We start from the raw sequence: 217,608 nt of genomic DNA, 5'->3' as shown, positions 1-217,608 counted from the left end.
TTGCGCTAGCACGATCTCCGCTTCACGCAGCTTGCCAATGATGTCTTCCGGCTTGTGCTTTCTTGCCATTCCATTCCTCCTTCGTGGCCATTCCTAAAATAGAAATTGGGCCACTCAGAAGGGGGCAGATCAATCACCATCCCGCGCGACGCAACCGGTGGCCCCAAAGAGGCCGCCGACCGGATGAAAAAGATGCAGGACAAGCTGGCGAAAAAGCTGGTCGAGGCGAAACTGCCGCAACGCATCGCCAAGCAGGTTCGCCTGATCGACACAAGTGAGGGAATTCGGATCGACCTGGTCGACGATGCCGACTTCGCGATGTTCCAGCTCGGCACGACCGTGCTGACCGGCGATGCAGCCCTGCTGCTCAAGGCGATTGGTGCGGTGATTGCGCCCGAGCCGGGGGCTGTCTCAATCCGCGGCCATACCGATGCGCTGCCCTGGCGGGCGCGCACCGGGGTGAACAACTGGTCGCTTTCTGCCGGCCGGGCCGAGGCGACACGCCAGGCTCTGCTCCGCCAGGGCATCGCTGAAGGTCGCTATCGCAAGATCGAGGGCGTGGCAGATCGCGAGCCGCTGATCCGCGACAACCCAGAGGACCCGCGCAACCGCCGCATCTCGATCCTGTTGATGCGCTGACCGGCGCGTGCCAAGGTTCGGGCGATGCGTATCGCCTTCCTGCTGTTCCCCAATGTCACCCAGCTCGACCTGACCGGTCCGGCGCAGTTCCTCTCGCGCCTGCCAGAGGCCAAGGTTGACCTGGTCTGGGACAGCCTGGCCCCGGTTCCGACCGACGCCGGCTTCTCGATCCTGCCCACAGCGACTTTTGCCGATGTCCCGCAGGCGGATCTGCTGTGCGTGCCCGGCGGGATCGGCGTTGCCAAGGTGATCAACCACGCGCCTGCGCTGGATTGGGTGCGGCAGGTTGGCAGCGAGGCACAGTGGGTCACCAGCGTCTGCACCGGCGCGCTGATCCTGGGCGCGGCCGGATTGCTGAGAGGCTATCGGGCAACCACCCACTGGGCCTGGCACGATCTGCTGGCCCTGTTCGGGGCGGAACCGGTTCAGGCCCGCCACGTGATCGACCGCAACCGCGCCACCGGCGGCGGCGTGACCGCTGGGATCGATTTTGCCTTGGCGCTGATGGCCGAGATCGCGGGCGAGGACCACGCCCGCGCTGTGCAGCTGGCGCTGGAATATGATCCCGCCCCGCCGTTTGACGGGGGCTGTCCTGCCAAGGCCGGCGCGGCGCTGGTCGATGTCTACACGGCCCGTGCCAACCGGCTTGCACCGCACCGACGTGAAGAACTGATTGCCGCTGCACACCGTCTGGGCTTTTCCGACGACTGACACCGTGCCACTATCCTTCTCATAAACAGGGAGGGGACGATTCATGGCCGGTGGCCAACATATTTTGTGGGGAACGCCGCATTCGCTCTACACGGGCAAAGCGCGCAGTTATCTTATCAAGAAGCAGATCCCGTTTGACGAACGGATCCCGGGTGACCCCCATTTTCTGGGCGAAGTTGTCCCGGCTATCGGCCATATGGTCGTCCCGGTGCTGGAAACGGCCGACGGTCAGCTGATCCAGGATACCAGCGCGATCATCGATCACCTTGAGGCAATCTACCCCGCGCCCAGCCTTACTCCGCAAGGCGGCGTGCAGCGGGTTATCGCCGCGTTTCTTGATGCCTTCGGTTCGAATTACCTGCTGCCGTTGGCGATGCACTACCGCTGGACCTATCGCGCAGAGCAAGAGCTGTTCCTGCAGACCGAGTTCGCCCGCGCGGTCCCGCCGGGGATGCCTTATGATCAGCGCCTCGCGATGGCCGGCGCCTTTATGGACCGCTTCAGCGGGTTCCTGCCCAACCTTGGCGTGACGCCCGCGGTGATTCCCGCAATGGAAGACAGCTACCACGAACTGTTGGCCGTGCTGGAAGCCCACTTCCGCCTTCACCCGTACCTGCTGGGCGGGCGACCAAGCCTCGCCGATTTTGGGATGATGGCACCGCTTTATGCTCACCTGGCCCGCGATCCGGTGCCGGCCCTGCTGATGCGGACGGTCGCTCCCAACGTGGCGCGATGGACCGAACGGATGAATACCGCTGCGATCCCAGACAGTGACTATGCCGAAACTAGCGGTGCCTTTCCGGCAGACGACGCGATCCCGGAATCGCTGATCGACGTATTGCGCGTGGCCTTCGCCCAGTGGGGGCCAGGACTAGCCGCCGATGCCGCACAGTTTGATCGCTGGCTGGCAGGCCTAGAGGATGCGTCCGCCGGCACGCTTGTGTCGCATGATGGCGAACGGCAGGTCCACCCCCATGTAGGCCGTATCAGCTATGCCTGGCGGGGCGTGACAATGGAGCGCGGCAGCCAGCCGCATTCGCTGTGGCACCTCGCTCAGGCGCAGGCTCTGGCCAAAAAACTGTCACCCGCCGCAGCGGATGCTCTCGCCGCCTTGTTAGAGCGGGTCGGCGGCACTGCCGTTATGGCGATCAGCACCGCGCGCGCGATCACCCGGTCCGAAAACGTGCTGGTCCTGGCCTGACCGGATCCCGCCTTACCAAGTTCAAGGAATATCGATGAATTACGATGAAGTCGTCCTCGGTCGCCGATCAATCCGGGGCTATCTGAACAAGCCCGTATCGCGCGAACTGATTGCCGAAGTGCTGACGCTGGCGATGCGATCGCCCAGTTCGATGAATACCCAGCCGTGGAACTTTCATGTCATCTCTGGCGAGCCGCTTGACCGGATCCGCGCCGGCAATACCGAACGCAACCTGGCCGGCGTGCCTCACAGCCGCGAGTTTCGCACCGGCCAGCCCTTCGAAGGCGTCCACCGCGAACGCCAGGTCGGCGTCGCCAAGCAGCTGTTCGCCGCGCAAGGGATCGCCCGCGATGACAAGGAGGCCCGGCTTGACTGGGTCCTGCGCGGCTTCCGCCAGTTCGATGCGCCGGTCTGCGTGATCATCACCTATGACCGGGAACTGGCCGATAGCGATGATACGGCCTTCGATTGTGGTGCGGTTACCACGGCGCTGGTCAACGCCGCCTGGTCGCGCGGCCTGGGCTGCGTGATCAACAGCCAGGGGATCATGCAAAGCCCCGTGGTGCGCGAGCACGCGGGGATCCCGGACGATCAAGTAATCATGAAGGCCGTGGCCCTAGGCTGGCCCGATGAGAGTTTCCCCGCCAACGCCGTCGTTTCCGAACGCAAGACTGTGGCAGAGGCGACCCGCTGGGTCGGCTTCGACTAAAAAGGAAAGGGCCCGGCGGTTTCGGGGGACCGCCGGGCCATGCCTGGAAGGGGACAGGCAACCGGGTTCAATTGCAAGAACGGTTGCCAAGCGGTGCATTTAAGGGGCGAAGGTCAAAATGGCGACCAGCGCTGCTTTTTCGAAAACTTCATGTACCCAACATTGGCCCCCAAACGCAGTCCGGCTCCCATCCGCACAGGGATCAGCACCACATCACCGCGTCGCAGGTAGCTGACATTGAACCCGCCAATCAGGTAGGCCTGTCCCTCCGCAGCGCCAAAGCGGTGATAGAGGTCATCAGTATTGTAAAGATTGTAGACCAACACAAAGGTGTTGGCGGCATTGGCGCCCAGATCAAGGCCAAGTGACGGACCGGTCCAATAAACCGGTTTCTGCCCCTCAATCTTGTGGTGCAGCGTGCCCGAGCCATAGCGGAACCCGACCATGACCGCACCGCCACCTTCGCGCCCGACAATATAGCCATTCGGCTCACCCTGCTTTTTCAGCAGGTCCTGAATCATCGTTGCCAGCCCCTTCGAGCCTTTGCCGAACACACCTTCGGCAGCCCCGATCAGGTCATCCTCCTTATAGGTGGTGCCGGTCTGGGCTGCTGCGGCAGGATTGACCGCAGCCGGAGAGGCAGTTTCTGCCGGCGCCGCGACAGTGGCCGGCTGCGGCGCCGGGACCGGGTCGACCGCGATCGAGGGCGATGCGGCGGGGGCCTGAGCGGCGCTCGTCGGAGCGTGTAAATCTCCGTCGATCGCCTTGTTAGGATCAATGGCTGTTACTTGTGCCGAGCCGGCCGCGCTGGCGAACATCATCACCAGCCCGATAAGTCCGGCACACAATTTACCCTGCATTGTCGTCATGATCGTGTCCTGCATCCCGTGCCTGTCTGCCCAAAGCGAACGCCGGGCAATGTATCTTTGCACGACAGAATCCACCCAGCCCCGCCCGGCAACGCCCGCGCGATGGGATGAGTCAGTTTTGCGCTCAACCGTGTCCGCCAGGCATCGATCAAAAAGTCCCTCGCCCCCCTTGCCGCCCCACGCACCCCTCGCTATAGGCCGCGCTTCGCCGCTGCGATCCGGAGACGTGGGTGAGTGGCTGAAACCAACGGTTTGCTAAACCGTCGTACTGGTAAATCCGGTACCGAGGGTTCGAATCCCTCCGTCTCCGCCACTGCCCGATATGGTTTTCGATCCAAAGTGACTGACCGCCTCAGTCGGGTAGGGCTCGCGACCTCGCCAAGCCCTCCTGCGCTTCAAGACAGCCGCATGACAAATTTATGACAGAATTGGTCTTTTTGCGCGCTGCATTTGGTCATTCTGCGGGTTTTTTGCGGCAAATCAGTCACACGTGAAACCAAAAAACTGGGTGGCAGCGGAATGTCGGTTTCCCCCCGGAACCGGCTCTTATAACGGCGCGCGCATCTCCAACCCTCCTTGATCAAGGATGTATTGAATGCGCACCAAGCTGCTGCTCAGCCTTTCCGCTATTGCCGTTGCCGCCACCTCTGCTCCGGCTTTCGCCCAGGCAGCGACCGACGAGACCCGCCTGGACGAGATCATCGTTACCGCGCAGCGCCGCGAAGAGAACCTGCAGGACGTGCCCGTTTCCGTTGCCACGCTCGGCGGCGATACGCTGGCCGCTGTGAGCGGTGCCGGCGCAGACATCCGGGCACTTTCTGGCCGCGTGCCCAGCCTCAACATCGAAAGCTCATTCGGCCGCACCTTCCCGCGTTTCTACATCCGCGGCCTCGGCAACACTGACTTCGATCTCAACGCCTCGCAGCCGGTCAGCCTGGTCTATGACGATGTCGTGCTGGAAAACCCGATCCTGAAGGGCTTCCCGGTGTTTGACCTCGATCGCGTCGAAGTGCTGCGCGGCCCGCAGGGTACCCTGTTCGGTCGCAACACCCCCGCTGGGATCGTCAAGTTCGACACGGCCAAGCCGACCTCGAAGAACAATTTCGTCAAGGCCAGCTGGGGCAGCTTCAACACGATCAACGCCGAAGCCGGCGTGGGCGGCGAACTGGCTGAAGGCATCACCGCCCGCGCCTCTGTGCTGTATCAGCGGCGCGACGACTGGGTTGATAACCTTGACCAGCCCGGCACCAAGAACCTTGAAGGCTTTGAAGACCTGGCAGCCCGCCTGCAGATTCAGGCTGATCTGAGCGAAGCCTTCATGGTCCGCCTTGTTGGCCAGGTGCGCGATTTCGACGGCACTGCCCGCCTGTTCCACGCCAACGCCTTCGCCCGCGGCAGCAACAAGCTGATTGGCCTTGGCGGCGCAAACACCGAATTCCGCCGCGATCAGGTTCGCGCCGATGGTCTGAACTTCCAGACCCTGCGCAATTACAACCTGGGCATGACGGCCGAATACAATGCCGGTCCGGTCACCATCACTTCGGTCACCAGCTACTGGAACGGCAACCTTGAAAGCCGCGGCGATATCGACGGCGGCTTTGGCAATGCCTTTGCCCCGACCATGGGCCCGGGCGTTATCCCGTTCTCGGCCCAGTCGCAGGACAATGTGCCCAGCCTGGACCAGTTCACGCAGGAACTGCGCATTGCCAGCAACAACACGGGTGGTCTCGGTTATCAGTTTGGCCTGTTCTACCTGAATGAGAAGCTCGACATCACCAGCTTTGACTTCGGTGCGCCGGCTGACACCACCCCCGCTGCCATCGCCACCCAGCGCCAGGACAGCGATGCCTGGGGTCTGTTCGGCTCGCTCACCTATGAATTCGAAAACGGCGTCAAGCTGCAGGGCGGCGTTCGCTACAACGATGACCAGCGTAAGATGGTTGCCGCTCGTCCGGTCGATACCCGTCCGGGCTTCCTTGGTTTCGGCGGCCCCGTGGCGACCGTTACCACCAATGTTGGCGACAACGTCCTGACCTGGGATCTGGCTGCCAACTATCCGCTGAACGACGATGTGAACCTGTTCGCCCGCGTGGCCAAGGGTTATCGCGCGCCGGCGATCCAGGCCCGCCTGGCGTTTGGCCGCACGCCGTCGGTGGCCCAGAGCGAAACCACGATGAGCTATGAAGCTGGTCTCAAGTCGACTCTGGCGGATGGCAAACTGCGCTTCAACCTGACCGGGTTCTACTTCAGCACCGACAACCTGCAGCTGACCGCCGTGGGCGGCGCTTCGAACTTCACCACGCTGCTTAACGCCAAGCAGGTCGATGGTTATGGCTTTGAAGCCGAAGTCGAAGCCAAGCCGGTTCAGGGCCTGAGCCTGACGGCTGGCCTCTCGTACAACCACAACGAGATCAAGGACCCGAACGCCTTTGTCGCAGGCTGCGGCGCGAACTGCACCGTGACCAACACACAGCGCGTGGGCAGCCCGGGGATCTTCTCGATCAATGGCAACCAGCTGCCGCAGAGCCCGCGCTGGATCGCCAACTGGACGGCCGGCTATGCCGCGCCAGTGGGCAATGGCGAGGCCTATGTGTTCACTGACTGGGCCTATCGCTCGAAGGTGCAGTTCTTCCTCTATAATTCGGTTGAATTCAGCGACGACAAGATGCTGGAAGGCGGGCTGCGCGTTGGTTACCGCACCGACAAGTTCGACCTGGCCGCCTTTGCCCGCAACATCACCAATGATGTTTCGGCGGTTTCCGGGATCGACTTCAACAACCTGACCGCGATGGTCAACGAACCGCGCGTGTTCGGCGTGGAAGCCTCGATCAAGTTCTGATCGGGTTCTGTCCTGCTAACAAGAAGCCCCGCTGGAGCAATCCAGCGGGGCTTTCTTGTGCATGGGGCCGCCTCTGCTAAAATCGCCGCTATGGCCGGCTGCGTACCAGCTCCGCTATATACCGCACCGCCAATCCATAGCCGGCAATACCCAGGCCCGAAATGACGCCGGTAGCCGCCGCAGTCATGATCGTGTCCTTGCGCCAGGCTTCATCGCGGCGGTGAATGTTGGAAATGTGCACTTCCACCACCGGGCCTTCAACCAACTTCAGGGCATCCAGGACCGGATAGGCGGCATAGGAGAAGGCTGCCGGGTTGATTACAATCCCCGCAAGGCCACACCGGCCTTGCTGGATCCATTCGACCATTTCATGTTCGGCATTCGTCTGGCGGAAATCGACCGACAAGCCAAAGCCTTCGGCTTCAGCGCGGCATAGTGCCTCGACATCGGCAAGCGTTGCGTGACCATAAATGTCCGGCTCGCGCGTGCCGAGCAGGTTCAGGTTGGGTCCGTTAAGGACGAGGATCGTACCGGCCATTGCGCAAGCTCCCTGTTGCCGCCCCGCCTTAACCCAATCGCGCGGGCTAGCAAACCCGCCGTCAGGCGGAGGGCTTCTTGCGCTGCAAGCCGGAACGCTTGCACGAGGCGACCAGCTCGCCGCGCTGGTTGAAGGCCTGATGCAGGAAAGTGACGATCCCGGCATCGGGGCGTGACTTTGATTCCCGCAGTTCCAGCACCTCGGTCACGATGTTCAGCGTATCGCCGATGAATACCGGCTTGGGAAAGCGCACCTCGTCCCAGCCAAGGTTGGCGACCGCCGTGCCGAGCGTGGTGTCGCCCACACTGACCCCCACCATCAGGCTGAGCGTGAAGCACGAATTGACCAGCACCTGGCCATATTCGCTGCCCTTCATGTATTCGGCATCAAGGTGCAGCTGCGCCGGATTGTGTGACAGCGTCGTGAACAGGACATTGTCAGTCTCGGTCACCGTCCGGCGGATCGCGTGTTCGAACCGCTGGCCAACCGAAAGTTCGTCAAACCACACACCGGCCATTACTCTCTCCTAGCTGCGGAACACGACCGTACGGCTGCCATTCAGCAGCACGCGGTCCTCAAGGTGCAGGCGCACCGCCTCTGCCAGGACGCGGCGTTCAATATCGCGCCCCTTGCGGACCAGATCATCGGGCGCGTCGGCGTGGCTGATCGGCTCTACATCCTGATGGATGATCGGGCCTTCATCCAGGTCCCCGGTCACATAATGGGCGGTGGCACCAATCATCTTCACCCCGCGGGCGTGAGCCTGATGATAGGGCCGCGCGCCCTTGAAGCCCGGCAGGAACGAGTGATGAATATTGATGCAGCGGCCGGCCAGATCGGCCGAAAGCGCATCCGACAGGACCTGCATATAGCGGGCCAGGACCACCAGTTCTGCCCCGGTCTCGGCGATCAGCGCGCGCAGGGCGGCTTCCTGCTGCGGCTTCGTTTCGGGGGTGATTGGCAGATGATGATAGGGCACATCATCAGGGAGCGTGGCCGACAGCGCAGTGCGCGGGTGGTTCCCGGCAATTGCTACCACCTCCATCGGCAGTTCGCCGATCCGCTGGCGATAGAGCAGGTCCGACAGGCAGTGATCGAACTTGCTGACCAGGATCAGTACCCGGCGCAAATTGCCTGCGGCCCGGATCGTCCAGCGCATGTCCAGTTCTGTCGCCAGGCTGGCCAGCGCCGCGCGGTAGGCGCCGATATCGGAAGCCCCCGGTGCAAAGGCCACGCGCATGAAAAACTCGCCATCCTCGATCTCGTTGAACTGCTGCGCCTCAAGGATATTGCCCCCCAGCTCAAACAACACGCCCGTAACGCGAGCAGTTATTCCGGGGCGATCTCGGCACGACAAGGTAAGGATCAGGTCATTAAGCATCGCCACGCTCTTGGCCGAAGAGCAGTGATTTGCCAACACCGGCCACACCAACAGTGCGGATCCTCCGGGCGGCCAAAGTGCTTAGCTCTTGCCTTCCGGGCGATTCCCGCTTAGTGGCCCGCGCTTCATTGACACGGATTCGATGACCTGCCTGGCTATCTAGGGCTGCCATGGCCGGTTGGACGTGTCTCGAACAAGGAGACGAAAATGCCCAAGCTCAAGACCAAGAGCGGCGTCAAAAAGCGCTTCAAGCTCACCGCAACCGGCAAGATCAAGCACGGCGCGGTTGGCAAGCGTCACCGTTTGATCAGCCACAACGCCAAGTACATCCGCCAGCATCGCCGCACTGACACGATCTCTGACGCAGACGCGAAGACGATCAAGAAGTGGGCGCCCTACGGGCTCAACTGAGGAGTACTGAAAGATGAGCCGTATCAAGCGGGGTGTTACCACCCGTGCCAAGCACAAGCGGATTCTGGATCAGGCGAAGGGCTATCGTGGCCGTCGCAAGAACACGATTCGCGTTGCCCGTCAGGCCGTCGAAAAGGCCGGCCAGTACGCCTATCGCGACCGCAAGGTTAAGAAGCGGACCTTCCGCGCCCTGTGGATCCAGCGCATCAACGCTGCCGTCCGCGCCGAAGGCCTGACCTATTCGCAGTTCATCCACGGCACCAAGCTGGCCGGGATTGAACTGGACCGTAAGGCAATGGCCGATCTGGCGATGAACGAAGGCGGCGTTTTCGCTGCTGTCATCGCTCAGGCCAAGGCTGCTCTGCCGGCCTAAGCCGCAGGCACCAAAGCCAAGCGCAAGGGGCGCGGATGGGAAACCGTCCGCGCCTTTTTCGTTTTCCCGCCGAAAGCATGAACCGCCGGAGCGCAGGCGCAAAACCGCAGATTCGGTTTTGACCCTGCTCGCAAGGCCGCTAAAGGCGCCATTCCAAGCAAAGGACAGGGCTCTACCAGTGGATTACGCAAGCACCCGTGAAGAGGCGCTGGCACGCATCGCCGCCGCGCAGGATCTCGACGCGCTGGAGGCCCTGCGGATCGAGTTTTTGGGCAAGCAGGGGTCGATTTCCGGCCTGCTCAAGACCCTGGGCGCCATGTCCCCGGAAGACCGCCAGACTGTCGGCCCGCAAATCCACGCCCTGCGTGAAGGCGTGACCGACGCCCTGACCGATCGCAAGGCCGGGCTGGAAGCCGCCGTGCTCGAAGCCCGCCTGGCCAATGAAACGGTCGACCTGACCCTGCCCGCGCCCGAAGCGCCGCGTGGCTCGGTCCACCCGGTCAGCCAGGTGATGGACGAACTGGCCGAAATCTTCGCCGACCTTGGCTTTGCCGTCGCCACCGGACCGGAGATCGAGGACGACTGGCACAATTTCACCGCGCTCAACATCCCGGAAAGCCACCCGGCCCGCGCGATGCATGATACCTTCTATTTCCCGGACAAGGACGCTGCGGGCCGCGCGATGCTGCTGCGCACGCACACCAGCCCGGTCCAGATCCGATCGATGCTGGCGCAGGGCGCACCGATCCGCATCATCGCGCCGGGCCGCGTCTATCGCAGCGATAGCGATGCCACGCACACGCCGATGTTCCACCAGGTCGAAGGCCTGGTGATCGACAAGGGCATTCACCTCGGCCACCTCAAGTGGACGCTGGAAACCTTCCTCAAGGCGTTCTTTGAGCGCGACGACATCGTTCTGCGTCTGCGTCCCAGCTATTTCCCCTTCACAGAACCTTCGGTGGAGGTCGACGTCGGCTTCGCACTGGCGAACGGCCAAGATGGTAAAAGCCGGCGCGTGCTGGGTGGATCGGGCGATGCGCCGGGGCACGGCTGGATGGAACTGCTGGGCAGCGGCATGGTCAACCGCAAGGTGATTGCCGCTGGCGGGCTTGATCCCGACGAGTGGCAGGGCTTTGCCTTTGGCGTGGGCGTCGATCGCCTTGCCATGCTGAAGTACGGCATGGATGACCTGCGCGCCTTCTTCGATGGCGATGCCCGCTGGCTGTCGCACTATGGCTTTAACCCCAATGACGTCCCGACCCTGTCGGGCGGCGTCGGCACTGCGGCTTAAGGAGGGCGGCACCATGAAGTTCTCGCTTTCCTGGCTCAAGGACCATCTCGACACCACGGCTTCGGTCGAGGAGATTTCGGCCAAGCTCAACGCCGTCGGGCTTGAGGTGGAGGGGGTCGAGGATCCCGCTGCCAAGCTCGCCGGTTTCAAGGTCGCCAAGGTGCTCACCGCCGAGCGCCACCCCAATGCCGACAAGCTGCAGGTACTGACCGTCGATACCGGTGATGGCGCGCCGCTGCAGGTTGTTTGCGGTGCCCCCAATGCCCGCGCTGGCCTGGTTGGCGTGCTCGGTCTGCCAGGCGCGGTTGTTCCCGCCGGCGGATTCGAGCTAAAGAAGAGCGCGATCCGCGGGGTTGAGAGCAACGGCATGATGTGCTCGACCCGCGAACTGGAGCTGGGTGACGATCATGACGGGATCATCGAGCTGCCCGCCGATGCGCCAATCGGAACCAATTTCGCCGATTACCACGGCACCGATCCGGTGTTTGACGTGGCAATCACGCCCAACCGGCCGGACTGCATGGGCGTTTATGGCATCGCGCGCGATCTTGCCGCGGCTGGCCTTGGCAAGCTGAAGCCAATCGCGGTTCAGGCCGCACCGGGCAGCTTCCCCTGCCCGCTACCGATCCGCACTGACGATCCCGAAGGCTGCCCCGCCTTTTATGGCCGCGCGATCCGCGGCGTTAAGAATGGTGCCTCGCCGCAGTGGATGCAGGATCGCCTGCTGAGCGCCGGCCAACGCCCGATCTCGGCACTGGTCGACATTACCAACTATGTCATGCTGGCCTATGGCCGTCCGGCCCACGCCTATGATCTCGCCAAGCTGACTGGCGCGATCTTTGCCCGCCGCGCGATTGACGGGGAAACCGTGCTGGCGCTCAACGGCAAGGAATACACGCTGAACTCGGCGATGACCGTGATCGCTGACGACAAGGGCGTGCACGACATCGCCGGGATCATGGGCGGCGAACACTCGGGCTGCGCGGACGAGACGACCGACGTGCTGCTGGAAGTGGCCTATTTCGATCCGGTCCGCATTGGCGAGACCGGCCGCGCGCTGAACCTCACCTCGGACGCCCGCACCCGGTTTGAGCGCGGGGTCGATCCGGCCTTCCTCGATGCCGGCCTCGCGATCCTGACCGAGCTGATCGTCGAAATCTGCGGCGGGACCCCAAGCGAAGTCATCCAGGCCGGCACTCCGCCTGCCGGGACCAAGGTGGTGGTCTATGATCCGGCCCTGTCCGAAGGGCTTGGCGGCGTGGCCATTGCCGGTGATCGCCAGCGCGAAATCCTTAGCGCGCTGGGTTTCAGCGCCGACGCACAGTTCAACGTAACCGTCCCGAGCTGGCGCCCCGACGTGGATGGCGCGCCCGATCTGGTCGAAGAAGTTGTCCGTATTCACGGGCTGGACAATGTCGCCAGCGTGGCTCTGCCGCGCGCCGATGGCGTAGCCCGCCCGACTGCGACCCCGGCGCAGAAGCTGGAGCGCAAGCTGCGCCGTGCCGCCGCCGCGCGCGGCCTGAACGAAGCGGTAACCTGGTCATTCCTGCCCGAAGCCCAGGCTGCGGCCTTTGCGAATGGGAATGCCGATCTCTGGACCCTGGCCAATCCGATCAGCGAAGATCTGAAGGTCATGCGCCCCTCGCTGCTGCCCGGCCTCCTTTCGGCCGTGAAGCGCAATGTTGATCGTGGCGCCGATGGCCTTCGGCTGTTTGAACTTGGCCGGCGTTATCTGCGCGGGACAAGCGGCCACAGCGATGAGCGCCTGACGCTGGGCGTGGTGCTGGCTGGTGAAAAAGCGCCACGCGGCTGGGCCACCGGCAAGGCTGCCTCGTTCGATGCCTTCGACGCCAAGGCCGAGGCCCTGGCCCTGTTGGCCGAAGCCGGTGCGCCGGTCGAAAACCTGCAGGTGATGGGCGAAGCGGGATCGAAGTTCCATCCTGGTCAGTCAGCAACGCTTCGGCTTGGGCCCAAGACCATATTGGCCCGCTTTGGCATGCTCCACCCGGCGCTGCTCAAGCAGTTCGACGTGGATGGCCCAGTTGCGGCAGTTGAACTGTTCCTGGATGCCATTCCGGCGAAGCGCGGTGCAGTCGGGTTCGCCCGCGCCGCCTATGCCCCGCCAGCACTCCAAAGCGTGACGCGCGACTTTGCGTTCCTGGTTGACGCAAAGCTGCCGGCCGGGGATCTGGTCCGCGCAATCAAGGGGGCGGACAAGGCGAATATCGTTGCCGCACGGTTGTTCGATGACTTCCGCGGCCAGGGCGTGCCCGAAGGTCAGAAGTCGGTTGCCGTCGAAGTGACCCTGCAGCCGACCGAAAAGAGCTATGCTGAAGCCGATCTAAAGGCGATTGCCGATGCAATCACCGCGGCGGCTGGCAAGCTGGGTGCAGTGCTGCGGGGTTAATCTTCGTCTTCGCAGCCCACCCTATCTCTTGACCCACTCGTGCTAAGCTTGTCGAGGCACCCTTCGACAGGCTCAGGGTGAGCGGAATTGATTGCGAGTTGGGTGCCGCCTCAGCCGCATTGGCCGCGGTGGAGCAGCTTCTGGTCCGCCAGGACCAGGGCCATCATTGCTTCCACAACCGGCACGCCGCGGATGCCAACGCAGGGGTCATGGCGACCCTTGGTGCGGATTTCGGCAGCGGCGCCTTCGCGATCAATCGTTTCAACCGGAGTGAGAATAGAACTGGTCGGCTTGAAGGCCACCCGCACCTTGACCGGCTGGCCGGTTGAGATGCCACCGGCGATCCCGCCCGCGTGGTTGGCCAGAAACTCTGGCGCGCCCGCACCGGGGCGCATCGGATCGGCATTGTCTTCACCGCGCAGACGGGCAGCGGCGAAACCGTCGCCAATTTCAACGCCCTTTACCGCGTTGATCCCCATCATGGCCGAGGCCAGTTCGGAATCGAGCTTGGCATAAAGCGGCGCGCCCCAGCCGGCGGGCACGCCGGTGGCCACGCATTCCACCACCGCGCCCACGGAAGAACCCGCCAGCCGCGCTTCGTCGACGATCTTTTCCCAGCGCGCCGCAGCGGCAGCATCGGGGCAGAAGAACGGGTTGTTGCCAATTTCGGCCGGATCAAAGTTGGCCGGATCGATCGCATCGCCGCCGATCTCGGCAACATAGCCGATGATCGTCACCTCGGGGATGACCAGCCGCGCCACGCCCCCGGCGGCAACCCGCGCGGCGGTTTCACGCGCCGAACTGCGCCCGCCACCGCGATAGTCACGAAAGCCATACTTGGCATCATAGGCATAGTCGGCATGGCCGGGGCGATAGGCCTTGGCCACTTCGGAATAGTCCTTGGACCGCTGATCGACATTCTCGATCATCAGGCTGATCGGGCTCCCGGTGGTCTTGCCTTCGAACACGCCCGACAGGATGCGCACGGCATCGGGTTCCTGCCGCTGGGTGGTGAACTTTGACTGTCCCGGGCGCCGGGCATCGAGGAATGGCTGGATTGCCGCCTCGCTGATCGCGAGCCCCGGCGGGCAGCCATCGACCACGGCGCCCAGCGCCGGCCCATGGCTTTCGCCCCAGGTGGTGAAACGGAACAGGCGGCCGAAGCTATTAAACGACATAATGTTGCGGCTTTGGCGGCAATGCAGCGAAAAGTCCACTAGCGAGCGTTGACGCACCGCCCTAGGAGGCAGGCATGTTCCTGGTTGTCTTCCGCAATCGCAAGCGCACCGAGATGGACGCAGCGGCCTATGCTGCCGATGCTGCGCGCATGGAGGAACTGGCACGGGCACAGCCTGGCTTCATCTCGTTCAAGGGCTATGTCGCTGATGACGGCGAGGTAATCGCCCTGTCCGAATGGGCCAGCGCAGAGGCGGCACAAGCCTGGGGGCGCCATCCCGACCACGCCCTGGTCCAGGGCCGCGGCCGCGATGCCTATTACGAAAGCTATACCCTCTACACCGCGGACAACCCCCGCACGCACCACTTTGAAAGGCACCCGGCGTGAGCCTGATCCTTTACGGCATTCCCAATTGCGATACGGTCAAGAAGGCCCGCACCTGGCTTGACAATCAGGGCCTTGCCTATGCCTTCCATGACTACAAGAAGGCCGGCGCCAATGCTGCGCGGCTGGCTGATTGGTGTGCGGCCGCTGGCTGGGAAAAGGTCCTTAACCGGGCCGGCACGACCTTCAAGAAGCTGCCCGATGCCGACAAGACCGATCTTGACCAGGCGAAGGCCGTGGTGATCATGGCGGCCAACCCCTCATGCATCAAGCGCCCGATCGTGGAGCACCCCGGCGGGCTGCTGGTAGGCTTCAAGGAAGCCGAATGGGCAGCAGCGCTGGGATGATCTTCTCTCCCGAGACATTGAAGGCGCTGGAATGGCTGGCGGCGGGACTGGGGCTGGTCAACATCGCCTTGCTGATCTTCCGTTCGCAGTGGAACTTTGCCTTCGCGATCGCATCGGTCGCGCTGTACGTGCTGATTTTCTTCGAAAACCGCCTCTACGCCGAGAGCGGCCTGCAGGTGTTCTTCATCCTTGCCAACGTCTGGGGCTGGATCGTGTGGCGCCGATCGCTTGGCATGGTCGATGAAGGCCGCATTGCGGTGCGCTGGCTTGATTGGCGCAGCCGGGCCGTCTGGCTGGCCATCACAGCGGCGCTCAGCCTCAACCTTGGCTGGCTGATGCACAGATATACCAATGCAGCGCTGCCCTTTGCGGATAGCGCGATTGCCGGGGCCAGTGTCACTGCGCAAATCCTGCTGGGCTATCGCCGCATTGAAAATTGGTTGCTGTGGATCGCGATCGATGTGGCCGCGGTGCTGCTTTACATCAATCGCGGGCTCTATCCCACGGCCGGGCTCTATGCCGGGATGCTGGTCATGAGCCTGTTTGGCCTGAAGGAATGGATAACGGTTCACCGCCAGCAACGGGCCGCTGCGGCATGACCTTCACCGTATGCTTCCACGGTGCGGAAAGTACCGGCAAGTCGGTACTGGCCCAGCAACTCTCGCGCGAACTGGGCCTGCCGTGGGTGCCCGAATACGGCCGGGCGTACTGCGAAGAACGTGGCACCGAACTGACGATGGATGATTTGCTGGCCATAGCCGAAGGGCAGGCCACGGCGACCCGCGCCGCATTGTCTGAACAATCGCCGCTACTGATCCTTGATACCGACCAGTTGATGACTGCTGCCTGGGCCGAAATGCTGTTCGGGCATGTGCCGAATGCCCTCCTGTCCTATCCGCGCGCAGACCTTTATCTGCGCTTCGCAGCAGATGTGCCTTGGGTCGCCGATGGCACGCGGTTCTTCGGCGAGGATGTTGAGCGCCGCCGATTTGCTGATATTGCCGAAGGGATCCTCAACAAAGCCCTTGTTCGCTGGATCCCGGTGGATGGATCTTGGGATGATCGCGCCGAGACAGTCAGAAAGATTTTGCGAAACGCCCCTGCTCTTCCAACACCTTGGGAACCCGCAGAAGGTTCGTAGGAACACGGATCACGGCCTGGGCGCCGGTGGCATTTTTCCCGCGTTAAGTGCTAAGCCGGTTCGCGTTTGCGATGTTCCGTGCGCCTCGGCCTGGGTAGACCATAGACAATAGGGTCACCGTGATCCTACGTCCGCCACAACCGGCCAAACCGGAACCGAGAGCGGAGTTTTATTTTGCAAATCGTATTGGCCACGGCATTGGCGCTGGCTCCTGCCACCACGGTTGCACCGGCTGCGTCCCCGGATCCCGTTGTGGCGCCGACTTCTCATGCCCCAATGGCTGAGCCGGCTCCCACCAAACCCGCGCAGGATCCCGCAGCCCCACCCGCCACCGGTGATGAAATCGTAGTGACGGGACAGGGGACACCGCCAGGCGACCCGGCAGCGGCCATCAATGAAGTCAGCTTCGAAGCGGTCCAGGCGGTCGACAAGGCGGTCGTCGGACCGATCGCCGAGGGTTATGTCATGGCCACGCCAAAGCCGCTGCGCCAAGGCGTTCACAACGCGCTCAACAACCTGAGCGAGCCGATCAACCTGGCGAATTCGCTGTTGCAATTCAAAATCGGCCGCGCGTTTCGCGCACTGGGCCGATTTGGCATCAACTCCACGATCGGCGTGGCAGGCCTGTTCAACTTTGCGGAGCGGAAGCCATTTGGCCTGGGCTATGAGCGCAACGGCTTTGCCAATACGCTGGGTTACTATGGTATCGGCGCAGGTCCTTACATGTATCTGCCGTTGATTGGAGCGACATCGACGCGCGATCTGGTCGGCCGCCTGCTTGACCTGTCGCTCGTCCCGGCAATGGCCGGGGCACCGTTCAGTTCACCGGTCTATGCCACCGGGACTGGCATTGCCCGCTCGCTGGATGACCGGGTGGAAATCGACGGGTTTCTGCGCCGCCTACGCAGCGACTGTTCAAACCCTTATGCCGCCGAGCGGGAATATTACCTGGCAATCCGCGAAGCGGAAATCGCCGCCTTGCACGGCCGCGAATTTGATCTGGAAAGCCGGCTGCCGGCTTGCCTGGCCGATGGGCCGCTGGTCCGCGTGGGCCAGGCCGTCCCGCCCCCTGCCGCTAAGCCGGAAGCCAAGGAACCACCCGCCGCACCGCAGCCAGAAGTCGATCAGAAGCCGCCTGTCACACAGACGATGTAGTTGAGCGACAGGTCGGTCGAGAGGTGGAGCCCCTTGATCGGGCTCCACGCAATCCCTTGCGGTTCGCCCATCGCCAGGCCGAGCGGGGCAAGCAATTCGCGCAGTTCATCCGGGGTGATAAAGTCTTCCCAATGATGGGTCCCGCGCGGGACCATGCCGAACCGTTCCGCTGCCTCAACCATAAGCAGCTTTGAGCTTGGGGTGCGGTTGGGCGTGGACAGCACCATCAATCCGCCCGGGGCCAGGGCCCCCTTCAGTGCGGCCAGGAACGCCGCCTTATCGGCAACGTGCTCGATCACTTCGAGCGAAGTGACCAGATCGAACCCATTCAGGCCAAGGCCGCCGATCTCTCCGCAGCGATAATCGATCGTCAGGCCCGAACCGCCCGCATGGGTCTGGGCAGCGGCAATGTTTTCTTGGGCGGCGTCAACCCCGGTTACCTTTGCTCCGAGCCGGGCGAGTGGTTCGCACAGCAAGCCTGCCCCGCACCCGACATCAAGCGCGCGCTTGCCGGAAAGCGGCTTCACCCCACGCGAATCGGTGCCCCAGTGGGCATCGATTGCCCCGCGCAGAAAGGCCAGCCGGACCGGGTTGAGCCGGTGCAGCATGGCCGACGAGCCCTTGGGATCCCACCAATCGGCCGCCAACTGGCCGAAATGGGCGGCTTCCTCGGGTCGGATGGTCGCTCTGGAGGTTGCATTGCTCATGCGGCCTCCCTAACAGGGCGCGCGCTGCGGGGCGAGGGGTCTCGCGGGTAAGATTATTGCGGAAAGGTGCGTTCGCCGTGGGCCGCATCGTGATGAAGTTCGGTGGAACCTCGATGGCCGGATCGGAACGGATCCGCCGGGTTGCCAATATCGTCCGCCGGCAGCAGGCTGCCGGGCACGAAGTTGCCGTCGTTGTTTCTGCCATGGCCGGCGAGACTGACCGGTTGGTAGGCTTTTGCCGCGAGGCCAATCCGCTTTACGATCCCGCCGAATATGACGTGGTCGTAGCGAGCGGCGAACAGGTCACCTCGGGTCTGCTCGCGTTGACGCTCCAGGCGCTGGGCTGCAAGGCCCGGTCATGGCTGGGCTGGCAATTGCCAATCCACACCGACGATGCCCACGCCAAGGCCCGGATTGGCGAGATTGACAGTAACGCCTTGCTCGCCTCGATGGCGGCGGGTGAAATCGCGGTTATCCCAGGCTTCCAGGGCGTGACCGACGACAACCGCATTACCACGCTGGGCCGCGGAGGCTCTGACACGTCGGCAGTGGCAGTAGCAGCCGCGATCGGTGCCGACCGCTGCGATATCTACACCGATGTCGACGGGGTCTACACCACCGACCCGCGGATCGTCGCCAAGGCGCGCAAGCTCAAGTACGTGACCTACGAGGAAATGCTCGAACTGGCCTCGGTCGGATCGAAGGTCCTGCAAACCCGCTCAGTCAGCTTGGCCATGAAGGAAGGCGTGCGAGTACAGGTCCTGTCGAGCTTCATCGATGACGATGCAGCGCCTGCCGACGCTATCCCCGGCACCATGATTGTTAGCGACGAAGAACTGGAAGGCATCGATATGGAACGCCAGCTGATCACCGGCATCGCCGCCGACAAGAACGAAGCCAAGGTCATTCTGACCCGCGTACCCGATCGTCCGGGCGCCGTTGCAACCATCTTCGGCCCGCTAGCTGCCGCCAACATCAACGTCGACATGATCATCCAGAACGTTGGCCGCGACAAGGGCGAGACCGACGTGACCTTCACCGTGCCGGGCGCCGACCTGCTGCGCGCGCAGACCCTGCTGGAGGCGCAGAAGGAAGCGATCGGCTTCAACCGCATCATCACCGACGGGAAGGTTGCAAAGATCAGCGTTGTTGGGGTCGGCATGAAGAGCCACGCTGGCGTCGCGGCGACCATGTTCCGGGCGCTCGCCGATCGCGGGATCAACATCCAGGCGATCAGCACCAGCGAAATCAAGGTTTCGGTCCTGATCGACGAGGATGAGACCGAACTGGCCGTCCGCGTGCTGCACACCGCCTATGACATGGATGCTAAGGACGAGGCGGCTTAAGCCCGTATTCGATCCGGATCCGGACCCATTCGCCAATTCTCGCCACCCCGCCAACGCGCGGGGGGCGAACCTTGAACTGCCAGGCAGCGGCCAGCACCGCGCGCTCGATCCGCGAACCTTGGGGGTATTCCCCCAGGCCGACACAGTCCTCCACCCGATAATCCGGGGCGGTGCGGCAGGCGATCAGGGCCCAGCCGGGACCATCAGCGGTGGAAAGGTAGCCCGATAGCTCGCTGTCATAGGGTTCGCGATACCAGGCAGCGGCGTACATCGGCTGGCCATTCGGGGCCGAGCCGACGCGCTTGCTGTCTCCCGGCACGCCCGTGTCGACCGGGCCATAGGCACTTTTGGGCCGCGCAGCGGCTTGACCTGGCTGGCGCGGCAAGCGGGAAATGTCGAGCTCGGCCATCTGGCTGCGTGAAATCTGGATAATCGGCGGTACAGGCTGAACCGGCGCAGCGCTGGGCACCGGGACAGGCGGGGGTTCCTGCGGGGTCTGGAGAGGGGCCTTGGCCTTCGCCAGTTCCGGCTTGGAGTGATCCTGCACCGGCGCGGGCGGCGCGGCGACATTGACGCTAACCAGCGAGGGCGTGCCCGGGGGCTTTGGCGGATCGTACAATCCGATCGACAGCACCGCCACCACCAGCAGCGCCTCAACCAACAGGGCGAGCATCAGCGCCGCGCCCTGATCCCGATTGCGCAGGCGCTTCAGCAATGGCGCAAAGGGGTTGGGCAAGGCAGCTCTTCAGCAGGCGTGGTGTGCAGCGCCTAGGGCAGCACGGCCGCGGCGACAAGCAGCGGTGAGCCGGTGCGGCTGAATGTTGGTTTAATGCAGGAAGCCAACCAAATATGGCAACCCCGCCCCGGCCAGGGCCGGAGGCGGGGCATTAGCGGTGCTGCAACCGCCTAATTCAGATCAAACCGATCGGCGTTCATCACCTTGGTCCAGGCCTTGACGAAGTCGGCCACGAACTTCTCTTCGTTGCCGCGTTCGGCATAGACTTCGGCCACGGCGCGCAGTTCAGAGTTGGAGCCGAACACCAGGTCGGCCCTGGTTGCGCGCCAGCTTTCGCCGCCGCCGCTGCGATCGGTTGCGACGAACTCCTCCTCGTCGCTGCCCTCAACCGACTTCCAGGCGTGGGTCATGTCGAGCAGGTTCACGAAAAAGTCGGCCGTCAGCTGGCCCGGGCGGTGCGTGAAGCTGCCATGGCCGCGCTGGCCATAGTTCGTTCCCAGCACGCGCAGGCCGCCGATCAGCACGGTCATTTCGGGCACCGACAGGCCCAGCAGGGCGGCGCGATCGAGCATCATTTCCTCGGTCTTCACGCGCAGCTTCTTGGGCAGGTAATTGCGAAAGGCATCGGCTTGCGGCTCAAGCACGGCAAAGCTTTCAGCATCGGTCTGCGCTTCGCTGGCATCGCCGCGGCCACCGGTGAACGGCACGGCCACGTTGAAGCCCGCCGCCTTGATCGCCTGCTCAAGGCCCACGACGCCGCCCAGCACGATAGTGTCGGCCATCGAGAAGGTGGTGCCGGCGCGCAGTTCCTCATACTTGGTGAGGACCTTGGCCAGCTCGGCCGGCTCGTTGACGTCCCAATCGCGCTGCGGCGCCAGGCGAATGCGCGCACCATTGGCCCCGCCGCGGTGGTCCGACTTGCGATAGGTGCTGGCCGAGGCCCAGGCGGTCTTGACCAGCTGACTGACAGTCAAGCCGCTCGAAGCGATCTTCGCCTTCATCGCTGCAACGTCGGCGTCCGACGGCATCGTGCCTGCCGGGACCGGATCCTGCCAGATCAGGTCTTCGGCCGGGACTTCCGGGCCAAGGTAACGCGCCTTGGGCCCCATATCGCGGTGGCACAGTTTAAACCAGGCGCGGGCAAATGCATCCTTGAACGCTGCGTGATCATTCCGAAACTTCTCCGAAATCACGCGGAATTCGGGGTCCATCTTCAGCGCCATGTCGGCGGTGGTCATCATGGTTGGAACCTTGATGCTGGGATCCCAGGCTGACGGGGCCATATCTTCTTCGCGCTGGTTTATTGGCTGCCACTGCTGCGCACCGGCCGGCGAGCGGACCAGCTCGTAATCGTAGTCGAGCAACAGGCGGAAGTAGTTGGCTGACCATTCGGTGGGGGTGTTGACCCAGGACCCTTCGATCCCGCTGGTCACGGTGTGCTCACCGATGCCGCCGTGTTCGGCGCTGCTGGTCCAGCCGAAGCCGAGCGAGGCAATGTCGCTTCCCGCCGGAGCCGGGCCCAACAACGCAGGATCGCCATTGCCATGGGCCTTGCCAAAGGTGTGGCCACCCGCGGTGAGTGCAACTGTCTCTTCATGGTTCATTGCCATGCGCTCAAACGTCGCCTTGATGTCACGCGCCGACTGGAGCGGGTCAGGATTGCCGCCAGGGCCTTCCGGGTTGACGTAGATCAGCCCCATCTGGATCGCAGCGAGCGGCCCGTCGAGCTCGGTCAGGCCGCGTTCCTCGTCGATCCGGGTCTGGACGCCTTCGTTGACCCACTTGTCCTCGCTGCCCCAGTAGATGTCCTTCTCGGGCTCGAACACATCGGCGCGGCCGCCGCCAAAGCCGAACACCGGTCCACCCATCGATTCAATCGCGACATTGCCAGCCAGGATGAACAGGTCAGCCCAGGAAATGTGCTTCCCATACTTCTGCTTGACCGGCCACAGCAGGCGGCGGGCCTTATCGAGGTTGCCGTTGTCGGGCCAGGAATTGAGCGGGGCAAAGCGCTGTTGACCACTATTCGCACCGCCGCGCCCATCGCCAGTGCGATAGGTCCCGGCCGCGTGCCAGGCCATGCGGATGAAGAACGGGCCATAATGACCATAGTCCGCCGGCCACCACGGCTGGCTGTCGGTCATCAGCGCAGTCAGGTCTGCCTTGAGCGCGTGGTAGTCGAGCGTGTTGAAGGCCTCGGCATAGTTATAGTCATCACCCATCGGATCGCTCGGCCCGTTAGGAGAGAGGATGTCGACGGCCAAGGCATCCGGCCACCAATCACGGTTGGTGCGACCCAGCAGGGCGCGCACGCCGCCATCCTGTTGGTGGAAGGGGCAGCCACCGCCCGCGATCGATCCGGTCTTGGCATCCATGGTCTATCTCCTGTTCAGTCCGGGACTCGCCGGGCTCTGAGAACACCATGGCTTGCACTTTTAATCGGACGAAGCGATCAAATCCGGATAGAGTGTGGTGTATTTCCGATTACTCGCTGAGGACTGGCGCCGTCCGGCTGCTTTTCCTATAGGCGCGCGACGCTACGACCACGGGGGGAATTTCCGGTGTACGACAAGACCCATGCGCTGATGGAGCGCGGCCGCGCTTTTCTGGGCACTGAACATGCGATCCTGTGCGGCGCGATGTCCTGGGTATCCGAACGCAACCTGGTTTCCGCGATCAGCAATGCCGGTGGCTTTGGCGTGATCGCCTGCGGTGCGATGACGCCCGACCTGCTGGATGCGGAAATCACCGCGACCAAGGCGCTCACAGCCAAGCCCTTCGGCGTGAACCTGATCACCATGCACCCCCAGCTGTTTGACCTGATCGCGGTCTGCGCGAAGCACAAGGTCGGCCACGTTGTCCTGGCCGGAGGCATCCCTCCCAAGGGCTCAGTCGAGGCGATCAAGGACTTTGGCGCCAAGGTACTGGTCTTCGCCCCCACGCTGGCGCTGGCCAAGAAGCTGCTGCGTTCGGGAGCCGACGCGCTGGTGATCGAAGGCAGCGAAGCGGGCGGCCATATCGGCCCGGTCGCCACCTCGGTACTGGCGCAAGAATTCCTGCCCGCACTTGCCGAAGAATTCGTCGTGTTCGTTGCCGGCGGGATCGGCCGCGGTGACATGATCGCCGCCTATCTCGAAATGGGCGCTTCGGGTGTCCAGCTTGGCACCCGTTTCGCCTGTGCAAGCGAGTCCATCGCCCACCCCGATTTCAAGAAGGCCTTCTTCCGCGCCAACGCGCGCGATGCGGTCGCCTCGGTCCAGGTTGACCCACGCCTGCCAGTGATCCCGGTCCGCGCGCTGAAGAACAAGGGCACCGAGGAGTTCACCGCCAAGCAGGTCGAAGTTGCCAAGCTGCTTGACGAGGGCAAGATCGAGATGGGCGAGGCCCAGCTGCAGATCGAGCACTATTGGGCCGGCGCGCTGCGCCGCGCAGTGATTGACGGCGATGTCGAAAACGGTTCGCTGATGGCCGGTCAGTCGGTCGGCATGGTCAGCAAGGAAGAGCCCGTGGCCGATATCATGGCCGAGCTGATGGCGGAGTGCGAAGCCGCGCTGGCGCGTTAAGTTTTCCAATCGCGTTAGCGAGTGACGCGCAACACCGGCCCGCTCCCCCGGCCCAACGACCCAATGATGGTACCCTCGGGGCGGTTGGGCCGGGGGAGTGGGCCGGTGTTGCCATGACAGGCCGGACGACCTGTCCGCACCCTACAAAAAAAGGGGCCGGAGCAGCAATGCTCCGGCCTTTTGAGTTTACGTTCGCAGGAGGAACGTCGGTAGGCGGGATCGGGTGAGGAGAGGAGGAGGCCCCGACCCCGCCAAGCTATAAAGAGCATTACATGTTGTAGGCGCGCTCTCCGTGTTCGGTGAGGTCGAGACCTTCCCGTTCTGCTTCCTCGGAAGGACGCAGGCCGAAGATCTTGTCGACCGCGAAAAAGAGGACTGCCGAGACCGCGCCCGACCAGACCAGGGTGATCGCCACGGCCTTGATCTGGGTCAGGACCTGGGCGGCCATGTCATAGCTGCCGACTGCCGCCGGGAAGACGGTGTAGTCAAAGAAGCCCTGCCCGCCGAGCGCCGGATCAGCGACCACACCGGTGGCAATTGCCCCGACAATCCCGCCGACACAGTGCACGCCGAAGACATCCAGGGTATCGTCGTACTTCAGCTTGTTCTTCACGTAGCTGACGAAGAAGTAGCAGATTGGCGAAACCAGCAGGCCAAGTGCGATCGAGGTGACCGGGGCGGCAAAGCCCGAGGCCGGGGTGATCGCAACCAGGCCGGCGACGGCCCCGGTGGCGGCACCCAGCATCGACGGCTTCTTGTGGTGGATCTGCTCAACCACGGCCCACGACAGGGCGGCGGCGGCAGTGGCGACAAAGGTGTTGATGAAGGCCACCGCGGTCACGCCATTGGCTTCCAGGTTAGAGCCGGCGTTGAAGCCGAACCAGCCCACCCACAGCAGCGATGCGCCGATCATGGTCATGGTCAGCGAGTGCGGCGGGGTCGCTTCGCGGCCAAAGCCGATCCGCTTGCCAATCATGAGGCAGCCCACCAGGCCTGCGATACCGGCGTTGATGTGCACCACGGTGCCGCCGGCAAAGTCCAGCGCGCCCATGCCCCACAGGTACCCAACGTCGGTCTTGGCATCGACCAGGAAGTCTGGGCCAGCCCAGTACCACACCATGTGCGCGACCGGGAAATAGACGATCGTCAGCCACAGCACCATGAACAGCATCAGCGGCCAGAACTTCACGCGTTCGGCAAAGGCGCCAACGATCAGCGCCGGCGTGATGCAGGCGAAGGTCATCTGGAACACCACGAAGACGAATTCGGGCAGGTAGACGTTGTTCGAGAAGGTTGCCGCATAGGTTGATGCGGAAACCCCGGCCAGGAAGGCCTTGCTGAACCCGCCGACAAACGGAGCAAGGGCGGAATCCCCGCCCGAGGTGAAGGCCATCGAATAGCCCCAGCCCACCCAGACCAGCGCGGCGATGCTGACGATCATGAAGACCTGCATCAGCACGCTCAGCATGTTCTTGGTGCGGACCAGGCCGCCATAGAACAGGGCCAGCGCCGGAACGCTCATCATCAGCACCAATACGGCGGAAACGAGCATCCAGGCCGTATCGCCCTTATCGACCATGCCGGCCATCTGGTCGGCCGTGGGGGCCTTGATCGGACCGGCGGCAGTTTCCTGCGCCAGCGCCGTTGAAGTGGTAGCGAGCCAGGCGCCAAGCGCGCCCGCACCGCCAGCAAGCTTGCGGATCATCGGATAAGTCCTCCTGTCGGGTCCGGCGCTCACAGCGCGGTATCCCCGGTTTCGCCGGTGCGGATGCGGGTGGCGGATGCCAGATCGAGCACGAAGATCTTGCCATCGCCGATCGACGATGTGCTGGCGACCTGCTGGATCGTTTCGATCACCTGGTCCGCCAGATCGTCGCCCACGGCGACCTCAACCTTCACCTTGGGCAGCATATTGGTCGAATATTCCGCGCCGCGGTAAATCTCGGTCTGTCCCTTTTGCCGCCCGAAGCCCTTGACCTCGGTCACGGTCATGCCCGCGACGCCGATCGCGCCGAGAGCTTCACGCACCTCGTCAAGCTTGAAGGGCTTGATGATGGCGATGATGAATTTCATGCCCGTCCCCTGTTTGCCTGCCGGAACCATCCCGGCGGAGCGGACTTTGCAAGGGGCGTGCCAGTTTGGAGTTATCGCTGGAATTCAGGGGAATCTTTGGAACAGAATTACGAGCTTGGGCGGGCAGGCGCTCGATTCCTGCGCACCTGCCTATTTTTTAGGCATGAGCAATTCGAGAGACAAAGCTAATCCACGTCAGTTTTGTCCCACGATACCAGCCGTGCTCAATCGGCGAATGCAGTACTGTCCAGTCCGCGATTGCGAGAAACTGCTTTGGGTGAGCAGCACAATAGGATTGGAAATCAAAAAAAACCATGCAATATCATATGCAAACATGAGGCTGAGCATGGGAATCAATGAGATCATTTACCGACGCCCAGCAGTGCGCGGCGATGTATCTGGTACCGCTATCACAACAAGCATAGCGTTAAATGCTATTGCAAGCGCACTTGAGGCAATTGCCAATGGACAGGCCCCCAGCGCAGCACAAATTGCAAAGATCCGAGAGCAAGCCGTCAAGCTGGACAAAATTTTTGACGATCTGACAGGCTACACTCCATGAGTGTCGATGACTCTCGGCTAGGCGCTTGGGTGGAGATGCAGCAGCAACACCGACCGCCCGAACCAGAACTTCCCTTGAAGGGCGGAGGTGGAGGGAGTACATCTGACGGAATGGAAAGCCGCATTTCCCGCCTCGAGGTCCTTGTCGACGTAACACGCGAGGACCTACGCGACATCAAGGGTGACCTTAAGGCGGTGCTGGATCGGTTAAATCAAATGCCGAGCAAGAGTGACTTGGACACTTGGCGCTGGCAATGGGTCGCGACGGCCGTCGCGATCATCGCACTTACAGTTGGCGGCATAACCGGCGGCTTATCCTTGATTGCGAGTTATGCCGGCTAGTGGCGACAACTCGACCTTTGCACTGATCGAATTTTTTAAATCTGGATGATCTCCACCCACACCGGCAAGTGATCCGAGGCCTTGGCCGCCAGGGCCGAGTGGTGCACGCCAGCCTCCTCCAGCTCCCACTGCTCGGACAGAACCAGCCGGTCGAGCCGGCCGAGCGGGCGGCGTGAGGGGAAGCTGGCGCCCGGCGTGATCAGCCGCCACGGCGCGCGGAATTCGCTGAGGGCGCCACGGTGGAGGCTCCATTCGTTGCAATCGCCCATCAGCACGGTCGGGCAATGGCCATCGCAGCGCGCTAGGTGATCGAGGATTGTGCGGACCTGCTGGCGGCGGCGCAGGCCGGAGAGGTCCAGGTGCATGCCGACCACGCGGAAGCGCTGGCCCTCCACCATCAGGTCAGCCCGGATCGCCCCGCGCGGTTCCAGCGTGGGGAGCGGCACCACGCCTGCCTCCACCACCGTAATGTCGCGCCGGACCAGCAGGGCATTGCCGTGCCAGCCGAGCGAATCCGGGCGGTGGTTCAGCGCGACCGGGCGCCAAGGCGTGTAATCCTCGATCGTTTCGCGCGGGAGCACGCTTTCGCGCCGCCCGATCCGGCGGTCCGCCTCTTGCAGGGCGATCACGTCGGCGTCGATCTCGCGCAGCACGGCCAGGATCCGGTCGGGATCGCGCCGCCGATCGGTGCCGACGGCCTTGTGGATGTTGTAGCTGGCAAACTTGAGCCGCACCGGGGTGTTATTCGCCCGCGATGTAGCGGTCGGTCGCGCGGGTCGGCAGGCCGTCGATCGAGCGGGTTCGGGCGGCCACCTTGGCCTCCCACTTCGCTGGATCGGCCTGAGCGTGGTACTTGACCAGAGTCTCACGCTCCTGGTCGAGGCTCATGACCGGGACACCCCAGCCGCACGAGGTCTGGACGCTTTCGACCGCGATATCGAAGATCTGGCGCGTGCCGGGCAGCAGGGTGAAATGGCCCGCCAGATCGGCCCAATCATCATCCTGCGGCAGGACGGGGCGCCCGCGCCCGTAAATCCGCAAGATCAGCGCGGGCTGTTCAAAATTGCACATCATGATGGTGATGCGGCCATCTGCCGCCAGGTGAGCATGGGTCTCGTTCCCCGAACCGCCGAGGTCAAGATAGGCGACCCGATTGGGGCCCAGCACCTTGAAACTGTCGGCCAGGCCCTTGGGGCTGAGGTTGATCCGCCCCTCGTTCGTGGCGGTGGCAACGAAATAGACCGCCTGCCGGGCGATCATGGCTTCGTGGTCGGGCGTGATGTGATCGGTGAAGTCCATGGCCCGAACCTAGGCCTGCCGCGGAACTTCGGTCAACGCTCCTTGGTGGCCGAGAAGACCAGGTCCGGGTTCTTTTCCTGCTGGTAGCCGACATCCCAGGCCGAGCGCGCCATGAACACAGGATCGCCATCGCGGTCCTTGGCCAGGTTGGAAAGGTTGAAATCGGCAAAGGCCTTTAGCGCCGCTTCGCTGCCGCGAACCCAGCGGGCAGTATCGAAGGGCGAGGCTTCGAGCATGGCCTCCACCTTGTACTCTGCCTCCAGTCGACTGATCAGAACTTCCAGCTGCAGCTGGCCGACCACACCGACGATCCATTGCGCGCCGATTTCCGGGTAGAACACCTGGATCACGCCCTCTTCGGACAGGTCATCCAGCGCCTTGCGCAGTTGCTTGGTCTTGGTCGGGTCCTTCAGCGCCACGCGGCGCAGGATTTCAGGCGCAAAGTTGGGCAGGCCGGTGAAGCGGACCTTGTTGGTCTCGCTCAGGGTATCGCCCACCCGCAGCGTGCCGTGGTTGGGAATGCCGATGATGTCGCCCGGCTCTGCGCTGTCGGCAATCTCGCGATCCTGCGCGAAGAACAGGATCGGCGAGTGAATGGCGATCGGCTTGCCCAGGGCAGAGGGTGTCAGCTTCATGCCGCGCTTGAAGGTGCCCGAAACCAGCCGCATGAAGGCGATCCGGTCGCGGTGCATCGGGTCCATATTAGCCTGGACCTTGAAGATGAAGCCGGTCACTTCCTTGCCATCGGGCTGGACGGTGCCCTGCTCGCTCGGTTGGGGGCGCGGCGGCGGGGCATATTTGGCTATCGCATCGATCAGCTCCGCCACGCCAAAGTTCTTGAGCGCGGAACCGAAATAGACCGGGGTCAGGTCACCATTGCGATAGGCTTCAAGGTTGAATTCCGGGTAACCGGCCTGGGCCAGTTCAATCTCTTCGGCGATCCCGGCCGGAATGTCGCTGGCGGCTTCGCGCTTGCCCAGGAATTCGCGGCTATCGCCTTCCGGGCGACTGATCTGGTCGGTCGCGAAATCGAGTACGCCCTTGAACTCGCCCCCCATGCCGATTGGCCAGGACATAGGGCAGACGTCCAGCGCCAGGGCATCGGCCACTTCGTCGAGCGTTTCGAATACCGAGCGCCCTTCGCGGTCAACCTTGTTGACGAAAGTGATGATCGGCACCGAACGCAGGCGGCAAACCTCAAACAGCTTGCGGGTCTGCGGCTCGATCCCCTTGGCCGCGTCGATCACCATGATCGCAGAGTCGACCGCAGTGAGGGTGCGATAGGTGTCTTCGGAAAAGTCCTCGTGGCCCGGCGTGTCGAGCAGGTTGAAGGTAACTCCGTCCCGCTCGAAGGTCATGACCGAGCTGGTCACCGAAATGCCGCGCTGCTGCTCGATCTTCATCCAGTCCGACCGCGCCCGCCGCGCCGCCCCGCGCGCCTTGACCTCACCCGCCAGGTGGATCGCCCCGCCCTGCAACAGCAGCTTCTCGGTTAGCGTGGTCTTACCCGCGTCAGGGTGCGAAATGATGGCAAAGGTGCGGCGATTGGACATGGTCGCGCGCCTTAGCGGGGTGGCGGGGTAAGGTCTATCCCAACCCGTCCTTGATCAGGGCATTGGCCGCAGCTGCGACAGCATCCAGATCCGCGGCCTGATCCATGACCCCAAAACGCAGGCCCAGGAACACGTTCATGCCCATCAGCGCCCAGGCGTGCACCTCGTTCGGCTCGATCCCCAGTTCCCCCCTTGCCCGCGCGGCTTGCAGGCGTTCGAGGATGCGCGTGGCTGTGTTGAGATAGTGCGCCTGCCAATCCTCTGGCGCGACGAATTCGGCTTCGTCGATGATCCGGTAGATTTCCTTGTGATCGCGGGCGAAGTCCAGAAATGCCTTCAGCGCGAGGCCTTCGGCTGCCACCGCGCCACCCTGGTGGCCACGCAGGACCGGCGCGACATGATCGCGCACACGGCCGCTCATGTCCTGCACCAGCGCCTTGAACAGCGCCTCCTTGCTTTCGAAGTAGGTGTAGAAACTGCCCAAGGCGACGCCGGCGCGCTGGGTGATCGAAACGATCGAGCTTTCGTGAAAGCCCCTGTCGCCAAATTCGGCGGCGGCGGCATCAAGGATCGCGCGCTGCGTGCGGCGCCCGCGCTCGGTGCGCGGCTCGCGCGGCTCGCGCGGCAGGCTGACTGCTGCGTCCATCCCTTTGCTTTCCATCCGGACGGCAGTGCGATCCGCCGCTGTGGCACTTGGGCCACGTTTCCCCACCATTCGCGCTTCCTTTCGCTCGGTCCAAGCATAGAGAAGTTGAAAGTTGGTTCAACTTTTATATAGGTTGCAGCCATAGCCTGGGGCCTCTGGCCCTGCGGCAGAGGATTTTTTGGGAGGAACCCACCGATGCGTACCACTGCCCTGCTTTGCCGTGCCTCGCTGATTGCCAGCGCCTTTGCCGGCCTTTCCACCCCGGCATTCGCCCAGGAAGGCGCCAGTGCCGCTGATGATGACGCGATCATCGTCACCGCCCGCCGCCGCGAAGAGAGCCTGACCGACGTTCCAATCGCGATCACCTCGCTCTCGGCCGATCAGCTGGAGCGCACCGGCGCGATCGACATCACCGCCGTCGCCGAACAGGCCCCGAACGTGACGCTGGAAGCCAGCCGCGCAACCAACTCCACCCTCACCGCCTTCATCCGCGGCGTGGGCCAGCAGGACCCGGTTTCCGGCTTTGAACAGGGCGTCGGGATCTATCTTGACGACGTCTACCTGAACCGCCCGCAAGCCGCTGTGGTCGACATTTATGATGTCCAGCGCATCGAAGTTCTGCGCGGGCCGCAGGGCACGCTTTATGGCCGCAATACCGTGGGCGGCGCGGTCAAGTATGTCACCCGCAAAATCGGCACCGATCCGCGCCTGTCGCTGCGCGGCACCTATGGCACCTATGACCAGGCTGATGGCGTGATTACCGCCAGCACCCCGGTTGGTGATGGCACGCTGCGTCTTGGCGGCTCGCTCGCCCGGCTGACCCGGGGCGGGTTCGGCACGAACCTGACCACCGGCCGTGACAACTACAACAAGGATATCTGGGCTGGCCGCGGCACTGCGGAAGTCCACGCCGACGGGTTCTTTGCGCGCGTTTCGGCCGACTACACCCACGACCGTTCGAACGAGCGCGGCGGGCATCGACTGATCCCGAGCCAGTTCACTAACGCCCCGATGCTGGGCAATGTCTTCGACACCCGGGGTGCACTGACTTCGCCCAAGCAGGACGTGAAGGCCTGGGGCACTTCGCTGTTTATGGAAGGCGAACTGAACGACACCCTGACCGTTCGCTCGATCACGTCCTACCGCAAGGACGATTCAGCCTCGCCGATCGACTTTGATGCGCTGGCATCGACTGACGTTGACGTGCCGGGCATCTACAAGAACAATCAGACCAGTCAGGAACTGCAGCTGCTGATCAACTCGGGCCGCTTCAACGGCCTGATCGGTGCCTATTACCTCAACGCGACTGCGCTGACCCAGTTTGACGTGCGGTTGTTCACCACCGTGGCCGGCCTGACCGCCTACACCAGCGCCGATGTCGGCACCGACACCCTGGCCGGTTTTGCCGACTTCACTTATGATCTGACCGATCAGCTCAGCCTCTCGGTCGGCGGTCGCTATACCTGGGATGAGCGCACCGCGACGATCCTGCGCCAGAACTACCTGGGTGGCGGTTCGCCGGTGTTTGGCGGCGCTGGCGTAGCCTTTGGCGCGCCTGGTACCAACTTCAAGGGCAAGAGCACCTTCAAGAAGTTCACCCCGCGCGGCTCGCTCAGCTTCAAGCCGAGCGAAGGGCATAATGTTTACGCCTCGTTCTCGCAGGGCTTCAAGGGCGGCGGGTTTGACCCGCGCGGCGCTGGCGTCAATGCCCCTGACCTTGATGGCAACGGCGTCCGTTCCGATGCTGAAATCGCGGCCTTCCTGAGCTTCAAGCCGGAAAAGGTGAACAGCTACGAAGTCGGCTACAAGGGCTCGCTGGTTGATCGCAAGCTGTTCGTCGCGCTGGCCGCGTTCCGCATGGACTACACCGACGTGCAGATCCCGGGCTCGGTTGCCTGCACCGTTTCGGGCCTGCCCAGCTTCTGCGGTGTGGTTTCCAATGCCGGCAAGGCACGGATGCAGGGTCTTGAATTCGAAACCCGCGCCAATCTGGGCCCGGTGACGCTGTCTGGCTCGCTCGGCTACATCGATGCCAAGTTCCAGAAGTACATCACCAACATTGCCAGCGTCCCGACCGATGTCGCAGTCTTCCGCAAGGTGCAGAACACCCCGGCCTGGACTGGCAATGCACAGGCCAGCTACACGGCTGATCTGGGCGAAAAGGGCACCATGGTTGCGACCACTGGCATCTCGTTCAAGAGCAAGACTTACCAGTTCGAAATCCCGAACCCCTACCTTGATCAGGAAGCTTACCAGCTGGTCGATGCCTCGCTGGTCTATATGGCACCGGAAAAGCGCTGGACCCTTGGCCTCTACGCCAAGAACCTGTTCAACAAGGAATACAAGACCTCGGGCTATACGTTCATGGGTGCCAATGCCACGACCGGCGCACTGCTGACCAACCCGACAACCGGGGCATTGATCCCGGCGCTGGGCCGCGAAGGCACGCTGACCGCGTTCTATGGCAATCCGCGCCAGATCTTTGTGACGGCCACCGTCAACTTCTGATCGTCACCGGATAATCAATCCTCCCTGTTGCCCCTCGCGCTTTCGAGCGCGGGGGGCACCTTTTTATCGGGACCGGCGCAAGATCACATAAAGCGCGCCCGATCCGCCATGGCGTTGGTGTGCGGGACGAACTGCGGCGATGCGACTGGCGTGCGGACCAGCTGCCAGCCAGTCGAGCAGCTTGGCGCGGATTGCGCCGCGACGGTCACCGCGGTCAGCCGCCGCGACCGGGCGCGGCTTTCCGGTGATCACCAGCAGCAAACGCGCGCCCATCGCCACGGCCTGGATCAGCCCGGCATCGAGCCGGGCGTGGGCGGCATCAAGCGAGTGGCCATGCAGGTCCAGCGTCAGGTCGGGCGTGATCTGCGCCTTAGCCAGCTTGCGCTCCCACGACCCATCAAGGCCATGGCGATCGAGCGGGCGTGTCGGAACCGCCTTGGGTGCCGGTGCCGGAGGTGGCGGCGGCACACGCCCTTTGACCCTGCGTGGCGGCGGTGGCGACGAAAGCTGGATCGTCGGCACGATGGAAGCCGGCTTTCCCGGATGCAGGGGATCAACCGTGCTGGCGACACGCGCCCATAACGCGGCCTCGGCCGCGGAGAGACCGCGCGGCGGGCGCATCAGCTTGAACCAAGCCGGGCCAGTGTTCCCTTAGGCAGCAGCAACAATGCCTCGCCCCGGCTGCTCATCCCCCCGGCAATGACGCGAGCATCCTCGCCCGCGCCCCAGAACGTGTCAAAACGGTTCGCCCCCTTGATCGCGCCGCCGGTATCCTGTGCGACCCACAAACCGCTCGCCTCGGGCCGCTCCATCTTCAGCCACAAGGGCGCGCCCAACGGCACGAACGATGGGTCGGCAGCGACGCTGCTTTCGCGCCGCACCGGCACACCGAGTGCACCGAGCGGGCCTTCGCCAGTCAATTCACGGAAGAACACGAAGCTTTTGTTTTCGCGCATGAGCGCGCTGCCGGCCTCGGGGTTATCGCGCACGTATTGCATGATGCCCTGCATCGAGCCCGAATATTGACCGGGCCCGGTGCCAAGCAGGCCGCGCTGGCGCATCACGCCGCCGATCCCGGTATAGGCATGGCCGTTCTGCCCGGCATAGCCGATCCGGATCACCGATCCATCAGGCGCACGCAGGCGGCCCGAACCCTGGATTTGCAGGAAGAACATCTCCACCCGGTCCGCCGCCCAAGCAATCTCCAGCCCCTTGCCGTCAAGCGCCCCATCATAAATCTGGCCGCGCTCGTAATAAGGAACAAACTTGCCGGTTTCGTCATAGCGGCCCAGCGGCATAGTCCCGTTCGGATTGGGCTGAGCATCGCCCGGCTTGGCCCGCACCAGATCCGGCGGCAGGGCATAGACCGGCACGTCGAAGCCCGGCTGGCGGGTTCGCACTCCGGCAATCTCCGGCTCATAATAGCCGGTAGCAAACGCCTTGCCATCGCCAATCTTGACGGCCTCGAAATGCTGCATGAAGAAGCGCCGCGCCTCACTTTCCGGCCACTTGGCGGCCGCCGAACAGGACTGGTGCCAATCGGACGGTCGGGTCAGGCCCGATGCATCTTCACGCTCCACCAACCGCGGACAACTCTCTCGGAAAGCCTGCAAAGCCGCGGCCGCGTCAGCCTGCGCGATCTCCAGGCCATCGATCGGCGGCCCGGCCCAGAAACCCGAAGCAAGCGCCGTCGTCGCTACGACCCCCGCGGGCGGCTGGGTGATAACGCGCGGCGCCGGGATAATGCGGCCGCATCCGGCCAGCATTGCCAGCCCCAGCAGCGCTGCGATTCCCCCCCGCCGCATGCGGCGTCAGGCCTCGTCAGTCTCGTCGAGCAGCCAGTCGGGCGAGGTGGAGGTTATGTTGCGGCTGAATGTCCAAAGATCGCGCGCTTCGACCGCATCGTCGAGCGAACCAGCGACCACTTGGCCCGAAGCATTGCGCGTCACGGCAGCAATGTCGGCGGAAAACCGGATCGCGATGCGGGCCATTGGCGCTTCGAAAGCAGCTGAAACAATTGCGGCTTCTTCTATTCGCACCAGGCGATTGTCCATCGTTTCGCCGGCCGCTTCGCGACTGGCGATAGCACCGACGAACCCTTCATAGACATCGCGATCGCAAAGTTCAGCCAATGCTTCCTTGTCCCCCTTCCAGAAGGCTTCAAGGATCATTCGGTAGGCCCCCTTCGCCCCTTCCAGAAAGGCTGCGATGTTGAAGCGCGGATCTGCCGCAGCAATTTCACGCAGTCCGCGTTCAATCGCCGGGGTCACTCCGGCTACCGGCAAGCGCGCAGGCTGGGCGCCCCGCTCAACCGACTCGCCACCCGAGGTGCGAGGGGTTTCCGCCGGACGAGGGCCCTGGATCACTTCCTCTTCATGTTCCGCCCGGCGGCCAAGCACCGAGTAAAGCCGCAAGCCCAGAAAGGCTGCGATCATGGCGAGGATGACGATCTCGACGGTCTTGTCCACGTGGCTCAGTCCCTGCCGCAGCGGCGCGGCTTTGCAATTCCCTATGACTAAATAGGTAGCCAAGACAAATGAACAACGCATGGACATCGCCCTGACGGCAATTTTTTGCGACAGGTGGCGCAAGGCGGTCACATTGGCGCAAAATCCTTTGCCGCAGAACCCGCGCGATGCTAGTCGCGCGGCCAATTTCCATTCCAAATCCAGCCGAAAGCACGCTGTAACATGTCCGACGAAGGCAACATCATCACCGACCTTGGCCTTGAAGGCCCCGCCATGAATGGCGCTGACACCGCCCCGGCCGCGGGGATCATCTCGCAGTACGTCAAGGACCTGTCGGTCGAAAACCCGAACGCCCCGGACAGCTATTCGTGGACCGACACCCCGCAGATCGATGTCCAGTTCAACATCGGCGCGCGCCAGCTGAGCGACGAAGTAAGCGAGATTGAACTGAAGATCGCGCTCAAGTCGGTTGGCGAGGCAGGCACTGCCTTTATCATCGACCTGTCCTATTGCGGCCTGCTCGGTATGCGCAACCTGGACGATGCGTCAAAGCATGCCTTCACCTATGCCGAAGCGCCGCGCATCCTGTTCCCCTTCGCCCGCCGCGTCATCGCCGATGCTGTGCGCGATGCCGGCTTCCCGCCGCTGCTGCTTGAGCCGATCGATTTCAACGGCATTTACCTCCAGCAGTTGGCAGCCCAGCAGGCTGAAGGCGAAGCGGCGCCGGTCGGCAACGCCTAAAATCATCGCCCGGGGGCCCGCGTGAGCCTGATCCGCAACGTCGGCACGATTGGCGGGCTGACGGCGGTCAGCCGCGTTTTTGGCTTTGCGCGGGATATGATCCTGGCGCGGGTGCTGGGTGCAGGGTTGGCAGCGGACGCCTTCCAGTTGGCCTTTACCCTGCCCAATACCTTTCGCCGGCTGTTTGCCGAGGGGGCGTTCAGTGTGGCCTTCGTGCCGCTCTACAGTCGCGCGCTGCATGGGCACGATGGCCAGCCCGGCAGCGAAGATGCCGCCGAAAAGTTTGCAGACGATGTGCTCGCAGTCTTTGTTTGGGTGCTGATCGCCTTCAGCGCGCTGGCCATGCTGGCCATGCCGGCAATCGTTTGGCTGCTGGCCAGCGAGTTCGAGAAGATTCCGGGCAAGTTCGAGCTGGCGGTAACGCTCAGCCGTGTGACCTTCCCCTATCTTGCCCTGATCAGTTTGGTGGCAATGCTATCCGGTCTGCTGAACGCAAGGTCGCGCTTTGCACCGGGTGCGGCAGCCCCGATCTTGCTGAACGTCAGTCTCATCTGCGCCATGGGAATTGCCTGGCAGGCCAACCGCGGCGATGATCTCTATGCGGCGTGGTCACTGGCCGTTGGGGTTTCGGCGGCAGGCTTATTGCAACTGCTTTACCTGATCTGGGAAACACGGCGTGCCGGCGTCCGGCTCAAATTGAGCCTGCCGAAGCTGACACCCGAGGTGAAACGCCTGGGCGCGCTGATCCTTCCAGCCACCTTTGGCGCGGGAATCTATCAGATCAGTCAACTCGTCGACACCTTCTTTGCCACCAGCCTGCCGCAGGGATCTCTGACACTGCTCAAGCTGGCCGACCGGTTAAACCAGATGCCGCTGGGAATTGTTGGGATCGCGCTGGGCACGGCAATCCTGCCGATGCTTTCGCGCCACATCCACACCGGCAACCGGGCCGAGGCGCAGCGGCTGCAGACCAACGCTTTCGAAATCGCCACCTTGCTAACCCTGCCGGCAGCGGCCGCCCTGGCTGTATGCGCACCGGCTTTTGTCACGGCCTTTTTCGTTGGCGGCAAGTTCAGGCCCGAAGACGGGGTGATCATGGCGCAGATTGTCGTCGCGCTGGTGGCCGGCCTTCCCGCCTATGTGATCGTGAAGATCCTCAACCCCGGGTTCTTCGCGCGCGAGGATACCCGCACCCCGGTCTGGACCGCGCTGGCGTCGCTGATCTTCAACGTCTTCCTCAATTTCTATGTTGTGCGGCAATACGGCATTGTTGGCCTGGCGGCGGCGACAGCCTCGTCGGCCAGCCTCAACTGCCTGCTGCTCTATGTCATTCTGCATCGCCGCGGCTGGTTCCATTTTTCTGCCAAGTTGGCGGGCCGGATAGGGCGACAGATCGTCGCCACGGCAATGATGGGGGCTGCACTTATGTTACTGATGCCCGCGCTGTTGCCCTATTTCGGCGGATCGGTGCTAAACCGGATCTGGTCTTTGACTGCACTCGTCGGGACGGGGATGGCAGTCTTCTTCGTCACAGCCTATCTGGTCGGCGCAATTGATCCCGATTTGCTCGCTACTTTGCGCCGCCGCAGCGCAAAGCGTGACGAGCGCGATGATGATATTCTGGAGGTACAATAATTAGCATGCGCGTCGTTTCCGGTATCCAGCCCACGGGCAACCTGCATCTTGGCAATTACCTGGGCGCGATCCGCAACTGGGTGCGGATGCAGGATGACGTGACCGCGCAAGGCGGGCAGTGCCTCTATTTCCTGGCGGATCTCCACGCGATTTCCCAGCCGCATGTCCCGGCTGACCTGGCATCGAATACGCGCGAGATGGTGGCGGCGCTGGTCGCTTGCGGGATCGATCCCGATCGCTCGATCCTGTTTAACCAGGCCCAGGTCCCGCAGCACGCCGAACTGCAGTGGCTGCTCAACGGCACGGCCCGGATGGGCTGGTTGAACCGCATGACCCAGTGGAAGGATAAGGCCGGCAAGAACCGCGAAGGGGCCTCGGTCGCGCTGTTCACCTATCCGGTGCTCCAGGCCGCCGACGTCCTGCTGTACCAGGCCACCCACGTGCCGGTGGGCGAAGATCAGAAGCAGCACCTGGAACTGGCCCGCGACATCGCGCAGAAGTTCAACAATGATTTCGGCAACGGGGCCGAGGTCTTCACCCAGCCCGATCCGATCATCCCGGCCGAAGCCGCGCGGATCATGTCCTTCCGCGATGGTTCGGCCAAGATGAGCAAGTCCGATCCTTCGGACATGAGCCGGATCAACCTGACCGACGATGCCGACACGATCATGGCCAAGGTCAAGAAGGCCAAGACCGATCCCGAGCCCCTCCCTTCCGAAAAGGCGGGGCTGGATGGCCGGCCCGAAGCGGCCAACCTGGTCGGGATCTACGCCGCCATGGCCGGTGAAAGCCAGGATGCCGTGCTGGCGCGCTTTGGCGGCGAAGGGTTCGGCAAGTTCAAGCCCGCGCTGGGCGAGCTGCTGGTTGAAAGCCTGGCCCCGATCAACGCCCGCTTTGTCGAACTGCGGCAGGATCGCGCCGCGCTGGATGCGATCCTGCGCAAGGGTGCCGAAAACGCCCGCGCGCTGGCCGTGCCAACGCTGGAGAAGGCCTATAATGCACTGGGCCTGGTGCGGGGCTGATCGGCATTCAAGCCCGATTAAGCCGCGCTTCCCTAGCGATACTGCCATGCTAACCTTAGCGCCGGTCCGCGTGCCGATTCGCGCCGGGTCGGCTTACGGAGTTCCGGTTCGATGACGACCATGACCCAATCACCCTTCGCCCGGCTGAAACTGGCGGTGGCGCCTTTGCTGCTGATCGCGCTCAGCGCCTGTGCGTCAAACTTCAACAGCCAGGTCACCCGCTTTGCCAGTCAGCTTCCGGCACCGCAGGGCCAGACTTTCGCCGTCGTGGCTGACGATCCGGAACTGGCCGGAGGGTTGGAGTTCTCGCAATACGCGCGCCTGGTAGAGGAACGGATGGCCGGTCTTGGCTATCGTCCCGCCCTGCCCGAAGCCGCGACCTTGCTGGTCCGCTTCGACTATGGCGTCGACAAGGGACGCGAACGGGTTCGTCGCAGCGCCTTTGCAGATCCATTCTGGTCTGATTGGTACGGCCCGCGGTATGGCTATTGGGGCTATGGCCGCCGGGGCTTTTACCACCCGAATGCGGTGTGGGGTCACGGCTGGTACGATCCGTGGTTTGACAGCGGCGTTGAAAGCTACACCGTCTACACCAGCGGGATCAGCCTGAAGATCGATCGCAAGGCCGATGGCCAGCGCCTGTTCGAAGGCAAGGCCGAAGCGGCATCGGTGTCAAACCGCCTGCAGTACCTGGTGCCGAACCTGGTTGAGGCCATGTTCACCGACTTCCCCGGCAATTCTGGGGAGACTGTGCGGATCTCGGTCGCGCCGGAAAAGAACCGCCGCAACTGAGACACGACAAGTCGGACAAGAGTGAAAGGGGCGGGCCTGGCAACGGACCCGCCTTTTTCGTTGCCCGCCAGCCGACTATCAACCCTTTAGGGCGACTACGCCGCCGGTTGAACCAAACCCGCCAGCGCCGCGTGCGGTTTCGTCCAGCGTGGCAACTTCCACCCAACTGGCGCGCGTTACCGGGGCCAGTACCAGCTGTGCCACCCGATCACCGCGGCGGATCGCGAAGTCCTCGCTGCCGTGGTTGATCAGGATGACTTTCAACTCACCGCGATAGTCGCTGTCGATCGTGCCGGGAGTATTGGGCACGGTAATCCCGTGCTTGAGCGCCAGCCCCGAGCGTGGCCGGACCTGGATCTCGAACCCTTCGGGGATCGCCATGGCGAGGCCGGTGGCAACGGCATGGCGAGCACCGGGCACGATCGTCACGTCCTCGGCCGAAACAACATCCATCCCGGCTGCACCAGCTGTGGCATAGACCGGAAGATCTAGCCCCTCACCATGCGGCAGGCGTACCACCGCCACGGGCACATCGGCCCCAGAATTAGACGTTGAGGGCATCGGCAATCCTTTCGACGAGCGCATCGGCAACCTCGTCCTTGGGCAGTTCGGGCAAGTGGTCAACGCCCTTGCTGGAAACGATGTGGACGAGGTTTACATCCCCGCCCATCACGCCGCCCGAAACGTCATTGGCGACGATCCAGTCCGCGCCCTTGCGCTTGCGCTTTTCCGTGGCGTGTTCCAGCACCTTCTCGGTTTCGGCGGCAAAGCCAACCACCAGCCGGGGGCGCTTGTCGCTAGCTGCTACCGTGGCCAGAATATCCGGGTTTTCAGTCAACCGCAGTGCCGGCGGGGCCGAGCCACGCTTCTTCATCTTTTCGGGCGCACAGTCTTCGGTCCGCCAGTCGGCCACGGCGGCAACCATGACTGCGCAATCGGCGGGCAGCGCGCGGCACACCGCTTCTGCCATTTCGCGTGCAGTTTCCACATCGACGCGATCAACGCCCGGCGGGGTCGGCAGGGCAACCGGGCCAGACACCAGCGTCACCCGCGCGCCTGCACGGGCAGCAGCGGCAGCAATCGCAAAGCCCTGTTTGCCGGACGAACGGTTGGCAATGTAGCGCACCGGATCAATTGGCTCGTGCGTCGGCCCGGCGGTGACCAGCACGTGCTTGCCAAACAGCGGACGGTGCGCGGGATCAGCCTCAAAATCCGGCTGTCCGGCAAGCGGACCGGACGCAAGCATCTTGTCGATCGCCTCCATCACGGCTGCCGGTTCGGGCAGTCGGCCAGGGCCGAACTCTCCGCAGGCCATCGACCCTTCATCGGGTTCCAACACGGTGACCCCACGTGCGCGTAATGTGGCGACATTTGCCTGAGTGGCGGCGTGATCCCACATCCGAACATTCATCGCAGGGACCGCCAAGACTTGCTTGTCCGTTGCCAGCAGCAATGTCGTTGCCAGATCATCGGCAATGCCGTGTGCCATCTTGGCCATTAAGTCTGCCGTTGCTGGGCAGACGACAATCAGGTCAGCTTGTCGCGAAAGCTGGATATGGCCCATCTCGACCTCGTTCTTGAGGTCCCACAGGTTACTGTGAACCGGGTTTTCGCTTAGCGCCGCAAGGGTCATCGGCGTCACAAACTGCGCACCGCCTTTGGTCAGGACACAGGTCACTGCCCCGCCCTGCTTGCGGATAAGCCGCACCAGTTCGCACGATTTATAGGCGGCAATACCGCCCCCGATTACCAATAGAATCCGTGGTCCAGTCATAATGCCCAGCTTGTGCAATGCCCCACCCCCTTGCGCAACAGCCTTTGCTTTATGCAATCGCGTAAGGCACAACGGTCGGGATCGCTAAACCGGGGATTTTTATTACCATGCGCCTGATCCTGACCGCCTTGCTGTTCCTGTTCGGCCTGTTCAACCTGATGTTGGGTATCGGCTTCTTCCTTGATCCTGCCGGGCTGGGCACAACGTTTAACCTTGCGCCGATCGGCGTGGGCGGCATGGCCGTGCTGCGCGCAGATATGACCGCCTTCTTCCTGGTGGCCGGTGCCTGCCAACTGTGGGGCGGCTGGAAGCGCAATGGCGACCTGCTCCTGGTCCCAGCGCTGCTGTTCGGCATCGCCTGCACCGGCCGCGCGCTCAGCGCGGCGATGGATGGCACTTATCCAGGCTTTGCCACGCCGATGGTGGTGGAAGCCGTGCAGGTCATCCTCGCCATCGCCGCCTGGCGCGTGCTGCCACACCACCGCATCAGCGAAATCGCAGGTTAGGCCCGCAGCCAGAATACCGTGCCCATCGCCAGATAGGCTGCGAGGAACGCCAGGCTGTCAATCACAGCCTGGCGACGCGGTGCGCCATCACGCAGCTGTGTTAACCACAGCGCCGGGATTACGAACGCCAGTGCCAGCCCGGCCGATTGCATGAAGAACAGTTGCGGTTTGACCGCGAGCTTTTCCGGACCGATCCGGGCGAGCGCATGCCCCAGCATTGCTGCAGGAATGATGCTCAGCAGCACTCCGGTCACAATCCAGCCAGTTCTGCGCACGCCCGGTGCGTTTCGAAACGCGAGAGCGAGCACGGCAAAGGCGGCCAGCGCGGAGAAGGCAACGCCGGCCCAGTCTATCGGTCCCATTCAGTCACTCCCATTCAAAGCGGGCAACGTGCCCGAGCGGGGCAGCCATCCAATCCTGCGCGAACGCGATGATTTGCGCCCTGATCGCCGCAACCTGCGCGCCATCAAGGTCAGGCAGCGGCACGTGCGAAGAATTACAGGCCACTGCTGCCATGGCGATCAGATCGTCCACCGCGCTGCTGCTGCCGCTCCACTGGTCGGCTTCGAAGCATTCAACGATACGCTCCGCCTGAAGCAGCTCGACAATCGCCGCATCCGGCACCGTATTGCGCGAGGCACTGGCGTGGCCCGCCGCCTTGGCAATTCCGGCGATCTCCTCAGGGTGGTTACCGGAAGCAACCATCCCCCAAAAGGCGTTATTGAGGCCCAGTTCGCGTTCGACAAACAGGTGCACCGCATCATGCGGAATGAAACCCTTTTTCGGGAAAGTGGAGTCCAACTGCCGACCATTGGCCAGGACGATCGCGATCCGGTCTTCGGCCTGCCCCTTGGTGATCGTAATCTGCATCCGCTTTCCCTAGCACTTTTGGGCCATGCAGTGTAAGGGCCCGCCCCCATGGCACTTGAACTTCCCGACCAGAAACGTGTGGGCATGGTCAGCCTTGGCTGCCCGAAGGCTCTGGTTGATTCCGAACGGATCCTGACCCAGCTTCGCGCCGATGGTTACGCGATGAGCCCCGACTATGCCGGGGCGGACGTTGTGCTGGTGAATACCTGCGGCTTCCTTGATTCCGCCAAGGAGGAGAGCCTGGCCGCAATTGGCGAGGCGATTGCGGAGAATGGCCGCGTTATCGTGACCGGCTGCATGGGCGATGAGGCGGAGACGATCCGCGCCCGCTTCCCGCAAGTGCTCGCCGTAACCGGCGCGCACCAGTATGAGGCTGTGGTCGAAGCAGTTCACGAGGCTGCGCCGCCGTCGCAGGGGCCTTTCATCGACCTGATCCCGCAGATGCCAAACGACGCTGGCGTGAAGCTGACGCCGCGGCACTACAGCTATCTCAAGATTTCCGAAGGCTGCAACCATTCCTGCGCCTTCTGCATCATCCCGCAACTGCGCGGCAAGTTGACCAGCCGCCGGGTCGATGCCGTGCTGCGCGAGGCGGAAAAGCTGGTCGCGGCCGGCACCAAGGAACTGCTGGTGATCAGCCAGGATACCTCGGCCTATGGGGTGGATATCCGCCACGAGGAACGCGTCTGGAAAGACCGCCAGGTCCGCGCCCATATGACCGACCTGGCCCGTGAGCTGGGCCAGCTGCGCACCGCCGACGGGCAGGCCCCGTGGGTGCGGCTGCACTATGTCTATCCCTATCCGCATGTCGATGCGGTGATCCCGCTGATGGCCGAGGGCTTGCTGACCCCTTATCTGGACATTCCGTTCCAGCACGCCAGCCCCTCTGTACTGAAGGCGATGAAACGCCCGGCCAACGAAGCCAAGGTGCTTGAACGCTTGAAATCGTGGCGTTCTATCTGCCCCGATATCGCCGTGCGATCCTCCTTCGTGGTAGGCTTCCCGGGAGAGACCGAGGCTGATTTCCAATACCTGCTCGACTGGCTGGACGAAGCCCAACTCGACCGGGTGGGCGCGTTCCGCTTTGAACCCGTTGCTGGCGCTGCCGCCAATGACCTGCCGGGTGCCGTGCCAGAGGAAGTCAAGGAAGAGCGCTACGCCCGGATCATGGAAAAAACCGCGGCCATCAGCGCGGCCAAGCTTCAGGCCAAGATCGGGCGGACCCTGTCGGTGATCATCGACGCGGTGGGCGAGGCAGATGAAGAGGGCGACATCGGCGCGACCGGCCGCTCACAGGCCGACGCGCCCGAGATTGATGGCGCCGTGCACCTGCGCGAAGTGCCGTCCACCCTGCAGCCGGGCGATATCGTAAATGTGACCATCGAGGATGCCGACGAGCACGATCTGTTCGGCGCGATTGCCGGCTAGGTCAGAACATCCGGGTCAGGGTATAAAACAGCGCGCCAACGGCCGCGCTGGCCGGGATCGTGATGAACCAGGCCATCACCACCCGCGTTGCCACGCCCCAGCGCACCGCGCTGGCCTTGCGTGCAGCGCCAGTGCCGATCACCGACCCCGTTATGGCATGCGTGGTTGAAATCGGGATGCCCATTGCCGACGCACCGAACACCACGATTGAACCCGCCGTGCTGGCGGAAAATCCAGTGTGGTGGTTAAGCTTGGTCAGTTTGGTCCCCATCGTCTTGATGATCTTCCAGCCGCCGGACATCGTCCCCAGCGAGATCGCCAGATAGCAGGCAATCACCACCCATTCGGGCACGTGGAACTCACCCTGCAGATAGCCGGTCGAATAGAGCAGGACCGTGATGATCCCCATCGTTTTCTGGGCATCATTGCCACCATGGCTGATCGAATAAGCTGCTGAACTGAACAGATGCAGCGTCTTGAACACGCCTTCAGCGCGGCGCGGCTGGAAGCCCTTGAACAGCCACGAAGTGATGAGCACCATCAACATCGCGATGCCAAATCCGATCAATGGCGAGAGGAAAATCGCCAGGACAGTCTTGGTCGTTCCCGAACTCTCGACGACACCAAGCCCGCCATGGGCAATGCCGGCACCAAGCAGGCCGCCGATGAGCGCATGGCTCGAAGAGGAGGGAATCCCCTTGATCCATGTGACGACGTTCCAGAACATGGCCCCAATCAACGCCCCAAACACCACGGCAGGGGTGACCATATCCTTGTCAATGATCCCCTTGCCGACAGTTTCGGCGACATGCAGCCCCACCAGCCAATAGGCAGCAAAATTGCCCGCGGCCGCAAACACAACCGCCATCACCGGGCTGAGCAGGCGCGTCGAAACGACTGTCGCGATCGAATTGGCTGCGTCGTGCAGGCCGTTGAGGAAATCAAAGGCCAGGGCCAGGACAATCAGTCCGACCAGCAGCGGAAAGGCCAGCTCATGCATGGCGCAGGGTCCTTGTCCGGGCCTTAGCCGTGATCGATGACGAGACTGTCAATCTCGTTCGCGACATCCTCAAAGGCGTCAGCGACCCGTTCGAGATGCTTGTAAATCTCGCGGCTGACCATGAAGGCCAGCGGATCACTCTTGACCTTCTGGGCCTGGAAGGCGGCGCGCATGCCGGAATCGTGCAAGCCATCAACCTGCCCTTCAAGCTGGACGATCCGCGCAGTCAGTTCATGCAGGCGGCGCCCCTGGCGCTCAACATCGCGCAGCAGCGGCAGGGCCTCGCAGATCAGCTTGCAGGCATCGAGCACGACCCGGGCGATGTCCTGCATCTGTTGGTCATAAGTCGTAACCTCCAGCAATTCGATCGCGCTGGCGGTGGCATTCATTTCATCGATGGTATCATCCATCGCCCCGATCAGCGCGGTAATCGCGCCGCGATCAAAGGGCGTCAGGAAGGTATGGCGCACCTCGTGCAGTACTTCGCGGATAACCTCATCCGCTGCATGCTCCTGATCGCGGATCACCCGCAGCTGCTGCACCCGGTCACCTTCGCCGGAGGTCAGGCTGACAAGCGCCTGGGCGGCACCAACCATCGACGCGCCATGGCGCTCGAAAAGAACAAAAAAGTCGCCCGATTTGGGCAACAGACGCTGAAACCAGCCAAACATTTTTGCGAATCCCCCGATCCGATTGTGACCGCCCTATGACAGGCAAGTGACAACGGCGACAGCGGCAATTGGTTTCACCGCGCCCGCTGTCCACAGCCAGCGCGGGATCACAGCCAGTCAATCTGCCGGAATCGCAACCACAGACCGCCGCAAATCAGCGCGATGACTGCCAGTACCGCCGGATAGCCCCACGGCTGACGCAGTTCTGGCATGTAATCAAAGTTCATCCCATAAATCCCGGCAATGGCGGTCGGCACCGCCAAGATTGCGGCCCATGCGGCAAGCTGCCGGGTCATCATGCCCTGGCGATGCTGCTCGAGCAGGCTGGCCGTTTCGACAACCGAAGCGAGCGTTTCATTCAGCCCGGCAATCCGCCGCAAGGTGCGGCGCATGTGATCAAGCACATCGCGGTACCAGACCCGCGCACCGGCATCGATCACCGGCAGCTCAATTGCCGAAAGCCGTTCGCAGACCTCTTCCATTGGCCCGACGATCCGCACAAAGCGGCGCAGCTGGCGGCGCAGGCGGAAAATGCGCCGAATTGTGGAGGGTTCTGGAAAAGCATCAATGGCCCGTTCCTCAATCGTCTGGACCGACTCCTCAAGCTTTTCCATCAAGGGTTGATAGCCATCGACCACGAAATCGAGGATCGCATGGGCAACATAGTCTGGCCCTTCGATCAGGTGCTCGGCCGCGGCCTCCAGCCGGCTGCGCACAATGCCGTGATCGCGATCTGACCCGAACCGGACCGTGACAATGAAATCACGACCCAGGAACAGCGCCGTCTGACCATAGGCGATCTTGTCGCCCTCTTCGATCGCGGCGGTGCGGGCCACAATGAACAGCTGCTGCCCATAGGCATCCACCTTGGGCATCTGCATGGGATTGAGCGCATCCTCAACCGCCAGCGGATGCAACCCGAACTGCGCCTGCAACAAGGCCATCTCGGCCGCATCCGGCGCGTGCAGGCCAATCCAGTCAAAAGCGCCAGGAGGCAATTTGCCCCGCGGCTGTCCATCCAGGGCGAGCGTGCCGTTGGTAACCCGTCCGGCAATATAGCGACGCGATGCAATGATCATTGCCAAGTCCTGCCAAAGACGCATGGTACTGGCAATCGCTGACTGCTTGCGTTAAGCGGTCGGTTAATACTGACAGTCATGTCAATTGCTGGTGGGAGACCAGATCGATGAACGCCGTTACGCCCATTGCGTCACCCGTGGATGAAGTGCTTGATTTTCTGATCATCGGTGCCGGAATTTCCGGTATCGGCATGGCCGTGCACCTGACCAAGGAATGCCCCGGCAAACGCTATGCGATTCTGGACCGGCGCGATCAACTGGGCGGCACCTGGGACCTGTTCCGCTATCCCGGCATCCGTTCCGACAGTGACATGCACACCCTGGGCTTTGCCTTCGCACCGTGGAAGCATGAGCGTTCGATCGCCGATGGCCCCTCGATTCTCGAATATCTTGGCGAAATCAGCGATGAATATGGCCTGCGCCCCAATATGCGCTTTGGCCTGAAGGTGGTCAGCGCCGATTGGGATAGCGAAACTGCGCGCTGGACCGTGGTTACCGAAGGCAAGGATGGCAAGCAGGGCCGCGTCATGGCCAGCTTCCTGTACCTGGGCGCCGGCTATTACGATTATGACGATCCCTATGACGCGAACTTCCCGGGGCGGAAGGACTTCAAGGGCCAGGTAATCCACCCGCAGTTCTGGCCAAAGGACCTGGATTACACCGGCAAGAAGGTCGTGGTGATCGGATCGGGGGCCACTGCTGTCACGATCGTACCGTCGATGGCAAATTCTGGCGCCGCGCATGTCACCATGCTTCAGCGCACGCCGACCTGGATGGTGAGCCGCCCGGCCAAGGACCGCTTTGCCAATACCCTGCGCAAGTTCCTGCCGGAAAAGGTGGCCTATGCCATCACCCGCGCCAAGAACATCTTCTTCCAGGATCTGGTCTTCAAGCGTGCGCGGACCGCACCGGAGAAGGTCAAGGCGTTCCTGGAAAAGCAGCTGCAGGAAAACCTGGGGCCCAATTACAACAAGGCCGATTTCACCCCGCCCTACAATCCGTGGGAACAGCGCCTGTGCCTGGTGCCCGACGCCGATTTCTTTGAAGCGATCAAGGCCGGCAAGGCCAGCGTGGTGACGGACCAGATCGAAAAGTTCGACAAGACGGGCATCACGCTCAAATCGGGCGAACATCTTGATGCCGACATCATCGTCACGGCCACCGGGCTGAAGCTGGCGGTTGCCGGCAAGATCGCGGTTTCGGTCGACGGCAAGGCGGTCGATTTCTCGAAGCACTATTATTACCGCAACTGCATGTTCTCGAACGTGCCAAATCTGGCGGCCGTGTTCGGCTATCTGAACGCCAGCTGGACCCTGCGGGTAGACATCATCGGTGATTACCTGACCCGCCTGCTCAAGCAGATGGATGCGATCCACGCCCAGGCTGCCGTCCCGGTCATGCCCGAAGGTCAGGAGCCGGAAGAGGACGATATCTTCGACTTCTCCTCGGGCTACATCCAGCGCGGGAAGCACATGATGCCGCGCAATGCGGCCAGCCTGCCATGGCGGCTCAATCAGGATTACCGCCAGGACAAGCAGGACATGCGGCAGGCCCCGCTTGATGACGGCGTGCTGCAATTCCGCCGGGTGCGCCAGCCGGTTGAGGCCTGAACCGGGCAGGCCGACCAAAGCCCTGATTGCGCGGCGGGCGGCTTTGGCCTAACCCGCCGCCATGGCTGACACTTCCCGCACCTGGACCGCCGCGCTGCTTGTGATCGGCGATGAAATTCTTTCTGGTCGCACCCAGGACAAGAACGTGGCGCAAGTCGCCGCATGGCTGAACGTGCAGGGCATCCGCCTGAAGGAAGTCCGCGTGGTTGCCGATGACGAGGCGGCCATCGTCGAAGCGGTCAACCTCCTGCGCGTCCGAAACGATTACCTGTTCACGACCGGTGGGATCGGCCCCACGCATGACGATATCACCGTCGATGCAATCGCCGCAGCGCTGGGCGTGGAGGTGGTAATCCATCCCGATGCCCGGGCGATCCTGGAACGCTATTACGAAACCCGCGGGGGACTCAATGATGCCCGCCTGCGCATGGCCCGTGTGCCGGCCGGGGCAGACTTGATCCCCAACCGGATGTCGGGCGCACCGGGCATCAAGATCGCCAACATTTTCATCATGGCCGGAGTTCCATCGATCACCGCTGGCATGCTCGATGCCCTCACCGGCACGCTGGAAGGCGGCCTGCCCGTGCTTTCGACCACGGTCGGTTGCTGGGTGCCCGAGAGCGAGATTGCCGACCTGTTGCGCCAGACCGAAAAAGACCATGAAGGCGTGGCGATCGGATCCTATCCCTTCTTCCGTGAAGGGCGCGTGGGCGCGAACTTTGTGATCCGCAGCACCGATCCCCAATTGCTCGAAGCCTGCTCGGCTGCGCTGGCCGCTGGCCTTACCGCAACTGGCCGTGAGGCGGTCGCTGGTGGAATTTAGGCTGGCCACAATGACCCTGGCCGTTGGCTCGTTGATCCTGCCCAGCGGCACCCACGCCGCTGATGACCCAATTCTCGATGCATTCGAAGCCAACCTGGCGGCCCACGCCAGCGCGACTGAGGCCCTGCGCGTGTGGTGCGAAGGGCGCGGTATCGCCCAGGGCGCAAGGATCTCAGCACGCCTGGTCAAGGGCACAGATGCCGCCCCACCGGCCGGGTTGCGGACGACGCTGGGGATCGGGCCGGATGAACCGATTGGCTATCGGCACGTGCAACTGGTCTGCGGCGAAACGGTGCTTAGCCAGGCCCATAACTGGTTCGTACCCGTCCGGCTCACTGCCGCGATGAACAGGGAACTGGCCGAAACCGACCGTCCCTTTGGCCAGGTCGCAGCCAGTCTGAACTTTGGCCGGAAAACCCTCTCTTCGGTCCGGCAGGGTGATCCCGCCTGCCCTGCTGGCGCAATATCCAGCCACCATGCCCTGCTCAGCCTGCCTGATGGCAGCGGTTTGGCGCTGGTGGTGGAATGTTACACCGCCGCCAACCTGGCCCAGCGGTAATCAGTCGGCGCATCTTAGCGGTCTTCGGCTGCCGGAATTGGAAAGCCCGATCAGGGCGCCGAGACAGCCTGACGCGCCGGCACACCTTTGTCGACGACCAGCGTGATCACCACGTGGGCTGCCTCGCTGGCGTGGTTCGCGCCATTGTGGGCCACGCCGCGCGGCACGGTGAAACTGTCACCAGGATTCAGATAGGTGGTCTTGCCCTTAACCCGCAGTTCAAGCTGCCCGGCTGTGATATAGGCAATCTCTGTTCCCGGGTGGATATGCCAGCCGCTTTCCCCGCCGGCCGGGAATTCCCGGCTCTGAACGATAACCTGCTGCGCCCGGGCGCGCGGCACGTCGATCTGCGCATGGGTCTGAGGCACCGAAGCAGACGGGGCCGAGGCAGTGCCGGCCGCTAGCATTGTCGCCAGAAAAAGTCGCATGATTTCATCTCCTTCGGATGAAACCATGCCACAAAGCAAAAGGGCCGGGAAGGTTTCCCCTCCCGGCCCTTTGCTATTTCAGGCTTGGATCCCAGCTTAGGCGCTGTGGACCTGCGCCACGTCAAGCTTCAGGCCCGGACCCATCGACGAGGACAGACCAGCCTTGCGCAGGTACTTGCCCTTGGCGCCCGACGGCTTGGCCTTGACCACGGCATCGACGAAGGCTTCGAAGTTGGCCTTCAGCGCATCATCGCTGAAGCTCATCTTGCCGATGCCACCGTGGATGATCCCGGCCTTTTCGACGCGGAATTCGATCTGGCCGCCCTTGGCAGCCTTGACCGCTTCGGCAACGTTCGGGGTGACGGTGCCCAGCTTCGGGTTCGGCATCAGGCCCTTCGGACCCAGCACCTTGCCGAGGCGGCCAACCAGACCCATCAGGTCCGGCGTGGCAATCACGCGGCCATAGTCGAGGTTGCCGTTCTGCATGTCTTCCAGCAGGTCTTCGGCGCCAACCTTGTCAGCGCCGGCAGCAAGAGCTGCTTCAGCCTTGTCGCCACGGGCGAAGACGGCAACCTTGACGTCCTTACCAGTGCCCGACGGCAGAGTAACCATGCCGCGGACCATCTGGTCAGCGTGGCGCGGATCGACACCGAGGTTGAGCGAGACTTCCAGCGTTTCGTCAAACTTGGTGGTCTTCAGCTCGCGCAGCAGCTTCAGCGCTTCATCAAAGCCGTGCACGGCCTGATTGTCACCCAGCTTTTCGGCCAGCATCTTCTGCTTCTTGGTCTGTGCCATGTGATTAGCCCTCCACGACCTGCAGGCCCATCGCGCGCGCGGAGCCTTCGATGATCTTCGTTGCCGCTTCGATGTCGTTCGCGTTGAGATCGGCCATCTTGACCTGGGCAATCTCAGCCAGCTGCGAACGCTTAATCGTTCCGGCCGACACCTTGCCCGGCTCCTTCGAGCCCGACTTCAGGTTGATCGCCTTCTTGATCAGGAAGGTGGCAGGCGGGGTCTTGGTGACAAAGGTGAAGCTGCGATCCGCATAGACCGTGATGATGGTCGGGATCGGCATGGCCTTTTCAAGGTCCTGCGTGGCGGCGTTGAACGCCTTGCAGAATTCCATGATGTTCACGCCGCGCTGACCCAGCGCAGGGCCGATCGGCGGCGAGGGCGTGGCAGAGCCCGCAGGCACCTGCAGCTTGATGTAACCTTCAATCTTCTTGGCCACGATGGGCCTCCTTTCTTCCTGTCAGCCCGGCAAGGCGGGCTTCAGAGTAAGCGGTCAGACGAGGGGCCGGGGCCCTTCTCCCGCACGGAATCACTCAGGTTGCCCCAAGCGAAGGCGCGCGCCTAGGCGAAAGTCGGCTGAAATGCAACCGTTCTCGCGCCGAGGCGCAGGCAATTACTTGACCAGTTCGACGTGCTCGAAGTCGAGCTCCACCGGAGTGGCGCGGCCAAAGATCGAGACCGAGACCTTGACCCGGTTCTTGTCGAAATCGAGCTCTTCCACCACGCCGGTGAACGAGCTGAACGGACCATCGAGGACCTTCACCGAATCGCCGATTTCGTAATCGACACTGATGTGCTTCTTCGGTTCGGCTGCGGCGGCATCGCGCGCACCGAAATAGCGGGCGGCTTCGCGGTCCGAAATCGGCTGCGGCTTGTTGTTGTTGCCGAGGAACCCAGTCACCTTCGCGGTGTTCTTGACGAGGTGGTAGACGTCGTCGTTCATCGCCAGCTTGGCAAGGACATAGCCCGGCATGGTCTTGCGTTCGACCTGAACCTTTTTGCCCCGCTTCACTTCGGTGACCGTTTCAGACGGCACTTCGACCGCTTCGACCAGCGCCGACAGGCCCAGGCGCTCAGCCTCGGACAGGATCGATTCGCGCACCTTGTTCTCGAAGCCCGAGTAGGCGTGGATGATGTACCAGCGAGCCATGTTGAAATTCCGTGTCTGGATGAATGCGACAGATCAGGCGAGCGAGAGCAGCCAGCGCACGATGGCGCCAAAAACCGTGTCAACGCTAAGGAAGAACAAGGCCAATACCAGCATCATGATCCCCACGAAAATCGCAGTGGTCGTGGTTTCCTGGCGCGTCGGCCACACGACCTTGCGCGCTTCCGCCTGCACCTGACGCATGAATTCGCCTGGATTGATCTTGGCCATGGCTTTCTAGCCCGTCGCTTGAGTTTCGTTTCCGCCTTCCGCCAAGGGCTCATCGCCGCCCCAGCCGCGGTGGCTGGGAGGGGCAATGTGTACTCCTATGTCGGAAGACACCGCCGCACTTAGCTATCACCCGGAACTTTTGCAAGCCGCGCCACAAGGGTGCCGGGTGCGCGGTAGACGATTACCGCGCCGGGCGGCAGTGCATCGGGCTCGCGCTGGCCAACGTACCACAGCCAGTCCATGCCCTTTGCCGGCTCCCAGTTGGACAAGTCGATTGGTCCCTTGCGCCACAGCATGCGCTGGCTCGGGTCGCGGAAGTTCGGTCCGCCTTCCCTGGTGCTGATCATATGAACGCCTGGAATGGCAAAGTGCGCATTGATCAGGACATCCTTGCGCAGCACAGCATAGCCGCCGATGTGTTCTTGCGCATTATAGCCCCAGACGCCGCTGTTGGTGACCACCAGGTTGGCCACCCGCGCGCCCCGCGGCAGATGATCAAGCGCGGCAAGCAGCTGCTCGGTGCGTGCCGAACCCCGGTGCCAAGTGTCGGTTGTCACCCCCAACCGGACCAGGAACAGTGCCGGCGCAATCCAAAGCAGCCAGCGCGGCGCCTGCCAGCTGAGCGCGAGCGAGGCGACCAGCAGGCCCGAATAGATCATTCGGGCATCCGCCAGATCGCCACCGAAGATATGGCGCGGCATCGCAATCGAGCCCGCCAGCAAGATCGCTGCCGCCCAGCCCAGCCGCCCATCGATTTTGCGGAGGAGGAGCGAACCGAGGAGGAGCGCCGCGAAGAACAGCAGGCTCCAATGATCGAGCCACACCACGCCATCGCGCATGGCCTGCTTCCAGATCGCCCACTTGAAGACCCAGACATTGGGGCCATAGCTCGGCAGGCTGCCGGGGTGATCGCCCGCGATCAGCGAGAGGAAGGGGAGGAACAGCGGCCAGGGCGCGAGAAAGGCCGAAAGCCCTTTTTGGCGGTGCCATTCATAGCCGAAGACCAGGATCCCCAGCATGCCCCAACCCGAAACATGCATGACCCATATCGCGATGCCGACCGGCAGGAAGAGCAACGGTCGCCACGCCTTGCCCTCCAATCGCACCCAGCCGGCAAAGGCGAACAGTGCAGCAGACTGGGCCAGGCCAAAGTTCAGGAACCCGAGGATCAGGCTGGGCGACCAAACAAAGCAGAGCGCCAATAGCGAGGCAACACCGACCCGGCGCCGCAGGCTCCATTCAACCGCCAGGATGCCCAGTGCGGTCAGCAATGGCACCAGCCCGGCGATGATGCGGCCAGCCGCCTCTAGCCCGAATAGCGGCGCCAGTGGCTGAATGAGCAAGTCCGCCGCGAGATTGCCGGTCCACTTCCATTCGAAGTCATAATAGCGCTGCAGCAACTCGTTCCCGTCGCGCTCCAGCATCACGTAATAGCGGGCCAGGTGGGCGGGATAGTCCACCATCTGCGGATAGGTGGCGAACAGCACTGGCAGGCAGGCCAGCACGGCCAGCACCAGCCCAAGCAGCAGGCCTTCGCGTGCAGCGGGCTGCGAAGTCAGCAGCTGGCCAGGGCGGGGACGACGCAGAGCGGATTGCTCGACAGGAGGCTCGGCGGACATCAACTCAGCTTGTTGGTGGAAGAGGCGGTGGCAGGAGTGGCAGGATTCGAACCCGCGGCCCTCGGTTTTGGAGACCGATGCTCTACCAGCTGAGCTACACTCCTGCAGGCGCGCTGGCCCTTAGGTCAGGCGAAGACGGATAGCAAGGAACTTGTCCTCTTGCCCTCGCGATCTGCTATGCTGGGGACATGCAAGCCTCGGTGCCAGAACTGATTATCGAACCGGACCTGCTGATGATGGCCTATCGCAGCGGCATCTTTCCCATGTCCGATGCGCGCGACGATCCTGAGATTTTCTGGGTTGAACCGCGCCGCCGCGCGATCCTGCCGCTGGATGGGTTCCGGTGTTCGCGCTCGCTGGCGCGCACGCTGCGGCGCGGGCGGTTTACGGTTACCTGCAATGCCGATTTCGCCGCGGTCATGCAGGCCTGCGCTGCGCCGCGGCGCGAATCGGATGAAACCTGGATCAGCGACCGGATCGAGGCCAGCTATCGCGAGCTCCACCAGCTTGGCCTGGCCCACTCGATCGAGTGTTGGCAGGATGGTGAACTGGTTGGCGGCCTCTATGGAGTCGGGTTTGACCGCGCATTCTGCGGCGAATCGATGTTCAGCCGGGCGCCCGATGCATCGAAGGTCGCGCTGGCCTGGCTGGTGGCGGCATTACGCCGCGGCGGAGCGTTGTTATTGGATTGCCAGTTCATGACCGATCACCTCGCCTCGCTCGGCGCGGTGGAGATCAGCCAAAAGCGCTACCTCGACTTGTTGCAGCAGGCTCAGAGGTCAACCGACGGTGCCGGGGCCTTGGCTGCGGGCGCCTTGGGCGCCGCCGCCTTTGAAGCCGCAGGCGAAGGCGTTGCCGCGGGCGACGCGGATGGCTCTGGCGAAGGGCTGGCGCTACCCGCGGCCTTTGGCGCGCTGCTGGGCGATGCGGCAGCAGCGGGGCTGTCCTCTTCACCCGGGAACTTCATCGCGCAGTCCTTCACCCAGACATCGTAAACAGGGTGCTCCACCACGTTGACCGACGGCGCGTTCTTGAACAGCCAGCCGGAAAAAACCTTGCGCCAGGCCAGCTGGCTGTCGGCATCGGCGCGTTCCTCGACAAAGACCTGCACAAAGGCCCCTGTCTCGGCCGGGCGCTCCCACGGCAGGGTACGCTCGCAGGTCGCCAGTCGGACGACCACGTTGCCGATCCGGCGCGCCTCGCCTGATTTCAGGACGATGTCTTGGGTGATATTGTTGCGCTTGTTCAGCAGGCCGAGCGTGGCGACCCGATCCTTGACCGGCGTGCCATATTCGCTCTCAACCGCCGGGGCAGTGGCCTGTGCGCCAACCGCCTGCGGAATTTCCGTTCCCGTCGCGTCAGGATCGCCGCTGCCGTTACACGCGGCCAGCAACAGGACCAGCCCGGGCGCAAGCAGGCGCCGCATGATCAGGCGTCCGGGCTCCAGGCCTCGTAATCGCCGGTTGCCGCGGCCCGCTTGCCGCCACGCTCAAGCGCGCCCTGGGGACGATAGGCCTGCGCCGTACCGGTGGCATTGGGCGTGAATTCCGCTTCCCAGATCCGCGCCGGCGGAAGAAAGCTCTCTGGCACGCCATCATAGGAATGGTGCAGCCAGCCATGCCATTCGGCCGGCACGCGGCTGGCATCGTTGGCACCATTGTAGATCACCCAGCGACGCTCAGTGCCGGCGAAGGGGCCGTCCTTGCGGACCTTCTTCGTGCGGTAATACTTGTTGCCTTGCGCGTCGGTGCCGACATGTTCGCCGGTCAGCGCAGAATTGAACAGCGTCCCGATCGTCGCGCCGTCCCACCAGGTGAAGATCTTGCCAAGAATTCCCATGCTCGCCCGTTAGCCTTGGATGACGGGACGGGCAAGCACTACCATGCGACCTTGTCCCCCGGCGCGATGCCCAGTTCAGCCGCGCGGCCGCCGGGGATCTCCAACACGCCTTTCACCTTGCCGACCGATAGCAGCGGGGTCTCGTCATAGGGCACGGCATTGGCGGCGATGTTGCTGATCCGGCCATCGGGCGCGACGAATATCAGGTCGAGCGAGATGACCGTGTTGCGCATCCAGAAGCTGGCCCCGCGCGGCGGGTCCATCGGAAAGATCATCCCTTCGTCAGGCCCCAGCTTGGTCCGGAACATCAGGCCCTTGGCCTGCGCGACCATCGACGCTGCGACTTCCACCTTGAACTCGTGGACGCCGCTGGCACTGGTCACGGTCAACGGGATGACCTCCAACCCGGATTCGGGATGCACGACCTTTGCTGCAGTCGGGGCGGCGCCGCCGGTGCCGGGTGAGCAGGCCGCCAGGGCTGCCGCCAACAGGGTCAACACAAAACGCCGCATCATTCTTCCTCCTCAGACCAGGCCTCAAGCCCGTCCCTGTCTCTAGCTTCGACGACGTGCCGGGCAATGTCCAGACGATGCCCGGCACGCAGCAGCACGGCAATCTGCTTTTCAAGCGCCTTGCGATCGGCCGGCGCCGCGCCAAACGGCCCTAATCGACGCTTGCGGGCCAGCGCCAAGGCGGCCTGACGCTCTTCCAGAATGGTGCCGCGCACGTCATCGCGCAAATCGGGAGCGATCCCGGCTGCGGTCAGCGACTGGTCAACCCGGCGCGCGCCATAGCCGCGACGACGCAGGCTGCCCGCCTTACTCCGCGCAAAGGCGGCATCATCGACGTATCCGGCTGCAACGCAGCGTTCGACCAGCGCAGCCACGGGCGGTTCGCCCTCCCCCTCCCAGCCGCGTTCGCGCAGCTTGCGGCGGAGATAGCCCTCAAGCTTCGCTGCCGAAGTGGCAAATCGGGCCAGATAGGCCAGCGCCATTTCGTTCAGCCGATCCCGATCCAGCGGACGCGGCGGGCGGCGTTCCCGCCTTTCGCGGTCCGGATTCGAGGCATGATGCGGCGGCATTGCCCTAATCGTGCCACACTGTCAGCCGATTAGGGAAGAGTGCGGATGGACTATCAGGGAGCCATCCAGACATTTGGGGACCGCAAGACGCCGAACAGCGGCGCAGCGAACTGAAAAAGACGGGTTAGATTAGATGACTGAAGCCGCCACTCTGGCGAGTGCCGCAGCGGCTGGGCTGGTGCCCACGCCCAATCACGATGCGCACCCGCGCCGCTTTTCGGACTTCGCCACTTTTGGCGACGCGATCGATTACGCTGCGCAAGGCGTGCGGGGCATGAACTTTCACGACCCGCGCGGCACGCTGATCCGGGTCTACCCCTTCAGCGAACTGCGTCAGGACGCGCTGGACATGGCCTATCGCCTGATCGCGCATGGGATCGGCAAGGGTGACCGGGTTGCCCTGATTGCTGAAACCGGCCCCGAGTTCGCCGCACTGTTCTGCGGCACCGTCTATGCCGGTGCCTGGCCGGTGCCGCTGCCGCTGCCGACCAGCTTTGGCGGCAAGGACGGCTATATCGACCAGCTTGCGGTGCAGTTGCAAAGCTCTGACCCCAAGGTCCTGTTCTATCCGGCCGAGATCGCTGAAATGGCCGGCGCCGCCGCCAAGCGTCAGGAAGCGCTGACCGGCAAGTGCGATGGAATCGCCTGGGAAGATTTTTTGCAAGCCCCAGCGATCGCGTGCGACCTGCCACAGGCCAGCCCCGGCGACATCTGCTATCTGCAGTACTCCAGCGGCTCTACCCGTTTCCCGCATGGTGTCGCGGTAACCCACGAAGCCCTGCTCAATAACCTCAGTGGCCATGCCCACGGCATGCAGTTCACCCAGGACGACCGCTGCATTTCGTGGTTGCCGTGGTACCACGACATGGGGCTGGTTGGCTGCTTCCTGTCGATGATCGCTAATCAGGTTTCAGTCGATTACCTCAAGACCGAGGATTTTGCCCGCCGTCCGCTGGCATGGCTGGACATGATTACCCGCAACAAGGGAATCTCGTGCAGCTATTCGCCGACCTTCGGCTATGACATCTGCGCGCGCCGTATTTCGAGCCAAAGCAACGTGGCCGAGCGCTTCGACCTGTCGCGCTGGCGGATCGCCGGCAATGGCGCTGACATGATCCGCCCGGACGTGATGCAGAACTTCGTCAACGCCTTTGCCCCCGCCGGGTTCAAGGCCAGCGCGTTCCTGCCTTCCTATGGCCTGGCTGAAGCCACGCTTGCGGTTACGCTGATGCCCCCGGGCGAAGGAATCCGCGTCGAACTGGTCGAGGAAGAGCGCCTTTCCGGCACCCCGCGCGATCTCAGCCGCCCGGCCCGCTATCGCGCTATCGTCAACTGCGGCAAGGCCGTGAAGGACATGGAACTGGCGATCCGGGGCGAGCGCGGTGAGTCGCTGCCCGATCATCACATCGGCAAGGTGTGGTGCAAGGGCCCGTCGGTCATGCATTCCTACTTCCGCGATCCGGAATCGACTGCGGCCTGCCTGGTCGATGGCTGGCTCGACACTGGTGACATGGGCTACATGGTTGATGGGTACCTGTTCATCGTTGGCCGCGCCAAGGACATGATCATCATCAACGGTAAGAACCACTGGCCCCAGGACATCGAATGGGCCGTGGAACAGCTGCCGGGCTTCAACCACGGTGACATCGCCGCCTTCTCGGTCGAAAGCGAGACCGGCGAGGAAGAGGTGGCGGTGCTGGTCCACTGCCGCGTCTCCGATCCGGTCGAGCGCCAGAAACTGCACGATACGATCCGCGACAAGGTCCGCTCGATCCTGGGCCACCCGGCTATCGTTGAACTGGTGCCGCCGCGCACCCTGCCGCGGACCAGCTCGGGCAAGCTGAGCCGGGCAAAGGCCAAGCGGCAATATCTGGCGGGTGAGATTACGCCGATCAGCCTGGCGGCCTGACCACGTTGCTGACCGTTTAACGCCGCGCTGCCACCGCAAGGGGCAGCGCGGCATTTTTGTCTCCGGTCGCGCACCTGTGTTATAGAAATAATACAGCTTGAACTGGGTGGCGATCCATCCCATGTTGGCCCGAGCATTTGCAAACACGGAATCCCCCCATGGCAACCACGCCGACCTCGACCGAGACCGCCGCCCCCACCATCACCCTGACCCCGCCCGATCCGGTGCCGGTCGTCGCGCCCGAGCAGGCGGTTGGCCTGGTCCCGGTTGCGGACGATGCCAAGGCCAAGCTGGACCAGCGCGTCGATGCCTTCGTCAATGATCTGCTCGCATCGGATGCCAACTCGCCAGAGTTCGGCAAGAAGGTCGATCAGATCACCAACATGGGCCGCAAGGAAATCATGACGGCGGCGGGGATGAGCAACCGGTTCCTCGATCGCCCGGTCCGCGCGATGGACAAGGAATCAGGCGTCGGCGCCAACCTGGCCGAACTGCGCCGCACGGTTGAGCAGCTTGATCCCGGCAAGCAGGGCAAACTGTCCAAGGGTCGCAAGATCCTGGGGTTCATCCCCTTCGGCAATTCGCTGAAGCGCTATTTCAATTCCTATGAAAGCGCACAGGGGCACATCCAGGCCGTGCTGGGGCACCTCTCGTCCGGCAAGGATGAGCTGCTGATGGACAATGCTGCGATCGACGTGGAGCGCCAGAAACTGTGGGAGGCAATGGGCGCGCTGGAGCAGATGATCCACATCAGCCGCGCGCTCGACACCAAGCTGGAAGAAAAGGCCGCGGACCTTGACGCGAGCGATCCGGCCAAGGCCAAGGCAATCCGTGAAACCGCACTGTTCTATGTCCGCCAGCGCACGCAGGACCTGCTGACGCAAATGGCTGTGACGGTGCAGGGTTACCTCGCGCTCGACCTGGTCAAGAAGAACAACGTTGAACTGGTGAAAGGCGTGGACCGCGCCAGCACCACCACCGTGGCCGCGCTGCGCACTGCAGTTACCGTGGCCCAGGCCATGGCCAACCAGCGGCTGGTGCTGCAGCAGGTGACCGCGCTCAACGAGACGACCGCAGGCCTGATCGATTCCACCGGCACCTTGCTGCGCGACCAGACCGGCAAAATCCACGAGATGGCGGCATCAAGCACGATCCCGCTCGAAACGCTGCAACGTGCCTTCCAGAACATCTACGACACGATGGACAACATCGACACCTTCAAGGTGAAGGCGCTGGAAAACATGAAGCAGACGGTCACCACGCTGACCGCCGAGGTCGAAAAGTCGAAGGGCTATATCGCCCGCGCCGAGGGGGCTGCGCAGGCCGCCAAGGCGGCGGACGCCCCCAGCCTGCTGACCCTGGAGGGATGACTTGGCCGACGAGGCGCACAATTCGGACGTGATCCTACGTCGGGCCAAGCAATCGCTGGTCAACAACCGCGATTTTGGCGGGCGGCGCAATTCAATCGGCCGGCGTTCAGCAGCGCTCAAGCGCGAGCATGCGGCACGGCAAGTGAAGCGCGCGCTGGCCACGATTGGCGGGATCGTCTTTACCGCGATCATCGCCGGTCTGATCATCGACGGGATCGGCATCACCGGCGTACTGGTGACCATGTTGGCAATCTTCGCTGCCGTGGCCTTTTTCGCCGCCGTGCCCAAACTGAAAGCCCCCTCCCGCGAAAGCCTGCGCGGCAGCGATGTCAAATCGCTGGTCGGGCGGACCGAGCTGTGGCTGGAACAACAGCGTCCGGCCCTCCCCGCCCCAGCGGTTCAACTGATCGATGCGCTAGGCCTGCAGCTTGATGCGCTGGGTAGCCAGCTCGATGGGCTGACGGACAATGCTCCGGCGGCGCTGGAAGTGCGCAAGCTGGTTGGCGATCACCTGCCGGAACTGATCAGCACCTACACCTCAATCCCGCGCCACTTGCGCGGCGAGGGGCAAGGGGGCAGTAGCCCGGACCAGCACCTGGTCGATAGTCTGGGCAAGATCAGTGCCGAGATCGACAGCGTGACCCGTCAACTGGCGAGCGGCGCAATCGACAACCTGGCGATCAAGACCCGCTACCTCGATTATAAGTACGGCGCCGGCCCCGAAGGAGACAGCGCCCCATGAGGATCGCCCTACCCCATAGCCTTGGCAAGGAAGAAGCTCGCCGCCGGGTGCGCGAACGCTCGGGCGAGATCGCCAATTTTGTCCCCGGCTTTGCCTCGGTCACCACCGCTTGGCAGGGTGATGACCGGATGAACCTTACCGTGGGCGCGATGGGCCAGGCATTGACCGGTGCGATCGAAGTGGGGGAGAGCGAAGTGGCCTTCACCGTCGAACTGCCCGCCGCGCTCAGCTTTGTCGAACCGATGATCCGCAGCCAAATCGAGGCCAAGGGCCGCAAGCTGCTCAGCTAAATCTCCCGCTCCAGCTCCAACAGGCTTTTGGGAATCCGCAACTGGGCCGAAGCAACCCGCGTTTCGCGCAGGAACAGCAACAGCGCCCACATCAGCAGGGCAATTGCCAGCAGGAACAGGCCTGCCGCCACGAGCTGCAGGCGGACGGCGACGAATTCCTCCAGGAACAGCACGGCCACGGTCAACCCGATGGTCAGGCCGCTTAGCACCATCAGGAAGATCGCGCGGGTGATCAGATGGATGCGGGTGGCAATCGCGCGAATTTCGATCACCACGGCATCATGCTCCGCACCGCTCGTCGCCACGTGCTGCTTCTGCAATTCGCGCGAACGGTCGACGATCCGGCCCAACCGGGTCGAGAGCAGGTTCATGATATTGCCGATTGCGACCAGCACGAAGACGGGAGCCAGGGCGAGCTGAATGGTCTGGGCGATCATGCCCCTTGCATAGAGGCGTTCACCCCCCAGATTCAATGGCTGGCACTGCCGCCGGACGGACAATCGCACATGACCATGCATCGCCCCTTCAAGACCGCCGTCCTCGCCCTTGCCACCACCGCGCTGCTCGCCGGCTGTGCCGCGCTAGGTCCGAAGCACCCGATCGGCAACAGCGCCGTGCCGGAACCAGCCAAGCCGGTCGAATTGGCGAAATACCTCGGCCGTTGGTACGAGATTGCCCGTTATGAGCAGTCGTTTCAGAAGGGCTGCGAGGGCGTGAGCGCCGACTATACCCTGCGTAGCGATGGCATGATCAGCGTGCGCAATGCCTGCCGCAAGCCCAGCGGCAAGCTGTCGGTCGCCAACGGCAAGGCTAAAATTGTCGACCCGGCCACCAATGCCAAGCTCAAGGTCAGCTTTTTCGGCCCGTTCTATGGCAATTACTGGGTGCTTGATCACGCCGACGATTACGCATGGGCGATCGTCGGCGAGCCGTCAGGGCGCTATCTCTGGTTGCTGGCGCGCGAAGCGACACCCACCCAGGACCGGATCGAGACGCAAATCGCCCGCGCCAAGGCGCTGGGTTATGACACCTCGATGCTGATCCGCACCAAACAGCCCTGAACGGGCGGCTCAGCGCTCGCTGGTCAGCAGGCTATCGACCACGCCCGGATCGGCCAGCGTCGATGTATCGCCAAGGCTCGAGACATCCCCTTCTGCGGGGACGGGGTGGACGGTGGCGACCGATTACTCTCCCTTTGATCCAACCTTGCCGCCCCCGCAGTAGCGATCAAGGTGCTCAGAAGAAGAATTTCTGCTGCCAGTAGAAAGTGCCGGTCACCGGCTCACCGCTTGCGTCCAGCGCGGGCTTGAACCGCAGTCGCTCCTGCGCCAGTCGGCAGGTTACGGCATCGGTATCGGGCAGTCCGCTTGATTTGTAGATCCGGCAAGCCGTCGCGCGGCCATCCGGACTGACTGTCAGCGCCAGGATTACCGCCTTGCCGATCCGCGCCTCGCGCCCGCCGGGCGGAATCGGGAAGTCTGATGCCTTGTCGATCCGGCCGGCGATGTGGACCGGCTTGCTGGCACCGCCGCCGTCGCCATTTCCGCCGGCGCCACTGCCCGTGCCCGATCCGCTGCCACCCGCCCCGGTGCCGGCACCGCTTTCGCGCGCGCCAGAACTATTGGCGCTGCCCGAGCTGGAGGCCTTCGGCGCGGGGGCCCTGGCGATCTCGATCCGGGGCATGGGCGCGCTAACTTCGCGCGGCACGGCCTTTTTGCCGGCGTCGCCTGCTGCACCCGCTGGCTTCGGTTCCGGTTGAAGTTCTGGCGGTGGCGGGGCGGAAATCGTAACGGTAAGAGTGCGAGAGATCGTCGCCACCGCCCGCGCCGTGAAGTCCGGTGCAAAGGCGCGGATCAGCGCCAGAATCGCCGCCAGGTGCAGCAGCGCCACCAGCACGATCACGCCCAGCTTGACCCGCCGCGGCGGAGTGAGGTCCAGCTCGTCCTCGTCCATCACACCGTTATGGCAGGGCCCGGCGGCAATTCAATGGCTTAGCGGGGCCCGGCCACATCGAAAGCGAAGGTCAGACGCTCTCCTGCGGCGAACGGTTCGGTCGCATGCCAGAGCGTTGACCCAAACAGCGCGAGGCGACCCGGCTTTGGTTCGATCTGCATCAGGGGCGGCAGATCAAGCCCCAGCTCTGGTGGCGGGCTACCCAGCGATAACCAACCGGATGGCGGCGGGCCCAACTCGCCCGGTTCAGGCAGGCTGATATAGCAGGCCGAACTGATCCAGCCGCGCACATGGGTGTGGCTGGCGTGAAACCCTGCCCCGGCCAGCCGCACCGACCAGCTTCCGGCAAAGCGCAGCGGCCCGGTGCCGCGTTCCAGCAGCGGATGGCCTGCTTCTTGCGGCAAGGCTTCGGCAAAAGTCGCGACCGCGGCCAGCACCTTGTCGCGAGCCTTGCGGATCGCCGGATCGGGGTGGAAGAACAGTTGCCGATCAGTCTGTGTCCCGCCACGGACCGACTGTTCGGGATAGGGGGCCTTCATCCGGTGCAGCTGGCGCAAGGCAGCGGCCAGATCTGCCAGTTCCTGCGCCGTGAAATTTAGATCAACCGCGGCTGCGTGGAGCGGATCCCCATCGAGCCAACCCGCCCGGGAATCGCCCAGCAAGCGCCAGCACAGACCCGCATAGGGCCAGAACATCCGCGCTTGCGGCCCGCCAAGGTGGCGCTGCGCAATATCCAGCGCCAATGCTGGCTGGCCGCTGCGTAGCAGGTAGCGGACATGGCAAAGGTCCGTGCCCGGATCGGCAAGGGAAGTGAACGGCGCAAAGTCTGCTTCGCCGTCACCGCTTTCGGCGGCCAGGAACAGCGTTGACAGCGCCAGCCCCTGCGATGGCGGGCAGGCCTGCCCTGCCGCTTCGAGGACCCTGCGCGCCGCGGCCCAATCCTTGCGCGTTGCGTGTTGTTGAAACCAGCCGAGCCACAGCGCCGTGTTAGCCGGTTCTTGCGCGGTCGCTGCGGCATAGGAGCGATCCCAGCCTGCAGCCTCTCCTTTGGTGATCCGCATGGCGGCCAGAGTCCGGTGCCCGTCAAGCCAGCCAGGATGCTGCGCCAATACCGCCTCGATCAGCCCTTCGGCCTGATCACCTTCCCCTTCGGCGGCCAGAGCGAGCGCGCGGTTACGGATCAGGTCGGGTTGACCGGGCAGCAGTGTCGCAGCGCGTTCAAACAGAGCGGCAGCAGGCTGCCAGGCTTCAAAAGCGATCTGGGCGTGACCAAAGGCAGCCTGCGGGCTGGCGGGGTCACGCCGGGTCGCCGCGGTGATCGTCTCCAGCGCAGCATCGATGTCCTGCTCGGCCAGCAGCGCCGCCGCGCGGCTGACGCGCTGCGCGGTATCCGTCATGCCTTGCAGTGCTGATCGATGAAGGCCTGGTGGCTGGGCTGGCGCGCCGCTTCATTGGCCATGGCATTGCGCAGCTTGGCCAGCCACTCGCGCCCGCTCGGGCGATAAGCCCCCAGCGGATCCGTTCCGTCGGGCAGGTTGAACTGGCCGATGTGGACCGCGTGCCAACTCGGCGGTGCAAAGAGGTCCATGTCGCGCGGGATGTGCCGACCATAGCGGCGGAAGTGGTCGATCTTGAAGGCCAGGGTGTCTGGCACCTCCATCGCCGCGGTATGGCGCCACATTGGCTCATCACGGTCCATCAGCTTGTAGTGCAAGACAATGAAATCGCGGATACGCTCCATCTCGGTCGTGGCGATATGGTTGTACTCGGCGATCACGGCGGGATCGAAACTGGTGTCGGGGAACAGCGCCAGCAGCTTGGAAATGCCAGCCTGGATCAAGTGCAAACTGGTCGATTCAAGCGGCTCAAGGAACCCACTGGAGAGCCCCACGGCAACCACGTTCTTGTCCCAGAACTTGCGGCGCATGCCGGTGGTGAAGCGCAGCCGATTGGGATCGGCCAGCGGTTTGCCATCCAGGTTGGAGAGCAGCACATCAAGCGCTGCCTCATCGCTGGTGAACTGGCTGGAATAGACATGGCCATTGCCGGTGCGGTGCTGCAACGGGATGCGCCACTGCCAGCCGGCCTCGCGCGCGGTAGAGCGGGTGTAGGGGGTGAAATCGCCCGCTTTTTCGCATGGAATAGCGACGGCGCGGTCACACGGCAGCCAATGCGTCCAATCCGCATAGCCGGCCTGCAGCGCGCCTTCGATCAGCAGGCCGCGAAAACCCGAGCAATCAATGAACAACTCGGCCTCAAGCTTGCGGCCGTCTTCCAGCGTTACGCCGGTCACAAAGCCCGTTTCGCCGTTCTGCAGGACCGATCCGATCTTGCCTTCGTGACGCACCACGCCGCGGGCCTCGGAATAGGCGCGCAGAAAACGGGCATAGAGCCCGGCATCGAAATGATAGGCATAGTCGAAGGTCGAGAGGACCGAGCGCGGATCGCCGCTGGGCCGGATAAAGCGATTGGCCCGGGCCAGGTGCCAGGCCATCGAATGCTCGTCGAACCCGGCGGTTTCGCCCGCGCCCCGTGCCAGCAGCCAATGCTGGTGCACCGGTACCACGTCAAAGGCGCGGCCGTGCGGACCGAAGGGGTGAAAATAGCGGTGGCCGTCGCGGCCCCAGTTCACGAACTCGATCCCCAGCTTGTAGCTTGCCTGGGTGCGCTTCATGAAGTCGGCTTCGTCGATGCCCAGCATCTGGTTGAAGGTGCGGATCGGCGGGATCGTCGCCTCGCCCACACCGACCGTGCCGATCTCCTCGCTTTCAACTAGGGCGATCTGGCACCCCTGCGCGAGGTTGGCGGAGAGCGCCGCGGCCGTCATCCATCCAGCCGAGCCGCCACCGACGATCAGAATCTTGCGGATGGGTTGCGCCTGTGAAGCCATGTTCGTTCGCTTGCCATGAAAGAGAACGGGCGGGAAGCAGCCAATGCTGTTCCCGCCCGGAAAGTGGAAGGGCCTGCAGGAAGGCGGCAGGCCCTTCGGAGAACAACCTTAGAAGCTGTAGCGCACCGACGCGGTGAAGGTGCGGCCCAGCGCCGGGGCACCGCCCAGCACCGCCGGATTGGCCGTGCTGTCGGAGATGCCGCCGTTGCCGCGGAAGTCGAAGGTGTCGAACAGGTTGTAGACCTGCAGACCCAGTTCGAGGTTCTGGACCGGACGGACCCGCAGCACGCCGTTGAACACGGCCTTGCCCGGGTACTCCAGACCAGCACCATCGATCGCGGCGGTTTGGCCGGTGGTCGAGAGGCCGATCGTGGCCATGTCATTGACGTCATAGTTGGCCGAGACCGTGTACGACAGATCCGGGATACCATCGGCGCGGTTGTAAACGGTCGAAGCCGCAGCAGCGCGCTTGGCCTTGGTGTAGGTGGCCGTACCGACGAGGTTGAACCCGCCGTTCTGGTAGGTCACGAACAGTTCTGCACCCGACGACTTGTACTTGGTGTCGATGATGCAGCCACCGGCCGGGCACTGAGCCGTCACGGTCGGCTCATAGTCGCTGCGGCTGAAGCTGCCCTTAAGCAGGGTCAGTTCGGCGGTGTAGCGACCGCCACCCAGTTCGCCGCGGTTCTTCAGACCCAGTTCGTACTGCTTCACGAAGTCAACCGACGGAACCAGACCGCTCTGGTTGAGCTGGCCCGAGGCAGTGAACTTGCCCGAAACCGTCTGACGGTCCGAGTTGAAGCGGCCGCCGCGCGAGGCACGGATAAACAGCGAGGTGTCCGGATTGACCTTCCACAGCGCACCGGCAGTCCAGGTGGTGTAGTTGCGGCCATAGTCCAGTACTTCGCGGGCACCGTTGGCGGTGATCGTCGGGATCTGGGTGGTGATGCCGTTGAAGGTGACCGGGGTGTTGAACTCGGTCGCGCTACCGGCAACCGTCCAACCCGAGGCACGCATCATTTCGAAGCGAACCGAGCCATCGATCGCGAAGTTGTCGTTATCGAGATCGAGCCCGACGTAAGGCGCGTTGTCGGTGTACGACAGTTCGTAATCACGGGCGCAGCAGTTGCCCCAGTTGTTGTTGAACCCGGCAATGCCTTCGGCGGTCAGGCGGGCACCGGCAGCAGTGTACAGGTCAAGCTGCGCGGGGTTGTTGCCGCTGACTTCGCGGTAGGACTTGTTGGTGTGCCAATCCATGTCGATGTTCTGGTTCATGTAGAACCAGCCGGCGCGGGCCGTGATCATGGCAAAGCCGCCTTCAAACTTACCGGTCAGAGCCAAGTCGTTAGCGAAGCTGCCAACGTCGCGGATCCGCGTCTGAACGTTGGTATTGGTGTCAACATAGGTGCCGGTATAGACCTGACCAGCCTTCGGGCCGCTTGCATAGCGAAGCTGGGCGACAACACCACCGTTAACAGTCGAGCCAATCACCGCCGAGGTACGGCCAACGCCAAGGAACGGTGAGGTGAAGGCACCGCTCATGTCGGTCCAACGCATGTTGTTATCGACGGTCACCGAATCCGAGAATTCGTAATGGAACTGGTTCTGGATCGACTTGGAGTTGGTGGTGATGCCCGACATCGCAACGCGCTCGAGATCGCCTTCACGGTTGTAAATCAGGAACGACGAGTTGAGGGTCGAGTAGTTCGACTGGTCACGACCATCGAAGCCCGGGAAAGGCTTGAGGTTCGATACCTTGCCGCCAGCCACGGTGCCGAGCGCCGGAGCGCCAGTGTAGTTCGGCTCCTGGGTATCGGCATACTTGAACAGGAAGCGGATGTAGCCCTTGCCGTCTGCAAATTCCTTGGTGACGTTGCCCTTGATCTGGACCGAGTCCGAGACATTGAAGCCGGCCTTCAGCGGGCCGCGGCCAACCTTGTAGAAACCGCCAAGGTGGAAATAGAGCGTGTCAGTGATCGGACCGCCATAGCGGAAATCGACCTTGGTTTCGTTGTACCCGAGGCCCTTGTTGAGCTGGATGTAGCCACCCTCTTCCTTGCCGGTGTGGCTGATGTAGTTGATGACAGCACCCGGAGCCTGCGAGGCGAAGGTCGCGGCGGTACCACCACGCACCGCTTCAACCTTCTGGGTGGTCGCATCGAAGCGGGTCCAGTAGTCGTTATTGCCGAACTGCATGTCGCCGAACAGCACGGTCGGCAAGCCATCTTCCTGCAACTGAACGAACGGCGCACCGCCCGTCGCAACCGGCAGGCCGCGAACCGCGATGTTCGAGTTACCGCCCGGGCCAGAAGTACCGGCCACCTGGATCCCCGGCAGCATACGGAACAATTCTGCTTCCGAACTCGGCTTGAAGTCCTGGATCAGGTCAGCGCTTACCGAAGTGACCGAGATTGCGCTATCGATCTGCGCCTTGTCGCGCCCCGAAGCCGTAACAACAATTTCATCAAGCCCGCTCGCCTCTTCCGTCTTGGCATCCTGCGCCATGACGGGGGCGGCGAAGCTGGCACCGGCAACAATCGCCATGGCCGAAACAACGCAACGCAACTGCGACTTTTTCATGGGTATCCTCCCCTCGAACACCCCTTTGCGGGGCCCATATGCCGCGCACAAGGAATCCCCCTGTGCCGACAATCGATTGCAACCCTATCGCAATCGATTGCAATTGCAAGTGCTAATAACAGGTAACCAGAAATCTGCTTAGATTCACGATTGCCTTTGCGGCCGTTTGCAGGAAGATGGGGCCCATGACCGACCGGCCGCGCATCAGGAACATCGCTGACCTCGCCAAGATCGCCGGAGTTTCGCCAGGTACCGTTTCGCGTGCCCTTTCAGGGGCCGGCCTAATCAGCCAGAAAACGCGAGAGCGAATTCAAGCACTCGCCCGCGAGCATGAATTTCGCCCGAACATCATGGCGCGCAATTTGCGGATCCAGCGCACAGGTGCGATCGGCGTACTGATCCCGCTTGGACATGAGACGGGGCAGCACATTTCAGACCCGTTCTTCATCACCATGCTTGGCCTGCTGGCCGACGCATTGACCGAGCGCGGCTATGATCTGGTGCTCAGCCGCGTAATCCCCACTGACGATGACTGGCTAGAAAGCTATGCAGATTCCGGCCGGGTCGACGGGATCATCGTGATCGGCCAATCAGACCAATCGGCTGTGCTGGATCGCGCTGCGGCTCGCTATCGTCCGCTTGTGGTCTGGGGCGGTCACTCTCGCGGGCAGGTGCATTGTTCGGTCGGCTCCGACAATATTGCCGGCGGCGATATCGCCACGAGCCACTTGATCGAGCGGGGCTGCAAGCGAATTGCCTTCTTTGGTGATCCCACTCCGCTGGAAATCGCTCAACGCCTGGAAGGCTGCCGCAACGCTTTGGCCCGGGCGGGGATCGGCGATGCCTTGACCATCTTTCCCGCTCACTTGGCGGCTGGCGCCAATGATAGCGGGATCACCGCCTATCTCGAACAGGCCGAAATTCGGCCAGACGGGATCGTCGCAGCTTCCGATGTCATCGCCATGAGCACCCTGCGCGCCTTGTCAGAGCTTGGCATGGCTGTTCCAGGCGAGGTCAAAGTTATCGGTTACGATGGCCTGGCGCTGGGCGAACATACCGTGCCGCGGCTCTCGACCGTGAAGCAGGACCTGACCACCGGTGCGCGCAATCTCGTCGACTTGCTTCTGCGACGGATCGCTGGCGAGGATACCGGCTCGGTGGTGATGATGCCTGAATTGGTGACCCGGCTTTCTACCTGATTGCAGCTTGGGCCAAGGCCAGCGCGCCGAGCAGGCCGGAGCGCTCGCCAAGTCCAGGCAGAACCACAGTTTCGGAAGCCTTGCCGCGGAAGTAGCCCTTGCCGATGCGCTCCGCCTCGCCGCGAACGCGCTCAATCAGCCCCGGGGTGCCCATGACACCCCCGCCAAGGACGATCCGGCCAGGCTCAAACATGGCCTGCGCTGTCATAACAGCATGCGCGAGATACCAGGCCACGACTTCATGACCAATATGATCCGACGGTAGCTCTGACAGAGAAATGCCATAGCGCGCCTTTACTGCTGGCCCGCTCGCCAGGCCTTCAAGGCAGGTACCATGGAACGGACAGACCCCAGTGAATTCGGCATCGGCCGGGTGGAGCGGCAGATGGAAATGCCCCATTTCCGGGTGCGAAACTCCTGCCAGAGGCCTTCCACCGATCACGACCCCGCCGCCTACCCCAGTACCAATGGTGAAATAGAGCACCGAAGGCTGCCCCTGCCCCGCCCCCCAGCGGTATTCGGCAAGGGCAGCAGCGGTGACGTCGGTGTCCAGACCCACAGGACAGCCGAGCCGCTCAACCAGCGGTCCAACCAGATCGGTATTGGGCCAGCCAGCCTTTGGGGTACCAAGAACATGCCCCCATTGCGGTGAAGACCGATCAACCTCAACCGGGCCAAAAGTTGCCACACCGACTGCGGCCAGTGCCCCGTGGCCAGCCAGCCAGTCGCACATCGCGGGGATCGTTTCGGCCGGGGTGATGGTCGGAATGCGGGTAGTTGCAATGATCTCGTCAGGACCTCGTGCCACGCCCAGCACAAACTTCGTGCCGCCTGCTTCAACCAATCCATAAAGCGGTGCGCTCATCGCGAAACGATCTGCGCCGTTTCGCCGTCTAGCGCAATCCGGAAGCGCGGGGCCGGGACACCACCAAAGGTGCTAACTACCAGTTCCGGCTGATCGGTAACGCTGCGCCCCTTTAACCCCCAATTGTCGATGAACCCGGCAACCTCAAGGTTATCCATCACCCACCAGCTATAGGTCTGCACAGGCTCGTCATTGGGGTTGGGAGCGACGAGGCCCGTTCCGTTTAGCGGGGTCCAGGGCCCAGTCACACGCTCAGCCACCATGCCATAAAGGCCATTCGGACCCGAGGGACCCGAGGGATCGAACGTGCGGCGCTGGGTTGACCAGAACAGATAATAGCGTCCGTCCTGAACCCGCAACACCGGTCGCTCCATCTCGTTGTTGACGCCGTTCGCGCTGACCAGCGGCGGCAATAGCGACCAGCCATCAAAGCCGGCAGCGTTAGCCCGGGCAATGCCAATCACGCCGTTGAAAGCCTCGTCTGAAGCGGCATCCGAAGCTGTGAACAGCAGATAATCCGCACCATCTGCCGGATCACGAAAGTGGAACGGATCGCGGAAGCCCTTGATGAAGCCCGGCGCCCCGACTGTCTGGTTGACGATGACGTAGTGCTTGCCATCCGCGGCCACGCTTTCCACTGGCTCGCTCCAGCCGACAACGCGGATCGCCCCGTCCGACTGCTCAAGCCTCCCGCTGGTATGAAACAGGCGCTGCTCAAAACTGCGGCCCGTGTCGCCGCGCCGGCCGGTGGCAGTATAGAACAGCGTCACCTGTCCGCTGGCCGGATCATAAACCGTCGAGCCGGCCCATTCGCGCGAGCCCGGATTCAGTTCTTCCGGCAGAAGGTACCCGCAATCGCGCCATTCGCCATCGCGCTCCAACATCAGGCGCAGGCGGGCGATATCGTGGCGCAGGTCAGGATGGACATCGCGCGGGGCGCACATGATGACCCACGGCGTCCAGCCATTGAGCGCCACCGTCGCCCCCTGCGGCGTTTCGAACGGCCAACAGTCCCACAGCTGAAAGCCGGGAAGCGCATCCTTGACGTCGGCAGAAGTAATCAGCGGGATCGGCGGCAGCGATTGCCCGGCAATCGCGGCAACCGCTTCCCGGGTCCAGGCAGAGGTAACGTGCGTGATGATGGTTGTGTCTGGCACCAGATACCCCAGAAAATTGTCCCCGGCAGGCAACCCCGCCTCCCACAGCGATCGGAGCTATCCCAAATTGTAATCGATTGCAAAGTCAAAAACAGGCAGTTTTCTGTTAACTGCACTTCCCGCTAGATTAGGTTGGCACCTGCCGCCGGAGCTTCGACCATGATCAGCGGCGCGCGACCTGCCGGGGTGCGATAGCCCGCCAGCACGGCAGCGCGGGCGCGCTCAACTTCTTCGGCCGGAAGCAAGGCCACCACCGCCCCGCCAAAGCCGCCACCCGTCATCCGCGCGCCGCCGTGGCTGCCGATCGTATCCTGCAACAGCGCGACCAAATCGTCGATTGGCGGAAGGGTGATCGCGAAATCGTCGCGCATTGCCGCGTGGCTTTGCGCCATCAGTTCTCCTAGCCGCGCCAGATCGCCTGCCCGCAGGGCTTCCGCCGCTGCTACCGTCCGGGCATTCTCTCCCACAACGTGGCGAGCACGGGCATAGGCGACCGGATCGAGCCCGCCGGGCTCGGGAAGGACAGACAGATCGCGCAGCGCCGCTACACCGAAATGGCGGGCCGCCGCTTCACACTGCTGGCGGCGCAGATTGTATTCACCATCAACCAGTCCGCGCTCAATCCCAGAATGGACAATCATTACTGCCAGCCCATCAGGCAGCGGCACCGCCGTGCATTTCATGCTGCGGCAATCGATCAATAGCGCTGCGCCTGCGACCGCGCGGGCGCTGACCAACTGGTCCATGATCCCGCACTGGCAACCCGCAAAACGGTGCTCGGCGCGCTGGCCGATCAGCGCGAGCCGGGTCCGATCAAAGCCCCATTCCCCGGCCAGTGCCGCCAGCGCCAGGCCGGCCGCATTTTCGAGCGCGGCGGAAGAGGACAGACCCGCGCCCTGCGGCATGTCGCCGATGATCGCCAGGTCAGCACCAGACAGGTCCAGTCCCGCATCGATCAGCCCGTCGGCAACACCGCGCACATAATTGCTCCATGGCGCATCACCGCTCGGCTCGATCGGGTGGGCCAGCGAGAAAGCCGTTGTGGCGCCGCCAAGATCACCCGCGACGATCCGCACCTGCCGGTCATCGCGCCGCCGCGCGGCTACCATAGTCTGACGCGAGATCGCGCAGGGCAGCACGAAGCCATCGTTATAGTCGGTATGCTCACCGATCAAATTGACCCGGCCCGGCGCGCGCGCCGCCAGTTCGGGTGCGGCGCCAAAGCTCTGGCGGAACAGGGCAGTCAACGCATCAATCATCGACCTTGCCGGTAATGGATATTGCCTGCCGCACGCAGCCGTTCGGCTGCCTGTTCCGGCGTCAGGTCACGCTGCGCCTCGGCCAGCAGTTCATAGCCGACCATGAACTTGCGCACCGAGGCCGAGCGCAGCAGCGGCGGATAGAAATGCGCGTGCAGTTGCCAGCGCGGATGTTCGCCCCCCTGCCCCGGCGCGCCGTGCCAGCCCATAGAATAGGGGAAGCTGCACTGGAACAGGTTGTCATAGCGCGTGGTCACGTCCTTGATCGCCGCAGCCAGATCATCGCGCTGTGCAGCGGTCAGTTCAGGCAGACGGCGAACGGCGAACCGCGGCAGAAGCAGCACTTCAAACGGCCAGGCCGCCCAGAACGGTACGATCCCCAGCCAGTGCGCCGTCTGCACCACCACTCGCGGACCATCGGCCTCGCGCTCTGCCAGTTCCAGCAGCATGGGCGCTGCGCCCGCCCATTCGGCCTGCGTCCGTGCCTCGGCCGCCAGTTCCTGAGGGACATAGCTGGTCGCCCAGACTTGGCCGTGCGGATGCGGGTTGGAGCAGCCCATCATCGCACCCTTGTTCTCGAACACCTGGACATGGGCATAGCGCGCCGCCAGCTCGGCCACCTGATCGGCCCAGCAATCGACCACGCCGCGGATCGCCGCCACCGGCAGCTCGGGCAGGGTCAGCGCGTGATCGGGCGAAAAGCAGATGACCCGGCTTTCACCCTGCGCGCCCGCCGCGCGAAACAGGAGATCGTTCCCTTCCGGGGCCGGACTGTCTGGCAACAGCGCAGCAAAGTCATTCTGGAAGACATGTGTGCCGGGATAGGCCGGGTTGCGCTCTCCCGTGATGCGCGCATTCCCCGGGCAGAGGTAGCAATCCGGGTCGTGATGCGGGCGCTCGGCCAGATCCGGCTCATCAACCTGCCCCTGCCATGGCCGACGCGCGCGGTGCGGAGAGACCAGCAACCATTCGCCCAGCAAGGGGTTGAAGCGGCGGTGCGGATGCTCGGCCGGGTCGAAGGTCATAGCGCAGTCACCTCCAGCACCAGCCCGTCTTCACCGCGCAGCGGCGGCAAGGCAAGGCCATGCTGGACCAACCAGGCGCCGGCATATTCGGTTTCACCGATACGGTAACGCCGCGTGGCATCAAGCATCGGCAGGCGCAGCCCCGGGGCATGGCGCTGGGTCTGCGGATCGATCCGCGTGATCATCAGCACCAGGGCCTCCGCCGTTCCGTGCGCTTGCCACAGTAGGCCATCCGCGCCGGCGCCTTGCCAGACCTGGCCGCGGTGCAGCCGGTCGCGCAGCGCTTTGTAGCGGGCAATCCCTTCGCCCAGCCGTTCAAGATCATGTTCGCCGAGCTTGCGCAGGTCGAGCTCGACCCCAAAGTGCCCCGGCAGGGCCACATGGTTGCGAAACCGCATCGTCTGGATCCGGCCGGTGGCATGGGCCGGGGCCGCGCCGACGTGGCTGCCCATCAGTTCGGGCGGGAAGAATTGCAGATAGCCGCGCTGGATTGCCACCCGGCTGACCGCGTCGATATTGTCGCTGGTCCAGAAGCGGTGGGTATAGCGAGCGATCCCGGCATCGATCCGCCCGCCGCCGCCGGCGCAGGCCTCGATCTCGACCGCCGGAAAATCACGCCGCAAGCGGGCCAACAGGCCATAGGCACCCAACACCTGCCGGCGGAACGATGGGCGCTCACCCGCGGCGGTCAGGTCACGGTTGTGATCCCATTTGAGGTAGCCAATCGGCAATTCATTCAGCAGCCCGGCCAGCCGCTCGTAAAGATAGTCGCGCACTTCATCCCGCCCCATGTCGAGCACCAACTGGTTGCGCGCCGTGATCAGCGGACGCCCCGCCACTTGCAACGCCCAGTCCGGGTGCGCGCGGTACAGCTCGCTGTTCGGGTTGATCATCTCCGGTTCAACCCAGAGGCCGAATTCCATGCCAAGGCTGGTGACATAATCCGCCAGCGGACCCAGGCCGCGCGGATACTTCACATCGTCCGGCCACCAGTCCCCAAGGCTGCTGGTGTCATCGTTGCGGCGATGGAACCAGCCGTCATCCAGCACGAACCGCTCGATCCCGGCCCTCGCCGCGGCATCGGCCAGGTCCTTGAGCGCAGCCTCATCGTGATCGAAGTAGAAGCCTTCCCAGGTGTTGAGATGGACCGGGCGGGGGCGCATCGCGGCGCCCGGCCAGTCCATGCGCGCGCGGATTGCGGCGTGGAAGTTCTGCGCCACGCCGTTGGCATCGGCGGCACAGGTGGCGAGCACTTCGGGCGAGGTCAGGCATTCGCCCGGAGCAAGCGAGATTTCGCCCGGCATCAGCGCTTCGCCCAGCTGCCACTGCCAGCGGCCATCGTCGACCCAGTCAATGAACTGGCAATGGTTGCCCGACCAGGCGAGCTGCGCACCGTAAGCACAGCCATCGGCCAGGACGACAGCCCCCGGCACGCAATCGTGCGAGGTCAGTCCGCGGCGATTTTCGCGCCGCCACTGGCTGCGGGTGAGTTGATCCTCGACAGCCACGAATTCGGTGTTGTGGCGGCCGGAGAACGAGCGGACCGTCCGCGCGTGATCGGGCAGCGGCAGGACGGCAGCGGCGAGCCACTGCACATCCAGCGGAGCGTGGCCCTGATTGGTGAGCGTGGTGGAAACGGTCAGGACATCACTGTGCGGATCGAGCGACAGCCTGGCCGTCACCGCAATTTTCGCTGCGACATCGGTAAGGGTCACGGCAACTTGCTGGCCGCTTTGCTCAACCGCACAGTCAGTGGCCTGGAAGGTCCAATCGCGGCCTTGGCGGTGGGCTCGCAGCCCGGGCTCACCAAACCAGCCCTGGCCCAGGCCGGGCACAAGGCTGAAGGGCTGGTCGAAATCGGGCGAGAAGCTGGGCGTTGGCCGGGTACTGCGCAGCACGGCAGCAGGCGTCACGCCATCAGGAAGTCTTGCCCCCCAATAGCACCACAACGGTGCCTCACCCGGCACCACTTCGAGGATCAGGGTGGAGGCATGACCGTGCAGGACTATCCAGGTATCGCTATGCGGCAACTGCGCGCCCTCGCCCTTCCTTGATCCGCCAGACCGCGAAAGCGGCCAGCAACATGCAAACCCCGGAAACACGCAGCACGTTGCGCGCATCGCCGCCCAGCAGCGGTTCATAGGCGAAGGTCATCGTGCCCGCAAAGATCAGCATTGGCACGCAGATGAACATGTTGAAGATGCCCATGTAGACCCCGGTCCGCTCGGGCGGGATCGTATCGGCCAGGATGATATAGGGATTGCCCATGATCGAGCCCCAGCCCAGGCCGATCCCGATCGCGGCAACGAACAGCAGTTCCTTCACACCAATCAGCGGGATTGCCAGCATGGCACAGCCCGAGAGCGTCAGGCACAAGGCATGCAAGCGCCCCGCGCCGAGCCGCCTTGCCAGCGGGGCCATCGACAGGGCCGCAACGAAGGCAATCAGATTGAAGAAGGCACCAACCTGGCCATTGGTCAGCACCGCTTCGCGATAAGCCGCCGTGCTGGCATCCGCCGTGCCATAGACCGAACGGCTGATCGAATTGGTGACATAGCCCCAATAGCCCGACATCGCATACCACTGGAACAGGCTCATCCAGGCCATCCTGCGCATGGCGGCGGGCATTTCCCGGATCGCGCTGAAGATCTCGCCAAGGGTGGCGGACGGGGTCTTGGGCAGTGCGGCGAGACGGGCACGCTCTGCCTCAGGCAGCTTGATTTCGGGGACGCGGGTGATCGACCACAGGATCGTTCCCAGCGAGAGGACAGCGCCGATCCAGAACGAGACCAGCGTAAAAGCAGGGATCCCGCCGCCTGCAGTTGCATCGCGGCTGAGGCCGAACAAGGTAACCAGCAAGGTCGGGCTCAAGTAGGCAAGGCACTGCGCCAGACCGGTGAACGCGCTCTGGCTCAGGAAGCCAAAGCCGCGCTGATCGGCTTCAAGCCGGTCATTCACATAGGCGCGATAAGGCTCCATCGTTACGTTGTTGCCTACGTCGAGCAGGAAAAGCAGCGAAAAGGCCATCAGCACCGAGGCAGAGAGCGGCATGAAAAAGAGGCCAAGCGCACACATCAGCGCACCGGCAAGGAAGTAAGGGGTGCGCCGTCCCCAGCGCGAGGAAGTGCGGTCACTCAGCGTGCCGATGATCGGCTGCACGATCAGCCCGGTCAGCGGGCCGGCGATCCCAAGCCAGGCAAAGTTCTTTTCCTCTGCCCCAAGGTAGCCCCAGATCGGCGACATGTTGGCCTGCTGCAGCCCGAAGCTGAACTGCAGGCCCAGGAATCCCAGGTTCATCTGCAGAATCTGCGCGATGCTTAGCTTCGGACGGGATCCGGCTGGGATCCCGGAAGCGGCGGGCATGGTGGCTGCGGTCATCGATCCAATCCCCTCGAACGGCGTTTTTGCGCCCGTATAAACGCAGCCTAGGCCTTGCGATCAGAGTTCGCAACAATCGATTGCAAGTACGCTTTACAGCCGTCCTTCGGCCCGTGCGCGGCGGCCATAGAGCGCTTCGAACAAAGGCGATGCCATCAGCGTGGTGACAATCGCCATGACCACCAGCATCGAGAACAGCGCCGGGGTGATGATCCCGCGCTGCAGGCCGATGTTGATCACGATCAGCTCCATCAGCCCGCGCGCGTTCATCAGCGCGCCAATGCCTGATGCCGTGGCATGATCTTGCCCCGAAAGCCGCGCGGCAAGGTAGCAGGCCCCACCTTTGGCGGCGATCGACAGTACCAGGATCAGCGCCGCCACGGCCAGCAGCGCCGGATCGGCCAGCAATGTCAGTTCGGTGTGCAAGCCCGAATAGGTAAAGAAGAACGGCAGCAGCAGGACCACGGTAACCGGTTCCAGCTTTTCGCGGATTGCCGCGGCCAGTTTCCCGCGCGGCATGGCTGTGCCGAGCAGGAAGCCCCCGAACACCGCGTGGATACCAACCGCGTCCATCGCCCATGCCGATAGCAGGAACAGCACGAGCACCAGCGCCAGCAGCGATTCATCAAGGCCGCCCTGCTCTGCCCGGGCACTCAGCCCCCGCAGCAGCCGCGGCGCCAGCAGCACCATGAACAGGGCAAAAGCCAGCCCGCCGCCAATCGCCAGCACAGCGACTTGGGGGCCATCACCAAAGCTGGCGAGCACCAGCGCAATCAGCACCCAGGCCCCGGCATCATCGATGGCCCCGGCAGAGAGCGACAGGGTGCCCAGCGGTGTGCCGGACAGGCCGCGCTCATGGATGATCCGCGCCAGCATCGGAAAAGCGGTGATTGCAATCGCCGCGCCCATGAACAGGGTCGCCTCGAACTGGGTGACCTTGGGCGTGAACAGCCCGCCGTGGCCAAGCAGCCAGGGCGCAATCGCCACGGCTACGCCAAACGGCGCGGCCATCCCGGCCAGCGAGACCGAGGCGGCGCCTTTTACGCCCCTGAAGAACTCGTCCCGATCAAATCCCAGCCCGACCAGGAACATGTAAAGCCCGACCCCGAACTGCGCGATCACGAACAGGATCGGCTTCGATTCCTTGGGGAACAGGAACGCCTGAACCTCTGGCGCCAGCGCACCGAACAGGCTGGGACCAAGCAGGACGCCGGCGATCATCTCGCCCACCACGCGCGGCTGGCCGAACCAGCGCTGCGCGGCCGTGCCGACCAGGCGGCAGGTCACCAGGATCACCGCCACTTGCAGGAAGAAGGCGATGGAAAGCTGAGTCGGGGTCATGAAGGCTCCCTAGCCGTGCGCGCCGAACTGGTTGGCAATGGCCGTGGTGATACGAAGGACCAGGGCATGGGCAGCAGCCAGCGGCTCGATATTGTCGCGATGGATTGCGCCATAGCCAACCGCGCCTTCATCCGGATAGTCGCTCGGCTCGGTGACGGCAAAATCATCCACACCCGGCGCGCTGGCCGGGAAGGCGCGGCGCAGCTGGGCCAGCGCATCGTCAATGCGCAGGGTGAAGACCATCTCGAGCACATCGTCGCGGCTGATGTCGTTGGCTCGGCTGAACGCCGGGACCGAGACGGCGCGAATGAACATGTGCTGGAACAAGGCCAGCCGCAGCGCCTGCAGCACGCCCAGCTCGCGCCGCACCTGCTCACGCCCCACCAGCGGTGCCTCATCCGGGATCAGCGCCAGCAGCTTGTGCAGCTTGAGCGCATCGACCCGCAGGCGCGAGGCAAAGCGACGGTAGACCCCGGTGCGATCGTCCTTGGTCAGGTATTCAGCCAGGGCAAGACAGGCATCGGCAATGCCCTCTTCATCCCCGCGATAGGGGCGGCTGGCCCAATAGGCCGAATTGAACAGTTCCCCATAGGCAGCCACGGTCTTGATCGAAGCGAGCGAATTGGCCGCGCGGACCAGCCGCACCAGCTGCCGCCCGCGATGGCTGTCGCGCAGCAGGGCAGCAATGGCTTCATAATTGCCATCGGCCGCCGTGCCGAAGCCAGCGATCACGTTAACCGGATAGCCCAGCTGCTGAAGCACGGCATTGTGCGGGATCGCGCGGATCTGGCGCAGGCTCATCGTCCGATCAGCGGCCAGGTCCGATTGGCGGCGGCTCTTGCGGCTGCCGGTCTCGTTGAGCAAGCCCAGGCCAAAGGCGGTGACTGCGCGGGCATAGGTCGCGCTGGCCAGATAGCCCTGCTGCACACGGCGAATCGCCCGGTAGAAATCGAGCGAAAGGTCAGTGCGGCGATAAAACGGGTCCGGCGCTGCAGCGGGATCGGCCTTGGCCGGGGCGAGTTCGGCAAAGCGGGTCAGCGTGGCATAGGCCAATTCGGGCGTGCCGAAGAACAGATAGCCATCGCCGCCCTGAAAGCTGACTTCCGGCTCAAGCGCGATGCCTGCCCGAACAAACCGCCGCCGCGCCCAGGGCGAAAGCGGCCATTCCAGCCGGTCGGCAAAACTGCCTGGATGGGCACCGCGGCCCATGGATTCGCCGTGGGTGTTGAAGATCAGCGCTGCAACATCGGTCAGGCCGTTGGCCGCCATCGCCTCGGACAGGCGGCCTTGCAGGCGCTCAATTGCCAATGCCGCCGGGATCTGCCCGACAAAGCGCCCGGCATCGGAAAAGCCGGTCTGGATCGAAACACGCCCGCGCCGCCGGGCATAGGCCTGGTAATGGGGTTCGGACAGCACCGCATCAAGGAACCGCCCGCCATGCTCCAGCGCGGATTCGGTTTCGAACAGCGGTGAAACGTCAACCTTGTCCGCCACCCCGAACAGCTCGGCAAAGTAAAGCGCAGACAGGATCGTCGTCGGCTCTTCGCACTCAGCCACCAGCATCCGCACCGGGGTGTCGGCATCAACGTGGTGCAGGATCTGCGCGATCAGAAGGAACTGGCGCACCGCCGTGCTGTTCTCGATCGCCAGCGCCGCCATGTTGGCGCGCAGCGGCTTTACGCTGCCCAGCAGCTCGCGCAGCCGTGCCAGCGCGGCCTGGCTCGCAAGGTCCAGTTTGCCATCGGGATCAATCCGGCGGCGGATCGCATTCTGCAACTGGCTGGCGTTCACCCGGAAGTGAATCCAGCCCATGCCAAGGCCATCGGCCCGCATCGCGGACACGACCCGCAGCAGCGCCTCGGCGGTATCATCATCAGCCTTTGCGGCGCGATCATCCAGTTCGGCGATCACGGACGCCAAGCTGGTAAGCTTGTCCGCGTGATCGGCAGTAAAGGCATTGGCCGCTGCGGAGAGCGCCGCAGGATCGGAAAGATCCGCAGCAAACGAAGCAGCCTGCCCTGCGGCATAGGCCGAGGCGCGCGCCAGATCGGCTGCAAGGTCGGGCGCCGCGGATTCAAGCGCGGCTGCGTAACCCGCCAGACGCTGGGCCTTTTCCGACAGTCGGTAGCGCAGCGAGGTGGCCCAGGTGATGTCGGTACGCCCATCCATGTCATAGCCGACCCAGCTGGCCAGCCGCAGCGGGACCGGGGCAAGCTGGCGCCATTGATCCGGCCAGCGGCGACGGGCAGCAGCAAGCAGCAGACCAGTAATGCGGTCGCGCGCGCCGTGGGCATGGGCCAGCGCGGTCATTGCCAGAGCATGTTCGCCATCAAGCGTGATCGGCGCACGCGCTGGCGAGGCAACGCAGGTCGTGCTCTGGCCAATCGTATCAGCAGATGCGGAAGCAGCAACAGCCTCGCTCTGCGCGGGCGAGAGCAGGAAGGTCGGATGCGCGGTAAAGACGACATGCGCCAGCGGCTTGGCCCAGCGCGCCGCGAAGGCCGCAAAATCTGCCTCATCTTCGATGAGGCGGGCAATGCTGGCATCGTTCACGGCCGGATCGACCGGCCCCACCAGGCGCGCCAGCCGCTCTGCGCGCGATTGCAGGCCATGGCACTCCAGCTCAGCGACCAGGCCCTCAAGCTCACCCAGTGTCAACTGGCCGCTTTCAAGCTGGCGCGACAGTTCCAGCCCCAGCTGGAACACCGGATTGAACAGCGGCGTCTCAGCCGTGCGGACGTGCAGCTCTTGCAGGCGAGCGTCTAATGCTGCGAGGCTTGTCATCGATACTTCCCTCACCCCAACGCCGCTCGCCCTGAGCCTGTCAAAGGGCCGTTCCTCTTACTTTGAGCAGCTGGCGCGCGACCCAAGAACAAGAGCGGTGTTTCGACAAGCTCAGCACGAGCGGGGATAGGGTTCATGGCCTAGCGGGCCAGTGCAGCCGCAGATCGGGCCGCTGCTTCGATCGCGGCAACATCGGGCTCACCCTTGCCAACCAGCCACGAACCGCCACAGCACAACACGGAATCAAGCGAGAGCCAGTCAGCCGCGGTTGCCGCAGTGATCCCGCCCGTAGGACAGAACCGGACCGATCCGAACGGCCCGGAAATCGCTTTCAATGCCGGGATGCCGCCGTTGGCTTCGGCCGGGAAGAACTTGAACCGATCGAGCCCCAAATCGAGCCCGCGCATGATGTCCGACGGCGTGGCAACGCCGGGCAGGAACGGCACCTTGGCCGCTTCAGCCGCACGGGCAAGCGGCTTGGTCAGGCCGGGCGAAACGATAAATTCGCTGCCCGCCGAAAGCGCATCGTCGAGCGCATATTCATTCAGCACCGTGCCGGCGCCAACCAGCGCGCCGGGTACGGTCTTCATCGCGCGGATCACGTCGAGCGCGGCGGCAGTGCGCAGGGTCACTTCCAGCACCGGCAGGCCGCCGCGCACCAGGGCTTCGGCCACTGGCACGGCATGGGCCACGTCCTCGATCACCAGGACCGGGATGACCGGGGCTAGACGCATGACCTCTTCGATAGCTTTCATGACAGATGTTCCGCTGCATAGGCGGCCGCGGCCCCGTAAAGGCCGGGCTGGGGATGGGTGATAAGTTTGACCGGCAAGGCTGCCATCAACTCGCTGAAGCGCCCCTTGGCGCGAAAACGCTCGGCAAAGCCGGAACGGAGAAGGGTATCGCGAATGCGCAGCCCAAGCCCGCCAGCAATGACCACGCCGCCCGCGCCCTGGGCCAGGGCAATATCGCCAGCCACAGCGCCCAGTGACAGGCAGAACCGGTCAACCGCGGCGGCGGCGAGGCTGTCTTCACCCGAGAGGCCCAGCTGCCACAGCGACTTGTCGTCGGTCGGCTGGATCGCACGTCCCTCCATGCCGGCAAGCGCCTCATGGATATCGACCAGGCCCGGACCGGACACCACCCGTTCAACCGACACCCGGCGATAGCGCTGGCGAAGTCGAGCAAGGATGGCATCCTCAATCGAATCGAGCGGGGCGAAATCGATATGCCCACCTTCCGTTGGCTGGACCCGGTAGTCGCCCTCCCCATCGCGCCAGACGTGAGCCACGCCAAGACCAGTGCCAGGGCCGACAATCGAAATCGTACCACTGGCCGGGAGGCTGGTTTCCGGCCCGGTCAGGTGGACGAAATGCTCATCCCCGGCGCGGGCCACGGCATGGCCGACAGCGCCGAAATCGTTGACCACGGTATAGCGCGACACGCCCAGCTTTTCCGGGATCAGCGCCGGGCGGATGATCCAGGGGTTGTTGGTGAAGCGGATCACCTCACCCCCAACTGGGCCAGCCACGGCAATCGCCACGGCATCGGGCAGCGAGCCGCCCTGCAGGCGTGCAAAATCTTCCCATGCAGTCTGGAAGCTTGCATGATCGCGGGTGTGCAGCGTGGCCGGCTCGCCCAGTTCGATTTCGCCGTCATCCCGGACGGTGGCCAAGGCAAAGCGCGCATGGGTCCCGCCGATATCAACCGTGACCAGCTGCATCAAAGCCCGCCTTCTGCCAGCATCGCTGAACCGCCCCGCTCTGCCCCATCGGCAAAGCGGCGGAACATGCCGAACAGCTCGCGCCCCATGCCCGTGGCTTCAGCCGGCGGCGTGGCCGGCTGGCGGCCCGAAAGGTCAGCCAAGATTTCAAGGCTGCCGGTATTGCCGCAGAGCCGGATGATATCGCCATCCTGGACCAGCGCCAGCGGCCCGCCGCCGAGCGCCTCGGGCGTGACATGGATCGCTGCGGGCACCTTGCCCGACGCACCGCTCATCCGGCCATCGGTGACGAGCGCGACACGGAAGCCCTTGTCCTGCAGGACACCCAGCGGCGGGGTCAGCTTGTGGAGTTCGGGCATGCCATTGGCGCGCGGTCCCTGGAAGCGGACGACGACGACAACGTCGCGGTCGAGCTCGCCCGCCTTGAACGCAGCTTGCACGCCTTCCTGGCTGTCAAACACGCGGGCGGGGGCTTCGATGGTATAGCGTTCGGGATCGACGGCCGATGTCTTGAACGTGCCGCGGCCCAGGTTGCCGGTGACCAGCCGCATCCCGCCATCGGCCTGGAAAGGATTGGCAACGGGCGCAAGGACGGCATCGTCGCCGCTCTGTTCCGGTGCGGGCTTCCAGCCCAGCGCATCGCCTTCCAGCGTCGGTTCGGAAGCATAGGCTGCCATGCCGCCCTCGGCGACCGTCAGCACGTCGCCATGGATCAGGCCCGCGCCCAGCAGTTCGCGCACGACAAAGCCGATCCCGCCAGCGGCGTGGAAATGGTTCACGTCGGCACCGCCATTGGGATAGACCCGCGCGATCAGCGGAACCGCGGCGGAGAGTTCATCCAGGTCTTGCCAATCGAGCACGATCCCGGCCGCGCGGGCCATCGCGGGCAGGTGGAGCGCATGGTTGGTCGAACCGCCCGTGGCCAACAGGCCAACCGCGGCGTTGACGATCGCCTTTTCATCCACCACCCGCGCCATCGGGCGATAGTCCTGGCCTTCGCGGCCGATCTCGGCCAAGCGGTGCACGGCCTTGCGGGTCAGCGCCGAACGCAGCGGGGTGTTGGGCGGAACAAAGGCCGATGCGGGTACGTGCAGCCCCATCAGCTCCATCATCATCTGGTTCGAATTGGCCGTACCATAGAACGTGCAGGTGCCGGGCGCGTGATAGCTGGCGCTTTCGCTTTCCAGCAGGTCATCGCGGGTCGCCTTGCCCTCGGCATAGAGCTGGCGGATCTTCTGCTTGTCCTTGTTGGCCAGCCCCGTGGGCATCGGCCCGCCGGGCACGAAGATCGCCGGCAGATAGCCAAAGCGCAGCGCGCCGATCACCTGGCCGGGCACGATCTTGTCGCAGATGCCCAGGATCGCCACGCCATCGAACATCGCGTGGCTCAGCGCGACTGCGGTGGACAGTGCGATCACATCGCGGCTGAACAGCGAGAGTTCCATGCCGTCCTGGCCTTGGGTCACGCCATCGCACATCGCCGGAACGCCACCTGCCACCTGCATGGTCGCGCCGACTTCGCGGGCGTAGAGCTTCATCGCTTCCGGATAGCGGCCATAGGGCTGATGCGCCGAAAGCATATCGTTATAGGCAGTAACGATCGCCAGGTTTGCCCCGCGCCCGCTCTTGATTGCGCCCTTGTCCTCCTGCGCTGCGGCAAAGCCGTGGGCCAGGTTGGAACAGGACAGCGCATTGCGGTTCGGAAAGCGCTCCGCCTCGCGGTCCATCAGTTCAAGATAGCGCCGACGGCTGTCGGCCGATTTTTCGATGATCCGCGCGGTAACGCGCTCGATCGCGGGATGCAGGTTAGTCATGCCAATGAACTCCGTCGCGCTCGGTCAGCGCGATTGCCGCAGACGGTCCCCAGGTCCCGGCAGTGTAAGCCTTGGGGGTAACTCCGTGTTCCCCCCACGAGGCGCGAATGGCGTCGATCCAATCCCACTGGGCCTCCACCTCGTCGCGGCGGACGAACAGGGTCTGATCGCCCTCGATCAAATCAAGCAACAGCCGCTCATAGGCGATCCGCTTGGTCGTGCCGGCAAAGGCATCCTGCATGCGGATATCCAGCGGCACTTCGCGCAGACGCAACCCCTCGCGGTCGAGCCCCGGCACCTTGGCCATTAGCGAAAGAGTGATGTTTTCCTCTGGCTGGATGCCGATGACCAGCCGGTTGGGTTCGCTGCGCGCGCCCTTTCCGGCAAAGATCGAATGCGGCACGCTGCGGAACTGCACGACGATCTCGGTCCGCCGGGTCGGCAGGCGCTTGCCGGTGCGCAGATAGAACGGCACGCCCTTCCAGCGCCAGTTATCAAGGTGGGCCTTGATCGCCACAAAGGTCTCGGTGTCCGAATCCTTGCCCAGCTCTTCATCATAACCCGGCACGGCCCCGCCGCCGATCGCACCGGCGCGGTACTGGCCGGTCACCGTCTCATCCGGTCCGACCAGGCGGAGCGAACGCAGCACCTTGACCTTTTCATCGCGCACGGCGGTGGCATCAAAGCTGCTGGGTGGCTCCATCGCCACCAGCGCGAGCAGCTGAAGCATATGGTTCTGCACCATATCGCGCAGCGCGCCCGAGCCATCGTAATAACCGACCCGCGATTCCAGCCCGACCGTTTCGGCAACGGTGATCTGGACATGGTCGATATGCGCCGCATTCCACAGCGGCTCGAACAGGATATTGGCAAAGCGCAGGGCCAGCAGGTTCTGGACCGTTTCCTTGCCGAGGTAGTGGTCGATCCGGAAGATCTGCTCTTCGCTGAAAGCGCTGGCGACCGCATCGTTGATCAGGCGACTGGTTTGCAAATCGGTGCCCAGCGGCTTTTCAAGACCGATCCGCGCTTTATCGCTGGCCAGTCCCGAGGCCGCCAGCCCGGCAATTGTCGGCTCGAACAGGGCGGGTGCGGTTGAGAGGAAGATCGCGAGGCCTTCATCAACCGGCCCGACCTTCTTGGCCAGGGCCGCGTAGCCACTCTGGTCCGTCGCATCGAGCGGTTGGTAGTGCAGACGATTGAGGAAAGTACCCATCCCGCCTCGGCGCTCTGCCGGCAGGAACTTCTCAAGCGCTTCGCGCGCGAAGTTGCGATAGCTGGCATCGTCCATGTCCTGACGGGCCGTGCCGATGATCCGAAGATCCTCGGCCACCAGCTTGTCGGCATGGAGCGCGCAGAGCGAGGGGAGCAGCATCCGCTGCGCCAGATCCCCGGTCGCGCCGAACAGCAGCAGACTATCCGATCCGCGGTTCATGGTTCTGCGCCTCCCCTCGGGTCACGAAATTGCGTCAAACACGCTGCCGGATACCGGATTCGGTCCCCGACGGCGAGTTTGGCGTAGTCAGCCTGTTGCGCGGCGGCAACCCGGTCAGGGGCGGGAAAACGTATGCAGCATGCGCAATCGGGCAAGGCGTGCCCTGTTGCCCCCGTTGCGGGCCAGGCCGAACCGGAGCCGCTGGCGGCAAGAACTACCAGATAGGGATTCTGCCGTAACGCCATTGCAAACGCGCCTTGGGGTTTGCCGGTTAGGACAGCCCACGGATGTTTCAGAAAATCCGGAGCCGCAAATGACCGCGACGTCACGCCTATTCCGGCCTCGCCCCCAAGAGGCCCACTGCGCAATTGCCCGAAAGACCAAGCCATGACGATCCGTGTCCTCGTCGTTGACGATTCCGCGACCATGCGGGCGATCCTGATGTCGCGGCTAAGCAACGAGCCAGACATTTCTGTGGTCGGCACCGCGGCCAACGCCGCCGAAGGCCGCGAACTGATCAAACGCCTTGATCCCGATGTCGTGACACTCGACATCGAAATGCCCGGAATGAACGGCCTCGATTTCCTTGAAAAACTGATGCAGCTGCGACCGACCCCGGTAATCGTCGTGTCCGGATCAACCGAGGCGGGAAACAACGTCACCGCCCGCGCGCTCGCATTGGGCGCGGTCCATTGCTACGCCAAATGCGATCGCTCGGGCGGACTGCCGCTGAATGACAACGGCCGACTGGCCGACCTGATCCGGGAAGCCGCGCAGGTTCGGTTTGGCGGACGCGCGGCGGTTGCTGCCAGCCCCGCCGTCGGCTCAACCATCGATGCCAGCAAGGCCAAGGTCATCGCGATCGGTGCCTCGACCGGCGGGGTGGAGGCGCTGCAGGTTCTGCTCCGCAATTTCGGCCCGGACTGTCCCCCGACGCTGGTGGTCCAGCATGTCCACGCCCGCTTTGCCCCGGCCATCGCCCAGACGCTTGACCAGGTCAGCAAGGCCCGCGTGCAACTGGCCGAACCCGACCTGCCGCTGCGCACTGGCCATGTTTATCTGGCTCCGGGGGATCGCCACCTCCTGTTGGGTGGTACCAACCAGCTCCATACCAAGCTTCGCACGGGCGAACTGATTTCAGGCCATCGCCCCAGCGTTGACGCCTTGTTCCATTCGGTCGCCAAGGTGGCCGGAGCCAATGCGGTGGGCGTGCTGCTGACCGGAATGGGCGCCGATGGCGCGAACGGCCTGCTGGCAATGGCCCGGGCCGGCGCTCCGACCATTGCCCAGGACGAAGCATCCTGCACCGTCTTCGGCATGCCCCGCGCCGCAATCGAACTGGGCGCGGCCCAGGCCGTCCTGCCCTTGCAGCGGATTGCCAGCCAACTGCTGCGCGGGCGCCAAACCAGCCAAGCGGCATGATCGTCGGGTGCCGCTGGATTAAGACGCACCGTCCCCGAGCGCTTTGCCGCGGCTCCGGATGTTCGGAGCGCCATGCAGGACCCGGTTAGCGCGCTTGGCCTTGCTTGCTGATCAAGCCAATCAGGGAATCAAGGATGGGATCATGCGGTGCTTGGGCAAGGGTGATTGCGCTAACCGAATAACGCGCGCCATCTGCCAATGGTATGGGCAGGACAGCAAGATCCCGGGCAATGGGCTGCGCGCGAACGAAGGGTTCGGGCAAAAGGGTTATCAGGCCACCCTCGGCAGCGAGTGACAGGCAGGCGCTGAGGCTCAGGATCCGATAGTGCGGAAAGCCCGCGCGGCGGTATCGCCCCTCGATCGCGGCGGGAATGGCCGCGCGATAGAGTGGGTCATAGCCAGGTATCGCCCATTGCTGGGCAAGCAATTCGTCCGGCGAACAATCCGTTCGCAGCACGGGATGGTCTGCACGCAGAACCGCGACATACGGTTCGTCGATGATCTGCGTAATCCGGAACGATTGCCGATCAGGCAGAGTGCCGATCAGGTTGGAATGGTAAAGCAGCAATTCCACTTCGCGCCGTCGCAGCCGCGCAAAGGCCAGATCAGGCGGCATGGTTTCGGCGGTTATGCGAACATCGGGATGAATTTTGTAAAACGCTGCCAGCGCCGCCGCCAGCGAGGCCTCTATCACGGCCGGCCCGGCAATGAGCCGGATATGCTGCGCACCTGATGAGACATCGTCACGGACCTGGCCAGCGAAAGCCAGCAATTCCTCAGCGCGCAAGGCCAGTCGATGCCCCGCTTCGGTCGGGCTGACCACACGGGTCGTGCGGTCGAACAACGGGCTGCCCAACTCCTGCTCAAGCTGTTGCAGTGACTTGGTCAATGCCGAATTCGTTACGCCCAGTTCCTCTGCCGCGCGCGAGAAACTCTCATTGCGGTAAACCGACAGGAAGCGGCGCAGTCGCGTCAGATTGAGGTCCATGTTCCTAAAGATACATAATGGCGCACCATTATTCAATTAAGTTACAGGACGGTGCGACCTAGGCTCTGGCAAAGATAGCGGGGGCGCAGATGACCATTGATCAATTCATGGACCAGAACTGGGTGGTAATCACGCTTGCTGCATTTGGTGCGGGCATGGTCCTTGAACTTGTTGCCATCGGCCTGCTGCGCCGCAAGGGGGCCGTTCCGCTGAAGGATTCGGGACTTTCCATCTTCCTGGGCCTGGCCAGCGATCCAGTGAATGCCATCTTTGCCTTCATCACCAACGCGGCATTGTTTGGTGTTGCGCCCTTTGCCATCGCAGACATTCCCAACACCTGGTGGACATTCGCCCTGTGCTTCGTCCTGGATGACTTGCGCTTCTATGTGCACCACCGCATTTGCCACCGCGTCCGTTGGGGCTGGGCGATGCATGTTGTTCATCACAGCTCCACGAATTATAATATGCCGATCGCGCTGCGGCAAAGCTGGATGAAGCATTTCACCGGCACAATGATGCTCAAGATTCCGCTGATCCTCATTGGCTTTGATCCGGTGCTGGTGATCTTTTGCGGCGTCCTGAATGCGACCTATCAGTTCTTCCTGCACACGCAGGCAATCGATCGGTTGCCGCGCTGGTTTGAATACATCTTCAACACGCCCAGCCACCACCGCGTGCACCATGGGCGGAACGCGAAATATCTCGATGCCAATTATGCCGGAACACTCATCATTTGGGATCGGATGTTTGGGACCTTTGTGGAGGAAGATCGCGCAGAACCGGTTGATTTCGGGCTGGTCAAGAATCTCGACACCTACAATCCCGTGACGATCCTGACGCATGAATATGTCGGGATTGCCCAGGATGCGCTCAAACCGGGGCTAAGCCTGCGGCAGCGGTTTTGCTACGTCTTTGCTCCGCCGGGATGGAGCCATGATGGGTCGCGCCATACCTCTGAAGACATCAAGCGCATCGCCGGGGTTTTGCCGCCAGAGTCCCCCTTGCCAAAGCTTGCAGAGCGATGATGCCGGCACACTATGCCCTGTCGGATGCAGCAATCGTGCTGGTCGCCGCCTGGGCCGCACCAGCCCTTTGGCTAAACCGGAAAATACTGCCAGCCGTTGCGATGGCCTGTTTCGGTCTTGCAGCTAGTATTGGCGTGGTACGGTTTGGCGCGGATTTGCAAGCCGAGCTAGCGGCAGTCCACGCAGCCGGCTCTCTGGTGCTGGGTCTGGCCGCGGCTCTAATGCTGGCAGCGGCCTGCTTTTGGCACCACAGCCAGCGCCGCCAAGGGTATCTTGCGTTTGCGGCCCTGGCCGCCGCCGCCGGGACATACTTTGTGGCCCCAACGTTCATCGGTCCATTGTTCGTGCTGGCACTGACCGGGGCGCTGCTGGTCCGCATTGTACAGGTTTTTCGGTCCGGTTCGTCCTGGTTCGGCCCGGCCGGTCTTACAATCCTGCTGCTTGACACCCTCCTGATCCGGCGAGCCCCCTGGCTTGCGGAGGCGAGCGCTTGGCACGCCTATCACCTGCTCATCGCGCTGGGTATGCTGGCGCTCACGCGGGTGGATCTGCACGATCGGGCCCAATCGACCTGATGCGATGGGACTGGATGGTGAGCCCTGCTGGGTTCGAACCAGCGACCTGTCCGTCATCACGAGCACTGAGCTGCGCGCTCAGTTGGGGGGTGACAGGATGACAGGACCCGCGTTGCGCTACGCCCTCGACCGCGCCGGCATCGTCCGTGTGGGTCAGTGGAAGGAGACCATCAATGATGGCTGGGGGCGCCAAAAGGTGACTGCGTATTCCGTTCGCAATCAGGCTGAGTGGAAAACAGCTGGCACAGCGCTTCTGCGCAATGAGATCGATCGGGCGACGAGGGAGGAGAAGGATGCCGCACTCTACGGTGGCGCCCATCAGGCTTGATCGCCCAAGGTGGGCGCGCCGTTTACGGTCGGCGATTAAGCGCCGGGCCCTCTGGGCCATTTGGGCCCCCTCCGTTACCCCATATATAGATCAAATCTCCGATTTGAACTTACTGCAGAGTAGGGATTAGGGGCCAAAGGACCCAAAGGACCTAAATGGGAGAGTGCCGCCGCCGCTGTTGAGCGAAGACGAAGAAATCTGACGGTTACATGTTCAAGTTGCAGTTTGTTGCACGTTGGTGCTCGATCAAGTGCCTGCTGAAGCACTCGCCATCGCGCGCGTGCGCGAGGCGTGCGTTCTGCGCGCTCCTTGGGCGCCGCCAGAGGGCGAGGTCATCCCATTATTGCTATCATGAAGGGTTGTGTCTCGCGCGCGTGCGCGTAGTTCTCGGAAAAGGTTACGATAGTCTCCGCGGGTTGCGCAGGCTGCTGGTGCAACCGACGCAGGATCAGACCGGTGCCAGCTCGTAAGTTGACATCAGCGCGGCCTCAGCGAGGGCATCCTGGATCGCCGTGATGAACTGATCAGTTGCCCGCTCCCAGCTGAACTGCTGGCCAAATACCGCAGCGGCACTGCGATCAAGCGTCAAAGCCTTGAGTACTGCCTGTCCGAGATCTACGTCGCACACCCCGACCGTCGCGGGCATTTCATCGCTTGCTCCGCGACCATTCGGACCAAGGATATCAATCGGACCCTGAACCGGATAAGCTGCGACCGGCACGCCAGACGAAAGCGCCTCGATCACGACCAACCCAAATGTGTCGGTCAGGCTGGGAAACACGAAGCAGTCAGCGGTTCGATAGGCTGCGGCAAGCTCTTCGCCAGCCATCGCTCCCATGAAATATGTCTCCGGATATAGTGCTCTCAGTCGATCAATATCAGGGCCATCGCCAACGATTACCTTCGATCCCGGCAGGTTTGCGTCAAGAAAGGCCTCCAGGTTCTTCTCTGGGGCAACACGGCCAACATTGAGCAGGATTGGTCTGGGCAGGTTCGCTATTCGCGGATGAAGTTCGCCGATCGGGCTGAACAGCCAGTGATCCACCCCGCGCCCCCATGGACGGACCTGGGCGATACCGCGCTGGCGCAACTCTTGCTCAAGGCTCTGCGTGGCAGCAAGAACCGCGCGGCTGGATTTATGGAAGCGGCGCATCACCGGCCAGAACACATCCTCACTCAGACCCGTCCGCACGGCAGCATATTTGGGAAACTGGGTGTGGAAGGCCGAAGTGAACGGGATTTTGTGCGACCTGCACCACCCGCGCGCACTCCACCCAATCGGGCCCTCGGTCGCAATGTGCACGATGTCCGGCTTGAATTTCTTCAGCATCCGGCGGGTTGTGAAACGCGGAGCCATCGCGAGGCGGATGGATGCATACCCCGGCATCGGCATGGTTGCGAAGTTTTGGGGCGTGATCAGTTCCACTTCGTAGCCCCGCCTGTCCAACTCGGCTACCGTCGCGGCCAAGGTTCGAACTACGCCGTTGACCTGCGGAAACCAGGCATCGGTTGCAATGGCGATCCTCACGCGGTTACCCCCTCGGCTGACAGTGCATTTGCGTCAGCCGGTGCTGCTCCTTCGGCACCCCAATGGATAATCCGCATGGCACCATCGGCCTCTTCGACCAGCGCAGTGCAACTCTCGACCCAATCGCCATCATTATAATAGGTTATGTTGCCAATCTGCCGGATCTCGGCACAATGGATGTGTCCGCAGACGATCCCGTCCATGTTCCGTTCGGCCGCCTCGTGGGCCAGCGCTTCTTCAAAGCTGCTGACATAGGCCACTGCATTTTTGACCTTACGCTTTAGATGGGCAGCAAGCGACCAATAAGGCAAATGCAGCCGTTTGCGCACGGCGTTGATCACGACATTGGCACGCAGCAGGATGCGGTAAGCAAGGTCACCAAGAAAGGCGAGCCAGCGGGCGTAAAGAACGACGGTGTCAAAGCTGTCCCCATGGGTCACCAGCAGTCGGCGGCCATCGGCAGTGCGGTGGACCGCCTCAAGTGCAATCTCGATCCCGCCCAGGCTCATCCCGGCGTAATCCCGGAACATCTCGTCATGATTGCCGGCGACCAATACAACGCGGGTTCCCCGGTGCGCCATTTTCAGAACGCGGCGGACGACTTCGTTATGCGCGTCAGGCCAATACCAGCCGCTCCGCAGCCGCCAGCCGTCGACGATATCGCCAACCAGATAGAGCGTCTCGCAGTCAATCGAACGCAGGAAGTCGACCAGCATAGTCGCGTTGCAGCCGCGGGTGCCTAGGTGGACATCCGATACCCAAACAGTGCGATACTTGCGTTTGGGGCGGAAACCCTTGGGATCGGGTCCAAGCAGCCATGCCGGCACCGGGCGGTTGCCACCCCCGTCCTGGCTGCCATCAAGCCCTAGTTCACACTGATCTTGCAGTCGGTCGCGTACAAGCATGGCCCATCTCCATCCCTTTCCTGACGCGCAAATGCCATGCGCAAGTTGCGCCGACATGACGGGACGGAGTCAGTTTGATTACAGCGACTGCCGCTTGATCACCGGCTTCAACGAGAGGTGATCGGCGAGCAGTTTGAGGTCTTTTTCGACAACCTCGGTTGCCAGCGGGGTAATAGCGGGTGCCAGCGAGAGAACCAGTTGGCCCTTTGTTGCCAACAGTTCGGCGCTCGAAAACAGCTGTGGGGCCAGCCCCGTCAACCTGCGGCACAAGCGGATGCTCAGGCCCCAGGCAACCGCCTGATGTATCTCTTCCGGCTTGGCCAGAAGCTCGATGTCGACCGGAATTTCGCGGTTCACATTGGCCAGCAGGCAAGCTGCCAACATGGCACGCCCCGCACCGCAGATGCCGATCCAGCGCTTATGGAGCGCCCAATCGACCACTGTCACGCTACGGAGATTGGGTTCGATCTGCTGGCTGGCAATCGCCAAGATCGTTGCCGAAAGACGCAGGTTCTCCTGATCGTAGTCCGACGATCCAACGACACCCGCCGTCCAACCGGCAATCATCGCGGCGACAGCCGGAGAGGCTCCCATCGGCTCGGCAAAGGTGCGGACACCCGCAGCAAAAGGGTCGGCCCGGCGCTGAGCAGACGGGAGGTCATTGAAAATCAGCCCTTCGCGCAAGCCCCAGCCAGAAAACACCACATGCTCAGGCTTGGTCGTGGCAATCAGCGCCGCGAGCAGAGCCGCAGTATCGGGTAGCGCGGCCAAACGGCTAGGTGAAACACCCGGCACACCCGGCATGACAGTATTGCGTTGCAACTTCCGGCACAATGTCAGCAGCGCTTGGGGTTCCATTGCCAAGCCGTGCGGGTCGTCAATCGGCGATCCGATCATGTGCTGATGATAGCGTGCCAAAGCGCGCAACGAGCCGCCAACGAGGTAAAGCGTCTCCCCGGGCCCGCAGCGGCTTTCAGTTCCCTCGATCAGCTTTTCGACCTTGCGCTTGAACTTGGCCGGCCCATCGCTGCGCATCGCCGGCAGGCGCAATGTGCCAAGCGGCAAGCTGCTGCCATGCTCGTATCGGGTACCGGCAATGTGAACGAGTTCAAGGCTGCCTCCGCCTAAGTCGGCGACTACGCCGCTCGCTGCGGGGAAGGCTCCGGCAACCCCCGCAGCGCTGGTAAGCGCCTCTTCCTCACCAGTGATCAGCTTGGGCGCGAGACCGAGTGCGGCCACGCGTTCGAGAAAGGCTTGGCCGTTCGAAGCATCACGGGTGGCTGCTGTCGCAACGGTATGGACCCGAGTGATGCCGCGCGCCCGAAGCAAGGCTGCGTATCGTCCGAGGGCAGCCAAAGCCGAATTCATGGCCTTGTCAGAAAGCTTTCCATTTTCCGCCACGCCCTTGCCAAGCTTGGCGGCGACCTTTTCATTAAGCAGCTCAACCGGCGCTCTTGGCGGCCCGCCATAAATGACCAGGCGCACTGTGTTAGAGCCGATGTCGATAACGGCCTGCTGGTCGGCAGGGGCGCCGTTTGAATTCCTGTCCCGCAATTTCATCGATGCCCCCTCAGGCAGCGCCGCGCCGCAGCGCCAGCTTCGGCACCTTGTGCCCATTGGTCAATGCAGCCCCACGCCCTGAGAGCGAGGGGTTGGTCATAAAGTAGTTATGAAGGTTGAACGGCTCGTCCACCTTGCCGACGCGCCGGTAGCTGCCAGTCTGATCTAGGATCCAGCTTTGCTCGGTATCGATCAAGTTAGCGACCATCACCTGGTCCAATACCTGCCGATGGACCGTGCGGTTACGGATCGGCACTAGCAGTTCGACCCGGCGATCAAGATTGCGGGTCATTCCATCGGCCGAGGAGATGAAGACTTTCGCCTTGGCGCTGGGGAGCGGCTTGCCGCAAGCGAATGCCCAGATCCGGCTATGCTCCAAGAAACGGCCGATGATCGACTTGACTGTAATATGCTCCGAAAGACCCGGCACGCCCGGTCGCAGACAGCAGATCCCGCGCACCACAAGGCTGATATGCACACCCGCTTCGCTGGCGGCGTAAAGGCGGTCGATAAGGCGCGGATCGGTGAGCGAGTTAAGCTTGGCCCAGATTGCAGCCGGCTTGCCGCGCCGGGCATTTTCAGCCTCGGCGTCAATGCAGTCATAAAGCATCTCGCGCATACCGATCGGGGACAGAGTTAGCAGCTCGGTACGCTGCGGCTCGACGTAGCCTGTAACGAAATTGAACAGCTTACCCGCGTCGCGCCCGGCTCGCGGGTCGGCGGTGAAGAAGCTTAGGTCAGTATAGGTCCGGGCCGTGACAGGGTGATAATTGCCAGTGCCGAAATGACAGTAGGTGCGATGCACCTTTCCCTCGCGGCGGACGACCATGGAAACCTTCGCGTGGGTCTTCCAATCGACGAAGCCATAGATCACCTGGATCCCGGCCCGCTCAAGCTGGCTGGCCCAGTGCAGGTTTTGCTCTTCGTCAAACCGGGCTTTCAATTCGACCACGGCAGTGACGGCCTTGCCAGCTTCGGCAGCTGCGATCAGCGCTGCGATGACGGCAGATTGCTTACCAGCCCTGTAGAGCGTCTGCTTGATCGCCACGACGTCGGGATCAGAAGCAGCCTGACGCAGGAAATCCACCACCACCTCAAAGCTTTCATAGGGGTGATGGATAATGATATCCTTCTCACGGATCGCAGCGAAACAATCGCCGTCGTGTTCGCGGATCCGTTCAGGGTAGCGAGGGCTATAGGGTGCGAACTTCAGGTCGGGGCGGTCCTCGTCAACCAGGGCCGACAGGCCGCCGATGCCAACCAGCCCGCCGGTCTTTTGCACCATTGCATGGTCAAGCCGAAGCTGCTCGCGCAGCAGCTGTTCCACCGCAGGGTCGATATCGTCCTGCAATTGCAGCAGAATAACCCGTCCACGGCGCCTCCGCTGGATCGCAGTCCGGAAATAGCGGACCAGATCCTCGGCATCGTCTTCGACTTCCAGATCGCTGTCACGCAGGATCCGGAACACGCCATGGCCCAGTAGACGGAACCCCGGGAACAATAGTGGGGCATTCCGGCAGAGTAGGTCCTCGATGCTGATATATGTCGCTTGCGGGCCGGGCAAACGGATGAAGCGGGGCAAGGCCTGGGGGATCAGCACCATTTCCATGACGGGTGAGCCGTCGCTCGACCGGACCAGCGGGAAAAGAATACCCATTCCCTGGTTCGCGATGAAGGGGAACGGATGTGCCGGGTCGATCGCCTGCGGCGTGATCACCGGCACGACATGTTCCATGAAGTAATCACGCAGCCAACGCGCCTGGGCAGGTTCAAGGCGCTTGCCATCGGCCAGCACAATCCCCTCATCGGCGAGCAGGCCGCGCAATTCGCGCCAGACGTCCTGCTGCGCGATTTCCAGTTGGGATGCCGCATCGCGCACCGCGGACAACTGCTGCGCCGGCGTCATGCCATCGATCGAAACCTCGTCGATCTGACGTCGTACCTGCCCGGCAAGACCCGCGACGCGGACCATCATGAATTCGTCCAGGTTGCTACCTGAAATCGAGAGAAAGCGTAGCCGCTCAAGCAGCGGGTAGTCGGGATTACAGGCCTCAGCGAGCACGCGTAGGTTGAATGACAACCAGCTCAGTTCGCGGTTGAAATAGCGTTCGGACGCAGCAAGCGCCGCGATTTCAACCAACGAACCTGACGCCCCCGTCATTTAAATGACCTAATCCCGCAAACGCTTGTGAAGCGTGTTGACGAGGTGATGTTACGGCTTGGTTACGGTCGCGGTGTCAGGTTCGAATTAGGTCGAGCACTCCATCATTGCGCACAAGCCGCCAGTCGCTGATGTTGTGCGCAGTGTACCGCTGGCTAAGGATGTTGCTAATCGCGATAAAGCTTGCGCGGCCTTCGTCCCGGGTCAGTATGACGCGGACATAGCCCTGGTGCAGGTTGTCGGTCCAAACGACTTCCGGATTGTGGTCGGCAAAAGCGGCATCCAGCTTTGCGGCAGTCACCGGATCGAATCCGCTTTCGATGAAATCTCCAGGAGACGTAATGCCAGAGGTCCCCAATTCGAGGCCCATCGGCCTGCCTTCGGCGTCAGCAAGGCGGTTGGCCCAGAAGCTATGGCTGTCGCCGGTCAGGAATACTAGGTCACCTACACCCGCGTCGCGCGCCTGGCTGTAGAGCCGCTGGCGCGCCCATTCATAGCCATCCCAGGTGTCAGGATAGAACGGCAGGTTCCACTTGCCCTTCCAGGCCATGTCGACCGCTGCCGACAGCGGCTTGGTCTGGCTGGCAGGATCAGGGATCAGCCCAAGGCCGACCACATCGGGAACCCGAGTGCGGGCGATCGGCATGGGATTGCCGATCAGGCGCCAAGGCTGGTTGGCCAACTTCGACTGGGTCCAGGCGGCGGTCAAGTCCGCTTCCAGTTCACGTGCGAGCATGGTCCTGCCTACCGCCCCGAAGGTGTCGCGCTCCATCTCGCGCGCGGCAGCATGGCTGTTGATGGTCTTGCAGTATGGATCGTAGTCGATCTGACGCGCACGTGCCGTATGGCGGGTCTCCAAGGTCGAGAGTGTTACAAGATCGCCGAACACCCATGTTCGCCAGAACTGCATACGGGTGCGTCCCGGGCCGGGTTCGCGCACCGGCATCCATTCGAAATAGGCCTGGATCGAGGCGGCGCGCCGATCGACCCAGTTACCTTCCTTGTCCGGCTGGTGGTTTTGCGCCCCGCCCGTCCAAGGGTTGTTGGCACTTTCGTGATCATCCCAACAGGCCAGCAACGGCTTCGCTGCGTGCATAGCCTGCGATCCGGCGTCGGTCTTATACTGCGCGTGCCTGGTCCGGTAATCGAACAGTGTTACAATCTCGTTCGCTGGCTCATGGACACGTCCGATCCGTCGCGAGATATCCCCGCCCCAACCGTCCGGGCCGTATTCGTATATGTAGTCGCCGGTGTGCAGGACAAAATCAACGTCGGCATCACGCGCAATTGCGTCATAGGCGTTGAAATATCCGAAGGCGAAATTGGAGCAGGAAGCCAAGGCGATGCCCAAGCGCTCCACACGGCCCACCGGCAAAGTGCGGGTCTGCCCAATTGGCGACATCGCGCCAGCGGCACGGAACCTGTAGAAATAGCGCCCACCGGGCTCAAGCCCTTCCGCCAGCACCTTGATCGTGAAGTCTCGTTCCGGCCCAGCAGTAACCCGGCCTTGGCGCAGGACACGCGCAAAGCTTGGATCGCTCGCCAATTCCCAATCGACTTCCAGCGGCGCGGGTACGGTTACCCGCGTCCACAAGACCACACTAGTCGCATCGGGATCGCCGCTGGCAACACCGTGGCGGAACACTTCGGTTTTGCCTTCGGCCAGTCCGGGAAACGCCGCGACAGCTGCGGTGGCTGAGATCGCAGCCAAGGTCGTACGGCGGGTAACAGTCACGGGCTTGGGCATTGAATGCTCCTGCGGACAACCTGGCTGCTGGCTTGCCGCACTTGCTGCCAGTCGCAAAGTTCAAAAGAGGGGCGGGACAAGGTTTGTCCCGCCCTAGGTCAGGGAACCCAGTCCGGATCAGAACCCGGCTTTCAGCGTGACGAAAAATTGCTGGGGCGCGCCCACCAACAAGGTCTGGCGATCGCCGCTGTTGCCGGTGCCGCCAGAATTGATGGTGCCAAGGTACTGCTTGTCGAACAGGTTGGTGGCATTGAGCTGGACTTCGATCCCGTCGGTCACGCGGTAGCCGATCGACGCATCGACGATAGCCCTGCCCGGCACCGACTGGTCATTTGTGTAAGTGAAGTAACGCTTCGACATGTAGTTCACGCCAATGCGGCCAAAGACTGGTCCCTGGTCATAGGTCAGTTCGCCGCGCAGCAAATGCTTGGGCGCATCCACGACAGTCTTGTCCTTGATCGCTGCCAGCAACGTACCAGAAAGGTTGAGGACATCGTTGCGGTAAGTCGCATCAGTGTAGCTGTATGAAGCGAAAAGGCCGAACCCGCTGCCCAGCTTCAGGTCGCCGACCGCCTCGAAGCCAACTGACCGGACTGCACCAACGTTTTGCAGCACCGAGGGGCTGCCGACGATGCTCGGACCGCTAGCCGCAGAAAGCAGACGGTTCTTGAAGTTCACCAGGTAGACGCCGACCACCCCGTTGAACATCGGGCTGTTGTAACGTGCGCCCAGTTCATAAGTGTCCGAGGTTTCCGGCTTCAGAGTGCCAACGATCGCATTGAAGCCGGTCTGGTTGGTCGAGAACGGACCAGTGGTCGTGGCAGAGGCGAACGAGCGGGTGGCCTGCGTGAAGCCCGCGAAGAGTTCGGTGTTGCCGCCGAGCGACAGGTTCGCACCGACATGCGGCTGGAACCAGTCGGTAACGTCGATCTTGCCCTGCGGGAAGCTCGCCGCCACCACCGCAGTGGCCTGGTTGCTGACCTTGAAGCCCTTCCAGCCGAGGTTGATCTTCAACTGGCCCAAATCGACCCGGTCTTCGACGAAATACTGCAGTGTCTCGGTGTCGAAATCGAACTCCCACTGCGTAAAGAACGGGTTCTTCGGATACTGGCGGAACGACCGACCCGGATTGGTCCGGCTTTCAAGACCATAGAAGCGGCGTGCCTGGTTGAAGCTGTTGGTCTCATACCAACCGCCAACCGACAGCTTATTCATTCCGGCGTCCCAGTCGACCCGGCCAAACAGGCCGCCGCGATCGATCTTGTACTCGGTCGTACGGATAGAGATCGGCGTGCCATTGGGGCTTGGCACATAGGGTGTCGCCCAAAGTCCCATGCCCTTGTTATGGTGATAGTAGGCGCGCAGCGCGACCTTTACATCTTCGCCGACCCGGCTCTTGAAGCCCAGCGCCGCGACGGTGTCCCGTCGCAGGCCAGAGGCATCATAATATGCATCGTCAACCGAGGTGTAGTTACCCGGATAGACCGTGCCTGCAGCGGCATTCGAAATTGGCGCCCCGGTATCGCCACGGTTATTGCCGACGTCCGCCAAGCGGATCGCCAACGCATAGTCGGGATAGGTGTTGTCGGACCCATAGCCCAGCCGCGCCAGCATCCCGAGCGACATGTCCTGATAGTCCTGCTCACGCCGGTCGGAGAAGCTGAACCAGCCATCGAGCGCCGCTTCACCCAGCGGCAACACTACCTTCGCATTGACCATATGCTGGTCCTGCTGGCCATTACCCTTGTACTTGTCGGTTGAGCCGTAACCGTACGAGACAAAGCCGCGCAGGCCGTTTGCGCTGCCAGCATTCAGGCGCACAAAGCCGCGGATCGTGCTATCGCTGCCATAGGTAGCGTTTGCCTGAACCGCGAGGCGATCGAGTGGATCCATCGAGAAGGTTTCGACCGTCCCGCCAAGGTTGTTGGTCGATTGCGTGCCGAGCGATCCGGAACCCTGCGTCACCCGGACGGTGCCAATGTTCTCCGGGCTGACCACGCGGCTGATGTGCAGTCCGTTGTGGTTGCCGTAGCTCATGTCACCAAGCGGAATGCCGTCGAAGTTGAAGCCCAGCTGGTTCTGGTTGAAGCTGCGGATCGTGACGCGTGTCGACCACTCGTAGTTGCCAAAAGCGTCAGCCGATTGAACGTTTACACTAGGCAGCTTTTCGATCGCACGGATCGGACTGGTGCCGGGAAGTAGCACTGCAATATCGCGAGCGCCAACTTCCTGGACCTGCTTGGTTTCACCCTGCCCGAAGACGACGATTTCAGTCTCGCCTGCTGCGTCAGCCATAGTAGCAGTGTTCGCATCCACCTCAACCTCCTCGGCCCAGGCAGCGTGCGAGAGCAAAGCAGTTGAAGCTAGGAGAACAGAAATCAGATTACGCATGATACCCCCATCTAGGTTTGTTCGGGGGCGGATTAGGCGGAGAGTATTACACGCCGATGGTATTAACTTGATGCTAAATCTACAGTCGCCTGACAGAGAAACTGCAAACCGCCCAAAGGCGCAGGGCCATATCAGGGATGTGATGCCTATCTGATGCCCAGAAAAGAAGAATGGTCAGCAGCGCTACACCACACCGACATTCAAGTATCTGAAAAATATGGTGAGCCCTGCTGGGTTCGAACCAGCGACCTACTGATTAAAAGCTAGGCTTTCCTATTTCATTTACAATGTGATACATAGGTGTGTAATACAGATGTGTATTAATAACTTCTAGCGATTTCAGTGAGTTGGACTGATGGTGACGCAGAAATCTCGACACTCACTTGATGGTCCAGTTGTCACAATAAGACGCGGTGTTGCGATCTACAAAAAGCTCTCAAGCTCATACTGGTATGCGAGAGTTTGGGATGCTCGGAACAAGCGAAATGTGGTTCGCTCAACCAAAGAGACAGGCAAGATCGCAGCAAGGCAGTTTGCTGAAGATCTGGCTATTGAGATTCTGGGCGGAAAATCTCAGCCGCCGAAGCAATACACATTCAAGCACTACGCTCAGCGGTTGATCGCTATCAGCAGAACGATGGTCGAGCTGGGACAGCGTAATGCGAACTATGTGAACACGATCATCACATTCCTGGAGAACAAGGAATGGGGTCTTCAAAAGCAGTTTCAGCACAGGGATGTGCGTGAGCTACGCACAAAGGACTTCGCTGACTTTCTCGACAAGCTCGCCAAAGATCGACCCGATCTTTCAGAGTCCACTCGCAATATGCTGACCGCGACCTTTCGCAATGTGCTGAAGGTTGCGGTGCGAGACGGAACAATAGATTCTGTCCCAGCGACACCGCGTGATCGTCAACGAGACAATCCTCGAGCCTACCTACCCTTCTATCCGCTCGTTGACCGTAAACAGTGCGCTTACACAAAGGTTCGCAACACTGTTCGCACTCTAGTCAAAGAGCATCGTGAGTTCATCAAGAACGCTGAAAAGCTGAACAAACCCAAGACGATCTATGACGCGAAAAAGCTACGCATCGTGCCCATCACGAGTGAGCTTGGTGATTTGATCGTGTTCGCTGTGAACACATTTGTGCGCCCAACCACCACCGAACTTTATGCACTCAAGCACGAGAACATCACCATAGCAGACAATCCCCGTCGTTTGCTTGTGACGGTGAAGAAGGGAAAGACTGGCTTTCGCATTGCAAGTTCAATGGAGAACGCTGTCGATGTTTACGAACGCATTCGTCAGCGCAATCCCGATGCTAAACCCAGCGATTATCTCTTCTTCCCATCCTACACGAACCGAAACACAGTTCGAGATATCGTCCAGCGACAGTTTGGGCTCGTTCTGCAGAGAGCTGGTATTCAAAACGATCCAGTCGCAGGACTCAAATATTCAGTTTACTCGCTGCGGCATACAGCGATCTGTATGCGGATCATTCTTGGCGGCGGTAAGGTCGATATCTACACGCTGGCAAAGAACGCTGGCACAAGTGTCGAGCAGATAGAACGCTTCTACGCCAAGCATCTGCCCATCAGCGCAGAGCTTGCCCGCAACCTTCATCACTTTGAGCGTGAGTTGACGAGGGAGCTTAAGAAGGATGCAGTCCAGGTAGATGAAGCTGGCTCTTGAGTTGAAGCTTACGCAGCTAGATCGAACTCGACACTCTCAGCATCGACCAAAGCGCGGCACTTGCTGCTCATCGCTGCCATCTGCTCTGCTAACTGACGATAGCGAGGGCTTTGTCGCAACTGCTCAGCAGCGCACATCAATCTACTCGCACATATTGCGACGGCGCCAAGACTGGGTTCAGTTCGTGCTGAGCGCAGCTTTCGAACATAGCTCTCCGAAGCACCAAGCCAGTGCTCACTAAACTCGCTTTCTGTAGCAGTGATACCTTTGCTCTTTAGAAAGCTAAAGATCTCAAACAAAACATCTTTTTTCATCGTTACTCTCTCACATTGATAAATACAGATCAGGAGCAAGTGACTTGCTCACTCTATTTATCTGGGAAAAGAGAATGGTCGAAAAATCGTTGGTAAGACTAAACTGGGCGAAGTGGGCTTCGTCTTACGACTGGAATGTTTGCGGGACACTGAACTTCGCAGTTGGACGCAAGGTCGGACTTGAAGAAGCTGAAAGACGCTGGTCTCGGTTCTGGGGTAAGTTAGATCGTATCTGCTATGGGCAGTCACGCAATCATCAGCAGAGGATCTCGCGGTTCGTATACACGCACACAGGCAGCAACGGCGACAATGTTCACTCGCACTTTCTTACTCGAACTGACGGCGACACCAGAGAGTTCTGTATACTGCTAAACGCACTTTGGGTTGGCTTAGACGGCGCGGGAGCAGCAGTTGCTGAGCAGAACGAGGTGCTGCCGATCTTCAGTAAGCAAAGAGCTTCCTGGTATCTGCTTCACGAGGATCAAGATGGTGGGATGAATGGCTTCAATGCGAAGCTTACGCATCTGAATGAGCAAGAACCTAAGGCGCGAAAGACTGCGCTGATTGATTTGCGATCAGCAGCAGATCGCTTCCAGCACATCTCAGATGCGGCGACTGCTTATGACCAGCAAGTCGCACGGGCTGAGCAGCGATACATCAGACGCAAAGCAAACTAACCAGACAGCAGTGCTGCGGTGAAATGGTGCGTCCTATGGACAAGACAATGTGCTGAGTGATCTGAGCGCAAGTCTTCATAATACCCAAAAGACAGACACATTAAGAAAGAGTCGAAAGTTTCTCAAAGCGACATAGGTCATTGGAAACAAAGAAAGTGACTTAAGGAGTTTTCTGGTAGGACCAAGCGACTGATTAATTTATATTTCTGTAATAGTAAATATTAATCGGACACAGGTAAAATGGCTAAGGCAAAGGTTCTCAGCAAGGAAGAGATCAAGCGTGTGATGCGTATCGCTGACACAGGCAGAAACGGTCTGCGGGATCGTGTCGCACTGTCACTCAGCATACTCGCTGGAATGCGTATCGGTGAGATCGCAGCACTAAAGATCGATGATGTGCGCGGCATTGATGGCAACGCAGTCAGCGTCATTCATCTCGCCAAGCATCAAACCAAAGGCAATCGATCACGACGAGTGTTCGTCAGTGACGAGCTTCGAAAGCTGCTGACCAGTTATCTTGCGACGATCAGCGGTCTCGACGGGAGCAAGGCTCTCATTCGCAGCACTCGTACTGGAGTACACTTCAGCAATGTGTCGCTGAGCTTGCGACTGAAAGCGATTTATCTCGCTGCTGGCATATCTACGAGCAGTCACAGCGGTCGACGCACATTCGCAACGCAGAAGAATGCGCTAGGGATCGGAATGCGGACAATTCAGCATCTGCTCGGTCACGCTAACATCGCAACAACGGCACTCTACTGCGATGTTAGCGATGAGCAGATGTTAAATGCTGTGAATATGTCCAATATGTAAACACCTACGGACAGAACAGCGTGAAGTTTACAAAGTCAGGCTCAAATTTTCTTGTAAAAAACCGATCCTTAAGGATGGGCGTTTCTGTTCTTGTGCGCACAGAACATCCCTGCTTCGATACCGAGAGCCTATATGCGCTATCAATCGGGACACTTACCAGGCACGGTGTCTTACATCGCAGTCTTCTAAAACTATTAGGCTTGAACTTAACACTATATTCTAAAACAACATCAGCACCAATGGGGTCGCTTTTAACAGTGAAATCTCTTTTTGCGAGTTTTGTGCCCAAAATCGATGTGTCTGGATCGTATTCTCCAAACTTTTCAGAAGTTGGGGTCTCAACAACCTGCTCTTGCGCAATAGCTGCATCAGGAAAAATTCGCAAGCACGACAAAGTCACTACGGCAAGTCCGCAAACTCTACGGAATTTCTTCATTATTGACCCCACATCTTGCAAAATTCTTCCCCCATAAAATCGAAGTTTATTCCACTTTCTGAAAACTCAGACCCATATATCAATCTATGACTTTTGCCTTTTGGCAAATTTTCTAGCAACTGGCTCTCAGCCATCTCTGCGCTTACTGCAGAGACAGCATACATAGACCAACTTGGCTCTTCGAATGAATCTGAATGCGTCGATACCAGAAAAATATGTTTCAAAACTTTTCCACCAATCCTGCCACGAACCCCATAAACTCATCAAACACGATAGCACTCGACCTACAGCGATCAAGCTGCTCATTCGTTATTCCCAAAATGCGCTCTGCTTCTGCTGACAACGGTCTCGAAGGTTTTGCCCACTCGTCAAACTCGTCGTCCTCGTCCCAACGATTAACCGCACGATAGCGTATGATCTCACCCTTCTCTGGAGTGAGTGCGCTCGTTTCAAGATCGATGACCAGTTCACGCTTCAGTCCAAGAGTGCCAAGCGTCATCAGTTCCAAGCCGCCCTCGATATAGAGCTCGAACAGACTGTCGTGTAGCTCACGATTCACGATGCGATTGCCTTCGCCGTCTTGCGAAACGCAACATCATCGTTCTGCGCCCCATAGACCTTCCCCAACAATGCTCGACGCTGATCAGCCATCGATGCGTCAGCTTGATTAATCCCTTGCTGTATCCGTGACAGCCCCTGTGAGCGTCCCTCAGCGTCTTTCCCATAACCAGAGCTATCAGCACTGTTCTGCTTGTCGCTTTGCTGCTTAGGAGCTTTCGCTGGACTCGATTTCGGCGGTTTCGCTTTGCGTGAACGATGCTGCTTTGCCAGTGCCGTGTTTCTATCAGCCAGAACCGTCGTCAACTGACCAGCTGCACCCAGCAACAACGCAATGTCAGCCTTTAGCTGTTCGCTATCGATCTCATCGACCTGCTGAGCCAGCCATATCATCAATCGTGTGAACTCTTTTCGTGCCTCCATACACTCGCTCCTTCGAGTGTATTTATCTCGTGTGAGCGAGACACACTTTGGCGCTGGTTCGCAGAAAAGTGTCTAGTTCAAGGCACTTTCGCAGCATCGAACCGATGCTAACTTAAAAGTTTTAAGTTAGCCAACCAGCAGTGATCATCGATGATTCTCCATCATTTCAAACGCTTATAGAGTTGTGTATTACTGTGTATTACTTTTTTCACAGGTAAAGTGAGAGCGGTGGCGCACTCTCAGATCTTTGTTTTTATGTGAAAAAATGGTGAGCCCTGCTGGGTTCGAACCAGCGACCTACTGATTAAAAGTCAGTTGCTCTACCGACTGAGCTAAGGGCCCCTGCCGTGCTTGCGGACGGGAGGCGCTCACCTAGGCATCGGGCGGCGGCGGGTCAAGCGGGCCGTAAGGTGGCGCAGCGAAAGATTGGTAACCGGATCGCGCCAGCGTGCCGCCACGCCCAGTGCCGGGATCAGCACAAAGTCGCGCTCGCGGAATGCGGCATGTGGTATGGTCAAGCCCGGCGAAGACCAGGGCCCGCCGCTCCACAGCACCAAATCGAGATCAAGCACGCGCGATGACCAGCGCTGACCGCCGCTGCGGCGACCAAAATCTTGTTCGATGGCTTTTAGCAGGCCCAGCAGCTCTTTAGGATCGAGTTCGGCGGCAACCAGCGCTGCGCTGTTTGCATAGCGGCGCAGCGATGGGCCGAGCGGCGCGCTGGCCAGAATTGGTGCGACCGCTTCAACGGTCAGGCCCGCATCGGACATCGCCCGAAGTGCGGCGCGTAGCACTTGCGGCGGCCGGCCATGGCGATGGTGGCGCTTGTTCGATCCCAACGCGATCAGATAGCGCTGGCACAAGGGTCAGATATCCTGCGCAATCCGGCCGTAAAGCTGCGGGCGGCGATCGCGGAAAAAGCCCATGCCGGCGCGGTGCTTTGCAGCGCGCGTCAGGTGGAGCTGGTGGACCAGCACGCCGGCCTCATCCGCGCCGAATTCCTGAACCAGATCACCCCACTCGTCCGTGATGAACGAATGGCCGTAAAACCGCTGGCCATCCTCGGTCCCGATGCGGTTGGCCGCGACCACCGGCATGCAGTTCGACACGGCATGGCCCTGCATCGCGCGGCGCCACATCCGGCTGGTATCCAGATCGGCGTCATAGGGTTCAGTGCCGATTGCGGTGGGATAAAGCAGCACTTCGGCACCCAGCAGCGCCATCACGCGGGCCGTTTCCGGGTACCACTGATCCCAGCAGATGCCGAGGCCAAGCTTGTGCCCGAAGGCGTTCCAGACCTTGAACCCGTCATTGCCGGGGCGGAAGTAGTACTTCTCTTCATAGCCCGGGCCGTCGGGGATGTGGCTCTTGCGGTAAGTGCCCTGGATTGCGCCATCGGGATCGATCCAGGCCATGGTGTTGTAATAGTGGTGCCCATCGCGTTCAAAGAAGCTGGTCGGGATCGCCACCTTCAGCTTCGCGGCCAGCGCCTGCATGGCGATGACCGAGGGATGCTCCGCAGTTGGGCGGGCAAGCGCAAAGAGCGCCTCATCTTCTACCTTGCAGAAATAGGGTCCGGAAAAGAGCTCGGGCGGGAGGATCACCTGCGCCCCCTGCCCAGCCGCCGCCTCAACCAGCGCAGCGACCGCGGCGATGTTTTCGGCCTCGTCGGATGAACCGAGCGGCAATTGCAGGGCGGCGACAGTAAGCATGCTCATGCCACCGCCCCTAGCATCCCCCGCGCTTGCGGAAAAGCAGCGCCGATAACTACACCCGCTTGCGGAAAAGCAGGGTCATCCGGTCACTCTCCCCGATCGCTTGAAGCCGGGCCTTGCTCTCTTCCGTGGCGCCGCGCAGCACCGGCGGCAGGGTCCAGACCCCGCCCTCCCAGTTCGCCGGGTCCCGCTTGTTGGCATTGGCCTCGCTCTTGCCGACAAAGGTGAAGCCATTGACCTCCATGAACTTGATCACGTCAGCCTCACGCAGGTAGCCCTTGCTGCCATCGCTATAGCTGAACGGCGCATCGGGCTTGGCGCGGTGCTGTTCGATCCCGATCATGCCATCGGGCTTGAGCAGGTCACGCATCGCTTTGATCTCGCGGTCGGCGATGTTCCAGCGCAGCAGGTTGTGCATCATCCGCATCACCAGGATCCGGTCAAAGGTGCCTTTTTCGCTATCCGGGATCTTTTCAAGCGTCATGGCGCTGAACCGGTCAGCCGGCAGGCCCGAGGCGGCGGCTACGTCGGCCGGATACTTGGTCGCGCCATCGCGGATGCCTTGCTGGCTCTTTTCGTTGAACGCGCCAGAGGTGGGATCGAAATAGAGCCCAACCAGTTTGCCCTTCGGGCCAAGGTAAAGGCCGAGCAGGCGCGAATACCATTCGCCGCCCGGTGCATATTCGCCCACCTTCATATCGGGTGCGACCTGGAAGAATTCGAGCGTCTCGGCCGGACGGCGATACTTATCGCGGGCGCGGTCCTTGTCGCGCAGCGGGCTGGCAACCGCAGCGGCGATATCGGCCTTGGCCGCCTTGGCCAGCGGCGTGGTCGATTGCGCCACGGAAGCAGCAGCCGGGAGGGCAAGGGTAAGGGCGGAAAGCAGCAAGGCAGCACGGCGCATGGGGGGAACTCCTCTCCTCGGGAATGGTGCGATCAAGTTAGGGGCCTAAGGTCAGATGACAAGGCGGACCATCGTCCCTATCTCCGACGCCAACAGAGAAAGGCACGACTGGCATGGCTGAGGCAATTTTCGCAGGCGGATGTTTCTGGTGCACCGAAGCGGTGTTCCGCTCGATCGCGGGGGTTTCGGCGGTCGAAAGCGGCTATATTGGCGGGACCGTTCCCCATCCGACCTACAAGCACGTCTGCACGGGCGAGACCGGCCATGCCGAGGCAATCAAGCTGACGTTCGATCCCGCCGTTGTGTCTTTTGCAGACCTGTTGGACATCCACATGGGCACCCACGATCCGACGCAGCTCAATCGTCAGGGCAATGACATTGGCACCCAGTATCGCACCGCGCTGTTCCCGCTGGACGACGAACAGCGCGCCGAATGCGAAGCCGGAATTGCGCGATGGAATGCCGGTCATCCGGGGGAAAAGGCCGTAACCACGATCGAAGGCCCGGCGGAATGGTATCCGGCTGAGGACTATCATCAGGAATACTGGCAGGGCGAAGGCCAGCGGAACCCCTACTGCCTGGCCGTAATCCCGCCCAAGCTGGCCAAGCTGCAAAAGGGCTTTGCCGAAAAGCTGAAAGGCTAAGCGCGCCAGCGGGCGATGAAGAACCCGTCGATCCCGCCCGCTTCGGCCAGCATGCCCGGATCGGTGCGCAGCCAGCCTTCACCGGTCGGCATCAGGCCGCCGGGCAATTCGCTGGCGAGGATGGGATCGGGTGTCAGCGCAACACTGACCGCCTGATCCTCTCCCTCTTCGCGCTCCAGCGAGCAGGTGGCATAGACCAGTTGCCCGCCCGGCTTGATCCAGCGCTGCACGCGTTCCAGCAAGCCTGCCTGCAATTCAGCCAGCTCCGCAATCTGGCGCGGGCCGATGCGGTGGAGTACGTCCGGGTGGCGGCGGCAGGTGCCGGTTGCCGTGCAGGGTGCATCCAGCAACACGGCATCGAACTGCGCCTCTGGCTCCCATTGCAAGGCATCGGCCTGAACCAGCGTTGCGGCCAGCCCCGTCCGGTTCAGGTTTTCCTGCATCCGTTGCAACCGCTTGGCACCGGCATCAAGCGCGGTCACGGCCCAGCCCGCCGCCGCCAGCTGCATTGTCTTGCCCCCGGGCGCAGCGCAGAGATCAAGCACCTGGCGCCCATTGCCCGAGCCCAGCAGCCGCGCCGGCAGGCTGGCGGCGAGATCCTGCACCCACCAGGCCCCATCCTTGAATCCTGCAAGGTGTTCTACCGCCGTGCCGCGTGCCAGCCGGACATGGCCCGGCATCAGGCTGGAGCCGCCCAGCCGCTCGGCCCATTCAGCGGTCGCTCCATGATCGCGCAGCGAAAGGTCAAGTGGTGGTGGCACGGCCAGGCCGCTGGCAACGGCCAGTGCCCGTTCGCCCCATCGACCTTGCACCGGCCCGGGCAGCGTGGGCACCGCCGGCAGGCGTACCTCGCGCTTGACCAGCGTTGAGAACACGCCGTGGGCCAGTCGCCGGGGGCCACCCGCCAGCAACGGCAGCCCGGTGGCAATGACCGCGTGCGGCGGGGTTTCCAGCCGCAACCAGCCGGCCAGCATCAGGCGCAGCGCCATGCGCGGCTTGGCATCGTCCGGCAGGACCTGTCGGGTGGCGCTATCGATTAGCGCGTCGAGATCGACCAGCCAGCGCAGCGCCTCTCCGGCGAGGGCCCGGGCCAGTGCCCGATCGGCATCGCCACGGATGCCTTGAAGGGCGGGTTGCGCCGCCTGATCCAGCGTTTCGCCCCGGCGCAACACCGCATCGAGCAACTTGAGCGCAGCCTTGCGCGCGGGGAGGCCGGGAATATCCATCGATGCAGCCCCTAGACGTAGCCGCCCGCAATAGCCAGATAGGGGACATGACCAAGCGAGCCACCCAGCGTCCTCAGCCCTTCGCCAAGCCCGCGCACTGGAGCGACGCGCCTGCGCCCAAGCCCCAGGCTGCCCAACCAGAGGAAGACCCGGCCGGCCTCTCTCCAACGCGCTATGGCGATTGGGAGCGGAACGGGATTGCGATCGACTTCTGACTGGCCGGCCGGCCGCGCAGATTTCAGAAATCGGCAACCTGCCGCAAACTGCCGTCCGCAAGCCGCCGCAAACTTGCGCTTAAGCTTCGCGCGCCTACATAGGTTGGACGAAAGGATGCGATACGCATGAACGACGACCAGCCGAGCGGTAACCCCTGGATCAAGACCATGCTGGTGTGGGGCGGAATTTTCCTTGCCCTGCTGCTGGTGGTCACCATGCTCGGCTCGCGCGGAGACAGCGCCGGGCCGGCCATCGGTTATTCCGATTTTCGGGGGCGGGTGTCTGAAGGCTCGATCGAAAGCGTCCAGATCAGTGAAGCCAAGATTGTTGGCAAGTTTAAGAACGGCGGCACCTTCTCCACCGTCCCCGTACCCAACGACCCGACACTGCAGCCGCTGCTGCAGGAAAATGGTGTGAAGTACGAAGGCAAGGCAGCTGAAGAAGGCAACCTGCTGGTCTACATTCTTGTCCAAACGCTGCCCTTCCTGCTGATCCTCGGCATTGCCTTTTTCGCGCTGCGCCAAGTCCAGAAGGGCGGTGGCGGCGGAGCGATGGGCTTTGGCAAGTCCAAGGCCAAACTGCTGACCGAACGCCAAGGCCGCGTGACATTTGCTGACGTGGCCGGGATCGACGAGGCGCGTGAAGAGTTGGAGGAGATCGTAGAATTTCTGCGCGATCCGCAACGCTTCTCTAAGCTGGGCGGGCAGATTCCCAAAGGCGCGCTGCTGGTCGGTTCGCCCGGTACCGGCAAGACCCTGCTGGCCCGTGCAATCGCCGGCGAGGCGGGCGTGCCCTTCTTCACCATTTCGGGTTCTGACTTTGTCGAAATGTTCGTCGGCGTTGGCGCCAGCCGCGTGCGCGACATGTTTGAGCAGGCCAAGAAAAATGCCCCCTGCATCGTCTTTATTGACGAAATTGACGCGGTTGGCCGTCACCGCGGCCATGGCATGGGCAACTCCAACGACGAACGCGAGCAGACCCTGAACCAACTGCTCGTCGAGATGGACGGGTTTGAGGCCAACGAAGGCATCATCATCATCGCCGCAACCAACCGGCCGGACGTACTTGACCCCGCGCTGCTGCGGCCAGGACGGTTTGACCGCCAGGTTGTGGTGCCGGTGCCCGATGTTGATGGTCGCGAGCAGATTCTGGCCGTTCACATGAAAAAGGTGCCGCTGGCGCCCGACGTTAACCCGCGCACCATTGCGCGCGGAACGCCCGGTTTCTCCGGCGCCGATCTGGCCAACCTGGTTAACGAGGCTGCTCTGCTGGCCGCACGCCGCAACAAGCGACTGGTGGCCATGCAGGAATTTGAAGACGCCAAGGACAAGGTCATGATGGGCGCGGAACGCCGCTCGATGGTGATGACCGAGGATGAAAAACGGATGACCGCCTATCACGAGGCCGGCCATGCCATCGTCTCGGTCAAGGAACCGGCCAGCGATCCGATCCACAAAGCTACGATCATTCCGCGCGGCCGGGCCCTTGGGATGGTGATGCGCCTGCCAGAACGTGACAGCTATTCCTATCACCGCGACAAGATGCACGCGAACCTTTCGGTCGCAATGGGTGGTCGCGTCGCTGAAGAGCTGATCTTCGGGCACGACAAGGTGAGCTCAGGCGCAAGCTCCGACATCCAATATGCTACCGGGTTGGCCCGCAGCATGGTCACCAAGTGGGGCATGTCAGACAAGCTGGGGCCACTGCAATATGAAGAGCAGTACGAAGGCTATCTCGGAGCGGGTGGCGCACAGCGCACTTTTGCCTCGAACGAAACCAACAAGCTGATCGACAGCGAAATCAAGGGCCTCGTCGAAGGCGCACACAAGCGCGCGACCGACATCCTCAAAACCCATGAGGACAAGCTGCACCTGCTGGCGAATGCCCTGCTCGAATACGAAACGCTGACCGGCGATGAGATCAACCAGCTGATGGACACCGGCAAGCTGGACCGGCCCGATCGCCCAAGCGGCCCAACCGCTCCGGCGCCAATCAAGGGTTCGGCCATTCCCAAGGCGGGCAAGCGCTTTTCAAGCGGCGACACGGCTGCCCAGGGCGCCTGACCGATTGCGCGCTGGTGGCGGTGACTAGACCGCCACCAGCAGCGTCATGATCGTGGCGAACAGTCCCAGCACCAGCAGGGCAAACAGCGCAAGAAACCAGGTGCGCCACCAGGCGCCGAAGCGGCTCAGCGCATAGGCATCGCGCACATGCCGGTACATGTGGAGCGGCGCGTAGAAAAACAACGCGCCAACCACCAGGCCAGCCCCACCCCATACCGTCAGCAGGCTGATTGCCGCCAGCAACAACAGCATAAAGCTGAGCGAATAGGTCACAAAAACGGTGTGATCATAAAGGTGAAAGCGGCGGCTGAACGGGAACAACAGCCACAGGAACGGCACCGAGAGCGGGATCATCAGCCATGAATACTTGTAGGCGCTGTTCTGGAGCTTGTAGATCGTCAGCTCCGGGTTCGCGCGCGCGTGCTGCCAGGCGCGGTTGATCGCGGCGACCGCCGTCTTTTCGGCCCCCGAGTCAGCCAAGGCGATCTGCTCAGGCAATTGGCCGCCCTTGGCCGTGCGGATCATGGCCACCGCGTTGCGGGCATTTTCAACCTCGCCTTCCAAGCGGGGCACATCACCGCCCTTGCCGGACCGGGCATCGGCCAGCCGCTGTTCGGCCAGGCGTAGGCCTTTGACGGCTTCGCTCTCGGCCTCGCTCATACCCTGCGCGAAGCCCTTGCTGTCCTCCTGGTTATTGAAGGCAATCGGGCTACCCAGCATGTTGAACACGGCAAAGGTCAGGAAGACGACGAACAGGAACAATGCGATCGGGCTGACATAGCTGGCCCGCCGCCCATCGATATATTCGCGGGTCAGCTGGCCCGGCCGCCAGGCCAGCAACGGCAGCGTCCGCCAGACCTTTCCTTCAAAGTGAAACACGCCGTGCAGCAGGTCATGGAAGAAGGCGCTCAGCGTCTTGTGGACATGCGCCGCCTGCCCGCACTGGTGGCAGTGACGGCCAACTAGCGCCGTGCCGCAGTTCAGGCAGGCACTTTCATCGGTGTGGCCGGGATCGCGCCCTTCGCCATGGCTGGGCTCAGCCGCACGCGCAGCCATTGCGCCTTGGGCAATCTCGCCGATAAAGTCCGTGCCGCTCACCGGTTTCTCCCCACTCGAGGTGCGTTCATGATCTTGTCAGATTGATACGGCCAAGTCATCCAGCGCAAAACCTTTTGGGAGACTTCGATGCGCCGCCTTATCCTGCCGATCCTGTTAATCGCAACTCCAGCCGCCGCAACTTCGGGCGAGATGTCGGTTGCCACCTTCCTGTCAAAGGCCGATGCGCTGAAGGCCAAGGGGTTCATGGCGCTCGGCTCTTCCGACATGAAGCTGCTGCGTGACGAAGGGCAAGCGGCCGGGATGGCCTATAGCGCCCGACTGCAACAGGAACGCGCTGCCGGAAAGCCCAGCTCCTGCCCGCCCAAGAGCGCGCGCCCGTCATCCAGCCAGGTGCTTGAACACCTGCGCACCTACCCGGCCGGCAAACGCGCCAACATCTCAATGAAGGCAGCCATGGCGGATTACTTCATCAAGAATTATCCCTGCCGCTAAGCCCCCAAAAGCAAACGGCCCGCCTTCCCATGGGGAGGCGGGCCGCTTGCATTGCGACATGAGCCGCAAAAATCAGCCGTCGTAATCACCACCGATCGAGGTGTTGCGCACCGGCGCGGCCGCAGTGATCCGCAGCGCTTCGGCCGACTGGCTGAGCGAGCCGATTTCATCAACCTCGTCATCGTCTTCCGGCAGAACCCGCTGCAGCGAATTGATCACGGTTTCCTTGAGCAGTTCCGGACGGACAGTCTGCTCCGCGATTTCACGCAGGGCGACGACGGGGTTCTTGTCCCGGTCACGCGCGATGGTCAGTTCGGCGCCGCCCGAGATTTCACGAGCGCGCTGGGCAGCCATCAGCACCAGGTCGAAACGGTTCGGGATCTTGTCGACGCAATCTTCAACAGTAACGCGCGCCATGGGGCACTCCAGTTCATGAAATCCGGGAAAGACCGGCTGTTACCTGCCCGGCGATTCGCAAGTCAAGAAAAAAACGTATAAATAATTGTATTTAAAAGATTATTCGTAAGTCTCGTAACCGCGCGAATCGGGCGCAAGATTGCCGAACTTGGTGAACTCGCTCTGGAAGTGCAGATAGACGTTGCCGGTCGAACCGTGACGCTGCTTGGCAATGATCACTGTGGCTTTGTTCACCACCTCAAGATGGCGCTGCATCCAGGCATCGTATTTGGCGATGGCATCGGGCGGGCTGGTTTCAGACGGCTCATCCGGCTTGGCCGCGTTGTGGTAGTATTCCTCGCGGAAAATGAACCACACCATGTCCGCGTCCTGCTCGATCGAGCCGGATTCGCGCAAATCGGCCAGCTGCGGACGCTTGTCCTCGCGGCTTTCCACCGCACGGCTCAGCTGTGACAGCGCGATGACCGGGACTTCCAGTTCCTTCGCCAGGGTCTTCAGGCCGCGGCTGATCTCCGAAATTTCGTTGACGCGGTTGTCATTGGCCCGGCCCGATCCTTGCAGCAGCTGCAGGTAGTCGATCACGATCAGGCCAATGTCATGCTTGCGCTTCAGGCGCCGCGCCCGGGTGCGCAGCGCGGCGATCGAAAGCGCCGGGGTATCATCGATATAAAGCGGCAGTTCGGCCAGGCGCTGGCTGGCGAAGGAGATCTTCTGGAAATCCTCGCGGCTGATCTTGCCCATGCGCAGCCGTTCGCTGCTGATTTCGGCCTGCTCGGCCAGGATACGCGTGGCCAGCTGGTCCGCGCTCATTTCCAGGCTGAAGAAGGCGACCGGCGCGCCGACCGACTTCTTGGGATCGATCCCGTCCGCCATATCGCGCAGATAACGCTCGGCGCAATTGAAGGCGATGTTTGTGACCAGCGAGGTCTTCCCCATGGCCGGGCGGCCGGCCAGGATGATCAGATCCGAATCGTGCAAGCCGCCAACCTTGCCGTTGAGATCATCGAGTCCGGTCGTCCGGCCCGAGATATGGCCGCCCGAATTGAGCGCCTTTTCGATCTGGGTAATCGCAGCCAGACTGGACTTGCGGAACGGTTCGGCCTCGTTGCCGACCGAGGCCCCTTCGGCCACCCGGTAAAGCGCCGCCTCGGCTCGCGCGACCTGTTCCAGCGGCTCAACGCTTTCCGAGGTATCGAGCGCATCGCTGACCAGGGTCCGGCCGACCGAAACCAGCTCGCGCAGCAGCGCCAGGTCATAGATCTGCTCGGCCAGCTCGCGCGGGGCGAGCAGCCCCTGCCCGTCCGCCGTCAGGCGCGCCAGATAGGATGCGCCGCCCAGCTCCTTGAGCGTTTCATCTGCTTCGAAATAGGGCTTGAGCGTGACCGGGGTCACCACGGCCTTGCGGTCAAGCAGCTGGAGGATCCGGTCATAGATCCGGGCGTGGGCTGGCTCAAAGAAATGATCGGGCCGCAGCGGCGTGGTCAATTCCTCGATCACGCGATTGTCGATCAGGGCCGCGCCCAGGAATGCGGCTTCGGCCTCCACGTTCGCGGGAAGCGCGCGGGCGGCAATTTCATCGGGGCGGGTCATCAGATCGGTATCAGCCATGGGCGGCGATCAATGCGCTGCACCGGGGCAATGCGCAAGCTGGACAGGGCGGCCTTTTCTTCCACAGCCTGTGGAGACTTGCCCCGCCATTTCGCATCTGCGAAAAGTGACCCATGGGGGACGCACGGATCATCCAGATCGAACTCGACGAAGCCACGATCCTGTGGCGCAACGCCGATATCGAACAGGAACGCCGCATCGCGATCTTCGACCTGATCGAGGAAAACACCTTCAAGCCGCTGCGCGCCTGGGAAGCCGGGCATCAAGGCCCCTACCGGCTGCGCCTGTCCGTTGCCGATGGACGGCTGGCGCTGGAAGTGGCCGATGCCGAAGGCCAGCAGCTCGAATCACTGATCCTGGCCCTGGGCCGATTCCGCCGCCCAATCCGCGATTACTTTGCGATCTGCGATTCCTATTATCAGGCCATCCGCAAGGCGACCGCGGCCGAGATCGAGACCATCGACATGGCCCGCCGCGGCGTCCACAATGAAGCAGCGGAACTGCTGCTGGAACGTCTCGACGGCAAGATCGAAACCGATTTTGCCACAGCGCGGCGGCTGTTCACCCTGATCTGCGTGCTGCATATCAGGGGCTGAGCGGATCAAAGGGGTCATCGGGTCAAAATGGCTAGGAAGAAAAACACGCGGCTGCGCTTGCGGCTGATCGGTGCGGCATTGTTGCTGCTTTTGGCGGGCGGCGCGTGGACGTGGTGGCACCTTTCGCAATGGACCCCTCCCAGAGAGGAATTCCCAGTTCAAGGCGTGGAAATTGGCGGCGAGGATGGCCCGGTCGATTGGGTTGCCTTGAAGACGATCGGCGCCGACTTCGTCTACCTTGATGCGTCGGCCAGCGCCTTTGCGCGCGACCCCAAATTTGTTGAAAATCTCGAAGCAGCGAAGGCGGCGAGCCTGCAATGGGGGGCGGTACACCGCTATGACCCATGCCAGCCGGCCGAGAAGCAGGCCGCCAATTTCGTCACAGTCGTGCCGCGCGATTCCGCCATGCTGCCGGCCGCGGTCTGGCTGGACCAACTGGCCGACGACTGCCCGATCAAGGTCAGCGACGCAGCCGTGGAGAGCGAGCTGACCACGTTCCTCAACCAGATCGAGACCCACACCGGCAAGGCGGCGGTGCTAAAAGTCTCACGCAGCTTTGAGCGCCGCTACCAGATTTCCGCCCGGATCGATCGGAACGTCTGGCTCGAGCAGTTACGGTTTCAGCCAGACTATGCCGGCCGGCCCTGGGCCATGTGGACTGCGAACGATCGGCTTACCCTGCTCGCGCTTGAGGGCGGAATACGTTGGGTGGTGGTTCGGCCGTGACGTGGCTATAACATCAACATGACCCATAACCGTGACGCGCTGATCGCTGCCGCCAAGTCCGCCAAGGCCAAAGCCTATGCGCCCTATTCCAACTTCCACGTCGGTGCGGCGCTGGGCTTTGCTGATGGCGCGGTGGTGACCGGTGCCAACACCGAAAACGCCAGCTACGGCCTGACACTTTGCGCCGAAACCAACGCGATCGCCAAGGCCATGAGCGACGGGCGGCGCGGCGGACTTGAAGCGGTGGCTGTCGTCGGCGGCATGCACGGGGAGCCAGGGCCAACCGTCACCCCCTGCGGACGTTGCCGCCAGGTGCTGAATGAGCTGGCGCAGCTGGGCGATACCGATCCGGTGATCTGGTGCGATGGCGAAGACGGCGTGCTGGAGCTGAAACTTTCAGCCCTGCTGCCTCATGCCTTCGGCCCGGCCAACCTCGGCTAATCGGCCAGCCACTCCAGCAAGGCAGCCATGCAGTCCCGGCCCAGCTGGGCTGAGCGTTCGGGTGACCAGCCCTGCGCCAGATCGGGCAGATCGTCGTTGTCCTTGAACGGCATTTCCAGCGTCATTGAGACTGCGCCGAAGCGCTCGGCCAACTGATTGGTGCTCATCGACAGATTGGCCCGGCCGGGACCGGCAACCGGATAGCCGCGCTTGGTCTGGAAATCGGGTGTGCGGCGATCAAGGATCGCCTTGTAACGATTGAATCCACCCTGCAGCGCTTCGCTCCACGATGGGATGCCTTCGAACCCGGCAAGAAACACCGCCGGGATCGCTTCGTCGCCATGAACGTCCATTGCAAGGTCGACCCCGGTCGCGTCCATCGCGTTGCGGATCGCGAGGACTTCGGGCGATTGCGCGGCGCTCGGATTGTCCCATTCACGGTTAAGGTTCACACCCAGCGAATTGGTCCGCAGGTTGCCAAGGACCGAGCCATCGGGATTGGCATTGGGCACGACATGGAAGGTGCAATTGCGGCGCAGCGCACGGCCGACCGGATCGGCGGGATCGGTCAGGCAATCGAGCGCGCCCTCCATCCACCATTCGGCCATCGATTCCCCGGGGTGCTGGCGGGCATAGAGCCAGACCTGCTTGGGCCCTTCGCCAAGATCGAGGCAATCGATGCTGCGGCCATCGCGGCTATGGCCCAGCACGCGGTGCGTTACACCGGCCGACAGTGCGCAACTTGCCACCAGATCCTGGTGCCGTTCCCACGAATAGGGTGCAAAATAGGCAAACCACGCCAGATGGCCTGCCGGCTGGTAGCGGATCGTCAGGGTGCCGTTATCCTCACCCGGGTCAAAGCTGCTGCTGGCCCGGCCCCAGAACTCCCGATCCTCGCTTACCGCGGCGTTGTAGCCGGACCAGCCGTCCGGATAGGCCGAGGCGTTAAGGCCTGTGATCTTCAATTCCAGCGCGCGTCCCGCAGCATTGCTGACGCGGAAGTGGAACCACTGGAAGAAGTCCGAATTGGTGTCCTTGCGGATCGCCAGCCGAGCCGTGGTGCCGGCGATGGAGAGCACTTCGATATTGCCGCTGTCAAAAGCGGCGTCGATCTGGATTGCGGTTGAGGTCATTTGACCTCGATAGTCTCACCCGATTGTCCGGGGAAGCCCTTGAACAGGGCCTCTGACATCTTGGCCGCACCCAGTGCGGTCGTGGCGAGCGGCGATCCAGCGCGGACGGTGAAGCTTGCCCTTCCCTCCCACAGCGCGAGGCCGCTGGCCCGGTCGCGTATGATCAGGCCAAGGTCCGTGCGCACCTGCTCCGCAGAGCGTGGCATCAGGTTGATGCCGATACCGACGCCAAGACCCGAACCATAAGTGCCGGTCGACCCGCCAATACCAACGCTGACGGGACCGCCCGACCGCTCGGGCCGATAGGTTTCGCGCGAGAGCCGCAACTGGGCCACTTGCCCGCTGGATGCTCCGGCAGGAACCGCAGCATAGCCCAGTAGCACCAACTGCCGTTCGATTGCTGCCTGATAGGCCTTCCACTCCAATGAGGAACCGTCGTGCCCGGGCGCTGGTTCGACTGCGATCGCCCCCTTGCCCAGGGTGGAAGTATCCGGCGCATGAAAGCGGGTCACCTCAACCGGCCCGGTCGGAGCAATGCAGCCCGAAAGCGCGAGCGCGGCAGCAAGCGGAAGGACAAGTTGCAGCTTCGTCATGGACAGTATCCTTTGCCAAGAGATGATGGACCTGCCGCCCCGACCGGGCAAGACTTTCACAATCGTTAACCATTTTTCCTCCGCACCATGCTAGCGGAGCAGCGATGGCGCAGAAACTTCCCGTACTTGTCACTGGCGGCGCCGGTTATATCGGCAGCCATGCAGTCCTGGCCCTCAAAGATGGTGGCTGGCCGGTCGCGGTGATCGACAACCTTACCACGGGCTTTCGGTTCGCCGTGCCCGATGGGGTTCCGCTGTACGAAGGCGATATTGCCGATACGGACCTGCTGGCCCGGATTTTTGCCGAGCAGGGGATCAAGGCGATCATGCACTTTGCGGGTTCGATCATCGTTCCCGAATCGGTCGAAAATCCGCTGAAATATTATCACAACAACACGGCCAAGAGCCGCGCGCTGATCGAGGCGGCGGTCATGGCCGGCGTGCCGCATTTCATCTTCAGCTCAACCGCTGCGACTTATGGCGTACCCGCAGTCTCGCCCGTGCATGAGGACAGCCCCAAGGCACCGATCAATCCCTATGGCATGTCCAAGCTGATGACCGAGATCATGCTGGACGATGTGGCGCGGGCCCATCCGCTCAACTTCTGCGCCCTGCGCTATTTCAACGTCGCGGGGGCCGATCCGCAGGCGCGCTCGGGCCAATCGACGGCGGGGGCAACGCACCTGATCAAGGTCGCGGTCGAAGCTGCCCTTGGCAAACGCGCTGGGGTCGAGGTGTTCGGAACCGACTTTGCCACCCCCGATGGCACAGGCGTGCGCGATTATATTCACGTGTCAGACCTGGCGCATGCCCATGTCCTTGCGCTTGAGGCGTTGATCGAATCGCCGGATCGTTCCCTGACCATGAACTGCGGCTATGGGCGCGGCTATTCGGTGCTCGAGGTGCTGGACGCGGTCGACCGGGTCACCAACCGCACAATCCAGCGCACGCTCTCCCCGCGGCGCGCGGGCGATCCCGATTCGCTGATTTCGGACAACAACCGGATCAAAGCGACCCTGCCGTGGGTGCCAAACCATGCCGATCTCGACACGATCGTACTCCACGCGCTGGCTTGGGAGCGAAAACTTTCCGAAATCCGCGGGGAAGGTTGACTTTGGCCTGACTCGCCCGTAACGGCGCGGCTCCAAGTTTTCAGCGGCCCGGCCGCACCCGAGGACATCATGAAGATTCGCAACAGCCTCAAGTCGCTTAAGGACCGCCACCGGGACAACCGCGTGATCCGCCGTCGTGGTCGGACCTATGTGATCAATAAAACCAACCGCCGCTTCAAGGCGCGCCAGGGCTAATCCCCTTGCGGCAGGGTTTCGCCCTGCTTTGAAGTCTGTTCGGCCCGCCTCCGTCAAGGGGTGCGGGCCGAAACCGTTTTGACCGACAGGATCTGCTTAGTGCGCCAGCGAATCGAAGCCGTCGTGTTCGACATTGGCAATGTCCTGGTCCGCTGGGACCGGCGCTTGCCTTACGTGAATCACTTCGACGATCCGGCCGAGCTTGACTGGTTCATGGACGAAGTGATCCCGCTTAGCTGGCATGCCGAACATGACGCGGGCCGCTCGGCAGCAGAACTGGTGGCGGAACGCTCGGCTCTGTTTCCGGCCTATGCGCAGCATATCCATGACTGGTTCGCACGGTTCAACGAATCGATCCCTGGACCCGTGCCCGGCAGCCCGGAACTGGTCGAGCGGCTCGATGCTGCCGGCATGCCGCTTTATGCGATCACCAATTTCGGGGCCGACACCTGGGCCGGATTCCACCCGACGTTCCCGCTGCTCAAGCGTTTTGGCGATATTGTTGTTTCAGGTGTTGAGAAGCTCGCCAAGCCCGACCCGGCCATTTATGCGCTGGCAGCGCAGCGTTTCGGGCGTGACCCGGGCACCATGCTGTTTATCGATGATAGCCTGCCCAACGTGGAATCGGCCCGCAACTGCGGTTGGCACGCGCACCACTTCACTTCGGCTGAGCTGCTTGCCGATGACCTTCACACCCGCGGCCTGATCTGACCCACAAAAAAGAGGGCCTCCGTCTTGCGACAGAGGCCCAGCTATTGGGGGCTGTAAGGAGTGCCTGCCTGGCAAGCGCCCCGGGTGTGGGGGCACTGCCGGTAATGCGTCAGACGGCCGCGTTACAACGCGCCAGCTTGGCAGCGTCGAATTCACCCTTGGGCGTGGTGAACTTGGTAACCTGGCCAAAGGCCTTCACGACCCGGGTGCAGGTGTTGATCGGCGCAGCGCCATCGACGCGGCCAGTGCATTCGGTGCCAGTGCAGGTCCAGTTCACGCCGTTAACGACCTTGGTTGCTTCAGCGGCCGGAGCGGCAAGGGTTGCCGAATAGGTACGCGCGGTCTGCGCCTGGACCGGGCTGGTGGTGACGGCGAAGCTGGCAATAGTGCCAACGACGGCGAGGCCGGCGGCGATCAGCGAGCGCGAGGTTGCGGTAGTGGTCATGGGTGTTCCCCTTTGCGTTTCTTGGTTCGTAAACTTCTTATCGCACGCAAGGATCGACAGGCCTGGGAGGGGCACCGATTTGCGTTGCTAAAAGCCAATTAGCGATATAGGTTTTGAGTTGCAACTAGAAACTGTGCAGTGCAGCAAAGATTTTCTTGTCGGCAAGCGAGCCAGTTTTGCGTTAGTGTGCTGACCAAGGGACCAAGGGGATGATGACGATGGGCAACCTTCGTGAGCCGCTCGATGAGATCAACAATTGTGGCCTGCCCGCCGCGCTTGAGGTGATGGGCGAACGCTGGTCATTTATGATCCTGCGCGCCGCTTTCAATGGCATGTATCATTTCGAGGAATTTCTCGGCGCATTGGGCATTGCCCGCAACATCCTGTCCAATCGCCTCGCCCGCCTCGTCGAACACGGCATCATGAAGCGCCAGGCCCTGCCCGACGATCGGCGCAAGATCGAATACCGTCTGACCGAAAAGGGGCTCGATCTGCTCCCCGCCATGCTGGCGCTGCGCCAGTGGGGCGAAAAGTATGGTGCCGGCGTACCGTCGAACCCGGTTTTGTGCGATGAGCGTGACGGGATGCCGATCCAGGCCATCGCAATCCGCGCCCACGATGGCCGTGAACTGAGCCCGAAAGAGCTGGAGTGGCGGGATCAGGCTGACGTGAACTGGCCCAAGGACAGTTCGGCTTCGAAACTCCGCGCGCTTTAACTGCGCCCCACCACCCGTCGATAGCTGAGCGCTTCCGCAATATGGATGCGCCCCACCGCTTCACTGCCCGCAAGATCTGCAATCGTTCGTGCCACCCGCAGCATCCGGGTATAGCCGCGCGCCGATAGCCGCATCGCCTCGGCCGCCTGCATCAGCAGCTTTCGCCCGGCATCGTCCGGGGTGGCGTGGCGTTCAAGCAGGTCACCATCCAGTTCGGCGTTGCTAGACTTGCCCGTACCCTCCAGCCGCGAGACCTGAACGGCCCGCGCCGCTGCCACCCGGGCGGCAACCTCGGCGCTGCCTTCAGCCGGTGGCGGCAGCGCAAGGTCAGCCGCGCTGACCGGATCAACTTCGACATGGAGGTCGATCCGGTCAAGCATCGGGCCGGAAACCTTTGCCTGGTAATCGGCCCCGCAGCGCGGTGCCCGGCTGCAACCCAGGGCCGGATCGCCAAGGTAACCGCAGCGGCACGGATTCATGGCAGCTACCAGCTGGACCCGTGCGGGATAGGTGACATGGGCATTGGCCCGCGCCACGTCGACCGAACCGGTCTCCAGCGGCTGGCGCAGCGAATCGAGCACCGCACGCTGGAACTCGGGAAGTTCATCCAGAAACAGGACACCAAGGTGCGCCAGGCTCACCTCTCCCGGTCGCACCCGCAGCCCGCCCCCGGTCAGCGCCGCCATCGAGGCCGAATGATGCGGTGAGCGAAACGGGCGGGTGCGGCTAACGCGTCCCTCTTCCAGCAGGCCGGCAACCGAGGCGACCATTGACACCTCGAGCGCCTCGGCCGGGGTCAACGGCGGCAAGATCCCTGGCAGGCAGGCCGCCATCAGGCTCTTGCCCGCGCCGGGCGGCCCGATCATCAACAGGTTATGGCCGCCAGCCGCGGCAATCTCGAGCGCGCGCTTGGCCACTTCCTGCCCTTTGACCTGCCGCAGGTCCGGCCCGCGGGCGGCAGCCTCCACCTCGCCCGGCTGTGGCTCGGCCAGCCGCGTAGTGCCCTTCAGATGGTTGAGCAGGCTGATCAGATCGGGTGCCGCAAGAATCGGAATGCCGCTGGCCCAGCGCGCCTCCCCGCCCTGCGCCGCCGGGCAAATCAGCCCCTTGTCCGCGCCAGAGGCATGCAGGGCCGCCAGCAGCACGCCAGGCGTCGGCACGATCCGGCCATCCAGCGCGAGCTCCCCCACCGCAACGAAATCGGTGATCTGTTCGGCATCGGTAACCCCCATCGCCGCCAGCAGCGCCAGCGCGATCGGCAGGTCATAGTGCGAGCCTTCCTTGGGCAGGTCCGCGGGTGAGAGGTTGATGGTGATCCGCTTGGGCGGCAGCGCCAGCCCCATGGCAGCGAGTGCGGCATGAACGCGCTCTCGGCTTTCGTTCACCGCCTTGTCGGGCAGGCCGACCAGATTGAAGCGCGGCAGGCCGGGAGCGATCTGGCACTGCACCTCCACGGTGCGCGCCTCCAAGCCAAGATAGGCAACAGTCTGGACCAGCGCGACCAAGAACACCCTCCGTTACAATACCTTAGGTGATGCCCCTGCAAGGCCGCGCTGTCGAGGAAAAGCGTATCCACGTCCTTACCGGAACTTAACCCTGGGCATTCGGTTTCCGGCAAGGTGGGTCGCCGATGGAGTGTGCCATGCCGCGCCGCCTCACCCTTCTGCTCGCGCTCCTGTTCGCGTCGATCCATCCGCTGCATGCGCAAAGCGCGCATCCAGGCCAGCCGGTGACCCAGGTGATCATCACCGAACCGGTCGGCTCGGATCGCTATCTTGGCACCGTGCTGGCGCCTGCGCCCAAGGCGATCGCCGCTTACGGGCCGTTTCGAGTACTGGATGCCACCCGCGCCGCGCTGGTGGATGTTACCGACAGTGCCAGCCCCGCCCAGTTCACCGCCATGCTGCGGGCCTATCCCGCAATCTCGCTGATCGAGATGATCGAATGCCCCGGGACCGAGGACGACCGCGCAAACCTGCGACTGGGCCGGATGATCCGGGCCCGGGGGATCGCGACCCTGGTCCCCGCCGGTGGTTCGGTGCGTTCAGGCGGAGTTGAGCTGTTTTTGGCCGGCGCCCGCCGGATTGCCGATCCGGCTGCGGAATTCGCGGTTCATTCCTGGTCAGACGAATATGGCCGCGAAGCCCGCGACTATCCGGCAGACTCGCCGGAGAATCGCGCCTATATCGATTACTACCGCGAGATGGGGATGAGCTTTGCCCAGGCCCGGGCGTTCTACGCCATGACCAATTCGGTGCCTTATAGCGGTGCCAAATGGCTCAGCGGGGCCGAAATGGCGCATTGGGTCAGCCTGAACTGAGCGCGAATCCCTTGACTCACCCGCCCGCCTCGCTTAACGGCCCGCCCCTGTGATGCGGTCGCCCACGCGGCGGCCCTTTTTATTCGATTTTCGAGGTTATCATGAAGCGCACCTTCCAGCCCAGCAACCTTGTCCGCGCCCGCCGCCACGGCTTCCGCGCCCGCACGGCCACTGTCGGCGGCCGCAAGGTGCTTGCCGCCCGCCGCGCGCGTGGCCGCAAGAAGCTCTCTGCCTGAGCGAATCACTGCCAATGTCCGTCCTTACGCGGCGGGCTGATTTTTTGGCTGCCAACCGGGGCTTGCGCATAGCACGCCCCGGTTTCGTGCTTTTGGCGCGAGCGAATGAAGGCCAAGGCCTGCGCTTTGGCATCACCGTTACCAAGAAGATCGGCAATGCGGTGGTGCGCAATCGGATGAAGCGTCGGTTCCGTGCACTGCTGCGCGAGATCTTGCCCGTTGCTGGCCTGCCAGACCACGATCATGTCCTGATCGGCCGCGAGGGCGGGGTTGAGCGCGATTTCGGCCTGCTGCGTGATGAACTGTCAGCCGCGCTGACGCGCGCTGCCCAGGGCAAGGGCGATCCGCCCAGAAAACGGCGATGAAGCGGCTTCTCATCCTGATCGCACGCGGCTGGCAGCTGGGTCCGTCGCGTATCCTGCCACCATCCTGCCGCTATGCCCCCTCATGCTCGCAATATGCGATTCAGGCGGTGGAGAAGTACGGCGCGATTAGGGGTGGTTGGCTGGCCGCGAAGCGGCTAATGCGCTGCCACCCGTGGGGTGGGCATGGCTATGACCCGGTGCCTTGAATGGTGCTGCATGGCTCTCCACTTTCACCGAAATCAAGATCACTAGGGGCATTTCCTTGGAAAACCAGAACCAGCGCAACCTGATCCTGGCCGTGGTGCTAAGCGCACTGCTGCTGTTCGGCTGGGATGCGGGCGTCCGCTATTTCTACCCCAACGCCGGCAAGACGAAGCCGGTTGCCAGCGCCAGCCCTGCTGCAAGCCCTTCTGGCGCCGCCAAGCCGACCCGCGAGGGCGGGCTGACCAGCGCGACCGACATTGCCGAGGAAGCCCGCGACATCAAGACGATCCTGGCCGATCCGGGCCGGATCGCGATTGCCGCGCCGGGCCTGACCGGCTCGCTCAATCCCGTGGGAGGCGTGGTCGATGATCTTGTCACTGTGCGTCACACCGCCGCTATCGATCCGGCCAGCGGACCGCAGCGGATCTTCTCGCCCGCCGGCACCCCTGCCCAGCATTATGCCCAGTTTGGCTGGGTCGGTGCGGCCGGCACCGTCCCTGGCCCGCAGACCCTCTGGACTGCGCCCGCTGGCGCAAAGCTGACGCCGCAGACGCCGGTGACGCTGAGCTGGACCAACCCGACCGGCGCCACCTTTACCCTGACCTACAAGATCGACGCGGACTATATGGTGACGGTCGAACAGGGTGTGACTAACGCAGGCACCGCTCCATTGACGATCGAACCGGTCGCGCAACTTAACCGTACCAACAAGACCGCCGCACTCGACAGCTTCAACGTCCACGCTGGCCCGTTTGGGGCCTTTGACGAAGTCGTCGATTTTGGCACCGACTATGACGATATCAGCGAAACCGGCAAGGTCACCAAAGACGCACGGACAGACTGGGTTGGCTTTACCGACGTCTACTGGATGTCGACCCTGATTCCCGAGGGCAAGGTTCCGGCGAGCGCCGATTTCCGTACACCCGGTCGCGATATCTACCTCGCCAACCTGTTTTATCCTGAAAGCACTGTGGCCCCCGGCCAGAGCCTGACCCGCAGCACCCGGCTGTTCGCGGGTGCCAAGGAAATCAAGGTGCTCGACCGGTACGAGGCGGATGGCATTCCCAAATTCAGCCTGGCGATCGACTGGGGGTGGTTCCGCTGGTTCGAACGCCCGCTGTTCATGCTGCTCGATGCGCTGTTTAAGGCCGTCGGCAACTTTGGCGTCGCGATCATCCTGATGACGCTGATCGTGCGCGGGATCATGTTCCCGATCGCCCAAAAGCAGTTCGCCAGCATGGCCGCGATGCGCGCGATCCAGCCGAAGATGAAGGCGATTCAGGAACGCTACAAGGACGACAAGCCCAAGCAGCAGGAAGAGATCATGGCGCTCTACAAGAAGGAAGGCGTCAATCCGCTTGCGGGTTGCTTGCCGATCTTCCTGCAGATCCCGGTGTTCTTCGCGCTCTACAAGGTGCTGATTCTGGCGGTCGAAATGCGCCACCAGCCCTTCGCGCTGTGGATCAAGGACCTGTCCGCGCCCGATCCGCTGCACGTGCTGAACCTGTTCGGCCTACTTGATTTCACGCCACCCTCGTTCCTGGGCATCGGTGTGCTGGCAATATTGCTGGGCATCACCATGTGGCTGCAGTTCAAGCTCCAGCCTGCGCAGATGGACCCTGTCCAGCAGCAGGTCTTCGCACTGATGCCGTGGATGATGATGTTCATCATGGCACCCTTCGCGGCGGGTCTGCTGATCTACTGGATCACTTCCAACCTGCTGACCATTGCCCAGCAGAAATATCTCTATTCCAAGCACCCGCAGCTTAAGGAGCAGGCAGCCAAGGATGCTGCCGATGCCAAGCGGGCGCGCGAACAGGCGAAGTAGGATGGATCAGATCGATGACCCCGTCGAACGGGCGCGCCGCCTGTTCGCGGGGCGTGTCGAATTCCTGAAGTCAGCGCCGGGGCTGCAGTTTCTGCCCGATCCGGACGTCCCGGAAATAGCCTTTGCTGGCCGCTCGAATGTCGGCAAGAGCTCGCTGCTCAATGCCCTCACCGGGCGCAAGTCGCTGGCGCGGACCTCGGTCACACCGGGGCGGACGCAGGAACTGAACTTCTTCGATATTGGCGATCCGCTGGTGTTCCGGCTGGTCGACATGCCCGGCTATGGCTTTGCCAAGGCCCCGCTCAAGGTGGTGGAGCAGTGGAAGCGGCTGGTCCGCGATTTTCTGCGCGGGCGGGTCGTGCTCAAGCGCACCCTGCTCCTGATCGACAGCCGCCACGGCCCCAAGCCGGTCGATATCGACATGATGAAGATGCTGGATGAGGCAGCGGCCAGCTACCGGATCGTCCTGACCAAGGCAGACAAGATCAAGGCCAGCGAACTGGCCGCCGTCACTGCCGCGACCGAAGCCGAGGCGCGCAAGCATTCCGCCGCCTTCCCGCTGGTCCATGTGACCAGCAGCGAAAAGGGCATGGGCATTGCCGAGCTGCGCGGCGCAATCTTTGAAGACGCGCTGATCATCTGACGCCTTACTTGGCGAACATCAATCCGAGGTCGGCAAAGGCCTTGATCTCAATCGCATTGCCGCTGGGATCGCGGAAGAACATGGTCGATTGCTCGCCCGTCTGGCCCTTGAATCGGGTATAGGGCTCGATCTCGAACGTCACGCCGGCAGCGCGCATCCTTGTCGCCAGCACATCGAAATCTTCCAATGTCAGCACCACGCCGAAATGCGGCACCGGCACGCCATGGCCATCGACATGATTGCGCGCCGCATCGCGACCGGCGCTGTCCGGGGCAAGGTGAGCGACCAATTGATGGCCGAAGAAATCGAAATCGACCCACTGCTCAGAAGACCGTCCCTCGGGGCAACCCATGACCTCGCCATAAAAGGCGCGGGCGGCAGCCAGATCATGGACTGGAAAGGCAAGGTGGAAGGGGCGCAGGCTCATCAGCTTTCCTCACTCATCACGGCCCCGACATGGGCCGCACCGCGCCTGGCGGCAAGTTTTTCCTGGCGGTGGCGTTCGCGATAGCCGGCGCGCTGCGCTTCACTGCGCTCAGTGAAACAGGCCGGGCAACTCACCCCTTCCTCATATTCCGGAGCGGCCTGCTGCTCAGGGCTGACTGGGCGGCGGCAAGCGTGGCACAGGGCATAGTTGCCGGGCACCAGCCCATGCCCAACGCTAACCCGCTGATCGAAGACGAAGCATTCTCCCTGCCACAGACTGTCAGCCGGGGAGACCTCCTCAAGGTATTTCAGGATCCCACCCTTCAGGTGATAGACTTCATCCACCCCCTCGGCCTTGAGGAACGCGGTCGACTTTTCGCAACGAATCCCGCCTGTGCAGAACATGGCCACCTTCGGCTCCTTGCCCTGCCCCAGCAAGGCATCGCGGCGTTCGCGAAACCAGCGGGGGAAATCGCGGAAGCTGTTCGTCTGTGGATCGATCGCACCTTCGAAGGTGCCAATCGCCACTTCATAATCGTTGCGGGTATCAATCACGATCGTTTCTGGATCGGCAATCAGCGCGTTCCAGTCCGCCGGAGCGACATAGGTGCCGACTGACGCCAGCGGATCAATGTCGGCCACGCCCATGGTCACGATCTCGCGCTTCAGGCGCACCTTCATGCGGTGAAACGGCATGGCCGGCGCGCGCGAGAATTTGACATCAAGGTCGGCGCACCCCGGCAAGGCGCGAATATGGCCCAGCACGGCGGCAATCCCGGCATCGCTGCCGGCAATCGTGCCGTTGATCCCTTCATGCGCCAGCAGCAGCGTGCCCTTCACACCCTGGGCCCGGCAGCAGGCCAGCAGCGGGGGCTGTAAGACCGTGTAGTCCGCGAAGGGGGTAAATTTATAGAGCGCTGCAACGCAAACTGGCAGATCGGGTGTGTCCATCCGATACCCCTTAACCGCAGCTCAGGACCTCGCCAATGGCCCGTTGATTGTCGACAGCGACACACTGAACGGCTAGCCCCGGCGCCATGAAGCTGATCATCGGCAACCGAAACTACTCGTCGTGGTCGCTGCGCGGCTGGCTGGCCTGTAAGCAATCGGGCCTGAGCTTCGCGGAAATCCAGATGCCGCTTTATGGCAAGGATTGGGACCAGCAGAAAAAGCTGCACGACGAGATCGCCCCTTCGGCGGGTAAAGTTCCGGTGCTGTGGGATGGCGATGCCGTGGTCTGGGACAGCCTGGCAATCATCGAATACCTGGCCGACCGCGTCGGGCGCGATAGGTTCTGGCCCAAGTCCGATGATGCCCGCGCCATGGCCCGTTCGATGGTGGCGGAAATGCATTCTGGCTATGCCGCGCTGCGGCGCCAGTGTCCCATGAACATTCGCCGTCAGGTCGAAGGGTGGGAGATTGACGAGGTGGCCCGCAACGAGGTGGTTCGCATCCTCACGCTCTGGGCCGAGGCGCGAGCCCGGTTCGGGCACGGCGGACCGTTCCTGTTCGGCACTTTCAGCGCAGCCGATATCTTTTACGCACCCGTGGTCTGCCGCTTCATGACCTATGGGATAGCTGTGCCGGGCTTCGGCCAGGCCTATATGGAAGCGATCTGGGAACACGAATGGCTGCAGGCCTGGGTCACCGCCGCCGCAGACGAAGAATGGGTAATCGAACAATGGGAAATACCAAGTCCGCCAGGCGGGAAACGATAGTGCGCTGGATTGCTGCAGCGCTGGCCGCGCTGGCAGCATTGATGGCGCGCCCAGCCTTCGCCTGGGGTGAATTCGGGCACCAGAGTACCGCCAGCATCGCTTGGGCCAATGTCTCCCCGCAGACCCGCGCCGCGGTGCGTGATCTGCTACGCGCGGAAAAAGGCCTCGGGACGTCCTATTGCCGCGTGCGCAGCCTGGAAGAGGCCAGCTACTGGCCTGATTGCATCAGGCGCGAGGCCTGGCGCTGGGGCTATTCGTTCTCTTGGCACTATCAGACGATGAACATCTGCAAGCCTTATGATCCGCGCGCCAATTGCGCGGGCGGGAACTGCGTGACCGGGCAGATCGAGCGCAACCGACGCGTGCTGGCCGACAAGACCCTACCCGCCGCGCAGCGGCTGGAGGCACTGGCCTGGTTGGCGCACTTTGTTGGCGATCTGCACATGCCGCTGCATTCGGGTGACAACAACGACCTCGGCGCCAACCAGGTGGCGGCACAATATGGCATCGCCCCCGGCCACAATCTGCATTCCGTCTGGGATGGCCCCATGGCCGAGCGCGGCATCAGCAGCGCTGTCCCGCCGCTGATCCGCCGCTACACGCCTGAAGAGCGCGCCGCGCTCGATACCGGCGAAGTGGCTGACTGGGGGCGCGAATCCTGGGAGCTGGCTAAGGGCCTGGTCTATGCCAAGGCCTTTGACCGTGATCCCTGTAACGGCACTGCAGCGCCCAAGGAAATCGTCTGGTCGAACGAGGATATCGAAGCCAGCCTGCCAGCTCTGCGCCAGCGGATCAGTCAGGCAGGCCTGCGATTGGCACGGCTGTTGGATGGAGCGCTTGCTCGCTAGAATGCGGAACCGTCCTTGCGGCGGAATCCCTGACCATCAAACAGATGCATGTCGATATCGGGATAGTGGCAGTCGCTCGCCGCCTGCTTGCCGATTGCAACATAGACACAAGGCTCGGTTGAGCGGTTCTGGAGGACGTGGCCGTTGCCATCTCCCTTTGGGAAGGCTGCCACATCGCCGGGGCGCATCACCGTATCGCCGCTGTCATCGACCAGCACGGCTTCCCCGGCCAGCATAACCACCAGCTCATCCTCGGCCTCATGCCAATGCCGCTGGGCAGACCAAGCGCCTGGTTGAAGCACGACATGGCTCACGCCAAAGTCGGTCAGGCCAGCCGCGGGGGCGATACGGCGGTACCAACGGCCCTGCACCTTGTCGGCATGCTCGGGCGGATAGCCGGTGGCGTTGGTCTGGGGAATGCTGTCCAGATCGAGCTTGGGCATGGACGTGCTCCTGCTTGCAGGCCAGCACCATACACCATATGCCGCCTCGAACCATGACCAGCACAACCTTGCCCCCCGTCCTGCCGCTTGCCGAGGCGCTGATCGCGTGCCCCAGCGTCACACCAGCGACAGGCATGGTGTTCGACTGCCTGGAAAGCCAGCTTGCGCCGCTCGGGTTCGCGGTCCACCGCTTCCTGGCCGGCGAGGCACCCGACGGCCCCGTCGAGAACCTGTTCGCGATCCGGCAGGGGCCTGTCGGGAGCCGTCATTTCGGCTTTGCCGGACACCTAGATGTGGTGCCGCCGGGTGAAGGCTGGACCACCGGCGCTTTTGCGCCGGAAGTGCGCGGTGAGCTGCTCTATGGGCGGGGTGCGGTCGACATGAAAGGCTCGATCGCAGCAATGGTCGCTGCCGCCGCAAGCGTGCCGCAGGAAGCTGGCACAATCAGCTTTATCATCACGGGTGACGAGGAAGGCCCCGCGCGCTTCGGCACCCTGCCGCTGATAGACCATATGCGCGCCGCAAGCGCCATTCCCGATCTGATCCTGGTGGGTGAGCCGACCAGCGTGAACCGGCTGGGCGACATGATGAAGATCGGCCGACGCGGCTCGGTCAACATCTGGCTGACGGTCGAGGGCGGCGAGGGGCACGTTGCTTATCCGCATCTGGCCAACAACCCGATCGGGCCACTGGTCAACATGCTGGCCGAGCTGAACGCGCTGGTGCTCGACGAAGGGACTGACTGGTTCCAGCCATCGAACCTTGAGATCACCGACGTGACCGTCGGCAACCCGGCCACCAACGTGATCCCGGCCCGCGCCCACGCCCGCCTGTCGATCCGGTTCAACGACCTGCACACCGGGCAGGCGCTGGCTGACATGGTCAGCGCAATTGCCGCAAAACACGGCGGGACGGCCCGCGCCGTCATCTCTGGCGAGGCGTTCCTGACCCCGCCAGGGGATTTCTCGGCCATGGTCGCCCGCGCGGTCGAGGCCGAGACCGGCGTTACGCCCGAGGCCAGTACCACTGGCGGGACCAGCGATGCCCGGTTCCTGAAGGCACTGTGCCCGGTGATCGAATTTGGCCTGTGCAACGCGACCATGCACAAGCGCGATGAAGCGGTGGCAGTCCCCGATCTGGATGCGCTCGCGCGGATCTATGCCCGCATCGCAACCGCCGCACTGGCAGGCTGATTGCGATGGGCGCGACAGCCTGTTAGGCTGGTTGGAAACAATCTTTCAATCCGGGGGACGCACGCCATGGACCGGCGCCTGACACTTTATATCCTGATCGGCATGGTGCTGGGCGTTGTCGCCGGCTGGCTGGTTTTCACCTTCATCCCCAAGGGCGCTGTCACCGTCTGGCCGTTCGGTGTCGAGGCTGATCTGAAGGAAATCTACCTCAAGTCGTTCGGCCTGCTATCCAGCATTTTCCTCAACCTAATCAAGATGCTGGTCGCGCCGCTGATCCTGTCCACCATCGTCGTGGGCATTGCCCACATGGGCGACAGCGCCGCATTGGGCCGGATTGGCTTTCGCGCGATCACCTGGTTCATCCTCGCCAGCCTGATTTCAATCGGGCTGGGGCTGATCATGGTCAACTTCTTCCAGCCTGGCGTGGGAGTGGACGTATCGGTTGCCGCGGCAGCCTCGGTTGGCGAAGTGGCCAAGCTCGATTTCTTCGACTTTGTCCTGCACATCTTCCCGAAGAACGCCTTCGACGCGATGGCGACCAACAACATTCTGCAGATCCTGGTCTTCTCGGTCTTTGCGGGCGTGGCCCTATCGGCGCTGGGTGAGAAAGGCGCACCGCTGGTCCGCGGCGCCGATGCCCTTGCGGAAATGATGCTGCAGATCACCGGCTACGTGATGCGCTTTGCCCCGTTTGCCGTATTCGGCGCGCTGGCCAAGGTTGTCGCCTCGAGCGGCCTGGGCATCCTTGCCACCTATGTCGAGCTGGTGACCGAATTCTACTTCTCGCTCAGCATTCTCTGGCTGATTCTGTTGACGGTCGGCGGGCTGTTCCTGGGCCGGCGCATCTTCACGCTGATCCGCTATATCCGCGAACCGATGATGATCGCCTTCTCGACTGCATCGAGCGAGGCCGCCCTGCCGAAGCTGTTTGAGCAGTTGGATCGGTTTGGCGTGCCGCGCCGCGTTTCAGGCTTCATGCTGCCGCTGGGCTACAGCTTCAACCTGGACGGCTCGATGATGTACATGTCCTTTGCGACGCTGTTCATCGCCCAGGCCTATGGCATCGATCTGTCGATTGGCACCCAGATCGCAATCCTGCTGACCCTGATGATCTCATCCAAGGGCGTTGCCGCCGTGCCGCGGGCCAGCCTGGTGGTGATTACCGGCACGCTCGCCATGTTCGGTCTGCCGGTTGAAGGCGTGGCGATCATCCTGGCGATCGACCAATTCCTCGACATGGGCCGCACCGCCACCAACGTGGTTGGCAATGCTGTTGCCACGTCGGTCATCACCAAGTGGGAAGGCATGCTGGAGGTCGAAGAACTCGAGTTTGTCGAGCATCCGCACGCCCCGGCCCACACCGCCGCCGATGGCCGCCGCGGGCTGGAACTAGACCCGGCGAACTTCGAAGAAAAGCGCTAGACTGTTGCCGCCTTGCCCTTCGGGGCAGGCGTCTTCGGCCTGAAGGCGCAGAGGTCTGCTACCGGGCAGCGCCAGCATTCGGGCGTGCGCGCCTTGCAGATGTAGCGGCCGTGCAGGATCAGCCAGTGATGCGCGCCCACGCGGAAGGGTTGTGGCACCTTTTTCTCCAGCGCCTTTTCCACGGCCAGCACGGTCTTGCCCTTGGCAAGGCCTGTGCGGTTGCCGACGCGGAAGATGTGGGTATCGACAGCAAAGGTTTCTGCCCCGAAAGCGCAGTTCATCACGACATTGGCGGTCTTGCGGCCCACGCCTGGAAGCTCGGTCAAGGCATCGCGGTCGGCCGGAACCTCGCCGCCGTAATCGCGCACCAGGATTCCAGAGAGGGCGATGACGTTCTTGGCCTTGGTATTGAACAGGCCAATCGTCTTGATGTGCTCCTTGAGCCCAGCCTCACCCAGCGCAACCATATCGGCCGGGGTCTTGACCAGTTCAAACAACCGCCGCGTCGCCTTGTTGACGCCGACATCGGTCGCCTGCGCGGATAGCGTCACCGCGACCAACAGCTGATAGGTGTTGCCGAACTCCAGCTCCGTTTCCGGCGAGGGGTTATCCTCGGCCAGGCGGCGGAAGAATTCGAAGATCTGCTCGCGCTTCAAAGGCCAAGCACCTCGCCCATGCGATAGCGTCCAGCCGGCTTGCCTACGAGCCACTGCGCCGCGCGGACCGCACCCTTGGCAAAAATCGTGCGGTTCTCTGCAAGGTGGGTCAGCGACAGTCGTTCGTCAGCGCCGAGGAAGTGGACCGTGTGGTCACCCGCCACCGAGCCGCCACGCAGGCTGGCAAAGCCGATTTCGCCTGACTGGCGCGCACCGGTGATCCCGTCACGCCCGCGCGCACTGTGGTTCGCCAGGTCAATCCCGCGGCCCGCAGCGGCCGCTTCACCCAGCAGCACCGCAGTGCCAGAGGGGGCATCAACCTTCATCCGGTGATGGGTCTCGGCAATCTCGATGTCCCAATCCTCGCCGAGGCGGCTGGCAGCCTCGCGAACCAGATAGGCCAGCAACGTAACGCCCAGCGAGGTATTGCCGGTCTGCAGCACGGCAATCCGTTCTGCCGCATGGTCGCACAGCCAATGGTGGCGTTCTTCCAGCCCGGTCGTTCCAACCACGATCGGCACACCCGCGGTCACGGCGGCATCAAGGTTGCCCTCCAACGCAGCTGGCGCCGAAAAATCGACCAGTACGTCGCTCTGCGCGGCGAGGGCAGCGACATCACCGCCCTTGTCGACCCCACCCGCAAGCTCCGCGCCTGCGGCCTGGATCGCATCGGCCAGTGCCTGTCCCATGCGCCCTGCGCTGCCGATAATCCCGATTCTTGCCATTGCCGTCCCCATTCGTGGCGTGCTTCATGAGCGACATGAGCCAAATCCGCAACATCGTGATCCTGACTGGCGCGGGGATCAGTGCCGAAAGCGGCATCGACACCTTTCGTTCGGCCGGCGGGCTGTGGGAGCAGCACCGGGTCGAGGATGTCGCCACACCCGAGGCCTTTTCCCGCGATCCGGATCTGGTGCTGCGGTTCTATGACATGCGGCGCGCGGCAATTCAGGAGAAGGTGCCCAACGCAGCCCACCGCGCGCTGGCAGAGCTGGATGCGCAGTGGAACGGCAACCTGCTGATCGTGACACAGAACGTCGACGACCTGCATGAGCGCGGCGGCGCGCGGCGGGTGCTGCACATGCATGGCGAGCATTTGAAGGCCTGGTGCACCTCTTGCGATATCCGCTCGCACTGGCGCGGGACGCTGATAGATCGCCCGTGCTGCCCGGTCTGCCAGGCGCGTACCCTGCGCCCGGATGTCGTGTGGTTCGGCGAGATGCCTTATCGCATGGGCGAAATCCATGCCGCGCTGCGCGAGGCGGACCTGTTTGTTTCGATCGGCACTTCGGGCGCGGTCTACCCCGCGGCGGGGCTGGTTCGCACCGCGCGCGAGCTTGGCCTCCAGACGCTGGAGCTCAACCTAGAACGGTCGCAGGGATCAAACTGGTTTCACGAAACCCGCCTGGGCCCGGCAACCGAAGTGGTACCCGATTGGGTTGCCGAAGTTCTAGGCGGCTGAGCAGGCCCGGCATTCCGGATCCTTGACGATCCGCATGGTCCGCAGCTCGGGCGTGAACCCATCAAGCAAGTGCAACTTGCCCCATTGCGGATCGCCGAGTGCTGCCTGACCTTGCACCAGCACCCGCACCGCGTGCATTGCGGCAAAGGTGCCGACCCACCCCGCCATCGCCCCCAGCACGCCATCAGCCGCGCAGGTATCGCAATCTTCGGCATCGAAGGCATCGCCCACGAAGCAGCGATAGCAGCTCTGCCCTTCGAGGTGCCCGGCGAAGTTGGCGACCTGGCCCTGAAAGCGGCCCAGCGCCGCGCTGGTCAACGGAATGCCCAGCTGCACACAGGCATCGGACACGGCCAGCCGCGTCGCAAAGTTGTCACAGCCATCAAGCACCAGATTTGCCCCTGCAAGGAGCTGATCAGCGTTTGCGCTCCCCAACCGCGCTGACATTGCGCGCACGGTGATAGCGCCATCGAAACGGCCAACCCAGTCCGCTGCCGCAGCGGCTTTTGCCCGACCCACGTCACCCTCGGTAAAGATCGTCTGGCGCTGCAGGTTGGTCAGATCGACCTCATCGCTATCGATCAGCGTCAGCTGGCCAACGCCGGCTCCGGCCAGATACTGCAGGGCAGGCGAGCCGATCCCGCCGCAGCCGATCAGTATCACGTGCGCCTGACTGAGCGCGACCTGACCCGCCCCGCCGAGTTCGGGCAACACGATGTGGCGGGCAAAACGGTCAAGGCGTTCCGGGGCAAGGCTCATCTGGCGTGCCTTAAAGTCGTTTCGGCTGCCGGGCAAAGGAAGTCTCTTGCCCCGCCCCCGGCGATGCGGCACTTGATCGATCAATTAAGACAATAACGGGACGAGGCATGCATTACGCACAGTTGCACCAGGTGCGCCAAGAGCTGACCGGACCAGGCGGGCCGTTCGAAATTGTTGAGTCCGTTGTGCTGGGCCAGCAGATGAAGGTTTACAAGAACGCGCCGCCCTCGGCCCGCGAATTCTGGCTGTCTACCGCCGCCTTCGGTCCGCGTGACTACCTTGTGTATCAGGGCGAACGGCTGACCTACGCGCAGGCCCACGATCAGGTTCGCGCCGTGACAGCCTGGCTGTGGGAACAGGGCGTGCGCCCAGGTGACCGGGTCGCCATCGCCATGCGCAATTATCCCGAATGGATGCTGATCTACTGGGCTTGCCTGTGCCTGGGTGTGGCAGCGGTTGGGACCAACGCCTGGTGGACACCCGAAGAGCTGGACTATGCCCTCGCCGATTCAAGCCCCAAGGTGATCTTCGCCGATGCCGAGCGGCTGGCCCGATTGGCCGATTGCACCGCAGCCGCGGCAAAGGTCCCGACTGTGGCGGTCCGGGCCAATGGCAATACCGGCACGATCCCCTGGGCTGATGTCATTGCCCATCCCGGTGCCATGCCCGACGTCACCGTTGATCCGGATAGCGATGCCTGCATCTTCTACACCAGCGGCACGACCGGCCACCCCAAGGGCGCGCAGCTGACGCACCGTGGCTGTGTATCCAACCTGATGAACCTGCTTTATGCCGGCGCTTCCAGCGGCATGGCGACCGAGCGCGGTGGCGGCGCGGCGATTCCGGCGGAGCCGCCAGTTCCGGCGACTCTGGTTACCACCCCGCTGTTCCACGTCACCGCCAACAACTGCGCGGCCTATGCCGCAACCGCCCAGGGCGGCAAGATCGTGCTGATGTATCGCTGGGAAGCGGGCGAGGCACTGAAGTTGATCGAGGCGGAGCGTTGCAACGGGCTGTCCGGCGTGCCGGTGATGGCGCGCGAGCTGATCAATCACCCTGATTTTGACAAGTACGATACCTCCAGCCTGCTCAACATGTCAGGCGGCGGCGCCCAGGTCCCGCCGGACCAGGTCGGCACGATTGACCAAAAGATCCCGTCGGCGCGGCCATCAACCGGCTATGGCATGACCGAGACCTGCGGAATCATCACTTCGGTTGGCGGCGATTTCTTTGTCGACCGGCCGGACAGCGCCGGCCCGTCGATGCCCAACTTCGACGTGAAGTGCGTCGATGACGATGGCAATGCCGTGCCGCAGGGCGAAGTAGGTGAACTGTGGGTCAAGGGCTCGTCGGTGATCAAGGGATACCTTAACCGTCCCGATGCCAATGAAGCCTCGTTCACCGATGGCTGGCTTCACACCGGTGACGTCGCCCGGATCGATGAGGACGGCTTCATCTACATTGTCGACCGCAAGAAGGACATGGTCCTGCGCGGCGGCGAGAACGTGTTCTGCACCGAGGTCGAGGCCGGGATCTACCGCCACCCGGCTGTAGCCGAATGCTGCGTGTTCGGCGTGCCGGATGAGCGGCTGGGCGAGGAAGTGGGCGTGGCCGTGGTGCTCAAGCCCGGTGAGGTGCTGGATGCTGAAGCGCTGCGCGCGCATTGCGGGACGGTGATGGCCAAGCACAAGGTACCGCGTTACGTCTGGTTCAAGGACCAAGCCCTGCCGCGCAACGCCAATGGCAAGTTCCTGCGCCGCGAGTTGCGCGACGAACTCGCCCGCCAGACAGCGGAGGCTTGAGCCATGGCTGATATGGATGGGCGGATTGTCCTGGTCACCGGTGCCATGCGCGGTCTGGGTCAGGCTACGGCGCGCGCGCTTGCGGCAGCCGGGGCGAAAGTCGCCGTTACCGATCTGACCGCTCCGGAAGACCTGGCTGCAGAGATTGGCGGGGTGGCAAGGGCCCAGGACGTGACCAGCGAAGCTGACTGGGCCGCGACTATGGAGTGGGTCCGTGCCGAACTGGGCGGGCTGGACGTGCTGGTCAACAATGCCGGTCTGTGGCTCTTCAAGCCGATCCTGGAAACCACGCTGGATGACTGGCGGCGGCTCCACGCGGTCAATGTCGAAGGCGTATTTCTTGGCACCCGCGCGGCGATCCCGCTGCTGGCCGAACGCGCGCACCTGTGGCGCGGTGGTACCGCGATCGTGAACCTGTCATCTGTGGCGGGGATTGAAGGTGCTGCGGGCGGCACCTGCTATAACAGCACCAAGGGCGCGGTGCGCTTGTTCACCAAGGGCTGCGCCAAGGAACTGGCGGCAGCGCGAATTCGCGTCAACTCGGTCCACCCCGGGGTGATCGATACCGACATGGGGCGCAAGCTGATCGACGATTTCGCGGTGGCGCAGGGCACGGACAACAACGAAACGCTGGCCAACGTTTCAGCCATGCACCCGCTCGGCCATCTGGGCGAGGCGCAGAACGTGGCCGATGCCGTTGTTTTCCTGGCAAGCGACCGCGCTGCCTTTACCACTGGCAGTGAGTTGGTCGTCGACGGGGGCCTAAGCGCCTAAAGCCCGAAGGCCACTAGTGCGGCCCGGGCAATTCCCTCGCCCTTCTCCTGAACGAAATGGCCACCTTCAGGAACTTCGAGCGGAGCAGGGCAGCCCCGGATGATCCCTTGCAGCCGCGCCATAACGTCGGGTCCCAACACCGGGTCGGTCATGCCGATCGCCATGAAGGTCGGTCCGGACCATTCATCCCGCCAGAATTCCAGCGCACGTTTCGCCTCGGCGATGCCCTCCATTCCCGGGTCGGTCATGACGAGTTCGGGGAAGCGGCGCACCCCCGCCTTGAAGCGGCTATCGGGAAAAGGCGCAGCATAGGCGGCGGCCTCGTCAGCCAGCATATCGGGCTGTGACCGCTGCATGAGCGCGGCGATATCGAGATCGGGTTGGCTCCGGTTGAAAGCCCGCCAGCGGTTGAAACCTTCGCTGACCGGCTCGCCACATGGGATTGCAGTATTCATCACCAGCAGCCGCGCGAAGCGTTCGGGCATTGCCGGCGGAATGGTAAGGCCCAGAATTCCGCCCCAGTCCTGACAGACCAGGGTGATCCGCTGAAGGCCCAACCGTTCAATCAGGGCCATCAACATGCTGCGGTGAAAATGGAAGGTGTAGGCCTGATCATCCGCCGGCTTATCAGACCGACCGAAGCCAAGCAGGTCAGGGGCAATGACCCGATGGCCTGCCGCCACAAAGACCGGGATCATCTTGCGGTAGAGATAAGACCACGTGGGCTGCCCATGCAGGCAAAGGAACGTCTCCGTGGCATCGGCGGGGCCTTCGTCGAGGTAATGGACCCGCAGGCCAGCGTAGCCTGGGAGATCTTCCACGTAGTGCGGAGAAAAATCGAAATCGCGAAGACCGGCAAAGCGGCTATCGTCTGTGCGCAGTGCAGCCATCACCGGCACCTCCCTCAAGGCCATTCTGACAGGATCGTCGTCGCATCGAAATAGTCGCGCCAATAGGTGATCAGCCCGCCGTGCACCTCAAACACCCCGGTAACCGGCAGTTCGACCCACTTGTCAGCCAGCCGATGCCGATCGAGTCGTTCAAGGATGACCACGGGGCCGCTCGCTGCCTCGCGCAGGATCCGGAACTCGTTCTCCAATGTCGGTGCAAAGAACGGCTCAAGCACGGCGCGGATGCCCGCAGGGCCAACCACCGTGCCGATCGGTGGCGGGTTGGTATAGCTGCAATCAGGCGCCACAAAGGCCGTTGCCCGATCGTAATCCAGCGGCTCCATGGCTTTGAGGAAAGCGCGGGCGATTTCACTGGGGCTGGCAGTCATGCTGCGCGCCCCTCACCCAGCAGGAGCACCTTGATATCGCCACCCGCACGGCGAGATTGCACCAGCAGATAGAGTGAGAGGAAAAGCATCCCGCCGAAGAAGGCCAGCACGGCAAGGCCCAGCCCGCCCGTGCTGAACTGGTGCCGCCAGGCAACCCACAGTGCCGAGAGCGCCAAGAAGCACATGAAATCCAGATTGAACTGACCGGGCCAGGCCATTTCGGCCATGTCACCAAAGAATACGGGCAACAGGTTCAAACCGTGATGTGCGATGGTAATCGAAGTGTAGGCGAGAATCGCAACCAGGCAGGTGGCGAGGAATAGACGAAACAGGGCCATATTCAGCGACTCCTTGTAGCACTTGCTACATGGTATCTCAATGTAACAGTTGCTACAAGACTGCACATGAACATCAGGGACACCCAACGCCAGGCGGTGATCGAGCAGCTCGCCGGCCACTTGCTGGAGCATGGCCTCGCCCGTACGAGCCTGCGCCAACTCGCGGCCGCGGCGGGTGTCAGTGACCGGATGCTGCTCTACTACTTTGCCGACAAGGCCGAGGTGCTGGCTGCGGTTATGGCGCGGGTCGCCGGTGAGCTTTCCACGCGGCTGGCCGAAGCGATCCCGGATGGTTCCGCACTCCGCCCGGCTGAACTTGTGCGCAGCGCCGCGGCCTTTACGACCGGCCCGGACATGCGTCGGTTCATGCGGCTATGGGTTGAAGTCGTTGCTGCCGCCGCTCGGGGCGAACCCCCGTTCCCGGGGATCGTTGCCCAAATCATGGCGGGCTTCCGAGCGTGGGTCGATGCCCGACTGGAGCTGCCTGCCGGAGCTGACCGCGAGGCCATTTCAGCCGCGGTTATTGCCGTGATCGATGGCCTTGCACTGGTCGATATCTGCAGCGAGGATGCACTTGCTCCGCGCATGGCCGGGGCGTTAAGCATCCTTCTATCCGATTAGCCTTGCGCTTCCCCACAGTTCACCGCCTTGCGCAGTCCTGCGCAAGGGGTGGGAATTAGCGACTAAGCAACGGCAGAAAAGCGCTCAGCTTTCCAACTGACGGAGCAAGCTGCGCACGTCGCCGTCCATATCGGCATCGCGGGCACGCAGGTCCTCGATCAGCCGCACGGCGTGGATCACGGTCGAGTGATCGCGCCCGCCAAACTTGCGGCCGATTTCCGGATACGAACGCGGGGTCAGCACCTTGGCAAGATACATCGCCACCTGGCGCGGACGGACCACGGCACGGGCGCGGCGCTTGCTGGCCATTTCAGTCCGGTCGACCCGGTAGAACTGGCAGACGGTGCGCTGGATCTCGTCAATCGTGATCCGGCGGCGGTTGGCCGAAAGGATATCGGTCAGCTGTTCTTCGGCCAGCTGCAGCGACACGGCCTGACCGGTCAGCTGGGCATAGGCAATCAGCTTGTTGAGCCCGCCGACCAGTTCGCGAACGTTGCGGTTGATTGTGCGCGCCAGGAATTCAACCACGTCACCCGGCACGTGGCTGGGCGAGAAGCGCTGCAGACGGTGCTCAAGGATCGAACGGCGCAGTTCAATGTCAGCCGGCTGGATATCGGCGACCAGGCCCATCGACAGGCGCGAGAGCAGGCGCTGTTCGACCCCATCAAGCGCCTGCGGGGCGCGGTCAGCCGCGAAGACCAGCCGCTTGCCTTCGGCCAGCAGGGCATCGATCGTGTAAAGCAGCTCTTCCTGGGCCGAGGCCTTGCCGATGATGAACTGGATGTCATCGACCAGCAGCAGGTCAAAGCCGCGCAGACGGGCCTTGAATTCGATCGTCTGGTTCTGCCGCAGCGCCTGGACGAATTCGACCATGAACCGCTCGGCCGAGCAGTAGAAGATCCGCGCCCGCTGATGGTTCGCCAGATAGGCGTGGCCAATCGCGTGCAACAGGTGCGTCTTGCCCTGACCGGTTGCAGCCTTGAGATAGAGCGGTGCGAACTGTGGGGTTTCAGTGGCGGCCATGCGCTGCGCCGCGTTGCTGGCAAGGATATTGGCCGAACCAGTTACGAAGCTGGCGAAAGTCAGCGAAGGGTCAAGACCGACCGGCCCTTGGCCCAACGCACCAAGTTCTGCAGCCCCCATGCCCAGTGCATCGCCCGGCTGCGACAACGGCGCCCCATCATTGGCCGCACGGCGGCCTTCGTCACGACCAAGCCGCAGGCCAGGCATCGCGCGGCGGCCCGGCATGACCGAGATCCGGACATTGCGGATATCGGGACGCGCGATCTTCCATGCCAGCGAAAGCCGGTCGGCAAAACGATCGGACACCCAATTGGCAGAGAATTCATTCGGCAAGAAGAGATCCAGCGTACCGGTTTGCTTGCACAGCGAGCCCAACTGGATCGGCTTGATCCACTGGCTGTAAAGCTGATTGCCAAGATCCTTGCGCAGGCCGCGGCTGATATCTGCCCAGTCAGCCGCAAGATCGAGCGCTTCTTGTTCTTCCATCATGCGCTCTGCGTCAGCTCCGCCCGGCGCGGTACTACCGCGTGAATTACCAATGTTTGGTCCCGACACCCCTACGGCCCCCGAATATACGCTTCCCAGCCCCGTTCCCCCACCAGAGGACAGGACCCGCCCAAAACCGGCCCCCAAAAACCAGTTCGGAACTTTCAATCTGTGTGAAGGCCCGTTGCAGAATCTGCGCCGGGCTTGGATCGTGTTATGCCCCGCTGAGCGGGCAGGGCAAGGCACCCTTTTTCAAAAAACTGAAATAAATGGCCTTGACTCTGACATGGTCAGGGAATTCCCGAAGGCAATTTTTAAACATCTGTTAACTCGGAATATTTTCTGAAGGCCCGGTGCGAATCGCAGGAATCCGGTGACTTGCTGCAGCGCCGCATATTTCGGGTCACCAGAAAGCAAAAGGGCCGGCGGTTTAACCGCCGGCCCTTTTGCCGGGTTGTTCCCATTTCGTGCCACCGATCCGCGAATCGGTGAGGCCGAATCAGAGCGAGGCGACTCGCTTGGTCAGGCGCGCAAACTTGCGCGACGCCGTGTTCTTGTGAAGCACGCCGCGAGCCACACCACGCTGCAATTCCGGCTGAGCGGCCTTGAGCGCTTCGGCAGCAGCAGTCTTGTCACCACCAGCCAGGGCGGCCTCGACCTTCTTCACGAAGGTCCGGATACGGCCCAGACGGTTGCCGTTGATTTCTGCGCGCTTCTCGTTGCGACGGATGCGCTTCTTGGCTTGCGGCGTATTGGCCATGTCAGTCCTTCTTGCGGCTGCCAGGCGCAGCCCGATTCTGGTTAGAATTTCTTACAAAATCGCGGGCGCTGATCGAGTCATGCCCGCGGAAAGCGCGGCCCTTAACTGGGCAAAGCCGAATCGTCAACCAGAACGCGCTACTTCTGGCACTTCGCGCAATGCCATGTGCTACGCCCGCCCTGCGCAAATCGCTGAACCGGGGCGCTGCAGCGGCTGCACGCCTCGCCGGTCCGATCATAAACATCGAACTGTTTGGAGAAATAGCCCAGCTGTCCATCCGGCTGCGCATAGTCACGCAAGGTTGATCCTCCGGCCTCGATCGCCTCGGCAATCACTGCCTTGATCGCCGGGACCAGGCGGGCCAGCGCCGGGCCCGAAACCTGGCCGCCCGGCCTGCGGGGATCGATCCCGGCCCGGAACAGCGCTTCACAGACATAGATGTTGCCCAGCCCGGCCACGATCCGTTGATCAAGCAGCATCAGCTTGATCGCCGCGCTCCGGCTGGCCAGTGCCGCCTTCAGGTGCGCCGGCGTCAGGGCATCGCCGAGCGGTTCCGGGCCCATGGCGGCAAAGGCGGGCCAATCCGCCAGCGCAGCCTCATCGACGAGGTCCACCGAACCAAACCGGCGCGGATCGTTAAGCGACAGCACATGGCCAGAATGCGTTTCGAGCACCAGATGATCGTGGGTGCCGATATCTTCGGGATCGATCCGCCAGCGCCCCGACATGCCAAGGTGGAAGACCATCGACCGCCCGCGGTCGGTATGGATCAGGCCATACTTCGCGCGGCGACCAAGGCCCGTTACGGTGGCACCAGTCAGCGTCTGGACCAGGTCGGCGGGAAATGGGCGGCGCAGATCGGCACGGCGCGGCGCGACGCGGATCAGCCGCGCGCCATCAAGATAGCGCGCCAGTCCGCGTACAGTGGTTTCGACTTCGGGTAATTCAGGCATCGATTCGCTGCTAACAAGCTTTCCGCCGCGCCGAAACTACCCTAAGGGCCAGCCCCATGAGCGAACAGGTTTCCTTCGGCTACGAAGAGGTCTCTCCCGAGGAGAAGACCGAGCGCGTTGGCGCGGTGTTTTCAAGCGTCGCCAAAAAGTACGACGTGATGAACGATGCCATGTCGGTTGGCATGCATCGGCTGTGGAAGGACAAGTTCGTCCGCCGGGTCAAACCCCGCCCGGGCGAGCAGATCCTGGATATGGCCGGTGGTACCGGGGACATCGCCTTCCGGATGGCCGCGCAGGGCGCACAAATTACGGTCTCCGATATCAACCAGGACATGCTGGATGTCGGCATCGAACGGGCAATGGAACGCGGGCTCGACAGCCTGGTCTGGTCACGCCAGAACGCCGAGGAACTGAGCTTTCCCAGTCGCTTCTTCGATGCCTATACCATCGCCTTCGGGATCCGGAACGTGACCCGGATCGACAAGGCCCTGGCTGAGGCGCACCGCGTGCTGAAGCATGGCGGTCGGTTCTACTGCCTCGAATTCTCGACCACCGAATGGCCGGGATTCAAGGAAGTCTACGATTTTTACTCGCACAGGCTGGTGCCGAAGATCGGGCAGGCGATAGCCGGTGACGCGGATTCCTATCGCTATCTGATCGAATCGATCCGCCGCTTCCCGACCATGCCGGAGTTTGAAGGCATGATCCGCGATGCCGGCTTCACCCGCACCAAGGTTGAGCCGATCCTGGGCGGCCTGGTCGCCATTCATAGCGGTTGGAAGATTTGACGTGGATTATGCGATGATCGCGACCAGCAAAGCTGTGCGCTCGCGCATCACCGGCCCGCTCCCCCGCCCGGCCACCCAGAACCTAGGTTACCCTATGGGTGGCCGGGCGGGGGAGCGGGCCGGTGATGCTCCCGCCGTGAGGCGGGCAACGACATGACCCGTCCGGCCACGCATATTCTTCGCTTGCTGCGCTGGGGACGGATCCTGGCGAAGCACGGCGCGCTGCGCGGGATCGAGCAAGATCGCAACACGCCGCTACCGGTTAAGCGGCTGTTCCGGCTGGCTCGGCTGGGTACCTTCCAGCCGCGCGTTCCGGACTATGCCGGCGCTTTTCAGGCCATCGGACCCGCGGCGATCAAGTTGGGCCAGACCCTTGCCACCCGGCCTGATTTGGTTGGCGAGGAAGCCGCCTTTAACCTGTTGAGCCTGCAGGACAGCCTGCCGCCGGTTCCGTTTGCTGCGATCCAGGCCGAAATCGAAGCAAGCTTTGGCAAGCCGCTTGAAGCGATGTTCGCCAGCGTTGACCCGGAGCCGATTGGCGCCGCCTCGATTGCCCAGGTCCACAAGGGCGTGACTGCGGACGGCCGCACGGTCGCGATCAAGGTTCTGCGCCCGGGCATCCGCGAAAAATTCGCCGCGGACATCGAAACCTACGAATGGGCCGCCGCCCATCTCGAGGCGCTGGGCGGCGAAGCCTCGCGCTTGCGGCCGCGGCTGGTTATCGCCAACCTCAAGCGCTGGACCATGCGCGAGCTTGACCTCCGGCGCGAGGCCGCTTCGGCCTCGGAATTGGCCGAAGCGATGAAGGCGTTTGACGGCTATCGCATCCCCGCGATCGATTGGGACCGGACCAATGGTCGGGTCATGACGATCGAGTGGATCGACGGCATCAAAATCAGCGATCACGCGGCCCTAAAGGCCAGCGGAGTCGATCTGCCTGAACTGGCCAACCGCCTGGTTATTGCCTTCCTTACCCAGGCAATCAGCTACGGTTACTTCCATGCCGACATGCACCAGGGGAACCTGTTTGTGCAGGCGGACGGCACAATTGCCGCAATTGATTTTGGCATCATGGGCCGGATCGATCGCCGTGCAAGGTTCTGGCTGGCCGAGATCCTCTATGGCCTGACCACCGGCAATTATCGCCGCGTGGCGGAAATTCACTTCGAAGCGCAATATGTACCGAGTTATCATTCGGTGGACGAGTTCGCGACCGCGTTGCGTGCCGTAGGCGAACCGATGCGCGGGAAACCGGTAAGTGAACTGTCGGTCGGGCAAATGCTCGACGGGCTGTTTGCGATCACCCGTGATTTTGACATGCAGACCCAGCCGCACCTGTTGCTGCTGCAAAAAACCATGGTCATGGTCGAAGGGTTGGCGACCGCGCTCCACCCGGGGATCAACATGTGGGATGTATCCGGTCCCTTTGTGAAGAACTGGATCCGCGACGAGTTGGGGCCTGAAGCCGCGCTAGCCGATCGCCTGCGCGACGATACCGAGACCCTCCTGCGTTTGCCCAGCCTCATCCGACGGCTTGAGGAGCGGTTCCCAGCCAAGGGCGCCGCGCCAGAACCGCCGCCGCTGCCTGATGTGGAACTGATATGGGACCGTCGCCGCCAAAGCAGCCCGCGTCGCTGGAGTGGCTATATCCTCGCCCTGCTGGCAGGTGGCATAGCGGTATGGGGCGCTGGCGTCCTGGGCTGGCTTTGAGCCGATGGACCTTGATTCGCTGATCCTGCACTTCTTCGGGACGCAAGACCCGGCGGAGCTGACCGAAACGGACTATGACCGCGCCCTGGAAAAGCTCAAGATCGCCTTTGGCGTAGAGCGGGAAGTTGGGCGCAAATTTGCGCTGTGGACGCTGATGGAAGCACTGGGCATCGCCCCGCTGCCGGCAGACGCCTTTGCCAAGGAACCGCTGCTCAAGGCAGCAGCGGAAGACTATCTGAAGGCCGCATTCCGGCTTGAGCGCTTCGGCGAAGACGAAGGCTGATCGCCAAAGCGCCGCAACAGAAAAGGGCGGCAAGGTTGCCCCTGCCGCCCTCATCTAGATCAGCCTTCTGAAGGCCCGAAGGCCCCCGGGCCTCCTCTCCAACTCAGAACTTCGTCCCGGCGCGCAGACCGATCGTGCGCGGGGTGATCGGCACGACATAGGGGCGTTGGTAGCACTGACCGCACTGCACGAAGCGCGAGGACTGGCCCCGTTCGTCGAGCAGGTTGGCGGCAAAGAGCTCCACATTGAAGCTGCTCCACTCAACCCCCAGCGCCAGGTTCACCGTGGTGAATGCCGGAAGCTCGCCAAGCTGGGCCGCCTGGGTCGCCCGGACATCGCCGCTGGCCGAACCCTGGTACGCCACGTTGATCTGGCCATAGGGCTTCTTGTCACCCATTTCAGCCGTGTAGCGCATGGTACCCGAAGCCTTGAACTTCGGCGTGATCGGCAGGCGCGTACCCGAAGGCGACTGGATCGAATTGCCAGCGCCGGTGCAGGTAAAGGTCGGATCGACCGCTGCGCAGAGGTTCTTGGTCGTCTTCGCGTCGGTGTAAGCCCCGGCAACCTGCAGGAACAGCCCGCCGCCGTTGTAGCTCAAGTCGGCATCAATCCCGCGGATGCGGGCGTCAGGGCCATTCTTGATCTCGGTGAAGCTGTTTGCGCCAAGGTAGGAGTACTGGAAGTCATTCCAGTTCTGCTGATAGACTGCGCCATTGAAGCGCAGGCCCGGTGCGAGGGTCGACTTCCAGCCCATTTCATAGTTGATCAGGAAGTCAGCATCATAGGGGCCGACATCGGCCCGGCGGTTCACGCCACCCGGGCGGAAGCCCTTGGAAGCCGTTGCATAGACCATCAGGTCGCTGGTGGCCTTCCACGACAGGTTGAAGCGCCAGGTCAGGCCATCGTCCTTGACCCGCACCGGATCAACCCCAGACCCGTTCCAGACGCCCAGGTTGTTGCAGGGCGTTCCGTCAATCACACCCGGAGCCAGCTTGACGCCTGCGGTGCCGGCCACGGAGCGCAGGCGCGCTCCAGTGGTGGTGAAGCAACCGGCAACACCCGTGCGCGAGCTGCCTGCGCCATTATAGGGGGTGTCGCTAAAGTTGCCGCCCGGGTTGCGCCCAAAGCCAAAGAACCCGATCAACGTATTGTCGAACTTGTAGGCCCGGACCCCGGCGGTCAGGGTGACGTTCTGCAGCAGATCATAGCTCAGTTCGCCGAAAGCCGCATAGTCGCGATCAATGCGTTCCTGCTTGGTCAGCCAAAGCGTGCCGGGCGAACCATTGACCGACACCTGCGGACCAAGATTGGCAACCTTGTAGTCCTGGAAAATGTCGTTCGACTGGCGCTGGTAGAACAGCCCGCCGACAAACCGCAGCGGCTGGTCTGCCGGCGAGGCAACGCGCAGTTCCTGGCTCAGCTTCTTGAAGTGATCGCTGCCAATCACCTTCTGGCGCGGGTCGATGTTGCGGCCCAGCGAATCGAGGAAGTAGAAGTAACCGGCCAGACCGCCCGACGAAGCATAAAGCGAGTCATAGGCTTCCGAGTAGTCGGTGTAATCGCTTGAGCTGTCGCGCTTGCGGTCAAGGTAGGCGCCAGCATAGGTTACGTCCCAGCTGCCCAGCTTGCCCTCGATCGTCAGCGCGGCCTGAACCCACTTGTCGTTCAGATATTCCGGGGCAAAGCGCTGCAACTGCAGATCGCCGACGCTGGGATCGTAAGCGTAAGAGCCCTTGCTCTTCATCTGCTGGTAGGTGACCGCAGGCGTCACGGTCCAGCTATCGTCCAGATCGACCTTGAGCGCGGCGCGCGCACCATAGGTTTCGGTCTTGTTGTAGTTCTCGGCAACGAAGGCCGAATTGCTGACGCAGAACCCGCCGGGCTGCGGCAGGAAGCAACGGCTACCCGCGACGTTGTCGATGTAACCGGCATCCCGCTGATAGAAGCCGACCACGCGCAGGGCCGCGCTGTCACCCAGCGGGGCATTGATCATGCCATCGAACTTGCCGCCGAAATTGCCGCCTTTGACAGTGTTGATCTCACCATCAACCGAGCCTTCGAACCCGGCCGTGCTGGGCTTGTTGGTGATGATGCGGATCGTGCCAGCCTGCGACGAGGCGCCATAGAGCGTGCCCTGCGGGCCAGAGAGGCTTTCAATCCGGGCGATGTCATAGATATGGACGTCAAGGTTGCCGCCGATTGTGGTGACCGGCTGTTCATCAAGGTAGACGCCAACCGAGGGCAGCGAGCCCGAGTGGTTGCCGTCCCCGCCCGAGGCGACGCCGCGCATGTAGACCACGTTGGTCCCCGGCGTGCCGCCCGACTGGAACGAGACCGAGGGGAGTTGCTGGGCATAGCCCTTGAAGTCAGAGATGTTGAGCTGTTCAAGCTTGGCCGTGCCGAGCGCCTGGATCGAGATCGGCACGTTCTGGAGGTTTTCCGAACGCTTTTGCGCGGTCACCACGATTTCGTTGGCATCAGCCTCAGCGGCTTCCTGGGCCAGGGCCGGCATGGCAGTCAGCGCGGTGGAAGCAAGCAGCAATGCACCCGCTGTGCGACGAATAGTAAATGTCATGGGCACCCCATCCAATGAAATCTTCGGCAACTTGTGAATCCCCTATTCGCTGCGGTCAAGTCTAACGCAAATTGAGGGGGCCAATCGCCAGCCTGAGTGACAGAATTACCACGCCTCGGGATTGTCCGGATATGCCGCCAGAACCGGACCCAGTGCGGCCTTGAGCGGCCCAAGCCAGGGTTCGAACGGCACGTGGGCCTCGGTCCCTTCACGAAAGATCGGACGGCGGACCTGTTCGGAGCTGGGCGTGCGCACGGCGCGTTCGGTGCGGTGGAATTCAAGACAGGCCGGCTCAAACGCGAGACCGCAATAGTCGAGCAGGGCGCGCACTTCGGCCTCGGTATCCTCAACCATGTTTTCGTAGATCACCCGGTGCACCCGCCCCGGCCGGACCCGGTCAAGATGAGCCATCAACCGCACGTAATCGCGGTAATACCGGCCCATGTCTTCCAGGCCGTAGGCAAAGGCCTGGCCACGCGCGAAGTGCTGCTTGAAGTTGGAAAAACAGCAACCCAGCGGATGGCGACGCGCATCGACGATCTTGGCCCCGGGCAGCGCCAGCATGATGAACACCGCATGCATCCAGTTGTTCGGCAGCTTATCGATGAAGTACGGCCGCTCAGTCTTGCGCTGGATGCGCGTGCGCCTGAGAAATTCCTCGCCGCGCCGCGCCAGTTGCTCGGCAGTCAGGCCGGGCAGGCTGAGCGGATAGTTGCCCTCTCGCCGCGCCAGGGCAGGGATATCGGGCAGCTCGGTCGTGCCCTCAACCAGGCTGTGGCTGGAGAGGATCTGTTCGACCAGGGTCGATCCAGCACGGGGCATGCCCAGCACAAAGATCGGATCGGGCGCATCACAACCATGCCCGGCGCGTTCTGCGAAGAATTCGGGTGTGGCAATTTCGATCAGGCGATCGACGAAGCGGGCGGTTTCATCCGCATCGTAATCAAGCTCGGTGCGGCGCAGGGCATTGCCCGCGGCATAGTGGGCAAAGCTCGCCTCAGCCTCGCCGCGGTCCTCCAACGCCTTGCCCAGCGCGAAGTCGAGGTGGAAGCGATCTTCCCTGGCCACCCCGCCCTGTTCGAGCGCAGCCTTCATCGCCGCGATATCGGTATCGGTGAACTTGACCGTCTTCAGGTTGGCAAGGCTCCACCATGCCTCACCCAGCGTCGGCATCAGTTCGATCGCCTGGCGATAGGCCGCGATCCCTTCGTCCAGCCGCCCAACCGTCTTCAGCATGTGCCCAAAGCTCATCCACACGCGCGGCTGGTTTGGCGCCTGCGCCAGCACCCGTTCGTATAGGGTGATCGCCTCGTCGAACTCGCCGATCCGGCCCAAGGCAGCAGCCTGAAGGTTGGCGTGGCCGGGATTGTCCGGCTCTTCCTCCACCACCCGGTTGAGTTCGGCAATGGCATCGGCGGGGCGGTTCTGGCGGTATAGCACCAGGGCAAGATTGGCCCGCGCCGGGGTGAAGGCCGGGGCCAGTTCCAGCGCGCGGCGCAACAAGTTTTCGGCGTCGTTATAACGCCCGATCCGGCCCGCCAGCTCAGCAAACAGCCGGATTGCGAAGACATCCAACGGGTCTTCCTTCAGGTGGGCGCGCAACAACGGTTCGGCGACCGGCAGGTCGTTCTCGTTCATGGCCATGGCGGCCTGGATCAGCCGTGGGTGATAGCGCCCGGACCGCGCAAGCCAGGATTGGGTGGTGACGTTGCTCATGCTGTGCGCAAGAAACATGGTGACGCGGCGCGATCAAGCGATAGTCTGGGCTGGGAAGGGGATAAGCATGAGCCAGGACAATCGTCCGTTCGGAATCTGGACCGCCGCAGCGCTGGTGGTGGGTTCGATGATCGGCGCGGGCATTTTCGTCCTGCCAGGCCAGTTGGCCCCCTTCGGCTGGACCGGCTTCGCCGCCTGGATCGCCGCGGGGCTGGGGGCCATGGCCATTGCTCTGGTGATCGCCGACCTGACCGCCACCATGCCGGAAGAGCCAGGGCTGATCGCCATCTGCGGCCGGGTTATTGGACCACTTGCCGGGGTGCTGCTGGGCTGGTCCTACTGGATCAGCCTCTGGTGCGCGACGGCCGTGGTGGCGACGACTGCAGCGAGTTACCTTGGCGCGCTCTGGCCTGGATTGAGCGAAACGCCGCTGCGAACAGCCTTGGCCGGAAGCTTGATAGTCTTGTCAATCACGGCCTTGAACCTGCGCGGCGCGCGGGCCGCCGGCCAGTTCCAGGTGGCGACCACGGTGCTAAAACTGCTCCCGCTGATCGCGGTCGTGGTCATTCTTGGCGGGCTGGTTTTCGCTGGCGGAGGACAATTCTCGGTTGACCGACATCCGCCGTTTGCCAGTGCGCAGCTGACCCCGGCGTTGACGCTGGCCTTCTTTGCCATCCTCAGCTTCGAAACCGCCAGCATGGTGACCGAGCGGGTCCGCGACCCGGCACGCAATGTGGTCCGCGCAACCCTGATTGGCCTAGCCGCAACGATTGTCCTCTACGTGGTGGTCTGCATGGGGATCATCCTGGCCCTGCCGACTGAAGCGCTAGGGGCCTCATCCGCGCCTGTCGCCTATTTCGTCGAGCGGTTCTGGGGTTTATGGGCAGGTAGCGCGGTGGCCTTGCTGACAGCCGTTTCGGGCATCGGCTATGTCAATTCCGCAGTCTTGCTGCAGGGCGAGCTGCCACTAACCGCCGTGCGCGGTGGCATGTTGCCCGGCTGGATCGCTCCTACTAACCGGCATGACGTGGCCGTTGCCCCGATGACACTGGGCAGTCTGTTCTCGGTGCTGCTGATGATCGGCGGGGCCACCGGGATCGGTGCCAAACTGCTAGACTTCATGCTCCGCCTGACCACTGCCGCCGCGATCTGGATCTACATCGGCGTCGCGGTATCCGCGCTGATGCTGGGGCGCCGCCAGATCATGGCTGCGATCAGCATCGGCTTCTCGCTGTGGGTGCTGTACGGTGCGGGGCTGGAAGCGGGCGGGCTGGGGATCGTCCTGATCCTGCTAGGCTTCCCGCTTTACCTCGCCACGCGCCGCTTCAGCTCCGCAGCAGCTTCCTGATCAGCGGACGGCCGGCCAGGATTGCCTGGGCCGCGTTGTGGCCCGGTGCACCGGTCACCCCGCCGCCGGGATGCGTCCCGGCGCCGCACATGTACAGACCCTTGATCGGCCCGCGATAGTCACCATGCCCCAGCACCGGACGCGCCGCCCACAGCTGGTCGAGCCCCATAGAGCCGTGCATGATGTCGCCGCCGATCAGCCCGAACTTGCGTTCAAGATCCAGCGGCGAGTGAACTTGCGTCGCGATAACGCTTTTCTTGAAGTTGGGCGCGTGGTCATTGACCGTATCGATGATCAGGTCGGCCACCTTGTCGCGATGCTTGTCCCAGTCCACCGCCGGATCGAACTGTTGGCAGAACAGGCTGGCGACATGCTGGCCCGGTGGGGCAAGGCTATCATCAACCGTGCTCGGGATCATTATCTCGACAATCGGCTTCTTCGACCAGCCATGTTGCTGAGCATCGATGAAGGCCTGATCCATGTAATCCATGCCCGGGGCGATGATGATCCCCGCGGTGTGGTGCTCTGCCCGTTCCTTGCCCGGCAGCACTGCGAAGTCTGGCAGCTCTGACAGGGCAACATTCATCCGGAAAGTGCCCGAACAGGTCTTGAAGCCTTTGATGCGGCGCTGGAAGTCCTCATCGAGGTCGCTCTGGTCAACCAGCTGGCGATAGAGCAGCGCCGGACCGGCGTTGGAGGCAACGATCGGTGCCACGATCTCTTCGCCGCTTTCCAGCTTCACGCCCTGGACCTTGCCATTGTTCACCAGCACCTGTGCAACCGGCGCTTCAAGGCTGATCTCAACGCCCTGGTCTTCGCAAGCCTTGGCCATGGCCTGGGTGATCGCCCCCATTCCGCCAACCGAATGGCCCCAAGTGCCCAGCTTGCCGTTCACTTCGCCGAACACATGGTGCAGCAGGACATAGGCCGAGCCCGGGGTCGAAACCCCGGCATAGTTGCCAACCACGGCATCGAAGGCGAAGGCGGTCTGGATATAGTCATGCTCGAACCAGCCATCGAGGAACTGGCGCGCCGACTTCGTAAAGATATCGAGCAGGTCACGCTGGACCGACAGGTCCAGGTTGGCCATCGGCCAACCCTGCTTCGCCGCCGCGATCAGCGATTGCAGCCCGCCCCCAACATTGGGCGGGATCTGCATGCTGAGATCGCGCAGCACGTTGGCCACCTTTTCCAGCGCGGCGTCGTACTTCGGGTAAGCCGCAGCATCCTTCTTGGAGAAGCGCGCGAATTCCGCCTCGGTCCGGCCCGGTCCGCCACCCAGCTTCAGGTAATCGTTTTCAAACGGGAAGAAGTTGCTGATCGTCCGCTCGATCACGCGGTAGCCGTAATCGTGCAGCCGCATGTCAGCGATTACCTGCGGGCGCAGCAGGCTGACCGTGTAACTGGCGGTCGAGTTGCGAAAGCCGGGGTGGAACTCCTCGGTCACCGCTGCGCCGCCAACAACATGGCGCCGCTCCAGAACCCGCACCCGCATACCCGCCTTGGCAAGGTAGAAGGCGCAGGTCAGGCCATTGTGGCCACCACCGATGATCAGGGCGTCATAGGTCTTCGTCATTATTTGCTCCAGCCCGGTGCGGGCGCGAAGGGTTGGCGGGCTTCGGGAATTAGCGTGCGGATCTTACGGGCGAAGCTGCGCAGGCAGACCTCGCTCTTGCCAATTGGACCGGTTCCGTAGGTCTTGCTCTGCATGCCCTGCTGAACGCGGCTGATCAGCCAGGTATCCTCGGCATTGACCACGCGGTTGATCCGCCAGTTGGCATAGCGCGTCAGCTTCATCTCGCGCCGGCTATCAGGCAGGGCATAGGCCACTTCGCGCAGCAGGCATTCGGTGGGCGAAATCGGCAGCCACTGCATGAAATCGATCTGGTCGGCATAGATATCAAAGGCCATGTTCGGCCAGAGCTTGTAATAGAGCCAGCGCCCGTGGGCTTCCTCGGGCAGGTGCTCCACCCGCGGCAGGTGGCTGCGATAGAATCGCTCCCAGAAGTTCTGCTTCTCGTTCTTTACTACATCCCCATAAAGCCGGTCTGCCCAACCATGAGCCTCGATCCGGTAGGTCTTGCCGACCAGCCGGGTCAGGCCATCATGGGCAACCGGTATATGCAGGTTGTCAGAATAGTTATCGCCCACGTTCTTCCAATTGACCTTGCGCGGGCGGAGCCGGACCGGGGCCATCCGCTCCATCTCGGCAAGGCGGTACTGGCTGACCTCAGCCTCGAACGGGGCCATCATTTCGTTCACAGTCGGGAACCCGCCTGGGGCCAGGTTGACGAAGACAAAGCCGTGCCAGGTTTCGGTGACGACCGGAACCAGGCCATTCTCCTCCAGCCTTAGCGCCGGGTATTCGCTTTTCATCGGCACGCCCGAGAGGCGCCCGTCAGTCTCAAAGGTCCAGGCATGATAGGGGCAGACGAGCTTTTTCGCGCAACCCATCGGCCCCTCAACCAGCCGCATCGCCCGGTGCCGGCAGACATTGGTGAAAGCGCGAACCTGGCCGTCATCACCGCGGATCACGATCACACTTTCGCCCAGATAGTCGATCGTCTGGTAATCGCCGGGCTTGGGGATCTCGTTCACGTGGCAAACGATTTGCCACGACGGGCGGATCACCCGCTCCATCTCAAGGTCAAAAAACTCGCGGTCGTGATAGATCCAACCCGGCAAGCTGAAATCGGCATCGGGATCGACTTCGGGCCCGTCGATCTTGGCGACAATCGCTTCCAGCTTACCCACGTGCGACTCCCTCAATGCTTGTTGGACGCTCGTACAACAAGTGCTAGGATGCGGCAAGTGACCACCCCACCCGCCTTTCGCCGGTCTGAACCCGATGCCCGCCGCCTCAGCCTAATCGAGGCCTGCGCCCGCGTGCTGGCGCGTGAAGGAATCGCCGGGGCAAGCGTGCGGACCATTGCGCTGGAAGCAGGGGTCTCGGCCGGGCTAGTCGGGCACTACTTTCCCGGTATCGATGCGCTGATCGCAGCGACCTATTCCCACACCGGTGCCCGTGTTGATGCCGCGCTGGCCGCAGCCATGCAGGCCGCAGGACCGGCCCCCCAGGCCCGCCTGCAAGCTTTCGTCACCGCCAGCTTGGCCCCGCCGATCGCCGACCCGGAATTGCTCGCGACCTGGATCGCCTTCTGGAGTCTGGTGCGCGCCCGCCCTGAAATCGCCGCGCTGCATGACGAGCAATACGGCGGCTTCAGGACCCAGCTTGAGCACCTGCTGGCCGACTGCGGCCTGCCCACCGGCCGGTTGCGTGCGACGGCTATTGCCATCACCGCGCTGGTTGACGGGCTGTGGTTGGAACTGTGCCTCTCGCCACACGAGCTGGCGGCGGAAGAAGCCGCCGCCATTGCCCGCGATGCGCTGGTCCAGCTTACTGCCGAATTTACTTCGACAGGGCCGGCAGCAGGCTGAAGTAATAGATCAGGCCAGGGCGAATATTGCGGAGTTCAACCCGTTCATTCAGTCCGTGCGAGAAATCATCGCTGTCCTTGATGAAGACCGGGCTGATGCCATAGCTCGGCACGCCTTTGGCGCGGTACCACATCGAATCGGTAGCGCCCGAGCTTTGCGCCGGGATCACCGGCACCTTGGGCCAGGACGCGGCCATCGCCTTTTCCACCGCGGCCACATAATCGCCACGCATTGGCGAGGCATCGCTTTCGGTCGCGGTATCGCCGGTCACATCGGTGAACTTCACTTCCGGCACGCCCGCCGCCTTTTGCAGTTCGGCAATGATCTGGGCGCGGGTATGGCCGGGGAAGACGCGGCAGTTGACGTTGGCCGTGGCCCGCTGCGGCAGGGCATTCACGGCATGACCGCCATGAACCATCGTCGGCACGCAGGTCGTGCCAACCTTGCCCACATAGCCGGTGCTGGCGCGCAGAGTTGCGACCGCCGCCTCATCGTTCACGTTCGCGGCAAAAGCGCGCATGGCTGCCGCCAGTTTGGGATCGCTTTCGAACTGGGCGGCCTTTTCGAAATAGGCCTGGGTCAGCGGGTTCTGTTCTGCCTTGAACCGATAAGCGCCGATCTTGGCCAGGGCCTGCGAAAGCTGGGCAATTGCATTTTCAGCGCGAGGGGCAGAACTGTGCCCGCCGGGGTTGGTCACTTCCAGCTGGATGTCGACATAGGTCTTCTCGGCCCCATCCCAGGTCCAGTACAATGGTGTGCCGGTGGCCTCGTCCAGCGCCCCGCCCGAGCCATCGGTGTTGAGCACCATTTCAGCATGGGCAAAGCGATCAGCCAGGATCCGGCCGGTCTTCATCGTCGTTTCCTCGTCGCCCGAGAAGGCGATGACGATCGTGCGCTTTGGCTTGTAGCCGGCCTTGCGCAGTTCCATCAGCCCAACCATTGCCAGCACTTCGGAGAACTTCTGGTCGCTTGCACCGCGGCCATAGAGGTAACCATTCTCCACCACCGGCGTGAAGGGATCGCGGGTCCAGTCTTTGGGGTTGGCTTCAACCACGTCCATGTGACCAGAGATCACCAGCGGCTTGAGCTTGGCATCGCTGCCCTGCCAGGTTGCGACCAGATAAGCCGTATCGTCGATCGGGGTGATCTCGATATCCTTCTCTGCCCAGCCAGCCCCGAGCAGCGCCCGCTTGTAAAGCTGGGCCACCTCGGCAGTCTTGTTGCCCTCACCCTGGACCGAACGAAGCGCGATCGCCTGCTTCGAAAGGTCCAGCACCTTCGCCTCGGCCGCGGCACTCGGTGCCTTGGGCGGAGCAGCCAGCACTGGGACGGAAACGGCGGCGGCAGTGGCAGCAAGCAAGAGGGCGGTGCGACGCATAGGCAAATCTCCTTTGCGCTGTTGCCTAGAGCAACGATCCGGGCTTGGGAACTGCCGACTGGAAGGCTGCGGGAACCAACCGCCTAAGACCTTGGTTATGACCGGCAATGCGGGCAGAGGTGGCGCCCCGAATCGCAAGGGAGGGAAATTCATGCATGCTCCAGCTCCACCGCATTTGGCGGTCGGCCGTCCGCTGCGCGTCATGCTTTTGCTCGCCAACTGGGTAGGAGGCGGGGCTGAACGCGTGGCCGCGCACGTCGTCGCCAGACTCGATCCGGAACGGATCGACGCCCGGCTTGGCTTGCTCCACACCCGCGGACCTTATCTGGATATGGTTGCTGAAGACCGGGTGGTGGTGCCCGCGCAGCCAGACCGCTTTGCGCACTTCGGCCTGCCCAATCGCGAACTGTTTACCGTGGGAACGATCGTCGGCGGCGCAATCCATGCACCCCGTGCATTCCGCAAGATGATCATAGATCACCGCCCGGATGTGGTGATGAGCTTTCTAAAAGGCACCGCAATCCTGACCTACCTGGCGCTGATGGGCTTGGGACCGCGACGTCCGCGCTGGATCGCGCGCGAAGGCAACAACGTGCTTACCCTGGCCGAATACGAATCCCCCAACCCCGCTGCGCGCCGTGCATCTTTGGCGCTAACGCGAAAGGCCTATGCCCGCGCGGACGCGGTTCTGGCCAATTCAAGCGATATGGCCGCCGATCTGATCGGCGATCTGGGGATCGCACCGGATCGCATGCATACGATCAACAACCCGATCGATATCGCACTGATCCAGCAGGCGGCTGGGCAGCAGGTGGCGGGCAAGCCAAACCGGCCCTACATTCTCTCGGCCGGCCGGTTGGAATACCAGAAGGCGCACGAAGTGCTGATCCGGGCGTTCGCCGCCAGCCGGGCCTGGCGCAGCCACGCCCTGGTCATCCTTGGCAAGGGCAGCCTGATCAACGACCTGCACCGGCTGGCCGCACAGCTGGGCATTGGCGAGCATGTCCGCTTCATCGGCTTCGTCGCCAATCCCTATGCCTGGATGGCTCAGGCGGACCTATTTGTTCTGTCGTCGCGCTGGGAAGGCTTCCCGACGGTGGCCGCCGAAGCCCTGGCTTGCGGCACTCCGTTGCTGATGACGGACTGCAAATTCGGTCCGCGCGACGTGATTGAACCGGGGATCAGCGGCGAACTGGTGCCGGTCGATGATGTCGACGCCATGGCCCGCAGCATAGCCGATTTAATCGCCGCGCCCGAACGCCGCGCAGCCTTGCGCGAAGCCGGCCTGGCCCGGGTTCAGCGCTTTGCGATTGAGGCGATGGTAGAGCAATACGCCAAGCTGTTCGAAAAATTCGCGCCGGTTCCGGCACGTTAACCCTTGCCCGCTATCCAGTCCCGCAAAGAAACGCCGCCAGCATTACAGTGGCGCTTGGCGACTTTTTAGCGAGACTGCAGGCTCTCGCAGATTCGGATTTTAGGGCGCATCAGTAATGAAGCTTGGGTTCTTGGCAGCCGCAATCGCCGCGTTCTTGGGGCTGGTCGCCGCCGCCGGTTACTTGCTGATCGAGGCTACGCCATCGCTGGCAACGACAGTGGTGAAACAACCGGATGCATCTTTCGCCGAACCGGCGGGCAATCCCTTGGCCGGCCCGGACTTTGCCCGCGCGGACGCGGCGCCGACGGCTGTCCCCGGCCCGGCCCCCAGCAAAGCACCGGCAATGGCGTCGGAACCGGCAGACATGGTCGATCCAGCGGCCAACCCACCCCAGCCGGTTGCAACTGCGCCCCGCGATGACCAGTTCGTAATCAAGCGGATCCTGCCAATCAACGGCCCTATCCGCTACGGTGAATGGCACTGGGACGAAAGCGGTGCACCCGCCAAAGGGCCGCTGGTGATGACCGTGGACCTTGAGGCGCGGGTCCTCTCCGTCTTTCGCGGCGGGTATGAAATTGGCGCAACGGCAGTCCTGCTGGGCACGCAGGAAAAACCGACCCCGCTGGGGAAATTCCCCGTCATCTGGAAGAAGGTCGATCACTATTCGCGCACCTACGATGGCGCGCCAATGCCATTCACGCACCGGCTTACCAACGATGGCATCTCGATCCACGGAACCAAGGTGGAGAAAGGCTATGCCAGCCACGGCTGCATCGGCGTACCGAATGGTTTCGGCAAGAAGCTGTTCGCCGTCACCAAGCTGGGCGACGTAGTTTATATCACCCGCGGCAAGCGCATCGGCAAAGGAGACTCGCTGGTCGGCAGCTGACCCTCAGGCCAGCCCCGTCCCCAGGCTGCGCGGGGTGGCATCGCCGATCTGGCTGCCACCATCGATGTCCAGGATCGTGCCGGTGATATAGCGCGCCGCATCCGAACAGAGGAATACGGCCCCCTCGGCGATTTCCTCGACCTCGCCCCAGCGCTTCATTGCGATCCGGTCATAATGCTTCTGGCGTGAGCTATCGTCCGGCGCGAGCCGCGCCATGCCTTCGGTATTGGCGATCGGGCCTGGCGAAATGCCGTTAACGCGAACATCCGGCCCCCATTCCAGCGCCAGCACGCGGATCAACTGGTTGATCCCGGCCTTGGCCGCGCAGGCATGGGCCTGCAGCTGGACGGCATTCACTGCTTGGCCCGCCGTGATCGCGATCAGCGATGCGCCGGGCACGTTCAGCAGATCGTGACAACCGCGGAACACGTTGAATGTACCGTTAAGGTCAATATCAACCACGGTCTTGAAGGCATTGGCGCTCATCCCCAGCACCGGGGCCAGGAAATTCCCCGCCGCGCCGGAAATGACGATGTCCATCAGCCCAAATTCGTTGCGAACGTGCTCCATCGCCGCACGGATCGCGCCATAGTCACGCACGTCGGCAGAGAGACCGATCGCGCCATGGCCGATTTCCGCAGCGGCATTGGCGGCCTTTTCCGGGTTGCGGCCGCAGACCGCGACCTTGGCGCCCAGCTCGGCAAAGCGCTTGGCGATACCCAGATTGATGCCCGACGTACCCCCGGCGACAAAGGCAACCTTGCCTTCCAGCAAGCCATCACGGAATGGCGATTGGGTCATGTTGGTCGCTCCTTAACGCGGGGCCATGCGGATCGCGCCGTCAAGGCGGATGCACTGGCCGTTGAAATAGGTGTTGCGCGCCAGTTCCAGCGCCAGGCTGCCGAATTCCTCCGGCTTGCCGAGCCGCTTGGGAAACGGCACCGACGCGGCGAGGCTTTCGAGCACCTGCGGCTTGGCGCCCAACATCAGCGGAGTGGCAAAGATGCCCGGCATGATCGCGTTGACGCGGATGCCCAGATCGGAAAGATCCCGCGCCATCGGCAGGACCAGGCCGTTCACCCCGGCCTTGGCCGAGCCGTAGATCACCTGGCCGATCTGCCCGTCCTGCGCTGCGACCGAAGCGGTCAAGGTGATGCAGCCGCGCTCGCCATCTTCCAGCGGCTCAAGGCCCGCCATGCCTTCGGCCGAGATCGAAGCGATGCGATACGAAGCAACGAGAATACCTTGCACGCCATATTCGTAATCCGCGGTCGAGAGGCGCTTCAGCTTTCCTGCTTCCTTGTCGAAAGCAATCGTCTTGCCGCGGCGGCTGGTCATTGCACAGTGGACCGTGATCCGCTCCTGCCCGTGCGCCGCGCGCGCTTTGGCAAAGCCGACCACGACCGATTCCTCAGACGTAATGTCGACATGGCAGAACAGGCCGCCAATCGCCTGCGCGACTTCCTCACCCTTTTCGCTGTTCACATCGAAAATCGCGACCTTCGCGCCGGCGGCGGCCAGTGCCTCTGCTGTCGCACGGCCCAGGCCCGATGCGCCGCCCGTCACCACTGCCGCAATGCTCGAATCGATCTTCATTTGACTCTCCCTTTAATCGCGCGATTAATGCCGGGAGAGCAAGTGGGCGGCAACCCCCACAGAAAGACCAATTGGCCCACAAAGAGAGCGAATGCAGAAGCCATGACCCACACAGTTGACCTTTTCTGGTCGTTCCGTTCGCCGTATTCCTACATCGTGGTGCCCAAGCTGCTGGAGCTAGAGCGGGATTGGGACGCGAAGGTAAATGTTCGCCCGGTCCTGCCGATCGCGGTGCGTCAGCCGGATTTCTTCGCCCAGGCCGACCCGCTGTGGTTTAGCTATCTTATGCGCGATTGCATCCGTAGCGCCGAATTTGCCGGACTGCCGCTGCGCTGGCCGCGCCCCGATCCGGTGGTGATGGACTATGCGACGCGGACCTATCCCAAGGAGCAGCCCCATATCCACCGGCTGACCCGCCTTGGCGTGCTGGCCGCAGAGCGCGGCATCGGCCTGCCCGTGCTGCGCGCAATCAGCCACCTGATCTGGTCGGGCGAAACCGACAGCTGGCACGAGGGCGATCACCTGGCCAAGGCTTTGGCCGGCATCGGCTGCGATCTTGCCGAGATGGATGCCGTGCAGGCAGCAGAGGCTGCCCGCCTTGACGAGGTAATCAAGCAGAATGAGGCCGATCAACGCCTTGGCGGCCACTATGGCGTGCCGCTGATGGTCTATGCAGGCGAGCCGTTCTTCGGGCAGGACCGCTATGACCAACTGGTCTGGCGGATGCAGCAGCAGGGCTTGTCGGCGCGGGGTTAGCCGCGCCGCGCAGGGGCCTTCGAGAAGCTCCAGCCTTCCGGAAGCGGACGTGCCACAAGATTGCCGATCGAGGCCGGCTGCCGCGCGACCAGGCTATCAAACAGCCGCGCCACGGCGCTGCCGCGCGGGGTATCCCCATCAAGTTCGGTCACGATCCGGGTGAGGATCCGCAGCGCAATCGCCCGCGGTGCCTGCGGGCGATAGACCAGCCCCATCGGCACGCGCGTAACCGCTTCCTGCCATTCCCGCGCAGCCGCCCATTCCAGCGCAGCATCGGCATCTGCGAGGTGCGCAGCGCTGGCAGAGAGGGCGGGCACGTCCAGCCAATCCGCTTCGGCCAGCACCTTGCGAATGCGCGCACGGTCGAACCGATCGTCCGCATTTGAGGGATCGTTGGCAGCAGTGATTCCCAATTCAGCGACCACTTGCCCCAGTTCGCTGCGGCGCCATCCAAGCAGCGGACGAACGAGCGGTAACCGCGTTTGCGGCACCAGGCCGCGCTCGCGCACACCGGCCAGCCCCGCCACGCCGCTGCCCCGGTTAAGCCGAAGCAGCAGCGTCTCTGCCTGATCGTCCGCATGGTGCGCCGTGGCGAGCGCGGAAAGTTCATTGGCTGACATCCACTCAGCCAAGGCCGCATAGCGCGCCGCCCTCGCCTCGGCTTGGACATTGCCTTCGGCCACAGTCACCGACAGCGTAACGTGGGGCACGCCCAGCTGCGCGCAGAGCGCGGCAACCAGTGCGGCTTCGTCAGCAGCGGCTGCACGGAGGCCATGATCGACTGTCGCCGCAGCGATCCGGCCAGGCACCGCTGCATGGGCCAACAAGAGCAGGGCCAGACTGTCCGGCCCGCCCGAAACGGCAAGTCCCAGTGTGCCCTCAGCTGGCAACAGCCGCGTCAGATCCGCTACGAAGCGGCCAGTCAGATCGGCCGGAAGCTCAATCGCAGTTAAGCCCGGCGCGAGTAGCATCATACTGGCTCTTGAGGCGGCCGGCGGCATCGCGCGGGAACTCGTCTACGAACTGGGCCAGAGCGATGCAGGCGCGGCCTGTATCCTTCTGGCGCTTGGTCGCCTCGGCCAGGAACAGCACAGAGTCTGCAGCGCGATCGCGGAACTGCTGGTCCTTGTAGTTTTCGAGGAACCAGCGCTGCGCCTCTTCAGGCTTTCCATCATCCAGCAGCGAACGACCAAGCAGGTTGCGGGCGAACGAACGGCGGGTATGCCGCGGGTACTTTTCAAGGAACAGCTTCAGTTGCTGCTGCGCCTCGGGATAGAACTTCGCTTCCCACAGGCGGAAGCCATAAGAATATTCGTCATCCCCGGCATCGTCGGTCTTGGGCTTTTCGATGGCCTTGATCGCGGCGAGCCGCGCCGCCGAGGGAACGGCTGGCTTGGCAGCTGGCTTGACCGCAGCTGGCTTGGGCGCAGCCGGTTTGGGAGCGGCGATAGCCGTCGGCGTCGAAGTGGCTGCCGCGGGTAGAGGCGCCGAAGCCCCACCGGTCATTGCGGCAAGGTTGCCACTGGTCGTCGCGCCGTTGGTTGCGGTGACAGCACCGGTGGAGGCAGGTGCCGCAGCTTCGGTGGGCACAGCGGCAACCGCGGTCGGCGCAGGCGGGGTCAGAGCAGCAACCTTTGCCTCAAGCTGGGTCAGCTTATTGCCGTTCTCTTCCTGCTGGGCAGTAAGGCGGGCGAGTTGCGCTTCAATCGCATCGACGCGAACCAGCAGGTCAGCTACCGGGGTGCTTGCCGGCGTACCGGCGGCCGCCGCAGTCGGCTGGCCTGGCTGGGCGAGCGGAGCAAAGAACTTGCCATCTCCGCCCGGGAAGACTTGACGCTGCAACGCCCGCACTTCGGCTTCCAGCTTGCGAACCCGGGCTTCCGCATTCGGGTCGGTTGCCGTGCTCTGAGCGATCACTGGCGCTGCCAGAGCCACAGCCAATGCGGCCCAGAGGGGGCGGTGCAGTGCAACAAGGGTCTTCATAAGCCTTTTCCCATTCAAGCGAGCGGCATTTGCGGCAAGCATCCGGCATTTCTACCGGTGTTTTTACCGACATAGCCGCTTCAAATCAGTCCTGTCGAGCGGTTAGCCTTGGCTATCCGCAGTTACAGGCACTGTCTCATTGCCTGGCAACGGGGACGGCGTAGCTGCGGGCAGGGTCACGTTTGGAACAGCACTGTCATCCCCTGGTGGGGCCTTACGCGACCTGTTTGGGCGGCGCGGCGGAGGAGCCGTGGTCGCGGTTGCCTCCGCATTGGCAGCGGCCAAGTCAACCCGGTCAAGTAAGGCCGCGGCCGTAACCGGCACATCCCGCATCAGCTGCTGAGTTGCAGCAAGGGGCGGGACCGGGCGACCGCCAACCGTTATCGCAAGGCCATCGGGCTGGGCTGTGGTCAATACAACCGCGCCAGCCGTATCGGGCACGGTCCAGCTTTCGCCGAACGCCAGCTCCTTTTGCAGCAGCTGCCGGCCACTGCCATCCACAAAACGGACCCAAACCTTGTCCCGCGTCGCGGTGAAGGTGACCGGGCCGTTGACAGGCACCGGGACCGGCACTGGTTGCTTCAGCGTAACGCTGGGGCTGGGGCTGGGGCGGGGGAGGATCGATGGCAAGGTGCCGCCTGACGAATAGAGGCTGGGCCAAGCCAGAAAACTGACAATCAAGACTAGCACCAGGCCAAGCGCCGCAAACCAAGCAACGCGGCGACCAGGCAGCCGGGCGGGATCGCCAGGTTCGAACGCAGGAACGGTACGCCGCGCGTGATCTGGTTCTTGTTGGGCAAGCTCCTCGCGAACAAGCGCGACAATTGCATTGCTGTCGAGGCCGACTGCCTTGGCATAGGTTCTTGCAAAACCGATGGAATAGGCGCGCGATGGCAAGGCGGCATAATTGCCCGCCTCAATCGCTGCGAGCTGGCGTTCGGAGATTCGCGTCACCTGTGCCAAATCGGCCAATGACTTACCGGCCGCGACACGCGCACGCGCCAGTTGCGCCCCTGCACCCTCCAGAGGCAGTTGCACCTCTTGTTCTTCATTATCAATCATTTAGACCCCGGAAGCCATGCCGTTTTTGCGAACTTGCCCCGCAACCCGGAACTTCGCCGATTGCCAACCCAAGTCAACGAAAATTGCATGGCTTGTGCCAATCCTACGACGGCCCGGCAGCTGTACGCGGCGAAGCGGGGATCAATCGCAGTCGATCCCGCGTTCCTGCGCCCAGGTGGTCAGGGCTGCCCGCAGGTCGCGTGGTGGTGCAGCCAGCCACCCGTTCATCGCCGCGCCGATCTCCTCAAGATCAACCTTGCGGACCAACTCCTTGATCGGCCCGACGCTGGCCGGGGTAATTGAGAGGCGGCGAATGCCAATCCCCATCAAGGCCAGCGCTTCCAGCCGTCGCCCACCCATCTCGCCGCAGACAGTCACATCAACGTTATGGCCAGCGACTGACTGCATGACCCGCTTAAGGAAGCGCAGGATCGCTGGGCTCAGCCAGTCATAACGTTCGGCCAGCTTGGGGTTGGCACGATCAGCCGCGAACAGGAACTGGGTCAGGTCATTGGTGCCGATCGACAGGAACGAAAGCTTGGGGGCCAGCACATCGAGCTGCTCGGCCAAAGCCGGCACCTCCAGCATCGCGCCATAGCGGATCGCTTCGGGCAGCAGCTTCTTCTGGCCCTTCAGGTAAGCCCGCTGGCTTTCAAAGACGGCACGGGCAGCATCGAATTCCCACGGTTCGGTGACCATCGGGAACATCACGTTAAGCGTCCGCCCGGCCGCCGCCTCAAGCAGCGAGCGCGCCTGGACCTTCAGCAGGCCTTCGCGTTCCAGCGCGACGCGCAGCGCGCGCCAGCCCATCGCCGGATTCTCTTCGTGTTCGCCGTCGTTGTGGCGCAGGTAGGGCAAGACCTTGTCCCCGCCGATATCGACCGTGCGGAACACGACTGGTTTGTCACCCGCTGAATCCAGCACATCCCGATAGAGCCGCGTTTGACGCTCGCGTGCAGGGAGGGTGGCGGAAACCAGGAATTGGAACTCGGTGCGGAACAGCCCCACCCCGTCAGCCCCGGTCAGCGAAAGACCGGGCATGTCATCGCGCAGCCCGGCATTCATCATCACGGTGATGCGAGTGCCGCAGCGGGTAAACGGCTCGACATCGCGCAGCTTGGCATAGGCGGCCTGGCGTTCGCGGCTTTTGGCAAAGCGCGCCTCGAAAGCATCGACCACCGCCGGCTGCGGCCGCACCGTGACATTGCCGGCATCGGCATCAAGCAGCAGCAGATCGCCATCGCGAATTGCGCCGCGCAGCGAGCGGACCCGGCCCAGCACGGGGATGCCCATGGCCCGCGCCACGATCACCACGTGCGCGGTAAGCGAGCCTTCCTCAAGCACCACGCCTTTCAGCCGGCGCTTGTCATATTCCAGCAGTTCGGCCGGGCCGAGGTTGCGGGCGATCAGGATTGCATCCTGCTTCAAGCCCATGGTCGCCGCCGTGCCCATCTGGCCCGAAACGATCCGGAGCAGGCGGTTGGAGAGGTCCTCCAGGTCGTGCATCCGGTCGGCCAGCAGCGGATCGTCGATCTGCCGCATTCGCATCCGCGTCCGTTGCTGCACACGCTCGATCGCGGCCTCGGCAGTCAGACCGGAATCGATCGCCTCGATAATCCGGCGACTCCAGCCTTCATCGTAAGCGAACATCTTGTAGGTCTCGAGCACTTCCTCATGCTCACCACCCACGCCGAACTCGGCCTGGCTGGCCATCCGATCAATCTGCTCGCGCATCTTGTCAAAGGCGAGATAGACGCGCTGCAGTTCGGCATCGCGATCCTCGGCCATGACGTGTTCGATCGTGATCCGCGGCTGGTGGAACACGGCAGAGCCAATCGCCAGGCCCTTGACCAGCGCCAGGCCGCCGAGCCGCTGCGGCCCGGTCATCGCTGGGCTGAGCAGGGCCTCTTCCTCATCGACCAGGCCAGCGTTGGAAATCAGTTCCGATAGCACCATGGCCACGGTCTGCAGCGCCTCGATCTCCACTTCTTCATAGCGGCGGGGATCGGCGTGCTGGACGCAAAGCACGCCCACGGCGCGCTCACGCCGCACAATCGGGACCCCGGCGAAGGAGTGGAACTTCTCTTCGCCCGTTTCGGGGCGATAGGAAAAGTCCGGATGAGCAGTTGCCTCCGCCAGGTTGAGCATTTCGGTGTTCTGGGCAATCGTGCCGACCAGCCCTTCGCCCACAGCCATGCGGGTGACGTGAACGGCTTCTTGCGCAAGCCCGCGTGTCGCGAAGAGTTCAAGCATCCCCTCGCGCAACAGGTAAATCGAACAGACCTCGCTATCGAGGCCTTCGCCGATCACTTCGACCACATTGTTAAGCTTGGCCTGGGCATGGCTGCGCGACGCCATGACATCGTGCAGGCGGGTCAGGATCGTACGGGCGGCCGAGGCGGCGGAAAGCGGCATAGGCCTTAGCTAGCCCAAACTGCGCCACACGCAAGCACGGCGCAGCGTGGTGCAACCGTATTTGTTGCCAAATCCGTTCCGCAGCAATCGTTTGCGCTGCTTAGGCGGAGGCAAAAGTCCGCACGGCACGCTAAACGGTGGCTGGCCTACCGACCATTGCTGGCCGACCCGCCGCCGACCGCGCGCCTCAAGGAAATCGAGCGCTAAAAATGCTCAAGTTCTTCCTTGATGCGAAGCTTTCTTCGTTTGAGTTGCTGGATCGTCGCGAGGTCAGGGAGCGGGCGGTTCAATTCATCCTGGATGCGGCGCTCAAGTCCGGCGTGCTTAAGCTGCAAGGCACTGACATGCGACTGTTCCATTGGCGATACTCCTCCGTATGCCCCGAGGGGCAGGACCAGAGCCCAGACCGAGTTCGCTGTTCCCGACTCGGCTTGCGGCGGGGTCACTGCGATTGTCATGGAAGCATAATAAGCCTATCTTGCGAAGTACTCATTCCGGACACTTGCGGCGGCCCGAATTGGCGCCGCGCCTGATTGGGCAAAGGGAGGCACTGGTGAGCGAAGAGGAGCTGAAAAAGCGCCTGGAAATGCTGCGGATCGAACACCGTGACCTTGACGCGGCGATCGATGCGCTGACCAGCGCCGGCGGCACCGACCAGCTACAGATCGCCCGCCTGAAAAAACGCAAACTGCGCCTCAAGGATCAGATCGCGATGCTCGAAGACTATTTGATCCCAGACATCATCGCCTGATCGATCTCAATCGGCAAAAGCGTCCCTCGCCGGGACAGTGCAGAAATGGTCAATAAAATGAGCCCAAACTGCGGGTGACAAAGCCGCGGCAGAATGGTTACGCCCGGCTGATGGCAACGCCCGCGAACATAAATCCAAGGATCGTCGAATCTCTTTATTATGAGGCGCTTATCCTGTCGGATGAGGTGCGCCATGCGTTTACGCTGTCTGGTCGGCTGGAAGCCGTGGCGGGGGACGAAGACGAGGCGACGGTTGCCCTCTCATGCGAAGCACTTCGCACAACAACGCGCATGATGCATTCGGTTGCCTGGCTGCTCAATCACCGCGCCTACTTGAATGGCGAACTCTCGGAGTTTCAACTCCACCGGTATGGCAAGCTAGCGGATTTTCCTGAGAGTGACCCTGGCCGCTTGGCCCTGCTCGATCCCGACACCCGGGATCTTATCCAGGCCACCGAACGGCTGCATGCCCGTTTAAAACGGATCGATGCCGTTTGGCGCGAACAAGACCGCGGCGCCCCAAGCGCAATTATCGCGCTTCGTGAAAGGCTGGCGCGCGCTGCGCGGCGCTGACCAGACAGGATCTGCCCACACCAAGACCCGGTTGATATGGATGCGGAGCGATCAAATCAGCCCCAAGGCCTTGTCCCAGCCGATACGCCGCTCTGCCGCTGGCTCTGCACCGGGCATAAACCGTTGCACCGAACCACGCATTGCTCTGGCCGCATCCGCCAGCGAGCTGTGAATACCGACCCCAACCGAAGCAAGCATGGCCGCACCTAGCGCTGTGGTCTCAACAAATTCAGGCCGCTCCACCGGTACTCGCAGTACGTCAGCCAGGTCCTGCGCCATCCAGTCATTGGCGCTCATTCCACCATCTATCCGCAAGGCTGTCCAGCCAGCCCCATCGGCGGCAAAGGCGGCAGCCAGATCGGCGGTTTGCATCGCCATTGCCTCCAGCGCCGCACGGGCGACGTGAGCCCGCGTGGTCGAGAAGCTCATTCCCATGATCACACCTCGCGCCTCGGGCCGCCAGTGAGGTGCGCCAAGGCCGGAAAGTGCGGGGATGATCGTCACCCCGCCGCTATCGGGGACCGAACCTGCGAGCTCTGCGGTTTCGGCCGCCGAAGTGATAATACCCAAGCTATCGCGCAGCCACTTGATGAGGCTACCTGCAACGAAAACAGATCCTTCGAGCGCATAGGTTCGCGCGCTGCCCAGCTGGCAAAGAACCGTACCCAGCAGTCGGTGGCCAGAACGCGGCACTTCACTACCCATATTTGCCAGGACAAAAGCCCCGGTGCCATAAGTCGCCTTGGTCTCGCCTGGGTTGAGGCAACCCTGACCGATTGTGGCGCTTTGCTGGTCACCTACCAATCCAGCGATGGGGATCGCAGCACCAAGGAATTCAGGCAGGGTCATCGCAAACCGGCCGGCATTATCGGTCACTTCCGGTAAGGCAGCGCGCGGCACGCCAAGCAGTTCGCACAGACCGTCGTCCCAGCTTGCCCCCGCCAGCGGAAGCAGCAGCGTGCGGCTGGCATTGCTGGCATCGGTAACATGCGCCCCGCCCGACAGCTTCCAGGTCAGCCAGGATTCGACCGTCCCCAGCGCCAGCCGGCCACTGGTCGCGGCCCCGGCTACGGCCGGGATGTTATCGACTAGCCAGCGCATCTTGGTCCCGGAGAAATAGGGATCAAGCAGCAGCCCGGTTGCTGCCTGGACCACCGGCTCCTGCCCGCTATCGCGCAAGCTTGCACAAAAATCGGCGGTGCGGCGATCCTGCCAAACCAGCGCGTGGTGCAGCGGCTGGCCGGTAACCTTGTCCCAGGCAACAACGGTTTCGCGTTGGTTGGTGATCCCGATCGCGGCAATCCTCTTGGCGCCCCCGGCTTCCCCGGTCACCTGCCGCGCGCAGGCCAGGGTCTTGTCCCAGATTTCGGCCGCATCGTGTTCAACCCAGCCGGGCTGCGGGTAGTGTTGGGTCAGCTCTTCCTGGGCAACGCCCTTCAGCACGCCTTGCGGCGTGAACAGCATTGCGCGGGTCGAAGTGGTGCCGGCGTCAAGCACCAGGATCAGGTCGCCAATAGCAGTCATCCAGCCTCTCCGTTTTGCCGCTTCCTAGCGAGCGCGAAGGGGCTTGGCGAGGGGGGCGCGAAGGGCCATATCCCCCGGGCTATGGATATCCCTGCTAAGCCTTGGCCCACCGGCCTTTCAGAACTGTGTGAGCCACTGGTGCGCCGGGTGCTGGCCCCAAATCCGTCACCCTACACTTTCAGCGGAACCCAGACTTACATCGTCGGAGCTGGCAGCGAGGTTGCGGTAATCGATCCCGGCCCGGCTGATGGCGGCACCGGCAGCGAGCCCAGTCCGTTCAAGGGGGCGGACACCAATGGTGCCGGCCATGTTGAGGCTATTCTTGCCGCTGTTGGCAAGGCAAAGGTCACGGCGATCCTGTGCACCCATACCCACCGCGACCACTCTCCCGCTGCTGCACCATTGAAGGTACTTACCGGCGCGCCAATCATTGGCTGCGCGCCATTGAGCCTGAGTGACGATGGCCCGCGCGCGGATTCAGCCTTTGACCACGGCTACGCCCCAGACCGGGTGCTTGCAGATGGTGAGCGGATCAGTGGGCCGGATTGGACGATCGAGGCCGTTGCCACCCCCGGTCACACCAGCAATCACCTGTGCTACGGCCTGGTCGAGAGCGGCGCCTTGTTCACCGGCGACCATGTAATGGCCTGGTCAACCAGCGTGGTTTCGCCGCCTGACGGCGACATGAGCGCCTATATGGCGAGTTTGCAAAAACTTTATGATCGTGAGGACACCCGATATTACCCAGCCCATGGGCCGGTAGTCGAAAAGCCGCGCCAACTCGTTCGCGGTATGCTGGGCCACCGCCGCAGCCGCGAGGCCCAGATCCTGCGTCTGCTTGGTACTGGGCCACATCAGATCACCGCCATGGTGGCCGCCATGTACAAGGGGCTCGATCCGCGCCTGACCGGGGCAGCGGGCCGCTCAGTACTGGCGCATCTCCTCGATCTGGAACGACAAGGGCGCGTGGATTGCGAGGATGAAATCTGGCGAGTGGCAGGCTGAAGAGCCGAACGGGGCTTGCTTGGCCAAGCCCCAAGCATTGCTATCGGCAGGGGCCTATTGAACAGAGAGCTATAGACCGTCCGACGCATGCCTTGATTAGCAGACGGCGAGAGGCCATCTGGGGAGCACTTCGCGAAGGGACACCTGATGACCGCCCAGCCAACCAATCTTTCCGGAATCGACGTTCGCGCCGAGATCGAGCGCCTTCGCAAAGAGCGCAATGCTGTGATCCTGGCGCACTATTACCAGAAGCCGGAAATCCAGGACCTGGCCGACTTCGTTGGGGACTCGCTGGAGCTGTCGCGCAAGGCGGCCGATACCAATGCCGATGTCATCGCGTTTTGCGGGGTCAAGTTCATGGCCGATACGGCCAAGATCCTCAGCCCCGAAAAGATCGTGATCCTGCCCGATATGGATGCCGGATGCAGCCTTGAGGATTCCTGCCCGCCCGAAAAGTTCAAGGCTTTCCGCGCGGCGCACCCCGATCATATTGCACTGACTTATATCAACTGCTCGACCGAGGTGAAGGCGCTGTCCGACGTGATCGTCACCAGCTCCAGCGCCGAGACGATCCTGGCCCAGATCCCGCCCGAGCAGAAAATCATCTTCGGCCCGGACCGGCACCTGGGCGGCTATCTCAACCGCAAGTTCGGTCGCGATATGCTGCTTTGGCCGGGGGTCTGCATCGTCCACGAGGCGTTCAGCGAGACCGAGCTGCTGAAGCTTAAGGCTCAGCACCCCACTGCACCGATCGCCGCGCACCCTGAATGCCCGCCGCACATCGTCGACCATGCCGACTATGTCGGATCGACCAGCGGCATCCTGCAGTTCGCCAAGACCTTCCCCGGCGACACGCTGATCGTTGCGACCGAGCCGCACATCATTCACCAAATGCAGCTGGCCATCCCCGAAAAGACCTTCATTGGCGCACCTGGGGCGGACGGCAACTGCAACTGCAACATCTGCCCCTACATGGCGCTCAATACGTTGGAGAAACTCTACATCGCGCTGCGTGACCTGCAGCCGCGGATCGAGATTGACGAGCCCCTGCGGCTTGCCGCCAAGAAGAGTCTCGACGCCATGCTGGCCATGGCCAGCGGGACCGTGGGCAAGGGTGACCTGGGCCGGGCCTAGGCGCTAGTTTGCAAGCCCCAGCAGCCGCTTCGCCAGCACGAGGTGCGGGCGGTCGATCATTTTGCCGTCGATTTGCAGCGTCCCGGCATCGGGCTGGGCAGCGAAGGCGGCAATCACCGCGCGGGCGTGCGCCAGTTCGTCCTCGCCGGGCGTAAAGGCAGCATTGATTACCGGCACCTGCGCCGGGTGGATCGCCAACATTCCGCCAAAGCCATCGGCGCGGGCCTCTTCGGCGATGCGCCTGAGCCCTTCGGCATCGGCAAAATCGGCGTGGAGGGTATCGAGCGGCAGCACGCCCTTGGCATGCGCGGTCAACAGCGTCTGCACGCGGACATAGCGAAAGGCATCGGTCCAACGGCCGTGCGCATCGTACTTGCGCGCAGCGCCAATCGCGGCGGAAAGGTCTTCACCGCCCCAGACCAGTCCATGCAGGCGGGGCAGCGATGCCCCGGCATAACTTGGAATTGAGATCGCGGCTTCCGCCGTCTCGCTGACGAGGGCAAGGATCTTGGTAGAGCCGGCCGGGATGCCGCAGGCCTGCTCCAGCTCATCAAGTTCGGCCGCAAGGGTCTGGACCGATTCCGGCCCGGCCGACTTAGGCAACATGATTCCATCGGGCGCGCCGGGCATTACCCCAGCAAGGTCATCGCGCCAGAATGGTGTATCCAATGCATTGATCCGCACCCAGCGACCGAACCGCGCCGTACGGCGCTGCTCGGTCAGCCAGGCGCAAGCCAGCTGGCGAGCTTCACCCTTGCTTGCAGCCGCAACCGAATCCTCAAGGTCGACGATGATCACGTCGGCCCCGGTATTCGCCGCCTTGCCAAGCTTCTTGGCGCTATCGCCCGGGACGAAAAGCCAGGACCGCTGCTGCATTGCCGGTTCCCTTCCGCTCAGGCCGCAGCTTCGGCCATTGCCGGATAATCAATGTAGCCAACCGGGCCGGGCAGATACCACGACTGTGGCACACCGATGTTGGGTGCCCATTCCGCCCCAAGGCGAATGCGCTCAGCCAGATCGGGGTTCGAGATATAGGGACGGCCAAAGCTGATCGCCTCGCAGGCGCCGCTCGCCACTTCAGCGGCGGCGCTTTCGGCGGTGTAATCGCTGTTTAATACCAGCGGTCCCTTGTAGATCGTCCGCAGATGCGCGCCCTGCTTTGGCACGTCGGTCTGACCGAAGGTGCCGTCCGGTCCCGGCTGGCGCAGTTCAAGAAAACCAACGCCCAGTTCCTGCAGCACCTTGGCTGCCGCGCCGAAAGTCTCGGCCGGGGTGGCATCGTCACACCCTTGCGTTTCGCCGTTGGGCGACAGACGGATCGAGACCCGGCCCGCGCCCCAGACGTCGATCAGACGCTCCAGCACTTCGCGCATCAGCCGTACACGGTTCTCGGGCGACCCGCCGTAATCATCGTCACGTAGGTTGGACGAGCTGCGGATGAACTGGTCAATCAGGTAGCCATTGGCGCCATGCAGCTGGACGCCATCGAAACCGGCAGCCTTGGCATTGGCGGCAGCCTTGCCATAGTCGTCAACGATCCGCGCAATATCATCCTTGGTGGCTGCACGCGCCTGTTCATGGGGCTTGCGGCCGGTCGGGGTGTGGGCATGATCGGGAGCCGTGGTGGCCGAAGCCGAAACCGGCGGATTGCCGCCCAGGAAATCGGGGTGGACCAGCCGGCCCATGTGCCACAGCTGCATGATGATCCGCCCGCCGGCCTTGTGTACGGCTTCGGTGGTCAGCTTCCAGCCCTCGGTCTGCGCCTCGTTCCAGATGCCGGGTGCAGCGGGCCAGCCGAGGCCTTCAACCGAAATGCCGGTCGCTTCGGAAATGATCAGGCCCGCGCCGGCGCGTTGGCGATAGTATTCGGCCATCATCGCATTAGGAACCGAACCCGGGTCCGAACGCCCGCGGGTGAGCGGAGCCATCAGGATGCGATTGGGGCATTCGATCGCGCCAAGCGAAATCGGCTGAAACAGTGCGTCGTGCAAGGGAGTCCTCCGTGGTATTTTTGGCACCATTTGACTTTGCTTTCTTAACCGAGCGGCTAAGGCATCGTGATGAGCAAGGCAATGGGCGCAGCGACACCGTGGCACTTTGCCGCCCTGTTGGGCGGAAATGTGGCGCTGGCATTGGGACCGATGTGGGTGCGCCTTGCCGATAGCGGGCCGGTATCAGCCGGGTTCTGGCGATTGGCGCTGGCCGTGCCGTTCTTCGTGCTGCTCGCCCGGGTCAATCGCCAGCCGCTGACCGGTGCCCCGCGCGGCGTGCTGTGGGGGGTCCTTGCCGGCGGCGTGTTCTTCGCACTGGACCTTTCGAGCTGGCACTTGGGGATCGAACTCACCCGGCTTGGCAATGCCACGCTGTTCGGGAATGCCGGATCGATCCTGATCGCGGCCTGGGGGCTGATTGCTCTGCGCCGCTGGCCCCGCACGCCCGAATGGCTCGCCTTTAGCGCGGCAATCGTGGGCTCGGCATTGCTGCTGGGGCGCAGCCTGCAGATCGATCACACCACCCTGATCGGCGACCTGCTCTGCCTGCTCGCCGGGTTTCTCTATACCTTTTACATCCTGCTTGCTCAGCGCGGTCGGGCCGTGCTGGGCAGTTGGGCGCTGTTGTTCTGGTCTAGCCTGATCGGCCTGCCGGTGATGGCTGGGTTCGCCGTGCTTCTTGGCGAGCCATTCTGGCCGACCAATTGGCTGCCAGTTATAGCCCTTTCGATTACCAGCCAGCTTATCGGGCAAGGCCTGTTGGTCTATGCCCTGCGCCACTTCCCGCCGCTGGTGATTGGCCTGGCCCTGTTGAGCCAGCCAACGGTCTCAGTCGCCATTGGCTGGATCTGGTTCGATGAAGTGCTTGGGGCGCCCGACCTTTTGGGCATGGCCCTGGTCGCCGCCGGGCTGGTTCTGGCGCGGGTCGCGGAAAGGCCCGAAGCCCAGCCGACTGAGGGCGACGAGCGCCCCTAGCCCGCGGGGGCTTCAGCCGGTGCTGGTGCCGTAGCGTCCGTCACAGGGGGATCCGCTGCATCGGTGGCCACCGCATCCGCCGGGTCATCCGCCTTGCCCCCGGCTTCGACCTTGGGGGCCAGCGGTGCCTGGCTGCGCACAGTATCCAGCGGAAGCATGGCATCGCTGGCCGAAGCCGGGAGAATCTGGCCCTCGGCCTTGCCGGCGCCTTCATCCTTCTTGCCCGAGCCGCAAGCGGCCAGCGCCAGCGCAAGGATCAGGATCGGCAGCTTACGCATCAGCAATTCACTCCTGCGGACAAGGCCGTTCAAGCGCGGCCAGGAATTCCGGGGCGCGGGCCAGCAAGGCCGCATCCCAGGTCGGCATATCCACTTCATGGCCCAGCCGCGCAAGGCTGGTTACGCCAAACTCCTCGATCCCGCAGGGAACGATCCCGCCAAAATGCGACAGGTCCGGGTTCAGGTTCACCGAAAAGCCGTGCATCGTTACCCAACGGCGGATCCGCACGCCGATCGCGCCAATCTTGGCCTCGCGCCCGTCAATATCACGGGTCCATATGCCGACCCGCCCCGCGCTGCGCCAACTCTCCACGCCGAAATCTGCCAGGGTCGAAATCACCCAGCCTTCCATCGCATGAACAAAGCCGCGCACGTCACGCGCCCGGCGCTTAAGATCGAGCAGGACATAACCTACCCGCTGCCCCGGTCCGTGATAGGTATAACGCCCCCCGCGTCCGGCCTCGACCACTTCGAACCGCGGATCGAGCAATTCGTCTGCCGCAGCGCTGGTTCCGGCGGTGTAGACCGGCGGATGCTCAAGCAGCCAGACCAGCTCATCCGCCACGCCTTCGGCAATTGCGGCATTGCGGGCAGTCATATCGTCGAGCGCATGGCGATAGGGCACCTGCGCAGTATCGCGGCGCCATTCGATCGAAGCGGGCAGTCCCTGAATCATCGCGCGTTGCGTGGCGGCAATTGCTGCTGTTATCAAGGGGCAACAACCATGGGAGTGCAAGCTATGCGGTTTGACAGCAATCGAGCCTGGCAAGAGGCTACCAAGCTCGTTTCGGCCAACCGCGATGTGCTGTGGGCACTGGCCGGGGTATTCCTTGTGCTGCCAAGCTTCGCCGTGGGCATTCTGGTGCCCCCGCCCGAGCCACCTGCCGGGGCCGACACCGATACGATGATTGCCACGCTCAGCGTCTACTACAACGGCGCCTGGCCCTGGCTGCTGGGCATGGCGGTGTGCCAGGTGATCGGCACCCTGGCAATGCTGGCGCTGTTTACGGACCGCACCCGACCGACGGTGGCCGAGGCGCTCAAGCTGGCCTTGCGCGGCGCGCTGCCGGTCATCGCCGCGCAATTGCTGGCAGGCATGGGTTTCGCCGCTGCCGCGATGATCCCGATTACCCTTGCCGCGCTGACCGGCAGCCAGGCGCTGGCGACCGTGGTGGTGGCCGCGTGCATTGTCGCCCTGGTCTTTGTGATGGTCAGGATTTCTCTCGTCGCCCCCGTGGTTATGGTTGACGGGGAAAGCAATCCCGTGGCCGCACTGAAGCGCTCGTGGGGCCTGACCCGCGGCAATGCCGCTCGGCTGCTGCTGTTCTACGCCCTGCTGCTGATCGGTTTCGGGATCGTGATCCTGCTCGTGGGTGGACTGGCCGACCTGGCGCTCAGGCTGCTGCTTGGGATGGAGCTGGGCACCGCCCTAGGCACCCTGGTCTCGGCCGCATTGCAGGCGGTGATGGCAATCTTCTTCATGGCGGTCTATGCCGCAACACACCGCCAGCTGGCCCGTCCAGACTCGACTGCAGCCGCAATCCCGATTGAATAGGTCTCAGTCCTTCCAGCCCCAGAAGAGCTTGCAGGGGAGGACATTCAGCGGCTCAAAATCCGCGTCGATCCGGGTGAAATGCCGCGCCATGAAATCGCGCACCTTGGCGCTGAACTGATAGACCAGGAATGCACCCCCCGGTCGCAGGACCCGGTGGGTCGCGGCGGCGATAGCCGGGCCAACTCCATCGGGTAAGGTCGAAAACGGCAGACCAGAAAGCACATAGTCAGCCTGGTCAAAGCCGTGGGCGCAGACAATATCCTCTACATCGGCCGCCGATCCCAGGACCGGGATGAACCGGCTGTCGGTGATCGTCGCTTTGAGATAATCGATATACAGCGGATTGGTGTCGATCACGATCAGCCGCGCATCGCGCCGCAATCTGTCAAGCACCGGACGGCAGAAGGTGCCGACCCCGGGACCGTATTCGACAAACAGCTGGCATTGGTCCCAGTCGACTGGCCTCAGCATACGTTCGATCGTGAACCGCGAGGACGGGATAATGGACCCAACCATCACCGGATGCTCAAGGAAGCCTTGCAGGAAGATCCCCCAGGGGCCCATCACACGCTTGATGCGGTGCTTGATGCGGGCCGAAAGCGGCTTGCGGGCAAGCTCGGTAAACGACATGCGAGGGATTGGATCCTGTTTTCCGTGGCTACCTATGTGGTTTCACAAATTTGTCCGGCCATTGCAAGGTGGATGCGACAGACATAGGGACAGAGGCGATGACCCAAGCTGACACACCCCCGCCTGGCGAAAAGGGAAGCGTGACCGCCAGCCTGCCGCGCAGCCGCGTCGCATTGCTGTTCACGGTGATGCTGGTGACGGCGGCGGGCAACACCGCAATGCAGTCGGTCATGCCTTCAATCGGCACAGCTCTAAAGGTGCATGATTTCTGGATCAGCCTGGCCTACACTTGGTCGGCCCTGCTCTGGATGCTCTGCGCACCGTTCTGGGCGCGGCGCAGCGACCGGCGTGGCCGCAAGGCAATGATGGCGCTGGGGCTGACTGGCTTCATCTCCAGTTTCGGGCTTTGCGGGCTTGCCCTGTGGTTTGGTTTGCAGGGCTATCTCGGTGCGCTTGGCACACTCTTGCTTTTTGCTGCCTGCCGCTCGCTTTATGGCGGGTTCGGATCGGCGGCACCGCCGGCGGTTCAGGCCTATGTCGCCAGTCGAACCAGCCGGGCGGAACGGACCCAGTCGCTTTCGTTGATCTCTTCCAGCTTCGGGCTTGGCACGGTGCTGGGACCGGCGCTGGCACCGCTACTGATCGTGCCGGGGCTTGGCCTGGTCAGCCCGTTCTTCGCCTTCACGCTGATCGCCGTGGTCGTGTTGATCGCGCTGCGGCTGCGCCTGCCAGACGATGCCCCAGCCTATGCCGCGCGGGGTGAAGTGCTCGCCGCCCCGTTTAGCGCCAATTCGGATTCGCGGATGCGTGAGGAAGGTTCGGACGCGGACGATGGGGCGCTGCCACCCGAAGTACCCGACCTGAAGTGGACTGACCGGCGGATCCGGCCCTGGCTGGTCGCCGGGCTGCTGGGGGGACATGCCCAGGCCATGGTGATGGGGATTGTCGGCTTTCTGATCCTCGACCGGCTGGGCTTGCGTGCCACGCCAATGGCCGGGGCCGGGCCGACCGGTTTGGTGCTGATGGCCGGAGCCATTGCGACACTGCTGGCGCAGTGGGGTATTATCCCGCTGTGGAAACTGGGCCCGCGTGCCTCAAGCCTTTGGGGGGTCAGCCTCGCCGCGATGGGCGTCGCCCTGCTGGCCATAGCCCAAGACCTGCACGCCATCACGCTTGGCACCTCGATCGCCTGCTTGGGCTTCGGGCTGTTCCGTCCCGGCTTTACCGCCGGGGCTTCGCTCGCGGTTAGCCGCGCTGAACAGGGGCAGTCGGCCGGGATTGTCGCGTCGGTCAACGGCGCGGCCTATATCCTGGCCCCAGCAATCGGGGTGTGGCTCTATGGCCATTCCTCCTGGATCGGCTTTGCTGTGATAGAACTGCTGTGCCTGGCCGTACTCGCAGTGGGCATCAAAGGGCTGGGCCGCGACGAGGACCTGCTCAGCCAGCGTTAAAGGATTTCCAGCACCTTGTCCTGCGGCCGGCACAGTCGCACGCCTTTGTCGGTCTCAACCAGCGGCCGCTCAATCAGCTTCGGCTGAGCCGCCATCGCCGCCAGCACATGGGCAGCATCGGCCATTGGCAGGCCGCGCTCTTCGGCATCGGTACCGCGCAGGCGCAGGCCCTGCTGCGGCGTAATTCCGGCATCGCGATAAAGCTGGGCCAGCTTATCGGCGCTCGGAGGATTGACGAGATATTCAACCACGGTGAGGTCCACGCCCGGCGTCTCTTGCAGGATCGCCAGGGTCTTGCGCGAGGTGCCGCAGGCCGGATTGTGCCAGATCGTTGCTTTCACGGAACACTTCCCTTCGGTTCTTCGCGCTCCCTTAGCAAAATGGATCGCAGGGGCAATTTGATCCTTGTCAATGCGAGCGATTCGCATTAGCGGCAATTCTGTTATTGCAAATCATTCGCAAATGGGGATCTGATGACGACTGCTTCCAAGCGCCTCGGCCTGCTGGTTTCGACCGTGCTGCCCGCCATCACCATGGCGGTTCCGGCCCATGCAGAACTGATGGCCGATGCCGCAGATGCCCCGGCCATCATCGTTTACGGCGTGCCGGACGGGTATGACATTGAAAAGACCCGCTCCGCCACCAAGACCGAAACCCCGCTGATCGACGTGCCACAGACAGTTACGGTGCTGAGCCGCGAACAGCTGGACGATCAGGGCGTGGAATCATTGAACGACGCGCTGCGCTATGTCCCCGGCGTAGTGCTCGGCCAGGGCGAAGGCCACCGCGACCAGATCACCCTGCGCGGCCAGAGCACGACCGCTGACTTCTTCCTGGATGGCCTGCGCGATGATGCGCAGTACTACCGCTCGCTCTATAACATTGACCGGGTCGAAGTGCTGAAAGGCGCCAATGCGCTGATCTTCGGTCGCGGCGGCGGCGGCGGCGTGATCAACCGGGTGTCCAAGGCGCCCGAATTCAACAAGACCCGGACCGACTTTGCGGCAGGGCTTGATAGCTTCGGCGGGTGGTCGCTTGCGGCTGACCTTGACCAGCCCCTGGGCGAGAGCCTCGCCGCACGGTTTAACGCCACCTATGAAGATTTTGCCAATCATCGCGATGGCTATGACGGCCACTTCGTCGGCGTCGCCCCGACGCTCGGCTGGAGGCTGGGCGAAGCCACCCGCATGGTGCTGGGTTACGAATATGCCGATGACCAGCGCGTCACCGATCGCGGCGTACCCTCGTTCGCCGGCGCTCCACTGCGCGGCTATGACGACACTTTCTTCGGTAGCCCAACCGCCAACCATAGCGCAGTCACGGCGCACATCGCCCGCGCTCGGCTCGATCACGATTTCAGCGATGCGCTGAGCGTCAATCTGACCGGCCAGTATGCGCATTACGACAAGTACTATGGCAACGTGTACGCCCGCTCCGCCGCCACCGCGACCACAGTGGAGCTGGAAGGCTACAACAGCGACACGATCCGCGAAAATTGGATCGTCCAGGGCAACATGGTCTGGAAGGGTGAGACCGGCGGGATCGGCCACCAGATCCTGCTCGGCTTCGAAGCCGGCGACCAATTGACCGATGCCAAGCGCAGCGAAGCCACCTTTGGCCCCGCTGCCACCAGCCGGACCACCGTGGCTTTGGCCCAGCGGCTGACCCTGCCGACCGTAACCTTTGGCGCCAGCAGCCGCTCCAGCCTGTCAAAGGTCCGCGCACTTTCGGCTTATGTTCAGGATCAGCTCGACCTGGGGGACCTGATCAAGGTGGTGCTGGGCCTGCGCTATGACGATTTTCGCATTACCTCGACCAACCGGGCCAACGGCTTTGCCACCGCCCGCAGCGACGGCAAGTGGAGCCCGCGCGCGGGGCTGATCATCAAACCGCGCGAAAACGTGTCGTTGTATGCCAGCTACGCCAAAAGCTTCCTGCCGCAATCGGGCGACCAGTTCACCGTGCTCGATGCCACGACCGCCAGTCTCGCGCCGGAAGAGTTCCGCAACCTTGAAGCCGGGGTGAAGTGGGACCTGACCGAGCGCCTGGCCTTCACCGCCGCAATATTCCAGATCGACCGCACCAATACCCGCGCCAACGATCCGGTCACAGGCCTTGTCGTCCAGACCGGGCAGAGCCGGACCAAGGGCTTCGAACTGGCCATGGTCGGACAGGTCACCAAGGGCCTGCAAGTAACGCTGGGCTATGCGCTGGAAGATGGCGAGATCGTGTCTACCACCACCGCAGCACCCGCCGGCCGAACGCTGGCCCAATTGCCGCGCCACCAGTTTTCAGCCTGGGGCCGCTATGACTTCACCGATCGGCTGGGCGTAGCAATCGGCGCCGTGCGCCAGAGCGAACAGTTTGCAACGATCAGCAATGCCGTGCGCCTGCCTGGCTTCACCCGGATCGACGCGGCGCTGTTCTACAAGGTTTCGGACACAGTCCAGCTGCAGCTCAATGTCGAGAACCTGGCCAACACCGATTACTTCCCCAGCGCCCACACTGATAACAATATCAGTACCGGTGCGCCGCTTAACGCGCGGCTGGGGGCGAAGATCCGGTTCTAGGCCTTGCGGCGGGCAGCAAGCCAGCGCTTGTTGCCGCCCTCAACCTCGCGCATCGCGGCGAGGACCGACCGCTCCGGCGCGGTTCGACCGATCCTGCCCATGGCCGCGATCTGGGCATAGAACCAATACTGCCCCGCGAAACTATCGGCCGCGCGTAGCATCGGCACGCGCCTGAGGAAGGCCAGCCAGTCCGGGAACAGGCCAAGTCCGTTCTCGGCGCGCGGCAAACTCTCGGCACCGGCCAGAATCCGTGCTGCGCCATCGGGCTCCACGCAGAGCGGCCGCCCCAGGCCAATCACGTCCGCCGCACCGCGCGCCAGCGCTTCTTCCATCGCAGCGCGGCTGCGGAACCCGCCGGTGACCATCAGCGGCACCCTGACTGCTTCCTTCATGGCCAGCGCGAAGTCGACGAAATAGGCCTCGCGCGCCAGGGTCGATGCCTTGACGCCCGGCTGCTCGACCGGCTCCATCCCCTCGATCCCCAGCAGCTTGGGCTGTTCATAGGTGCCGCCCGAAATCTCGATGAGATCGACGCCATCCTCGGCCAGCCATCCAGCGACGGTCTGGCTGTCTTCAAAGGCAAAGCCGCCCTTCTGGAAATCGGCGCTGTTGAGCTTCACCGAAATCGCGAACTGCGCCCCCACTGCGGCGCGGGTTGCCCGCACCACTTCGCGCAGGAAGCGGGCGCGGTTTTCCAGGCTGCCGCCCCACTGATCGGTGCGTTGGTTCGAGCGCGGGCTAAGGAACTGCGATATCAGGTAACCGTGGGCAGCATGGATCTGCGCTCCATCAAAGCCGCCTTCGCGGCACGAATGCGCGGCATTGGCGAAGCGGGAAACCAGGTCTTCAATTTCGGCCTCGGTCAGGGCCACCGGCTCGCCAAACTGGCCACCGGGCAGGCCGAGCTTGACCGCCGAGGGCGCCTTGGGGTGTGGGTTGACCGGCTTCATCGTCTGCCGGCCGGCATGGCTGATCTGGGCCCAGAAGGCCAAACCATTGGCCTTGGCCGCACCGGTCCAGCGCCGCAGCGCATCGACCATCGCGCCATCGGCTGGCCGATCAATGATGACGTTGCCCGGCCGCTCCAGATGATCGCCATCCACCTGGACATTGCCTGACAGCAGCATGCCGCAGCCGCCCGCACCCCAGACCCGGTACAACTGATCGAGTTCGGCAGTGGGCCGTCCAAGCGGATCGGCCAGACCTTCGGTCATGGCTGCCTTCGCAAGACGGTTTGGCAGGACAGCCCCGCAGGGCAGGGTCAGTGGCTGGTCAAGCATCGGAATTCCCCCTTATGGTGCCTTGATCGCGGGCACTTCCCGCACCGCACCTTGCAGCGAAGTGCGGGGTGCGGACACCGGATCGATCGTTTCTAGCCGCCGCATCACCCGCCCCGCGCGCTGGATCGCGTCGACCAGCCGCGGATAGACTCCGCAGCGGCACAGGTTGGAAACGGCAGCCTTGATATCTTCAGGCGTCGGATCGGCATTGCGCGCAAGCAGTGCCGCAGCGGCCATCGCGATGCCGGGGGTGCAGAAGCCGCACTGGATCGCCTGCTCTGCCACCAGCGCCTGCTGCACCGGGTGCGAACGATCGGGCGACAGGCCCTCGATCGTGGTCACCGCCCGCCCTTCAGCCTCGCCAAGGGTGATCTGGCAGGATCGGATCGCCTCGCCATCGACCAGGACCATGCACGCACCGCAATCGCCCGCCCCGCAGCCATACTTGGTGCCGGTCAGGTTGGCGCCATCGCGCAGCGCCCACAGCAGCGGGGTCTGCGGATCCATATCGAACGCCAGCGGGCGCTCATTGACGGTGAGGCTGGGCATGCGGCCGCGTTAATCGCGCCAGCTGCGGTCGGTCCGGTCAATCACGCGCACCCAGGCATCGAAGTCGGCCTTACCGGGACCACCGGGCAGCGAGACCTGGCCAAGGTCGCGCTGGTGGACGGCAACAACCTCGTCAGGGATCACCACCGGCTTGCCGGCAGCCATGGTCGCGAGTTGGATTTCGCAGGCGCGCTGCAGTGACCAGTGCTGGATGAAGATCTCGCCGATCGAACGACCCAGGATCACCGGCCCGTGATTGCGCAGCATCAGGATGCGATTGCTGCCCAGGTTGGCAAGCAGCCGCTCCCCTTCTTCGTCGCGGACGGTGACCCCCTCGAAGTCATGGTAGCTCAGCCTGCCGATGAAGTTGCAGGCATAGAAGTTCACCGGCTGGAGGCCGCCTTCCATGCTGCATACCGCCATCGTTGCCGTGGTGTGGGTGTGGCAGATCGCGTGGGCCCAATCGACGTGGCGATGAAAATAGGCGTGCTGGGTGAAACCAGCCTTGTTCACCGGATAGGGGCTGCCATCGAGCGTATTGCCATCGATATCGATCTTGACGAGATTGCTGGCGCAAACCTCGGAATAGAGCAGGCCATAGGGGTTGATCAGGAAGGCCCCTTCCTCGCCCGGCACCTTGAGCGAGATGTGGTTATAGATCGACTCGCTCCAGCCGAGGTGATCGAACACGCGGTAACAGGCGGCCAGTTCCTGGCGGGCCTGCCATTCGGCTTCGCTGCACTCGATCTTGCGTTTGGGCTGGGTTGCCATCGAATCCCTCCGGTTTTGCTTTGCGGGCTTTCCTAAGCCAAGCGGCATCACATGGAAATGCGGAAACCGGCCCAAAAGGTGCGCGGCGCGCCAAGATCCTGGCTGCCCGCCTGGTTGCGGGTAACGATCTGTTCGTCGGTGACATTCTCTGCCCGCAGTATCAGCAGCAGGTGCTGGCCAAGCGGCAATTCGGCCACGGCATCCAGCGTGGTTGCGGCGGGCAGCCGATCGGTCTCAAGATCATCCTCCCACTGCGCCCCGGTGTGGCGCAGGCTGGTTGCCAGCAGCCAGCGATCGGCCGGACGCCAGGCCAGGGTGGCGCTGGCACTGAGGCGCGGAACCTGCGCCGGGCGCTTGCCATTGAGCGCGGCGGAGGCGCCACTGGCCTCAACCCGGGCCGAAAGCCACGACAGCGCCGCATCGAGGCTGACCGCACCCGCCTTCGCGGCCACCGCCGCCTCAATCCCCCGCGAATGGACGGCATCAACGTTGCGCCGCTCGCGCAGGTTCGGGCCTATTGTGACATTGGCGATCGCCCCCTTCACCGTGTTGTCGAAACCCGTCAAGCGCAGGGTCAGTTGGGGAAGCGGGGTCCAGTCCAGGCCGCCCTCGAAGCCTTCAAGCCGCTCATTTTCCAGCGCAGCATTGGCGCGGGTGGTGATGGGGAAGACGGTGAAGGGCCGATAAAGTTCATTCAGCGTCGGCTGGCGCAGCCCGGTGTAGGCGGCGGCGCGCAGGTTTAGCTGCGGCGCTGCCTCGATGAGCAGACCGCCGCGCAGGCTTTCCTGCCAGCCAGACCGGTCGGCAAAGGTGCGGTCAGTGGTGATGCCGCCCGCGGCAGTTGCTTCACGGAAGAAGCCATCGGCCACTTCCCATCGGTCGGCCCGCGCGCTCAGCGTCAGCAGTACCGGGCCAAGCTGCCTGTCATGTTCGGCATAAAGCCCGAGATCGCTATTGACCCCTCCGGCCTTGCGCCGCGCCGAGACCAGTCCGGTGACGGCGCTATAGGCCTCTTCCTGCATTTCGCCGCTTTGGCGCCGCCAGTCGACACCCAGCCGCAGCGTCTGCCCCGCGCCAAGCGGTGGGCGCAGTTCAAACTTGGCACCAAGGCCCGTTGCCGGGGTGCGCCGCTGGTCAAGCGTCTTGCGCAATGCGGTTGCCGAGATCACCACGTTGGAAAAGTCACGCGCCTGGACATAGCCCAGCGCCTCAAACTGCCACGCCCCGCGCCCGACCAGGCGCAGGCTGGCATCCTGCCCGCTCGCCCCGGTATCGGCCCCGGCAAAGCGCAGCGTGCGCTGGTCATCGAACAACAACGCCCGGGCCTGAAGCTCAATGTCCGGTGTCAGCGGCGCGACGGCGCGCAGGCCGGTCGACCAGGAATCAAACCGCGCGCGGACCGAAGCCGGAACCCGCTGGCTTTCCGGCGTGGTCCAGAACCCCTGCCCCCGGTCCCACCGCCCCGAGACCACGGCAAAGCCGCTGCCGAGGCGCGGGGCAAGCGATGCCGACAGCTCGCTCTCGCCCCGGTCATTGACCAGGGCCGAGGCAGACAGCAGGCCCAGCGTATCCGGCCCGGCCGAGGCAAGGTCGATGGTCCCTGCCACTGCGCCAGCGGCAAAGCCCCCGGCCCCGCCTCCGCGCAGCACGCGAACCGAATCCAGCCGTTCTGGCGGCAGGGCGGAAAGCGGGACATAGCCGAAGAAGGGATCGACCAGCGGCACGCCATCAAGCAGCACCAGCGTCCGGCTGGAGGCATTGCCGCCCAGCCCGCGCAGGGTGATGCCTTGGGCCGAGGGATTGGACGAGCGGCTATCCGAGCGGCGGAACTGCTGCACGCCGGGCGCGCGGCCAAGCAAGTCCTCGATCCGCCCCGATGCGAGCATCCGCACCTGCTCGGCGCTCAGGACATCGCTGGCAAAGGCGCCTTGCCCAGCCGGCAGGTCCAGCGCCTTGCCGGTAACGATGATCGCTTCGGGATCGGGCGCTTCCGCCAGCGCCGGGCCAGCCAGGGCCAGCAGCGCGAAGGCGGGAAAGTGGAGCCGCTTAGGAAAATTGAACACGCCGCCTCACCAATGCAATGGTATCTGGGTCCGCCATCAGCCCAGGGCCTAAGCCGATTTCCCAACAGGCCGCAACTGCGACAGGCAAACAAAATGGCGCAGGGTCACTTGCAACCCTGCGCCATTCCTATCGCAACAATGTCTTGTTCGGTGACTTGGATCAGCCGTTTTCGTCAGAGTTGATTTCGTAGGCAATCTGCCATGCGCCATCAGCCGACTTCACCAGGTAATCGGCAAACTCGTTGCGCTTGGCCGGCCCGGCCTTGCCATTGGCATCGATGTGATAGACCGCGACACTCTTGGTGAGTGCCTGATGATCGCTCAGCAGGATCACTTCCTTCACATCAAGGCTGTCAAACACGATCTTGCTGCCGGGCGCGGTCAGGCCCGCGATGCCCTTTTCGATTGCGGCCCGACCCTTGTAGGGGGCGTGGCCGACGATGATCCATTCGCCATCTTCAGCAAAAGCCGCGGCCATTTTTGCCGGGCTGTCGCTCGATGTAATGTCCTTGAGCACCTGCTTGATCGCAGCTTCGTCTTTCTGCGCAGAGGCAGCGTCCGGCGCCCCATTGCTGCTGCATGCTGCAAGTGCCAGGCAGGCCGAAACCAGAATAATCTTCTTCATGTCTTACGTCCCCTATTTCCCAAGGATCAACATTAATAAGTGTTTGAACTTATTAATGGCTGTTGAACCAAGTACAGGCTAACGCAAGCAATATGGATCACAAGCTGTACTAAATACTTGTGCACCCGGTCACCAGGAAGCGGGTGGTTTCGGTTCGGCAGATGTCTGGAAAGTGGTGGTGCCGCTTACGTGACTCGAACACGTGACCCCATCATTACGAATGATGTGCTCTACCAACTGAGCTAAAGCGGCGCATCACCTTATGGTGTGGAGGCCCGAGCCGGAATCGAACCGGCGTAAACGGATTTGCAGTCCGGTGCGTAACCACTCCGCCATCGGGCCATCCATCCCTTTGGGCGAACCCTCCGGGAGCCGCGCCACTAGCCGAGCAGTCGGGCCAGTGCAACCGATTCATCAGCGGCAATTACGCGACCCGCTGGAAGGCCAGGCGACGCGTGGCGGGATCGGCGGCTTCCAGTTTAACCCGGACGCGGTCACCCGGCACCACCTCACGCGCCACAGTCCGGGCAACGACCGGCAGCGCGCATAACTGGATCCGCGCACCCTGTTCGCCCAGATCGGTGACAACTGCATCGAACAGTTCCCCCACCCGGCCCGCCAGGATTGCCGTCTCGGCCAGATCAACCACCGCGCGCTCAACCTGCCCGGCGCGGGCTTCTGCGCGTTGCATGGCAGCGGGCAATCGCAGAAAGGCGGCGCTGACCGCCGCGGGCAACGGGCGGCCATTGGCCAGCGCCAGTGCTGCTTCAATCACATGACGGTCAGCCAGCCGCCGCAGCGGAGCGGTGGCGTGGGCATAGGGCGCGGCAATCGCGGCGTGCCACGGCGGATTGCTGGGTGAATAGGGCGCGTAGCTCGCCCCTTGCCCCGCGCGGCGCACGGCCAGCATGAAGGCGGCGTGGCGCGGATCAGCGGGATCGAGCAGCTTTTCGAACTGGGAAAGCGGCGCGGCTTCAGGCCAGGTCAGGCCAAAGGCCCGCGCAGTCTGGCGCAACCGGGCTTCGGCGCGCGAATCCGGTCCGGCCATAACCCGAAACAGGCCGGTTTCATGGGTGAGCAGCAGGCTGGCCACCGCCAGATTGCAGGCCAGCGAGAGCGCGGCATTGGCAGTTTCCGCAGGCAGCAATGGGTGGAAGTGGAGATGGAACGAGCCATCTCCGTTCCGCTCTACCTGCTGCTCGGGCGGATCGACCCGCGCGGCCCCGCGCCGCGCCTCGGCCAGTTCGATTCGGGCGGCGATTTCGGCAAAACCGGCGGGCAGGTCGGTCGGCTGAACGGTTTCATAAGCCAGCTTGGCGCGGGAGCGGATTAGCGCGCGGGTCACGGCATCGAGCGCAACCTCGCCATCGGGGCGAACACGAACGGTGAAGACCACGGCCGGGCGCGGTCCATCGGGCAGCAGGCTGGCGGCGCCTTCGGCCAGAACCGGCGGGTAAAGCCCGGCCTTGCCATCGGGGAGATAGGTCGTGACCCCGCGCACCCAGGCCTCGACATCAAGGGGATCGCCATGGCCCACAAACCAGCCGACATCGGCTATGGCATAGTGCAGCAACCAGTCATTGCCCGCCGCTTCGATCGCGAAGGCCTGGTCAAGATCGGTCGATTCCGCCGGATCGAGCGTCACAAAGGCACGACCGGTCCAATCGGCATGTTCGGTTGGCGCGCGCAAAGCCGCTACCGCGGCGGCCGCTTGCACGGCGGGCGGAAATGTCGGGGGAACCTGGAACTGCAGGCGCAGGGCAGCCAGCCCTTCGGCCAGCAGGCAATCGGGATCGCGCAAGGTCCGCATCCGGGCAGGCTATACCCATGCCGCACAAAGCAAAAGGCCTCCCCGGCTGCCCGGAGAGGCCTCTTGTCGGTTTGGTTGACCGCCCGGGCTTAGAACTTGCCGCGCAGCGTCACGCCGAAGGTGCGCGGTTCGCCAGGGAAGCCGACGAACAGCTGGTTGGCCGTGCCCGCCAGGCCGGTCGAGGCCGGCGCCGCAACCGAGCGGAAGGTTCCGCCACCCTGGAGCGGCATGTCCGCGCCGATCATGAAGTACTTCTGGTTAAGCAGGTTCTGGGCCCACAGCTCGATGCCCCACTTGCGACCTTCGCCGAACAGGCCAACGCGGGCGTTGACGGTGTAGAAGGCGTCCTGGACCTTTTCGAGGTCAAGGTCAGAGCCGGTGTTGGTATCGCTCTGCAGGCGGGTGTCGACATAGAACAGCGCCGACAGGCCGCTGTCACCAATCGGCGGAGTCCAGCTCATGCCGGCGGTCACGACATATTGCGGCGCGTTCGACACAGCGTTGCCCGGCAGCTGGAACAGCACCGGCGAAAGCGGGCGCCCGCCCGTGCCGACGAGATCCTTGGCATATTGGGTTTCGACATAGGTCAGGCCGGCATTGACCGTGAAGTGACGGGCCGGACGCAGGAAGGTTTCAAGCTCGAAGCCCTTTGAAGTCACGCCCGGCTTCAGGCGATCCGCTGCGCAGGAACCGGTCAGCGCCGAACCATCTACGTCGGCCCCGCCCAGGCTGTCACGGCAGGCCTGGATGTTGGTGACTTCGAAGTTCACGCCGTTGTAGGTGTTGAGCTGATAGTTCGAATAGCGCTGGTAAAACGCCGCGAAATTCACGTCGATCCCGTTGCCATCGTACTTGAAGCCCAGTTCGAAGGCGTCAACCTTTTCGCTGGCGAACTGCAGGTCGGTCACTTCCGGCCGGCCATTGCCCTGCGTGAACGCCGGGCGGGCCAGGCGGGCCGCGCAGGCGGCATCGAAGGTGGTATTGCAGGTACGGTCCAGCGCCGAGAAATCGAGGTTGAAGCCGCCCGCCTTGTAGCCCTTCGAAGCCGAGGCATAGACCATCAGGTCATCAACCGGCTTGAAGCTGAGCACGGCGGTGCCCGTCCACTGCCCTTCGCTGAACTCGGTCCCGGCGGTGCCGCGCGCAAACGACGGGGCCGAACCATTGATCACGCAGGCCAGCGAAGCCAGCGACTGCAACGGCGTGTTGAGGATCGCCGGACACAGCGTGTTGGTGAAGTTGGCGTTGGCCGCCAACGTCTTCTTTTCGTGCGTGTAACGGGCCCCCACGGTCAGCATCAGCTTGTCTTCGACGATGTCGAAGGTGTTGTGGGTGAACAGCGCCCAGTTGTCGCTGCGCTGGTCAAAGCTGGCGCCATTGTTGCCCGTGCCGTTGAGCCGGGCCGAACCGGTTGCAGCCGCAAGGCCCTGGAAGCCCGGGAACAAGGTGGTCGGCAGGTTCGAACAGGTTGCCGAAGCCGGGTTCACGTTGGCCGCCGAAATTGCGGTGGCGGCCAGGCAGTTGGCGTAACGTTCGTAATCCTTGCCGTAAACGATGTCGTCATCGACGAAGAGCTTCTCGTTGGCATAGTAGCCGCCGACCAGCCAATCGAGCTTGCCATCCAGCGCTTCGCCCTGAAGGCGCACTTCCTGCGTGAACAGCTTGAAGTGGCGATCAAGGTCGCTGCGGCGCAGGATGTCCATGGCCTGAAAATCGCCGTCCTGGCCCTGCTCGTTCAGGTAATCGCGATAGGCAGTGATCGACGTCAGCGTGGCATCGCCCAGCTTCCAGGTGAGTTCACCCGAAAGGCCCCAGTCCTTGCTGTCGGTACGATAGGTTACGCCCGGAGTGGTCGATTGCGTGCGCACAAAGCTCTCGCCGGCAGGCGCCACCTGGAAGTTTGCACCAAAGGCCTGCAGCAGCGGCAACAGGGTGTTGGCGCTGGCCACCGGGAAGCCGTCGGCCCCGCGCGACAGGTTGCGCACCGGGTTCAGCAGGATACCGCCGCAGCAGTTTTCAGCCTTCTTCGAATAGTCGGCAATCAGGCGCAGCTTGATGTCGTCGCTGGGTTCCCAGGCAACCTGGCCGCGCACCAGCCAGCGGTTGCGGTCGTTGATGTCGGGCTCGCCGGGGGTGACATTCTGGATGAAGCCATCACGCTTCTGCCAGACAGCATCGATGCGGGCCGCAGCCGTCGCGCTGATCGGCGCGTTGATCGAGCCATCAAGCCGGCCAAAATTGTAATTGCCATATGTGGCTGAACCATTGCCCGAAAGGCCATCGGTCAGGCTGGGGCCCTTGGTGACGATATTGATCAGGCCCGCGGTCGAGTTACGGCCGAACAGCGTGCCCTGCGGGCCACGCAGCACTTCAACGCGCTCGATTTCGCCCAGTTCGGACAGGCCGACGCCGGTGCGGCTGCGGTATACGCCATCAATGAACAGGCCGACCGAGCTTTCAAGGCCGGCGTTTTCGCCAACCGTGCCGATGCCGCGGATACGTGCAGTGAAGTTTACTTCGCTGGTGGCACCCGAAACGAGCAGCGAGGGGGCAACCTGGTTAAGCTGGCGCACATCGGTGGCACCCGTCTTGGCCAAAGTCTCACCCGTTACGGCCGAGACCGCGATTGGCACATCCGACAGCGCTTCGCTGCGGCGGGTGGCGGTAACGATTATTTCGTCCTGGTCGGCAGCCGCATCAGCCTGCGGGGCATCCTGCGCCAAGACCGGGACAGCCGAGGCAACAAGCGCCAGCGAAACGCCAAGCGCAGAAGAACGCAGCAAGGTACGGCCGAACGAGCGGCGGAAGGTCTTCATCAAAATCCACTCCCTGTGAACTGGCGGTGCGGCAAACAGGGGGCGCCGCCCGCCTGGCGCAGATACGCAGGCCCAGGCGCTTTCACAATACCGGCAGGGGCCGGGTCATCGATTGCAATTGGTGTTTGGCCGGAAAATTACACTCAGGGATCGACGAATTCACCCTTGCGCTTTTCCATCTGGCTGCGAACCGCCTCGATCTGGTTGCGGCTGCCGATCAGCGCGGTCTGTTCGATGCTTTCGGCCATCAGGATCTCATCGGTCGAGATTTCAAGATAGCGGTTGAACAGGCGCTTGGCCGCGCGCTGGGCATGGGGGTTGCGGTTGGCGATTTCCGCCGCGATTGCCGTGGCACGCGCCACCGGGTTGGCATCGACGATGGTCGCAAAGCCATATTCCCCGGCTTGCTCACCTGAAAACTCACGGTTGGTGTAGGTCAACTCACGCAGCACGTCGTCGCGGATCATGCCCTTCCACAGGGCATAGCCGGCCATGTCGGGCACCAGACCCCACTTCATTTCCATCACCGCCATCCGGGCGTCCGGAGCCACAATGCGAATGTCTGCCCCGCTGGCGATCTGCAGTCCGCCGCCAAAGCAGACCCCGTGGACTGCGGCGATCACCGGCACCGGCAGCTTGCGCCATTGCATCGCGACCTGCTGCGGGCGGTTGGAATTGCCGTGGGTCCGCTCGGTCAGCGGCACGGCATCGTGGCGGTTGGTCTGCGCCATCGATGTCAGGTCCAGCCCGGCGCAAAAGCTGCGCCCCTCACCCGCCAGGACCACGGCGCGCAGGCCAGGCATGGCATAAAGCACCTCGCCCGCTTCAAGCAGGGTGTCGAACATGGCCGGATCAAGCGCGTTCATCTTGTCGGTTCGGATCATCCGAACCTGGGCAACGCCATCGGCGTCCATCGAAATGCTGACACGATCGTTGGGCTTCAGCTCGCGCATTGCTGTTCGTCCTGCTGGTTGGTCTTTGTCACTTCCTTGCCCAAACGCAGGTGCGCGTCCAGCCCTCCTTGCGCCATCGGCGAAAAGTCACTCGCCAAGGGCATGGCCGGGCGCAGCATTTCCTCGGCCAGCCGATAGGCACCGTCGGCGCGGGTCTCGATCAAGCCATCCAGCCCGGCGGTTCGCAGCTTGGCCCGCAAGCGGCTGACATGGACCGCCAGGCTGTTGGTCTCTGGCCGAAAGGCCAGGCGCCAAACGTCGCTGCGCAGTTCGCTGGCCGGAACGGCAGCCCCCGGCTCTTCGGCCAGGCGCCACAGCAACAGGAACTCCCGCGGATGCAGGCCTGCCCCGCGGCCCGCGACGAATGCATCGCGCACCAGCAGGTCCAGCCGCAACGGGCCCAACGTGCGTTCGCGCGGGAGCGAACGCATCGCCTCGTCAATCCGCAGCGCTCTGCTTTCAATCTCTTCCAGGTCAAGCGTACCGCCGATGGCATCGCCAAAGCCAAGCCGGAGCAGCCGCGCCCGTTCCCCCGGATCCTCCACGCCAACCGCCAGAACCCGCCGCCGACGCTTTACACTGGCGCCAACCAGCATGACCCAATCGCTGACCACGGCGCGATGCGGCATGGCGATCAGCGGGGGCGCTTCGGCCTGGGGCGGCTCGATTCCGGGTTCGACAAGCGTCCAGCCCAGACGGCGCAAATCGCAGCCGTCCGGGACCGGTCCCGTCGCAAACCATTGGAACTGTCGCAAGAACCGACCCCAAAACAATGACTTGGGGCCAGCTTGGCAGCACAGCGACCCGTGCCGCAAGCCTGTTTCAGTATTGCTGTGCGATCAAAATCAGGCGGCGGTCGAATTCACGCCCATGCTGGCAAGGTAGCGCTTGATGTTGCGCGCGGCCTGCCGCAGTCGTTGCTCGTTCTCCACCATGGCGATGCGAACGAAGCCTTCACCCTCTTCGCCATAGCCAACACCGGGCGCGACGGCGACTTCGGCGTGGGTGAGCAGCTGCTTCGAAAACTCGAGGCTGCCCATGTCCTTCAGCGCCGGGGGCAAAGGGGCCCAGGCGAACATCGAGGCCTTGGGGCTGGGAATGTCCCACCCGGCGCGGCCAAAGCTTTCGACCATTACGTCACGGCGCTTCTGGTACAGGTTGCGGTTCATCTCGACGATGTCCTGCGGACCGTTGAGCGCGGCGCAGGCCGCGGCCTGGATCGGCGTGAAGGCGCCATAGTCAAGGTAGGACTTCACGCGGGTCAGCGCCGCGATCAGCTTCTTGTTGCCAACCGCAAAGCCAACGCGCCAGCCCGCCATCGAATAGGTCTTCGACATCGAGGTGAATTCCACCGCGACATCCTTGGCCCCCGGCACCTCGAGGATCGAGCGGGTCGGGTTGCCATCATAGTAAAGCTCGGAATAGGCGAGGTCGGACAGCACCCAGACCTTGTTCTCCTTCGCCCAGGCGACCAGCCGCTCGTAAAATGCAAGGTCAACCGTCTCGGCTGTCGGGTTGGACGGGTAGTTGACGATCAGAATCGAAGGCCGCGGCACAGTGAAGGCCATCGCCCGCTCAAGCGATTCCCAATAGCGCTCGTCCGGCGTGGTCGGCACCGAGCGGATCGTTGCCCCGGCGATGATGAAACCGAAGGTGTGGATCGGATAGCTGGGGTTCGGCGCCAGCACCACGTCGCCCGGCGCGGTGATCGCGGTGGCGAGGCTGGCGAGGCCTTCCTTCGAACCCATCGTCATCACGACTTCGGTTTCGGGATCAAGCTCTACCCCAAAACGATTTGCGTAATAGTTGGCCTGGGCCTTGCGGATTCCGGGGATGCCCTTGGACGCGGAATAGCCGTGCGCGTCCGGCTTTTGCGCCACTTCGCACAGCTTGTCGATCACGTGCTGGGGGGGCGGAAGGTCGGGGTTGCCCATGCCAAGGTCGATGATGTCCCTACCGGCGGCGCGTGCTGCGGCCCGCATGCCGTTGACTTCGGCGATGACGTAGGGCGGCAGGCGCTTGATGCGGTAGAACTCTTCTTCCATGACCTCGACTTCTTGAAGGCAGGGGCGGGATTGCCCAAATTGTCTTACGAGCGATGCATTCGTCTGTAAGACGCTTAAGCACTGCCCGCAAATCGGTTAGGGTGCAAGCAGCCAGCCGGTGAATCGGGAACCCAGCATGCGCGACGACGACTTGACCAGCACTTTCGACGCCATGTTCGCCGGGCCGCTGAAGCTGTGGGACCAACTGGTTCCGGCCGGCGCCAAGGAAGGGGAACTGGGCGAATGGGCCGCCGCGCTGCAAACGATGCAGGGGCTGTGGCTTGAATTTGCGCAGGACCAGGCCGCACAACTGGCGGGCAAGGCCCCGGTCATGCTGGCCGATCCCGGCAACTGGCTGTCGATCTATGAAGGCTGGGTAAAGGCCCTGCCCTCGGCCCGTCCCGAAGTGCAGCAGAAGCTCTGGGCCGATGGCATGGCGCTCTGGCAGACCGTGCTGGGCCAGTATGGCCTCGACGGCAAGCCTGCGGCCGAGAGCCCCGAACTGCCGCGCCAGGACCGCCGCTTTGCCGATCCGAAATGGCGCGAGCAGCCGTTCTTTGCCCTGGTCCACCAGACCTACCTGATGCTGGCCGAACAGGTCATGGCCCTGGCGGACAGCGTGGAAGGCGTCGATCCACACCAGCAGGAACAATTGCGCTTTGCCGCGCGCACCCTGGTCGAAGCGCTGAGCCCGGCGCATTTCCCGGTCACCAACCCGCTGGTGCTGGAACGCGCGATCGCCACCAAAGGGCAAAGCCTGGCCAAGGGCATGCAGCACTTGCTGACCGATCTCAAAAAGGGCCAGCTTACCCATGTCGATCCCGACGCCTTCCGGCTGGGTGAGAACCTGGCAACCACGCCGGGCAAGGTGGTTTACCAGACCCCGCTGTTCCAGCTGATCCAGTACAGTCCGACCACTGCCACGGTGCTGGAGGTGCCGCTGGTGATCTTCCCGCCGTGGATCAACCGCTTCTACATCCTCGACCTCAACCCCCAGAAGAGCTTCATCCGCTGGGCAGTGGAGCAAGGGATCACGGTTTTCGTCGTCTCGTGGAAGAGCGCGGACGAAACCATGGCAGACCTGACCTGGGACGATTACATCCGCGCCCAGATCGAGGCGATCGACACGATACGTGCGCGCCTGGACGTCAAGGCAGTGCATGCCATCGGCTACTGCGTGGCGGGCACGACGCTGGCTGCGACGCTGGCAGTGCTGGCCCGCCGCGGCGAAGCCGACAAGGTCAAGAGCGCAACCTTCTTCACCGCCCAGGTCGATTTCGAGCAGGCGGGCGAACTCAAGGTCTTTATCGACGACCAGCAATTGCAGATGATCGAAAAGCTGGCCGAGGAGCATGGCTATCTAGACGGGCGCTACATGGCGACCACCTTCAACCTGCTTCGCGGCAACGACCTGATCTGGAACTACGTCATCAAGAACTACCTCTTGGGTGATGACTATCCGGCATTCGACCTGCTCCACTGGAACGGTGATGTCACCAACCTCCCGGCCAAATGGCACCGCAGTTACCTGTGCGATCTGTACCGCGACAACAAGCTGGTGGTGCCCGATGCGCTGGAAGCTGATGGCACACCGATAGACCTGACGCGGATCCAGACACCGGCCTACATCCAGGCTGGGCGCGAGGACCACATCGCCCCGGCAGCAAGCGTGTGGCAGATCATGCACCACTTGCGCGGGCCCAAGACTTTCCTGTTGGCCGGTTCGGGCCATATTGCCGGGGTGGTCAACCCGCCCGCGGCCCGGAAATACCAGTACTGGACCAATCCCACCGCGCTCGACACCTTTGCCGAATTCGTCTCCGGGGCGAGCGAGACGCCCGGATCGTGGTGGCCGCACTGGATCGAATGGCTGCGCGGCCAGGACAGCGCAGAAGTGCCCGCCAAGGGCAAGCGGATCCCCGGCGGCAAGGGTGACAAGGTCATCGAAGACGCCCCCGGAAGCTATGTAAAGGCCCGCTAATCTTCGGTTTTGAAGCATTTTTTCGGATTTTGCTGCACTGCAACAAAATTCTTGACTTCGCAGGTGCAATATCTATTTTGTGCACTGCAACATGAGTCGGGATCGGGTTTCTGGCTCGCTGCGAAGGATTTGACCGATGGCCGATGCCAACGTGAACAAGATCGACCCCGTCAACAAGATTGATGAGGCCAAGGCCGAAGTACTGGCCGAAAAGGCTTATGCTGCCGCTGCCGCTGATGCGCCGGTTGCCAAGAAGGTGGCCGCTCCGAAGAAGCCGGCTGCCAAGAAGATTGCCGCCCCGGCCAAGAAGGTCGCGGTGAAGAAGACTGCAAAGCCTGCCGCCAAGAAGGTCGTAAAGGCTACCCCTATCAAGTCGAAGGACACCACCATCATGGCCAAGACCCAGCACGCCGCCGAAGATTTCACCGCCAAGGTGAAGGATGCCGTTGCCGATCTCCAGGAACGCGCCAAGACCGCCATGGACAAGAGCAACGCCCTGTTCGCCGATGCTGGTGAATTCACCAAGGGCAACGTGGAAGCCCTGGTCGAATCGGGCAAGGTGCTGGCCGCCGGCCTGCAGGACCTGAGCAAGGTCTACGTCGAAGACGCCAAAACCGGGTTCGAAACCATAACCGCAGACGTCAAGGAACTGGCCGCGGTCAAGTCGCCGGCTGACTTCTTCAAGCTGCAGGGCGAAATCCTGCGTCGCAACTTCGACGCCGCCATGGCGACGGGTTCGAAGCGGTCGGAAGCCCTGGTCAAGCTGGCCAATGACGCTTTCGCACCGGTTCAGAGCCGCGTCAGCGTGGCGATCGAAAAGGTCAAGCAGGCCGCCTAAGGGCAGCCGCTCCCTCACGGCCCGGCGATCCCTCTCCCCGCCGGACCGTGAGCCAAACCCACCGGGCCGGGCAGCGCAATGCTGCCCGGCCCGTCTGCTTTGCGGCGCGCCGTTTTTGTTTTGGCGCAAGCCTTCGCTTTTTGGTAAGCGCCGCCCGCGCAGAGACTTGTCCTGCTCCACCCACAGTGCGATATTTGTCCAATGGTCCAGCCCATGCCCCTTAGCCAATATGCCGTCCGCGCCGCCGCGGATGAAGGCGATGGCGATTCCGGCGGGCAGAACCAGGTGGGCGTGGCCACCAAAACCCGCGCAAAACCGAAGAAGCCAAGCCAGTTCAAGGTCTTGATGCTGAACGATGATTACACGCCGATGGAATTCGTCGTGATGGTGCTCAAGCGCTTCTTCAACATGGATCTGGAACAGGCGACTCGGGTGATGCTCCACGTCCACCAAAAGGGCGTCGGCGTTTGCGGGATTTTTCCCTACGAAATCGCCGAGACCAAGGTGAACCAGGTGATGGACTTCGCCCGCCAGAACCAGCACCCGCTGCAGTGCACGCTGGAAAAGGCTTGAACGGCTAAGCCACCGCCGTCCCGAACAGCCGCCCGATCGCCCAGGTCGCGGCCATGGCGGCCGTGCCCCAGAACGCCACACGCAGGACGCCGCGGGTAATCGGTGCACCACCTGCGCGCGCGCCGACCGCGCCCAGCAGCATCAGGAACAACAGCGCCGATACGGAAACGCCGATCACCAGCTGCGTCAGGGGCAGCAGGCTCGCCGCGCCGAGCGGCAGGGCCGCGCCGACTGCAAAGGTGGTCGCAGAGGTTAGTGCGGCCTGAACCGGACGGGCGCGGGTCATCTCCGCCAGGCCCAGCTCGTCGCGGGCATGGGCGCCCAGGGCATCATGAGCCATCAACGCGGTGGAGACCTGATCGGCGAGGTCCGCATCAAGGCCCCGGCCCCGATAGATCGCCGCCAGCTCCTCATGCTCAAACTCTGGATCCTCTGCCAGTTCGCGGGCCTCGCGCGCAAGGTCGGCACTCTCGGTATCGGCCTGGCTGGAGACCGAGACATATTCGCCCGCCGCCATCGACATCGCCCCAGCAACCAGGCCCGCCAGGCCTGCGACCAGGATCGGTCCCTTGTCCGCGGTGCTGGCCGCCACGCCCACAATCAGGCTGGCCGTCGATACGATCCCATCATTTGCGCCCAGCACGGCGGCGCGCAGCCAGCCAATGCGTTCCACCACGTGCAGTTCAGGGTGGTGCGAGATCATCGACATCTGGGCGCTCTCCTGCTTGCGATGCATCACAGTGTCCCCGTTCGTCCCGCAAAGCAATTCCCGCTTCCGCGCATGCGGCAGCGCCGCTATGGAACCAATGCAACGGTTGGCCTTGCGCCTGCCCAAAGGATCTGTGCTGGCCGCCTCGTGAAGTCTCTTCCCGCCATTGACCGTTACATCTTCCGGCTCGTGCTGATGCCGATGCTGGGCGTCTTCGTGATCGCCGCATCGCTGCTCGTGCTCGACAAAATGCTCAAGCTGTTTGACTTCGTGGCGACCGAGGGCGGGCCGGTTTCGGTGGTGTTCCAGATGCTGGCCAACCTGCTGCCGGAATATGCCAGCCTGGCGATCCCGCTGGGGCTGATGCTGGGCATCCTGCTGGCCTTCCGCAAGCTGGCGACCACCAGCGAGCTGGATACCATGCGGGCGGTTGGTCTGAGCTATACCCGGCTGCTGCGCGTGCCTTACATGATCACGCTGGTGCTGGCCGCGCTTAATCTGGTGATCGTCAGCTATCTCCAACCGCTGTCGCGCTATTATTATGAGCAGCTGCAGTTCGAACTGCGTTCCGGCGCACTGGGTGCCTCGATCAAGGTGGGCGAATTCACCACCCTGCAAGACAAGATGGCGCTGCGGATCGAGCAAAGCCGCGAGGAAGGCCGCCAACTGATCGGCATCTTCGCCCGCGTCGCCTCTCCCAAGGGGCAGGTCCTTTCGATCTCGGCCCGCGAAGGCCGGTTCCTGGCGCTGAAAGACAGCCCGGATACGATCATCCTGCGCCTGACCGATGGACAGATCGTGCAGGATGCCCCCGGTCAGCCCCCTCGCGTGCTGAGCTTCAGCCGCCATGACCTGCCGATTGACCTGCCCGCGGTGGAAGAGTTCCGCAAGCGCGGTGGCAAGGAGCGGGAGTACTTTCTTCCCGAATTGCTGCGGATCACCTGGAGCGATCGGGCAAGCGAACAGCTAAAGAATGAAAGCAGCGCCAGTCTGAACTTCCGCCTGGTCGAAGTGGCGATGATGCTGCTCTTGCCGCTGCTGGCCGTAGCGCTTGCGGTCCCGCCCAAGCGCTCCAGCTCCGCACTCGGGCTGTTCCTTTCGATCGTGATGGTGGTAGCCTATCACAAGGTTAACGAATACGGCATGGCGGTCTCCGCGCTCGGGCGCGTCTCCCCTTTTCTTGCCTTGTGGGTTCCCTTCGCGGTGTTTTCTGCGCTGATCCTGTGGATGTACTGGCGGATCGCCTATGTGCCCGGCGGCCAGCCGATCGGGGCGCTTGAACGCTTTGCCGACAACCTGGGCAAATGGGGCCGCAAACTGGCAGCGCGGCTTAACCGCAACCGGATCGCGAAGGCCTGATGCAGCTCGAATTCTTCCCCTCACCTTCGCTGATGCGCTACCTTGCCAAGTTGTTCATCGTCCGCATCCTGGCGGTCCTGATCATGCTGGTGCTGGTTTTGCAAACGCTCGACCTCTTGTCCGAAAGCGGCAAGATCATGGGCGTGCCCGGCAATGGCGAGGCGCAGCTGTGGCACTATGTCTCGCTCCGTATGCCGCAGCTGATCGCGCGCTTTCTGCCCTATTCAGTGCTGCTGGCCACGATCATCACGCTCGCCACGCTCAACCAGAACAGCGAGGTCGTGGCGATGAAGGCCGCGGGCCTTTCCGCGCACCAGGTGCTTGCCCCGCTGCTGATGACTGCAGGGGCAATTTCGGTGGTGAGCTTTGCCTTCAACGAAGCCGTCGTCACCCGAACGACCGGTACGCTCAAGGCCTGGCAAGCGGTCGAGTACAAACCGATCCCCCCTGACGCCAAGGTCAGAGCCAATGTCTATCTGCCCGACGGACCGCATATCCTGGCTGCTGGCGCAGTTAGCGGTACGGGCGCACTGACCCGGATGGATAACGTCACCTGGTACCGCCGCGATAGCACCGCAATGGTCCTTGAACAGGTTCGCGCGCCCCATGCCACTTATGCCAACCCTGGCTGGCGGCTGGACCGGCCAGTCAGCTTTGACGTGAAAGGCACCCGCCGGGCCGAATTGCCCTCCACGATCGTGGCCAAAGGGATCACCCCGGCGCAAGTTGCGATCAGCAAGGTGGACCCCGATGGCCAGAACTTCATCGAACTCTATCGCTCGATCAAGGCGCTCAAGGCCCAAGGCCGGCGAACCGGCGAGCTAGAGGGCAAATGGTGGCACAAGTTCTCTGGCCCGTTGGCCGCGCTACTGATGCCGCTGCTGGGCGCGATTGCCGCATTCGGTCTGGCGCGCTCGGGCCAGCTGCTGATCCGGGCGATCATCGGCATGGCGCTGGGCTTTGCCTATTTCGTGATCGACAATGCCGCGCTCGCCATGGGCAACTTCGGCGGATACCCGCCGCTGATCGCGGCCTGGGCCCCGTTCCTGCTGTTCGCACTGGTTGGAGAAACCGTGCTGGTCCGGACTGAGGAATAGCTGCTCAGCGCGTCTTCATCGTGCTTTTGGCAAGATAGCCGACCAGCGGCAGCAGCCCCGGATAACTGGCCTGGGTGTATGTTGAATCCGCACCCAGGTGCGCCGCCAGACGACGATGCGCCTCAGGCAGCGAATGATAAGGCAGGCTGGGCAGCAGGTGGTGCAACGCGTGATAGCGAAGGCCCACCGGCGCCCACAGCTCGGCCAGAATTCCGGGCGGCGGGACATTGACCGAATCAAGATACTGCGCGGTCACCGTCATCGGCTCACCCTCGTTCTGCCACAGGTGCGCAACCAGCGTGCGCACCTGATTGAGCACAGCCGTGGCCGAGATCACCGCCAGGCCAATTGCCAGCGGCCGCCAGTCATGCGTCGCAGCATACCAGACCAGGAACAGCGCCCAAACCGATGCGCCAAGCTCTTGCCAGAATACCTGTCGGGCGAACTCGCCCTCGGCGGGGCGGCGGCGGAAGGCTGGGTTGATTGACAGGGCCGAGGCGCGTTCCCACACCAGCCGCCGCAGCGGCGGAATGATCGCCCCAAGTGGCACGAGCAACGCAGACCGGATCAGCAAGCCGATCGGCAGCAGCACCGCCACGAGGATGAACATCGGCAGCGACCAAGGCTTCATTAGCGCCAGCGGCAGGTATTCCGGATCCTCGACGGTTCCGTACCGGGTCCGGGCATGATGCAGGGTGTGGACGTTCTCATACATCAACGAAGGCGTCAGCATCGGGATCCCGACCAGCAGGTTCCAGCCAAACCGGAAGCCCGGCAACGCGTCGCGGTGGATGTGCGTCAACTCGTGAATGAATAGCAGCGCACGGTAAAAGGCGAGTGCGGAAATCAAGCCGGCCAGCGCCGCTTGCCAAGTATCGTTGAGCAGGATCGCTCCTGCCAGTCCAGCATAGCCGATCGTCGCCGAAACCAGCATATCAGGCCAATAAATACTGCCCTTCGCCACTGCGATGTCGCGGGTCTGCTCCACCGCAGCACGCAGCATAGTCATGTCATCGGGGATGCCGTTGCCGCGGGCAGCGCCTTTGGTCTTGTCAGCTATGGCTTCTTGGGCAGTCATACTTGATCCGTAATTCACGTGTCTGTGGTCGGCCATGCTTGGCTTCACCAGCCTAGCGGGGCATAGGTGAGGTTCATGCGATAGAACAAAGGCAAGATAGTGGCCCAGTCGGAAATTGTGATCACAGAAGTTAACGACAAGGCCGGGCGCGAGGATTTCGTCGATATTCTCTATCGCCTGAATGCCGCCGATCCCAATTTCGTGCCCCAGCTGCGCTCGGAGGAAATTGAGCGTTACACACCCGGCGGCAATCCCTATTTCGAACATGCACGCTGCCAGCTGTTCCTCGCCAAGCGCGGTGAGATTGTTGTTGGCCGGATTGCGGCACACATCGATGAATTGGCGCTGGCCCAGCCGTCCGATCAGGGCATGGGCCCCGGAACCGGAATGTGGGGCGCACTGCAGGCCGAGGACGCGGAAATCGCCGCCGCCTTGATCAACCAAGCCGAACTATGGCTGCGCGCTCAGGGCATGGTCCGGGTCCTGGCACCGATGACCCTTTCGGTCTGGGAAGAGCCTGGCCTGCTGGTGAAAGGCTTTGATCACCCGCCCACGATCATGATGGGCCACAATCCGCCGCATCACCGCGGCTGGATCGAAGGGGCCGGTTACCAGGGCATCAAGACGCTGGCGACCTATGACCTTGACATCACCCAGTCCTATCCGCCGCTGATCCAGCGGATCGTCCAGTCAGGCGAGAAGAATGAACGGATCCGGATTCGCGATGTAGATTTGAAGAACTTTGATCGCGAAGTGGAAATCATCTGTGCGATCCTGAACGATGCCTGGTCGGACAATTGGGGTTTCGTCCCCTTCACGCCGAGCGAGATCGCCTATACCGCCAAGAAAATGAAGCCGCTGGTCAAGCCGGACCTCGTGCGGATCGCCGAATACGACGGCGAGGCCGTGGCCTTCATGATCACCCTACCCGATGCCAACCAGATCCAGCTGAAGGCGGTCGGCCGCGACGGCAGGCCATCTTTGCTCGGCTGGATCAAGCTTGGCTGGTGGATGCTCCGGCCGAGGCCGGCTGATATGCGCGTGCCGCTGATGGGGGTGGTCAAGCGCCTGCAATCAAGCCGCATGGCCAGCCAGCTGGCCTTCATGATGATCGAGACGATCCGCCAAGCTTCAGTCCATCACTACCGCGGAAGGCGCGGCGAGATTGGCTGGATTCTGGATGACAACCAGGGGATGAACGCCATCGCCCAAGCGATCGATGCCCGGGTCAACAAGGAATACCTGATCTTCGAAAAAAGCCTTTAGGAGGCCGGCGCTCCGCTGCGCTTGTCTACCGCAGCCGTCACGGCAACGTCCGCAGTGACGTTGCCCAGCGTGCGCATGATATCTGGTAGCATTTCGACTGCGACCAGTAGCGCAAGCGGTTCAATTGGCACGCCCATAGCCATCGCGATCGGCCCGACCGAGACCACGAAGCTGAGCGTGCCCGGAAGTGAAACCGAGCTGAGCGAAACCAAAAAGGCCACCAGTACCCCGGCCCCCAAAGCCCAGACCGAAAGCGGCGTACCCGTGAGGTAGGCGGCATAGATCGCCACCCCCATATTCATCGCCGGGCTGGTCCCGCGAAAGATCGCAACCGCCAGCGGCAAGACAAAATCGGCAGTCGCTTCGCGCACGCCCAGTTTGCGCGAGGCACCCAGCATGGCCGGCAAGCTGGCCAGTGAAGATTGGGTGGAAATTGCCACTGCATAGACCGGCAGCATGGATCGGATGAAGCCACCGGGTTTGCAGCGGCCGAGGGTCAGCGCAATACCAACCGAGGCCAGCAACACGACCAACCCGGCTGCGCTGACGATCAGGATATAGTGCGCCAGCCCCCCGATCGCGTCCGAACCGGTCTTGGCACCCAGCGATACGGCCAGGCCAAGCACCCCGATCGGAGCGAGCATCAACACCCAACCTACGATCACCATCATGGCCATGGCCAGCCCTTCGAAAAAGGTCAGCAGCGCACGGCGGGGCGCTTCGGCAATTCGCGTGCAGGCCAGGGCAAACAATGCAGCGAAGATCACCACCGGCAGCATCGCTCCATTGGCTGCAGCGGAGAAGATATTGCTTGGAACCATCGCCTCGAGAATCTCGGCAAAGCCGGGTACCTTGCCGGGGTCCGCTGTCCCGCCACCGCTTAGCGCAGCCATCGCCGCCGCCGGGATTGGGAACAGTTCGATCAGCAGGGGCACCAGCAGGGCCGATGCGGTACCGGCAGCCAGCAGCACGCCCACAAACATCAGCACGGCCCGCCGCGCCAGCGCACCGCCCCCAGCAGCGGCAAGGGTCTGGGAGATGCCGGTCACCACCAGTCCGATCACCAGCGGCAGGATCGTCAACTGCAGCATCTTCAGCCACAGGCTACCGAGTTCCTCGGCAACGCCTTGGATCGGCGCGAAACCTGGCTGGCCCCGAAAAGCCGTGCCGATCACAAAGCCCAGCAGCAGCGCCAGGAAGGTCAGCAGCGCAGGCACCCGGATTTCCGGGAAACCGCTCGATCCGGACTGTTGCTGCATTATGGGCTCCCCTGGTTTCCGTTTTTGCGCGCGTGACATTAGCGTGCTGGCGCGACATAGCAATTTGACAGGACCTAGCCTGCTACAGGGTAAGTGATGGGACGCAACTATTTCGGTACGGACGGGATCCGCGGGCACACCAATGCCGGCGTGATGACTGCGGCAACGGCAATGAAAGTCGGCCAGGCCGCCGGCACCCGCTTCCTGCGCGGCAGCCACAAGCACCGGGTGGTGATCGGCAAAGACACGCGGCTTTCCGGCTATATGCTGGAAAACGCGCTGGTCGCCGGTTTCACCAGTGTCGGTATGGACGTGATCCTGCTTGGCCCGATGCCGACCCCGGCTGTTGCCCTGCTGACCCGCGAACTGCGCGCCGATGTTGGCGTGATGATCTCTGCCAGCCACAATCCTTACGAGGACAACGGCATCAAGCTGTTCGGGCCCGATGGGTTCAAGCTTTCTGATGCGGACGAAGCCGCGATTGAGGCCATGCTGGCCGAAGATCTGCCCCTGGCCCCTGCCCCCCAGATTGGTCGGGCCCGCCGGATTGAAGATGCCCGCGGCCGCTATATCCACGCAGTAAAAGCCTCGCTGCCCGATGATGTCCGCCTGGATGGACTGAAGATCGTGGTCGATTGCGCCAATGGCGCGGCCTATCAAGTTGCGCCTTCGGCTATCTGGGAACTCGGCGCTGAAGTGGTTGCCGTTGGTGTCACGCCCAATGGCACAAACATCAATGACAAGTGCGGTTCTACCCACCTTGACCTTATCAAGGAAAGCGTGGTCGCGAGCGGCGCCGACATTGGCATTGCGCTGGATGGCGATGCCGACCGGTTGATCGTCGTCGATGAAAAGGGCCAAACAGTCGATGGCGATCAGATCATGGCCCTGATTGGCAGCCAACTGGCGGCACGCGGTCAGCTGCGGGGCGGCGGCATTGTGGCCACTGTCATGTCGAACCTGGGACTGGAGCGGTTTCTCGATAGCAAGGGCTTGAACCTGGTGCGCGCCAAGGTTGGCGACCGCTATGTGCTCGAAGCAATGCGCGCCGGTGGCTATAATGTCGGCGGCGAGCAATCGGGCCACATGATCATGCTCGATCATGCCACGACCGGAGACGGCACGATTGCAGCGCTCCAAGTCCTCGCCGCCCTCGTCAAGAGCGGGCAGCGCGCGAGCGAACTGATGCACCTGTTCGATCCGGTGCCGCAATTGCTCAAGAATGTGCGCTTTGCTGGCGGCAAGCCGCTCGACGATGCCCGCGTCAGGGCCGTAATTGCCGAGGCCGAAGCCCAACTCTCCGGCCGGGGGCGCCTGGTGATCCGCCCGTCCGGCACCGAACCGGTGATCCGCGTCATGGCCGAAGGAGACGATGCCGGCGAAGTCGACCAGGTCGTCGATGCGATTTGTGCGGCCGTGCAGGAGGCTGCCCGTGCTTGAGATGCGCCCCGACTGCGAGAAGTGCGGAACGGACTTGCCAGCCGAACTGCCCGGCGCCTTCATCTGCAGCTTCGAATGCACTTTTTGCACCGAATGCGCCGATAGCCTCGATGAACGCTGCCCCAACTGCGGCGGTGAACTGATGGACCGCCCGACCCGAGCAAAGACACTTCACACCAAGCATCCGCCCAGCACCGAACGGAAGTTCAAAGGGTGACCCCTCCACGCATTCTGTCGATTGCCGGCTCGGATTCGTCTGGTGGCGCCGGGATCCAGGCTGACATCAAGACGATCACCGTGCTTGGAGGCTATGCCATGACTGCAATTACTGCGGTTACGGCGCAAAATACGCTTGGCGTCACTATGGTAGAGGCACTTTCCCCTGCGATGGTGGTGGCGCAGATCGATGCCTGCGTCAGCGATATTGGCGTTGATGCCGTGAAGATTGGAATGCTGGGCTCGCCCGAGATCGCCGCCGTGGTGGCCGAGCGACTGGAGCGGCTGAGCGCGCCCATCGTTTTCGATCCGGTGATGATCGCCACCAGCGGCTCCGTCCTGGCCGACCCTGCAACGATCGCCGGGTTCGAGCGGCTGATGCGGATCGCCACCCTGACCACACCAAACGTGCCCGAGTTGCAGGCTCTCGGCGGACCAACCGGCATGGCCTCGCGCGGCGTGGCCTATCTTGCCAAAGGTGGTGATGCCGATGGACCGGTGGTGGAAGACGTGCTGGTCATGCCAGGCGCAGAACCACTGGCCTGGTCAGCCCCGCGGATCATGACCCGCCACACCCACGGCACCGGCTGCACGCTGTCGAGCGCCATTGCTACCGGCCTGGGTGCAGGACTGGATCTTGTGACGGCAATCGAACAGGGCCGTGCCTTCGTTCGCGCTGCGCTTGGCGCTGCCCCCGGTTTCGGTGCCGGCAGCGGCCCACTCGGTCATCAGGCCGTTCAGTCGAGTTCGTAGAACTCCGCGATCTTGGCCCAGGCTTCTTCGGCTGTTTCCACCCACTGGAAGAGCTTGAGATCCTCATGATTGATCACGCCTTCCTCGGCCAGGGCCTGGAAGTTGATGACCTTGTTCCAGAACTCTGCGCCGAACAGCAGGATCGGGATCGGCTTCATCTTGCCGGTCTGGATTAGTGTCAGGAGCTCCATGAATTCGTCAAGCGTGCCAAACCCGCCAGGGAAAACCGCGACCGCACGCGCGCGCAGCAGGAAGTGCATCTTGCGCAGGGCAAAGTAGTGGAACTGGAAGGCCAGTTCGGGGGTGACATACTGGTTGGGGGCTTGCTCGTGCGGCAAGACGATGTTGAGGCCGATCGTTTCAGCGCCGACATCCACCGCACCGCGATTGGCCGCCTCCATGATCGACGGCCCGCCACCAGAGCAGACCACGAACTGGCGCATGCCCTTTTCAACGATCCCGCATTCGCCGGCGATCCGGCCCAGCTTGCGCGCTTCGTCGTAATACTTCGATTTGGCGACCAGCCGTTCAACAACTGCCTTTCGTTCAGGCGTGGTTGCAGTTTTCAAAGCCGCCTCGGCCTCTTCGGGCGCGGGGATGCGGGCCGAACCATAGCAGACCAGCGTCGAGCCGATCCCCGCTTCATCAAGCATCATCTCGCACTTCAGCAGTTCCAGCTGGAAGCGGACCGGGCGCAGTTCCTCGCGCAGCAGGAAATCGGTGTCGCGGAAGGCCAGCTTATAGGCAGGACTGCGAGTCTGCGGCGTTGCCGCCAGGTGCGATTCGACGAAAGAGGCTTCCTGTTCAGCTTTGTAGAAGCGGCGGCGGCTGAGTCGCTTGTCGGTCGGTTCTGTCATAATGCCTTTGTCCTTTGCAGCGAGGCATTTGCCAACCCCCAAAACAGCTCGGCCCGCCGCTCGATTGTAGAGCACGGGCCGTCTGGTTCAGCGAAAGTATTGGATGCCCGACAAGGATTCGAACCTTGATTGACGGAGTCAGAGTCCGCTCTCTTACCATTAGAGGATCGGGCAACGAGGGCGGTCCTCTAGGCGGACGATGCGCTCGCGTCAAGCCGCTGCACTTGCCCTTGCGGTCGCCTGCCGCTAGCATGGCTTCAGGTACCCGCCGCTCAGGCGGGATAATGATAAGAGTGTGATTGTTATGGCGGAAAAGTTTCCGCCGGCCATGCGCGAGGAGGCAGGACAGGGGTTCGAACCCGGACAGGACCAGCGCAACGCGCCCAGCCCTGCCGATACCGCGCCCACCAAGCCATCCCGCCGGTCGGACGGCCGACCCGGACGAATCGACCCGCAAGGCGGCGGGCGCGATCCGGCACTTTACCAACGGCAGAGCTTTGCCGCGATTGACCTTGGCACCAACAACTGCCGTCTATTGATAGCCCGCCCGCAGGGGGAGAACTTCGTCGTGGTCGATGCCTTCAGCCGCGTTGTCCGGCTGGGCGAAGGGCTGGCCGGCTCTGGCCGGCTCAGCGATGCGGCGATGGACCGCGCCCTGGGGGCGCTGCAAGTCTGCGCCGAAAAACTCAAGCGCCGCCGCGTCCACTTGGCCCGCTCGGTAGCGACCGAGGCTTGTCGTCGTGCAGAGAACGGTCCCGAATTCATCGAACGCGTCCGCCGGGAGACCGGGATTGCGCTCGATATCATCAGCGCCAAAGAAGAAGCGCGGCTGGCCGTCCTGGGCTGTCACATCCTGCTTGAACAGGGCGATGGGCCCGCCATCATCTTTGATATAGGCGGCGGTTCGACCGAACTGGTCCTGGTCGAACAGAACGGTGCGCCGCTGCCCCGGATTGTCGACTGGATGAGCGTGCCGTGGGGCGTGGTCTCGCTGACCGAAACCTGCGGAGCCGAGCCGCTCGATGCCGATGGTCGCGCTGCGCGCTATGCCGACATGCGCCGCCGTGTGCGCGAGAGCCTGGCCCCATTCACCGCGCGACTTCAACCAACTCTGGAACAGCGCGACCCTGACCGTCCACTGCGGCTGCTTGGCACCAGCGGTACAGTCACAACCTTGGCCAGCCTGCACCTTGAACTGCCGCAGTACGATCGCCGCGCTGTCGACGGCCTGATCGTTCCAGCCGCTGCGATGCGCGGAATTTCCGAGCGGCTATCGGCCATGCCAATCCCGTCGCGGCGCGAACTGGCCTGCATCGGCCGGGAACGGGCTGATCTGGTCGTGGCTGGCTGCGCCATTCTGGAAACGATCCTCGACCTCTGGCCGGCTGATCGGCTAGGCGTGGCAGATCGCGGCATTCGGGAAGGCATTCTGCGCAGCCTGATGGCTTCCGAGGGCATGGCCGAGCGCACCCGTTCCGCCATGCGCCGCAGCAAACGTGAAGGACTATCGCGATGAGCCGTTCAGGCCGCCCCGCCGGTGAACGGCTCAAGACTGGCAAGGGCAGGACCGCCAGCTCGACCCGCTGGCTGACCCGCCAGCTTAACGATCCTTACGTCAAGGCGGCCAAGGAAGCCGGCTGGCGCAGCCGCGCGGCCTTCAAGCTGATCGAGCTCGACGAGAAATATGCCCTGCTCAAGGCGGCCAAGCGCGTGGTCGACCTGGGCGTGGCGCCGGGCGGCTGGAGCCAGGTGGTGCGCAAGCATGCCCCAAAGGCAGCCGTGGTTGGCATCGACCTGCTGCCAACCGAGCCGCTGGAAGGCGTAACCCTGTTCCAGATGGACTTCATGGATGATGCCGCGCCCGGCCTGCTGATCGAAGCCCTGGGCGGCGCGCCCGACCTGGTGATTTCGGACATGGCCGCCAATACGGTTGGCCACAAGGCGACCGACCACCTCAGGACGATGGGCCTGGTCGAGACGGCGGCACACTTCGCGATCGAGAACCTCGCGCCTGGCGGTGCCTTCGTGGCCAAGGTGCTGGCCGGCGGGACCGACACCGAACTGCTGGCCCTGCTCAAACGTCATTTCACGACGGTAAAGCACGCCAAACCCCCGGCGAGCCGCAAGGACTCGTCGGAATGGTACGTCATCGCGCAGGGTTTCAAGGAATAGAAAAAGGGCGGCAGGTCTTGCGACCGCCGCCCTCTTCCAGCCAGGCTAACTGGCGGATTACTTCTTGGCGGGTTCCGCAGCCGGAGCAGCAGCGGCGCCTTCCGCCGGAGCAGCAGCCGCATCGGCAGCCGGAGCAGCCGGAGCAGCCGGCAGCGGCAGGTTCGAACCCTGGGTGTTCAGGTAGACCAGCAGGTTGGCACGCTCAGCCGCATCGCCGATTCCCGCGAAGCTCATCTTGGTGCCAGCGGCAAAGGCCTTGGGGTTCTTGAGCCAGGCGTCCATCGTCGCCCAATCCCACTTGCCGCCGTGCGACTTCAGCGCATCCGAGAAGGCGAACCCGCCGCGGCCTACTGCCACTGCTTCGCCGAGAACCGCATGGAGATTCGGGCCAATGCCATTGGCGCCACCAGCATTGATCGTGTGGCACGATGCGCACTTCTTGAAAGTGGCTTCGCCCTTGGCGGCATCGGCGCTGGCAAGCAGGGTTTCCAGCGGCACGGCAGCAGCGCCGCCTTCGCCTTCCTGCACAACGCCTTCGATCTCATAGCCCATCTTTTCAGGGCGGTTTTCCTTGGTCGCGCGGAAGTAGTGGCTGCTCACCGAAGCGAGACCAAGCGCAACAACGCCCGAAAACAGCGTCCAACCGGCGATGGTGTTGAAACGGTCGTCCATCAATCGTGCCCCGTGGGAAATGTAGGTAGAAGGTTTGCGCGTCGCTCTAGTGTCGGGCGGGGGCAAGCGCAAGGGGCATTGCAGCGCCCGGCCACAAGCCTTAGCGATGGGACGCAAATAAGGCCCGTTAAGCGGCCGAGGAGAGGCACAACCTGATGAGCTGGGCCAAGGAACTGGAAGAGCTGCGCGCCCGCGAGGCGCTGGCCGAACAAATGGGCGGGCCGGACAAGGTTGCGCGGCAGCATGGCCGCGGCAAGATGGACGCCCGGGCGCGGTTGGCGGCACTGGTTGATCCCGGCTCGTTCCGAGAGATCGGCAAGATCGCCGGCAAGGGAGCCTATGATGCCGGTGGCAATCTGACCGGCGTGCTGCCCGCCCCGTTCCTGTTCGGCAAGGCCACGATCAATGGCCGCCCGGTCGTTGCCACGGCCGATGATTTCACCATCCGCGGCGGCGCGGCGGATGCCGGGATCGGCCGCAAGATGGAGCAGGCCGAAAAAATGGCTCGCGAGCTTAAGTTGCCGATCATCCGGATGATCGACGGCACCGGCGGCGGCGGCTCGGTCAAAACGCTGGAGATGATCGGCGCAACCTATATCCCCGCGGTCCACATGTGGGGCGAGGTGGTGAAAAATCTTGATGCCGTGCCCGTGGTCGCGCTGGCACTGGGGCCGACTGCAGGCCTGGGTGCAGCACGGATCGCTGCCAGCCACTATTCGGTGATGGTCCGCGGGCTCAGCCAGATATTCGCTGCCGGTCCGGCCGTAGTCGATGCCATGGGCACAGCCTGGAAAGATGAAGGTTCCGCCAACCACGAACAGGCCAAGGAGGCACTGGGCGGCAGTTCGATCCACACCCGCAATGGCGTGGTCGACGATGAAGTCACCAGTGAAGCTGAAGCCTTTGCCCGGGCGCGCCATTTCCTGTCCTTCATGCCCGAATATGTCGGCCAGCCGGCACGGCGCCTGGAGAGCGGCGATCCGCCCGCGCGGCGCGAGGAAGCGCTGCTCAGCCTCGTCCCGCGCGGGGATAAGGAAGTCTATTCGATGCGGCGGGCGATGGACCTGATGTTCGATAAGGGCACCGTGTTCGAGATCGGCCGGATGTGGGGACGCGCCGCGATCACCGCGCTGGCACGGCTTGATGGCTGGCCGGTCATGGTGCTGGCCAGCGATCCCAGCTTCCTGGGCGGATCGTGGGATGCCAAGACCAGCGAAAAAGTCGAACGCTTCGTCAAGCTGGCTGACCAGTTCCGCCTGCCAATCGTCCACCTGGTCGATAACCCAGGCTTCATGATCGGGCGGGAGGCAGAGATCGCCGGAACGATCCGTTATGGCGTCCAGGCGATGAACGCGATCTACAAGGCGACCGTGCCGCTGGCCTCGATCGTCATGCGCCGCGCCTATGGCATTGCCGGGAGCGCAATGTCGAACGCCGATACCTACCAGTATCGCTATTGCTGGCCTTCGGGCGACTGGGGATCGCTGCCGATCGCAGGTGGGCTTGAAGTGGCCTATAAAAGCGAGATCGAGGCCGCCGCGGATCCGGCAGCGGAACTCGAAGCGATCCGGGCACGGCTGGCCAAGGTCACTTCACCCTTCCGCAGCGCCGAACGCTTCAATGTCGAGGATATCATCGACCCGCGCGATACCCGCCCCTTGTTGTGCGAATTCGCGGAGCTGGCCTGGCGGCGGTTGGCTGCGGATCAAGAGCGGAGATAGTCCGCCAGTTCCTTTTGCTCAGCCGCGCTCAGCCGCAATCCCAGCTTGGTCCGGCGCCAGAGGATGTCCTCGGCACTCTCCGCCCATTCCTCGCTGCGAAGGAAATCGACTTCGGCGGCGGTAAGCCCGGCGCCGAAGCTCTTGCCCAGCGCCTGCCAGCCTTCTGCGCCGTTCAGCCACCGCTCGGCGCGGGTGCCATAGGCGCGGGCGATACGGTCAACCGTGCCGGCATCGAGGAAGGGGTAGCGGGCAGCTAGAGTGGCCTTAAGCGCATCAAGCCCATCCAGTGGAAAATCACCGCCGGGTAGCGGCTTGCTGCGGGTCCAGGCCTTGCCCGACAGCGCCGGAACGCGCCCGGCCATCATATCGACCGCTTCCTCGGCAAGGTGGCGATAGGTGGTGATCTTACCGCCATAAACGCTGAGCAAAGGGGCGCCTGCATCCTTGTCGGACAGGTCGAGGCGGTAACCGCGGGTTGCCGCCTCAGGCTTGCCTGATCCATCATCGACCAGCGGCCGCACGCCCGAATAGGTCCAGATGACATCCGCCGGGGTGATCGCGGTCTTGAAGTAGCCGTTCGTCCCTTCGCAGAGATAGGCAATCTCTTCGGCACTGGCGACGATCGGTTCGCCAGCCGTGTGATCCCGGTCGGTGGTGCCGATCAGGGTGAAGTCGCGCTCATAGGGAATGGCGAAGAAGATCCGTCCGTCCGCCAACTGGAAGAAATAGGCATAGGGATGGTCAAACAGCTTGCGCACCACGATGTGCGAGCCGCGCACCAGCCGCATGCCGTATTCGGGCGTCTCCCCAACCAGGCCATCAACCTGCAGCACGGCCGGGCCGGCTGCATTGATCAGTGCCCGGGCGGTAAACTTGCCCGCCGGGGTTTCAAGCTCCCAGCCGCCATCAATCCGATGCGCTGCCGTAAGCGGGGTGCGCGGGCAGACTTGTGCCCCGTGGGCTGCGGCATCAAGCGCGTTGAGCACGACCAGCCGGGCATCGTCCACCCAGCCATCCGAATACTCAAACGCGGGGCCGAACTCCGCCTTTAGCGGCGCACCGGCGGGGTGGCGATGCAGATCGATCGAGCGCGTTGCCGGCAAGTGCTTTCGTCCGCCGATATGGTCATAGAGAAACAGACCCAGTCGCAGCAGCCAGCGCGGGCGCAGGCCCCGCACGTGCGGCAGGACGAAACGCAGCGGATGGATGATGTGGGGAGCAATGCCCCACAGCGCCTCGCGCTCGGTCAGCGCCTCGCGAACAAGGGCGAATTCATAATGCTCGAGATAGCGTAAGCCACCATGGACCAGCTTGGTCGAGGCAGAGGAGGTGCCCTGTGCAAGGTCGCCTGCCTCAAGCAGCAACACCTTTGCTCCGCGCCCGGCGGCATCGCGGGCGATCCCTGTGCCGTTCACCCCGCCGCCGATTACCGCTACATCAAACTGCATTGTCATCCTATCGCACATCTGGGTTCGGGACAGGTCGCACCGCCCCCGGCGGGGTAAGGCGCCGGAACAGCCGGCCTTCCTCGCTATAGAGTACCAGGCAAAGCGCCGCCATGCCGCCCGCCAGCAAGGACCAGGCCAGTGGCCGGGCTGTGCCGTCGTAAGCTTGGCCAATCAAGGCGCCCAGGCTGGCTGCAAGCGCCATCCGCACAAACATCTGGAACGAACTGGCCGCGCCGGCAATGCGGGCGAAAGGCTGCAACGCGATCGAGCCAAAATTTGCGCCAAGAAAGCCCATCAGACACATGTTGAGGCCCATTACGAGCACAAATGACCATAAGGTCTGTTGCGCCTGATGCGACAGCCAGACCTGGAGCGCGCTGACGAGGATAAAGACCAGTAGTGCCGTGTGTGAAACCCGGCGCGCGCCAAACCGTTCGACGATGCGCGCGTTAGAGAAATTGGCAACGGCCATGCCGCCCGCCATGAGCGCAAAGATCAGCGGAAAGCTTGAACCGGCACCGAAGTGTTCGGCCACCAATTGCTGGGCAGAATTGATATAGCCGAACAGGCCCGCAACCAGCAGCGATGCCCCGATGACATAACCCATCGCGGCGCGGTTGCTTGCTGCCATCAGCATGTTCCGTGCGATCGCACGCGGCGCGATGGATTGGCGGTTATCTGGATCCAGCGTCTCGGGCAGGCGGATCCAGGCCCACAGCCAAACCGCCAGTCCCAGCAAGGCCATCCCGCCGAAGATCCAGCGCCAGCTCGCCACAGCCAGCACGGCCTGGCCAAAGCTGGGCGCGGCCATCGGCACGATCATGAAGATCACAGCCACGGTCGATTGCGCCCGGGCCATCCGATCCCCGGAGAATCGATCGCGAATAATCGCATTGGGCAGCACCGACAGACCCGCGCTGGTTACCGCCTGGAGCGCCCGCAGCACCAACATGGTGGTGAAGTCAGACACGAGCGCGCAGGCCAGTGAGAGCGCGACATAGGCTGCCAGGCTTACAAACAGGACAGGGCGGCGTCCGAAACGATCCGCCAAAGCTCCCGGAAACAGGGCCCCTATGCCGGCGGCAATAAGATAGACCCCTACGATCAATTGCCGCTGGTTCGGATCGCGCACGCCGAGGTCCTCGGCCATGATACCCAGCGCCGGCAGCATGGAATCGATACACAAGGCCTGCAGCGCCATGATCATAGCCATCAGCGCGACAAATTCGCGCTCACCCAGGCGTGCGCCGGGGGCTGGAGGATTCACGGCAGGCATGGCAGTGCCATTGGCCTGTTCCGCCTGCGCTGGCCAGACTGAATTCGCATGGGTAAGGCACAGAGCATGGCCGATCCCGTCGACGAGACTGATCCTGACGATGCGCCTGGACTTGGGCTGCGCAAGATCATCCATGTCGACATGGATGCCTTTTACGCCAGTGTCGAACAGCGCGACGACCCTTCTCTCCGCGGCAAACCTGTCGCCGTGGGCGGCGACGGACCGCGCGGAGTGCTTACCACCTGCTCCTACGAAGCCCGCAAATTCGGCTGCCGATCAGCCATGCCGTCGATCACGGCCAAGCGGCTGTGTCCGCAGCTGATCTTCGTACGGCCCCGCTTTCCGGTCTATACGGCTGTCTCGCATCAGATCCGCGACATCTTCT

Annotated in this window: 216 protein-coding genes, 6 tRNA genes and 1 pseudogene (1 of these 223 running past the window's edge); 97 read left to right on the top strand and 126 right to left on the bottom strand. The window is 62.9% G+C overall.

What is annotated here, in order from left to right:
* Nucleotides 1-183 precede the first annotated feature (183 nt).
* The 4 genes from RQP55_RS04550 to RQP55_RS04535 are packed head-to-tail and all read left to right on the top strand — an operon-like array spanning nucleotide 184 to nucleotide 3,260.
* Nucleotides 184-639 (top strand): flagellar motor protein MotB, encoded by a 456-nt coding sequence (locus RQP55_RS04550; RefSeq protein ID WP_315608993.1) that lies wholly within the window; start codon nucleotides 184-186, stop codon nucleotides 637-639.
* 24 nt (nucleotides 640-663) lie between these two features.
* Nucleotides 664-1,350 carry a DJ-1/PfpI family protein gene (locus RQP55_RS04545; protein ID WP_315608992.1) on the top strand — a complete coding sequence of 229 codons (687 nt, stop codon included), beginning with the start codon at nucleotides 664-666 and terminating at the stop codon, nucleotides 1,348-1,350.
* A 43-nt stretch (nucleotides 1,351-1,393) separates the two neighbouring features.
* Nucleotides 1,394-2,551 carry a glutathione S-transferase family protein gene (locus tag RQP55_RS04540; protein ID WP_315608991.1) on the top strand — a complete coding sequence of 386 codons (1,158 nt, stop codon included), beginning with the start codon at nucleotides 1,394-1,396 and terminating at the stop codon, nucleotides 2,549-2,551.
* Between the two features lie 34 nt (nucleotides 2,552-2,585).
* On the top strand, nucleotides 2,586-3,260 hold the full coding sequence (locus RQP55_RS04535; protein WP_315608990.1) for a nitroreductase: 675 nt from the start codon (nucleotides 2,586-2,588) through the stop codon (nucleotides 3,258-3,260).
* Between the two features lie 113 nt (nucleotides 3,261-3,373).
* On the opposite strand, the gene RQP55_RS04530 is transcribed toward RQP55_RS04535, so the two are convergent.
* Nucleotides 3,374-4,144, bottom strand: coding sequence for a DUF1134 domain-containing protein (locus tag RQP55_RS04530; RefSeq protein ID WP_410000261.1), 771 nt, complete (start codon nucleotides 4,142-4,144; stop codon nucleotides 3,374-3,376).
* A 205-nt stretch (nucleotides 4,145-4,349) separates the two neighbouring features.
* On the opposite strand from RQP55_RS04530, the gene RQP55_RS04525 reads away from it, so the two are divergent.
* Together RQP55_RS04525 and RQP55_RS04520 are read left to right on the top strand one after the other, a co-directional pair.
* Nucleotides 4,350-4,442, top strand: a tRNA-Ser gene (locus RQP55_RS04525).
* Between the two features lie 282 nt (nucleotides 4,443-4,724).
* Nucleotides 4,725-6,968, top strand: a complete 2,244-nt coding sequence (locus tag RQP55_RS04520; protein WP_315608989.1) for a TonB-dependent receptor — start codon at nucleotides 4,725-4,727, stop codon at nucleotides 6,966-6,968.
* A gap of 88 nt (nucleotides 6,969-7,056) precedes the next feature.
* Here RQP55_RS04520 and RQP55_RS04515 read toward each other — a convergent pair whose 3' ends face one another.
* The 3 genes from RQP55_RS04515 to purU form a co-directional block, all read right to left on the bottom strand.
* Entirely contained in the window at nucleotides 7,057-7,506 is a 450-nt protein-coding gene (locus tag RQP55_RS04515) for a type II 3-dehydroquinate dehydratase (protein WP_315608988.1), read from the bottom strand.
* 61 nt (nucleotides 7,507-7,567) lie between these two features.
* Entirely contained in the window at nucleotides 7,568-8,023 is a 456-nt protein-coding gene (locus RQP55_RS04510) for a MaoC family dehydratase (RefSeq protein ID WP_315608987.1), read from the bottom strand.
* 9 nt (nucleotides 8,024-8,032) lie between these two features.
* The gene (gene purU, locus RQP55_RS04505) at nucleotides 8,033-8,887 is read right to left on the bottom strand and encodes a formyltetrahydrofolate deformylase (RefSeq protein ID WP_315609007.1); all 855 of its coding nucleotides are present in this window, start codon (nucleotides 8,885-8,887) and stop codon (nucleotides 8,033-8,035) included.
* A gap of 207 nt (nucleotides 8,888-9,094) precedes the next feature.
* Here purU and rpmI point away from each other — a divergent pair, with 207 nt between their 5' ends.
* The 4 genes from rpmI (at nucleotide 9,095) to pheT (ending at nucleotide 13,369) form a co-directional block, all read left to right on the top strand.
* Nucleotides 9,095-9,298, top strand: a complete 204-nt coding sequence (gene rpmI, locus RQP55_RS04500; RefSeq protein WP_189539454.1) for a 50S ribosomal protein L35 — start codon at nucleotides 9,095-9,097, stop codon at nucleotides 9,296-9,298.
* A 13-nt stretch (nucleotides 9,299-9,311) separates the two neighbouring features.
* Nucleotides 9,312-9,671 carry a 50S ribosomal protein L20 gene (rplT, locus tag RQP55_RS04495; protein WP_315608986.1) on the top strand — a complete coding sequence of 120 codons (360 nt, stop codon included), beginning with the start codon at nucleotides 9,312-9,314 and terminating at the stop codon, nucleotides 9,669-9,671.
* Between the two features lie 178 nt (nucleotides 9,672-9,849).
* Complete coding sequence (pheS, locus tag RQP55_RS04490; RefSeq protein ID WP_315608985.1) at nucleotides 9,850-10,962, top strand: phenylalanine--tRNA ligase subunit alpha; 1,113 nt, start codon at nucleotides 9,850-9,852, stop codon at nucleotides 10,960-10,962.
* A 13-nt stretch (nucleotides 10,963-10,975) separates the two neighbouring features.
* Nucleotides 10,976-13,369 carry a phenylalanine--tRNA ligase subunit beta gene (pheT, locus tag RQP55_RS04485; RefSeq protein WP_315608984.1) on the top strand — a complete coding sequence of 798 codons (2,394 nt, stop codon included), beginning with the start codon at nucleotides 10,976-10,978 and terminating at the stop codon, nucleotides 13,367-13,369.
* A gap of 110 nt (nucleotides 13,370-13,479) precedes the next feature.
* On the opposite strand, the gene aroC is transcribed toward pheT, so the two are convergent.
* The gene (aroC, locus tag RQP55_RS04480; RefSeq protein ID WP_315608983.1) at nucleotides 13,480-14,547 is read right to left on the bottom strand and encodes a chorismate synthase; all 1,068 of its coding nucleotides are present in this window, start codon (nucleotides 14,545-14,547) and stop codon (nucleotides 13,480-13,482) included.
* A 74-nt stretch (nucleotides 14,548-14,621) separates the two neighbouring features.
* Here aroC and RQP55_RS04475 point away from each other — a divergent pair, with 74 nt between their 5' ends.
* The 5 genes from RQP55_RS04475 to RQP55_RS04455 all read left to right on the top strand — a co-directional run bounded on the left by RQP55_RS04475 (nucleotide 14,622) and on the right by RQP55_RS04455 (nucleotide 17,573).
* A complete protein-coding gene (locus RQP55_RS04475; protein ID WP_315608982.1) occupies nucleotides 14,622-14,933 on the top strand; it encodes an antibiotic biosynthesis monooxygenase in 312 nt (103 codons plus the stop codon).
* Nucleotides 14,930-15,277, top strand: a complete 348-nt coding sequence (locus RQP55_RS04470; protein ID WP_315608981.1) for an arsenate reductase — start codon at nucleotides 14,930-14,932, stop codon at nucleotides 15,275-15,277. The genes RQP55_RS04475 and RQP55_RS04470 overlap by 4 nt, the downstream gene beginning before the upstream one ends.
* Nucleotides 15,256-15,876: a nicotinamide riboside transporter PnuC gene (pnuC, locus tag RQP55_RS04465; protein ID WP_315608980.1), complete on the top strand. Its 621-nt coding sequence runs from the start codon at nucleotides 15,256-15,258 to the stop codon at nucleotides 15,874-15,876. The genes RQP55_RS04470 and pnuC overlap by 22 nt, the downstream gene beginning before the upstream one ends.
* Complete coding sequence (locus tag RQP55_RS04460; RefSeq protein ID WP_315608979.1) at nucleotides 15,873-16,418, top strand: ATP-binding protein; 546 nt, start codon at nucleotides 15,873-15,875, stop codon at nucleotides 16,416-16,418. Before pnuC ends, RQP55_RS04460 begins: the two co-directional genes overlap by 4 nt.
* A 276-nt stretch (nucleotides 16,419-16,694) precedes the next feature.
* Nucleotides 16,695-17,573 (top strand): VacJ family lipoprotein, encoded by an 879-nt coding sequence (locus RQP55_RS04455; RefSeq protein ID WP_315608978.1) that lies wholly within the window; start codon nucleotides 16,695-16,697, stop codon nucleotides 17,571-17,573.
* Here the strand turns inward: RQP55_RS04455 and ubiG are convergent.
* Complete coding sequence (ubiG, locus tag RQP55_RS04450; protein WP_315608977.1) at nucleotides 17,543-18,280, bottom strand: bifunctional 2-polyprenyl-6-hydroxyphenol methylase/3-demethylubiquinol 3-O-methyltransferase UbiG; 738 nt, start codon at nucleotides 18,278-18,280, stop codon at nucleotides 17,543-17,545. The genes RQP55_RS04455 and ubiG overlap by 31 nt on opposite strands.
* Before the next feature lie 77 nt (nucleotides 18,281-18,357).
* On the opposite strand from ubiG, the gene RQP55_RS04445 reads away from it, so the two are divergent.
* On the top strand, nucleotides 18,358-19,626 hold the full coding sequence (locus RQP55_RS04445; RefSeq protein WP_410000260.1) for an aspartate kinase: 1,269 nt from the start codon (nucleotides 18,358-18,360) through the stop codon (nucleotides 19,624-19,626).
* Here RQP55_RS04445 and RQP55_RS04440 read toward each other — a convergent pair.
* Nucleotides 19,607-20,341, bottom strand: coding sequence for a hypothetical protein (locus tag RQP55_RS04440; protein ID WP_315608975.1), 735 nt, complete (start codon nucleotides 20,339-20,341; stop codon nucleotides 19,607-19,609). The genes RQP55_RS04445 and RQP55_RS04440 overlap by 20 nt on opposite strands.
* Before the next feature lie 191 nt (nucleotides 20,342-20,532).
* Nucleotides 20,533-22,737 carry a catalase/peroxidase HPI gene (gene katG, locus RQP55_RS04435; RefSeq protein ID WP_315608974.1) on the bottom strand — a complete coding sequence of 735 codons (2,205 nt, stop codon included), beginning with the start codon at nucleotides 22,735-22,737 and terminating at the stop codon, nucleotides 20,533-20,535.
* Nucleotides 22,738-22,947: 210 nt separating this feature from the next.
* Between katG and RQP55_RS04430 the strand changes: the two genes are divergently transcribed.
* Nucleotides 22,948-23,925, top strand: a complete 978-nt coding sequence (locus tag RQP55_RS04430; RefSeq protein ID WP_315609006.1) for a nitronate monooxygenase — start codon at nucleotides 22,948-22,950, stop codon at nucleotides 23,923-23,925.
* A gap of 268 nt (nucleotides 23,926-24,193) precedes the next feature.
* On the opposite strand, the gene RQP55_RS04425 is transcribed toward RQP55_RS04430, so the two are convergent.
* Both RQP55_RS04425 and RQP55_RS04420 read right to left on the bottom strand, forming a co-directional pair.
* Entirely contained in the window at nucleotides 24,194-25,630 is a 1,437-nt protein-coding gene (locus tag RQP55_RS04425) for an ammonium transporter (RefSeq protein ID WP_315608973.1), read from the bottom strand.
* 29 nt (nucleotides 25,631-25,659) lie between these two features.
* Nucleotides 25,660-25,998, bottom strand: a complete 339-nt coding sequence (locus RQP55_RS04420; RefSeq protein ID WP_315608972.1) for a P-II family nitrogen regulator — start codon at nucleotides 25,996-25,998, stop codon at nucleotides 25,660-25,662.
* On the opposite strand from RQP55_RS04420, the gene RQP55_RS04415 reads away from it, so the two are divergent.
* Both RQP55_RS04415 and RQP55_RS04410 read left to right on the top strand, forming a co-directional pair.
* Nucleotides 25,979-26,560, top strand: a complete 582-nt coding sequence (locus RQP55_RS04415; protein WP_315608971.1) for a hypothetical protein — start codon at nucleotides 25,979-25,981, stop codon at nucleotides 26,558-26,560. The genes RQP55_RS04420 and RQP55_RS04415 overlap by 20 nt on opposite strands.
* 110 nt (nucleotides 26,561-26,670) lie before the next feature.
* Entirely contained in the window at nucleotides 26,671-26,901 is a 231-nt protein-coding gene (locus tag RQP55_RS04410; protein WP_315608970.1) for a hypothetical protein, read from the top strand.
* Between the two features lie 35 nt (nucleotides 26,902-26,936).
* Here the strand turns inward: RQP55_RS04410 and RQP55_RS04405 are convergent, their stop codons facing one another.
* The 4 genes from RQP55_RS04405 to RQP55_RS04390 are packed head-to-tail and all read right to left on the bottom strand — an operon-like array spanning nucleotide 26,937 to nucleotide 30,399.
* Complete coding sequence (locus RQP55_RS04405) at nucleotides 26,937-27,635, bottom strand: endonuclease/exonuclease/phosphatase family protein (RefSeq protein ID WP_315608969.1); 699 nt, start codon at nucleotides 27,633-27,635, stop codon at nucleotides 26,937-26,939.
* Between the two features lie 7 nt (nucleotides 27,636-27,642).
* The gene (locus RQP55_RS04400; RefSeq protein WP_315608968.1) at nucleotides 27,643-28,200 is read right to left on the bottom strand and encodes a pyridoxamine 5'-phosphate oxidase family protein; all 558 of its coding nucleotides are present in this window, start codon (nucleotides 28,198-28,200) and stop codon (nucleotides 27,643-27,645) included.
* Between the two features lie 32 nt (nucleotides 28,201-28,232).
* Nucleotides 28,233-29,753 carry a peptide chain release factor 3 gene (locus RQP55_RS04395; protein ID WP_315608967.1) on the bottom strand — a complete coding sequence of 507 codons (1,521 nt, stop codon included), beginning with the start codon at nucleotides 29,751-29,753 and terminating at the stop codon, nucleotides 28,233-28,235.
* 34 nt (nucleotides 29,754-29,787) lie between these two features.
* Nucleotides 29,788-30,399 carry a TetR/AcrR family transcriptional regulator gene (locus tag RQP55_RS04390; RefSeq protein WP_315608966.1) on the bottom strand — a complete coding sequence of 204 codons (612 nt, stop codon included), beginning with the start codon at nucleotides 30,397-30,399 and terminating at the stop codon, nucleotides 29,788-29,790.
* A 195-nt stretch (nucleotides 30,400-30,594) separates the two neighbouring features.
* On the opposite strand from RQP55_RS04390, the gene RQP55_RS04385 reads away from it, so the two are divergent.
* On the top strand, nucleotides 30,595-32,907 hold the full coding sequence (locus tag RQP55_RS04385) for a TonB-dependent receptor (RefSeq protein WP_315608965.1): 2,313 nt from the start codon (nucleotides 30,595-30,597) through the stop codon (nucleotides 32,905-32,907).
* Nucleotides 32,908-32,970: 63 nt separating this feature from the next.
* Here RQP55_RS04385 and RQP55_RS04380 read toward each other — a convergent pair whose 3' ends face one another.
* From RQP55_RS04380 to RQP55_RS04370, 3 genes are read right to left on the bottom strand one after another with little or no spacing between them, the layout of a single operon-like run.
* Nucleotides 32,971-33,528, bottom strand: a complete 558-nt coding sequence (locus RQP55_RS04380) for a Smr/MutS family protein (protein WP_315608964.1) — start codon at nucleotides 33,526-33,528, stop codon at nucleotides 32,971-32,973.
* The gene (locus RQP55_RS04375; RefSeq protein ID WP_315608963.1) at nucleotides 33,528-34,712 is read right to left on the bottom strand and encodes a murein transglycosylase A; all 1,185 of its coding nucleotides are present in this window, start codon (nucleotides 34,710-34,712) and stop codon (nucleotides 33,528-33,530) included. The genes RQP55_RS04380 and RQP55_RS04375 overlap by 1 nt, the downstream gene beginning before the upstream one ends.
* A gap of 6 nt (nucleotides 34,713-34,718) precedes the next feature.
* Nucleotides 34,719-35,342, bottom strand: a complete 624-nt coding sequence (locus RQP55_RS04370; RefSeq protein ID WP_410000264.1) for a Tim44/TimA family putative adaptor protein — start codon at nucleotides 35,340-35,342, stop codon at nucleotides 34,719-34,721.
* A 255-nt stretch (nucleotides 35,343-35,597) separates the two neighbouring features.
* Here RQP55_RS04370 and secB point away from each other — a divergent pair, with 255 nt between their 5' ends.
* The 4 genes from secB (at nucleotide 35,598) to RQP55_RS04350 (ending at nucleotide 39,565) form a co-directional block, all read left to right on the top strand.
* The gene (gene secB, locus RQP55_RS04365; protein WP_315608961.1) at nucleotides 35,598-36,116 is read left to right on the top strand and encodes a protein-export chaperone SecB; all 519 of its coding nucleotides are present in this window, start codon (nucleotides 35,598-35,600) and stop codon (nucleotides 36,114-36,116) included.
* A 21-nt stretch (nucleotides 36,117-36,137) separates the two neighbouring features.
* Entirely contained in the window at nucleotides 36,138-37,751 is a 1,614-nt protein-coding gene (gene murJ / locus RQP55_RS04360; RefSeq protein WP_315608960.1) for a murein biosynthesis integral membrane protein MurJ, read from the top strand.
* Between the two features lie 5 nt (nucleotides 37,752-37,756).
* Nucleotides 37,757-38,773: a tryptophan--tRNA ligase gene (gene trpS, locus RQP55_RS04355; protein ID WP_315608959.1), complete on the top strand. Its 1,017-nt coding sequence runs from the start codon at nucleotides 37,757-37,759 to the stop codon at nucleotides 38,771-38,773.
* 111 nt (nucleotides 38,774-38,884) lie between these two features.
* A complete protein-coding gene (locus RQP55_RS04350) occupies nucleotides 38,885-39,565 on the top strand; it encodes a DUF4136 domain-containing protein (RefSeq protein WP_315608958.1) in 681 nt (226 codons plus the stop codon).
* 78 nt (nucleotides 39,566-39,643) lie between these two features.
* Here RQP55_RS04350 and dut read toward each other — a convergent pair whose 3' ends face one another.
* Nucleotides 39,644-40,126: a dUTP diphosphatase gene (gene dut / locus RQP55_RS04345; RefSeq protein WP_315608957.1), complete on the bottom strand. Its 483-nt coding sequence runs from the start codon at nucleotides 40,124-40,126 to the stop codon at nucleotides 39,644-39,646.
* The gene (gene coaBC / locus RQP55_RS04340; protein ID WP_315608956.1) at nucleotides 40,110-41,339 is read right to left on the bottom strand and encodes a bifunctional phosphopantothenoylcysteine decarboxylase/phosphopantothenate--cysteine ligase CoaBC; all 1,230 of its coding nucleotides are present in this window, start codon (nucleotides 41,337-41,339) and stop codon (nucleotides 40,110-40,112) included. The genes dut and coaBC overlap by 17 nt, the downstream gene beginning before the upstream one ends.
* A 107-nt stretch (nucleotides 41,340-41,446) precedes the next feature.
* Between coaBC and RQP55_RS04335 the strand changes: the two genes are divergently transcribed.
* Nucleotides 41,447-41,845, top strand: a complete 399-nt coding sequence (locus tag RQP55_RS04335) for a hypothetical protein (RefSeq protein WP_315608955.1) — start codon at nucleotides 41,447-41,449, stop codon at nucleotides 41,843-41,845.
* Here the strand turns inward: RQP55_RS04335 and RQP55_RS04330 are convergent.
* Both RQP55_RS04330 and RQP55_RS04325 read right to left on the bottom strand, forming a co-directional pair.
* Entirely contained in the window at nucleotides 41,842-42,207 is a 366-nt protein-coding gene (locus RQP55_RS04330; RefSeq protein ID WP_315608954.1) for a DUF1761 domain-containing protein, read from the bottom strand. The genes RQP55_RS04335 and RQP55_RS04330 overlap by 4 nt on opposite strands.
* Nucleotides 42,208-42,211: 4 nt before the next feature.
* On the bottom strand, nucleotides 42,212-42,715 hold the full coding sequence (locus RQP55_RS04325; protein WP_315608953.1) for a hypothetical protein: 504 nt from the start codon (nucleotides 42,713-42,715) through the stop codon (nucleotides 42,212-42,214).
* Nucleotides 42,716-42,763: 48 nt separating this feature from the next.
* Between RQP55_RS04325 and rimO the strand changes: the two genes are divergently transcribed.
* On the top strand, nucleotides 42,764-44,143 hold the full coding sequence (gene rimO / locus RQP55_RS04320) for a 30S ribosomal protein S12 methylthiotransferase RimO (RefSeq protein WP_315608952.1): 1,380 nt from the start codon (nucleotides 42,764-42,766) through the stop codon (nucleotides 44,141-44,143).
* A 1-nt stretch (nucleotide 44,144) separates the two neighbouring features.
* Here rimO and RQP55_RS04315 read toward each other — a convergent pair whose 3' ends face one another.
* The 3 genes from RQP55_RS04315 to RQP55_RS04305 form a co-directional block, all read right to left on the bottom strand.
* Nucleotides 44,145-45,143, bottom strand: a complete 999-nt coding sequence (locus RQP55_RS04315; protein ID WP_315608951.1) for an anion permease — start codon at nucleotides 45,141-45,143, stop codon at nucleotides 44,145-44,147.
* 23 nt (nucleotides 45,144-45,166) lie between these two features.
* Nucleotides 45,167-45,814 carry a DUF47 domain-containing protein gene (locus tag RQP55_RS04310; protein WP_315608950.1) on the bottom strand — a complete coding sequence of 216 codons (648 nt, stop codon included), beginning with the start codon at nucleotides 45,812-45,814 and terminating at the stop codon, nucleotides 45,167-45,169.
* Between the two features lie 107 nt (nucleotides 45,815-45,921).
* The gene (locus RQP55_RS04305; RefSeq protein ID WP_315608949.1) at nucleotides 45,922-46,893 is read right to left on the bottom strand and encodes a magnesium and cobalt transport protein CorA; all 972 of its coding nucleotides are present in this window, start codon (nucleotides 46,891-46,893) and stop codon (nucleotides 45,922-45,924) included.
* Between the two features lie 107 nt (nucleotides 46,894-47,000).
* Between RQP55_RS04305 and RQP55_RS04300 the strand changes: the two genes are divergently transcribed.
* The 3 genes from RQP55_RS04300 to RQP55_RS04290 all read left to right on the top strand — a co-directional run bounded on the left by RQP55_RS04300 (nucleotide 47,001) and on the right by RQP55_RS04290 (nucleotide 49,885).
* Complete coding sequence (locus RQP55_RS04300; protein WP_315608948.1) at nucleotides 47,001-48,503, top strand: NAD(P)/FAD-dependent oxidoreductase; 1,503 nt, start codon at nucleotides 47,001-47,003, stop codon at nucleotides 48,501-48,503.
* A 61-nt stretch (nucleotides 48,504-48,564) separates the two neighbouring features.
* Nucleotides 48,565-49,326 carry a competence/damage-inducible protein A gene (locus RQP55_RS04295; protein WP_315608947.1) on the top strand — a complete coding sequence of 254 codons (762 nt, stop codon included), beginning with the start codon at nucleotides 48,565-48,567 and terminating at the stop codon, nucleotides 49,324-49,326.
* The gene (locus tag RQP55_RS04290) at nucleotides 49,316-49,885 is read left to right on the top strand and encodes a hypothetical protein (protein ID WP_315608946.1); all 570 of its coding nucleotides are present in this window, start codon (nucleotides 49,316-49,318) and stop codon (nucleotides 49,883-49,885) included. The genes RQP55_RS04295 and RQP55_RS04290 overlap by 11 nt, the downstream gene beginning before the upstream one ends.
* A gap of 50 nt (nucleotides 49,886-49,935) precedes the next feature.
* Here RQP55_RS04290 and RQP55_RS04285 read toward each other — a convergent pair whose 3' ends face one another.
* The 7 genes from RQP55_RS04285 to RQP55_RS04255 form a co-directional block, all read right to left on the bottom strand.
* Nucleotides 49,936-50,313: a cupin domain-containing protein gene (locus RQP55_RS04285; RefSeq protein ID WP_315608945.1), complete on the bottom strand. Its 378-nt coding sequence runs from the start codon at nucleotides 50,311-50,313 to the stop codon at nucleotides 49,936-49,938.
* Nucleotides 50,314-50,409: 96 nt separating this feature from the next.
* A complete protein-coding gene (gene rplA / locus RQP55_RS04280) occupies nucleotides 50,410-51,108 on the bottom strand; it encodes a 50S ribosomal protein L1 (protein WP_315608944.1) in 699 nt (232 codons plus the stop codon).
* Between the two features lie 4 nt (nucleotides 51,109-51,112).
* On the bottom strand, nucleotides 51,113-51,544 hold the full coding sequence (rplK, locus tag RQP55_RS04275) for a 50S ribosomal protein L11 (protein ID WP_315608943.1): 432 nt from the start codon (nucleotides 51,542-51,544) through the stop codon (nucleotides 51,113-51,115).
* Between the two features lie 174 nt (nucleotides 51,545-51,718).
* Nucleotides 51,719-52,255 carry a transcription termination/antitermination protein NusG gene (gene nusG, locus RQP55_RS04270; protein WP_315608942.1) on the bottom strand — a complete coding sequence of 179 codons (537 nt, stop codon included), beginning with the start codon at nucleotides 52,253-52,255 and terminating at the stop codon, nucleotides 51,719-51,721.
* A gap of 33 nt (nucleotides 52,256-52,288) precedes the next feature.
* Nucleotides 52,289-52,483 carry a preprotein translocase subunit SecE gene (gene secE, locus RQP55_RS04265; protein WP_315608941.1) on the bottom strand — a complete coding sequence of 65 codons (195 nt, stop codon included), beginning with the start codon at nucleotides 52,481-52,483 and terminating at the stop codon, nucleotides 52,289-52,291.
* Between the two features lie 119 nt (nucleotides 52,484-52,602).
* The gene (locus tag RQP55_RS04260; protein WP_315608940.1) at nucleotides 52,603-54,102 is read right to left on the bottom strand and encodes a hypothetical protein; all 1,500 of its coding nucleotides are present in this window, start codon (nucleotides 54,100-54,102) and stop codon (nucleotides 52,603-52,605) included.
* A gap of 28 nt (nucleotides 54,103-54,130) precedes the next feature.
* Nucleotides 54,131-54,206: transfer RNA gene (locus RQP55_RS04255), tRNA-Trp, on the bottom strand.
* An 84-nt stretch (nucleotides 54,207-54,290) separates the two neighbouring features.
* Between RQP55_RS04255 and aat the strand changes: the two genes are divergently transcribed.
* On the top strand, nucleotides 54,291-55,097 hold the full coding sequence (aat, locus tag RQP55_RS04250) for a leucyl/phenylalanyl-tRNA--protein transferase (RefSeq protein WP_315608939.1): 807 nt from the start codon (nucleotides 54,291-54,293) through the stop codon (nucleotides 55,095-55,097).
* A gap of 35 nt (nucleotides 55,098-55,132) precedes the next feature.
* Here aat and RQP55_RS04245 read toward each other — a convergent pair.
* The 4 genes and pseudogenes from RQP55_RS04245 to RQP55_RS04230 all read right to left on the bottom strand — a co-directional run.
* Nucleotides 55,133-55,528 (bottom strand): annotated as a pseudogene (locus RQP55_RS04245) (DUF2155 domain-containing protein); the annotation flags it as partial.
* 2 nt (nucleotides 55,529-55,530) lie between these two features.
* The gene (locus RQP55_RS04240; protein ID WP_315608938.1) at nucleotides 55,531-55,941 is read right to left on the bottom strand and encodes an NADH:ubiquinone oxidoreductase subunit NDUFA12; all 411 of its coding nucleotides are present in this window, start codon (nucleotides 55,939-55,941) and stop codon (nucleotides 55,531-55,533) included.
* 38 nt (nucleotides 55,942-55,979) lie between these two features.
* Nucleotides 55,980-56,453, bottom strand: coding sequence for a DUF192 domain-containing protein (locus RQP55_RS04235; protein WP_315609005.1), 474 nt, complete (start codon nucleotides 56,451-56,453; stop codon nucleotides 55,980-55,982).
* Nucleotides 56,453-57,022 (bottom strand): regulatory protein RecX, encoded by a 570-nt coding sequence (locus RQP55_RS04230; protein WP_315608937.1) that lies wholly within the window; start codon nucleotides 57,020-57,022, stop codon nucleotides 56,453-56,455. The genes RQP55_RS04235 and RQP55_RS04230 overlap by 1 nt, the downstream gene beginning before the upstream one ends.
* Nucleotides 57,023-57,155: 133 nt before the next feature.
* On the opposite strand from RQP55_RS04230, the gene RQP55_RS04225 reads away from it, so the two are divergent.
* The 4 genes from RQP55_RS04225 to RQP55_RS04210 all read left to right on the top strand — a co-directional run bounded on the left by RQP55_RS04225 (nucleotide 57,156) and on the right by RQP55_RS04210 (nucleotide 61,333).
* The gene (locus tag RQP55_RS04225) at nucleotides 57,156-58,931 is read left to right on the top strand and encodes a fatty acyl-AMP ligase (protein ID WP_315608936.1); all 1,776 of its coding nucleotides are present in this window, start codon (nucleotides 57,156-57,158) and stop codon (nucleotides 58,929-58,931) included.
* Nucleotides 58,932-59,089: 158 nt separating this feature from the next.
* On the top strand, nucleotides 59,090-60,301 hold the full coding sequence (locus RQP55_RS04220; RefSeq protein ID WP_315608935.1) for a toxic anion resistance protein: 1,212 nt from the start codon (nucleotides 59,090-59,092) through the stop codon (nucleotides 60,299-60,301).
* A gap of 1 nt (nucleotide 60,302) precedes the next feature.
* Nucleotides 60,303-61,043 (top strand): hypothetical protein, encoded by a 741-nt coding sequence (locus RQP55_RS04215; RefSeq protein WP_315608934.1) that lies wholly within the window; start codon nucleotides 60,303-60,305, stop codon nucleotides 61,041-61,043.
* Complete coding sequence (locus tag RQP55_RS04210) at nucleotides 61,040-61,333, top strand: polyhydroxyalkanoic acid system family protein (protein ID WP_315608933.1); 294 nt, start codon at nucleotides 61,040-61,042, stop codon at nucleotides 61,331-61,333. Before RQP55_RS04215 ends, RQP55_RS04210 begins: the two co-directional genes overlap by 4 nt.
* On the opposite strand, the gene RQP55_RS04205 is transcribed toward RQP55_RS04210, so the two are convergent.
* Nucleotides 61,330-61,770: a DUF2721 domain-containing protein gene (locus RQP55_RS04205; RefSeq protein ID WP_315608932.1), complete on the bottom strand. Its 441-nt coding sequence runs from the start codon at nucleotides 61,768-61,770 to the stop codon at nucleotides 61,330-61,332. The two genes, RQP55_RS04210 and RQP55_RS04205, sit on opposite strands and share 4 nt — an antisense overlap.
* Before the next feature lie 69 nt (nucleotides 61,771-61,839).
* Here RQP55_RS04205 and RQP55_RS04200 point away from each other — a divergent pair, with 69 nt between their 5' ends.
* On the top strand, nucleotides 61,840-62,394 hold the full coding sequence (locus RQP55_RS04200) for a lipocalin family protein (protein ID WP_315608931.1): 555 nt from the start codon (nucleotides 61,840-61,842) through the stop codon (nucleotides 62,392-62,394).
* A gap of 175 nt (nucleotides 62,395-62,569) precedes the next feature.
* Here the strand turns inward: RQP55_RS04200 and RQP55_RS04195 are convergent, their stop codons facing one another.
* The 4 genes from RQP55_RS04195 to RQP55_RS04180 form a co-directional block, all read right to left on the bottom strand.
* Nucleotides 62,570-63,286, bottom strand: a complete 717-nt coding sequence (locus RQP55_RS04195; RefSeq protein ID WP_315608930.1) for an energy transducer TonB — start codon at nucleotides 63,284-63,286, stop codon at nucleotides 62,570-62,572.
* Between the two features lie 38 nt (nucleotides 63,287-63,324).
* Complete coding sequence (locus RQP55_RS04190) at nucleotides 63,325-64,683, bottom strand: putative 2OG-Fe(II) oxygenase (RefSeq protein ID WP_315608929.1); 1,359 nt, start codon at nucleotides 64,681-64,683, stop codon at nucleotides 63,325-63,327.
* Nucleotides 64,680-66,176: a tryptophan halogenase family protein gene (locus tag RQP55_RS04185; protein WP_315608928.1), complete on the bottom strand. Its 1,497-nt coding sequence runs from the start codon at nucleotides 66,174-66,176 to the stop codon at nucleotides 64,680-64,682. Before RQP55_RS04185 ends, RQP55_RS04190 begins: the two co-directional genes overlap by 4 nt.
* A 108-nt stretch (nucleotides 66,177-66,284) precedes the next feature.
* Nucleotides 66,285-68,756, bottom strand: coding sequence for a TonB-dependent receptor (locus tag RQP55_RS04180; protein ID WP_315608927.1), 2,472 nt, complete (start codon nucleotides 68,754-68,756; stop codon nucleotides 66,285-66,287).
* 185 nt (nucleotides 68,757-68,941) lie between these two features.
* On the opposite strand from RQP55_RS04180, the gene RQP55_RS04175 reads away from it, so the two are divergent.
* Entirely contained in the window at nucleotides 68,942-69,955 is a 1,014-nt protein-coding gene (locus RQP55_RS04175) for a LacI family DNA-binding transcriptional regulator (protein ID WP_315608926.1), read from the top strand.
* On the opposite strand, the gene RQP55_RS04170 is transcribed toward RQP55_RS04175, so the two are convergent.
* From RQP55_RS04170 to zwf, 12 genes are all read right to left on the bottom strand, one after another.
* Nucleotides 69,948-70,820, bottom strand: a complete 873-nt coding sequence (locus RQP55_RS04170; RefSeq protein WP_315608925.1) for an ROK family protein — start codon at nucleotides 70,818-70,820, stop codon at nucleotides 69,948-69,950. The two genes, RQP55_RS04175 and RQP55_RS04170, sit on opposite strands and share 8 nt — an antisense overlap.
* Nucleotides 70,817-71,977 carry a glycoside hydrolase family 68 protein gene (locus RQP55_RS04165; RefSeq protein WP_315608924.1) on the bottom strand — a complete coding sequence of 387 codons (1,161 nt, stop codon included), beginning with the start codon at nucleotides 71,975-71,977 and terminating at the stop codon, nucleotides 70,817-70,819. The genes RQP55_RS04170 and RQP55_RS04165 overlap by 4 nt, the downstream gene beginning before the upstream one ends.
* Before the next feature lie 122 nt (nucleotides 71,978-72,099).
* Nucleotides 72,100-73,236: a galactokinase gene (gene galK / locus RQP55_RS04160; RefSeq protein WP_315608923.1), complete on the bottom strand. Its 1,137-nt coding sequence runs from the start codon at nucleotides 73,234-73,236 to the stop codon at nucleotides 72,100-72,102.
* Complete coding sequence (locus tag RQP55_RS04155) at nucleotides 73,233-74,261, bottom strand: UDP-glucose--hexose-1-phosphate uridylyltransferase (RefSeq protein ID WP_315608922.1); 1,029 nt, start codon at nucleotides 74,259-74,261, stop codon at nucleotides 73,233-73,235. The genes galK and RQP55_RS04155 overlap by 4 nt, the downstream gene beginning before the upstream one ends.
* Nucleotides 74,258-76,291 carry an alpha-galactosidase gene (locus RQP55_RS04150; protein ID WP_315608921.1) on the bottom strand — a complete coding sequence of 678 codons (2,034 nt, stop codon included), beginning with the start codon at nucleotides 76,289-76,291 and terminating at the stop codon, nucleotides 74,258-74,260. The genes RQP55_RS04155 and RQP55_RS04150 overlap by 4 nt, the downstream gene beginning before the upstream one ends.
* A complete protein-coding gene (locus RQP55_RS04145; protein ID WP_315608920.1) occupies nucleotides 76,281-77,639 on the bottom strand; it encodes an MFS transporter in 1,359 nt (452 codons plus the stop codon). Before RQP55_RS04145 ends, RQP55_RS04150 begins: the two co-directional genes overlap by 11 nt.
* Nucleotides 77,640-77,732: 93 nt before the next feature.
* Nucleotides 77,733-78,980 (bottom strand): cation:proton antiporter, encoded by a 1,248-nt coding sequence (locus RQP55_RS04140; protein WP_315608919.1) that lies wholly within the window; start codon nucleotides 78,978-78,980, stop codon nucleotides 77,733-77,735.
* Nucleotides 78,981-78,989: 9 nt separating this feature from the next.
* Entirely contained in the window at nucleotides 78,990-81,764 is a 2,775-nt protein-coding gene (locus tag RQP55_RS04135; protein ID WP_315608918.1) for a phosphoenolpyruvate carboxylase, read from the bottom strand.
* Between the two features lie 140 nt (nucleotides 81,765-81,904).
* Nucleotides 81,905-82,519: a bifunctional 4-hydroxy-2-oxoglutarate aldolase/2-dehydro-3-deoxy-phosphogluconate aldolase gene (eda, locus tag RQP55_RS04130; RefSeq protein WP_315608917.1), complete on the bottom strand. Its 615-nt coding sequence runs from the start codon at nucleotides 82,517-82,519 to the stop codon at nucleotides 81,905-81,907.
* Nucleotides 82,516-83,487, bottom strand: coding sequence for a glucokinase (glk, locus tag RQP55_RS04125; RefSeq protein ID WP_315608916.1), 972 nt, complete (start codon nucleotides 83,485-83,487; stop codon nucleotides 82,516-82,518). The genes eda and glk overlap by 4 nt, the downstream gene beginning before the upstream one ends.
* Entirely contained in the window at nucleotides 83,487-85,301 is a 1,815-nt protein-coding gene (gene edd / locus RQP55_RS04120; protein ID WP_315608915.1) for a phosphogluconate dehydratase, read from the bottom strand. The genes glk and edd overlap by 1 nt, the downstream gene beginning before the upstream one ends.
* Nucleotides 85,294-86,733, bottom strand: a complete 1,440-nt coding sequence (gene zwf, locus RQP55_RS04115; protein WP_315608914.1) for a glucose-6-phosphate dehydrogenase — start codon at nucleotides 86,731-86,733, stop codon at nucleotides 85,294-85,296. Before zwf ends, edd begins: the two co-directional genes overlap by 8 nt.
* A 387-nt stretch (nucleotides 86,734-87,120) precedes the next feature.
* Between zwf and RQP55_RS04110 the strand changes: the two genes are divergently transcribed.
* The gene (locus RQP55_RS04110) at nucleotides 87,121-88,155 is read left to right on the top strand and encodes a chemotaxis response regulator protein-glutamate methylesterase (protein ID WP_315608913.1); all 1,035 of its coding nucleotides are present in this window, start codon (nucleotides 87,121-87,123) and stop codon (nucleotides 88,153-88,155) included.
* A gap of 85 nt (nucleotides 88,156-88,240) precedes the next feature.
* Here RQP55_RS04110 and RQP55_RS04105 read toward each other — a convergent pair whose 3' ends face one another.
* Complete coding sequence (locus RQP55_RS04105) at nucleotides 88,241-89,143, bottom strand: LysR family transcriptional regulator (RefSeq protein WP_315608912.1); 903 nt, start codon at nucleotides 89,141-89,143, stop codon at nucleotides 88,241-88,243.
* 89 nt (nucleotides 89,144-89,232) lie between these two features.
* On the opposite strand from RQP55_RS04105, the gene RQP55_RS04100 reads away from it, so the two are divergent.
* The 3 genes from RQP55_RS04100 (at nucleotide 89,233) to RQP55_RS04090 (ending at nucleotide 91,071) form a co-directional block, all read left to right on the top strand.
* Nucleotides 89,233-90,168: a sterol desaturase family protein gene (locus RQP55_RS04100; RefSeq protein ID WP_315608911.1), complete on the top strand. Its 936-nt coding sequence runs from the start codon at nucleotides 89,233-89,235 to the stop codon at nucleotides 90,166-90,168.
* A complete protein-coding gene (locus RQP55_RS04095) occupies nucleotides 90,165-90,743 on the top strand; it encodes a hypothetical protein (RefSeq protein ID WP_315608910.1) in 579 nt (192 codons plus the stop codon). Before RQP55_RS04100 ends, RQP55_RS04095 begins: the two co-directional genes overlap by 4 nt.
* A 112-nt stretch (nucleotides 90,744-90,855) precedes the next feature.
* Nucleotides 90,856-91,071 carry a hypothetical protein gene (locus RQP55_RS04090; protein ID WP_315608909.1) on the top strand — a complete coding sequence of 72 codons (216 nt, stop codon included), beginning with the start codon at nucleotides 90,856-90,858 and terminating at the stop codon, nucleotides 91,069-91,071.
* 448 nt (nucleotides 91,072-91,519) lie between these two features.
* Here RQP55_RS04090 and RQP55_RS04085 read toward each other — a convergent pair whose 3' ends face one another.
* From RQP55_RS04085 to RQP55_RS04060, 6 genes are all read right to left on the bottom strand, one after another.
* Nucleotides 91,520-92,599: a glycosyltransferase family 1 protein gene (locus RQP55_RS04085; RefSeq protein WP_315608908.1), complete on the bottom strand. Its 1,080-nt coding sequence runs from the start codon at nucleotides 92,597-92,599 to the stop codon at nucleotides 91,520-91,522.
* Complete coding sequence (locus RQP55_RS04080) at nucleotides 92,596-93,504, bottom strand: UDP-2,3-diacylglucosamine diphosphatase (RefSeq protein WP_315608907.1); 909 nt, start codon at nucleotides 93,502-93,504, stop codon at nucleotides 92,596-92,598. Before RQP55_RS04080 ends, RQP55_RS04085 begins: the two co-directional genes overlap by 4 nt.
* Before the next feature lie 78 nt (nucleotides 93,505-93,582).
* Nucleotides 93,583-95,064 (bottom strand): exopolyphosphatase, encoded by a 1,482-nt coding sequence (locus RQP55_RS04075; protein WP_315608906.1) that lies wholly within the window; start codon nucleotides 95,062-95,064, stop codon nucleotides 93,583-93,585.
* Between the two features lie 10 nt (nucleotides 95,065-95,074).
* Nucleotides 95,075-97,225 (bottom strand): RNA degradosome polyphosphate kinase, encoded by a 2,151-nt coding sequence (locus tag RQP55_RS04070; protein ID WP_315608905.1) that lies wholly within the window; start codon nucleotides 97,223-97,225, stop codon nucleotides 95,075-95,077.
* 76 nt (nucleotides 97,226-97,301) lie between these two features.
* On the bottom strand, nucleotides 97,302-98,972 hold the full coding sequence (locus RQP55_RS04065; protein WP_315608904.1) for an alkaline phosphatase D family protein: 1,671 nt from the start codon (nucleotides 98,970-98,972) through the stop codon (nucleotides 97,302-97,304).
* A 117-nt stretch (nucleotides 98,973-99,089) separates the two neighbouring features.
* Complete coding sequence (locus tag RQP55_RS04060) at nucleotides 99,090-101,363, bottom strand: TonB-dependent receptor (protein ID WP_315608903.1); 2,274 nt, start codon at nucleotides 101,361-101,363, stop codon at nucleotides 99,090-99,092.
* A 355-nt stretch (nucleotides 101,364-101,718) separates the two neighbouring features.
* Between RQP55_RS04060 and RQP55_RS04055 the strand changes: the two genes are divergently transcribed.
* Complete coding sequence (locus tag RQP55_RS04055; protein WP_315608902.1) at nucleotides 101,719-103,056, top strand: hypothetical protein; 1,338 nt, start codon at nucleotides 101,719-101,721, stop codon at nucleotides 103,054-103,056.
* Nucleotides 103,057-103,064: 8 nt separating this feature from the next.
* On the opposite strand, the gene RQP55_RS04050 is transcribed toward RQP55_RS04055, so the two are convergent.
* A complete protein-coding gene (locus tag RQP55_RS04050; RefSeq protein ID WP_315608901.1) occupies nucleotides 103,065-103,370 on the bottom strand; it encodes a DUF6626 family protein in 306 nt (101 codons plus the stop codon).
* A gap of 74 nt (nucleotides 103,371-103,444) precedes the next feature.
* Here RQP55_RS04050 and RQP55_RS04045 point away from each other — a divergent pair, with 74 nt between their 5' ends.
* Both RQP55_RS04045 and RQP55_RS04040 read left to right on the top strand, forming a co-directional pair.
* A complete protein-coding gene (locus RQP55_RS04045; protein WP_315608900.1) occupies nucleotides 103,445-104,047 on the top strand; it encodes a hypothetical protein in 603 nt (200 codons plus the stop codon).
* 240 nt (nucleotides 104,048-104,287) lie between these two features.
* Nucleotides 104,288-104,860, top strand: a complete 573-nt coding sequence (locus RQP55_RS04040; protein ID WP_315608899.1) for a tyrosine-type recombinase/integrase — start codon at nucleotides 104,288-104,290, stop codon at nucleotides 104,858-104,860.
* 4 nt (nucleotides 104,861-104,864) lie between these two features.
* Here RQP55_RS04040 and RQP55_RS04035 read toward each other — a convergent pair whose 3' ends face one another.
* The 7 genes from RQP55_RS04035 to RQP55_RS04005 form a co-directional block, all read right to left on the bottom strand.
* A complete protein-coding gene (locus RQP55_RS04035) occupies nucleotides 104,865-105,296 on the bottom strand; it encodes a hypothetical protein (protein ID WP_315608898.1) in 432 nt (143 codons plus the stop codon).
* A 220-nt stretch (nucleotides 105,297-105,516) separates the two neighbouring features.
* Complete coding sequence (locus RQP55_RS04030) at nucleotides 105,517-105,855, bottom strand: exonuclease domain-containing protein (RefSeq protein WP_315608897.1); 339 nt, start codon at nucleotides 105,853-105,855, stop codon at nucleotides 105,517-105,519.
* Entirely contained in the window at nucleotides 105,852-106,277 is a 426-nt protein-coding gene (locus RQP55_RS04025; protein WP_315608896.1) for a hypothetical protein, read from the bottom strand. The genes RQP55_RS04030 and RQP55_RS04025 overlap by 4 nt, the downstream gene beginning before the upstream one ends.
* A gap of 266 nt (nucleotides 106,278-106,543) precedes the next feature.
* Nucleotides 106,544-106,619 (bottom strand) — tRNA-Lys (locus RQP55_RS04020).
* Between the two features lie 26 nt (nucleotides 106,620-106,645).
* Nucleotides 106,646-107,140, bottom strand: a complete 495-nt coding sequence (gene folK / locus RQP55_RS04015) for a 2-amino-4-hydroxy-6-hydroxymethyldihydropteridine diphosphokinase (RefSeq protein WP_315608895.1) — start codon at nucleotides 107,138-107,140, stop codon at nucleotides 106,646-106,648.
* Nucleotides 107,141-107,143: 3 nt separating this feature from the next.
* Nucleotides 107,144-107,995 carry an N-carbamoylputrescine amidase gene (aguB, locus tag RQP55_RS04010; protein ID WP_315608894.1) on the bottom strand — a complete coding sequence of 284 codons (852 nt, stop codon included), beginning with the start codon at nucleotides 107,993-107,995 and terminating at the stop codon, nucleotides 107,144-107,146.
* 49 nt (nucleotides 107,996-108,044) lie between these two features.
* Nucleotides 108,045-108,896: a methyltransferase gene (locus RQP55_RS04005; RefSeq protein WP_315608893.1), complete on the bottom strand. Its 852-nt coding sequence runs from the start codon at nucleotides 108,894-108,896 to the stop codon at nucleotides 108,045-108,047.
* 113 nt (nucleotides 108,897-109,009) lie between these two features.
* Between RQP55_RS04005 and msrA the strand changes: the two genes are divergently transcribed.
* Entirely contained in the window at nucleotides 109,010-109,540 is a 531-nt protein-coding gene (gene msrA, locus RQP55_RS04000; RefSeq protein WP_315608892.1) for a peptide-methionine (S)-S-oxide reductase MsrA, read from the top strand.
* On the opposite strand, the gene RQP55_RS03995 is transcribed toward msrA, so the two are convergent.
* Nucleotides 109,537-110,766, bottom strand: coding sequence for an RsmB/NOP family class I SAM-dependent RNA methyltransferase (locus RQP55_RS03995; protein WP_315608891.1), 1,230 nt, complete (start codon nucleotides 110,764-110,766; stop codon nucleotides 109,537-109,539). The genes msrA and RQP55_RS03995 overlap by 4 nt on opposite strands.
* 47 nt (nucleotides 110,767-110,813) lie before the next feature.
* Between RQP55_RS03995 and RQP55_RS03990 the strand changes: the two genes are divergently transcribed.
* Both RQP55_RS03990 and ftsH read left to right on the top strand, forming a co-directional pair.
* Complete coding sequence (locus tag RQP55_RS03990; RefSeq protein WP_315608890.1) at nucleotides 110,814-110,981, top strand: DUF1674 domain-containing protein; 168 nt, start codon at nucleotides 110,814-110,816, stop codon at nucleotides 110,979-110,981.
* Nucleotides 110,982-111,107: 126 nt separating this feature from the next.
* On the top strand, nucleotides 111,108-113,045 hold the full coding sequence (gene ftsH / locus RQP55_RS03985; RefSeq protein WP_315608889.1) for an ATP-dependent zinc metalloprotease FtsH: 1,938 nt from the start codon (nucleotides 111,108-111,110) through the stop codon (nucleotides 113,043-113,045).
* 24 nt (nucleotides 113,046-113,069) lie between these two features.
* Here the strand turns inward: ftsH and RQP55_RS03980 are convergent, their stop codons facing one another.
* Nucleotides 113,070-114,143 carry a DUF3667 domain-containing protein gene (locus RQP55_RS03980; protein ID WP_315608888.1) on the bottom strand — a complete coding sequence of 358 codons (1,074 nt, stop codon included), beginning with the start codon at nucleotides 114,141-114,143 and terminating at the stop codon, nucleotides 113,070-113,072.
* 87 nt (nucleotides 114,144-114,230) lie between these two features.
* Between RQP55_RS03980 and RQP55_RS03975 the strand changes: the two genes are divergently transcribed.
* Nucleotides 114,231-114,596, top strand: coding sequence for a hypothetical protein (locus RQP55_RS03975; protein WP_315608887.1), 366 nt, complete (start codon nucleotides 114,231-114,233; stop codon nucleotides 114,594-114,596).
* 72 nt (nucleotides 114,597-114,668) lie between these two features.
* Here the strand turns inward: RQP55_RS03975 and rpoZ are convergent, their stop codons facing one another.
* Nucleotides 114,669-115,013, bottom strand: coding sequence for a DNA-directed RNA polymerase subunit omega (rpoZ, locus tag RQP55_RS03970; RefSeq protein ID WP_315608886.1), 345 nt, complete (start codon nucleotides 115,011-115,013; stop codon nucleotides 114,669-114,671).
* Between the two features lie 99 nt (nucleotides 115,014-115,112).
* Nucleotides 115,113-116,621, bottom strand: a complete 1,509-nt coding sequence (locus tag RQP55_RS03965) for a replicative DNA helicase (RefSeq protein ID WP_315608885.1) — start codon at nucleotides 116,619-116,621, stop codon at nucleotides 115,113-115,115.
* 113 nt (nucleotides 116,622-116,734) lie between these two features.
* Between RQP55_RS03965 and RQP55_RS03960 the strand changes: the two genes are divergently transcribed.
* From RQP55_RS03960 to cdd, 3 genes are read left to right on the top strand one after another with little or no spacing between them, the layout of a single operon-like run.
* The gene (locus RQP55_RS03960; protein WP_315608884.1) at nucleotides 116,735-117,217 is read left to right on the top strand and encodes a UPF0262 family protein; all 483 of its coding nucleotides are present in this window, start codon (nucleotides 116,735-116,737) and stop codon (nucleotides 117,215-117,217) included.
* Nucleotides 117,218-117,244: 27 nt separating this feature from the next.
* Complete coding sequence (locus tag RQP55_RS03955; protein WP_315608883.1) at nucleotides 117,245-117,943, top strand: glycoside hydrolase family 25 protein; 699 nt, start codon at nucleotides 117,245-117,247, stop codon at nucleotides 117,941-117,943.
* An 18-nt stretch (nucleotides 117,944-117,961) separates the two neighbouring features.
* Nucleotides 117,962-118,384 carry a cytidine deaminase gene (cdd, locus tag RQP55_RS03950; RefSeq protein WP_315608882.1) on the top strand — a complete coding sequence of 141 codons (423 nt, stop codon included), beginning with the start codon at nucleotides 117,962-117,964 and terminating at the stop codon, nucleotides 118,382-118,384.
* Here cdd and RQP55_RS03945 read toward each other — a convergent pair.
* Together RQP55_RS03945 and RQP55_RS03940 are read right to left on the bottom strand one after the other, a co-directional pair.
* Nucleotides 118,381-119,517: a M14-type cytosolic carboxypeptidase gene (locus RQP55_RS03945; RefSeq protein ID WP_315608881.1), complete on the bottom strand. Its 1,137-nt coding sequence runs from the start codon at nucleotides 119,515-119,517 to the stop codon at nucleotides 118,381-118,383. The two genes, cdd and RQP55_RS03945, sit on opposite strands and share 4 nt — an antisense overlap.
* Nucleotides 119,514-120,110 carry a DUF4136 domain-containing protein gene (locus RQP55_RS03940; RefSeq protein WP_315608880.1) on the bottom strand — a complete coding sequence of 199 codons (597 nt, stop codon included), beginning with the start codon at nucleotides 120,108-120,110 and terminating at the stop codon, nucleotides 119,514-119,516. Before RQP55_RS03940 ends, RQP55_RS03945 begins: the two co-directional genes overlap by 4 nt.
* 104 nt (nucleotides 120,111-120,214) lie before the next feature.
* On the opposite strand from RQP55_RS03940, the gene galE reads away from it, so the two are divergent.
* The 3 genes from galE to RQP55_RS03925 all read left to right on the top strand — a co-directional run bounded on the left by galE (nucleotide 120,215) and on the right by RQP55_RS03925 (nucleotide 122,128).
* On the top strand, nucleotides 120,215-121,222 hold the full coding sequence (gene galE, locus RQP55_RS03935; RefSeq protein WP_315608879.1) for a UDP-glucose 4-epimerase GalE: 1,008 nt from the start codon (nucleotides 120,215-120,217) through the stop codon (nucleotides 121,220-121,222).
* Between the two features lie 69 nt (nucleotides 121,223-121,291).
* A complete protein-coding gene (gene ykgO, locus RQP55_RS03930) occupies nucleotides 121,292-121,417 on the top strand; it encodes a type B 50S ribosomal protein L36 (protein WP_003046794.1) in 126 nt (41 codons plus the stop codon).
* A 99-nt stretch (nucleotides 121,418-121,516) separates the two neighbouring features.
* Nucleotides 121,517-122,128, top strand: a complete 612-nt coding sequence (locus RQP55_RS03925; RefSeq protein WP_315608878.1) for an HAD family phosphatase — start codon at nucleotides 121,517-121,519, stop codon at nucleotides 122,126-122,128.
* A 109-nt stretch (nucleotides 122,129-122,237) separates the two neighbouring features.
* On the opposite strand, the gene RQP55_RS03920 is transcribed toward RQP55_RS03925, so the two are convergent.
* Nucleotides 122,238-122,573 carry a CC_3452 family protein gene (locus RQP55_RS03920; protein WP_315608877.1) on the bottom strand — a complete coding sequence of 112 codons (336 nt, stop codon included), beginning with the start codon at nucleotides 122,571-122,573 and terminating at the stop codon, nucleotides 122,238-122,240.
* Between the two features lie 218 nt (nucleotides 122,574-122,791).
* On the opposite strand from RQP55_RS03920, the gene RQP55_RS03915 reads away from it, so the two are divergent.
* Complete coding sequence (locus tag RQP55_RS03915; RefSeq protein ID WP_315608876.1) at nucleotides 122,792-123,289, top strand: helix-turn-helix domain-containing protein; 498 nt, start codon at nucleotides 122,792-122,794, stop codon at nucleotides 123,287-123,289.
* Here RQP55_RS03915 and RQP55_RS03910 read toward each other — a convergent pair.
* A complete protein-coding gene (locus RQP55_RS03910; protein ID WP_315609004.1) occupies nucleotides 123,286-124,794 on the bottom strand; it encodes a YifB family Mg chelatase-like AAA ATPase in 1,509 nt (502 codons plus the stop codon). The genes RQP55_RS03915 and RQP55_RS03910 overlap by 4 nt on opposite strands.
* A gap of 137 nt (nucleotides 124,795-124,931) precedes the next feature.
* Between RQP55_RS03910 and RQP55_RS03905 the strand changes: the two genes are divergently transcribed.
* From RQP55_RS03905 to yihA, 6 genes are all read left to right on the top strand, one after another.
* Complete coding sequence (locus RQP55_RS03905; RefSeq protein ID WP_315608875.1) at nucleotides 124,932-125,609, top strand: alpha/beta hydrolase; 678 nt, start codon at nucleotides 124,932-124,934, stop codon at nucleotides 125,607-125,609.
* Between the two features lie 101 nt (nucleotides 125,610-125,710).
* A complete protein-coding gene (rpmH, locus tag RQP55_RS03900) occupies nucleotides 125,711-125,845 on the top strand; it encodes a 50S ribosomal protein L34 (protein ID WP_039336437.1) in 135 nt (44 codons plus the stop codon).
* Between the two features lie 14 nt (nucleotides 125,846-125,859).
* A complete protein-coding gene (gene rnpA, locus RQP55_RS03895) occupies nucleotides 125,860-126,210 on the top strand; it encodes a ribonuclease P protein component (protein ID WP_315608874.1) in 351 nt (116 codons plus the stop codon).
* Nucleotides 126,207-126,416, top strand: a complete 210-nt coding sequence (gene yidD, locus RQP55_RS03890) for a membrane protein insertion efficiency factor YidD (protein WP_315608873.1) — start codon at nucleotides 126,207-126,209, stop codon at nucleotides 126,414-126,416. The genes rnpA and yidD overlap by 4 nt, the downstream gene beginning before the upstream one ends.
* Before the next feature lie 56 nt (nucleotides 126,417-126,472).
* A complete protein-coding gene (gene yidC / locus RQP55_RS03885) occupies nucleotides 126,473-128,242 on the top strand; it encodes a membrane protein insertase YidC (protein WP_315608872.1) in 1,770 nt (589 codons plus the stop codon).
* 1 nt (nucleotide 128,243) lies between these two features.
* Nucleotides 128,244-128,885: a ribosome biogenesis GTP-binding protein YihA/YsxC gene (gene yihA / locus RQP55_RS03880; RefSeq protein ID WP_315608871.1), complete on the top strand. Its 642-nt coding sequence runs from the start codon at nucleotides 128,244-128,246 to the stop codon at nucleotides 128,883-128,885.
* A gap of 4 nt (nucleotides 128,886-128,889) precedes the next feature.
* Here yihA and RQP55_RS03875 read toward each other — a convergent pair whose 3' ends face one another.
* Together RQP55_RS03875 and RQP55_RS03870 are read right to left on the bottom strand one after the other, a co-directional pair.
* Entirely contained in the window at nucleotides 128,890-129,312 is a 423-nt protein-coding gene (locus RQP55_RS03875; protein ID WP_315608870.1) for a VOC family protein, read from the bottom strand.
* Nucleotides 129,312-130,262 carry a rhodanese-related sulfurtransferase gene (locus tag RQP55_RS03870; protein ID WP_315608869.1) on the bottom strand — a complete coding sequence of 317 codons (951 nt, stop codon included), beginning with the start codon at nucleotides 130,260-130,262 and terminating at the stop codon, nucleotides 129,312-129,314. The genes RQP55_RS03875 and RQP55_RS03870 overlap by 1 nt, the downstream gene beginning before the upstream one ends.
* A gap of 86 nt (nucleotides 130,263-130,348) precedes the next feature.
* On the opposite strand from RQP55_RS03870, the gene RQP55_RS03865 reads away from it, so the two are divergent.
* Entirely contained in the window at nucleotides 130,349-131,029 is a 681-nt protein-coding gene (locus tag RQP55_RS03865; protein WP_315608868.1) for a glutathione S-transferase family protein, read from the top strand.
* A complete protein-coding gene (locus RQP55_RS03860) occupies nucleotides 131,029-131,877 on the top strand; it encodes a S1/P1 nuclease (protein ID WP_315608867.1) in 849 nt (282 codons plus the stop codon). The genes RQP55_RS03865 and RQP55_RS03860 overlap by 1 nt, the downstream gene beginning before the upstream one ends.
* On the opposite strand, the gene RQP55_RS03855 is transcribed toward RQP55_RS03860, so the two are convergent.
* A complete protein-coding gene (locus RQP55_RS03855) occupies nucleotides 131,874-132,320 on the bottom strand; it encodes a cupin domain-containing protein (RefSeq protein ID WP_315608866.1) in 447 nt (148 codons plus the stop codon). The genes RQP55_RS03860 and RQP55_RS03855 overlap by 4 nt on opposite strands.
* Nucleotides 132,321-132,373: 53 nt before the next feature.
* Here RQP55_RS03855 and dapE point away from each other — a divergent pair, with 53 nt between their 5' ends.
* Both dapE and RQP55_RS03845 read left to right on the top strand, forming a co-directional pair.
* Entirely contained in the window at nucleotides 132,374-133,513 is a 1,140-nt protein-coding gene (gene dapE, locus RQP55_RS03850) for a succinyl-diaminopimelate desuccinylase (protein WP_315608865.1), read from the top strand.
* Between the two features lie 66 nt (nucleotides 133,514-133,579).
* Nucleotides 133,580-134,935 carry a dicarboxylate/amino acid:cation symporter gene (locus RQP55_RS03845; protein WP_315608864.1) on the top strand — a complete coding sequence of 452 codons (1,356 nt, stop codon included), beginning with the start codon at nucleotides 133,580-133,582 and terminating at the stop codon, nucleotides 134,933-134,935.
* Here the strand turns inward: RQP55_RS03845 and nth are convergent.
* Both nth and dapB read right to left on the bottom strand, forming a co-directional pair.
* Nucleotides 134,932-135,591 carry an endonuclease III gene (nth, locus tag RQP55_RS03840; RefSeq protein WP_315608863.1) on the bottom strand — a complete coding sequence of 220 codons (660 nt, stop codon included), beginning with the start codon at nucleotides 135,589-135,591 and terminating at the stop codon, nucleotides 134,932-134,934. The two genes, RQP55_RS03845 and nth, sit on opposite strands and share 4 nt — an antisense overlap.
* Nucleotides 135,588-136,316 (bottom strand): 4-hydroxy-tetrahydrodipicolinate reductase, encoded by a 729-nt coding sequence (gene dapB, locus RQP55_RS03835; RefSeq protein ID WP_315608862.1) that lies wholly within the window; start codon nucleotides 136,314-136,316, stop codon nucleotides 135,588-135,590. Before dapB ends, nth begins: the two co-directional genes overlap by 4 nt.
* 35 nt (nucleotides 136,317-136,351) lie before the next feature.
* On the opposite strand from dapB, the gene RQP55_RS03830 reads away from it, so the two are divergent.
* The gene (locus RQP55_RS03830) at nucleotides 136,352-137,053 is read left to right on the top strand and encodes an NAD-dependent deacylase (RefSeq protein ID WP_315608861.1); all 702 of its coding nucleotides are present in this window, start codon (nucleotides 136,352-136,354) and stop codon (nucleotides 137,051-137,053) included.
* Here RQP55_RS03830 and RQP55_RS03825 read toward each other — a convergent pair.
* A complete protein-coding gene (locus tag RQP55_RS03825; RefSeq protein WP_315608860.1) occupies nucleotides 137,042-137,812 on the bottom strand; it encodes a HesA/MoeB/ThiF family protein in 771 nt (256 codons plus the stop codon). The genes RQP55_RS03830 and RQP55_RS03825 overlap by 12 nt on opposite strands.
* Nucleotides 137,813-137,919: 107 nt before the next feature.
* Between RQP55_RS03825 and RQP55_RS03820 the strand changes: the two genes are divergently transcribed.
* Nucleotides 137,920-139,614: a class I adenylate-forming enzyme family protein gene (locus RQP55_RS03820; RefSeq protein WP_315608859.1), complete on the top strand. Its 1,695-nt coding sequence runs from the start codon at nucleotides 137,920-137,922 to the stop codon at nucleotides 139,612-139,614.
* 3 nt (nucleotides 139,615-139,617) lie between these two features.
* Complete coding sequence (locus tag RQP55_RS03815; protein ID WP_315608858.1) at nucleotides 139,618-140,388, top strand: glucose 1-dehydrogenase; 771 nt, start codon at nucleotides 139,618-139,620, stop codon at nucleotides 140,386-140,388.
* Here the strand turns inward: RQP55_RS03815 and RQP55_RS03810 are convergent.
* Genes RQP55_RS03810 through RQP55_RS03800 form a run of 3 tightly spaced genes read right to left on the bottom strand, consistent with a single transcriptional unit; the run spans nucleotide 140,385 to nucleotide 142,005 of the window.
* Complete coding sequence (locus tag RQP55_RS03810) at nucleotides 140,385-141,278, bottom strand: haloalkane dehalogenase (RefSeq protein ID WP_315608857.1); 894 nt, start codon at nucleotides 141,276-141,278, stop codon at nucleotides 140,385-140,387. The genes RQP55_RS03815 and RQP55_RS03810 overlap by 4 nt on opposite strands.
* A gap of 14 nt (nucleotides 141,279-141,292) precedes the next feature.
* Nucleotides 141,293-141,667 carry a limonene-1,2-epoxide hydrolase family protein gene (locus tag RQP55_RS03805; RefSeq protein ID WP_315608856.1) on the bottom strand — a complete coding sequence of 125 codons (375 nt, stop codon included), beginning with the start codon at nucleotides 141,665-141,667 and terminating at the stop codon, nucleotides 141,293-141,295.
* Entirely contained in the window at nucleotides 141,664-142,005 is a 342-nt protein-coding gene (locus RQP55_RS03800; protein ID WP_315608855.1) for a hypothetical protein, read from the bottom strand. Before RQP55_RS03800 ends, RQP55_RS03805 begins: the two co-directional genes overlap by 4 nt.
* A 66-nt stretch (nucleotides 142,006-142,071) precedes the next feature.
* On the opposite strand from RQP55_RS03800, the gene RQP55_RS03795 reads away from it, so the two are divergent.
* Nucleotides 142,072-142,626: a TetR/AcrR family transcriptional regulator gene (locus RQP55_RS03795; RefSeq protein ID WP_315608854.1), complete on the top strand. Its 555-nt coding sequence runs from the start codon at nucleotides 142,072-142,074 to the stop codon at nucleotides 142,624-142,626.
* 84 nt (nucleotides 142,627-142,710) lie between these two features.
* Here the strand turns inward: RQP55_RS03795 and dnaA are convergent, their stop codons facing one another.
* From dnaA to mutM, 3 genes are all read right to left on the bottom strand, one after another.
* Complete coding sequence (dnaA, locus tag RQP55_RS03790) at nucleotides 142,711-144,138, bottom strand: chromosomal replication initiator protein DnaA (RefSeq protein WP_315608853.1); 1,428 nt, start codon at nucleotides 144,136-144,138, stop codon at nucleotides 142,711-142,713.
* A 496-nt stretch (nucleotides 144,139-144,634) separates the two neighbouring features.
* Complete coding sequence (gene rpsT, locus RQP55_RS03785; protein WP_315608852.1) at nucleotides 144,635-144,895, bottom strand: 30S ribosomal protein S20; 261 nt, start codon at nucleotides 144,893-144,895, stop codon at nucleotides 144,635-144,637.
* 137 nt (nucleotides 144,896-145,032) lie between these two features.
* The gene (mutM, locus tag RQP55_RS03780; RefSeq protein WP_315608851.1) at nucleotides 145,033-145,848 is read right to left on the bottom strand and encodes a bifunctional DNA-formamidopyrimidine glycosylase/DNA-(apurinic or apyrimidinic site) lyase; all 816 of its coding nucleotides are present in this window, start codon (nucleotides 145,846-145,848) and stop codon (nucleotides 145,033-145,035) included.
* 56 nt (nucleotides 145,849-145,904) lie between these two features.
* Between mutM and RQP55_RS03775 the strand changes: the two genes are divergently transcribed.
* The 3 genes from RQP55_RS03775 (at nucleotide 145,905) to RQP55_RS03765 (ending at nucleotide 148,629) form a co-directional block, all read left to right on the top strand.
* Nucleotides 145,905-146,636, top strand: a complete 732-nt coding sequence (locus RQP55_RS03775) for a class I SAM-dependent methyltransferase (protein WP_315608850.1) — start codon at nucleotides 145,905-145,907, stop codon at nucleotides 146,634-146,636.
* Between the two features lie 153 nt (nucleotides 146,637-146,789).
* Nucleotides 146,790-148,346: a 2-polyprenylphenol 6-hydroxylase gene (ubiB, locus tag RQP55_RS03770; RefSeq protein ID WP_315608849.1), complete on the top strand. Its 1,557-nt coding sequence runs from the start codon at nucleotides 146,790-146,792 to the stop codon at nucleotides 148,344-148,346.
* Between the two features lie 4 nt (nucleotides 148,347-148,350).
* Entirely contained in the window at nucleotides 148,351-148,629 is a 279-nt protein-coding gene (locus RQP55_RS03765; RefSeq protein WP_315608848.1) for a hypothetical protein, read from the top strand.
* A gap of 103 nt (nucleotides 148,630-148,732) precedes the next feature.
* Here RQP55_RS03765 and RQP55_RS03760 read toward each other — a convergent pair whose 3' ends face one another.
* Nucleotides 148,733-151,204 carry a TonB-dependent receptor gene (locus RQP55_RS03760; protein ID WP_315608847.1) on the bottom strand — a complete coding sequence of 824 codons (2,472 nt, stop codon included), beginning with the start codon at nucleotides 151,202-151,204 and terminating at the stop codon, nucleotides 148,733-148,735.
* Nucleotides 151,205-151,309: 105 nt separating this feature from the next.
* Nucleotides 151,310-152,920, bottom strand: a complete 1,611-nt coding sequence (locus RQP55_RS03755) for a tetratricopeptide repeat-containing sulfotransferase family protein (RefSeq protein ID WP_315608846.1) — start codon at nucleotides 152,918-152,920, stop codon at nucleotides 151,310-151,312.
* Nucleotides 152,921-152,987: 67 nt separating this feature from the next.
* On the opposite strand from RQP55_RS03755, the gene RQP55_RS03750 reads away from it, so the two are divergent.
* Nucleotides 152,988-154,268, top strand: a complete 1,281-nt coding sequence (locus tag RQP55_RS03750) for an APC family permease (protein WP_315608845.1) — start codon at nucleotides 152,988-152,990, stop codon at nucleotides 154,266-154,268.
* Here RQP55_RS03750 and RQP55_RS03745 read toward each other — a convergent pair.
* A complete protein-coding gene (locus tag RQP55_RS03745) occupies nucleotides 154,246-155,844 on the bottom strand; it encodes an NAD(P)/FAD-dependent oxidoreductase (RefSeq protein ID WP_315608844.1) in 1,599 nt (532 codons plus the stop codon). The two genes, RQP55_RS03750 and RQP55_RS03745, sit on opposite strands and share 23 nt — an antisense overlap.
* Nucleotides 155,844-157,022 (bottom strand): aromatic ring-hydroxylating oxygenase subunit alpha, encoded by a 1,179-nt coding sequence (locus RQP55_RS03740; protein ID WP_410000259.1) that lies wholly within the window; start codon nucleotides 157,020-157,022, stop codon nucleotides 155,844-155,846. Before RQP55_RS03740 ends, RQP55_RS03745 begins: the two co-directional genes overlap by 1 nt.
* Before the next feature lie 48 nt (nucleotides 157,023-157,070).
* Between RQP55_RS03740 and RQP55_RS03735 the strand changes: the two genes are divergently transcribed.
* A complete protein-coding gene (locus RQP55_RS03735; RefSeq protein WP_410000258.1) occupies nucleotides 157,071-157,706 on the top strand; it encodes a TetR/AcrR family transcriptional regulator in 636 nt (211 codons plus the stop codon).
* Here RQP55_RS03735 and RQP55_RS03730 read toward each other — a convergent pair.
* On the bottom strand, nucleotides 157,678-159,084 hold the full coding sequence (locus tag RQP55_RS03730; RefSeq protein ID WP_315608842.1) for a M20/M25/M40 family metallo-hydrolase: 1,407 nt from the start codon (nucleotides 159,082-159,084) through the stop codon (nucleotides 157,678-157,680). The genes RQP55_RS03735 and RQP55_RS03730 overlap by 29 nt on opposite strands.
* Nucleotides 159,085-159,235: 151 nt before the next feature.
* Here RQP55_RS03730 and RQP55_RS03725 point away from each other — a divergent pair, with 151 nt between their 5' ends.
* Together RQP55_RS03725 and RQP55_RS03720 are read left to right on the top strand one after the other, a co-directional pair.
* Nucleotides 159,236-160,459, top strand: a complete 1,224-nt coding sequence (locus RQP55_RS03725; protein WP_315608841.1) for a glycosyltransferase — start codon at nucleotides 159,236-159,238, stop codon at nucleotides 160,457-160,459.
* Nucleotides 160,460-160,574: 115 nt separating this feature from the next.
* Nucleotides 160,575-161,348 carry a L,D-transpeptidase family protein gene (locus tag RQP55_RS03720; protein WP_315608840.1) on the top strand — a complete coding sequence of 258 codons (774 nt, stop codon included), beginning with the start codon at nucleotides 160,575-160,577 and terminating at the stop codon, nucleotides 161,346-161,348.
* 3 nt (nucleotides 161,349-161,351) lie between these two features.
* Here RQP55_RS03720 and RQP55_RS03715 read toward each other — a convergent pair whose 3' ends face one another.
* A complete protein-coding gene (locus RQP55_RS03715; RefSeq protein ID WP_315608839.1) occupies nucleotides 161,352-162,149 on the bottom strand; it encodes an SDR family oxidoreductase in 798 nt (265 codons plus the stop codon).
* Nucleotides 162,150-162,161: 12 nt separating this feature from the next.
* On the bottom strand, nucleotides 162,162-162,944 hold the full coding sequence (locus tag RQP55_RS03710; protein WP_315608838.1) for an SDR family oxidoreductase: 783 nt from the start codon (nucleotides 162,942-162,944) through the stop codon (nucleotides 162,162-162,164).
* 102 nt (nucleotides 162,945-163,046) lie between these two features.
* On the opposite strand from RQP55_RS03710, the gene RQP55_RS03705 reads away from it, so the two are divergent.
* On the top strand, nucleotides 163,047-163,700 hold the full coding sequence (locus tag RQP55_RS03705; protein ID WP_315608837.1) for a 2-hydroxychromene-2-carboxylate isomerase: 654 nt from the start codon (nucleotides 163,047-163,049) through the stop codon (nucleotides 163,698-163,700).
* On the opposite strand, the gene tilS is transcribed toward RQP55_RS03705, so the two are convergent.
* The 5 genes from tilS to RQP55_RS03680 form a co-directional block, all read right to left on the bottom strand.
* A complete protein-coding gene (gene tilS / locus RQP55_RS03700; RefSeq protein WP_315608836.1) occupies nucleotides 163,697-164,671 on the bottom strand; it encodes a tRNA lysidine(34) synthetase TilS in 975 nt (324 codons plus the stop codon). The two genes, RQP55_RS03705 and tilS, sit on opposite strands and share 4 nt — an antisense overlap.
* A complete protein-coding gene (locus RQP55_RS03695; RefSeq protein ID WP_315608835.1) occupies nucleotides 164,640-165,683 on the bottom strand; it encodes a hypothetical protein in 1,044 nt (347 codons plus the stop codon). The genes tilS and RQP55_RS03695 overlap by 32 nt, the downstream gene beginning before the upstream one ends.
* Nucleotides 165,684-165,785: 102 nt before the next feature.
* Nucleotides 165,786-166,721 (bottom strand): helix-turn-helix domain-containing protein, encoded by a 936-nt coding sequence (locus RQP55_RS03690; RefSeq protein ID WP_315608834.1) that lies wholly within the window; start codon nucleotides 166,719-166,721, stop codon nucleotides 165,786-165,788.
* Nucleotides 166,722-166,886: 165 nt separating this feature from the next.
* The gene (ptsP, locus tag RQP55_RS03685; RefSeq protein WP_315608833.1) at nucleotides 166,887-169,160 is read right to left on the bottom strand and encodes a phosphoenolpyruvate--protein phosphotransferase; all 2,274 of its coding nucleotides are present in this window, start codon (nucleotides 169,158-169,160) and stop codon (nucleotides 166,887-166,889) included.
* 203 nt (nucleotides 169,161-169,363) lie between these two features.
* Nucleotides 169,364-169,519, bottom strand: a complete 156-nt coding sequence (locus RQP55_RS03680; RefSeq protein WP_315608832.1) for a YdcH family protein — start codon at nucleotides 169,517-169,519, stop codon at nucleotides 169,364-169,366.
* A 194-nt stretch (nucleotides 169,520-169,713) separates the two neighbouring features.
* Here RQP55_RS03680 and RQP55_RS03675 point away from each other — a divergent pair, with 194 nt between their 5' ends.
* Together RQP55_RS03675 and RQP55_RS03670 are read left to right on the top strand one after the other, a co-directional pair.
* A complete protein-coding gene (locus RQP55_RS03675; protein WP_315608831.1) occupies nucleotides 169,714-169,911 on the top strand; it encodes a YdcH family protein in 198 nt (65 codons plus the stop codon).
* Between the two features lie 110 nt (nucleotides 169,912-170,021).
* The gene (locus RQP55_RS03670) at nucleotides 170,022-170,483 is read left to right on the top strand and encodes a DUF1465 family protein (RefSeq protein ID WP_315608830.1); all 462 of its coding nucleotides are present in this window, start codon (nucleotides 170,022-170,024) and stop codon (nucleotides 170,481-170,483) included.
* 51 nt (nucleotides 170,484-170,534) lie between these two features.
* Here the strand turns inward: RQP55_RS03670 and RQP55_RS03665 are convergent, their stop codons facing one another.
* On the bottom strand, nucleotides 170,535-172,007 hold the full coding sequence (locus RQP55_RS03665; protein ID WP_315608829.1) for a glycerol kinase: 1,473 nt from the start codon (nucleotides 172,005-172,007) through the stop codon (nucleotides 170,535-170,537).
* Between the two features lie 81 nt (nucleotides 172,008-172,088).
* Here RQP55_RS03665 and RQP55_RS03660 point away from each other — a divergent pair, with 81 nt between their 5' ends.
* Entirely contained in the window at nucleotides 172,089-173,012 is a 924-nt protein-coding gene (locus tag RQP55_RS03660) for an MBL fold metallo-hydrolase (RefSeq protein WP_315608828.1), read from the top strand.
* Between the two features lie 147 nt (nucleotides 173,013-173,159).
* Complete coding sequence (gene nadA / locus RQP55_RS03655; RefSeq protein ID WP_315608827.1) at nucleotides 173,160-174,146, top strand: quinolinate synthase NadA; 987 nt, start codon at nucleotides 173,160-173,162, stop codon at nucleotides 174,144-174,146.
* Between the two features lie 3 nt (nucleotides 174,147-174,149).
* Here the strand turns inward: nadA and RQP55_RS03650 are convergent, their stop codons facing one another.
* A complete protein-coding gene (locus RQP55_RS03650; protein WP_315608826.1) occupies nucleotides 174,150-175,022 on the bottom strand; it encodes a CoA ester lyase in 873 nt (290 codons plus the stop codon).
* Nucleotides 175,023-175,039: 17 nt separating this feature from the next.
* Nucleotides 175,040-176,137 carry an alkene reductase gene (locus RQP55_RS03645; protein WP_315608825.1) on the bottom strand — a complete coding sequence of 366 codons (1,098 nt, stop codon included), beginning with the start codon at nucleotides 176,135-176,137 and terminating at the stop codon, nucleotides 175,040-175,042.
* A gap of 69 nt (nucleotides 176,138-176,206) precedes the next feature.
* On the opposite strand from RQP55_RS03645, the gene RQP55_RS03640 reads away from it, so the two are divergent.
* Nucleotides 176,207-177,112, top strand: coding sequence for a DMT family transporter (locus RQP55_RS03640; RefSeq protein WP_315608824.1), 906 nt, complete (start codon nucleotides 176,207-176,209; stop codon nucleotides 177,110-177,112).
* Here the strand turns inward: RQP55_RS03640 and RQP55_RS03635 are convergent.
* Together RQP55_RS03635 and lipB are read right to left on the bottom strand one after the other, a co-directional pair.
* The gene (locus RQP55_RS03635; protein WP_315608823.1) at nucleotides 177,109-177,390 is read right to left on the bottom strand and encodes a hypothetical protein; all 282 of its coding nucleotides are present in this window, start codon (nucleotides 177,388-177,390) and stop codon (nucleotides 177,109-177,111) included. The genes RQP55_RS03640 and RQP55_RS03635 overlap by 4 nt on opposite strands.
* A gap of 7 nt (nucleotides 177,391-177,397) precedes the next feature.
* Entirely contained in the window at nucleotides 177,398-178,066 is a 669-nt protein-coding gene (gene lipB, locus RQP55_RS03630) for a lipoyl(octanoyl) transferase LipB (protein ID WP_315608822.1), read from the bottom strand.
* A gap of 48 nt (nucleotides 178,067-178,114) precedes the next feature.
* Here lipB and RQP55_RS03625 point away from each other — a divergent pair, with 48 nt between their 5' ends.
* Entirely contained in the window at nucleotides 178,115-178,945 is an 831-nt protein-coding gene (locus RQP55_RS03625; RefSeq protein WP_315608821.1) for a hypothetical protein, read from the top strand.
* Between the two features lie 3 nt (nucleotides 178,946-178,948).
* Here RQP55_RS03625 and RQP55_RS03620 read toward each other — a convergent pair whose 3' ends face one another.
* Entirely contained in the window at nucleotides 178,949-179,575 is a 627-nt protein-coding gene (locus RQP55_RS03620) for a class I SAM-dependent methyltransferase (protein ID WP_315608820.1), read from the bottom strand.
* A 98-nt stretch (nucleotides 179,576-179,673) separates the two neighbouring features.
* Here RQP55_RS03620 and RQP55_RS03615 point away from each other — a divergent pair, with 98 nt between their 5' ends.
* Nucleotides 179,674-181,026 (top strand): MFS transporter, encoded by a 1,353-nt coding sequence (locus tag RQP55_RS03615; RefSeq protein ID WP_315608819.1) that lies wholly within the window; start codon nucleotides 179,674-179,676, stop codon nucleotides 181,024-181,026.
* Here the strand turns inward: RQP55_RS03615 and RQP55_RS03610 are convergent.
* Entirely contained in the window at nucleotides 181,023-181,367 is a 345-nt protein-coding gene (locus tag RQP55_RS03610; protein WP_315608818.1) for an ArsC/Spx/MgsR family protein, read from the bottom strand. The genes RQP55_RS03615 and RQP55_RS03610 overlap by 4 nt on opposite strands.
* 132 nt (nucleotides 181,368-181,499) lie before the next feature.
* On the opposite strand from RQP55_RS03610, the gene RQP55_RS03605 reads away from it, so the two are divergent.
* Nucleotides 181,500-183,596, top strand: coding sequence for a TonB-dependent siderophore receptor (locus RQP55_RS03605; RefSeq protein ID WP_315608817.1), 2,097 nt, complete (start codon nucleotides 181,500-181,502; stop codon nucleotides 183,594-183,596).
* Here RQP55_RS03605 and RQP55_RS03600 read toward each other — a convergent pair.
* From RQP55_RS03600 to RQP55_RS03545, 12 genes are all read right to left on the bottom strand, one after another.
* Nucleotides 183,593-184,876 carry an NADH:flavin oxidoreductase/NADH oxidase family protein gene (locus RQP55_RS03600; RefSeq protein ID WP_315608816.1) on the bottom strand — a complete coding sequence of 428 codons (1,284 nt, stop codon included), beginning with the start codon at nucleotides 184,874-184,876 and terminating at the stop codon, nucleotides 183,593-183,595. The two genes, RQP55_RS03605 and RQP55_RS03600, sit on opposite strands and share 4 nt — an antisense overlap.
* 12 nt (nucleotides 184,877-184,888) lie before the next feature.
* Entirely contained in the window at nucleotides 184,889-185,425 is a 537-nt protein-coding gene (locus RQP55_RS03595; RefSeq protein ID WP_315608815.1) for a (2Fe-2S)-binding protein, read from the bottom strand.
* Between the two features lie 9 nt (nucleotides 185,426-185,434).
* Nucleotides 185,435-186,196, bottom strand: coding sequence for a class II aldolase/adducin family protein (locus RQP55_RS03590; RefSeq protein WP_315608814.1), 762 nt, complete (start codon nucleotides 186,194-186,196; stop codon nucleotides 185,435-185,437).
* A gap of 47 nt (nucleotides 186,197-186,243) precedes the next feature.
* Entirely contained in the window at nucleotides 186,244-188,259 is a 2,016-nt protein-coding gene (locus RQP55_RS03585) for a TonB-dependent receptor (RefSeq protein ID WP_315608813.1), read from the bottom strand.
* Nucleotides 188,260-188,419: 160 nt separating this feature from the next.
* Complete coding sequence (locus RQP55_RS03580; protein WP_315608812.1) at nucleotides 188,420-188,884, bottom strand: SgcJ/EcaC family oxidoreductase; 465 nt, start codon at nucleotides 188,882-188,884, stop codon at nucleotides 188,420-188,422.
* 176 nt (nucleotides 188,885-189,060) lie between these two features.
* Nucleotides 189,061-189,136 (bottom strand) — tRNA-Thr (locus RQP55_RS03575).
* Between the two features lie 16 nt (nucleotides 189,137-189,152).
* Nucleotides 189,153-189,226: transfer RNA gene (locus tag RQP55_RS03570), tRNA-Cys, on the bottom strand.
* 82 nt (nucleotides 189,227-189,308) lie between these two features.
* Nucleotides 189,309-190,694, bottom strand: a complete 1,386-nt coding sequence (locus RQP55_RS03565) for an RNB domain-containing ribonuclease (protein ID WP_315608811.1) — start codon at nucleotides 190,692-190,694, stop codon at nucleotides 189,309-189,311.
* 89 nt (nucleotides 190,695-190,783) lie between these two features.
* Nucleotides 190,784-193,510, bottom strand: coding sequence for a TonB-dependent receptor (locus RQP55_RS03560; protein WP_315608810.1), 2,727 nt, complete (start codon nucleotides 193,508-193,510; stop codon nucleotides 190,784-190,786).
* A 143-nt stretch (nucleotides 193,511-193,653) separates the two neighbouring features.
* Entirely contained in the window at nucleotides 193,654-194,463 is an 810-nt protein-coding gene (locus RQP55_RS03555; protein ID WP_315608809.1) for a crotonase/enoyl-CoA hydratase family protein, read from the bottom strand.
* Complete coding sequence (locus tag RQP55_RS03550; protein WP_315608808.1) at nucleotides 194,451-195,167, bottom strand: winged helix-turn-helix domain-containing protein; 717 nt, start codon at nucleotides 195,165-195,167, stop codon at nucleotides 194,451-194,453. The genes RQP55_RS03555 and RQP55_RS03550 overlap by 13 nt, the downstream gene beginning before the upstream one ends.
* A gap of 141 nt (nucleotides 195,168-195,308) precedes the next feature.
* Nucleotides 195,309-196,508 carry an LL-diaminopimelate aminotransferase gene (locus RQP55_RS03545; protein ID WP_315608807.1) on the bottom strand — a complete coding sequence of 400 codons (1,200 nt, stop codon included), beginning with the start codon at nucleotides 196,506-196,508 and terminating at the stop codon, nucleotides 195,309-195,311.
* A 136-nt stretch (nucleotides 196,509-196,644) separates the two neighbouring features.
* Here RQP55_RS03545 and RQP55_RS03540 point away from each other — a divergent pair, with 136 nt between their 5' ends.
* From RQP55_RS03540 to clpS, 3 genes are all read left to right on the top strand, one after another.
* Nucleotides 196,645-198,489, top strand: a complete 1,845-nt coding sequence (locus RQP55_RS03540) for a class I poly(R)-hydroxyalkanoic acid synthase (RefSeq protein ID WP_315608806.1) — start codon at nucleotides 196,645-196,647, stop codon at nucleotides 198,487-198,489.
* A 136-nt stretch (nucleotides 198,490-198,625) separates the two neighbouring features.
* Entirely contained in the window at nucleotides 198,626-199,327 is a 702-nt protein-coding gene (locus tag RQP55_RS03535) for a phasin family protein (protein ID WP_315608805.1), read from the top strand.
* Nucleotides 199,328-199,540: 213 nt separating this feature from the next.
* On the top strand, nucleotides 199,541-199,900 hold the full coding sequence (gene clpS, locus RQP55_RS03530; protein WP_410000263.1) for an ATP-dependent Clp protease adapter ClpS: 360 nt from the start codon (nucleotides 199,541-199,543) through the stop codon (nucleotides 199,898-199,900).
* 4 nt (nucleotides 199,901-199,904) lie between these two features.
* On the opposite strand, the gene RQP55_RS03525 is transcribed toward clpS, so the two are convergent.
* Complete coding sequence (locus tag RQP55_RS03525; RefSeq protein ID WP_315609002.1) at nucleotides 199,905-200,609, bottom strand: VIT family protein; 705 nt, start codon at nucleotides 200,607-200,609, stop codon at nucleotides 199,905-199,907.
* Between the two features lie 147 nt (nucleotides 200,610-200,756).
* On the opposite strand from RQP55_RS03525, the gene RQP55_RS03520 reads away from it, so the two are divergent.
* Nucleotides 200,757-201,968 carry an LptF/LptG family permease gene (locus RQP55_RS03520; RefSeq protein WP_315608803.1) on the top strand — a complete coding sequence of 404 codons (1,212 nt, stop codon included), beginning with the start codon at nucleotides 200,757-200,759 and terminating at the stop codon, nucleotides 201,966-201,968.
* Nucleotides 201,968-203,065, top strand: coding sequence for an LPS export ABC transporter permease LptG (gene lptG / locus RQP55_RS03515; protein WP_315608802.1), 1,098 nt, complete (start codon nucleotides 201,968-201,970; stop codon nucleotides 203,063-203,065). The genes RQP55_RS03520 and lptG overlap by 1 nt, the downstream gene beginning before the upstream one ends.
* A 4-nt stretch (nucleotides 203,066-203,069) precedes the next feature.
* Here the strand turns inward: lptG and RQP55_RS03510 are convergent, their stop codons facing one another.
* The gene (locus RQP55_RS03510) at nucleotides 203,070-204,143 is read right to left on the bottom strand and encodes a fatty acid desaturase (RefSeq protein WP_315608801.1); all 1,074 of its coding nucleotides are present in this window, start codon (nucleotides 204,141-204,143) and stop codon (nucleotides 203,070-203,072) included.
* A 99-nt stretch (nucleotides 204,144-204,242) separates the two neighbouring features.
* On the opposite strand from RQP55_RS03510, the gene RQP55_RS03505 reads away from it, so the two are divergent.
* Entirely contained in the window at nucleotides 204,243-205,409 is a 1,167-nt protein-coding gene (locus RQP55_RS03505) for an N-acetyltransferase (RefSeq protein WP_315608800.1), read from the top strand.
* Here RQP55_RS03505 and RQP55_RS03500 read toward each other — a convergent pair.
* Nucleotides 205,406-206,668 (bottom strand): dicarboxylate/amino acid:cation symporter, encoded by a 1,263-nt coding sequence (locus RQP55_RS03500; protein WP_315608799.1) that lies wholly within the window; start codon nucleotides 206,666-206,668, stop codon nucleotides 205,406-205,408. The genes RQP55_RS03505 and RQP55_RS03500 overlap by 4 nt on opposite strands.
* Nucleotides 206,669-206,764: 96 nt before the next feature.
* Between RQP55_RS03500 and glmM the strand changes: the two genes are divergently transcribed.
* From glmM to thiD, 3 genes are read left to right on the top strand one after another with little or no spacing between them, the layout of a single operon-like run.
* Nucleotides 206,765-208,108, top strand: a complete 1,344-nt coding sequence (gene glmM / locus RQP55_RS03495; protein ID WP_315608798.1) for a phosphoglucosamine mutase — start codon at nucleotides 206,765-206,767, stop codon at nucleotides 208,106-208,108.
* Complete coding sequence (locus tag RQP55_RS03490) at nucleotides 208,101-208,325, top strand: DUF1272 domain-containing protein (RefSeq protein ID WP_315608797.1); 225 nt, start codon at nucleotides 208,101-208,103, stop codon at nucleotides 208,323-208,325. Before glmM ends, RQP55_RS03490 begins: the two co-directional genes overlap by 8 nt.
* Entirely contained in the window at nucleotides 208,322-209,077 is a 756-nt protein-coding gene (gene thiD, locus RQP55_RS03485) for a bifunctional hydroxymethylpyrimidine kinase/phosphomethylpyrimidine kinase (protein ID WP_315608796.1), read from the top strand. The genes RQP55_RS03490 and thiD overlap by 4 nt, the downstream gene beginning before the upstream one ends.
* Here thiD and RQP55_RS03480 read toward each other — a convergent pair.
* Nucleotides 209,062-209,934, bottom strand: a complete 873-nt coding sequence (locus RQP55_RS03480; protein WP_315608795.1) for a TIGR00730 family Rossman fold protein — start codon at nucleotides 209,932-209,934, stop codon at nucleotides 209,062-209,064. The two genes, thiD and RQP55_RS03480, sit on opposite strands and share 16 nt — an antisense overlap.
* 100 nt (nucleotides 209,935-210,034) lie before the next feature.
* Nucleotides 210,035-210,108: transfer RNA gene (locus tag RQP55_RS03475), tRNA-Gln, on the bottom strand.
* Between the two features lie 154 nt (nucleotides 210,109-210,262).
* On the opposite strand from RQP55_RS03475, the gene RQP55_RS03470 reads away from it, so the two are divergent.
* Both RQP55_RS03470 and RQP55_RS03465 read left to right on the top strand, forming a co-directional pair.
* The gene (locus tag RQP55_RS03470; RefSeq protein ID WP_315608794.1) at nucleotides 210,263-211,450 is read left to right on the top strand and encodes a Ppx/GppA phosphatase family protein; all 1,188 of its coding nucleotides are present in this window, start codon (nucleotides 210,263-210,265) and stop codon (nucleotides 211,448-211,450) included.
* Nucleotides 211,447-212,106: an RlmE family RNA methyltransferase gene (locus RQP55_RS03465; protein WP_315608793.1), complete on the top strand. Its 660-nt coding sequence runs from the start codon at nucleotides 211,447-211,449 to the stop codon at nucleotides 212,104-212,106. The genes RQP55_RS03470 and RQP55_RS03465 overlap by 4 nt, the downstream gene beginning before the upstream one ends.
* 57 nt (nucleotides 212,107-212,163) lie before the next feature.
* Here the strand turns inward: RQP55_RS03465 and RQP55_RS03460 are convergent, their stop codons facing one another.
* On the bottom strand, nucleotides 212,164-212,778 hold the full coding sequence (locus RQP55_RS03460) for a cytochrome c family protein (RefSeq protein ID WP_315608792.1): 615 nt from the start codon (nucleotides 212,776-212,778) through the stop codon (nucleotides 212,164-212,166).
* A gap of 155 nt (nucleotides 212,779-212,933) precedes the next feature.
* Between RQP55_RS03460 and RQP55_RS03455 the strand changes: the two genes are divergently transcribed.
* Entirely contained in the window at nucleotides 212,934-214,499 is a 1,566-nt protein-coding gene (locus tag RQP55_RS03455) for an acyl-CoA carboxylase subunit beta (RefSeq protein WP_315608791.1), read from the top strand.
* Here the strand turns inward: RQP55_RS03455 and RQP55_RS03450 are convergent.
* A complete protein-coding gene (locus tag RQP55_RS03450; RefSeq protein ID WP_315608790.1) occupies nucleotides 214,484-215,953 on the bottom strand; it encodes a glycerol-3-phosphate dehydrogenase in 1,470 nt (489 codons plus the stop codon). The genes RQP55_RS03455 and RQP55_RS03450 overlap by 16 nt on opposite strands.
* 1 nt (nucleotide 215,954) lies before the next feature.
* Nucleotides 215,955-217,223, bottom strand: a complete 1,269-nt coding sequence (locus tag RQP55_RS03445) for a multidrug effflux MFS transporter (RefSeq protein ID WP_410000257.1) — start codon at nucleotides 217,221-217,223, stop codon at nucleotides 215,955-215,957.
* Between the two features lie 66 nt (nucleotides 217,224-217,289).
* Between RQP55_RS03445 and dinB the strand changes: the two genes are divergently transcribed.
* A protein-coding gene (gene dinB / locus RQP55_RS03440; protein ID WP_315608788.1) for a DNA polymerase IV crosses the window boundary here: on the top strand, nucleotides 217,290-217,608 show its beginning. 812 nt of this gene lie beyond the right edge of the window; the window shows 319 of its 1,131 coding nt (coding positions 1-319); the start codon lies at nucleotides 217,290-217,292; its stop codon lies off the right edge, out of view.

It is taken from the genome of Novosphingobium sp. APW14 (genome assembly GCF_032337075.1).
Classification (GTDB): domain Bacteria; phylum Pseudomonadota; class Alphaproteobacteria; order Sphingomonadales; family Sphingomonadaceae; genus Novosphingobium.
This window is presented reverse-complemented; position numbering and strand designations above follow the sequence as displayed.

Excerpts from the sequence above, each read along its gene's own strand:
- RQP55_RS04550 (WP_315608993.1), top strand. The coding sequence starts at position 184 with ATGAAAAAGATGCAGGACAAGCTGGCGAAAAAGCTGGTCGAGGCGAAA.
- RQP55_RS04545 (WP_315608992.1), top strand. The coding sequence starts at position 664 with ATGCGTATCGCCTTCCTGCTGTTCCCCAATGTCACCCAGCTCGACCTG.
- RQP55_RS04540 (WP_315608991.1), top strand. The coding sequence starts at position 1,394 with ATGGCCGGTGGCCAACATATTTTGTGGGGAACGCCGCATTCGCTCTAC.
- RQP55_RS04535 (WP_315608990.1), top strand. The coding sequence starts at position 2,586 with ATGAATTACGATGAAGTCGTCCTCGGTCGCCGATCAATCCGGGGCTAT.
- RQP55_RS04530 (WP_410000261.1), bottom strand. The coding sequence starts at position 4,144 with ATGCAGGACACGATCATGACGACAATGCAGGGTAAATTGTGTGCCGGA.
- RQP55_RS04520 (WP_315608989.1), top strand. The coding sequence starts at position 4,725 with ATGCGCACCAAGCTGCTGCTCAGCCTTTCCGCTATTGCCGTTGCCGCC.
- RQP55_RS04515 (WP_315608988.1), bottom strand. The coding sequence starts at position 7,506 with ATGGCCGGTACGATCCTCGTCCTTAACGGACCCAACCTGAACCTGCTC.
- RQP55_RS04510 (WP_315608987.1), bottom strand. The coding sequence starts at position 8,023 with ATGGCCGGTGTGTGGTTTGACGAACTTTCGGTTGGCCAGCGGTTCGAA.
- purU (WP_315609007.1), bottom strand. The coding sequence starts at position 8,887 with ATGCTTAATGACCTGATCCTTACCTTGTCGTGCCGAGATCGCCCCGGA.
- rpmI (WP_189539454.1), top strand. The coding sequence starts at position 9,095 with ATGCCCAAGCTCAAGACCAAGAGCGGCGTCAAAAAGCGCTTCAAGCTC.
- rplT (WP_315608986.1), top strand. The coding sequence starts at position 9,312 with ATGAGCCGTATCAAGCGGGGTGTTACCACCCGTGCCAAGCACAAGCGG.
- pheT (WP_315608984.1), top strand. The coding sequence starts at position 10,976 with ATGAAGTTCTCGCTTTCCTGGCTCAAGGACCATCTCGACACCACGGCT.
- aroC (WP_315608983.1), bottom strand. The coding sequence starts at position 14,547 with ATGTCGTTTAATAGCTTCGGCCGCCTGTTCCGTTTCACCACCTGGGGC.
- RQP55_RS04475 (WP_315608982.1), top strand. The coding sequence starts at position 14,622 with ATGTTCCTGGTTGTCTTCCGCAATCGCAAGCGCACCGAGATGGACGCA.
- pnuC (WP_315608980.1), top strand. The coding sequence starts at position 15,256 with ATGGGCAGCAGCGCTGGGATGATCTTCTCTCCCGAGACATTGAAGGCG.
- RQP55_RS04460 (WP_315608979.1), top strand. The coding sequence starts at position 15,873 with ATGACCTTCACCGTATGCTTCCACGGTGCGGAAAGTACCGGCAAGTCG.
- RQP55_RS04455 (WP_315608978.1), top strand. The coding sequence starts at position 16,695 with ATGGCTGAGCCGGCTCCCACCAAACCCGCGCAGGATCCCGCAGCCCCA.
- ubiG (WP_315608977.1), bottom strand. The coding sequence starts at position 18,280 with ATGAGCAATGCAACCTCCAGAGCGACCATCCGACCCGAGGAAGCCGCC.
- katG (WP_315608974.1), bottom strand. The coding sequence starts at position 22,737 with ATGGATGCCAAGACCGGATCGATCGCGGGCGGTGGCTGCCCCTTCCAC.
- RQP55_RS04430 (WP_315609006.1), top strand. The coding sequence starts at position 22,948 with ATGGAGCGCGGCCGCGCTTTTCTGGGCACTGAACATGCGATCCTGTGC.
- RQP55_RS04425 (WP_315608973.1), bottom strand. The coding sequence starts at position 25,630 with ATGATCCGCAAGCTTGCTGGCGGTGCGGGCGCGCTTGGCGCCTGGCTC.
- RQP55_RS04415 (WP_315608971.1), top strand. The coding sequence starts at position 25,979 with ATGGCGATGATGAATTTCATGCCCGTCCCCTGTTTGCCTGCCGGAACC.
- RQP55_RS04420 (WP_315608972.1), bottom strand. The coding sequence starts at position 25,998 with ATGAAATTCATCATCGCCATCATCAAGCCCTTCAAGCTTGACGAGGTG.
- RQP55_RS04410 (WP_315608970.1), top strand. The coding sequence starts at position 26,671 with ATGGAAAGCCGCATTTCCCGCCTCGAGGTCCTTGTCGACGTAACACGC.
- RQP55_RS04400 (WP_315608968.1), bottom strand. The coding sequence starts at position 28,200 with ATGGACTTCACCGATCACATCACGCCCGACCACGAAGCCATGATCGCC.
- RQP55_RS04395 (WP_315608967.1), bottom strand. The coding sequence starts at position 29,753 with ATGTCCAATCGCCGCACCTTTGCCATCATTTCGCACCCTGACGCGGGT.
- RQP55_RS04390 (WP_315608966.1), bottom strand. The coding sequence starts at position 30,399 with ATGGACGCAGCAGTCAGCCTGCCGCGCGAGCCGCGCGAGCCGCGCACC.
- RQP55_RS04385 (WP_315608965.1), top strand. The coding sequence starts at position 30,595 with ATGCGTACCACTGCCCTGCTTTGCCGTGCCTCGCTGATTGCCAGCGCC.
- RQP55_RS04380 (WP_315608964.1), bottom strand. The coding sequence starts at position 33,528 with ATGCGCCCGCCGCGCGGTCTCTCCGCGGCCGAGGCCGCGTTATGGGCG.
- RQP55_RS04375 (WP_315608963.1), bottom strand. The coding sequence starts at position 34,712 with ATGCGGCGGGGGGGAATCGCAGCGCTGCTGGGGCTGGCAATGCTGGCC.
- RQP55_RS04370 (WP_410000264.1), bottom strand. The coding sequence starts at position 35,342 with ATGATCGCAGCCTTTCTGGGCTTGCGGCTTTACTCGGTGCTTGGCCGC.
- secB (WP_315608961.1), top strand. The coding sequence starts at position 35,598 with ATGTCCGACGAAGGCAACATCATCACCGACCTTGGCCTTGAAGGCCCC.
- trpS (WP_315608959.1), top strand. The coding sequence starts at position 37,757 with ATGCGCGTCGTTTCCGGTATCCAGCCCACGGGCAACCTGCATCTTGGC.
- RQP55_RS04350 (WP_315608958.1), top strand. The coding sequence starts at position 38,885 with ATGACGACCATGACCCAATCACCCTTCGCCCGGCTGAAACTGGCGGTG.
- dut (WP_315608957.1), bottom strand. The coding sequence starts at position 40,126 with ATGCCCTCAACGTCTAATTCTGGGGCCGATGTGCCCGTGGCGGTGGTA.
- coaBC (WP_315608956.1), bottom strand. The coding sequence starts at position 41,339 with ATGACTGGACCACGGATTCTATTGGTAATCGGGGGCGGTATTGCCGCC.
- RQP55_RS04335 (WP_315608955.1), top strand. The coding sequence starts at position 41,447 with ATGCGCCTGATCCTGACCGCCTTGCTGTTCCTGTTCGGCCTGTTCAAC.
- RQP55_RS04330 (WP_315608954.1), bottom strand. The coding sequence starts at position 42,207 with ATGGGACCGATAGACTGGGCCGGCGTTGCCTTCTCCGCGCTGGCCGCC.
- RQP55_RS04325 (WP_315608953.1), bottom strand. The coding sequence starts at position 42,715 with ATGCAGATTACGATCACCAAGGGGCAGGCCGAAGACCGGATCGCGATC.
- rimO (WP_315608952.1), top strand. The coding sequence starts at position 42,764 with ATGGCACTTGAACTTCCCGACCAGAAACGTGTGGGCATGGTCAGCCTT.
- RQP55_RS04315 (WP_315608951.1), bottom strand. The coding sequence starts at position 45,143 with ATGCATGAGCTGGCCTTTCCGCTGCTGGTCGGACTGATTGTCCTGGCC.
- RQP55_RS04310 (WP_315608950.1), bottom strand. The coding sequence starts at position 45,814 with ATGTTTGGCTGGTTTCAGCGTCTGTTGCCCAAATCGGGCGACTTTTTT.
- RQP55_RS04305 (WP_315608949.1), bottom strand. The coding sequence starts at position 46,893 with ATGATCATTGCATCGCGTCGCTATATTGCCGGACGGGTTACCAACGGC.
- RQP55_RS04300 (WP_315608948.1), top strand. The coding sequence starts at position 47,001 with ATGAACGCCGTTACGCCCATTGCGTCACCCGTGGATGAAGTGCTTGAT.
- RQP55_RS04295 (WP_315608947.1), top strand. The coding sequence starts at position 48,565 with ATGGCTGACACTTCCCGCACCTGGACCGCCGCGCTGCTTGTGATCGGC.
- RQP55_RS04285 (WP_315608945.1), bottom strand. The coding sequence starts at position 50,313 with ATGCGACTTTTTCTGGCGACAATGCTAGCGGCCGGCACTGCCTCGGCC.
- rplA (WP_315608944.1), bottom strand. The coding sequence starts at position 51,108 with ATGGCACAGACCAAGAAGCAGAAGATGCTGGCCGAAAAGCTGGGTGAC.
- nusG (WP_315608942.1), bottom strand. The coding sequence starts at position 52,255 with ATGGCTCGCTGGTACATCATCCACGCCTACTCGGGCTTCGAGAACAAG.
- secE (WP_315608941.1), bottom strand. The coding sequence starts at position 52,483 with ATGGCCAAGATCAATCCAGGCGAATTCATGCGTCAGGTGCAGGCGGAA.
- RQP55_RS04260 (WP_315608940.1), bottom strand. The coding sequence starts at position 54,102 with ATGTCCGCCGAGCCTCCTGTCGAGCAATCCGCTCTGCGTCGTCCCCGC.
- aat (WP_315608939.1), top strand. The coding sequence starts at position 54,291 with ATGCAAGCCTCGGTGCCAGAACTGATTATCGAACCGGACCTGCTGATG.
- RQP55_RS04240 (WP_315608938.1), bottom strand. The coding sequence starts at position 55,941 with ATGGGAATTCTTGGCAAGATCTTCACCTGGTGGGACGGCGCGACGATC.
- RQP55_RS04235 (WP_315609005.1), bottom strand. The coding sequence starts at position 56,453 with ATGCGGCGTTTTGTGTTGACCCTGTTGGCGGCAGCCCTGGCGGCCTGC.
- RQP55_RS04230 (WP_315608937.1), bottom strand. The coding sequence starts at position 57,022 with ATGCCGCCGCATCATGCCTCGAATCCGGACCGCGAAAGGCGGGAACGC.
- RQP55_RS04225 (WP_315608936.1), top strand. The coding sequence starts at position 57,156 with ATGACTGAAGCCGCCACTCTGGCGAGTGCCGCAGCGGCTGGGCTGGTG.
- RQP55_RS04220 (WP_315608935.1), top strand. The coding sequence starts at position 59,090 with ATGGCAACCACGCCGACCTCGACCGAGACCGCCGCCCCCACCATCACC.
- RQP55_RS04210 (WP_315608933.1), top strand. The coding sequence starts at position 61,040 with ATGAGGATCGCCCTACCCCATAGCCTTGGCAAGGAAGAAGCTCGCCGC.
- RQP55_RS04205 (WP_315608932.1), bottom strand. The coding sequence starts at position 61,770 with ATGATCGCCCAGACCATTCAGCTCGCCCTGGCTCCCGTCTTCGTGCTG.
- RQP55_RS04200 (WP_315608931.1), top strand. The coding sequence starts at position 61,840 with ATGACCATGCATCGCCCCTTCAAGACCGCCGTCCTCGCCCTTGCCACC.
- RQP55_RS04195 (WP_315608930.1), bottom strand. The coding sequence starts at position 63,286 with ATGGACGAGGACGAGCTGGACCTCACTCCGCCGCGGCGGGTCAAGCTG.
- RQP55_RS04190 (WP_315608929.1), bottom strand. The coding sequence starts at position 64,683 with ATGACGGATACCGCGCAGCGCGTCAGCCGCGCGGCGGCGCTGCTGGCC.
- RQP55_RS04185 (WP_315608928.1), bottom strand. The coding sequence starts at position 66,176 with ATGGCTTCACAGGCGCAACCCATCCGCAAGATTCTGATCGTCGGTGGC.
- RQP55_RS04180 (WP_315608927.1), bottom strand. The coding sequence starts at position 68,756 with ATGAAAAAGTCGCAGTTGCGTTGCGTTGTTTCGGCCATGGCGATTGTT.
- RQP55_RS04175 (WP_315608926.1), top strand. The coding sequence starts at position 68,942 with ATGACCGACCGGCCGCGCATCAGGAACATCGCTGACCTCGCCAAGATC.
- RQP55_RS04170 (WP_315608925.1), bottom strand. The coding sequence starts at position 70,820 with ATGAGCGCACCGCTTTATGGATTGGTTGAAGCAGGCGGCACGAAGTTT.
- galK (WP_315608923.1), bottom strand. The coding sequence starts at position 73,236 with ATGATTGATGCGTTGACTGCCCTGTTCCGCCAGAGCTTTGGCGCCGCA.
- RQP55_RS04155 (WP_315608922.1), bottom strand. The coding sequence starts at position 74,261 with ATGACCTTCGACCCGGCCGAGCATCCGCACCGCCGCTTCAACCCCTTG.
- RQP55_RS04145 (WP_315608920.1), bottom strand. The coding sequence starts at position 77,639 with ATGACCGCAGCCACCATGCCCGCCGCTTCCGGGATCCCAGCCGGATCC.
- RQP55_RS04140 (WP_315608919.1), bottom strand. The coding sequence starts at position 78,980 with ATGACCCCGACTCAGCTTTCCATCGCCTTCTTCCTGCAAGTGGCGGTG.
- RQP55_RS04135 (WP_315608918.1), bottom strand. The coding sequence starts at position 81,764 with ATGACAAGCCTCGCAGCATTAGACGCTCGCCTGCAAGAGCTGCACGTC.
- eda (WP_315608917.1), bottom strand. The coding sequence starts at position 82,519 with ATGAAAGCTATCGAAGAGGTCATGCGTCTAGCCCCGGTCATCCCGGTC.
- glk (WP_315608916.1), bottom strand. The coding sequence starts at position 83,487 with ATGCAGCTGGTCACGGTTGATATCGGCGGGACCCATGCGCGCTTTGCC.
- edd (WP_315608915.1), bottom strand. The coding sequence starts at position 85,301 with ATGACTAACCTGCATCCCGCGATCGAGCGCGTTACCGCGCGGATCATC.
- zwf (WP_315608914.1), bottom strand. The coding sequence starts at position 86,733 with ATGAACCGCGGATCGGATAGTCTGCTGCTGTTCGGCGCGACCGGGGAT.
- RQP55_RS04110 (WP_315608913.1), top strand. The coding sequence starts at position 87,121 with ATGACGATCCGTGTCCTCGTCGTTGACGATTCCGCGACCATGCGGGCG.
- RQP55_RS04105 (WP_315608912.1), bottom strand. The coding sequence starts at position 89,143 with ATGGACCTCAATCTGACGCGACTGCGCCGCTTCCTGTCGGTTTACCGC.
- RQP55_RS04100 (WP_315608911.1), top strand. The coding sequence starts at position 89,233 with ATGACCATTGATCAATTCATGGACCAGAACTGGGTGGTAATCACGCTT.
- RQP55_RS04095 (WP_315608910.1), top strand. The coding sequence starts at position 90,165 with ATGATGCCGGCACACTATGCCCTGTCGGATGCAGCAATCGTGCTGGTC.
- RQP55_RS04080 (WP_315608907.1), bottom strand. The coding sequence starts at position 93,504 with ATGCTTGTACGCGACCGACTGCAAGATCAGTGTGAACTAGGGCTTGAT.
- RQP55_RS04075 (WP_315608906.1), bottom strand. The coding sequence starts at position 95,064 with ATGAAATTGCGGGACAGGAATTCAAACGGCGCCCCTGCCGACCAGCAG.
- RQP55_RS04070 (WP_315608905.1), bottom strand. The coding sequence starts at position 97,225 with ATGACGGGGGCGTCAGGTTCGTTGGTTGAAATCGCGGCGCTTGCTGCG.
- RQP55_RS04065 (WP_315608904.1), bottom strand. The coding sequence starts at position 98,972 with ATGCCCAAGCCCGTGACTGTTACCCGCCGTACGACCTTGGCTGCGATC.
- RQP55_RS04060 (WP_315608903.1), bottom strand. The coding sequence starts at position 101,363 with ATGCGTAATCTGATTTCTGTTCTCCTAGCTTCAACTGCTTTGCTCTCG.
- RQP55_RS04055 (WP_315608902.1), top strand. The coding sequence starts at position 101,719 with ATGGTGACGCAGAAATCTCGACACTCACTTGATGGTCCAGTTGTCACA.
- RQP55_RS04050 (WP_315608901.1), bottom strand. The coding sequence starts at position 103,370 with ATGAAAAAAGATGTTTTGTTTGAGATCTTTAGCTTTCTAAAGAGCAAA.
- RQP55_RS04045 (WP_315608900.1), top strand. The coding sequence starts at position 103,445 with ATGGTCGAAAAATCGTTGGTAAGACTAAACTGGGCGAAGTGGGCTTCG.
- RQP55_RS04040 (WP_315608899.1), top strand. The coding sequence starts at position 104,288 with ATGGCTAAGGCAAAGGTTCTCAGCAAGGAAGAGATCAAGCGTGTGATG.
- RQP55_RS04035 (WP_315608898.1), bottom strand. The coding sequence starts at position 105,296 with ATGAAGAAATTCCGTAGAGTTTGCGGACTTGCCGTAGTGACTTTGTCG.
- RQP55_RS04025 (WP_315608896.1), bottom strand. The coding sequence starts at position 106,277 with ATGGAGGCACGAAAAGAGTTCACACGATTGATGATATGGCTGGCTCAG.
- aguB (WP_315608894.1), bottom strand. The coding sequence starts at position 107,995 with ATGAGCATGCTTACTGTCGCCGCCCTGCAATTGCCGCTCGGTTCATCC.
- RQP55_RS04005 (WP_315608893.1), bottom strand. The coding sequence starts at position 108,896 with ATGCGCCGTGCTGCCTTGCTGCTTTCCGCCCTTACCCTTGCCCTCCCG.
- msrA (WP_315608892.1), top strand. The coding sequence starts at position 109,010 with ATGGCTGAGGCAATTTTCGCAGGCGGATGTTTCTGGTGCACCGAAGCG.
- RQP55_RS03995 (WP_315608891.1), bottom strand. The coding sequence starts at position 110,766 with ATGGATATTCCCGGCCTCCCCGCGCGCAAGGCTGCGCTCAAGTTGCTC.
- RQP55_RS03990 (WP_315608890.1), top strand. The coding sequence starts at position 110,814 with ATGACCAAGCGAGCCACCCAGCGTCCTCAGCCCTTCGCCAAGCCCGCG.
- ftsH (WP_315608889.1), top strand. The coding sequence starts at position 111,108 with ATGAACGACGACCAGCCGAGCGGTAACCCCTGGATCAAGACCATGCTG.
- RQP55_RS03975 (WP_315608887.1), top strand. The coding sequence starts at position 114,231 with ATGCGCCGCCTTATCCTGCCGATCCTGTTAATCGCAACTCCAGCCGCC.
- rpoZ (WP_315608886.1), bottom strand. The coding sequence starts at position 115,013 with ATGGCGCGCGTTACTGTTGAAGATTGCGTCGACAAGATCCCGAACCGT.
- RQP55_RS03965 (WP_315608885.1), bottom strand. The coding sequence starts at position 116,621 with ATGGCTGATACCGATCTGATGACCCGCCCCGATGAAATTGCCGCCCGC.
- RQP55_RS03960 (WP_315608884.1), top strand. The coding sequence starts at position 116,735 with ATGGGGGACGCACGGATCATCCAGATCGAACTCGACGAAGCCACGATC.
- RQP55_RS03955 (WP_315608883.1), top strand. The coding sequence starts at position 117,245 with ATGGCTAGGAAGAAAAACACGCGGCTGCGCTTGCGGCTGATCGGTGCG.
- cdd (WP_315608882.1), top strand. The coding sequence starts at position 117,962 with ATGACCCATAACCGTGACGCGCTGATCGCTGCCGCCAAGTCCGCCAAG.
- RQP55_RS03945 (WP_315608881.1), bottom strand. The coding sequence starts at position 119,517 with ATGACCTCAACCGCAATCCAGATCGACGCCGCTTTTGACAGCGGCAAT.
- RQP55_RS03940 (WP_315608880.1), bottom strand. The coding sequence starts at position 120,110 with ATGACGAAGCTGCAACTTGTCCTTCCGCTTGCTGCCGCGCTCGCGCTT.
- galE (WP_315608879.1), top strand. The coding sequence starts at position 120,215 with ATGGCGCAGAAACTTCCCGTACTTGTCACTGGCGGCGCCGGTTATATC.
- ykgO (WP_003046794.1), top strand. The coding sequence starts at position 121,292 with ATGAAGATTCGCAACAGCCTCAAGTCGCTTAAGGACCGCCACCGGGAC.
- RQP55_RS03920 (WP_315608877.1), bottom strand. The coding sequence starts at position 122,573 with ATGACCACTACCGCAACCTCGCGCTCGCTGATCGCCGCCGGCCTCGCC.
- RQP55_RS03915 (WP_315608876.1), top strand. The coding sequence starts at position 122,792 with ATGGGCAACCTTCGTGAGCCGCTCGATGAGATCAACAATTGTGGCCTG.
- RQP55_RS03905 (WP_315608875.1), top strand. The coding sequence starts at position 124,932 with ATGCCGCGCCGCCTCACCCTTCTGCTCGCGCTCCTGTTCGCGTCGATC.
- rpmH (WP_039336437.1), top strand. The coding sequence starts at position 125,711 with ATGAAGCGCACCTTCCAGCCCAGCAACCTTGTCCGCGCCCGCCGCCAC.
- rnpA (WP_315608874.1), top strand. The coding sequence starts at position 125,860 with ATGTCCGTCCTTACGCGGCGGGCTGATTTTTTGGCTGCCAACCGGGGC.
- yidD (WP_315608873.1), top strand. The coding sequence starts at position 126,207 with ATGAAGCGGCTTCTCATCCTGATCGCACGCGGCTGGCAGCTGGGTCCG.
- yihA (WP_315608871.1), top strand. The coding sequence starts at position 128,244 with ATGGATCAGATCGATGACCCCGTCGAACGGGCGCGCCGCCTGTTCGCG.
- RQP55_RS03875 (WP_315608870.1), bottom strand. The coding sequence starts at position 129,312 with ATGAGCCTGCGCCCCTTCCACCTTGCCTTTCCAGTCCATGATCTGGCT.
- RQP55_RS03870 (WP_315608869.1), bottom strand. The coding sequence starts at position 130,262 with ATGGACACACCCGATCTGCCAGTTTGCGTTGCAGCGCTCTATAAATTT.
- RQP55_RS03865 (WP_315608868.1), top strand. The coding sequence starts at position 130,349 with ATGAAGCTGATCATCGGCAACCGAAACTACTCGTCGTGGTCGCTGCGC.
- RQP55_RS03855 (WP_315608866.1), bottom strand. The coding sequence starts at position 132,320 with ATGCCCAAGCTCGATCTGGACAGCATTCCCCAGACCAACGCCACCGGC.
- dapE (WP_315608865.1), top strand. The coding sequence starts at position 132,374 with ATGACCAGCACAACCTTGCCCCCCGTCCTGCCGCTTGCCGAGGCGCTG.
- RQP55_RS03845 (WP_315608864.1), top strand. The coding sequence starts at position 133,580 with ATGGACCGGCGCCTGACACTTTATATCCTGATCGGCATGGTGCTGGGC.
- dapB (WP_315608862.1), bottom strand. The coding sequence starts at position 136,316 with ATGGCAAGAATCGGGATTATCGGCAGCGCAGGGCGCATGGGACAGGCA.
- RQP55_RS03830 (WP_315608861.1), top strand. The coding sequence starts at position 136,352 with ATGAGCCAAATCCGCAACATCGTGATCCTGACTGGCGCGGGGATCAGT.
- RQP55_RS03825 (WP_315608860.1), bottom strand. The coding sequence starts at position 137,812 with ATGAGCCTTGCCCCGGAACGCCTTGACCGTTTTGCCCGCCACATCGTG.
- RQP55_RS03820 (WP_315608859.1), top strand. The coding sequence starts at position 137,920 with ATGCATTACGCACAGTTGCACCAGGTGCGCCAAGAGCTGACCGGACCA.
- RQP55_RS03815 (WP_315608858.1), top strand. The coding sequence starts at position 139,618 with ATGGCTGATATGGATGGGCGGATTGTCCTGGTCACCGGTGCCATGCGC.
- RQP55_RS03810 (WP_315608857.1), bottom strand. The coding sequence starts at position 141,278 with ATGGCTGCACTGCGCACAGACGATAGCCGCTTTGCCGGTCTTCGCGAT.
- RQP55_RS03805 (WP_315608856.1), bottom strand. The coding sequence starts at position 141,667 with ATGACTGCCAGCCCCAGTGAAATCGCCCGCGCTTTCCTCAAAGCCATG.
- RQP55_RS03800 (WP_315608855.1), bottom strand. The coding sequence starts at position 142,005 with ATGGCCCTGTTTCGTCTATTCCTCGCCACCTGCCTGGTTGCGATTCTC.
- RQP55_RS03795 (WP_315608854.1), top strand. The coding sequence starts at position 142,072 with ATGAACATCAGGGACACCCAACGCCAGGCGGTGATCGAGCAGCTCGCC.
- dnaA (WP_315608853.1), bottom strand. The coding sequence starts at position 144,138 with ATGATGGAAGAACAAGAAGCGCTCGATCTTGCGGCTGACTGGGCAGAT.
- rpsT (WP_315608852.1), bottom strand. The coding sequence starts at position 144,895 with ATGGCCAATACGCCGCAAGCCAAGAAGCGCATCCGTCGCAACGAGAAG.
- mutM (WP_315608851.1), bottom strand. The coding sequence starts at position 145,848 with ATGCCTGAATTACCCGAAGTCGAAACCACTGTACGCGGACTGGCGCGC.
- RQP55_RS03775 (WP_315608850.1), top strand. The coding sequence starts at position 145,905 with ATGAGCGAACAGGTTTCCTTCGGCTACGAAGAGGTCTCTCCCGAGGAG.
- ubiB (WP_315608849.1), top strand. The coding sequence starts at position 146,790 with ATGACCCGTCCGGCCACGCATATTCTTCGCTTGCTGCGCTGGGGACGG.
- RQP55_RS03765 (WP_315608848.1), top strand. The coding sequence starts at position 148,351 with ATGGACCTTGATTCGCTGATCCTGCACTTCTTCGGGACGCAAGACCCG.
- RQP55_RS03760 (WP_315608847.1), bottom strand. The coding sequence starts at position 151,204 with ATGACATTTACTATTCGTCGCACAGCGGGTGCATTGCTGCTTGCTTCC.
- RQP55_RS03755 (WP_315608846.1), bottom strand. The coding sequence starts at position 152,920 with ATGAGCAACGTCACCACCCAATCCTGGCTTGCGCGGTCCGGGCGCTAT.
- RQP55_RS03750 (WP_315608845.1), top strand. The coding sequence starts at position 152,988 with ATGAGCCAGGACAATCGTCCGTTCGGAATCTGGACCGCCGCAGCGCTG.
- RQP55_RS03745 (WP_315608844.1), bottom strand. The coding sequence starts at position 155,844 with ATGACGAAGACCTATGACGCCCTGATCATCGGTGGTGGCCACAATGGC.
- RQP55_RS03735 (WP_410000258.1), top strand. The coding sequence starts at position 157,071 with ATGCGGCAAGTGACCACCCCACCCGCCTTTCGCCGGTCTGAACCCGAT.
- RQP55_RS03730 (WP_315608842.1), bottom strand. The coding sequence starts at position 159,084 with ATGCGTCGCACCGCCCTCTTGCTTGCTGCCACTGCCGCCGCCGTTTCC.
- RQP55_RS03725 (WP_315608841.1), top strand. The coding sequence starts at position 159,236 with ATGCATGCTCCAGCTCCACCGCATTTGGCGGTCGGCCGTCCGCTGCGC.
- RQP55_RS03720 (WP_315608840.1), top strand. The coding sequence starts at position 160,575 with ATGAAGCTTGGGTTCTTGGCAGCCGCAATCGCCGCGTTCTTGGGGCTG.
- RQP55_RS03715 (WP_315608839.1), bottom strand. The coding sequence starts at position 162,149 with ATGACCCAATCGCCATTCCGTGATGGCTTGCTGGAAGGCAAGGTTGCC.
- RQP55_RS03710 (WP_315608838.1), bottom strand. The coding sequence starts at position 162,944 with ATGAAGATCGATTCGAGCATTGCGGCAGTGGTGACGGGCGGCGCATCG.
- RQP55_RS03705 (WP_315608837.1), top strand. The coding sequence starts at position 163,047 with ATGACCCACACAGTTGACCTTTTCTGGTCGTTCCGTTCGCCGTATTCC.
- tilS (WP_315608836.1), bottom strand. The coding sequence starts at position 164,671 with ATGCTACTCGCGCCGGGCTTAACTGCGATTGAGCTTCCGGCCGATCTG.
- RQP55_RS03695 (WP_315608835.1), bottom strand. The coding sequence starts at position 165,683 with ATGAAGACCCTTGTTGCACTGCACCGCCCCCTCTGGGCCGCATTGGCT.
- ptsP (WP_315608833.1), bottom strand. The coding sequence starts at position 169,160 with ATGCCGCTTTCCGCCGCCTCGGCCGCCCGTACGATCCTGACCCGCCTG.
- RQP55_RS03680 (WP_315608832.1), bottom strand. The coding sequence starts at position 169,519 with ATGGAACAGTCGCATGTCAGTGCCTTGCAGCTTAAGCACGCCGGACTT.
- RQP55_RS03670 (WP_315608830.1), top strand. The coding sequence starts at position 170,022 with ATGGCAACGCCCGCGAACATAAATCCAAGGATCGTCGAATCTCTTTAT.
- RQP55_RS03665 (WP_315608829.1), bottom strand. The coding sequence starts at position 172,007 with ATGACTGCTATTGGCGACCTGATCCTGGTGCTTGACGCCGGCACCACT.
- RQP55_RS03660 (WP_315608828.1), top strand. The coding sequence starts at position 172,089 with ATGGATATCCCTGCTAAGCCTTGGCCCACCGGCCTTTCAGAACTGTGT.
- nadA (WP_315608827.1), top strand. The coding sequence starts at position 173,160 with ATGACCGCCCAGCCAACCAATCTTTCCGGAATCGACGTTCGCGCCGAG.
- RQP55_RS03650 (WP_315608826.1), bottom strand. The coding sequence starts at position 175,022 with ATGCAGCAGCGGTCCTGGCTTTTCGTCCCGGGCGATAGCGCCAAGAAG.
- RQP55_RS03640 (WP_315608824.1), top strand. The coding sequence starts at position 176,207 with ATGAGCAAGGCAATGGGCGCAGCGACACCGTGGCACTTTGCCGCCCTG.
- RQP55_RS03635 (WP_315608823.1), bottom strand. The coding sequence starts at position 177,390 with ATGCGTAAGCTGCCGATCCTGATCCTTGCGCTGGCGCTGGCCGCTTGC.
- lipB (WP_315608822.1), bottom strand. The coding sequence starts at position 178,066 with ATGATTCAGGGACTGCCCGCTTCGATCGAATGGCGCCGCGATACTGCG.
- RQP55_RS03625 (WP_315608821.1), top strand. The coding sequence starts at position 178,115 with ATGGGAGTGCAAGCTATGCGGTTTGACAGCAATCGAGCCTGGCAAGAG.
- RQP55_RS03620 (WP_315608820.1), bottom strand. The coding sequence starts at position 179,575 with ATGTCGTTTACCGAGCTTGCCCGCAAGCCGCTTTCGGCCCGCATCAAG.
- RQP55_RS03615 (WP_315608819.1), top strand. The coding sequence starts at position 179,674 with ATGACCCAAGCTGACACACCCCCGCCTGGCGAAAAGGGAAGCGTGACC.
- RQP55_RS03605 (WP_315608817.1), top strand. The coding sequence starts at position 181,500 with ATGACGACTGCTTCCAAGCGCCTCGGCCTGCTGGTTTCGACCGTGCTG.
- RQP55_RS03600 (WP_315608816.1), bottom strand. The coding sequence starts at position 184,876 with ATGCTTGACCAGCCACTGACCCTGCCCTGCGGGGCTGTCCTGCCAAAC.
- RQP55_RS03595 (WP_315608815.1), bottom strand. The coding sequence starts at position 185,425 with ATGCCCAGCCTCACCGTCAATGAGCGCCCGCTGGCGTTCGATATGGAT.
- RQP55_RS03590 (WP_315608814.1), bottom strand. The coding sequence starts at position 186,196 with ATGGCAACCCAGCCCAAACGCAAGATCGAGTGCAGCGAAGCCGAATGG.
- RQP55_RS03580 (WP_315608812.1), bottom strand. The coding sequence starts at position 188,884 with ATGAAGAAGATTATTCTGGTTTCGGCCTGCCTGGCACTTGCAGCATGC.
- RQP55_RS03565 (WP_315608811.1), bottom strand. The coding sequence starts at position 190,694 with ATGCGGACCTTGCGCGATCCCGATTGCCTGCTGGCCGAAGGGCTGGCT.
- RQP55_RS03560 (WP_315608810.1), bottom strand. The coding sequence starts at position 193,510 with ATGAAGACCTTCCGCCGCTCGTTCGGCCGTACCTTGCTGCGTTCTTCT.
- RQP55_RS03555 (WP_315608809.1), bottom strand. The coding sequence starts at position 194,463 with ATGCGCGAGCTGAAGCCCAACGATCGTGTCAGCATTTCGATGGACGCC.
- RQP55_RS03545 (WP_315608807.1), bottom strand. The coding sequence starts at position 196,508 with ATGGAAGAAGAGTTCTACCGCATCAAGCGCCTGCCGCCCTACGTCATC.
- RQP55_RS03540 (WP_315608806.1), top strand. The coding sequence starts at position 196,645 with ATGCGCGACGACGACTTGACCAGCACTTTCGACGCCATGTTCGCCGGG.
- RQP55_RS03535 (WP_315608805.1), top strand. The coding sequence starts at position 198,626 with ATGGCCGATGCCAACGTGAACAAGATCGACCCCGTCAACAAGATTGAT.
- clpS (WP_410000263.1), top strand. The coding sequence starts at position 199,541 with ATGCCCCTTAGCCAATATGCCGTCCGCGCCGCCGCGGATGAAGGCGAT.
- RQP55_RS03525 (WP_315609002.1), bottom strand. The coding sequence starts at position 200,609 with ATGTCGATGATCTCGCACCACCCTGAACTGCACGTGGTGGAACGCATT.
- lptG (WP_315608802.1), top strand. The coding sequence starts at position 201,968 with ATGCAGCTCGAATTCTTCCCCTCACCTTCGCTGATGCGCTACCTTGCC.
- RQP55_RS03510 (WP_315608801.1), bottom strand. The coding sequence starts at position 204,143 with ATGACTGCCCAAGAAGCCATAGCTGACAAGACCAAAGGCGCTGCCCGC.
- RQP55_RS03500 (WP_315608799.1), bottom strand. The coding sequence starts at position 206,668 with ATGCAGCAACAGTCCGGATCGAGCGGTTTCCCGGAAATCCGGGTGCCT.
- glmM (WP_315608798.1), top strand. The coding sequence starts at position 206,765 with ATGGGACGCAACTATTTCGGTACGGACGGGATCCGCGGGCACACCAAT.
- RQP55_RS03480 (WP_315608795.1), bottom strand. The coding sequence starts at position 209,934 with ATGACAGAACCGACCGACAAGCGACTCAGCCGCCGCCGCTTCTACAAA.
- RQP55_RS03470 (WP_315608794.1), top strand. The coding sequence starts at position 210,263 with ATGCGCGAGGAGGCAGGACAGGGGTTCGAACCCGGACAGGACCAGCGC.
- RQP55_RS03465 (WP_315608793.1), top strand. The coding sequence starts at position 211,447 with ATGAGCCGTTCAGGCCGCCCCGCCGGTGAACGGCTCAAGACTGGCAAG.
- RQP55_RS03460 (WP_315608792.1), bottom strand. The coding sequence starts at position 212,778 with ATGGACGACCGTTTCAACACCATCGCCGGTTGGACGCTGTTTTCGGGC.
- RQP55_RS03455 (WP_315608791.1), top strand. The coding sequence starts at position 212,934 with ATGAGCTGGGCCAAGGAACTGGAAGAGCTGCGCGCCCGCGAGGCGCTG.
- RQP55_RS03450 (WP_315608790.1), bottom strand. The coding sequence starts at position 215,953 with ATGACAATGCAGTTTGATGTAGCGGTAATCGGCGGCGGGGTGAACGGC.
- RQP55_RS03445 (WP_410000257.1), bottom strand. The coding sequence starts at position 217,223 with ATGCCTGCCGTGAATCCTCCAGCCCCCGGCGCACGCCTGGGTGAGCGC.